Genomic DNA, 227475 nt, shown 5'->3' with positions numbered 1-227475 from the left:
CGGAGGGTCCATGTGAGTCCGCGGGCTTTTTTAGACCAAGCAGCCCGCCACTTCCTCCGATAGCCTCTCCGGTCGAGCCGGAGGGAGGGCGTGTGTGTGGTGGAGTGGGAATGTAAGCGCGGTCAGTGTTCGCCGAGCACTTTCCACAGGCTGGTGGCCTGGCAGATCAGCTCGTCATCGACGAAGAAATCGGCAGCGCAAAAGACGATGGCGCGGGTCTTGCGGGTGAGGCGGGTGCGGGCGGTGACGAGGTCGCCGACCTTGGCGGTGCCGGTGTAACTCGTCTGCATGCTGAGGGTCACACACGGCTTGCGGCCGGTGGCGTTCCACGCGGTGCTGCCGACAACGGCGTCGGCGAAGGTCATCAGCATGCCCGGATGCAGCTTGCCGTCCGCATCCACATGCCGGTCATCGACGCGGAAGGCCTCGAGCCGCTCAAGCCCGTCATTTTCCGCGGTCTCCGTATAGAGCGGGCCGACAAAGGCCTCGAACGGGTCGCGCAGCTCCATGGCGGTGAAGCCGTCCAGCGCCTCCGGCGGGCGCGGGGAGGGGATGGCGGGCTTCTGCTGCTCGCCCTTCTGGGTATCGCGGGCCTCGGTCATGCGCCCGCTCCGGTCTTGCCTGATCCCTTCCTGGTGGCGATCCGGAACACGCCGGTGGCGGCCATCAGCATGCGCGGGGCGTCAGCGTCGGCATCCTCGACCTGCACGTCGCAGGACAGGAACACGACCGTGCGCGTGCGGCGGGTGATGGTGGCGGTGGCCGTCACCACGTCGCCCGGCTTGCCGGGGCCGGTGAAATCGCAATTGATGGACAGGGTCTCGACCGCGTCGCCCGCAGCCTCCCGCGCCGCGCCCGCCAGCGTGATGGAGGCGAACGACATCATCATGCCCCCATGCAGCATGTCCGCGCCGTTGAGGTGGTGCTGCTCGATGGTGAAGCTCAGCGTATAGGCCTCGCGCCCCTCCACCTTCGTCACCGGGCCCACATAGGCCTCGAAACCGGCCGACAGGGTCGGCGCCGTCGGGGTTGCCAGGGTCATACTCATCGCGAACTCACCATTACCAGTGTCAAAACGGGGGACTATGTAGCCCCGGGCGACACGCGATAAAAGGGGGCCATGCACCAGCATCTGGAAACCCTGATATTCGAAACCCCGGGAGCAGGCCTCTCGGACATCACCCGCCACGTGGCTGATGCGCTCGGCCGGGCGCGCCTGGCGCAGGGGGCGGTGACCCTGTTTCTGCGCCACACATCCGCGTCGCTCACCATCCAGGAGAACGCCGACCCTGACGTGCTGGCGGATCTGAAGGATTTTTTCGAGCGCATCGTGCCCTTTACCGGGCCCTACCGGCACACGACCGAAGGCCCCGACGACATGCCCGCCCATATCAAGGCCGCGCTCACCGCAACCAGCCTGACGATCCCGGTGGATAAGGGCCGCATGGTGCTGGGCACCTGGCAGGGCATCTACCTGTTCGAGCACCGCAGCCGCCCGCACAGGCGCGAAGTGGTGGTGCAGGCCATGGGCACGGAAGCAGGAAACCCGGTCAGGAATTCCTGACCGGGTTTCGGGATGTCAGTGCCGGGGATGCTGTTTGGCAGCCCGCCTTAGAAGCCCATGGGGGCCATGCTGATCGGGCCGATCTCGTCCGGGCGGACGATCTCCTCGCCGATCCACCTGGCCGGCACGCCCAGCTCGATCATGGCATCACGCACCACCTGGGTGCGGGCATCCGGGCCGTCGCCATTTGCAAGCGTCACATGGCTCAGCTCAAGGCCGGTCACTTCCGCAGCGATCACTTCAAGCGTCTCTCGCGCCGGGTCGGTCAGCTCGCTGGTGCCGACGGGGAAGTAGATCACATAGGTGTAGCCGAAGGAGGGGACCTGCGCCTGGTCGCCATAGCGGGCCTCTTCACCGGCGAAGGCCGGCATGGTGGCGGTGATGGTCACCACCGAGGTCGCCAGCGGGGTTTCCGCGGCCATGTCGCCGCGCTCCGCGGGGGCCTTGGCACCATTGGCGAAAGCTGCCGCGCCGCCGATGCCGAAGGCACAGGCACCCGCAAGCGCCATGATGCCGAACTGACGTCGAATGCTGAAGCGTTGCATGATCCACTCTCCTGGTGTGTGCCGCGCTGTCCGGTCTGGTCTCACCAGCGGTCGACGCGGCGTCTGCGGGAATAACCCCCCGCAGCGGGGTGAAGTTCCTGATTGTCATCTGTGTCAGCAGGCGCCGCCGGATCCGTCAGCAAGCTCGAGGGGCTTGGGGGGCTGGGGGGCTTGAGCCTGAACCGGCCCCGGCGGCGCCCTTTTGACAGGGTGCAAGATGGAAGCGGAATCCGGCGCACGCATGATCGCGCGAAGGTGAATGGATGGTCATTTTGCGGCCCAAATACGGCGATGACGTAGGGGCATTGGGCTAAAGCGCTGATTTTGCACGGGAATTGAGGGCGGCTTTCAATGCTGTAATTTGCCCTTCCTGCGCGCGGCGTAACCCCCTATGGTTCGCGCCGACTGGCGGGTTCGTTCGGTTTTGATACCCGCATACCCATATGGTTTCGCGCACGCCCTGTCCGCCGCAGTTTTGATCCCCGCCCGGGGACGCCTCTCGCGGAAACTGCGGGGCGGGTGACGCAGGATTTCCCAACAAGGAGTGACAGCATGAGAGAAGCAGTCATCGTCTCCACCGCCCGTACCGGCCTTGCCAAGTCCGGCCGCGGTGGCTTCAACATGACCCACGGTGCCGCCATGGGCGGTCACGCCCTCAAGCACGCCATCGAGCGCGCCAAGATCGATCCGGCTGAAGTCGACGACGTGATCATGGGCTGCGGCACGCCGGAAGGCGCCACCGGCCAGAATGTCGGCCGTCTTGCTGCCATGTGGGCCGGCTGCCCGGTCACCACGTCCGGCACCACCGTCAACCGCTTCTGCTCCTCGGGCCTGCAGTCCATCGCCCTGGCCGCCGGCCGCATCGTCAATGACGGTGTGGACGTGATGGCCGCCGGTGGCGTCGAGTCCATCTCGCTGGTGCAGATGCAGGGCATCAACCTGAACCACATCACCGAAGAAAAGCTCATGAACGAGCTTCCGGCGCTGTGGATGCCGATGATCGAGACCGCCGACATCGTGGCCGAGCGCTACAACATCTCCCGCGAAGCGCAGGATGAGTACGCTCTGCAGTCGCAGCAGCGCACCGCCGCCGCCCAGCAGGCCGGCAAGTTCGACGACGAGATCGTTCCGATGAACGTGAAGATGAAGGTCGTCAACAAGGAGACCAAGGAAGAGTCGATCGTCGACTACGTGGTCGACAAGGACGAGTGCAACCGTCCGCAGACGACGCTGGAAGGCCTCAACGGCCTGCAGCCGGTGCGCGGCGAAGGCCAGTACATCACCGCCGGTAACGCCTCGCAGCTCTCCGATGGTGCCTCCATGGTCATCATGATGGAGCGCAAGGAAGCCGAGCGCCGCGGCCTCGACATCATGGGCGTGTTCCGCGGCTTCCAGGTCGCCGGCTGCGAGCCGGACGAGATGGGTATCGGCCCGGTCTTCGCTGTGCCCAAGCTGCTGGACAAGGCCGGCGTCAAGAAGGACGACATCGACCTGTGGGAACTGAACGAAGCGTTCGCTTCGCAGTGCCTGTACAGCCGTGACACGCTGGAAATCGACAACGACAAGTACAACGTCAATGGCGGTTCCATCTCCATCGGCCACCCTTACGGCATGACCGGCGCCCGCTGCACCGGCCACCTGCTCATCGAAGGCAAGCGCCGCAACGCCAAGCTCGGCGTCGTGACCATGTGCATCGGTGGCGGCATGGGTGCCGCCGGCCTGTTCGAGATGTAATCTCCGAATACGGACCGTTTGAGACTGGAAAGGGCCCGGCAGTGCTGCCGGGCCCTTTTTGTTTTTGGGTGACGGCGCGCCCCTTGTCCGCATCCCTCCGGCTTGACCGGAGGGTCTACTCTCGGTGCGCCTTGCCGCAGCGCGAGCGGAACCGGCACAGCAGGAGCCGCGCACCCTGTGCCCAACAGCGCAGGCGAGTGGGCCCTCCGGTCAAGCCGGAGGGATACGGTGGTGGTGTGGAATGTGAGGGTGACTTTTCCCCGGCCTGAGAACTTCGCGCGATAATGGCCCCATGACCTCCCGCCACACGGGCAGCCGGGCCGACCGGACCTGGGCGGGAGGGCGGATGCCCGGAAGGCCGGGCGAGAGGCGGCCCCTTGGGAACGTGGGGTGCGCGCGTTTGGCCGCGATGCGCAAGTAACGGGTGCGTATTAGATGGGTGGTGGTGTCCCGAACCCGGTCACGCCCTGAAAAAGCTGGCCCCACCGCGTCCAGGCCCGTTCCAAAGTGTGGAGGGTGGAAGCAGGGTTCGCGGGGAATGGATCAGCAGGGTAATGCCTGCCCCGCCCCGGTCCGGCCACCGCTGGCAGCCATCCGCGCGGGACGCGCCTGATGCTTGCGACCCAAATTTGTTTGTTACTCCTACCGGCGCCGCGTGAGCGCCGGGCGCGTCCTGCTCTCCCCTGTGCCCGCAACGGCAATGCCGTGTGCGGAGGGTTTGGTGTGGGTGGACGCCATCCACCTCACTCCCCCCACCGTGTCACCCCGCGACTTGATCGCGGGGTCCAGGGCCATGCGGCACGGCCTGAGCGGACCGCCCTGGATTCCGCGATCAAGTCGCGGAATGACAAATGGGGGGACGTGGTGATGCCCCCCTTCTCCGTATCCCTCCGGCTTGATCGGAGGGTCCACTCTCGGGGCTGCTTGCCACAGCGCAAGCGGAGATGGCACGGCGGGTGCCGCCTGCCCTGTGCCCAGCAGTGGAGGCGAGTGGACCCCGGATCAAGTCCGGGGTGACGGGGGTAGTTTTGTGGGTGGGGAGAGGGGGCATGGCCAATCGGCACCAGCCATGTGCCCGAACCTTTGGCACCGTGGCGGCAATCGTCTAGGGTCGCGGGCAACAAGACCAGACAGGGACGTGCCGGGAGAATGATGCGGTATTTCGATGATTTCGAGCTGGGCGAACAATGGCCCATCGGCAAGACCTACACGATGACGAAGGACGAGATCGTGTCCTTTGCCGCCAAGTGGGACCCGCAGCCCTTTCACGTGGACGAGGCTGCCGCTGAAAAATCCGTTTACGGAACACTGACGGCCTGCGGCACCCATATCCAGGCGGTGGTGCTGAAGCTGGCGCAGGGGCTGCCGCACGAAACCGCTGTCATCGGCGCGCTGGGCTATGACGAGGTGCGGTTCCACCAGGCGGCGAAGCTGGATGACGTGCTGTCGCTCACCATCGAGTGCATCGAGACCCGGCCGTCATCGTCGAAGCCGGACCGGGGGATCGTCAGGAACCGTCATACGCTTGTCAATCAGGCGGGCGACACCGTGTTCACGCAGACGACCACGCTTCTCATCGCCCGGCGCGGCGGCTAGCGCCGCGCGCCCGGCCCGCCACCGGAGTGACCACCCATGTCCAATCAAGCCGTCAGCGGCCTGCGCATCAGCGCCTACCGCATCTTCGTGCCCAATGTCTCCGCCGCCCTGCCATTCTATCGTGACACGCTGGGCCTCAGGGTGCTGTCGGTGGATGATGCCGGCGGTTTCGCGGTGCTGGATGCGGGCATCATGCTGATCCTCGAGCCTGTGGGTGATGACCCGGATTTCACCCAGCGCTTTACCGGCATTTCCTTCGAGGTGCCGGATATGGCCGCCGCTTACGAGACATTGAGAGGCAAGGGTGTGGAGTTCGACGCCAGGCCGCTGGTCCAGGACTGGGGCGGCATCCTCGCTCACTTCAAGGACCCCGGCGGCAACACGCTCACCATCGTCGAATATCCGAAGAACTGACCCGTTTCCGAACCCGACCAACCCGGTAATGAAACCCGATAATGAAAAGGACATCATCCATGGGACGACTTGAAGGAAAACGCGCGATTGTCACCGGCGCAGGCTCCGGCATCGGCCGTGCGGCAGCGCGCCTCTTTGCCGAAGAAGGCGCAACCGTACTCGCCGTTGATCTGAATGCGGACGGTGTGGCGGAGACCGTTGAGGGCCGCGACCGCATGACGGCTGAAGCCGGGGACGTGTCGAGCGAAGAGTATGTAGCCGACTCGATCCGCAATTTCGTCGATGCGCATGGCGGCATCGACATCGTGTTCGCCAATGCGGGCATCTCCGGCGGCTGGGTGCCGCTCAGCGACCAGACCCCGGATTACTGGGAACAGATCCTGAAGGTGAACCTCATCGGCCCGTTCCTCTATGTGAAGCATGCAAGCCCGCACATGGTGGACCAGGGCGCGGGCTCGATCATCTGCACGGCGTCGGTCGCGGGCATCCGCGCCAATGCGGGCGTGCATCCCTATTCCGCCTCCAAGGCGGGTGTGATCTCGCTGGTGCAGACGGTGGCCTATGATCTGGCGGGCACAGGCGTGCGTATCAATGCCGTCTGCCCCGGCCTGATCGAGACCGGCATGACCAAGCCGATTTTCGACATGGCGCGCGGCAAGGGCACCGAGGACCGCATCGGCCAGATCAACCCGCTGAAACGGGCCGGGCGGCCGGAGGAGATCGCCAATATGGCGCTGTTCCTGGCCAGCGACGAGGCGTCCTATGTGAACGGCCAGGCCTTCCCGGTGGATGGCGGGCTGTCCGCGTCGCACCCCTATGCCATGGGCTCGGGCCAGCAGCGCGCCTTCAAGAAACCGGAATAGCAAGGGGCGCACGCCCGACTTCATGTGGAGCAAGACCTATGACCCTGATCCGCCTTCTCTCCGCCCTGTTCGGCCTCGCCTTTGCGGGCGCGCTTGCCTGGGGCTTTGCGGAAGGCGGGTCAGTGGTGCCGCTGCTCGAGATCATGACAGCGGACCCCTGGGGCGTCGTCACCCTGGCCGACCTCTATCTCGGCTTCGTGCTGGTGGCATTCCTGATGGTGCTGCTGGAACAGCGCAGGCTGACCGGAATTTTGTGGGGCGTGGCGACGGTGGTGCTCGGCAACATCGTCACCGCCGCCTGGATCGTCTTCCGGCTGCCGAAGGTAATCGCGCGGCTGGCGCAACGCGACGACAGCTAGAGCCCCAGCACCAGCTTGGCCATGATGCCGCGCTGGATTTCGTTGGAGCCGCCATAGATCGACGCCGCCCGGTTGTTGAGCATGCTGGGCACCACCACCATGGCCTCTGCCGGGCCCACGGGCGCGACATTGCTGCCGGGTTTGCGGGCATCAGGCTGAAGCGGCATCGCATAGGTGCCGATCGCTTCCACCGCCAGCATGTCCAGCCGCTGTTTCATCTCCGTGCCGGTGACCTTCAGCATGGACGAGGCGGGCCCGGGATTCTGGCCGTTGGAGAGCGCCGACATGACCCGGTGCTCGGTGATCTCCTGGGCGTCCAGCGCCACTTCGAAATCCGCCACCTTGGCCCTGAAGGCCTGATCGTCTGACAGCATCTGCCCGTCGCCGGACGCTTCGGACGCCATCAGCGATTTGAGCTTCTCGACACCGACGCGCAGGCCCGCCGCATAGGCGCCGCCGCGCTCGAATTCGAGCAGATATTTGGCGACCGTCCAGCCGTCATTTTCCTCGCCGACGCGGTTTGTCTTTGGCACGCGCACATTGTCGAAGAAGACCTGGTTCACCTCGTGCTCGCCCGCCAGCGTGATGATCGGCTCGACGCTGATGCCCGGCGTTTCCATGTCGATCAGCACGAAGGTGATGCCCGTCTGCGGCTTGCCGGAACTGTCCGTGCGCACCAGGCAGAACATGCGGTTGGCGAAATGCGCGTGCGTCGTCCAGATCTTGGTGCCGTTGATGACATAGTCATCGCCGTCGCTCACCGCCTTGCACTGGAGCGAGGCGAGGTCGGAGCCTGATCCGGGTTCGGAATATCCCTGGCACCAGTAGTCCTCGCCCGACAGGATGCGCGGCAGGTAGAAATCCTTCTGCGCCTGCGTGCCGAAGCCCATCAGCATCGGCCCGCACATGCGCAGGCCCATCGGCGACAGATTGGGCGTGCCGGCGCGGGCGCACTCAGCGGCGAAGATGTAGCGCTGCATCTCCGTCCAGCCGGTGCCGCCATATTCCTTCGGCCATCCCGGCGCGACCCAGCCCTTGGCATAGAGGATCCTGTGCCAGGCGAGGTTCCACTCCTTGTCGGTGAAGACAGAGGTATCCTTGTTGCCGGCCTCGCGCAGCTCGTCGGTCAGCTCCGCATCGAGAAAGGCGCGGACCTCCTGGCGGAATGATTCGTCCGCGGCGGAAAGAGAAAGCTCCATGCCGTAGGGTCTCCCTGTCTGTTTGGCAGCCATGTCAATGGTTGTTGTTTTCAGGCGTCATTCTAGGATGCCGCCAACAGCAAACAAAACCGCATCACATCAGGGCAGGAGCACATCCATGGATCTCGGACTGAAGGGCAAGAAGGCCATCGTCACCGGCGGCACCCGCGGCATCGGCCGCGCCATCGCCGAATTGCTGGCGGAAGAAGGCTGCGACGTGGCGATCTGCGCCCGCAACGCCGATCAGATCGCCGACGCCGTAAAGGAAATGGCGGACAGGCACGGCACGAAAATCTGGGGTGAGGTGGCCGACATCGCCGACGCGGACAGCCTCAAGGGTTTCATCACGCGGGCGGGCGAGGAGCTGGGCGGCATTGATGTGCTGGTATCCAACGCCTCCGCCCTTGCGATCGGCAATGCGGAAGACGCCTGGCAGAACGGCCTGTCGATCGACATTCTCGGCGCCGTCCGCTCTGTGGACGCCGCCCTGCCGCAGCTCAAGGCCTCCGCTGAGAAGACAGGCGACGCCGCAATCATCCGCATCGGCTCGGTGTCATCGGTGTCGGCAACCGAACCGTCCGCCTACGGAGCCGTGAAGGGCGCCATGGTGCATTACGTGAAGGGGCTGGCGAAGAAGCTGGCGCCCGAGCATGTGCGCGCCAATGTGGTGTCTCCGGGCACGGTCTATTTCAAGGGCGGCGTCTGGCACATGGTGGAAGAAAACATGCCGGAGATCTTCAAGGAAAATCTCGGCCGCAACCCCATGGGCCGCATGGCGACGCCGGAAGACATCGCCAATGCGACGGTGTTCCTCGCAAGCCCGCGCTCATGCTTCACAACCGGCATCAACATGCTGGTGGACGGTGCGATCACCGACCGGGTGAATTACTGAGGCGGGACTGAACCGGCGGGAAAGGCGGGCGCTCAGATGCGCAGCTTGGCGCGGGAATCGAAGGCTGCTTCCTTCTCGCGCTTCAGCTCACGGCCAAGCTCGGCCAGCACATGGTCGAGCTCCGCCGGGGCCACCGTGCCATAGGCGGAGACAATGCCCGCCACCACGGTGGGCACGTAATGGTCCGGGTCCATGCGCCCGTCGGCCCCCACCCGGTCGCGCTCCTCATGGGCGGCGGCCATGGCAGCCGCAAAGGCCGGACGCAGATTGCGCGGCAGGCGCGTATCATCATAGATGGTCTTGAAGACCTCGCCATTGCCCGGCTTCATCGCCGCGGCCACATGCGAGCGCGTGGTCTTGGCCAGCCGCGCGAAAGCCATCTCGACAAAGCGCAGGTCGCCCGAGCACAGGGAGCGGATGAGCATGGTGGGCGTCAGCCGCCCGGCCTTCATCAGCACCCCGACAAAATCCTCGACCTTGCTGTCATCGACCTCAGCGGAGGTCATCTCGGCCACGGCCTGCTCACGTGCATGGGCGACGATCTCGGACGCCATCTCGTCAGGCAGGTGCTGCTGATGCACCAGATAGCGGCGCATCTCGTTGGCGACATCCGTCTCAAGCTGGTCGGCCACCATCAGCGAGACGCAGCGCAGGCAGGTCTCAGGCTCGAGGTTGGGCCGCTTGGCAACAAGGACGGGAATGCGGTCATGGTCCTGGTGGTCAGCCAGCGCCTTGTGCAGGGCATCGGCTGAAATGCGCGCGCCTTCATTTTCCAGAAGCACGCCGACCACGGTGGAGTTACCAGTGTCGATCAGCGCGCCGGACACGCGCTCGGACACCTCCTCGCGCTGGGCGATGGCGACCTGCTTGGATTCCACCTGTTCCTCGATGACGGATACCAGCAGATCATCAGACAGGTGCGGCCAGTGCTGCAGCACCGGCACACTCACCTCGTCCACGTCGCGGGCCAGCTTCTCGGCCATCTCGGTGGGCAGCAGCGGATAGAGCGCCAGTTGCCGCGCCAGGGCCCGGCGCACCAGCACTTCCGCGTCATCGGCCATGCGGGTGACGACGTCTTCGGCGATCCGGGCTTCGGCTTGGCTCAGGCGGCCTTCCGCCACCAGCTGGCCGATCTTGGTTAGCGCGGATTCACGGTTATGGGCGGAATTGTCCCGCGCCAGCCGCTTCACGTCTTCGACACTCAGCCCGTCAGTCATCACGCCACCATCTGGCCCCGGAATCTGCGGGGAAAGCGAAAGGGAGGAGGATTAAACACCACCTCCACTCTGCGCCATGGCGTGTAAAGCTGCGGTTAATTCACCCTCAAACCGCACGTGATGCGAGCGATTTGCACGTGGCTATTGCAGCTGCGGCACCCGCGCCCGTGCCTGGGCACCGTCCGCGCTGCTGGCCGCCATCTCGCCCAGCACGGCGGCGATGTCCGGGTGCTCGGCAAGGGCGGAGAGCAGGGTGAGGGCGCGGGCGGCGCTGTCAGCATTGAGCGCAATGCCGAAGATCTCCTCCTGCAGGGTGCGCGGCCGCGGGAAAGTGCGCAGCTGCACGCTGGCATCCGCCTCAAGCTCCGCCAGCTCGCGCGCTGCGGCCACGGCGGTGCCAAGCCCGCCCAGCCGGTCAACGAGGCCCTTGTCCCTGGCATCGAGCCCGGCCCAGATGCGGCCCTTGGCCAGCGCCTCGGTCTGCTCCGCCGTCAGGTCGCGGCCGGTCGCCACCCGGTCCTTGAAGTCCTCATAGGCACCCCCCAGCCAGGCAGCGAAGCGGGCCCGCTGTGCCTCGGTGAAACGGGTGTCGTTGGCCCAGATATCGGCATTCTGTGTGGTGGAGACCGCGTCGATATTGACGCCCACCTTGTCCAGCAGCCCGCCGATGGAGAACTTGCCGCCGATGACGCCGATCGACCCGGTGACCGTGGTCGGGTGGGCGATGATCATGTCCGCCCCGGCCGGGATGTAGTAGCCGCCGGACGCTGCGACCTCGCCCATGGACGCGATCACCGGCGTGCCGTTAGCCTGGGCCGCGCGGATCGCGTCCCATACCTGGTCGGAGGCCGATGCCGAACCGCCCGGCGAATTGATCCGCACCAGGATCGCCTTGACGTTCACATCCTCCGACGCTTCCAGAATGGCTGCCGCCATGGTGTCCGAGCCGATGACGGGCTCACCGCCGAAGGGGTTCAGGGGCTGGCTCTCGCCCGGCATGATCGGCCCCTCGCCATAGACGACGGCGATGACCGGTCCCTCGTCGGACAGCGGGCCGTCGGTGAGGGAATGGGCATAGGCCCCCAGGCGCACGAGATCTGAATCGCTGCCTGCCTCGTCCAGCATCTGGATTTCAAGCTCGCGCTCATAGGCCAGCCGGTCCGCCAGCCCCGCCTTCACGGCTTCCGGTGCCCCGAAGGGCGCGCGCTCCAGGGCGGCATCAAGGTCGGCGGGGGCGAAGTCACGGGCCTCGGCGATGGATTGCGCCATGGCATCGTACAGCACATCCACCAGCCGCTGGTTCGCCTCGCGCTGGGGCGGCGACATTTTGGTTTCGGTGAAGGTGTCGAACGCGCCTTTATATTCGCGATAGGCAACCTTCTCCGGCGTCACGCCGATCTCGTCCAGCGCCTCGCGCGCATAGGCAAAGCGCGCGGTGAGGCCCGCCGGCATGAAGCTGCCGGTCGGCTGCATGGTGATCGTGTCCGCCTGCGCCAGCACCTGGTAGTCGCCCAGCGCCTGCGGAACGATGTCCTGCGCAAAGCCATAGACAGGTTTGCCCGCGGCCTTGAACGGCGCCAGCGCCTCGATGATCTCGCCCGCCATGGTGGCCGACACCAGCCCGTCGCCGCCGCGGATGTAAAGACCCGCCACGCTCTTGTCGTCGGCGGCCGCAAGCAGGCTTTCATGCAGGCCCTTGAGGTTGAGCGGCGCCGCCTCGCCGGCAAACGCGAAGAAGGCCGGTGCGGGCTGCTGGAAGATGGGCTCGCGCAGATCAAGCATCAGCACCTTGCGTTCGGGCAGCGGCTCCACATCCGGTGTCACCGAAGACGCGAAAATGCCGATGAGCACGAAGGGCACGATGAAGATGGCCAGCAGCAACGCCGTCAGGACGGCTGCCACGGTGATGAAGAACTGACGCATGGCGCTCTGCCTGCCTTTCGATTGTCTGCCGTCGGAGGCCGGGCCTCCCTGCAGGGAAGTTGTTTCGCGCGGGATGCGCGGATTGGCGAACGGGTTGGACCAGCCCGTGGCGCTGTCACCACCATTGGCCCCGCCGCCGGTGCCCCCGCCACTATTTGGGGGCCTGTCCTGTATCGGGCTCATCTGAACCTGTCCGTCGCCGTCACGAATTCATGCACGATGCCCGGCTCCGTCGCCGTGTGCCCCGCATCGGGCACGATGCGCAGCTCGGCTTCCGGCCAGGCCTGTTTCAGCGCCCATGCTGTCATCATCGGCGTTACCACGTCGTAACGGCCCTGCACGAGCACGCAGGGAATGCCCTTGAGCTTGTGCGCGTCGGCGATCAGTTGGTCGTCGCGTTCGAAAAAGCCCTTATTGATGAAATAGTGGCATTCGATGCGGGCGAAAGCCTCCGCGAAGTCGTCCGAGCCGAAACGGGCCTCCCGGTCCGGGTCCGGCAGCAGGGACAGGGTCGATCCTTCCCAGGTGCTCCAGGCGCGGGCCGCTTCCATGCGCACGGCCCGGTCATCGCTGGTCAGCCGCGCGTAATAGGCCGCAATCATGTCGCCCCGCTCCGCCGGCGGAATCGGCGCTACATATTTCTCGAACGCTTCCGGAAACAGCGCGCCCGTGCCGTTGACGCCGATCTCGCCGCCATAAAACCAGTCCAGCTCGCACTTCCTGAGCGTGAAGATGCCGCGCAGCACCATTTCAGTGACGCGCCCTGGATGGGTTTCCGCATAGGCCAGCGCCAGCGCCGAGCCCCAGGACCCGCCGGTCACCTGCCATTTGTCGATGCCCAGATGCTCCCGCAGGCGCTCGATATCCGCCACCAGGTCCCAGGTGGTATTCTCATGCAGCTCCGCATAGGGCGTGGACCGCCCGCAGCCGCGCTGGTCGAACAGGATGATGCGGTAATGGTCCGGGTCATGGGTGCGGCGCATGGTCGGGTTGGTGCCGCCGCCCGGCCCCCCGTGCAGCACCAGCGCCGGCTTGCCGTCCGGATTGCCGCATTCCTCATAGTGGAGTTCATGCAGGTCGGAGACCTTGAGTCGCCCGGTCCGGAAGGGGGTGATCTCGGGATAGTTTTCCCGGCGGCGGGCTGTGGAAGACGTGTCCGGCATCGGTGGGCTCGGTCTTTCGGTGAGACGTTAACGGGCAGGCGGTTTTGCCCAGTTTGGCACGGAAAGGTGGCGCTTCCACGTCATTCTCCCGGCGGCGTAAACGCGCAGCAGGCAGGGGGTGCGGCGGATGGGGAAAGGTCTGTGGATAAGTGGCCGTGCGGACCTGATTTGCGGCCGCCTCTGTTAACGATTTGCGACAGGGCGGGCGCTAGCAATGGCATATGGACCACTGGGACACCCCCTATATGTTGTGGTCGGGCCCCTATATCTTGGGTCAGATCACGCGTGCGTTAACGTTTTTGCGCTGCGGTGGAAAAAAGATCGCGCCGTGAAACCTGTTAACCATGCGGCGGAGCGCTGATTTGCGGGTCTGTCAATGGCCTCGCCGGGCCCTTTTTTCGTTAACAGACTGACACAATCACTTGACCCTCGAAGGGGCGCAGATACTATATCTCGTACTGACGCCGCTGCGTCGCTGGATCCGCAAGGGTTCAACGGAGGGGACCTGGGACGCGAGGGAAATTGCCGGTTTCGGTCGGAATGTCTCTCAGGGCTCGTCAGTTCGGCCAGAACGGCCGTTTCATTGATGTTGGATGTGTTTTCCGAGGTGTTTTTCTCGGCACGGGACACGTGTGCGTGGTCGCCGGACCCGCTGGATCGGGCGCCAGGCGTTAAGAGGGATTTGCCGGAGAGGATCCCGGAAAGTGTGGGGCATCGTCCCCATATCTGGGATACCATCGAGGGGGAGCAGAAGAAGTCATGTTTCAGACGCAGGCAGTACAGTTCGAAAAGCGCGGCCGGGTCGAGGTGGATCGCTCCCGCGATGCGCTGCTGACCGATTTCGGTCGCGAGACCCTGGTGGACCGGTATCTGATGCCGGGCGAAAGCTTCCAGGATCTGTTTGCGCGCGTGGCCTCCTATTACGGCGACGACGACGCCCACGCCCAGCGCATCTACGATTACATCTCCAATCTGTGGTTCATGCCCGCAACGCCCGTGCTGTCCAATGGCGGCACCGAGCGCGGCCTGCCCATCTCCTGCTTCCTCAACGAAGCCAATGACAGCCTCGACGGCATTGTCGGCCTGTGGAACGAGAATGTGTGGCTCGCGGCCAAGGGCGGCGGCATCGGCTCCTACTGGGGCAATCTGCGCTCGATTGGCGAGACCGTCGGCGGCGTCGGCAAGACCTCCGGCATCATTCCCTTCATCCGCGTGATGGATTCCCTCACCCTGGCCATTTCGCAGGGCTCCCTGCGCCGCGGCTCGGCTGCCGTCTATCTCGACGTCAACCACCCGGAGATCGAGGAATTCATCGAGCTGCGCCGCCCCACCGGCGGTGACCCCAACCGCAAGGCACTGAACCTGCACCACGGCATCGTCATCTCCGACGCCTTCATGCGCGCCGTCGAGAACGACGAAGAATGGGCGCTGGTCAGCCCGAAGAACGGCACCGTCATGCGCACCGTCGGCGCGCGTGACCTCTGGATCCGCATCCTCACCGCCCGCATCGAGACGGGCGAGCCCTACATGCTGTTCGGCGACCACGTGAACAAGGCCATTCCCGAGCACCACAAGCTCGCCGGCCTCAACGTGAAGATGTCGAACCTCTGCTCCGAGATCACCCTGCCCACCGGCATCGATCATCTCGGCGAAGAGCGCACCGCCGTGTGCTGCCTGTCCTCGGTCAATGCCGAGACCTTCGACGAATGGGTGAACGAGGAATTGTTCATCGAGGACATCATGCGGTTCCTCGACAATGTGCTGCAGGACTTCATCGACCGCGCACCGGACGCCATGGCACGCGCCCGCTACGCCGCCATGCGCGAGCGCTCCGTGGGCCTCGGCGTCATGGGCCTGCACTCCTATTTCCAGTCCAAGATGATCCCGTTTGAAAGCGTGATGGCCAAGGTCTGGAACAAGCGCATCTTCAAGCATATCGACGAGCACGCCTCTGCCGCTTCACGCAAGCTGGCCGAAGAGCGCGGGCCGTGCCCGGATGCCGCTGATTACGGCATCATGGAGCGCTTCTCCAACAAGACCGCGATTGCGCCCACCGCCTCGATCTCGATCATCTGCGGCGGCACGTCGGCAGGCATCGAGCCGTTCGCGGCCAATGCATACACCCACAAGACCCTGTCCGGCTCCTTCAGTGTGCGGAACAAGTATCTGAAGCAGCTTCTCGCCGAGAAGGGCCATGACGACGCCGACACCTGGTCGTCGATCACCATCAATGGCGGCTCGGTGCAGCACCTGGATTTCCTGACCCAGGACGAGAAGGACGTCTTCAAGACCGCCTTCGAGATCGACCAGCGCTGGGTGGTGGAGCATGCCGGTGATCGGTCCGAGCACATCGACCAGTCCCAGTCGGTCAACGTGTTCCTGCCGGCAGATGTCCACAAGCGCGACCTGCACCAGATCCACATGCTGGCCTGGAAGCGCGGTGTGAAGTCGCTCTATTACTGCCGCTCCCTGTCAATCCAGCGCGCCGAAAAGCACGAGGCTGCCCCGGCGGTGACCGAAACACCGGACGTCGCCAAGCTGCCCCTGCGCCAGCTCGACGACCTGCCGCTCGCCGCTGCCGCCGCCGACGGCCGCCCGGTCGCCATCAACCCGGCGGAGACCAACGATTACGACGAGTGCCTCGCCTGCCAGTAAGGCCGCACTTATCCCCCCAAGACCAATGACCCTCTCCCTGACATCAGGGGGAGGGTCAGTCATGTGAGGCTCGCGGAAACCACCCTCGCCCATGGACCCTCCGGTCAAGCCGGAGGGAGAGCGGGGTAGGGAGGGATGCCCACAATTCCCCCTCTCCCCCATTTCGCGGCTTGTCCGCGAAAAGCGAACAAGATGCGGGAGAGGGAGGGGCCCGCGGGCACAAGCCCGTGGGAGGGTGAGGGGGCGGCAGCCTTGGTGATGAACTTCTGATGCCGCGATTGCGGACCGGCCCATCCCCTCACCCGGTGCTGACGCACCGACCTCTCCCGCAAGGGGAGAGGTGACTTGGTCGCCGCCACCTATCCCCCCGCTCACCCTCCGGCTTGACCGGAGGGCCCATCCGAGCCGGCGGACGCACGCACACCCCAATTTCCGCACACAATTTATGGTAAGAAACCGCGCCACACACCACATTATGTGGTGTTCCTGCCGCGCATTCACGCTATGTTGGTGTTAACGAATTGGCCACCCAAAGTGACTCGGGACAACGACGCAGATGACCCTCCTCGACGAACGCCTCACCTACAAGCCCTTCCGCTATCCGTGGGCCTATGAGTCCTGGCTCACCCAGCAGCGCATTCACTGGCTGCCGGAAGAAGTGCCCATGGCCGAGGACGTCAAGGACTGGCACCACAAGCTGGACGACAAGGAGCGCCACCTGCTGACGCAGATCTTCCGCTTCTTCGTGCAGGCCGATGTGGAAGTGAACAACTGCTACATGAAGCACTATATGGGCGTGTTCAAACCCACCGAAGTGCTGATGATGCTGTCGGCCTTCTCCAACATGGAAACCATCCATGTGGCCGCCTATTCCCACCTGCTCGATACGCTGGGCATGCCGGAAGTGGAATACGAAGCCTTCCTCAAATATGCCGAGATGAAGGACAAGTACGACTTCATGCAGCAATGGGGTGTGGAGACGAAGTCCGACGTTGCCAAGACGCTGGCAGTGTTCGGCGGCTTCACCGAGGGCGTGCAGCTGTTCGCATCCTTCGCCGTGCTGATGAACTTCCCGCGCTTCAACAAGATGAAGGGCATGGGGCAGATCGTTACCTGGTCGGCCCGCGATGAAAGCCTGCACTGCAACTCGATCCTGCGCCTGTTCCGCACCTGGGTGGACGAGTTCCCCGATTGCTGGGACGAGCAGACCCAGCGCGATGTCTACAAGGCATGTGAAACCATCATCCACCACGAGGACGCCTTCATCGACCTCGCCTTCGAGATGGGCGGCGTCGAAGGCCTCGAGCCGGAAGAGGTGAAGCGCTACATCCGCTACATCGCCGACCGCCGCCTCGGCCAGATCCGCCTGCAGCCGATCTACGGCATCGACAAGAACCCGCTGCCCTGGATGGACGAGATGCTCAACGGCATCGAGCACACCAACTTCTTCGAAAACCGCGCCACGGAATATTCCAAGGCCTCCACCCGCGGCAGCTGGGATGAAGCCTTCGCAGACTGACCACAGCCACATCCGGAATCACCAAAGCCCCGCGGCACCGCCCGCGGGGCTTTTCGCTTCCAGCAAACCCCCAAACCCCGCATCCCTCCGGCTTGACCGGAGGGCCCACTCGCCTGTGAGCCGGGGCAAATCACAACAGGTCAGCCGATAAATCCCGCCACTCCGGATTCACGTCCTCGATCAGCTGAATTTTCCACGCCCGCAACCAGTGTTTCAGCCGCCGCTCCCGCTTGCGTGCGGCCTCCCGGCTGTCATGCTGCTCGAAATAAACGAGACGCCCCAGCCCCTGCGCCTTCGTAAAGCCGGGCACAGCCCAACTCCGGTGGGTTTCCAGCCGCAGCGCGAGATCATCCGTATGCCCCACATAAAGGGTGCCGTGCTTGCGGTTGGTGAGGATGTACACAAAGAACGCCATGCCACATGGCACTGCGAGTAGGCCCTCCGGTCAAGCCGGAGGGCTACGGAAGGGGGAAGGCGAGAAAGTGTGCTGCAACTTCCGGCGTGTGGTTGAGCATGTATCAATTCGACCAAAAGCCCCAAACCCCGCATCCCTCCGGCTTGACCGGAGGGCCCACTCGCCTGTCGCCATGGCAAAGCGCTGGTCATGTGTGTGGGCGGACGCGACCCGCACCATCCCAATAATATCCCCACGCGCTAAACCCAGTGCACACTTGTGCTTAGGCATATCGCGATGGCGAAAGAATTCCGCAGTGTTCAGGATGGCTCGGGCGGCGCCCCACTCACGCAGCCTTCGCCCCCAGCCGTTCGGCCTTCTTGATCCACCCTGCGATCTTCCGCTCGCTCGCGGTCTTCACCGTGCCCACCTGCAGGGCGTTCTTCACCTTGATGCCGCAGAAGCCCAGGATCTGGTTCACCATCACCCGGCGGCCAGGTTTGCGGTAGAGCAGGGTGTCGAGCCAGGGCGGGGTGTCGGAGGTGATGATCACGTCGCCCGTGCGGCCGGTCAGCAGCTTGTCCCACATCACGCTGCGGCGGCGGTATTTGTAGCCGAAGCCCGGCTGCAGCGCCCGGTCGATCACGGCTTTCGCCATCGCCGGCATGCCGCCCCACCAATAGGGATGCACCACCACCACATGGTCGGCCCAGGCAATCGCCTCCTGCCAGGCGCGCAAATCAGGCTCCAACGCGGCTTGCTCCTTGGCGTAGGGGTCGTCATAGCCGGTGAAGGCCGGCGCGAAATGCATCTCGCCGAGATTGAGCCGCCGGATCTCGGCGCCCGCGCCCTCCGCGCCCCGCCCATAGGCGTCCGCCATCGCGCCGCACAGGCTGTCGGCGCGCGGATGCGCCAGCCAGATGAACACCTTCTTTCCCATCATCCCGTCCTTCCGGTCTGTTCCTTGACGTCATGTCAAGTTGACATCGTGACAAGTAGGAGTAGCTTGTCGCCATGTCAAGCAAATCACCTGATACGAAATCGCGCCTCCTCGATGCGGCCGTCACCCTGCTGGAAGAGGGCGACGTGACCATCCGCATGGCGGACGTGGCCCGCGCCGCGGGCATCAGCCGCCAGGCGCTCTACCTTCATTTCCCCACCCGTGCCGATCTGCTGGTGGCCGCCGCCCGCCACGTGGAAACCCTGAAAGGCATGGAACAGCGCCTCGCCCCCAGCCGGGCGGCCGCCTCAGGCCTCAAGCGCCTCGACGCCTATATCGACGCCTGGGCCCAGTGGCAGCCGGAAATCCACGGCCTCGCCAAGGCTCTCATGGCCATGTTGCCAACCGATGACGCCGCCCGCGCGGCCTGGGACGACCGCATGCGTGCCCATCGCGAAGGCTGCGAGGCGGCGGTGAAGGCGCTGTCGAAAGACGGGTCCCTCGCCCCGGACCACACCATCCGTCAGGCCACGGATATTCTGTGGATGCTGCTGTCCCTCAGGAACTGGGAGCTGCTGACCCAGGACTGCGGCTGGTCGCAGAAGCGCTACCGGGATCAAACCAAACAGATGGCCCGCCAGTTATTGGTAGCGGCGTAGGGCCGGGCGGGGCGGCATATGCCATGCCCGCCCGCCGCCACCCATGGATCCTCCGGTCAAGCCGGAGGAAGGTCGGTTGGGGGGTGGTCTTTCCAATTTCCGCTGTCCCTCCGGCTTGACCGGAGGGCCCATCCGAGGTCGCGATACTCTACTGCCTGAAAAACAAGCCCTAGGTCGCCGGCGCCGTGCGGGCCTCGCTGATCACCGCCCCCAGCGCGTCGAAATCCGCCCGCAAGGGCGAGGTCTTGCGGAAGGCGAGCCCGATCTGCCGTGACGGCTCCGGCGCCTGGAAGCGCATCAGCCGCACGCCCTCCCGCGTGCCTTCCACACCAACGCTCATCTCCGGCAGCAGCGTCTGCCCCAGCCCCGCTGCCACCATCTGCACCAGCGTCGACAGGCTGGAGGCGCCGAAGCTGTCCACATTCTCGATGTCGCGCAGGCTGCAGAAGCTCAGCGCCTGCTCGCGCAGGCAGTGGCCTTCCTCCAGCAACAACAGCGGCGCGGCGTCAAGCTGGTCGAGCTTTGCCCGCCGTCCCCGCGGCTTGGGGCTGTCGGCGGGGCTGGCCAGCAGAAAGGCATCGTCGAACAGCGGCAATGTCTCGATCCCCGCCTCGGCAATCGGCAGCGCCAGCAGCGCCACGTCCAGCGTCCCGTCCTCCAGCTGCGCCAACAGATAATCCGTCAGCGTCTCGCGGATGCGCAGTTCAAGCTTCGGATACTCCGCCTTCAGCCGGGGCAGCACCGCAGGCAGCAGATAGGGCGCGATGGAAGGGATGACCCCCAGCCGCAGCCGGCCCGACAGCGGCGCCCGCTGCTCCGCCACCGCCGCGCGCATGGCGGCCAGCTCATGCAGCACGCCTGCGGCCCTTCGCGCCACGTCCTCGCCCGCCGCCGTCAGCGTGATGCTGCGCCCCCGCTCGATCAGCGGCACGCCCAGCTCACGCTCCAACTCCTGTATCTGCATCGACAGCGCCGGCTGCGACACCGCGCAATCCTCCGCGGCCCGGCCGAAATGCTTCAGCCGCGCCACCGCATCGAAATAGACAAGCTGTTTGGTGGAGATCATGAGCCATAAGATAATCTGATGAGAGTGCTCAGTAAATACGATTGGAGCTTATTTCGAAACGGTCCTAGGGTCGTCACATGGGCACAGCATTCTGGCGTGCCCAGGCAGATTATGAGGAGGCGACCCCTATGAACGACATGAGCGACGCACCCGGCTGCCCGTTCTCGGGCCATAAGAAAGTCACCAACCGCGACTGGTGGCCGAACTATCTCGACCTCAAGATCCTTCACCAGCATCCCCCCGCCGCCAATCCCATGGGCGACGGGTTCGATTACGCCGAAGCCTTCAAGAAGCTCGACCTCGATGCCGTCCGCAAGGACATCTTCGAGCTGATGGAAAACTCGCAGGACTGGTGGCCAGCTGACTATGGCCATTACGGCCCGCTGTTCATCCGCATGGCCTGGCACTCCGCCGGCACCTACCGCACGGCGGACGGCCGCGGCGGCGCGGGTTCCGGCACCCAGCGCTTTGCCCCGCTCAACAGCTGGCCGGACAACGCCAATCTCGACAAGGCCCGCATGCTGCTGTGGCCGATCAAGAAGAAATATGGCCGGTCCCTCTCCTGGGCCGACCTGATGGTCTTCGCAGGCAATTGCGCGATCGAGTCCATGGGCCTCAAGCCCTTCGGCTTCGCCGGTGGCCGCGAAGACGTGTGGGAGCCCGAGGAAGACATCTACTGGGGCTCGGAAGACGAATGGCTGGGCGACAAGCGTTATTCCGGCGACCGTGACCTGGAAAACCCGCTCGCCGCCGTGCAGATGGGTCTCATCTATGTGAACCCGGAAGGCCCCAACGGCAATCCGGACCCGGTGGCGTCCGGCCGCGACATCCGCGAAACCTTCGCCCGCATGGCCATGAACGACTATGAGACCGTGGCACTGACCGCCGGTGGCCACACCTTCGGCAAGTGCCATGGCGCGGGCGACGCCGCCCTCGTCGGCGCTGACCCGGAAGGTTCCAGCATCGTCAATCAGAGCCTCGGCTGGACCAGCACCTTCAAGAGCGGCAAGGGCGTGGACGCTATCACCAGTGGCATCGAAGGCGCCTGGACCCCGACGCCCACCAAGTGGGACATGACCTATCTGGAAAACCTGTTCGGCTATGAGTGGGAACTCACCAAGAGCCCGGCAGGCGCCAACCAGTGGGTGCCGAAAAACCTCAAGGACGAGGACCACGCCCCCACCGCCGACGGGGCCGGCAAGGCAACCATCATCATGACCACCGCGGACATGGCGATGCGCATGGACCCGATCTACGAGCCCATCGCCCGCCACTTCCTCGAAAACCCGGATGAGTTCGCCGACGCCTTCACCCGCGCCTGGTACAAGCTCACCCACCGCGACATGGGCCCCAAGCAGCTGTTCCTCGGCAAGGAAGTGCCGGACGAAGAGCTGATCTGGATGGACCCGGTGCCGGAAGTGGATCACGCGCTGATCGACGATCAGGACGTGAAGGACCTGAAGGCGAAGATCCTCGCCACCGGCCTCAGCGTCTCCGAGCTTGTGTCCACCGCATGGGCGTCCGCGTCCACCTTCCGCGGCTCCGACAAGCGCGGCGGGGCCAATGGCGCCCGCGTGCGTCTGGCCCCGCAAAAGGACTGGGAGGTCAATGACCCCTCCCGGCTCGCCAAGGTGCTGTCTGCCCTTGAAGGCGTGCAGAAGGCGTTCAACGACGCCCAGTCCGGCGGCAAGATCATGGGTGCCCTCAAGGGCAAGTCCGGCCGCAAGCGCGTGTCGCTGGCTGACCTGATCGTGCTCGGCGGCTGTGCGGCCATTGAGAAGGCGGCGAAGGATGCGGGCCATTCGGTCACCGTGCCCTTCACCCCGGGCCGCACGGATGCCACCCAGGAGCAGACGGATGCGGAGTCCTTCGAGCCCATGAAGCCGCAGGCCGATGGCTTCCGCAATTACGCAAGCGGCAAGTACTCGGTATCGGCCGAAGAGCTGCTCGTGGACCGTGCCCAGCTCCTGACCCTCACCGGTCCGGAAATGACCGTGCTGGTCGGCGGCCTGCGTGTGCTCGGCGCCAACACCGGCGGCTCCACGCACGGCGTCTTCACCGACAAGCCGGGCACCCTGACGAATGACTTCTTCGTCAACCTGCTCGACATGTCCGTGACGTGGAAGGCCCTGTCCGACGACGAGGATGAGTTCGAAGGCCGCGACCGCGCCTCCGGCGACCTCAAATGGACCGGCACCCGCGTGGACCTGATCTTCGGCTCCAACTCGCAGCTGCGCGCCCTGGCCGAGGTCTATGCCACCGAGGACAGCAAGGAGAAGTTCGTGACCGACTTCATCGCTGCCTGGGACAAGGTGATGATGGCAGACCGCTTCGACGTGAAGCGCCCCGCCAAGCCCTACGTCTAGGCCGCACGCACACCAAACAGGAAAAGGGCCGGGAGCAATCCCGGCCCTTTTTCATGTCCGCCTCTCCCATGGACCCTCCGGTCAAGACGGAGGGAAAGCGGGGTAATTTTCCCTCTCCCCTTGCGGGAGAGGGAGGGGCCCGCGCGCGTCAGCGCGTGGGAGGGTGAGGGGGCTGCAGCAGTGGTGCCTGATATCCGACGGTGTGGCGGCCGAGAGACCCACCCCCTCACCCGGTGCTTACGCACCGACCTCTCCCGCAAGGGGAGAGGTAACGGGTACCGATTGCACGAGAACCCTTCACCCCGCTCTCCCTTGCCCTCCGGCTTGACCCCAATAGGTGACGACCCGGCTGAGGAACTACTTCACCTTAATCTCCGCTCGCCCTCCGGCTTGACCGGAGGGCCTATCGGAGCCCGCGCCTCACGCGGCCCTCAGACGCGCCCATCACGCCACCATCACCAGCTTGCCGACAAGCTTGCGGTCGAGCTGGTCGCGCAGGGCCTGCGGCAGCTCCGCCATTGGCCGCGTGGTCACGGGCGCGGGCGTGAGGCTGCCATCGGCAATCCAGCCCAGAAGCGTGCCGAACTGCTCCGCCGCCAGCGCCGGGTTGGCGCGGATCTCTCCGCCCCAGTCCGCGCCCACGATCGCGCAGCGCTTGAGCAGCGGAATGTTGAGCCCCACCTTGGGAATGTCGCCTGCCGCAAACCCCACCACCAGGTGCCGCCCGCCCGGCGACAGCGACCGCATGGCCGCTTCCGCCAGCGTGCCGCCCACCGGGTCATAGACGAGATCAAGCCCGCTCTCCCGCGTAAGTGCCTTCAGCGTGTCGCGCCAGTTATCTGCCGTGTAATCAACCGCCTCATCCGCGCCGGCCGCCATGGCCGCTGCGCGCTTGTCTTCGGTCGAGGCAGCGGCGATCACCCGAAGTCCCATGGTCTTGGCAACGGCAATCGCCGCCTGGCCGACGCCGCCCGCAGCGCCCAGCACCAGCGCCGTCTCGCCCGCCTGCGCCTTGCCGCAATCCCGCCACGCATAAAGCGCCGTCGCATAGGAGATGGCAAAGCCGGCGGCGATCGCGTCGCTCATATCGTCCGGGGTCGGAAGGCATATAAGGGCAGGGGCCTTGAGCTTGTCCGCATAGGCGCCGGGTGCCGTGCCCATCACCCGCTGGCCGACCGCAAGATGGGTCACCTTGTCGCCGACTGCCGAGATGACCCCGGCAAATTCATTGCCCGGCACATAGGGCAAGGGCGGCTTCACCTGGTAGAGCCCCTGCACCAACAGCCCGTCCACATAGCCGACGCCTGCGGCGGTGACATCCACCACCACCTCCCCCGGCCCCGGCACGGGATCAGGCACCTCCTTGAAGGTGAGTGTTTCCGGCGGGCCGAATGTCTCGACGACGGCAGCTTTCATGGCAAATCTCTCCCGGTCCTGTGCCGCATCTTCGTGGGGCGGCACCTGTCTTTCGCCCCTCATGCGCGCTAACCTGCGCCAAGTCCAGACCCGTCATCCGCCACCCAGGGGCCTTTAAATGCGCAGATATCTTTCCATGCTTCCGGTTTCCGTCGCGGCATTGGCGCTTGCGGGCTGCGTCTCCTGGGGCTGGTTCGAGCCGGAAGATTTTTTCGCCCATTACGATCTGCCGCAGCAGCCGCAGTTGGCCGACGCCACCTTCTGCCACGCCTATAGCTGCCAGACGCGCTCGCAGGTGGATCTCAGGCAGGTCTGGCCCGCCGTGCGCGCGGAATTCGCCACTGTTCAGACCCCGGCGCAGGAGCGCTACGCCATGGCGCAGGCCGTGGGCCTTGTTGAAACAGCCGTCGGCCCCGTGCTCGGCACGGCGGACGACCCCGGCGGCGTGCTCAACTCAGCCTGGTCCGGTAACCCCGCCTATCAGGACTGCATCGACGAAGCGGCCAACACCACCATGCTCCTTGTGCTGATGAAACAGGACGGCCTGTTCCGTTTCCACGATGTGGACAGCCCGTCGATCCGCGGCGCCTTCATTGACGGCCGCTGGCAGCATTACACCGCCGTGGTGGAAGAGACCGCCAGCGAGGAGCGCTATGTGGTGGATAGCTGGTTCCGGGTGAACGGGCGGCCCGCGGTCGTGATGCCGTTCCAGGACTGGTACACCGGATATGGCATCCCGCCCGAGGCCGCCTGATCTTTCCTTTAGCTTTGCCCGTGCCGCGTCAGCCGCAGCAATGCATGCCCCGCAAGGCCTGACACCGTCATCGCCACCGGCGCTGACCACAATCCCCATTCAAGGAACGGGGCGACGGCACCGGTGCCCGCGGCCGCCGCCAGCATCGACACGAACAGGATAAACGAGCTGGCCCGCGCCGCATGGCTGGGGAACAGCCGCATGGCTTGCGCAAAACCCGCCCCGGCCCGCAAGCCAAAGCCTATGCAGACGGGCGTCGCCAGAAGCGCCACCATCCACCAGAGCGGCGTTCCGGCCAGCAGCACATAGGCCAGCACCGCAAAGCTGCTGCCGATCTGCAGAAGCGAGCCGAGCCGGATCATCGGGTCGACGCCGATGCGGCGGGACACGATTCCGGTGATCCAGGTAAAGCCGAGAAACGACCCCACCCACAGGATCTGCGTCAGGATGAATTCACGCGGGCCGCCCTCCATATAGGTGTCGAGCAGCACCGGCAGGCTGAAGACCAGCGTCAGCAGGCCCGCAATGGCAATGGCGTGCGACAGGGCATAGCCGAGATAGGCCGGGCTCCTCAGGAGCACCGAATAGCCCGTCAGCGCCCCGACAATATCCACATGCGCCGATTGCCGCTCCGACGGCATGGCGATGAACGCCACCACCGTGGCGGGCAGAGCCAGCAGCGCCACCAGCCAGAAATTCGCTTCCCAGCCGAACTGCGTGAACACCCACGCCCCCACGATCGGCGCAAAGGCGGGGATCACGGCGTCAATGCCGCCGATGACCGACATCGCCTGCACCGCGCGCTCCTCGCTGAACAGATCGCGGATCAGCGGCGCCGTCAGCGCAGCGCCCGCCGCTGCCGACGCGCCCTGCACCAGCCGCGCCGTGATCAGCATTTCCACCCCCGGCGCCAGGGCGCAGGCCACAGTGGCCGGGATGAACAGCAGCATGGAGGTCACCAGCACCGCCCGGCGGCTGAACACGTCACCCAGCGCCCCGATGAGAATCTGCGCAAAGGCAAAGCCCAGCGAAAACGTCACCAGCGTGAACTGCACGCTCTCCACGCTGGCACCCAGGATGCGCGGCAGCTCGGGGATCGACGGCAGATAGAGGTCGGTCGCTGCCAGCGACAGCATGTTCACCGCGACAATGGACGAGATGATGAGAAGCCGCCGCGCTTCCGTCACGCGGGCAATCGCGGGCGTATCGGGGGCGGAAGCGTCGGGGCGGTCAATGGGTTTGTCAAAAGGCATGTCGAATGGTCCGGTCAGATGGGCCGTCAGTCGGCTGCCGGGCGCATTCCATAAAAAAGCCCGGCAAAGCCGGGCGCGCATCAAATGAGATGGAAGGCTTTGCGTCAGTCTGTCATGGCCGCGCGCGTGCAGGCCGGCGCGAGAAATACGCGCGTCACGCAGTCGGACATGAAAGAGACGCAGGTCATGGGACCGGCCATCCGGGTCAATTGAAATTACGTTGCCGACAATGGGCGCCGGCGCGAGTCATGTCAATCCGGCCCGACCCCACGATTTCCGCAATTCAGAGCCCGAATTCTGCCATGTCGACAATCCGCCCCTCCGCGATGGAGCGCTGCGCCGCCAGCCCCATGGCGACCGACCGCAAGCCGTCCTCCACGGTCACAAGCGGCGGCGTGCCATTGCGGATCGCCTCCTGGAAGGCGAGATGCTGATAATAGGACGCCCCGTGATGGTGCCCCGCCTCCAGCACGCGGGCCTCCACCTCGATCCGTGTGCGGACGGTGTCATTGCCGGTGTTGAGCGTATGTGCCAGCTCGCCCTGCGGGATCGTCACTTCCAGCGCGCCTTTCGTGCCGGTCACCGTCAGGTGCTCCCGCTGTTCGAGCTGGGTCACGAACATGCACAGCTCGTGGCAGGCCCGCACGCCGTTGTCGAACTCCACGATGACAAACGCATTGTCCATGATGTCCGGCACCTCGCCGTCATAGGCCTCGTCGAGATGGTTCACGTCCTGCCCGCCGGAGGCCATCACGCGGACAGGCTCGGCACCGATGACATGCCGCATCAGGTCGAAGAAATGGCAGCTCTTCTCCACCAGCGTGCCGCCCGAATTGCGGTTGAACCGGTTCCAGTCGCCGATCTTGCGCAGGAATGGAAACCGGTGCTCGCGGATCGTCAGCATCTTCACGTCCCCCGCAGCCCCCGCCCGCACCTCGTCCACAAACCGCGTCACCGGAGGCATCCAGCGATATTCAAGCCCCATCCACACGACCCCGGGGTAGTCCGCCGTCTGATCGGCGACCCAGCGGCAATCCTCGATAGTGGTGCACAGGGGCTTTTCAATCAGCACGTGCTTGCCCGTCGCAAACACATCCTCCAGCACCGCCCGGTGGGTGTGGTTGGGCGTCGCGACAATCACCGCGTCAAAGCTGTCGGCCTCGTTCAGTAGGTCACGATAATCTTCGAACAGGGCAATCGGCGCGCCGTCCATCGTCAGCTTCGCCCAGTCGCGGGAGCCCTCATGCGGGTCCGCCGCGGCCACGGTCTCCGCCCCCTCGGTAATCGCGATATTGCGGATATGCTCATTGCCCATCATGCCCGCGCCGATAATGGCGTAACGGATGCTCGTGCGGCTGTGATCGGCGGGGGAGGGGCTCGACATTCGCGTGCTCTTCGGTCTGTGCTATGGGGCGGAGGCGAAGGGGCCGGTGCAACCGGGACCCAGACAATATGCAGGACGGCAGGGGAAATACATGTCCGATCTCGTGATCGCCAGGTCAAACCGGCGCCTCGGCCAGAGCGGCCTCACGGTCGCCCCCATCGCCTATGGCATGTGGCGCTATGCGGGCACCGATGTGGCCGATGCCACGCGCAAGGTCGAGATCGCGCTGGATGCGGGCATGACCCTGTTCGACACGGCGGACGTCTACGGCCTTGATTCCGACATGCATTTCGGCGCTGCCGAGGAGCTGTTCGGCGAGGTGCTGGCCGCACGCCCCGCCTTGCGCGACCGCATGGTGATCGCCAGCAAGGGCGGCATCATCCCCGGCACCCCCTATGACAGCAGCGCAACCTATCTGCGGAAGGCGTGCGAAGCGTCCCTCCGCCGCCTGAAGATCGACGTGATCGACCTCTACCAGATCCACCGGCCGGACATGCTGAGCCACCCGGCTGAGGTGGCCGAAACACTCACCGCCCTGCGCACGGAAGGCAAGATCCGCGAGATCGGCCTCTCAAATCACACAAGCGCCCAGATCCGCGCCCTGCAGGCCCATCTGGATGTGCCGCTCGCCACCCAGCAGCCGGAATTCTCCGCCATCGCTGTCGAGCCGGTCACCAATGGCGTGCTTGATCTGTGCATGGAAACCGGCATGACGCCGCTTGCCTGGAGCCCGCTGGCCGGCGGCCGCCTGATGCTCGAGGCCAACGAGGCGGCCACCCCCGAACTCGCCGATGTCATCATCACGCTGGACCGGCTGGCAAAGGAGCGCGGCGTCAGCCGCACGGCCATCGCGCTTGCCTTCGTGCTGGCGCATCCGTCAGCCCCCATCCCCATCATCGGCAGCCAGACCCCCGTGCGCATCGCCGACGCCATGAGCGCGCTGGACGTAACCCTCACCCGCGCCGACTGGTACGCCGTCTACGAAGCCGCCACCGGCCAGCCGCTGCCTTGACCCGCACCTGTCATGCCGTGGCTTGACCACGGCATCCAGGATTTTCTGCTGAAGTTGAGAGGATACATCATGGTACAGCAAATTGGTGACTGGACCTGGAGACTTGAACGCCAAGGTTCAATTCCTGCACTTCTTACAGGAGAGGTTGGCCTCGGCAACCTAGCAAAATTCTCCAAGAGTGAGGTCGAGGCCGCAAAGAACCTGCAAGAAGTGCTCAGCAGCCACAAGTTCGATCTGGCCGACAGTCTATGGAGAGGGGCCCGACTGATTGCAAACGGAGTAATCCTTGAGGAGTCAAATCCGTCCCTGGCTAAATCGCAAATCCTCCAAGGGCTTGCCGAGTACGACGAAAGAAGATCAGTTCCCATCGCTCAACATCGGTCCGAGTTGAACGAGCTACTCGCGCGTGGCGATATAGAGTCAGCGGCTAATTATGTGCAGAACCTAGTCCCACTGATATCGCCGCATATCCCATTCCCAGACGAATTAAGCGCAGCAGGTAGCCTCGACTCGGCAAGCGAAATTCGTCTCGCTGGGATGATCAATACAGCACTAGAGCTGAAAGATGCGCTGAGTTCCGCGATCAATGTGGGCGACCTACTGGCTGATACGCGGCTCAAACTAGAAGAGCTCCAATCGCAGTCAAATCAGATGGAGGAACGAATAGAAAGCGGAGTTAATCAAATAGAGGACAGCTTCCGAGAAAAATTAGCACTTAACCAACCCATCTCATTTTGGAAAAGCCGCGCAGGGGCACACCTAAAAGCGAGAGGTAACTGGTTTTGCGGTCTCATCGTATTGCTCACGCTATTTGTGATAGCTGGTGCAATAATCATAGCATCAACCTGGGCATCGATAACCACACTGGACCCAGCGTCTTTACCGATCCTGGCGCTAGTTCTTGGTGTTCCAACCGCGGTTGTCTTGTGGGCAATTCGCATTGTCGCGCGGGTCTATCGGAATGAAGCTGCGATGTACGATGATGCACTCGAACGGCAGACGATGTTGGAAACGTACATCGCCATGCTGGCTGGAGGAGACATGCACGTTGAGGACAGAGATCACGTCCTTCGGGCAGTCTTCCGTCCACGGACGATAGACAGCATGGACGATGGGGGTGCATCGCCAATTGCTCAGGTCGTCCAGGCATTCCGCGATGACAGCCGCAAGGAACGGTCATGACCACGCCTGTCGAAATCTCCTGGTTCTCCGCCCTGTGCGATGACGACGCCGAGTTTCTCGGCACCCAGGACCCGGCCTTCCTGTCGTCCTTCGAGCACTGCAAGACAATCGTCGATGCCGCGGAGGCGGGCGGCTTTGACAATATCCTGCTGCCCTCGGGCTATTCCCTCGGCATCGACCCCGTGGCCTTTGCCGCGGGCGTTGCGCCCAATGTGAAGAAGATGCGCCTGCTGCTGGCCGTCCGCTGCGGTGAGATGTGGCCGCCCCAGCTCGCCCGGCAGATCGCAACGCTCGACCAGATGCTCGGCGGCCGCCTGACGGTCAACATCATCTCGTCCGACATGCCCGGCCAGACCATGGAGTCCGCCCCGCGCTACCAGCGCACGCTGGAAGCCATGGAGATCGTCCGTACCCTGCTGGACGGCAAGCCCGTGGACATCGACGGCGAGCACTACCAGATGCAGCTCGACCCCATGCGCGTCGGCACCGTTTCCGGCAAATGCCCGCCCTTTTATTTCGGCGGCATGTCCCCCGCCGCCCGCGAGGTGGCCGCAAAGGCCGCTGACGTCTTCCTCATGTGGCCGGACACCAAGGATAAGGTGCAGGCGCTTGTGGACGACATGACAAAGCGCGCCGCAGCCCATGGCCGCACGCTCAAATTCGGCTACCGCGTCCACGTCATCGTCCGCGAGACGGAAGACGAGGCACGGGCCCATGCCCGCCACATCATGTCGAAGCTTGATGCGGCGGAAGGGGAGAAGCTCCGCGCCCGTGCGCTGGATGCCGCGTCCGAAGGCGTGCGCCGCCAGGCCATGATGCGCGATGCCGCCGATGATGACGGCTTCGTCGAGGACAATCTGTGGACCGGCATCGGCCGCGCCCGCTCAGGCTGCGGCGCGGCAATTGTCGGTAATCCGGATCAGGTGGCCGCCAAGCTCGAGATGTATCGCGAGATGGGCTTCTCCGCCTTCATCCTGTCGGGCTACCCGCATGCGCAGGAGGCGGACTATTTCTCCCGCCTCGTCCTGCCGCGCATCGACCACGCACCGCTCCTCGACGCCCGCGACACTTGAGACAACTAAAGCACCCGAGCCAACGCCATGGATCTCCCCAATCCCGTCGCCTATGCGATCCCCGTCTTCATCCTGTTGCTCGCTGTCGAGATCATCGCAGGCCGCAGAACCGGCCGCGCGCGCTACACCCTGAAGGACGCCTCAGCCAGCCTTACCATGGGCCTCGGCTATGTCATCATCGCCACCCTGCTGGCGGGCGTCTTCGGCACGGTCTACGCGCTCACCTATGAGCATCGCCTGTTTGATTTCGGCTTCGCCTGGTGGGCGTTCCCGGCAGCCTTCCTGCTCGATGATTTTCTCTATTACTGGTGGCACCGGTGGAGCCACGAAGTGCGCTGGTTCTGGGCCAACCATGTGGGCCACCACTCAAGCCGGCACTACAATCTCTCCACCGCCCTGCGCCAGCCCTGGACCAGCACCTTCACGGGCCTCCTGTTCCTCTGGGTGCCCATGGTGTGGCTCGGCTTCCACCCGCTGCTCATTGCCTTCGTGGGCGGGCTCAACCTCGTCTACCAGTTCTGGATCCACACGGAGATGATCCGCCGCATGCCGCGCTGGTTCGAGGCCGTGTTCAACACCCCCAGCCATCACCGCGTCCACCACGCCACCAACCCGCGCTACATCGATGCCAATTACGCGGGCGTCTTCATCATCTGGGACCGCCTGTTCGGCACCTTTGTGGCCGAGCGCGATGATGATCCGTGTACCTATGGCATCATCAAGAACCTGAAGAGCCACAACCCGCTCGTCATCGCCTTCCACGAATGGGCAGCGATCTTCCGCGACTGGTTCGGCGTCCGCTCCGCGCGGGAATGGTGGGGCTATACCTTCGGCCCGCCCGGCTGGAGCCCCGACGGCTCCCGCATGACCAGCGCCCAGCTCAAGGCAGAATGGCGCAGGGATAGCGCGGAGAACAACGCAGGGCAGGGCACCCCCGTCTAGCCCTGCAGCGACGGCTGCCCGGTCGCAGGGTCCGTCACGATCAGCGGCAGCCCTGCGTCCTTCCACGCCCCCAGCCCGCCGGCCATGTGCGTGGCTTCGCCCGCACCGCCCTCAAAGCATTTCTGCGCCGCCATGGCCGAGCGCTTGCCGACGCCGCAATGCAGGATCACCGGCCGTCCGCCGGTCGGCAGCGCGGTGGCGTCAAAGGTCGACAGCGGAAAGTTGAGCGCGCCGGGAATGCGCTCGGCGCCAAATTCGCGCGGCTCGCGCACATCGATCACCACCACCTCATGGGCATCCATCTTCGCCTTCACCTCGGCGGGGGAGAGTTCGTGCAGGATCTTGTCGCTCATCGCTCATGTCCTTCCGTGGGGTCAAGTAACTGGCCCCATCCTGCGCAGATGCAGGACGGGGCCAATGAGATAGATCAGTTTCAGTGGGCCGCGCAGGCGGTCACTCTGCCGCAGCAGGCAGCCGCGCGCCGTGAGGCCGTGCCTGGGCACCGCGAATGAGCTTGCCGTTGAGCGCGCCGGTCGGCTCACCCTCGCGGAACGCCACCACGCCGGAAACGATGCTGGCCGTATAGCCGCGCGTCTTCTGGATGAAGCGTTTGCCGCCAGCCGGCAGGTCATAGACGATCTCCGGCCGGTCCATGGTGAGGTTGTCGAAGTCGATGACATTCACATCCGCCTTCATGCCCGGCGCCAGCACGCCGCGGTCATAAAGCCCCACGAGCTCCGCCGTCTTTTTCGTCTGCCCGCTGATCAGCCACTCCAGCGGCAGCCTGTCGCCGCGCGTCCGGTCACGGCCCCAATGGGTCAGAAGCGTCGTCGGGAAGCTGGCGTCGCAGATGATGCCCACATGCGCTCCGCCGTCGGACAGACCAAACGCCGTGTTCGGGTGCTTCAGCATTTCTTCCACATAGGAGAGGTCGCCCGGCAGATAGTTCATCAGCGGGTAATAGATCAGCGCTTTGCCGTCATCTTCCGCCATCCAGTCCAGCAGCACCTCGCGCGGGTCACGGCCCTCGCGCTTGGCATGGGCCTCCACGCTGTCATCAGGCGAGGGTTCATAATTGGGCGGGCTGCCCAGCTTGAACATCTTGTGGAACCAGGAGAACAGCTGCGTGGAAATCTCGCCTTCCTTGAACTCCACCTTCTCCGCCAGCAGCCGGGCGCGGAAGTCCGGGTCGCGGAGCGCTGCAACCTGCGCGTCCAGCGTGCGCGGCATGATCTCGTGCCAGGTCTTGTAGAGCAGGAACGGATTGAGCGATGCCGTCAGCCCCATCACCACGCCGGTGGGCCGGGCCGGCACCTGGCCGCGCATCGGCAGGCCGTCCTTGTTGGCCTGGGCGATCTTGTCCAGCACCGTCCGCCAGATGTCCGGGTGCCGGTCATCCTGCTCGATGGTGAGCGACAGCGGGCGGCCTGAAATCTCGACCACCTTGCGCAGCATGTCGAATTCCCAGTCCACGTCCCGGAAATCGGCGATCAACTGAAACACCCCCTTATTGGCCCGCTTCATCGCCTCGGCGATGCCGTTCAGTTCCATCGCTTCGGACTTGTAGGTCGGCGTGTGCTCGCCATCCTTGTCGCGGTGCTTTTCCGTCCGCGAGGTGGAGACGCCCAGCGCGCCGGCATTGAGCGCGTCTTCCACAAGCTGCGCCATCTTCGCCGTGTCGTCCTCGGTCGCAGGCTCCAGCCGCGCCCCGCGCTCGCCCATCACATAGGCGCGCAACGCCCCGTGCGGCAGTTGCAGGCCCACATCCAGCGCCAGCGGCGATTTCTCGACCGTGTCCATATAGTCCGGGAAGCTTTCCCAGCCCCACTTGATGCCCTCAAAAAGCGCCGTACCCGGAATGTCCTCCACGCCTTCCATCAGCCCGATCAGCCACTGGTGCCGGTCCGGCGCGCAAGGCGCAAACCCCACGCCGCAATTGCCCATCACGGCGGTGGTGACGCCATGGAAGGTGGAAGGCTGCAGATAGGGGTCCCAGGTCACCTGCCCGTCATAATGCGTATGCGGATCAACAAAGCCCGGCGTGACGATCTGCCCCTTGGCGTCGATCTCCTCGCGGCCTGCGCCTGTCACCGTGCCGACGGCGGTGATGGTCGCCCCGTCAATGGCGATACCGGCCTCATAGGGCTTGCCGCCCAGCCCGTCATAGACAAGCCCGTTCCTGATCACGAGATCATGCATCGGGGGGTCCTCCTGAATTTTGTTTTATGGGGCAAGTTTGGCCTGCCGTTGCCGCCACTTCAACCACAGCCCGTACGGGGATATCGCACCGGCGGAACGGTGATGGTGGCCTTGCGCTTCCGCCTGCCCCGTGGCTACTAGGTGCGTGCTCTCACGCTAGAAAAAGGCCAGCCTTTCCATGCAACTCGCCAAGAATTCGCTTGATGTCGGGCTCTTCACCAATGCACCGGAGGAGGTGTCGGCATTCTGGTGTGAGCACGCCCATGTGCAGTTCGACCATGTCCTGCCGGTATCCCGTCAGGTCCGGCAGCACCGCCACACGCTTGACGGCGCGGTACTGAAGATCAACCACGCCAAAGACCCGCTGCCACCACGCGGCACCGCGGGCTATCTCCGGCTGCTGGTTGCCTGTCCGGATGCCGCAGAGCCTGAGACCATGACGGACCCCGACGGCAATGAACTTGTCCGCTGGCCCGCGGGACGTGACGGCATCAATCACTGGGCGCTGGAACTGGCCACCTTGTCGGTCGACGCCTTCATGGCGTTTTACCGCGACGCTGTGGGCTTGCCGGTTGATGAGACCATGCCCTGTGCGGTGGCCTGTGGCCAAAGCCGCATTGTTGGCCGCATCACATCCGATGTCCCGGACCGCGCCGACAATGATGTGATGATGCGCCCCGGCCTGCGCTATTCGACAATTCAGGTGTTTGATGTGGATGCGGAATATGCCCGCATTGTCGGCCATGACCCGGCCTACGGTGCGCAGGAACCAAAAACACTCGGCAAGACGGCGCGCATTGCCTTCATCCGCGACCCGTTTGGCAACTGGATCGAATTGTCCCAGCGTGCCTCGCTGACCGGCCCGCTGCCCGAATGAGATCTATTGTTGCTGCCAGCGAAAAAATAATTCCCTGTTTGAGCGGTTAATGCGCGCAGGGGATTGGCCCATCTTCCGGTTATCGCAATTCAGTGTCCGGCCGCACCCGGATCACGCGCAAACCGGAGATCTCTGATGGCCCATCCCAAGCAGCAGACAGAAACGCCGATCACCGTCCTGCATATCGACGCCAGCGCCCGCAGCGCAGGCTCCGTCACCCGCGGCCTCAGTGCCCGCATTGTTGATCAGCTGACCGCGCGCCATGGCGATGTGCATGTCATCCGCCGCGACCTCGCCGGAGGCGTGCCCTTCATCACCGAGGCCTTCACCGCTGCCATCAACACACCGGAAGATCAGCGCACGTCCGAGCAGGTGGCGGCCCTCGCCACTTCCGACGCGCTGGTGGCCGATCTTCAGGCCGCCGACATCGTGGTCATCGGCACCCCGATCTACAATTTCGGCGTCCCCGCCGTCTTCAAGGCCTGGTTCGACCAGGTGGCCCGCGTTGGCATCACGTTCCGCTACACCGAAAACGGCCCCGTCGGCCTGCTTGAAGGCAAGAAGGCCTATGTCGCCATGGCCTCCGGCGGCACCCGGCTTGGCTCGGAGATCGACTTCGCCTCCACCTGGCTGCGCCACGCGCTGGGCTTCATCGGCATCCATGATGTGGAACTGATCGGCGCCGGCCGCGTGCTGGCGGACGATGAGGCCGTGGCCCGCGCGGAAGAGGCCGTGGCCCGCATCGCCGCCTGACACCGGCGGAACGCTTGTAAACCGGCAGTCAACAGCAGGTGACTTGCGTTCCCCGCGCCGGATGGCCACCTTTCCTGAAAACCACATGCAGCAGGGAAGGGGGCCATCCATGGTCGGTACGCATGACATTGGAGCGCAGGGCGGGCACGGCGTCACCGCCATCCGCACACCGGACGCACGTTTCACCGATCTGCCGGATTATCCCTTCGCGCCGCATTATGTGGCGGTCGCGCCGGGCCTTGAGATGCACTATGTGGACGAAGGCCCGCGCGACGGCCCCGTTGTCCTGCTGCTGCACGGCCAGCCGAGCTGGAGCTATCTCTACCGCAAGATGATCCCGCCGCTGGCCGAGGCCGGCTTCCGCGTCATCGCGCCGGACCTGATCGGCTTCGGCAAGTCCGACAAGCCCATCACCAAATCCGCCCACACCTATGCGGGCCATGTGGCGTGGATGCGCAGCTTCATCGAAAAGCTCGACCTCACCGGCATCCATGTCTTCGTGCAGGACTGGGGCGGCCTCATCGGCCTGCGTGTGCTGGCGGAGGTGCCGCAGCGCTTTGCGTCCCTCACCGCAGGCAATACGGGCCTGCCCGCAGCCCCGTTCCCCATGTCGCTGATCGGCCGCTGGCTGATGCGCTACAAGGCCTGGCGCAAGGGCGACAGCATCACCTCAATGGACAAGATCGCAGGCTTCCCGGATTGGATTGCCCATGCCCGCTACGCCCGCGAGTTCAACCCCGGCGCCACGGTGCAGGCCGCAACCATCCGTGAGCTGACGGATGATGAGGTCGCCGCCTACCAGGCCCCCTTCCCGGACGAACCCTACATGATGGGCCCCCGCGCCATGCCCTGGCTCGTCCCCAGCGAACTGGCCCAGGGCCATGCCGCCTGGAAGACGCTCGAAAAACTCGACCTCCCCGTCCTGCTCCTGTTCTCCGACAGCGACCCCGTCACTGCAGGCCAGGACAAGGTCTTCGCCAAGCGCCTCAAAGGCACCAAAGGCCAGCCCCACGCCACCATCGCCAACGCCGGCCACTTCCTCCAGGACGACAAGGGAGAAGACATCGCGGCAAAGATGATCCCCTGGCTGAAGACGCTTTAGGCAGGACCCACACCACAATTCCCTCTCCCCTTGCGGGAGAGGGAGGGGCCCGCGCGCGTCAGCGCGTGGGAGGGTGAGGGGGCAGCAGCGGTGACGACCATTCTCCGCCTATGTAATTGCGGACAGGCCCACCCCCTCACCCGGTGCTGCCGCACCGACCTCTCCCGCGAGGGGAGAGGTGTTTTTTCCCACGCCCACACAAATTCCCGCATCCCTCCGTCTTGACCGGAGGGCCCACTCGCCTCGGCTGATTGGCGCAGCGCCGGAAGCAAGGGCGCTCACCCGTCCCCATGCACTGCGGCAAGCGGCACCGAGAGTAGACCCTCCGGTCAAGCCGGAGGGATACGGTTGGAGGAGATGGGGCAGGACCGACCCCGACGCCCACCCCCAATGTCTCCCACCCACCCGCCCGACCGGGCGCCGGCGCTTTCGCGCCGCCCCGCGGAGGCGCTGCGCGCCGTGAGCGCCAAAATGACCGAATCTGAGGGGTGCGCAGGACTAGCGACGCGGCTTGTCTTCGTGCAAGAGTCCACGCCGGGATGTGAGAGCCCTGCCCCAAAAGAGCGGAAATCCGCCGGTTTTCAGGGGTCTCGCAGGGGAGATGGGCCCCGGCCGCACGCGGAAATGACCGTGAGTCGGCCAACCGGGCCTGTCCGGACGAGAATTTACGATCCGCCGCCGCCCGTTTCGGGCGTCACCGGCATCAACACGGGAGTAAAGACGTGAAGGAAGCCCTCCAGTTCTACATCAATGGCCAGTGGGTTGACCCCGCCACGCCGAAGACCCTCGAGGTCGTCAACCCGGCGACGGAAGAGCCCTGCGCCACCATTTCCATGGGCTCCGAGGCTGATCTCGACAAGGCTGTCGCCGCCGCCAAGGCCGCCTTCCCGGCCTGGTCCGCCACCTCGCGCGAAGACCGCGTGAAGATCTTCGAGAAGATCATCGAGGTCTACCAGACCCGCTATGACGAGATCGCCGAGACGATCTCCACCGAGATGGGCGCCCCCATCTGGCTCGCCAAGGCCGCCCAGGCCGCCACGGGCCTGGCCCACTTCCAGACCAACATGGAAGTGCTGAAGAACTACGCCTTCGAGGAAACCCGCGGCACCACGCAGATCGTCAAGGAGCCGATCGGTGTGTGCGGCTTCATCACGCCGTGGAACTGGCCGGTCAACCAGATCGTCTGCAAGGTCGCCCCGGCCCTGGCCGCCGGCTGCACCATGGTGCTGAAGCCGTCTGAAGTGGCGCCGATGAACGCCATCATCCTGGCGGAAATCCTCCACGAAGCCGGCGTGCCCGCCGGTGTCTTCAACCTGGTGAATGGTGACGGCCCGTCCGTCGGTGCGCCGCTGTCCGCCCACAAGGACGTGGACATGGTGTCCTTCACCGGCTCCACCCGCGCCGGCATTCTGGTCGCCAAGGCCGCAGCCGACACGGTGAAGCGCGTGACCCAGGAACTCGGCGGCAAGTCGCCGAACATCATCCTCGAAGACGCCGACCTCGAAAAGGCCGTCGCCGGCGGCATCCAGGGCGTGATGATGAATTCGGGCCAGTCGTGCAACGCGCCGACCCGCATGTTCGTCCCCGCCTCCAAGAACGACGAAGCCAAGGCCATCGCCAAGGCGGCTGCCGAGCAGGTCAAGGTTGGTGATCCGTTCACGGACGGAACCACCATCGGTCCGGTTGTGTCTGAAGTTCAGTACAACAAGATCCAGGACCTCATCCAGAAGGGCATCGACGAGGGCGCAACGCTCCTCACCGGCGGCGTCGGCCGTCCGGACGGCCTCAACAAGGGCTACTATGTCCGCCCGACCGTCTTCGCCGACGTGACCCCGGACATGACGATCTCCCGCGAGGAGATCTTCGGCCCGGTGCTGTCGATCCTCTCTTACGAGACCGAGGAACAGGCTATCGAGATGGCCAACGACACCGAATACGGCCTGTCGTCCTACGTCCAGTCCGGCGACATCGAGCACGCCCGCAAGGTGGCCTCGAAGATCCGCGCCGGTGACGTGCACCTCAACGGCGCGGGCCCGGACTTCAACGCCCCCTTCGGCGGCTACAAGCAGTCCGGCAACGGCCGCGAATGGGGCGAGCACGGCTTCGAGGAATTCCTCGAAACCAAAGCCATGCTCGGCTACCAGGCCGCGTAACCCGACGCGACCCCCCTCTAAGACAAGACCCCCCCGGCGGATCCATCCGCCGGGGGGTTTTCGTTAGACGCCGCCGCTCCATACATCGTTGTCATCAAAACTCCAGGCGAAAGCTCGACCGGAGGCATTCCATAAGGCGTCGAAAGCCGGTCGCATTAACCTGTGGAGTTCGTCTCTGTCAGGGATGCTTTCGAAGAATGTCGTCGGCAAAGCGAGGACAGGTCGATCAAATGGATCGCTTCTATTGTTGTCCAACATACTTTCAGAGATTGCCAACTTAGCACCGTGAACCTCTTGAAGGGTTACAAAGACAAGGTGAGGTGGATTGATATTTAAGCGAGAAAGTATATGCATCCATGGTAGTAAAGAACCCAGTACGCGCTCTTCAATATGGTGTGCTGCTACATAGCCTTGGTCTTTAAGTGTTTGGACAAACCCATTTTCCACAGATTCCATTACTCCGGAACGATATAACTGAATGTAAGAATCGCCCAAAGTTCCATGCCGTTCCGAACCCAAGTATCCGTCTATATTGAATCTTCCGGTAAAGCAGACGCCTTCAAGGGTGCGGAGGCTCTTGCAATCGGTGTGTGCGCTTCTCATGTCGATTGTCTCGGCGGGCTTTGAGAAACTTCGAAGAGGTACAAGGTGTACCGAAAGTTTTCCGCGCTTGTCGGACAAAGTCGCGGGACCGTGATTCTTACGAATCTTTTCAATTCTGTTCTCGACAAAGCTCTCTATAAGGGTTTGTAATTCGGCCCCTCTAGTCACGAGCGTTCTGATTGACTCGGTGCTCAAATAATCGACTCCAGACGAGTTGCGTGCATAAAAGCGATGGTCACCTTTGTGAATGACTTTATGTGGCGCATTCCAGCTTTCAGGAACTCGAACGAAAAAGCAGTGGCCTTCATCGACTTTTACAGCCCTGATCAACAACCCTTGGATTGGTGGGGATATACCATCTCGAGCTAGATTATTCATTCTTAGTACTTCTTCATCTGGGTCCACTTTCTGAGGGTAAATGGATGTCGCAACGCCCTCTTCTTCATCCATCCCTATAATAAGATGGCCGCCCGAGGTGTTAGCCAGTGCGGAGATGTCTTTCAGGAATTCCCGCTTCTCAGCAGGCTCGCTCCCGTAGATTTCTCTCTTGAAATCTAATCGGTGTCCTTCCGGCACCGAGTTTTCAATCAGTTGCTTAATGTCAGATTCAGTGACTGAATCGAAGTCGAGATGATCAAGCATTGATGATTCCACAACTGTATTGTTGGGGGCATTAAGGCACACGATATCAGCAATCATGCCAGAAGATTTGCACGGCAATTCCACAAAATTGAATCGAGGAGCATTTCGATCGTTACGAGCCGGGCCAGTTATCGAGCGCAATGGTTCAAAGCGCTGCCGACTAGTCAGGCCGCACACCCAGAGTCCCAAGGGAAGCGAGCTGGCGTGATGCAAGAAGCACAAAACGAGCTAACGAAAGAGATCAAACACACAACGCGCCCGACAGGGCGTCGGCCGGTCAGGCCGCCCACCCGGAGCCCCGAGCGAAGCGAGCTGGCGTGAGGGAATAATGCCGTGAGGGAATAATGCCGTGAGGGAATAAATGGTGCCGCGAGAGAGAATTGAACTCTCGGCCTCACCCTTACCAAGGGTGCGCTCTACCACTGAGCTACCGCGGCGAAAGCTTCAAGCCGGTGCAAAATGCGCCAAAACCGCAACAATTGGGTTAACGCGCCCGGCGAAGGAGGCCGGAAACTGCCATAAGCGGTCATCGGCTGCAATAGGGGTTTTCGCTTTCATGCAATCCCTCCCGGCTCCGCCTCCGGACCTGTGTGCGGCGGCGTCGTTCTGCCCGGAAACCCGCGCCTTGCGGGCCCCGCTTGACGCCCGCCGGGTCCCTTTGCAGGATCGCCCCGCACCGCCTGTTTATGCCTCCAGTTCAGCGACCCTGCCAGCCCGATGCCCGCCGACACATCCCCGCCGTCCCGCAAAGCCCAGAGCGGAAAGCCCGCGGGCCGGACCCAGCCGTCCGGCCGTCAGGCGCGCCAGGCCGCAGCCCTCAAGGCCAATCTCCAGCGCCGCAAGCAGCAGGCCCGCGCCCGCCGCTCGTCGTCAGCCGATACGGAAGAAATGGGCGCGGCAGATGGGGCAGGGGAGGCCGGGCCGCAGGCTGACAATAACTTGCCCCCGGACAGAACCCCTCCCGGCCGTTAAGACTTTCGCCTCTCTCATGCCCTATTGGCAGGGCACATCCGCTATAAGCAGCCGCTCGGGCCGTGCAGGCCTGACCGCAGACAGGATGGGCGGGCAGCCGCTGCCCCGCCGCCACGATTTTCACGACCACGCATTCCGGGGACACCTCAATGGACAGGATCAGGCTTACCGGCGGCAACCCGCTTAACGGGGAAATTCCCATTTCCGGCGCCAAGAACGCCGCCCTGCCGCTGATGATCGCGAGCCTCCTGACCGACGAGCCGCTGGTCCTCACCAACGTCCCGCGCCTCACCGACATCGCCACCCTGGCCCGCCTGCTGGCGGAACTCGGCGTCGAGATCGAGGTGCTCAATTCCAGCGGTGCGTGGGAAACCCTGACCACCCCCATCGAGGGCCGCCTCACCCTGGCCAATGAGCAGGCCAGGCGGCTTGCGGGCTTCGGGCCGGACGCCACCTACAAGCCCGGCGGGCGCACCCTGCGCCTCACCGCCAGGACCATCGCCAGCACGCACGCGGACTATGATCTCGTCTCCAAGATGCGCGCCAGCTTCTGGGTGCTCGGCCCGCTGCTGGCCCGCTGCGGCCACGCCGATGTGTCGCTGCCTGGCGGCTGCGCCATCGGCACGCGCCCGGTCGATCTGCACCTGCAGGGCATGGAAAAGCTCGGTGCCACCATTGAGCTCGACAAGGGCTATGTGATCGCCGCAGCGAAGGACGGCCTCAAGGGCGCCGAAGTGCGCTTCTCCATGCCGTCGGTCGGGGCCACCCACAATGTGCTGATGGCCGCCGTGCTGGCCGACGGCGTCACCCGCATCGAAAATGCCGCCCGCGAGCCTGAGATCACCAATCTGGCCGACTGTCTCAACGCCATGGGCGCGAAGATCGAAGGTCTCGGCACCTCCACCCTCACGGTCACCGGCGTCGAGCGCCTGCATGGCGCCGAAGTCGCCGTCGTGTGCGACCGCATCGAGGCCGGCACCTATGCCATGGCCGCCGCCATGACCGGCGGGGACGTGACGCTCTCAGGCGTTGACGCCAGCCTGTTCGAAGCTGCCCTCCAGGCACTGACCGCCGCTGGCGTCGATGTGGATGTCACCCCGGCTGACAACACCATCCGTATCCGCCGCAACGGCACGGCCCTGTCGCCCGTCGACATCGTCACCCAGCCTTACCCGGCCTTCCCGACAGACCTGCAGGCCCAGTTCATGGCGCTCATGACCATGGCCGACGGCAACGCCCAGATGACCGAGACGATTTTCGAGAACCGCTTCATGCATGTGCAGGAGCTTGCCCGCCTCGGCGCGCTCATTTCCCTGCATGGCGACCGCGCCATCGTCTCGGGCGTTAAATCCCTGCGCGGGGCCCCCGTCATGGCGACGGATCTGCGCGCCTCCGTCAGCCTCGTCATCGCGGGCTTGGCGGCGGAAGGCGAAACCGTTATCTCTCGCGTCTATCATCTGGACCGTGGCTTCGAGCGGCTTGAGGACAAGCTGTCCGCCTGCGGTGCCGACATTTCACGCCTTCCCGGCTAGGGTCAGCTCATGAAGCCTTTGCGCCTGCGCATCGAGGATCAGGACGATCTCAACGTGGTATCCGCCCATCTTCAGGATGCGGTGACCGCGGTGGGCGACTTCGCCTTCGAGCCAAAGCGCCGCCGCTTCGCCTGCGTGGTCAACCGTTTCGCCTGGGAGGCGGAAGGCACGGCCCGTCTCGGCCCCCGCCGTCATTTCCGCGTCCGCGCGGGGCTGCATTTCGATGATGTGCTGGCTGTCCGCAGCCAGAACATCCGCCAGGATGCCAAGGACGCGATCGTCTCCCTGCTGGCGGTCCGCTTCGAGCCCTCCGCCACACCGGAAGACCCCGCGGGCACGATTACCCTGGATTTTGCCGGCGGCGGCACGATTGCGCTGGACGTGGAGTGCCTTGAGGGCCATTTGACCGATATCACCGGTCCGTGGGAAACCCGGCATAAGCCGGCACATGATCTGGACGCCTGACCTCAGCCGTCCCCAGCCGTCCGTAGCTCCCGGCCCCTGACCGTCATCCGTCCAGGCCCCTTTTTGAAGCAGACCGCCATGACCGCCCGCACAGCCCCCCGCCGCCTCGACGCGCGCGCTGAAGATTTTGAAGCATCCTTCGCCGAATTGCTGACCGCCAAGCGCGAGACCGCGGTGGACGTCAACAATGACGTGGCTGCCATCATCGCCGAGGTGCAGGCAAAGGGCGACGACGCGGTCATCGCCTGCACCAACAAGTTCGACCGCCTCAACCTCGAAGGCCCGGAGGATCTACGCATCCCCCAGGCGCGGCTTGATGCCGCTGCCGCCCAGGTGCCGTCCGAAACGCTTGAGGCCCTGAAGCTTGCAGCCGAGCGCATCGAGGCGTTCCACGCCCGCCAGATGCCCCAGTCCATGAGCTTCACGGATGAGGCGGGCGTCGAGCTGGGCCACCGCTGGTCGGCGGTGGATGCCGCGGGTCTTTATGTGCCCGGCGGCACGGCGGCCTATCCGTCGTCCGTGCTGATGAACGCAATCCCCGCCCGCGTGGCAGGGGTGGAGCGCGTGGTCATGGTGGTGCCGACGCCGGATGGGGTTGAAAACCCGCTGGTGCTCGCCGCCGCCAGGCTGGCAGGCGTCACCGAGGTCTACCGCATCGGCGGCGCCCAGGCGGTGGCAGCCCTGGCCCACGGGACCGATACCATCGCGCCCGTCGACAAGATCGTTGGCCCCGGCAACGCCTATGTGGCCGCCGCCAAGCGCCAGGTCTTCGGCACCGTCGGCATCGACATGATCGCCGGCCCGTCCGAAATCCTCGTCGTGGCCGATGGCGAGAACGACCCTGCCTGGATCGCCGCTGACCTGTTGAGTCAGGCCGAGCACGACCCGTCCTCCCAGTCGATCCTCATCACCGATGATGCAGCCTTCGCCGACGAAGTGGCCAGGGCCGTCGCGTCCCAGCTGCAGCAGCTGAGCCGCCAAGACACCGCGACCGCAAGCTGGCATGATTTCGGGGCCATCATCACCGTCCCGTCGCTCGCTGACGCCGTGCCGCTCGTTGATCGTCTGGCCCCGGAACATCTGGAGCTTGCCGTCACAGACCCGGACGCCCTGGCCGACAGGATCCGCCACGCAGGCGCCATCTTCCTTGGCCGCTACACGCCCGAGGCGGTGGGGGATTATGTGGCCGGCACCAACCACGTGCTGCCCACGGCCCGCTCGGCGCGGTTCTCGTCCGGCCTGTCAGTGCTTGATTTCATGAAGCGCACTTCGCTTGTGCGCTGTGACGCCGACAGCCTCGGCCGCATCGGCCCCGCCGCGGTGGCGCTCGCGGATGCCGAGGGGCTTGAGGCTCATGGCCGCTCCGTCTCCGTGCGGCTCAATCGCTGAGGCCGCAAGAGCTATGTTTGCGCCGCCCGAACGCATAGACTGGGCGCGCATTGTCCACCGCCGGACCCCTTCATGACCGACACCCCGTCTTCCCCCCAGGATGCCAACCCGAAAAAGCGCATCGCGTCGATCGTGCTGGACGAGTCGGCCGTGGTCCGCCGCACGCCGGAAGTGGACCACGAGCGCAAGGTCGCGATCTTCGATCTGCTGGAGGAAAACAGCTTCGCCCCCGTCGGCAGCGATGCGGGCCCCTACAATCTGCACCTGTCGATCGAGGAAAACCGCCTCGTCTTTGATATCCGCGATGAGGCCGAGGAGCCGCACGGCAAGGTCATCCTGTCCCTGTCGCCCTTCCGCCGCATCATCAAGGACTATTTCCTGATCTGCGAAAGCTATTACGAGGCCATCCGCTCGGCCTCGCCCTCCAAGATCGAGTCCATCGATATGGGCCGCCGCGGCCTGCACAATGAAGGCGCAACGCTGCTGGCCGAAAGGCTCGACGGCAAGATCGCCATCGACCACGATACCGCCCGCCGCCTCTTCACGCTCATCTGCGTCCTGCACATGAAAGGCTAGGCCTCCATGCGCGGCCCCCATGGAGAAGACCTGCCGGACGCGATCCTGTTTGCCTGTGGGCAGAATGCCGTGCGCTCACCCATGGCCGCCGGCATCATGAAGCTGCTCTACGGCAAATATGTCTATGTGGATTCGGTCGGCGTGAGGGCAGGGGATCTGGACCCCTTCGTCATCTCGGTGATGGACGAACTCGGCGTCGATGTAACCAAGCACAAGCCCCGCAGCTTCGATGAGCTGGAGGATACGAGCTTCGACCTCATCATCTCCCTCACGCCTGAAGCCCAGCACAAGGCGGTGGACCTGACCCGCGCCATGGCGGCGGATGTGGAATACTGGCCCACCCACGATCCCACCCTCGTGGAAGGCGCCCGCGAGACCCGCCTGGCCGCCTATCGCGAGGTGCGCGACACGCTGATGGACCGCATCAAGGAGCGCTTCGGCTGGCAGGCCACCCCCGGCGGGTAGGGGCTGCACGGCTTCATTGGCGTCCCGCGCCCGTGAAACTTGATTTTATGGGCCTGAATGCCCATTCTCCCGCTCAATTCACGGACATTGCATGCCCAGTCCGCCCCTCGAGGCGCCGACAGGCGCATGTCCGGTTCAGTCGGACGGACGCGTCCGGCCAAAATCAAAGACGCGAGAAAGGCCTCAATGGCAAAAGAAGAAATGCTCGAGTTCCCGGGAACCGTTGTGGAACTGCTCCCCAACGCCACTTTCCGGGTCCAGCTTGAAAACGATCACGAGATCATCGCCCACACCGCCGGCAAGATGCGCAAGAACCGCATCCGCGTGCTGGCCGGCGACAAGGTGCTGGTCGAGATGACGCCCTACGACCTCACCAAGGGCCGCATCACCTACCGCTACAAGTAGGTGCTGGCCGGGTGAGGACGCGTCCCCCCCTGATCCTGGCAAGCGCTTCGCCGCGCCGCCTGGATCTGCTTGCGCAGATCGGCATCACCCCGGACGAGGTGGTGCCCGCCGACATCGACGAGACCCCGGCCCGGGGTGAACTGCCCCGGCCCCATGCCCAGCGCCTGGCGCAGGACAAATGCCGGGCCGTCGCCGCCAGCCATCCCGATGCGTTCGTGCTGGCCGCCGACACGGTGGTCGCCGCCGGCCGCCGCATCCTGCCCAAGGCGGAGGACGAAGCGACCGCGCGGCGCTGCCTTGCCCTGCTGGCGGGCCGCAATCACCGGGTCTTCACCGGCATTGCCCTGTCCGCCCCCGGCGGCACAGTCTCAGCCCGGGTTATCGAGGCCCGCGTGCGGATGAAGCGGCTGTCGCAGGCGGAGACCGACGCCTACATCAAAAGCGGTGAATGGCACGGCAAGGCGGGCGGCTATGCCATCCAGGGCCGCGCCGCCGCCTTCATCCCGGCCATCACCGGCTCCTATAGCGGGGTTGTCGGTCTGCCGCTGGCGGAAACCCTCGACTTGCTGCGCGGGGCGGGATACGTCGCAGAATCAACACACTAGCAGGCACCCGGGGCCAAGGGACCCGGGGTGCGGCTGGCTTTTTCCGCCTTTTGCAGCCTAAACTTGTGGCGAACCCACAATTCGAGTCACCAGTCCTTCCATGAGCGACGAAATTCTCATCAATGTCGGTGTCGGCGAAACGCGTATTGCGCTCGTTGATGAAGGCGTGTTGCGCGATCTGGTGATCGAACGCAGCGTGGACGACAGCGCCCACGGCCCCTGTTCGGCAGGCACCACCGGCGCCAGCCTCGTCGGCAATCTGATGATCGGCCGCGTCGAACGCGTGCTCCCCGGCATGCAGGCAGCCTTCGTCGATATCGGCCTGCCGCGCTCGGGCTTCCTCGGCGTGCGCGAGGCACAGTGCCTGTGTGAGCTCATGGGGCTCGACAATGCCCGCAATCAGGGCCGCATGCCGCGCATCAATGACTGCGTCCGAGAGGGCGAGAAGGTGCTGGTGCAGGTCCTGAAGGACCCCATCGGCGACAAGGGCCCGCGCCTGTCCGCCAATGTCACCATTCCCGGCCGCCTACTGGTGCTGGTGCCGCATCAGCCCGGCGTCGCCCTGTCGCGCCGCATCGAGGATGAAGACGACCGCGCCCGCCTGACCGAGCTGGTGCAGCGCGTCTGTGCCGACGTCGCCGAAAAGGAAGAAGGCGATGATCTCGCCCGCGCCGGCTGGATCGTCCGTACCGCCGCCCTTCAGGCCGATGAGGATGCGCTTGAGCGCGACGCCCGCCATGTGCTGGAGACCTGGCGCGAGGTACGCGAGCGCGCCAAGGGCATGAACGGCCCCGCCACCGTCTTCAAGGAACTGGGCCCGGTGCAGCGCGTGCTGCGCGATCACCTGAACGAAGAAACCGGCAGTGTACTGATCGATGACGCCGACGCCTATGTGAAGGCGCGCGCCTATTGCGATGCGGTCATGCCGGGCTATGCGGGGCGGCTCAAGCATCACGCGGCCCGCACCCCGCTCTTTGCCGCCTATGGAGTGGAAGACGAGATCGAGGCTGCGCTCTCGTCGCGGGTCGAGCTGCCGTCCGGCGGCTGGATCACCGTTGAACGCACCGAGGCGCTCACCGCCATCGACGTCAATTCCGGCAGCTTCACCGCCGCCACCGATCTTGAGCAGACCAGCCGCCGCATCAATCTGGAGGCGGCGGATGCCATCGCCCGCCAGGTCCGCGTGCGCGGCGTCGGCGGCCTCGTCATCATCGATTTCATCCACCTGGCCGAGGAAGAGCACCGGCAGGAAGTGGTGGCCCGGCTTGAGGCCGGCTTTGAGGGCGACCGCACCCCCACCCAGATCCTGCCCATGAGCGAGTTCTCGACGGTGGAGATGACCCGCAAGCGCGTGCGCGAGCCGCTGGACCGCCTGCTGCTGGAACCGATCCGCCGCGACGCCAACAAGACCCGCGCCACCGTTGCCTACGAGGCCCTGCGCGCCACCGAGGCCGCAGCCGCCGACCAGCCCGGCCGCGCGCTGACCCTGCATGTGTGCCCGCCGGTGGCGGAATGGCTCGAAGAATCGGGCCTCATGCCCCAGCTGCGCGCCCGCCTCGGCGTGGACGTGACCCTGCACCCGGTCGACGGCGCCCGCCGCCACCATATCGACATCGCCGCCGGCGCCTGACGTCGGCCCGGCACCCGGCATCACCAGCAAGGCCCCTCAGCCCATGCCCCGCGCCAAAGCCAAATGCACCACTTGCGGCAAGCCCGTCGTGCAGGCCTACCGCCCCTTCTGCTCCAAGCGCTGCGCCGATGTGGACCTGTCCCGCTGGCTCGGCGGCAGCTACGCGATCCCCGCCGTAGAACCCCCCGATGAATGGGACATGGCCGCAGCCATCCGCGAGCAGGACACCGACCCGGGCAAGCTCCATTGACCGGCACTGACCGCCACTGACCGTCACGCGGCATGCCCCCGCAGCCGTCCGGGCGCTGCCGCAAAAAGAAGCCCGAACCCCCCGCCACGGGCTGGACTTACCCGCCAGTTTTGCCTATAAACCGCGGCCTTGGCTCCCGGCGCCCGCCGGCTTTCCGCCACCAACCGGAAATTCAAAAGCAGCCATCCTGCCCAGGTAGCTCAGTTGGTAGAGCATGCGACTGAAAATCGCAGTGTCGGTGGTTCGATTCCGCCCCTGGGCACCACTTTCCTCTCCCGCATGCACCACACCACCGCAAAACAACAAAGGCGGCACCCGTGGGCACCGCCTTTCTGTCGTTCTGCGCTGTGGGCTTGCGCCCTACGCCGCCTGGATCTTCGAGATGAAGGCGTGGATGCTGCCCTTGAGGTGATCCGAGCGCTGGGCCAGTTCTTCGGCGATCTGGTTCACTGTGGCCGACGAGTCCTGCGTCTTGCGGGTCGCCTGGCTCACCTCGCCGATATTGTCCACCACCTGGCTCGTGCCGTTTGATGCTTCCATCACGTTGCGGCTGATTTCCTGGGTCGCGGCGCTCTGCTCTTCCATGGCGGCGGCAATCACCGTCATGTTTTCCGACAGGCCTGAGATCGCTTCGGTGATCCGGTTGATGAAGTCGGACGCTTCCGACGTATCGCCCTGGATGCGGTTCACTTGTTCGCGCACCTGCTCGGTGGCCTTGGCGGTCTGGTTGGCCAGGGTCTTCACTTCCGAGGCCACGACGGCAAAGCCCTTGCCCGCTTCGCCCGCGCGCGCCGCCTCGATGGTGGCGTTCAGCGCCAGCAGGTTGGTCTGCTCGGCGATGTCCGAGATGATCTCGATGACCGAGTTGATCTCGCCGGCGGAGCTTTCCAGCACCGCCATCTTTTCCACCGTGCTGCGCGACACGTCCTGCGCGTCGCCCGCCATCTTGTTGGTGCCCGAAAGCTGCTGCGAGATCTCGCGGATCGATGCCGTCAGCTCCTCGGTCGCAGCCGACACGCTGTTGACATTGGTGCCAGCGCTCTGCGCTGCGGTGGAGACATCCTCCGACAGCTTGGTCGTCTCGTTGGCGACACTGTTCATCGTCTCCGAGGTCTGGCTCATCTTGCGGGTCGCGTCTTCCAGCGCCGCGGTAACGGCTTCCGATTCCTGGCGGAACGATGCCACCAGTTCCTCGATCTGGCGCGCGCGGGCCAGGCGCTTTTCGTCCTCGGCCTTCTGCGCTTCCATCAGCTTGTCGTTCTCGATGCCGTTGTCGCGGAACAGCACCAGCGCTGAGGCCATCTGGCCGATTTCATCGCCGCGTTCCGTGCCGGTGATGTCCGTGCCCCACTCCTTGCGCACCAGCGCATTTGTGGAGGTCACGAGCGCCTGAAGCGGCCGCGACACCATGAGGATGATGAAGGCACCGGCTGCCACCGTGGTGATCAGCATCAGGACGATGCCGATGGCCGACACCGCGTTGGCCGTGCCCAGCACGCCGTTGAGCGCGTTGGATTCGGCCATGGTCCGGTCACCCAACAGCTGCGAGGCAGTCTGCAGCGCCTCGGTCATGCGGCCACGGATGGCGGCATTCTGTTCCGATGCCTCGATCAGGCGGGCCATGTCCACCGTGCCGGGTGACTTCATGTTCTCGAGCTGGCTTGCGGCAATCACCGTCACCCACTCGTTGAAGGCGGCCTTGAAGCTGTCCACATGGCCGGTAATGCCTTCGATCCCGTCATCCGCGGACCCTGCGATCTGGGCTTCGAGCGCGCTCACCAGCGCACCCGTTTCTTCAACGGCTTGCTGATAATGCGCGCGGCTTTCCAGGTCACCCGAATTGAGGAAGGCGGCCATGTGGCCATGGGCCTCAACGGCCTTTTCCTCCAGCCGGATGATGGCCGTCGTCGTTTCCGACATCTCCTCGAACGCTTCCAGCGTCGAGCGGGCGCCGGTCACAGCGCTCAGGATGACGGCACCGATCACCAGGTTGATGGCAACGATGACACCCAGCGCCGAAAGCAGCTTCAGCTTGATTGAGGTGTCGTTGAACTTCTGCATGAGTGCATTGAAAGACATGTTGATCAGGCCCCGTCCCTAAAGTGTGCCCATCTGCTGCCGGCGCTGGAGCTCGGAAAGATTGAGCTCGACAGTGACGGCACCAATCGCCTGCGACCCGGTCTCGTCCGCGATCGCCATGTTGACCTGGATGCGCCAGATGCCCATCTCGTCGTCGAATTCCGGCTCATCCACGAACACCGCATCCGGACCCGCCGGATAAGTCTTCTGGAACTTCGCCTCATCACCCTGCCAGTAGTCGGAGGTAATGTTGCTCTGGCCGACATTCAGGCCGTTGGCATCCATCACGAACATCTCCGTATACAGACCGACATTATGGGCCTGCACGCGCGTGAGATAGGACGACAGCGGGTTGGTCAGCGTGGCGGAGATCAGCGGCTGGTCGTCGGACTTGCGTTCCGCGCGCCACTTGTCGTCCAGCTCGATGATCCGGCTTTCCGTCATGCCCGCATATTTGCGGTTCTGGTTGACGATCGACGCGCGCACGATCTCCGTGTTGATGAAGTCGCGCAGGCTGGCGATCACGTCCGGCGTCACGTCCTGCACCGTCGGCGGCAGGGGAGCTGCCGGCTCAACGGCCGCCAGTTCGAGTTCCAGGGCCTCATCTCCCTCGGCCAGTTCCCCATCTGTCAGGGCGGCGGGGTCGGTGGCGGCTTCCTGGGCAATGGCAGGCGGCATGGCAAGGGCAGCGCCGGCTGCGAAGAGCCCGGGCACGAGCCAGGAATGAATACGGTCGGTCATTGCAGTCACCTTCAGCTGGGCCTGTGGCGGTCACAAAGCTGCGGGCACGCGATTCCAGATCGATCCGTCGTGGTAAAGCGCCCCCGCCTTGCTGTTCACTATCGGGCCGGAGCCTCAAGAATTGTTTAAATTCCCGGAAGATTGATGTGACGTCGAACAAACAACCATGGGTAGAGAGTCCCGTTTCCGCTGCGCAAATTTCGTCAGGCCCCGGTCATTTTCACCACCTGTTCTGCGTGTGCCCTCTTCGCCGTTGACAGCGCAGACGCGGTGCCGGATCAAAAAAGTGACAGCAACAAAGTGAATGCCCGCCACTGAGCGGGCAGGGGAGGATGCAATGAGCGACCTGGATTTCAGCGGCAAGACGGTGCTGGTGGTCGGCGGATCAAGCGGCATCGGCAATGGCATCGCCCATGCCTTCCGGGACCGGGGCGCCGAGGTGCATGTGTGGGGCACCCGCCCCAGCGCCGCCGATTATGCGGGCGAGGAGGGCTCTGATCTCGACGGTCTGCACTATGCCTGCATGGACATGACCGATTTCGATGCGCTCGACGCCTATGTGCCGCCCTTCGCCTCGCTTGATGTACTGGTCCTGTGCCAGGGCACGGTCCAGTACGGCCGCAAGGAGTTTGAGCGCGACGGCTGGAACCACGTGATGGATGTGAACATCAATTCGGTGATGCACGCCTCCACCAAGTTCCATCCGCTGCTGGCCAGGAGCAAGGGTTCGCTCATCATTGTCAGCTCCATCGTTGCTTTCGGCACCGCCATTGGCAATCCGGCCTATGCGGCGTCCAAGACCGGCGCCGTCGGCCTGTGCCGCACCCTCGGCGCGGCCTGGGCGGGAGAAGGCATCCGCGTCAACGGCATCGCGCCGGGTCTTGTGGATACCAAGCTCACCAAGGTGACGACGGAAAACGAAAAGCGCCGCGAGGGCGCGCTGCGCGCCATTCCCGCCCGCCGCATGGGCACGCCGGAAGACATGGCCGGTGCCGCCCTGTTCCTCGCGTCCCCCCTTGCCGCCTATGTCAACGGCCAGACCCTTGCCGTCGATGGCGGCATGAGCCTCGGCTAGAGCCCTCGGCACTTACGCATCTTCACCGCCCGGCCCCGCCGCGCCCTGCGCCAGCGGGGGGCGGGTGATTGACGGCGATCATTTACCAGCGTTAAATGATCGCCATGCCGATGCCGACCCTGTCAGATCAAGAGCTTGTGGAAACCCGCCGCGACTACGCGGCGGCAGCACTGGCGCTGTATCGCGAGGGCGGTGTGCGCGCCGTCACCATGCGCGCGGTGGCTGATCGCCTGTCGGTCAGCCACACGCTGGTCTACCGCTATTTCAGCAGCAAGAGCGGCCTGCTCGCCTCAGCCCGCGCCCTGTGCTTCGACGCCCTGCGTGAGACGATCTGCGACGCCGTCACCGCCACAAGAGGCAATGCGGAAGCAAAGCTCGTCGCCCTCATTCAGGCTGACGTCGCCTGGACCCTGTCCAACCTCGCCGATTACCGCCTGATGTTCATGGTGGAGCATGACCCGGTCGCCACGGCCCCGGATTTCGATGCCGCCCGCCAGCGCCTGGGCGAAACCTGCATCGAGGTCATCTCCGCCTATCTGGCAGAGGCGGGCCGGGACGATGACCCCGCCATGCTGTGCAATCTCGGCTGGGCCGGTATCCACGGTGTCGTCATGCTGGAGGATGCAGGCCACCTGACCGGTGAAGCCTCGGCGGAATGCATGCTGCAGCCCATGCTGCAAAGCGTCTACCGCATGAAGATCCCGTTGAAGCCCGTCTTCGCGCGCGTCAGCGCTGCATCCGGGCAAGACATTTCAAAAAATCAGTCCACGGACAACAAGACCGCCCGCGCAACACCGGCGAGAACCGGTCAGGCGAAAGCCACAAAGGCAAACGGGGCGGCAACAGGCAGGAGAAAACAGGATGGCCCAAAAGCTCAAGGAGCACCGCCCCGTCGGCGAGGAATTTCTGGCAGGCGCCGCAGCGCCGCTGACCTATGATCTGAACGTGCCCGCCCGCGCGGTCTGGGCCGCCATGGTGGATGGTCCCGCCTGGAGCGAGTGGCTGCCCATCAGCCGCGTCACCTGGACGAGCCCGCAGCCCTTCGGCATCGGCACCACCCGCACCGTCGAGATCGACCGCATGGAAGTGCAGGAGACCTTCTTCGCCTGGGACGAGGGCCGCCGCATGGCCTTCCGCTTCGACCGCTCCTCCTTCCCCGTGCGCGCCGCGGTGGAAGATTACCGGGTCATCGACCGGGGCGAGCACTGCACCTTCGAGTGGCGCGGCCGGGTCGATGGCGTCTTTCCCATCGGCTGGCTGCTCGGCACCCAGCTGCGCAAGGGCATCCGCAAGGGCCTGCCCAAGCTCGAACGCCTGATCCGCGACAACCCACAGCGCTTCGGCCTCTAGGCCCCAGCGCCACGCCTGCATAAAAACACGACAGGGAGATCCACCATGCTCACCGGAGCAGACGAGTATCCGTTTCACCAGACACCGGAGCCGATGGCGTTCGCCGGCACGGACCGCAATTTCTATGACCGCTATTTCTTCAACGGCTACACCGCCGATGGCTCCATCTTCTTCGCCATCGCCTTCGGCCTCTACCCGCAGCTCGACATCATGGATGCCTCGGTCAGCGTGGTGAAGGATGGCGTCCAGCATGTGCTGCGCGCCTCCCGCCACATGAAGCACGACCGCGCCGTGCTTGAGGTCGGGCCGATTGCCCTTGAGATCATCAAGCCGCTCGAACAGGTGCGCATCACCATTGCCGAGAACGACGGCAGCATTTCCGGTGACGTCACCTTCCACGTCCGCCACGCCCCCATCGAGGAACCCCGCTTCATCAAGCGCCTCGGCTCGCGCGCCTTCATGGATTACACCCGCCTCACCCAGAATGTCGGCTGGTCCGGTCATCTCACGGTGGCAGGCGAGCGCCTCGAGCTGTCGCCGGACAGCTGGTGGGGCACCCGCGACCGCAGCTGGGGCATCCGCCCGGTTGGCGCGCCGGACAGCCAGCCACCGGCCGACGGCAACTTCACCCAGTTCTTCTGGGTCTGGTCGCCCGCCAATTTCCAGAACCACGTCGTCTTCGCCCACACCAATGATGATGAATATGGCCGCCCGTGGAACCGCAGCGCGGTGATCGAAGGCATCGGCGGTGAACGGCACCATTACGAAGACGTCGAGTTCGATATCACCTTCGCCCCCGGCACCCGCCGCATCAATGCGCTGACCGTGCACCTGAAAGGCGAGGGCGGCGACGCGCAGCTGCGGTATGAGATCAAGAGCCGCTTCTTCATGTCCGGCCTCGGCTACACCCACCCGGTCTGGGGCCATGGGCGTGATCTCGGCGAGCTGAAAGTGGAGCACGAGCAATTCGCCTCCACCGACGCAGACGAAGGAAACCCCCTGTGGATGCACCAGCAGGGCCTGTCATCGGTCGAACTCGATATCGGCGGCACCACCGTCAAGGGTGCGGGCATCGTCGAGCAATTGCTGCTCGGCCGCCACGACGCAACGGGTCTCGGCGACCTGCTGGCACCGCCGGCGGAGGGCAAGTGATGACCCTCGATATCCGCGACTGGCGCAAGATCGATGCGCCCTGGCTCAGCGCGGCACTCGCCCGCCGCGGCATTGACGCCAAGGTGAAGGACTTCACCACCAGGCCGGTCGGCACCGGTCAGATCGGGGACTGCGTCCGCTTTACGCTGACCTATGACAGTGCCCCGGCTGATGCACCCACCACGCTTGTCGGCAAGTTTCCAGCGGATGGCGAAGCGAGCCGCGCCACCGGCGTTGCCCTGTGGAACTACTATCGCGAGGTGAAGTTCTACAACGAGCTCCAGGCCACAGCCCGCATCGCCACGCCCACCTGCTACTTTGCCGACGTGAACGAGGAAAGCCACGACTTCGTCCTCATCATGGGCGATCTGTCGCCCGCCGAGCAGGGGGACCAGCTGGCCGGCGTCACGCTCGATCAGGCAAAACTCGTCGCCGCGGAATCTGCCAAGCTCAACGCCGCCTATTGGAACGACGACAGCCTCAACGAGCGCCCCTGGGTAATGGAAACGGAAAACGCGCCGCAATCCGTGCCGCCGGAGATGTTCCCCGTGGTGTGGGATCAGTTCGTCGAGCGCTATGGCGACCGTGTCAGCGACGCTGCCCGCCATATCGGCAAGCATCTCAGCACCAGCATGGAAGCCTATGGCGAGCTGCGCCATGGCGGTCCGCGCGCCCTCATCCACGCGGATTTCCGCCCCGACAACATGATGTTCGCCAGCGACAAGGGCGGCGCCCCCATCACCGTGGTGGACTGGCAGTGCTTCGCCTACGGCCCACCCGCCGCCGACCTCGGCTACTTCGTCGCCGGCGCGCTGACAGCGGAAGAACGCCGCACCCATGGCGACGGGATCATCTCTCTCTACAAGGCCGAGCTGGCCCGGCAGGGCGTCGCTGACTATGCCGACGACATGCTTCAGAAGCACTATGTCATCGGCGCCTATCAGCTGTTCCTCACCGCCTATTTCGCCGCCGTCATGGTCACCCAGACCGAGCGCGGCGATAACATGTTCTTCCGTATGCTGAATGGCGGCGTGGACCTGATAACGGATCATCGTGCCGAAGACTGGCTGGCCTGAGCCCGCAGGGCGCGAGCTTTTGGCACTGCCTTACGCCGCACGATTGACGGCGGCCCGGCGATTGAGACAAATGGGGGTGAAACACCTCTCCCCATCCTCCAAATGACGGGCCGCCCATCATGTACAGCTACAGCGCCAAATCCCTCGAATTGCAGGACCGCCTGCGCGCCTTCATGGACGCGCATGTCTATCCCAACGAGCATGCCTACGCGCAGGCGCTGGCGGAGGCAGATAACCGTTTCGCCCCCGTGCCGCTGATGGACGAATTGAAGACCAGGGCCCGCGCCGAAGGCCTGTGGAACCTCTTCGTGCCGCCGGACTTCGCCCAATATTCAGACCATGGCGGCATCAGCAATTTCGATTACGCCCCGCTGGCCGAGATCATGGGCCGCGTCATCTGGGCACCGGAGGTCTTCAACTGCAACGCGCCGGATACCGGCAACATGGAAGTCTTTATGAAATACGCCACGCCGGCGCAGCAGGAGCAGTGGCTCAAACCGCTGCTCGCCGGTGAGATCCGCTCGTCCTACGCGATGACCGAGCCGGACGTGGCGTCGAGCGACGCCACCAACATCCAGTTCTCGATCCGAAAGGAAGGGGATGAGTGGGTTCTCAACGGGCGCAAATGGTTCATCACCAACGCCATGTATGAGCGCACCAAGATCTTCATCGTCATGGGCAAGTCCGACCCGGACAACGCCAACCGCCACAAGCAGCAGACCCAGGTGCTGGTGCCCAAGGACACCCCGGGCATCACCCTCATCCGTCCGCTGACGACGCTGGGCTATGACGATGCCCCCCTCGGCCACGCGGAGATCGTCTTCGACGATGTCCGTGTGCCGCTCGACAATGTGCTGCTGGGGGAGGGGCGCGGCTTCGAGATCGCCCAGGGCCGCCTCGGCCCGGGCCGGATGCATCATTGCATGCGCCTCATCGGGGCAGGCCAGCGCGCGCTGGAGCTTGCCTGCAAGCGCGTCCTCAACCGCCAGACCTTCGGCCGCCCCCTCGCCAAGCATCAATCGGTGCGCGAAGAGATCGCCAAGTCATTTTCCGAGATCGAGATGGCGCGCCTGCTGGTGCACCGCACCGCCCAGTCCATGGACGAGAAGGGTGCCCAGGAGAGTCGCGACCTCATCGCCGCCACCAAGACCCAGGTGCCCATCATGATCCAGACGGTCATCGACCGCTGCATGCAGATGCACGGCGCCGGCGGCCTCACCGAGGATTATCCGATGGCGGAGCACTACAATTACGCCCGCTGGTGCCGCCAGGCAGACGGCCCCGATCAGGTCCACCTGATGACCCTCGGCAAGATGGTGATTGAGCGCTACGGCATGTAAGGCGAGGGGGCATTACCCTTTTGAAGTGCGCCCCAGCTTTGCCGGGTCCTCGAAGGCATCCGCCAGCGCGTCCGACACGAGCTTCGGGCCGCTGATGATCTCAAACGTCGCGCCCACCGAGCCCGGCGTCTCCAGCACGCATGCCAGCGTGCTGGCCACGTCGGCGCGCGGAATGCTGCCGCCGTCGTCAGCCAGATGGGTGCCCAGCTCGATATGGTCCTGCGGCTGCTCATTGGTGAGCGTGCCCGGCCGCACGATGGTGAAATCAAGCCCGCTGTCCTGCATGTGCAGGTCTGCGGCATGTTTGGCGCGCAGATAGGGGCGGATTTTCTCCGGCCCTTCCTCGGGCCGGTCCGCATAGACCGAGCTCAGCAGAATGACGCGGGGAATACCGGCCGCCTTGGTGGCGTCGATCAGGCGGATTGCCCCGTCCCGGTCCACGTCCTCAACGGCCTTGCCGCCTGACCCGGCAACGAAAATCACAGCGTCCCGGCCTTCAAGCGCCGGCGCGAAATCCTCCGGGCAGGTCAGGTCCAGCTTCACCGCCTTGGCGTTGCGCGCATTGACGGCGGAAAATTGCTCCGGCGTACGCACCCCGCCCGCCACGTCGTGCCCGTTCAGCACCAGCCGGTCGAGCAGCAATTGTCCAATGGCGCCATTGGCGCCGGCCACGAGAATACGCATGGCAACCTCCATCTGATGGTGATGCATTCAAGGGGTAAGCCGCCTGAGCCCTTATTGTTCCGCGCCAGCCCCTCTGCGGTCGAAGCGCACATGTGACATCCCGCGGCCTCGCGCCCGATAGCCCGCCGGTTGTATGTGATCACGACAGATGGTGAGATCATCACCAGACGCTGATCCGTCAGAACCGGAGGCCGGCCCCTATGCCCGAGTTCCTGGACGCCCTCACACTGGCGCGGGCACAGTTTGCCTTCACCGTGTCCTTCCACATCATCTTCCCGGCTTTTTCCATCGGGCTCGCCAGCTACCTGCTGGTGCTCGAAGCCCTGTGGCTGCGCACCGGCGATGACAGCTATCTGCGCCTGTTTAAATACTGGATGAAGATCTTCGCCGTCGCCTTCGGTATGGGCGTGGTCTCGGGCATCGTCATGTCCTACCAGTTCGGCACCAACTGGAGTGTCTTCTCCGACAAGGCCGGTCCGGTCATCGGCCCGCTCATGGCCTATGAGGTGCTTACCGCCTTCTTTCTTGAAGCGGGCTTCCTCGGCGTCATGCTGTTCGGCATGGGCCGGGTCTCGAAAAGCCTGCATCTGGTCGCCACGGCCATGGTGGCCTTCGGCACACTCCTGTCAGCCACCTGGATCCTGTCGGTCAATTCCTGGATGCAGACGCCCACCGGCTACGCCATCAACGAGGTAGGCCAGTTCGTGCCGGTGGATTGGCTGGCCATCGTCTTCAACCCGTCCTTCCTCTACCGGCTGGTGCACATGGTGCTCGCCGCCTATCTCACCACGGCTTTCGTGGTGGGGGCGGTGGGGGCGCTGCACCTGCTGCGCGACCGCACCAACCGTGACGCGCGCCGCATGTTCTCCATGGCCATGTGGATGGCCGCCATCGTCGCCCCAATCCAGATCGTCGCCGGCGACTTCCACGGCCTCAACACACTCGAGCACCAGCCGGTCAAGGTCGCCGCCATGGAAGGCCATTGGGAGCGCCAGACCGGCGCCCCGCTCATTCTCTTCGCCCTGCCCGACGAGGTGGCGGAGGAAAACCGCTACGAGATCGGCATCCCAGGCCTGTCGGCCCTCATCCTCACCCATGCATGGGACGGCGAGACCCCCGGCCTCAAGGATGTGCCGAAGGACGATCGGCCTCCCGTCGCCATTGTCTTCTGGAGCTTCCGCATCATGGTCGCCATCGGCATGCTGATGGCATTGGTCGGCGCGGTCAGCCTCTATCTGCGCTGGCGCGGCACGCTCTATGACGCGCGCCTGTTCCAGCGCCTGGCGCTGCTCATGGGCCCGGCCGGGTTCATCGCCGTGCTCGCAGGCTGGGTCACCACCGAGGTGGGCCGCCAGCCCTACACGGTCTATGGCCTGCTCCGCACGGCTGAAAGCGTTGCCCCCATCGATGCGCCCGCGGTTGCCGCCTCGCTGCTGGCCTTCATCGTCGTCTACTTCCTGCTCTTCGGGGCGGGGACGCTTTACATCCTCAAGATGATGAACCGCGCCCCGGCGGATGCAGGCGGCGAGGGGCCCGACAAGGGCAAGCCCCAGCGCGCCGCGGGCACAACGCCCGCTGCCGCCCTGCGGCCCGATGCCATTCCGGCGGATTAGGGAGCCAGCACATGCTCGACTTGCCACTCATCTGGGCCGGCCTTCTGGCACTCGCCATCTTCATCTACATCATCCTCGATGGCTTCGACCTCGGCATCGGCCTCCTGTTTCCCTTTCTCGCCAGGGGCGATGAACGCAGCCTCGCCATGAACACCGTCGCCCCCGTCTGGGACGGCAACGAGACATGGCTGGTGCTCGGCGGCGGCGGACTGTTCGCAGCCTTCCCCCTGGCCTATGCGGTGGTCATGCCTGCGCTTTATGCGCCCTTCATCGTCATGATCCTGGCGCTTGTCTTCCGCGGCGTCGCCTTCGAGTTCCGCTGGCGTGATCCCGGCCACGAGAAATACTGGGACCTTTCCTTCCACACGGGGTCCCTGCTTGCCACCTTCATGCAGGGCATCGTGCTCGGCACCTTCGTGCAGGGCATCGAGGTCGAGGGCCGTGCCTATGCTGGCGGCTGGTGGGATTGGCTCACCCCCTTCACGCTCACCTGCGGCGTTGCCCTGTGCGCGGGCTACGTGCTGCTCGGCGCCACATGGCTGATCCTCAAGACGGATGGTCCCCTGCGCGACAAGGCCTATGGCTTTGCCCGCACCGCCGGTCTCGCCACCCTCGTCTTTGTCGCCGTGGTGAGCCTGTGGACGCCCTTCCTGTCGCCGGAGATCGCCGCGCGCTGGTTCTCCTTCCCGCAGGTCATGCTGGTGCTGCCGGTGCCCACACTCACGGCCATGGCAGCCGGGCTTCTGGCCTGGGGCCTGCTCACCCGCCGCGACCGGGTGCCGTTCCCGGCGGCCATCAGCCTGTTCGGCCTGTGTTTCGCGGGCCTTGGTATCGGGCTCGCGCCCTATATCGTGCCGCGCGCCATCACCATTCACGAGGCCGCCGCGCCGGATGCGAGCCTCGCCTTCATGCTGGTCGGCGCGGTTATCCTGCTGCCGCTCATCCTGGGCTACACGGCCTATTCCTATTGGGTGTTCCGCGGCAAGATCGACCCCGAGGCGGGCTATCACTGATGCCTGCCCGCAGGGAAACCCCACCCGGCAGACCCGTCGAGCGCACCGGCTGGCGTGAAATCGGATGGTTCGTCCTGCTGTGGATGGCAGGCGTCGCCACCATCTCGATCGTCGGCCTGCTGATCAAATGGGTGATCGGCACCTGACGGGAAGGGCGGACTGCCCCCGCCGGCTAGTGCTGCTGGGCGGGCAGGTGGGTGCGGCGGTATTCGCCAGGCGACACGCCGAAGCGCTTCTTGAAGGCGCGCGCAAAGGCCGCTTCTGATTCATAGCCGCACTGATAGGCGATCACCCGCACGGGCGACCCCGTCTCGCGCAGCAATTTGGTTGCCTTCCGCAGGCGCCAGTCGGTCAGATATTCAAGCGGCGCAAGCCCCATCAATTGCTGGAACCGACCGGCAAAGGCCGTGCGCGACATGCCGGCCTCGGCTGCCAGCGACGCCACCGTCCAGCGGTCCTCCGGCCGGTGATGCATCACTTCCAGCGCCCGTGCCAGGCGCGGATCCCTGAGCGCGCTCACCGGCGTCGAGCCTTCAGGCGCATGTTCAAGATATTGCCGCAGCACCTGGATCAGCAGGATTTCCGAAATCCGCTGCACCAGCGCGTCACGCCCCGGCCGGTCGCCGTCGATTTCCTTGGAGAGGAACAGCAGCCCCTCATCCAGCCATTCCACATCGCCGATCAGGGTGCGCCGCAGGACGATCGCCGGCGGCAGCTGCCGAAGCAGCGGATTGAGGATTTCGTCGGCATATTCAAAGTGTCCGCAGATCAGCGCCGTCGGCGCCTGCGTTTCCGGCCCGCCATAGACAAGGCAGCCGTCGCCTTCATATTTCGCTTCCTCCACCAGCCGGTCCAGCGCGGTGGGCTTGCGGTCCGGCGTGTCGGAAAGGGTGTGCGCGCGGCCGAGCGGCACCACCACAAGGTCGCCCTGTTCCAGGCATTGCGGATCACTTTCCCCGTCCACGCGCACCCAGCACTGGCCCTTGGAGACATAGTGAAACCGCGCCACATGGTTGAACGACGGCACCGTCACACCCCAGGGCGCGGTAAAGGCCGTGCGAAAATACAGGCTGCTCTTCACCTTGGTGACGGAGAGAATTTCGCTGAGATTATCCATGTATCACCTGTCCGCGCCCGGATGAGTAATGGGCGCCCCCGCGCATGCGGATGGTGCGCGAATAAGTCTTAAGTATCGTGAAGACCGCCGGGAGGCAGGCCAGCAGCCGCGCCTCCCGGCAATCCGTGAACGGCATCGGTGTCAGATGGCCTGCGCGGCGATCCCCAGCACGGCTGCCCACGACACGAGATAAACCGGCGTACGCAGACCCGGAATAGCAAGCGTGTACACGACCGCGTGAGCAATGCGTGCGAAGAAGAACACCTGCGCCAGCGCGCCGATGGTGGCGTAAGCGGACGCATCGGCAATGAAGCCGGCACCCACCACGACGGCGATGAAGGCGGGCATGGTCTCGACCATGTTCAGATGCGCCCGCTGGGCACGCTGCGCCCACAGCGGCGGCTCGGGTTCCTGCGCCGGGTAGTTCTCCGGGTAATTGTGCAGAAAGGTCGGCAGGCCCCAGACGAAGACGCGGGCCAGGATGTACGGGGTCCAGAGCAGGATGGTCAGTGCACCGCTGAGGACGAGATAGAGATATGCCTGTTCCATGGAAAACCTCCAGATTGTCAGGACAGGTGGTTCGGTTCGACCCCGCCTATCTAGGAAAGTTTGCCGATCGTCCCCATCGCTCAGGCACCGGACTTCTGTGCAGATCGTCCGCCATCCCTAATTCCTTTGACCTCATGCGGTTATTGACTTGAACGCTGTCTCATCGGACCCTTTGGCACCGGCAACAAGGTTAAGGACTGTTCATGTTTGCAGACTACCTTGACGACCTGAGCGCCGCCGCCGAGACCGGCGGTGAGATCGCGACATGGGCCAGGTCGATCGAAGAACTGGGCTTCGACAAGCATATGTACGGCGTCCGCGCCCGCGATGCGGACCGGGTGAACGAACACCTGGTGGAAAGCTCGAGCTACGATGATGACTGGCTGGAAGCCTATTATGGCGGCCTGCACAGCCATGATCCTGTGGTTGCACACTCGACGGTGCACAACCTCCCCTTCATCTGGTCCGATTGCCCGGTCGAAACCCGCGCCCAGAAACGCTTCATGGGGGAGGCGGGAGACGCGGGCATGCGCTACGGCATCAGCGCCCCGCTGATCACCGGCGGCGGCTATGAAGGCGCCGTCTCGGTCGCCTGCGAAAACAAGCCGGACACGGATGAACACGTGATGGCGGTCTACGCCATGACCAGCGCCATGCATGTCCTGCGCGTGCGCAACTGGTCACGCGATACATTGAAAGCCTTCAAGCTCACCAAGCGCGAGCGCGAGGTCATGCGCTGGATTGCTGCCGGCAAGGATGACTGGACCATCAGCTGCATCCTCGGCATCAGCGAAAGCGGCGTGCACTTCCACAAGAAGAACATCTTCCGCAAATTGCAGCTCACCAGCCGCGTCGAAGTGGCCTCTGTCGCCCACAAGACGGGAATTGCCGAGGGAAACTACCGGTTCTGGTAGCTCCCTGATGCGCCCCTGTTGACCATAGTCAGGCTCCAACTGCGGAGCCTGACTATGATTTACGAGTTTGCCTTGGCGCGTCCCTGCGCCGCCCCCTATCCCCACGAACAGATCCACGCCTCCATGCACCGGCTGCGTCATGCGCTGTACCGGCAGGGCGCGAAGTGGACCCTGCCCGAGCTCGACAACATGGAGTTCGACGAATTCGACACACTTGCCGCCCGTTACCTGGTCGGCATCGACGATACCGGCCAGGTGCGTGCCCAGAGCCGCATGATCACCTGCGACCGCCCCTACATGCTGGCCAGCCTGTGGCCGGAGCTTGCCCAGGCCGTGCCCCTGCCGCGCTCGGCGCGTGACGCGGAAGGCTCGCGCACCGGCGTTGATGTCTCCCTGCCGGTCGCTGATTACCGCCGCTGGTTCGCCATGCTGCTGATCGCCAATGTCGAATGGGCGGTCAGCCATGGCATCGAGCGGCTGAGCTTCGTCACCTATCAGCGCGTCGCGGAGAAGTCGCTGGAAGGCGCAGGCCTCGACGTCACCTATTACGGCCCCACCATGTCCTTCCCGGACGGGCGTTTCATCGCGGGCTATTTCCCGGTGTCCGAAAGCCTGGCCGCCAGCCTGCGCGACCTCAACCGCATCGACGGCCAGGTCTTCGTGCCGCTGCCCGATCAGGCACCCGCCGACACACGCCGCCCCGCCATTGCAGCCGCTACCGGAAAGGAGAAGCGCGATGCCGTCGCCTGACCTCCCCCAATCCTTCGACTTCGACGAAGACCCGGACAATGTGTGGCCCAAATCAGCCACCGAAGCCGCCGAGCAGATGCGCGACGTGCTTGCCCTGTTCATCCGCATTTCGGAGGAGTTCGACATGGCAACCACAGCCGAGATGCTGCGTCACACCATTGATACGGCGCGGCAGGATGCCGAAGCGAAGAACGGCACCCCTTTGCCGCGCTGGCACGCCTGAGATCAGGCGGCGGGGAACAGGATGATCTCCGCCTGCCGCTCTCCCGGCTTCCAGCGGCTGAACCGCGGAATGAGGTCGCGCCGCAGCGCCTCGGCCACGGCGAACAGATTGGTCCGCGCGTCCAGCTTCAGACGCGCGGACCGCATCTGCCGGCGGATTGTGTTTTCGGAAATGCCGCGGATCTCGGCGAGGTCCTGATAACGCGCCAGATTGCAGTGGCATAGCAGCGTCAGGTTCCACACCTCCGCAGCACTCAGCAGGCCCGGCGGCTGCCGGCGCGTCCACAGCACGGCCTGTGACAGAAAGGCTTTGGCTTCCGCTTGCCTGAAAGGGTTCATGGTGCTCGGGCCTGCAAATGACAAACGATCAGGTTCGTCACGCATTGTCTGCCAACAGACCGCGTCCCGGAACTATCAAGGCCAATAGGTGTGTCTCCCGGCGCGGGATTAGTCCGCCGCCAGTAAGGACTAGTCCATCAGCCGCCAGGTCAGCGTCTCGCCTGCATGAAACGGCACGATGCGGATATCCGCGTCTTCCATCACGTCAGGCACCGCGTGCCCCGTCCGCTCAAGGGTGATCATGCCTTCATTCAGCGGCAGCTTGTAAAAGCGCGGGCCGAATTCCGACGCGAAGCCTTCAAGCCTGTCGAGCGCGCCCATCTCCTCGAAGGTCTGCGCATAGCTTTCAATCGCCACCGGCGCGCTGAAAATGCCCGCACACCCGCACGAGCTTTCCTTGTCGTGTTTCTGGTGCGGCGCCGTATCGGTGCCGAGGAAGAATTTCGGATTGCCCGACACCGCCGCCTTGCGCAGCGCTTCCCGATGCAGCCGTCGCTTGGCCACCGGCAGGCAATAGGCATGCGGCCGCATCCCGCCGTCGAACATGGCATTGCGGTCGATACGCAAATGATGCGCCGTAATCGTCGCGGCGATATTCTCGCTGCCCGCTTCCACGAACTGGACGGAGTCCTCGGTGGTGATGTGCTCCAGCACGATCCGCAGCTCCGGGAAGTCCTTCATTACAGGGCCGAGCGTCGTTTCGAGGAACACCTTCTCCCGGTCGAAGATGTCGATGTCCGGCGACACGACTTCCCCGTGGATCAAAAGCGGCATGCCGATCGCCTGCATGCGCTCGAACACATGGGCGAGCTTGAACACATCTGTCACGCCGGCGGCTGAGTTGGTGGTCGCATTCGCCGGGTACAGCTTGCAGGCTGTGAACACACCTGCCTCGAAGCCCGCCGCAATCTCGTCCGGCGAAATATCGTCCGTGAGATAGGCGGTCATCAGCGGCGTGAAGCCATGGTGCGGCCGCACCGCGGCACGGATGCGGTCCCGATAGGCCCGGGCGGCGGCAACCGTCGTCACCGGCGGCGACAGGTTGGGCATCACAATGGCGCGGGCGAACTGCCGGGCGGTGAAATCAGCGGCAAATTCAAGCATTGCGCCGTCGCGCAGATGCACATGCCAGTCGTCGGGGCGGCGGAGTGTCAGCGTGTCCATGGGGCAAACGCCTACCAGCCCCGCGCATCCCCGACAAGCCGCCGGAAACAAGGCAGCCATGCTTGATTCAGGTCATTTGACAATTTGTCATTATCAGTCAGGGTGAGCGTCAGAACGGCGCCCGGCACCCCAAAAAGCCGCAGCGTCCGCATAGGTAAAAACCATATCCAGAAGAGGGAACAGATCATGCCCGATACAGCCACACTGGACAAAACCACAGCCACATCCGGCGCCGCTGAACATTTCGACGTGCTGATCGTCGGCGCTGGCATTTCCGGCGTCGGGGCGGCGTATCACCTGCAGGACCAGATGCCCGGCACCAGCTTTGTCGTGCTCGATGCCATGGAGGATTTCGGCGGCACCTGGTGGATGCACCGCTATCCCGGCATCCGGTCGGACAGCGACCTTTATACCTTCGGCTACCGTTTCAAGCCGTGGACCGGCAAGCCCATCGCCACGGCGGAAGAGATTCGCACCTATATGGGCGAAGTGATCGAGGAGAACGATCTCGCCCGCCACATCCGCTACAAGCACCGCATCCTGTCAGCGGAATGGTCCGATGAGACCAAGCTGTGGACCATCCACGCCACCCGCACCGACACCAACGAAGACCTCGTCTTCACCTGCGGCTTCCTGTGGATGTGCCAGGGCTATTACCGCCACTCGGAAGGCTACACGCCCGAATGGCCGGACATGGACAAGTTCAAGGGCGATATCATCCACCCGCAGACCTGGCCGGAAGACTACGACTACAAGGGCAAGAAGGTGATTGTCATCGGCTCCGGCGCCACCACCGCCACCATTGTCCCGGCCATGGCGCCTGACTGCGAGCACATCACCGTGCTGCAGCGCTCGCCCACCTATTTCGTGCCCGGCCGCAATGAAAACGAAGTGGCTGACTTCCTCCGTATGCTGGAGATCGATGAGAGCTGGATCCACGAGATCACCCGCCGCTCGGTGCTCTTCATGCAGGGCGAACTGACCCGCCGCTCCGCCGAGGAACCGGACGTGGTGGCCAAGGAACTGATCGGCAACGTCAAGGAACTGCTGCCGGAAGGCTATGACGTCGACAAGCACTTCACCCCGAAATACCGCCCCTGGCGCCAGCGCGTCGCCTTCGTGCCGGACGGCGATCTCTTCGCCGGCATCAAGTCCGGTAAGGCGTCCATGGTCACCGACGAGATCGACCGCTTCACCGAAAAGGGCATCCTCACCAAGTCCGGCGAGGAACTGGAAGCCGACCTCATCATCACCGCCACGGGGTTCAATCTCTGCTCCATGGGCGACATCGCCTTCTCCGTGAACGGCAAGCCGGTCGATTTCCACGACACGGTCACCTATCGCGGCATGATGTTCACCAGCGTGCCCAACATGGCGTGGATCTTCGGCTACTTCCGCGCCAGCTGGACCCTGCGCGTGGACATGGTGGGCGACTTCATCTGCCGCCTGCTCAAACACATGCAGCAGAAGGGCGCAAAGAAAGTGTCTGTCGCCCTGCGCGAGGAAGACAAGGACATGCCGATCCTCGACTGGATCGACCCGGAAGACTTCAACCCCGGCTACATCATGCGCAACATGCACCTGCTGCCCAAGCGCGGCACCAAGCGCGACTGGCAGCACACCCAGGACTACTGGGCGGAGCAGAAGGAATTCCCGCTGATCGATCTGGACGACGAGGCTTTCGTCTACGAATAAGCCAGCGATCAGCCGCAAGGCCATTGACCGGAACGGGAAGGGCGGTGCCAGCGCGGCACCGCCCTTTTCATTTCACGCCCCGGGGCCCTATCCGCGGCTTCCACGAACGTGGTAATCAAGGTGACGGGCCGTCATCCAGTTGGCGGCCCTCTCTTTGGCCGGGTCCCGGCCGCGCCATTGCTCCTCCCGTCCGGAGAAGCCCCGCGCACCGGCCCGGACGGCTCTCCCCACACAAACCCCGTATAGTTCCATGCCGCACGACCCGACCCATCACCTGTTTCAGGGCACAGATGCCTGCGTCTCTTACTGGGAGTGGGGTAGCCCCGACGGCCAGCCAATCCTGCTGATCCACGCAACCGGCTTTCACGCCCGCGTCTGGGACGAGACGGTGGCCCGCCTGCCGCAGCATCACCGCATCATCGCGGTGGACATGCGCGGCCATGGCCAAAGCGAGAAGAAGGGCCTGCTGCTCGACTGGTCGATCCCGCCAAAGGACATCGGAGAGCTCGTCACGCATCTCGGCCTCACAAACGCGATCGGCGTCGGCCATTCCATGGGCGCCCATTGTCTTTCCCAGGTGGCGCTGGCCCATCCCGGCATGTTCGAACGCCTGCTGCTGATCGACCCGGTGATGATGGACCCCGCCCGCTATTCACCCGACGGCAAGGCCGATCCGGGCGACCCGGCGGTCCATCCCGTCGCCCGCCGCCGTAATGCGTGGACCGGCTGGCAGGAAATGTATGACCGCTTCAAGGACCGCCACCCCTATTCCCTGTGGAAGCCTGAGGCGCTGGAAGACTATTGCCGCCACGGCATCCGCCCGGCCGAGGAGGGGGAGGGCTATCAGCTCGCCTGCCCGCCGGTCATGGAGGCCTCCGTCTATCTTGGCAGCATCAATGGCTGCCTCTACGGCACTCTCAAGCCCATCGATGCGCCTGTCACCATCCTGCGCGCCAGGGGGCGTGCGCCGGGCGAGGAAGAGGTGATGGATTTCTCTTTGTCGCCCACATGGGACCGGCTGCACGAGGAATTCTCCAATGCCCGCGACGTGTCCCTGCCGTCCCTCAGCCATTTCATTCCCATGCAGGCCCCGGCACTGACAGCGCATTTCATCCAGCATCCGGAAGCCACGGCGGACGAGGCTCTCAAGGCGCAGGAGGCGGATGACACCGTCAGCGCATGAGCGACACGATCCACATCCCGCCGGCCTTTGACCCGGCCCAGGCCCGCAAGGTGCTGTGGGCGGGCATGATCGGCATGATCGCCACCGGCTTTCCCTTCACCATCGTCACGGTGGCGCTCAACCTCATCGCCGAGGAAATGCATGTGAGCGAGGCCTTCGCCGCCTGGACGGTGTCGGCCCCCATGCTGGTGTCCGCCGCCGCCTTGCCGGTCATCGGCAAGCTGGGTGATCTGTTCGGCCACAGGCGCGTCTATATCTACGGCGTGCTCGGCTCTACCATTTTCGCGGGTCTCTGCATCGTCGCCTGGGATATCTGGTCCCTCATTGCCTTCCGCATCCTCGCCATGGTGCTGGCGGGCTGCACAGGCCCGGCCGCCATGGCGATCCTGTTCCATGTCTATCCGCCGGAACACCGCACCCAGGCCATCAGCTGGTGGTCCATGGGCGGGCCCGGGGCAGCCGCCCTCGGCCTCATTCTCGGCGGCCCCTTCGTTGAGCTGTTCGGCTGGCGCTCGGTCTTCGTCCTTCAGGCCGCCACAGGCTTCGGCGCGGTCTTCCTTGCGTGGAAAGTCCTGCCGGAAACCGAAAAGCAGCCCGCGCGGTTTGATCACGTGGGCAACATCATCCTGCTCATCGCGCTGTCCTGCCTGCTCTTTGTCATCGGGGCCTTCGCCGAACCGGGCGTGCCCAACTGGCTGCTGATTTCAACCGGCATCGCGGGCTTTATCGGCCTCGCCATTTTCTTCCTCTACGAAGCCACCATCACCGATCCCATGGTGCCGCCGACGCTGCTGCTGCAGCGGAACTTCAACGCGCCCGTCTCCTCCAATTTCTTCCTGCAGATGTCCTATCTCGGCGCGCTGATGGCCACGCCCCTGGTGCTGATGGATTTCTTCGGCTACGGCGTCACCATCGCCTCTGTCCTCATGCTCACCCGCACCTTCAGTCTCACCGTCGCGTCTCCCTTCGGCGGCGTCGTTGCAACCCACTATGGCGAGCGCTTCGGAACGGTCTCAGGCGCGCTCCTGCAGGGCGCGGGCGTGCTGCTGGTGGCCTTCGGGGTCTATATGGTCAGCGTGCCGATCCTGCTGCTGGGGCTTGTGCTCCAGGGCGTCGGCCACGGCATCGCCATGCCGCCCCTCGCCTCCATCATCGCCACCGCCGTGCCGCCCACCCAGTTCGGCATGGCGTCGGGCATGAGCCGGCTGGTGGCGCAGATCGGCTCGTCCTTCGGCCTGTCGCTCTTCGGCGTGCTCCTCACCATCCCGCGTGATGTCCTGGAGCTGCACATGATCTTCGTGATCGGCGGCGTGCTGGCGCTGGTGGGCGTCATCCCCGCCACGCTCATCTCGATGAAACACCGCAAGGTATAATCCCGCACGTCCTCCTTGAGACAGATCAAAAAACGGCCAGTCCACTGGCCGTGTCACGGCCCTGACATCTAACTTTGGTGCCCTGAGACCATCCCGCAGCCAGCCTGCCTCAGGAGCCGCACATGCCCGCACCCAAGCGCGCCGCCAAAAAAGCCGATACCCCTCTGCCCGAAGGGGACATGATCCTCTGGCTCGAGGATGCCCGCGTGGAGGATGTCCCTCGCGTCGGCGGTAAGAACGCGTCCCTGGGCGAGATGATCGCCAATCTCTCCGCCATGGGCGTGGACGTCCCCGGCGGCTTCGCCACCACGGCGGATGCCTATCGCCGCTTCGTCGCCGAAAACGGCCTCGACGCGATCATCCGTGAGCAGACGGATGCGCTCGCGAAAGGCGATTCCGACCTGGCAGATGTCGGCAAGACCATCCGCAAGGCCTTCCTCAAGGCAAAGATGCCGGCAGCCCTCGCAAAGCTCATTGCCGACGCCTATCGGGACCTTGGCGCCCGCGAAGGCAAGCGCACGCCGGATGTCGCTGTCCGCTCCTCCGCCACGGCGGAAGATCTGCCGGAGGCAAGCTTCGCCGGCCAGCAGGAGAGCTATCTCAACATCCGTGGCCGCGACGCGCTCATCGACCATGTGCGCAAGTGTTACGCATCCCTGTTCACCGACCGCGCCATCACCTACCGCAACAATAACGGCTTCGACCATCTCCAGGTGGCTCTGTCCGTCGGCGTGCAGCGCATGGTGCGGTCCGACCGCGGGGCCGCGGGCGTTATGTTCTCCATCGACACCGAGACCGGCTTTCCGGACGTGGTGCTCATCACCGGTGCCTGGGGCCTGGGTGAAGCGGTGGTGCAGGGCATCGCTGATCCGGACGAATACATGGTCTTCAAGCCGCTGATGGACGATGAGACCCTGTCGCCCATCGTCGAGCGTACCCTGGGCACCAAGGAAAAAAAGCTCGTCTATGCCGAGGGCGGCACCAAGCCAACCAAATGGCTGCGCACCAAGGCGGACGAACGCGCCCGGTTCACCCTTACCAATGACGAGGTGCTGACGCTCGCCCGCTGGGCCGTCACCATCGAGCAGCACTACGGCCGCCCCATGGACATCGAATGGGCCAAGGACGGCAAGACCGGCGAATTGGCCATCGTCCAGGCGCGGCCCGAGACCGTCCAGTCCCGCGCCGAGGCGACCGACCTCAAGACCTTCAGCATCACCAACAAGGGCAGGCAGCTCACCACGGGCCTCGCCGTCGGTGCAGGGGCTGCCACCGGCAAGGTCATCAATCTTGCCTCACCCCACGACATCGACAAGTTTGAGGATGGCGCGGTGCTGGTCACCACCATCACTGATCCGGACTGGGTGCCCATCATGAAGCGCGCTGCCGCCATCGTGACCGACCATGGCGGCCGCACCAGCCACGCCGCCATCGTCAGCCGCGAGCTTGGCCTGCCCGCCATCGTCGGCACCCATGACGCCACCAAGGTGCTGAAGACCGGCACTGACGTGACCGTCTCCTGCGCCGAGGGCGATGAGGGCCGCATCTATGAGGGCATCGCCGACGTTAAGGCCGAGGCCCTCAGCCTTGAGGACCTGCCGGAGACGAAAACCCGGGTGATGCTCAACATGGCAACCCCGTCCGCCGCCCTGCGCTGGTGGCGCCTGCCGGCAGACGGCATCGGCCTTGCCCGCATGGAATTCATCATCAACAACATCATCAAGATCCATCCGCTGGCCCTCACCCGCTTCGACGAGGTGAAGGACAAGCAGGCCCGCAGGCAAATCGAGAAGATGACCCAGGGCTATGCCGACAAGTCCCGCTATTTTGTGGACACGCTGGCCTATGGCGTCGCCCGCCTCGCGGCGTCGCAATATCCCAACCCCGTCATCGTCCGCATGAGCGACTTCAAGACCAACGAATACGCCGAGCTGATCGGCGGCCGCCAGTTCGAGCCCCATGAGGAAAACCCGATGATCGGCTGGCGCGGTGCGAGCCGTTACTATGCGGATGACTACAAGGACGGTTTCGCCCTTGAATGCGAGGCGCTGGCGAAGGTCCGCAAACAGATGGGCTTCACCAATGTCGTGGTGATGATCCCCTTCTGCCGCACGCTGGAAGAAGCGGACCAGACGCTCGACACCATGGCCGCCCATGGCCTCGTGCGCGGCGACGACGGGCTTGATGTCTATGTCATGTGTGAAGTGCCCTCCAACGTCATCCTAGCGGATGAGTTCTCCGAGCGCTTTGACGGCTTCTCCATCGGCTCCAACGACTTGACCCAGCTCACCCTTGGCGTCGACCGGGATTCAAGCCTGCTGGCCCATCTCTTCGACGAGGAAAACCCGGCCGTGAAGCGGATGATCGAAAGCGTCATCGGCACCGCCCATAAGCATCACCGCAAGGTGGGTCTGTGCGGGCAGGGACCCAGCGACAAGCCCAGCTTCGCCCGCTTCCTGGTCGAGTGCGACATTGATTCCATGTCCGTCACGCCGGACAGTTTCATCCGCACCAAGCACGCGGTCGCCGAAGCCGAGGCCGCCCTTGAAACCTCGCAGGATCAGGCGGCCGCCGAATGAAGATCGTCATCTTCGAAACCGAGGAATGGGAGTGGGAGCCGCTCCAGTCGCTCGCCGGGCCCCATGAGCTTGTCTTCGTGCCCGAGCGCCTGAAGGCCGAGAACGCCGCGACATACGCGGATGCGGACATCATCTCCCCCTTCGTCTATTCGCGCGTTGACGCGGACGCCCTTGCGGCCATGCCCAACCTCAAGCTCATCGCCACACGGTCCACCGGCTTCGACCATATCGACACTTCAGTTTGCAAGCAGCGCGGCATCGCGGTGGCCACCGTCCCCACCTATGGCGAAAATACCGTGGCCGAGCATGTCTTCGCCCTGCTGCTGGCGGTCTCCCACAAGATGGTGGAAGCGACCGACCGCACCCGGCGCGGTGATTTCAGCCAGCAGGGTCTTCAGGGCTTCGACCTGATGGGCAAGACCATCGGTATTGTCGGTACCGGCCATATCGGCCTGTGCACCATCCGCATCGCCAAGGGGTTCGGCATGCATGTCATCGCTCATGACGCCGTGCCCGACGAAGATGCTGCCGGCAGCATGGGCTTCGTCTATGTGGAGATAGATGAGCTCCTCGCCCGCGCTGACGTGGTCAGCCTTCACGTTCCCGGTGGTCCGGATACGGACGGCATGATTGATGACGCGGCCTTCGGCAAGATGAAAGACGGCGCCGTCCTCATCAACACCGCCCGCGGCAACCTCGTCGATGTGAACGCGCTCCTTAAGGCGCTCGCCACCGGCAAGCTTGCTGGCGCCGGCCTGGACGTACTGCCGGAGGAACCCACCATCCGCGAGGAGGCCGAACTTCTCCGCTCGGTCTATATGCGCCGCCACAATCTCGAAACCCTGCTGGCGGATCATGTCCTTCTGCACCTGCGAAACGTGGTCATCACCCCCCATTCGGCCTTCAACACCCGCGAGGCCATGCAGCGCATCCTGGTCACCACCCGCGCCAATATTGATGCGTTCCTTGAAGGAAAAGCACTCAATCTGGTCGCCTGACGCACCCCCGGTGACAGAAAATGACCCGGCCGCCGAAATCGGTTGTCCCGCACCCGATTTTGCTGGCCCGTCATATTGATACTCCCCATATGCAGTATGCTGATCAGCATGTTCCCGCCCGCGCGATTCTTCTCAAACGCGCGCCCACAATATTTCCGGCCCTGATGCCCATCACAGGTCTGGACTGGAGGAAATCATGCTCAGTGCATCTTTGTTTTTCGGATTGGTCCTGCTCGTCCTCGCAGCCGTGCTTGTCTACAACTCCGTCAAGATCGTGCCCCAGGGCTTCGAATACACGGTCGAGCGTTTCGGCCGCTACACGCGCACCCTGACACCCGGCCTCTGGCTGCTGGTGCCGGTGATGGACCGTGTCGGCCTCAAGATGAACATGATGGAGCAGGTGATCGACATTCCGTCCCAGGACATCATCACCCGCGACAATGCCCAGGTAACTGCCGACGCCGTCGCCTTCATCCAGGTGATGGATGCCGCCAGCGCCGCCTATGAGGTGGCCAATCTCGATCGCGCCATCTCCAACCTTGCCCTCACCAATGTGCGTACCGTGCTCGGCTCGATGGATCTCGACGAGATCCTCTCCAATCGCGACGCCATCAATGAGCGCCTCCTGCGCGTCATCGACCTTGCCACCAATCCCTGGGGCGTGAAGGTCACCCGCGTGGAGATCAAGGACCTCACCCCGCCGCACGACATCACCGAGGCCATGGCCAAGCAGATGAAGGCCGAGCGTGAGAAGCGCGCGGAGATCCTCGCCGCCGAGGGCGACAAGTCCGCCGCCATCCTGCGCGCCGAAGGTGAGAAGCAGTCCGCCATCCTCGAGGCCGAGGGTCGCCGCGAGGCCGCCTTCCGCGACGCCGAGGCCCGTGAGCGTGAAGCCGAAGCCGAGGCCAAGGCCACTGAAATGGTGAGCGAGGCCATCGCCAAGGGCGACGTGCAGGCGGTCAACTACTTCGTAGCCCAGAGCTATGTGGAAGCCTTCGGCAAGCTCGCCGAAGCCAAGCACCAGAAGACCGTCATCATCCCGGCCGAGACCGCGGGCCTTGTCGGCCTCCTGTCCGGCATCACTGAGCTCAAGGGCATGGCCGGCCCCGGCACTGGAGGGGGCACGTCGGGCCCCGGCGGCAGCACTGGCGGCAGCACGTCCATGGCCGGCACCAGCGTGCCCAAGAGCAACGGCTAGGGGAGGGCGATAGATGGAACCCTTCGTGACACTGATCGACAGCATTCCCTTCTGGGGCTGGTTCGTGCTCGCCATCGCGCTCATCGCGGCGGAAGTGGTGCTGCCCACCACCCACATGCTGTGGCCCGCCGCGGGCGCCGTGGTCACCGGCATGCTGGTCCTGGTGCTGGGCGATCCCTTCCCCGCCTGGCAGGTTGCGGCCTTCGCGGTCTTCACCGTCATCGCGGCGATGATCGGCCCGCGCTACCTCAAGAGCACCTATGCCGCAAGCGAGCACCCGGAGCTCAACAAGCGCGGTGCCCGCGCCACCGGCCAGACGGCCACCGTCGTTGAAGCCTTCACCGGCGGTCGCGGCAAGGTCCGCCTGGGCGATACCCAGTGGCTGGCCCGGAGCGCTGACGGCAGTGACCTCGCCGCCGGCGCCCGTGTCGAAGTGGTGGAAAGTCGCGGCACCGAACTGGTGGTAAAGCCCGCCTGACCTCGCGCAAACCGCCCGGCCGGAAATTTTTTGCCCGGCCGGGCCCGCGCGCTGCGCCGCGAAAATCGCGCAATGCCCCTGCGTCATCTCCCCAAATCATCGGCTGCCGCTCAGGCGCCGCCGCTTCGGCGGGCCAATTCCAGCTGGCCAGGCGCGCCGTCCGGTGATTTAATGTGTGTCATCAATAAACACTATCCGCCATTCACACCCGACCGGTCGCGGTCAGAAACAAAAAGGCGGCAAGGGACGTCAGGGAGTATCGAGACATGAGCCAGCTGGACATCCGCCCGCTGGAGGGCGTCGGCGCTGAAATCACCGGCGTGGACATCGCCGCCGGCCTCAGCAACGCGCAGTTCGACGCCATTCACGAAGCCTTTTCCGAGCACGGCCTCATTTTCTTCCGTGATCAGAGCATTTCCGAGCAGGATCATATTGACCTCGCCCGCCGCTTCGGCGAGATCGACATCAACAAGTTCTTCGCAGCCCACCCGGACTATCCGGAGATCGCGCTGGTCGCCAAGGACGTGGACCAGAAGGACAATATCGGCGGCGGCTGGCACACGGATCATTCCTACGATGCCGAGCCCGCCATGGGCTCAATCCTCGTCGCACGCGAACTGCCCGACAGCGGCGGCGACACCATGTTCGCCTCCATGTACCGCGCCTATGACGGCCTCAGCGACGGCCTGAAGAAGACCCTCGAAGGTCTCAACGCCGTCCACTCAGCCGCCCACATCTTCGGCACCGGGCCCACGACCTATGCCACCGCCACCGATGCGGGCGACCATGAAAGCAAGGGCGACGGCCGCATCAACAATGCGGACGTGGCCGACATGATGGCCGATGTGATCCACCCCATGGTGGTCACCCATCCGCTCTCCGGCAAGAAGGCGCTTTACGTGAACCCCGCCTTCACCCTGCGCATCGAGGGCTGGACGCAGGAGGAAAGCCACCCCCTGCTGCAATATCTCTATGCCCAGTGCGCCCGGCCCGAATACACCCACCGCTTCCAGTGGAACCCCGGCTCCATCGCTTTCTGGGACAACCGGGCCACCTGGCACTGGGCGCTTAACGACTATCAGGGCCAGCGCCGCGTCATGCACCGCATCACCATCGAAGGCTGCGCGCTGGCATAACCCTCACCCAACCCATGTGACAGGTTTCAAAGCAAAGCCCCGGACCAGCAATCTGGTCCGGGGCTTCTTCATGTCAGCATGCACCCCGTAACGACGGGGCAGGGGGACGGCTACAGCCGCAGCTTCAGGCCGACAATGCCCACCTGGCTGTCTACGCCGGAATCCGACACATCCTGAATGCCGACGAAAGGCTGGAAGCCGCTGTTGAACACAACCTCGGCGCCGATATCCATGTACTTGTTGATGTGCATCTCCATGCCGATCACATGCTGGGTCAGCTCGTCGAACTCGGTATTGTCCGGCCCGATGATCGACTTGGAATAGACAGCGCTGAAATCGGTCGCGATGCCGAACAGGTCTGTCTTGTAGCGCCCCATGGCACTCACGGCCGACAGGTGCCGGGCACCGGGCAGCTCCGCGCCCGTATTGGTGTCATAGGAGGTGGCCGGCCACAGCTCTGTCGAGCGGGTGTATTCCACCGCCAGGTCATAGCTGTCGGTGGTGTATTCCGCAGCCACGTCCCACAGGCCCACATTGTCGGTCACCAGCACGCGCGGCGGGCGCGGCGCGTTGGGCGGGCCGAAACGGTTCAGCGCCTGCACCGTATGGGCGGTGAAGTTGCTGTTGTAGATCGTGTCATCCAGGTAGCTGGCGGAAACGCGCAGCGCGCGGTCCTCTTCAAAGGTGAAGGTCTTTTCCGCCTTCACCGCGAAATTGGTGCCGAGCCCGCCATCGCGCTTGTTGGTCATGCCCACGCGCAGCATCCGCTCGCCATTGGCCACGGTGCCCGACACGCGCCAGTCATCGCCCACATAGCCAAGCTCGATCACCGGCTCGTCGGCCAGCGTCCAGAAGAAATGCTGATTGATGGTGTGGGTGAACGGGTTGTAGCCGAACTGCTCACCGAAATCGACGGACTTGCGGCCGATCGCGGCATAGACGGGGAACTCGTCCAGATTGCCCACCACCACGAAGTATTCGCGCAGCTGCACGTCTTCCTGATCGCCGCGGAAATTCGTTTCCGAATATTCCGCCTGCGCATAGCCTGTCACCCAGTCACCCACCGAGATGAGCCCCGCCACGCCGGCGGAGTTGATCACCGCCTCGGTATTGGTGTTGCCCGAGCCATGCACATTGGGAAAGCGGCTGAGGATCGGGTACTTCCCCGCCGTGTCCGTGCGCTCGAACAGATAGGTGCCGTTGAAGAAGCCGCCAATGGTGATCGACAGCGGCTTGATCTCGCCGGACTGCTTGGCGCGCAGGATGAAGGGAACTTCGCCCACCACGTTTTCCTGCGGGTCCGTCAGGTGAGCCATCAGCTCGGTGTTGAAGGGAAGGCGGTCGCCCAGCAGCGTGATGCCGTCATCCGCATCCTGGTCTGCATCTGCTGCAAGGGAAGGTGCTGTGGCCAGCAGCGGTAAAGCCAATAGCGCAATACACGCGCCGGAGAAGGAACTCCGCATCGTTGATCCCCCGATGTCTTTTCATAATTTGAATACGGACTATCCGTTTGCTGAATAGCCCGAAGTCGCACACCCCGCGTGTGCCATGGGGATATGCCGGAAGTCCAGAATTTTAGTGCTAACAAGGTGTTAACGGGCGCCCGACCGCACGCCCGGCCCGCTTGCAACACCACCACGCCGGCGTCAGGCTCATCAGCGGACACACTAGTCGGAGCCCGCACCATGCAGCTTGGAAATTTCTCCGTCAGCCTCGCCGTGAAGGACTTGCAAAAGTCCCGCGCGTTTTACGAGGCCCTCGGCTTCACCGTCACCGGCGGTGATGAGGCCCACAACTTGCTCATCCTGCAGAACGAAACCGCGACCATCGGCCTGTTCCAGGGCATGTTCGAAAAGAACATCCTCACCTTCAACCCCGGCTGGGACCGCAACGGCACCGCCCTCGACACCTTCACCGACATCCGCGACATCCAAAAAGCGCTGAAGGCCAAAGGCCTCACCCTGACCGAAGACACCGACCCGTCAGCCCAAGGCCCCGCCCACATCACCCTCCTCGACCCGGACGGCAACCCGGTGCTGATCGATCAGCATGTGTGAGCGTTGCAATCCAGAGCGGTACGTGATACGTACATCATACCGACCGGGCAGATTTAATGGCGATCAGAAGCTTCAGCAGCCGCGAAACTGAAAAGCTCTATCTCGGCGAGCGAAGCCGGAAGTTTGGCGCCCTGTCACGCAAGGCAATGCTGCAGCTGAGGCGCATTGATGCCGCTCACGTGCTGGAAGACTTGCGAGTTCCTCCGGGCAATCACTTGGAGGCACTGAAGGGAGACCGCAGGGGCCAGCATTCGATCCGCATAGATCGGCAATGGCGCATCTGTTTCCGGTGGGACGCAGGCGACGCGTATGACGTCGAGATCGTCGACTATCACAAGGGATAGGACCAATGGCACGCACACCGATGCATCCTGGCGAAATGCTGAAGGAAGGTTTTCTGGATGAGCTTGGCCTGTCAGCCACATCCCTTGCCAGGCATATTGGTGTGCCCGCCAACCGGCTGACATCAATCATTGCCGGCAAGCGTGGCATCACCGGCGAAACGGCCATCCTGCTGGGCAAGGCTCTTGGCACCACCCCGGAATTCTGGCTCAACCTGCAAAAGACTTATGAGCTGGACGTGGCCGCCACCAGTGACGTGGCAAAGAAGGCCAGGTCCATCAGGCCCGTCGCGCCCGCCGCCTAGTGGCTCAGCACCACGTCCAAAAACACTGCCCCGTATTTCTCGAGCTTCCGGGCGCCCACGCCGCCGATCTCGGCCATCTGGTCGAGATTGGAGGGCCGCACCATGGCCATCTCGATCAGCGTCTTGTCCGGGAAGATGACATAGGCCGGCACGTTCTGCGCCTGGGCGAGGTCGGTGCGTTTTTCCTTCAGCGCGCGCAGCAGCTCCATGTCGCGTTCAGACAGCTCCACCTGCGGCTGTGCCTTGCGGCCGCCCCGTCCGGCACCGCCTGCACTGCCTGACCCGCGGGCGCGGCGGGCCTGTTTGGCAGGCGGATGCCGCAGCGCCACCTGCGCCTCGGCCTTCAGCACCGCCCAGCCGGCCTCCGTCACCAGCCACGAGCCATATTGCGCGTCCACCGAGGTCAATCCCAGCGCATAGAGCTGGCGGCAGAGATCCCGCCACTGATGCTTGTCGTAGTGCGCCCCCACGCCATAGGTCGGCAGCTGGTCGTGCCGCAGGGTGCGCACCCGCTCGGTGTCCTCGCCGCGCAGGATTGAGATGATGTGCTCAAGCCCGAACCGCTCCCCCGTCCGCACCATGGCCGACAGCGCCTTCTGCGCGTCCTCGGTGCCGTCAAAGGTCTCGACCGGTGATTTGCACAAATCGCAATTGCCGCAGGGCTCATGTTCCCGCTCGCCGAAAAAGGCCAGCAGCACCTGCCGCCGGCATCGTGGCGCCTCGGCCAGCGACAACAGCGCGTTGAGCCGCTGATGGTCCGCCCGCCGCCGCGCGTCCGGCGCGTCGCTGTCGTCGATCTGCAGCCGCCGCAGCTTGATGTCATCAACGCCATAAAGCGTCAGCGTGTCCGCCGGCAGCCCGTCGCGCCCGGCGCGGCCCACTTCCTGGTAATAGGCTTCCATGCTCTTGGGCAGATCCGCATGCACCACAAACCGCACATCCGGCTTGTCGATGCCCATGCCGAACGCCACCGTCGCGCAGATGACAATGCCGTCCTCTCGGGTGAAGCGGTCCTGCCGCACCTGCCGCGTCTCCGCGTCCAGCCCCGCGTGATAGGCCAGCGCTTCAATGCCCTTCTTCTGCAGATGCTCGGCGAACTGTTCGGTCTTGGCGCGCGATGAGCAATAGACGATCCCCGCCTCGCCCTCGTGCCGCAGCACGAAATCCGTCACCTGCGTCTTCGCCTGCGCCTTGGGCTCAAACGCCAGAAACAGGTTCGGCCGGTCAAACCCGCCGAGAAACACCTGCGGGGCGTCCGAAAACAGCTTGGACGCAATCTCCCCGCGCGTCTCTTCGTCTGCCGTCGCCGTAAACGCCGTGATCTGCACCTCGGCACCCTCCGCCCGCAGCGCGTCACGCAGCTCGCCGATGCGGAGATAATCCGGCCGGAAATCATGCCCCCACTGGCTAACGCAATGGGCCTCGTCGATCGCCAGCATGGAAATGCCGGCCCGCCGCAGCAGCCCCCCGGCGACCGACAGCCGCTCCGGCGCCATGAACAGGAGCTTCAAAGTGCCCGCGTCGATCATCTGATAGATCGCTTCGGCCTCATGCGGGTCGGTGTTGGAGGTCAGCGCCCCCGCCGCCACGCCATTGGCCTGCAAGGCTGCCACCTGGTCCCGCATCAGGGCGATAAGCGGGGAGACCACCACCGTCAGCCCCGGCCGCATCAGCGCGGGCAGCTGGTAGCACAGGGACTTGCCCGCGCCCGTCGGCATGATTGCCAGCACGTCGCGGCCTTCCACGATCGCCGCCACGATCTCTTCCTGCCCCGGCCGGAAACGGTCGAACCCCCAGACCTGCTTCAGAAGAGTGTGTGCGTCATCCATCAGGTCGGGCTGTGGGGCAAGAAGGGCGTCAGGCATCCGCGAAGGTCAATATCAGGTCTTTGGCGTCAATGGTGATGCCCGGCTCCACCAGAACCTCCGCAACCACCCCGTCCCGCTCGGCGGTAACGGATGTCTGCATCTTCATGGCTTCAAGCGCAACGAGCGTATCCCCAGCTTTAACTGAGTCGCCCGGTTTTACCGAAATCTGCACCACAAGTCCCGGCATGGGTGCGCCCACATGGGTGGGATTGCCCGATTCCGCCTTGCGCCGTTCCGGTGCCGGCGCCGCCAGATGGGTGTCCAGCACCTTCACCTGCCGCGGCTGGCCGTTGAGTTCGAAGAACACCCGGCGATAGCCCTCCTGGTCGGCCTCCGACACGCCCAGGCAGCGGATCACCAGCGTCTTGCCCTTGTCGATATGAACGGAGATTTCCTCGCCCACCTGCATGCCGGTGAAGAACACCGGCGTCGGCAGCACTTCCACCTCGCCATGATCGGTCTCATGCCTGGCAAAATCGGTGAACACCTTCGGATACATGAGATAGGACGCAAGGTCCTCGTCACTGATCTCCCTTCCCGCAGCCTCCGCCGCCGTGGCGCGGGTCGCTTCAAGATCCGCCGGCGGCAGATGCGCCCCGGGCCGGCCCGTCATCGGCGCCTTGCCCTTCAGCACCTTCTGCGTGATGTCATCGGGAAAGCCGCCCGGCGGCGTGCCCAGCTCGCCGTTCAACAGCTGCACCACGCTTTCGGGAAAGGCGATTTCCTTGTCCGGGTCCAGCACATCTTCCACGGTGAGGCCCGACGACATCATGTAGAGCGCAAGGTCACCCACCACCTTGGAGGAGGGGGTCACCTTCACGATATTGCCCAGCAGCTTGTTGACGGCGGCATAGGCTGTTGCCACTTCCGGCCAGCGATGATCCAGCCCCATGGCCTTCGCCTGCTGGCGAAGATTCGTGTACTGACCACCGGGGATTTCGTGGCGATAAACGTCGGACGTACCCGCGCGGATGTCGCTTTCATAGGGCGCATAATGCTTGCGCACCTGCTCCCAATAGGTGGTGACGGCAATGATCGCGTCCGGGTCCAGCCCCGTATCCCGCTCCTGGTTGCGCAAGGCCGCGGCGATGGAGCCAAGATTGGGCTGCGACGTGACGCCTGACATGGAATCGATTGCCGCATCCACCGCGTCCACGCCCGCCTCAGCCGCCGCCAGCACGCTCGCAGCCGCGGCCCCCGACGTGTCATGGGTGTGGAAGTGGATCGGCAGATCGGTCTCGTTCCGCAGCGCCGTCACCAGCTCACGCGCAGCCGCCGGCTTGCACAGCCCGGCCATGTCCTTGATGCCGATAATATGCGCCCCCGCCGCCTCGAACTGCTTCGCCAACCCCAGGTAATAGTCGAGCGTGTACTTGTCTTCAGCGGGATTGGTCAGATCGCCCGAATAGCAGATCGCCGCCTCGCACAGCTTGCCCGTCTTTGCCACTTCCTCGATGGCCGGCATCATGTTCTCAGCCACGTTCAGGCAGTCGAACACGCGGAACAGGTCAATGCCCGCTTCCGCTGCGCGGTCGATGAAATAGGTGACCACATTGTCGGGATAATTCGTGTAGCCCACCGCATTGGCCGAGCGCAGCAGCATCTGCGTCAGCACATTCGGCATCGCCTGCCGCAGCTGGTGCAGGCGCGACCACGGGTCCTCGTGCAAAAAGCGCATGGCCACATCGAAAGTGGCCCCGCCCCAGCATTCCACCGACAATAGCTCCGGCATTTCGCGCGCCATGTAGGGCGCAATGGCCACAAGGTCATGGGTGCGCATGCGTGTCGCCAGCAGCGACTGGTGCGCGTCCCGCATGGTGGTGTCGGTCACCAGCAGCCGTGTCTGCGCGCGCATCCACTGGGCGAATTTCTCCGGCCCCATCTCATCCAGCGCCTGCTTGGTGCCCTGGGGCGGCGTCGCCACATCGCTCAGCGGCGGATGCACGAAGGCGCGCGACACCGTATGGGCAGCGTCCTTGGTCTCCGGATTGCCGTTCACCGTCACATTGCCGATGAAGCTCAGCAGCCGCGTCGCCCGGTCCTTGCGCGGGGTAAAGGCAAACAGCTCCGGCGTCTCGTCGATGAAGCGGGTGGAGTAATCAAGCGCCCGGAACTTCGGATGGTCGATCAGGTTTTCCAGGAACACGATATTGGTCTGCACCCCGCGAATGCGGAATTCCCCCAGCGCCCGGCGCATGCGGGTGATGCATTCCTCCTGCGTCGGCGCCCAGGCCGTCACCTTCTCAAGCAGGCTGTCGTAATAGCGGGTGATGAGCGCGCCCGAATAGGCCGTGCCCCCATCAAGCCGGATGCCGAAGCCATTGGCACCGCGATAGATCTGGATGCGCCCGTGGTCGGGGATGAAATTCTGCTCCGGGTCCTCGGTGGTGATGCGGCACTGCATGGCATGCCCGTGCAGCCGCACCTCGCCTTGCGCGGGGATCAGCCCGTCGCCGATCCGCGCGCCTTCGGCAATCGCCAGCTGCGCCTTCACCACATCAACGCCGGTGACTTCTTCTGTCACCGTGTGTTCCACCTGGATGCGCGGGTTCACCTCGATGAAGTAAAACGCCCCCGTATCCATATCCATCAGGAACTCGGCCGTGCCTGCGTTCTGATAGTCAGCCGCCCGCGCCAGCCGCAGCGCCGCCTCGCACACCTCCATGCGCTGGGCTTCGTCGAGATAGGGGGCAGGGGCCCGCTCCACCACTTTCTGGTTGCGCCGCTGCACCGAGCAGTCGCGCTCGAACAGGTGGATGACATTGCCGTGGCTGTCGCCCAAGAGCTGCACTTCCACGTGCCGCGCCCGCTCCACCAGCTTTTCGAGATAGACCTCGTCATTGCCGAAGGCGGCCTTCGCCTCGCTGCGCCCGGCCTGCACCTGCGACACCAGCTCGCTCGCTTCCATGATTCGGCGCATGCCGCGCCCGCCGCCGCCCCAGCTGGCCTTCAGCATCATCGGATAGCCGATTTCATCGGCGATCTTCCTGACCGCCTCCATGTCCTCGGGCAGGGGGCCTGATGCAGGCACCACCGGCACGCCCGCGTGTTCCGCCAGGTTGCGGGCCGAGACCTTGTTTCCCAGCCGCGTCATCACTTCCGCCGGCGGACCGACAAAGATCAGCCCGGCCTTCTCGCAAGCCTCTACAAAGTCCGGCCGCTCGGACAGAAAGCCATAGCCTGGATGCACGGCATCAGCGCCCGCCTCGCGGGCCACGCGGATCATTTCGTCAATGGACAGATAGGCCTCCACCGGCCCGCGCCCTTCGCCGATCAGATAGCTTTCATCCGCCTTGAAGCGGTGCAGCGCCAGCCGGTCCTGTTCAGAATAGACGGCCACGGTCTCGATGCCGCGCTCGGCGGCCGCGCGCATGACGCGGATCGCGATTTCGCTGCGATTGGCGACAAGCAGTTTCTTGATCTTCCGTGCAGGCATGGCGATGGTGCCTCGCTCTTGATCCGGTGGTGGGCGGGTTTTCAGGCTAGGATGACAACGCCGCCCCCGGCGGAGCAAGCATGCCCTAACGTCAGCCCGCAAAGTTGCAGGAAAGGAACCCAAATGGGCTCAATCCTTATCAATCTGATCCTTTTGCTCGGCGCTGCCGTACTTTATGGACTCGGCGAATTCTGGGTCCCGATCATCGTGGCAGCCGTCGCCGGCCCCATGCTCGGCATGGCCATCGCCAAGCATTTCGGCCCGTGAGTCTAAGGCCGATTTCGGTCAGCCGGGGGTGACGTAGCGTTCCCCTGCGGCACCCTTGTTCGTCACTCTTGCGTGGCGCGAGCGCTGCCTGAACGCAAAAACGGCGGCATCCGCATCCCGCGCATGCCGCCGTTCAGTGTCAGCTGTCAGGCAGTGGCTCAGAAAGCCTTGCCTTCGGACACGGCCCAGGTGGTCACGCCACCTTCGCCTTCCACTTCACCGGATGCACCCGGTGCCGGCGGCGTGTCGGAAACGGTCACGCAGGCCTGCTCCTCACCCGGGAAGGTGGTGCAGATGTCCTGGCCGTTCACCGACCAGCTGCCGGTGGCTGTGGAGCCGTCCGGCGCCTGGCGCTCGACTGTCGAGGCATCCGGGTAATACAGAGTGACGGTGGCGCCGTCCGGGCCCGTCAGGGTGACGGAGTTGCCCACCAGGCCGGCACCAACATTGGCAAGCGCTGCCAAAGCACCCGCGCCGGTAAGCAGAACAGCCAGCGCTGCACTTTTCACAAGTCGCATAAAATTCCTCCCTAGATAGCGTGGTGTTGCCCACGCGGCGAAAACGTTAACCACGTTTCACGGCCGATGCCAGCATTTTGAAGAGGCCCTGTGAGGCGGGAAAAATACGCGCGAAACGGGCAGGAAGCTGCCCCTTAACCGCAGATATCGGTGCGGTCCGGCATACCCTCAGCCACGCGGCGGGCGCATCATGAAAACGATGAGCCACAGCGGCACGATCACCACGATGCCGAGCATGAGATTGGGCAGGGCAAGCTCCCAGCCGCGGGCAATCAGATCGCCGATTTCCTCCGGCGTGGCGCCGATCTTTGCCAGCACCTCATGCGCGCTGGTGCCCATCAGGTGCAGGATCACGGCAATGGCCGCTGAGACGGCCGCCAGCCGCCACAACACGGATACGAGATCGAAAAGCATCCTGCTGCTCCCGTAGGGTCCCCCGGTACCGCCGCCCCTTCGTCCCCCGGGGCGGCTTGCCATTCTGGTCCCTAACCTACACGGCTTTGGCCGCCAATGGCGAGACGCGCATTATACGTCCGCGCCCGGATCAGCGCCCCTGCCGCAGCCGTTCCCCGCGCCGCCGCAGCATTTCAACGGCGGTCAGCAGCGCGATGGACACCAGCACCAGCGCCGTCGCCACGGCCAGGATGGTGGGGGAAATCTGCTCGCGGATGCCCGCCCACATCTGCCGGGGAATGGTCCGCTCCTCGAACCCTGCCATGAACAGCACCACCACCACTTCGTCAAACGAGGTAACGAAGGCAAACAGCCCGCCCGACACGATGCCCGGCAGGATGATTGGCATGGTGACTTTGAAGAACGCCACATGCGGCGGCGCCCCCAGCGACAGCGCCGCCCGCGTCAGCGTCTGGTCATAGCCCGACAGCGTGGCCGTCACGGTGATCACGACGAAGGGGATGCCCAGCGCCGTATGCGCCAGGATGATGCCCAGATGCGTCTGCGCCAGCCCGGCCCAGGAATAGAAGAAATACATCCCCGTCGCGGTGATGATGATCGGCACGATCATCGGCGAGATCAGCAGCGCCATGATTGCCCGCCGGTAGGGCATGGCCGGGCTGGTCAGGCCAAGTGCTGCAAGCGTCCCCAATGTCGTCGCCAGCAACGTCGCCGCGATGCCGATGGTGAAGGAATTGCGGATCGAGTGCAGCCACTGGTCATTGGCCACGATGTCCTCATACCAGCGCAGCGAGAACGCCTCCGCTTCAAGCGCCAGCATGCCCGGCGTAAAGGTGAAATAGGGTTCCGCGTTGAACGACAGCGGCACGATCACCAGAAGCGGCGCGATCAGGAAAAAGAAGATCAGCCCGCAGAGAATGCGGAAGCCGTAATGCCAGGCCTTTTCAGCGGGTGTTGCGTAAAGCGGCAGCGCCATAAGTCAGCCGAGCCTCATATTGTCGACGCCCACCAGCCGGTCATAGAGCCAGTAGAGCAGCAGCACGGCCGCCAGCAGCACGGCACCCAGCGCTGCCGCGAGGCCCCAGTTCAGGCTCTCCTGCATGTGGAAGGCGATGAAGTTTGAAATCAGCTGCCCGGTGCGCCCGCCCACCAGCGCCGGGGTGATGTAATACCCGACCGCGAGAATGAACACGAAGACAGCGCCCGCGCCGATGCCCGGCGTCGTCAGCGGCAGATAGACCCGCGTAAACGCCCGCGCAGGCGTCGCCCCCAGCGAGATCGCCGCCCGCGTGAGCGACGGCGGAATGCCCTGCATCACGGCGTAAAGCGGCAGCACGGTGAACGGCAGCAATATGTGGGTCATGGCGATGATGGTGCCGATCTGGTTGTAGATCAGCTGCACCCGCCCATCATCCGACACGATCCCCAGCCAGACGAACACGTCGTTCAGCACACCCTCGGTCTGCAGGATGGCGATCCACGCGGTCGTCCGCACAAGGAGCGATGTCCAGAACGGCAGCAGCACCAGGATCATCAGCAGATTGGCCCGCGCCGGGGGCAGATGCGCCATCAGATAGGCAATGGGAAAGCCCAGCAGCAGGCACAGCACCGTCACAAGGGCCGACACCAACAGGGTGCGCCAGAACAGCCGCACATAAAGACGCTGGTCTTCCGGTGCCAGCACGATGCTGCCATCCGCATCAAACTGCCGGTCCAACGCTGCGAGATAGAACGTCGCCGTCACCGGCGACGACACCCGCTTGATCGCCGCCCAGATGGTCCGGTCCGCCCAGCGGTCATCGAGCGCCGGCAGGCTCACGGAATAGGGCGCCTCGAGACGGTCCGCCCGCCGTGCCGAGCGTGTCAGCAGTGAGCGCGTGCCGGGCACATCATAATTGAGCCGCGTTGCCGCCTGGCCGATGGTCCGGTCAGCACGCGCCTGGCGCATGTCCGCCACCAGCGCCGCATAGATCGTTTCATCCGGCAGGCCGGTCCCGTCCCATTCGCCGATCACCTGCGCCGTTTCCACGAAGATGTCGCCGAACACCGGCGAGTGCACGCTGCGCGTCAGCATGGAGAAGATCGGCACCACGAAGGTGACAAGCAGGAAGATCAGCAGCGGCGCCACCAGCCCCAGCGCCTTCCAGCGCGCGACCCGGTTGGCGCGCTGCAACTGCCGTTTCAGCACATCCGTATCCGGCGCGTCAGGCGCAGGATGCATCTCTCCGGTCGTGCCTGCCGTCATGTGTCCAGCCGTTTGGCAACCACGAAGCGCGACGGCGGCGAAGCGGGAAAGCACCCCTCGTCCAGTATCTTAAATCCCGCGTCCCGGATATGGCCGTCCAGCTGCTCGATGGTCAGAAAGCTCACATGCGGTGCCTTGCCGATGAGCTGCAGCGCGCTGATGAGGGGCTTGAACAGCCACGCCTTGCTGCCGAGGCAGACGGACTTGGAAATGAACAGGCCGCCCGGCTTCAGCAGGGTACGGATCTGTTCAATGGCGCCGGGCACGTCGTTCACCAGGTGCAGGAAGTTGAACGCCAGCACCGCGTCATAACGCTCACCGGCAGCCACATGGTCACCGATCACCGCCTGGCGGAAGCTCACATTGCCGGGGGCCCCAGGGGCCGTCAGCTTGTCCGTGGCAATTTTGATCATGCCGTCGGAGAAATCACTGGCCGTCAGGCTTTTTACGTTTGGTGCCAGCAGTAGCGCCGTGGAGCCCGTGCCGCAGCCCACTTCCAACACCTCGTCCCCCTGGCCGAGATGCGCTTTCGTCCGCTCCATGGTGGTGCGGTAGGACTCCATGTCCTTGATCGGGCTCAGCGCATATTTCGGCGCGGTCTTGTCCCAGAAGCGGCTGCTCATCCCGCTTGATCCCCCTTGGCGATTGAGATGCGCGGCCTAGTCGACGAGCCAGGCGTTGAACTGCTGCTCGAGCTCGACACTGAAATCCGCCCAGAACAGCGGATCGGTTTTCAGCGCTGTGGTCAGATTGGCTTCTGCGTTCGGTACGTTCGGCAGCATTTCCACGCCATAGTCGGGATGGGTGCCGATCAGCGGCAGGGCGGAGGCCCGCGTCGGGCCGTAGGCGATCAGCGACAGCTGGTTGGCCATTGCCTCCGTACCCGTGGCAAAGCGGATGAACTCCATTGCCTGCGCCTTCTTCGGCGTGCCCGCCGGAATGACCCACAGGTCAATGTCCCACACCTGGCCGTCCCACACGATCTCGAAGGGCTGCCCCTCACCATGCACCGCATTGAAGATGCGGCCGTTGAAGGCCGTTGTCATCACCACCTCGCCGTCGGCTAGAAGCTGCGGCGGCTGCGCGCCCGCATCCCACCACACGACACTGTCCTTGATGGTGTCGAGCTTGGCGAAAGCGCGGTCGCGGCCTTCCTTGGTTTCCAGCAGCGGATAGACATCCTCCGGCGCGACGCCGTCAGCCATCAGCGCCATTTCAAGGTTGCTGCGCGCCGTCTTGCGCATGCCGCGCTTGCCCGGAAAGGCGTCCAGATCGAAGAAGTCAGCAATGGTCGTGGGCGCGTTGCCGTCGAAGGCGGTGCTGTTGTAGGCCGTCACCGTCGCCCAGATGACATTCGCCACCGCGCAGTCATAAAGCGTGCCGTCGAGGAAATCCTCTTCCGCCGGGGTGCCGTCCGGGGCAGGGGAGAGCGCCGCCGCGTCGATCAGCTCCAGCGCGCCCTCATCGCACAGGCGGATGGCGTCGGGCAGCTCCACATCCACCACGTCCCACGTCACATTGCCGCTCAGCGTCTGCGCCTTCACCGGCGCGACATTGCCGTCATAATCCGTGGACTGAATGACAATGCCCGTCTTCTCGGTGAAAGGTTTGTGGAAGGCCTCCACCTGGCTGGCCGTATAGGCCCCGCCCCATGACACCACGGTGATCGCGTCTTCGGCCTGAGCGGCACCCGCTGAAAGGCCAAGAGCAAGGCCAAGCGAGAGGGATGCGGCGGCCGCCAGTCGGTGAATGCGTGTCATCTGTCGATCCCTTTCTGGTCAAACAGCAGGGGCAGGAGCGGGGTTGGCTCACGCAGCGCTGCGCGCTGAGCCCGTCCCGTTCAGCCCCGGTTCCATGTCCATATAGTCGAGCGCATGCGCGTCCTCGGCCTTCCAGCCCACGCGCACCCTGTCGCCGCGGGCCAGCAGCCCGCGCGGTGCCGTGTTCGGCACCTTGACGATGAAGTCATCGCAGCCCGCCAGCGCCAGCCGCACCTGCCGGTGGTCACCGAAATAGATCAGTTCCCGGACAGTGCCTTCAAACACATTGTCGAGCCGGCCCGTATCCGCGTCATCCGCATCATCCAGCAGATGCACCCGCTCCGGCCGGATCGAGAGCAGCGTGCGCTCGCCCTCCGCGGCTGCCGCCACCGGCAGCGCCGTCACCAGATCGTTGCCGCCGCTGTCCAGCGCCACGGTCACCCGGCCATCGGCCACTGTCTTGATCCGCCCGGCAAGCCGGTTGCTGTCGCCGATGAACGACGCCACGAAACTGTTCTGCGGCCGCTCATAAAGCTCGGTCGGCGGCGCCACCTGCTGGATCACCCCGTCATTGAACACGGCAATCCGGTCCGACATGGTCAGCGCCTCGCCCTGGTCATGGGTCACATAGACGATGGTGATGCCAAGCGTTTCATGCAGATGCTTGATCTCCACCTGCATCTGCTCGCGCAGCAGCCTGTCGAGCGCGCCCAGTGGCTCATCCATCAGAACAAGCTTGGGCTCGAACACCAGCGCCCGCGCCACGGCCACGCGCTGTTGCTGCCCGCCGGAGAGCTGCGCCGGCCGCCGCCCGCCGAATTCGTCGAGTTCCACCATGGCAAGCGCGTCCGCCACCTTGCGGTCGATCTCACCCTTGTCCATGCCCCGCACCCTGAGCGGGAAGGCAAGGTTCTCGGCCACCGTCATATGGGGAAACAGCGCGTAGTTCTGGAACACCATGCCGATGTCGCGCTTGTGCGGCGGCAGGGCGGTGATGGGATCGCCATCCAGCAGAATGTCGCCGGCGGTCGGCTGCTCGAACCCCGCCAGCATCATCAGGCAGGTTGTCTTGCCCGAGCCTGATGGGCCCAGCAGCGTCAGGAATTCCCCGCGCGCGATATCAAGGTCCAGACCCTTCACCACCAGCGTGTCGCCGTCATAGGTCTTCTGCACCCCGCGAAAGCTTACAAGCGGGGAAGCATCGGGTCCGTCAGCGGGCATGTCGGATGGCATGGGGCTCCTTTGCGGGCAGGCAGTCTGGTCCTCGAAATCGCGTGGACCCTAGGCGGATCGGCGGCGCGATGCAAACCGCGCCGCCGTGTCCATCATCAAACAGGGGCAGCATCAGCGCCCGAACAGGCCCTTCAGCAGTTCTTCCGGCTTCGGAGCACTTTTCTTTTCTTCCCCGCCGGACGACCCGCCGGAGGAGTTGTCATTTGCTGCGCCGCCCTCCTCGCCCAGGAGGCCGCGGATGATGTCCTTGGGCTGCAGCTTCTTGATGTTGTCGAGGTTCTGCAGCGTCTCTGCCGGGTTGGAAATCACCGATGCCAGGTCCGGCGCGAATTTCGGGTTCGACCACGTGCCGGTCACCAGCACCGGGATGTTAAGCCCGGCCTTGTCCGATGCCCCGCCCTGGCCTTCGAGGGAGGCCACCAGCTTCGGCTGCAGGCGGTAATTGATCGTCTGGTTGGGAATGCTCGTCGTGCCCGCACCCGTCAGCCGGATGAGCGGCCCGAGCATCTGCAGGTTCTGGTTCGACAGCACGCCATTGGTGATGGTGAAGGAGCCATTGAGCTCACTGAAATCCGTGTCCTGCGTGGTGGCGTTGTTCCAGCCGGAAATCGGGTTGGTCAGCGCCGTGCGAATGATCTGCGCCAGGTTGATGCCCTTGATGGCACCATTGCGGAAATCGATGTTCCCGGTGCCGTTCAGCGCCTGCATCATCTGCGCCTGTGACGCGCCCTGCGTGGTAACGGCAATGTTGAACAGGCCCGTGCCCTTCAGCCGCTTGAAGCCCGCAGCCGCATTGAGGAAGGGCTCGATCGCCAGGCCGGACAGGTTGAAGTCCGCGGCCAGCGACGGGGTCGCCTGGCTGCCATTGATCGTCAGCTTGCCGGTGCCCGCACCGCCGTAAAGCGCCATCTTGGTGAGATTGGCAACCATGCGGCCATTGGTGATGTCGAGACCCAGCGCGCTTTCGCCGATCACGATATTGCCGAAGATGATTTCGCCGGCCGACAGGGCGAGGTCCGTATCAATGGCCTTGAGCCCGGAAAAGTCGATCCGGTCCGTGCTCCAGCCCGTGTCGCCCTGGCCGCCATAGACATTGGTGTCGATCTGATCGACCGCCAGCGAGCCCGACAGCTTGGGCCGCGCGCCTGCTGTCTGCACCACAAGGTCACCGGACGCATTCATGCCGTCCAGCGACATGGTGGCATTGGAGAAGGTGTAGCGGCTGCCCGCGCTGGCAAGCTGCCCCTTGATGGCCAGCGGGCCGAAACCGCCGCCTTCGGCCATCGGATTGCCGGTCCACGCCGCCAGCCGCCGCACCGACGGCACGTCCAGCGTCACCGCCCCGTTCGAGGCCAGTGCCCCGTCCAGCGTCACGTCGCCATTATAGGTGAGGTTGATCGGTGCCGAGCCGACAGAGATCTCCGCCCCCGTCGTGCCGCCTTCAAGCGCCACCCGCGGCCGCGCCAGGACAGCGTCCATGGTCACCCGTTCACCATTCCAGGTCAGCGCGCCATCCATGCCCAGCGGGTCATCGAGGCTCGGCAGCGACACCGCCACATCCACATCCTCGAACACATAGGAATCGCCGGTCTGCGCATTGTTGTAGCTGATACGCCCGTCCTCGATGCGCATGTCGGCAACCGCCACCTGGGTCGGCGTCACACCGCCACCCGAGCCACTGCCCGAACCGCCGCCCGCCGTTTCGTCCGCCGGCCCGTCTTCCTGCGCCGGAGCCGAAGCGGGTTCGGTGCCCTCCGGCAGGTCGAACTGCCAGTTGGGCGTGCCGTTGCGCGCCACTTCCAGGTTGATGACCGGCTCCTGCAGAACGAATTCCGCCACCCGCACCTCGCCGGAGAGCAGCGGCAGCAGCGCCAGCTCCGCGCGCAGCTGCTTCATCGCGGCCATATTGTCTGCCTTGCCGCCTGCGGCGTTGGCGAAGGTCACATCGCCCAGTTCCGCACCCAGCGCCGGCCAGGCCGTGATCTTCACGTCGCCCGCGATGGTCAGCTTGCGGCCCGTCGCCGTCTCCACGGCGTTTTCCACTTCGCGCTTCACCACGTCGGAGGAAATGAACATCGGCGCGAGCAGCACCGTGCCCACCACAAGGATTGCGAGGACAAGAATGAAAATCAGAAAGCCGCGCATCAAAATGTCTCCGGTGAAATCAGGTGAGGGCAGGACCAGCGTCCGGGCGAGCAAAGGTCCACCTGTTGCAACACTACCGCAGGATGCCCGGTTCCCGCCATCATGCACCCAAATGTGACTTCCACATTCGCGCCCCGCTGTGGCATTGTCATGACGTGCGTTGCCCGAAGCGGCCGCGTACATGGAATTGCGATCACCGCCAGCCGCCAGGGGCGCTTAAGTCCCGCCCGGCCGGCCTATCCGGGAAGATGGTCTCGATGAAATTCGATACCCCTCGCGTGATCGCGTTTTCTCAGTCTTGCGGCGCTAAACACCGCGTCTAACCGCAAGACCGAGGCAAACGCGGCACGGACCAGCGCCCGCCGGCGATAGCCGGTGCGCCATGTGGTCTACCGAAAGCGCACCGCTCCCGCGGTCCGCCATCGCGCCGTTTTGCCAATCCTTCCAGATTTCATCTTCCCGGAGCAGCGCTCGCCTCCCCAACCTTGGGAGGGACGCTGTCAGAAAAAATGTCTCTTCAGTCTTCAAACGGCGCCCCTGCGGGCGTGTCTCCGTCATCCGTTGATACCGCCCGCTTCGTCTGGCGTTACTGGATGCTCTATCGCGGCCTGTTCGCCACATGCGTCGGCCTCATTGCCTTCATGGCGCTGCTTGATGTCGCCCTGCCGGTCGCCGCGGGCCGGCTGGTCGACCTCATCTCGCAGGAGGCGACGCCCCGGCGGGTGTGGCAGGTCATGGCCATCACGGTTGGCATCACCACTCTCTATTTCACCGTCCGCTACACCATGTACCGGGTGTGGATCGTCTTTGCCGCCAATATCATGCGGCATCTGGTGATCGACGCCTTCGAGCGGGTGCAGCGCTTTTCGTCGGAATGGCATGCCAACGAGTTCGCCGGCGCCACCGTGCGCAAGATCTCCCGCGGCATGTGGGCCTATGACACCTATTCCGACACGGTAGCGCACGCGCTGCTGACGGCGGTGCTCACCCTTATCGGTCTCACCATCATGCTCGCCGTCCAGTGGCCGCTGCTCGGCCTTGTGGTCGGTGTGCTCATCGCCCTGCATCTGGGTGTCGGCTACTGGCTGGCGTCCACCGTCATGGCACCCGCCAACGCCCGGCACATGGCCGCCGACAGCCGCATCGGGGCCGTCATGTCCGATGCCATCAGCTGCAACGCGGTGGTCAAGAGCTTCGGTGCCGAAGCGCGGGAGAACCGCCTGTTCGAACGCGTGGTGCGCGACTGGTCGGGCAAAGCCCAATTCTCATGGGTGCGGGCTGAGAACTGCGTCATGTTCCAGGTCGCCATGCAGATCCTCATGATGGCAGCCCTGCTGGGCCTCTCCACCTGGTACTGGACGCAAGGCCAGGCCACGCCGGGTGATGTCGTGCTGGCGCTCACCACCTTCTTCGTGATCGACAGCCATCTGCGCCACGCGGCTTTTCACATCCGCAACGCCCAGCAGGCGATCAACGAGCTGGAAGACCTCGTGATCTTCCAGCGCCTGCCCTTGGGCGTGGCCGATGCGCCGGACGCGGAGGAATTCGAGCCGGGCAGGGGGGCGATTGCCTTCCGCAAGGTGCGCTTTGCCTATGCCAACAAGCCGGACCCGATCTATGACGATTTCTCGCTCGAGATCAGGCCCGGTGAGCGGGTCGGCCTTGTCGGCCGCTCAGGCTCCGGCAAGAGCACCTTCGTCAAGCTCCTGCAACGGCTGCATGATTTGGAGGGCGGTCAGGTCATGATCGATGGTCAGGACGTGGCACGGGTCACCCAGTCCAGCCTGCGCCAGGCCATCGCCCTGGTGCCGCAAGACCCGGCCCTGTTCCACCGGTCCCTGGCCGAGAACATTGCCTATGCAAGGCCGGACGCCACCCGTGAGGAGATCATGGAGGCCGCCCGGCGGGCCCATGCGGATGAATTCATCCGCGACCTGCCTCAGGGCTACGACACCGAAGTGGGTGAGCGGGGGGTGAAGCTGTCCGGCGGCGAACGGCAGCGCATCGCCATCGCCCGCGCCTTTTTGGCGGATGCCCCGATCCTCGTGCTGGATGAAGCTACCTCCAGCCTTGATTCGCATACGGAGAGCCTGATCCAGGATGCGATCGAAGACCTGATGCGCGGCCGGACGACGATCCTCATCGCCCACCGCCTCTCCACCCTGCGCGACGTGGACCGCATCCTCGTGTTCGACAAGGGACGCATCACCGAGCAGGGCACCCACGCGGAGCTTCTGGAACGCCCCCAGGGCGCGTTCCGCAAGCTGCTCGAGACCCAGGCCGCGGGGCTGGCCTTTTAGGCCATTACCCCGCGCGTCCCGGGGAACCGGACCCCGCCGTCCGGTGTTCTGCTTCCACAGGCGTTTTGCCTGCAGCGGGACACCGGCGGCGGGCGCCGGATCAAGGCGAGGGATGGACCGGATGGCCGAGAGAAAATCTGCCGGGCAGGAGCAGGAAACCGACGAGGACGTCGTGCTCACCAGCCAGCAACGGGTGCAGGCGCGCAAGAACCTGCGGTCATCGTCTCCCGTGATCTTCGAGACCATCCGTCAGGAAGGCATCGAGGAGCTTGAGCGGCCCGCCCTGTCGCTGTGGTGGTCAGGCATCGCAGCAGGCCTGGTGATGACCTTTTCGCTTTACACCAAGGGCTATCTGCATCTCCACCTGCCTGATGAGGCATGGCGGCCTCTGGTCAGCAATTTCGGCTATTGCCTCGGCTTCCTGCTGGTCATTGTCGGCCGCCTGCAGCTTTTTACTGAGAACACCATCAAGCCGGTTCTGCCGCTTTTCGTGACCCCCACCTTCTGGCGCCTGCGCACCATGCTGGCGCTGTGGGGGATCGTGTTCATTGCCAATCTCGTGGGCGTCTGCGCGTCGGTCTTTCTGGTCGACAATGCGGGTCTTGCCAAACCTGACCAGATTGCAGCCTTCCTCGAAGTGTCCCACCATCTGGCAGACCGCTCAGCCGCTGCCAATATCGCGCTTGGCGTGCCCGCAGGCTTTCTCCTCGCGGCTCTGGTCTGGGGGCTGGCCGATATGAAAAGCGGACGGCTTCTCTTCATCATTGCCGTCACCTATGTGATCGCGCTGGGCGAGTTCAGCCACGTTGTCGCAGGCTCAGCCGAAGTCGCGCTGCTGACCCTGCATGGCGACATGGGCGTCGGCCAGGCTTTCGCCCAGTTCGTCTTCCCCACGCTGCTGGGCAACATCCTCGGCGGCACCGGCCTCTTCGCCCTTCTGGCCTATGGCCAGGTCCGCCACGAGATCATCGAGGAAGACTGACGCACCCCTGTCCGCCTTGCTGGAAGCCGGTTTGAAGCCTGCGTAAAAACCCGCTTTCTGGCAGGCAGGGACTGTGCTCATACTCCCCCCGCGTCATCTGTCGTTGGGGGATCATCCGTAGTGACCATGGCCTTTTTCGTCGGCCTCTACCTGGCCGTTTCCGTCGGCGTCGGCATCTATGCCGCGCGCCGGGTTCAGACTTCCGGTGATTTCATTCTGGCAGGCCGGTCCCTGCCGCTCTACATCGTCACCGCCACGGTCTTCGTCACGTTCTTCGGCTCGGAAGCCGTCCTCGGCATTCCCGCCACCTTCATGGAAGAAAATCTCGGTGGCATCGTCGCCGACCCCATCGGCGCGGGCCTCTGCCTCGTCTTCGTGGGCCTGTTCTTCGCCGTCCGCATCTACCGCATGAAGCTCAACACCATCGGTGATTTCTACCGGGCGCGCTTCGGCCCGGCGGTGGAACTCATGGTCTCCATCGCGATCTGCATCAGCTATCTGGGCTGGATTTCCGCGCAGATCGTGGCGCTCGGCCTTGTCATCAACATCGTGACCATGGACATGGTCAGCTTCGAGCTGGGCATGGTGCTCGGTCTCATCAGCGTCATGGCCTACACGGTGTTCGGCGGCATGGTGTCTGTTGCCATTGTCGCCTTCATCCAGATGATCGCCATCATCATCGGCCTGCTGATCGTCGCCGACATGGTGGCGGGCCAGGTGGAGGGCGGCTATGCGGCCGTCATTGCCCACGCGGCTGAAAACGGCAAGTTCGAGTTCTGGCCGGCCTGGGACACCGCCGCCATCCTCGCCTTCTTCGGTGCCTTCATCACCCTGGCGCTGGGCTCCATCCCCCAGCAGGACGTGTTCCAGCGGGTGATGTCGGCCAAGGACGAGACCGTGGCCGCCCGCGGCTCCGTCTATGGCGGCCTGCTCTACATCGCCTTCTGCTTCATCCCCATCTTCATCGCCTATGGAGTGCTGCTCGTCGATCCCGCCATTGTCAATGCCCACATGGCCGAGGGCGGCGACAGCCAGCGCATCCTGCCGGACTACATTCTCGGCTATGTGCCGCTGACCGTGCAGGTCCTGTTCTTCGGGGCGCTCCTGTCAGCCATCATGTCCACGGCCGCCGGCACGCTGATTGCCCCCTCGGCCATCTTTGCTGAAAACATCCTGCGCCCGCGCTTTGCGATGGACGACAGGCGCTTCCTGCTGGTGCTGCGCCTGTCGGTCGTGGCCTTCGGCCTTGTCGTCCTCGTCTATGGCTGGCTCAGTGCCTCCGCGGGCCTGTCCATCTTCGAGATGGTGGAAAACGCCTATCTGGTGACCCTGTGCGGGGCCTTCACGCCGCTGGCCTTCGGCGTTTACTGGAAGCGCGCCACCAATGCAGGCGCGCTGGCGTCCATCATCTGCGGCGTCGGCACATGGGTGGTGCTGGAAGCCGTCAACTGGCAGCTTGCCGCCTCAGGAGGCGAGCTGCTGGTGCCGCCACAGGTGGCCGGCCTTGCCGCCGCCATCATTGGCATGGTGCTCGGCTCCCTGTATCTGGGGTCCGGCGCCACCCGTCCCGCACGGGCGTGACGGCGCACAGCCCGTCGGGAAAAATTCTCGACTCTCAGACAGTCGCCAAAGGAGACAGACATGAACGAGCCGGCCAAGGTCATCTGGCGTCCGGTGGACGACGGAGCGGACACCCCCATGGCCGGTTTCGCCGCAATTGCCGGGGACCGGTGGCAGCGCGACCTGGGCAGCTGGGACAAGCTGCATGCCTGGTCGGTCAGTGAGCGCGAGGAGTTCTGGCAGAGCGTCTGGGATCAGTGCGGCATTGTCGGGACCATGGGCAGCGTGGTGCTGGAGCAGGGCGATGCCATGCCCGGCGCCCGCTTCTTCCCCGAGGCCCGGCTCAATTTCGCCGAGAACCTGCTGGCCCATGCAGGAGAGGACGATGAGCCGGCGCTGATTTTCCGGTCCGAGGCAGGGGACGCACGGCGCATGAGCTGGGGCGTCCTGCGGGAAGACGTGGCGCGCACCCAGCAGGCACTGGCCCGGCTCGGCGTCGGTCCCGGCGACCGGGTCGCCGCCATGATGCCCAACATGCCCGAGACCATCGTCGCCATGCTGGCTGCCGCAGGCCTTGGCGCGGTCTTTTCCTCCTGCTCGCCCGATTTCGGCGTCAAGGGCGTGCTCGACCGCTTCGGCCAGATCGAGCCGACGGTCCTCATCGGCTGCGCCGCCTATGCCTATGGCGGCAAGATCCACGACACCCGCCCCAAGCTGGCGGAGGTCGCCGAGGGTCTGCCGTCCCTGACCGGCGTCCTCGTGGTGCCCTACAAGGCCGATGCCGAGACAGCGACTGACGGCATCCCCAAATCCATGCTGTGGCAGGATGCGCTGGACGCGGAGGAGGCGGAGACGCCCACCTTCCTGCCGCTGCCCTTCAGCCATCCGCTCTATGTGCTGTTTTCATCCGGCACCACCGGTGCACCCAAATGCATCGTCCATTCTGCAGGCGGCACGCTGCTCCAGCACGCCAAGGAGCACCGCCTCCATTGCGGGCTCACCGCAGATGACACCCTGTTCTATTTCTCCACCTGCGGCTGGATGATGTGGAACTGGCTCGTCTCCGGCCTGCAGGCGGGCGCAACGCTTGTGCTGTTCGACGGCTCGCCCTTTCATCCGGGTCCGGAGATTCTGTTCGACGTGGTGGCCCAGCAGCGCGTCACCCATTTCGGCACCTCCGCCAAATTCATCGACGCCATCAACAATGAGGGTTTGCGTCCGCGCGACACCCACGACCTGTCGGCCCTGCGCATGCTCATGTCCACCGGCTCGCCGCTGGTGCCGGAAGGCTTCGACTACGTGATGGACGCCATCAAGCCGGATGTGCACCTGGCCTCGATCTCCGGCGGCACCGACATCGTCTCCTGCTTCGTGCTCGGCACCCCGCTCAAGCCCGTCCGCCGCGGCGAAATCCAGGCCGCCGGCCTCGGCATGGACAGCCAGGTCTGGGACGAGCAGGGTAGGCGCGTGACCGGCGACAAGGGCGAACTCGTCTGCGCCCGCGCCTTTCCCGCCATGCCCATCGGGTTCTGGAACGATGACGATGGCGCCCGCTACCGGGCGGCCTATTTCGAGCGCTTCCCAGGCGTCTGGCACCATGGTGATTTCGCCGAGGAAACCCGGTCAGGCGGGTTCATCATCCATGGACGGTCAGATGCCACCCTCAACCCCGGCGGCGTCCGCATCGGTACGGCGGAAATCTACCGCCAGGTGGAGCAATTGCCCGAAATCACCGAGGCACTGGTCATCGGCCAGGACTGGCAGGGCGACACCCGCGTCGTCCTGTTCGTGGTGCTGGCAAAAGGGGCTGCGCTCGACGACGCGCTTGAGACCCGCCTCCGGTCGCAGATCCGCACCGGCGCCAGCCCCCGCCACGTGCCCGCGAGGATCATCGCCGTCGCCGATATCCCGCGCACCAAATCCGGCAAGATCACCGAGCTGGCCGTCCGCGACGTGGTGCATGGCCGGGAGGTGAAAAACCGGGAAGCCCTCGCCAACCCGGAGGCGCTGGACCTGTTCCGCGACCTCGGCGCCCTCAAGACCTGAGAATCCGCTCCGTTTCAGGACCCCGCGCCATCAGAACGCAGGGTCTTTGCTTGACGTGCGACTACTTCTCATATTCAGTCGCGCCATGCCTGCGACTAAGTTGCAGTTTCTTTCGTCAAGGACCCTCACGACAAAACGGAGAGCCCCTTTCATGCGTTTTGCGCCCATGCGTCTTGCCACCGCCGCCCTCGCGGCGCTGATGGCCCTTCCGGCCGCTGCCCAGGCCGAAGGCGAGGTCAACATCTATTCCTCGCGCCACTACGACACCGATGAGCGTCTCTACAGCGATTTCGAGGAAGCCACCGGCATCACCGTCAATCGCATCGAGGACAAGGCCAATGTGCTGATCGAGCGGATCAAGGCCGAGGGCGCCAACTCGCCCGCCGACATCCTGCTCACCGTGGATGCGGGCCGTCTCTACGTGGCTGACCAGGCCGGCATCTTCCAGCCGGTGCAGTCGGATGTGCTCGAAGAGCGCATCCCGGCCAATCTCCGCCACCCGGACGGCCACTGGTTCGGCTTCTCCACCCGCGGCCGCGCCATTTTCTACGACAAGGCCAAGGTCGATCCGGCGGACATCCAGTCCTACAAGGACCTGGCCGACCCGAAGCTGAAAGGCCTCGTCTGCACCCGGTCGTCCTCCAACATCTACATGCTGTCCCTGATGGCCGCGATGGTGGAGCGTCTCGGTGAAGAAGACGCCAAGGCCTGGGCCGAGGGCCTGTGGGCCAACCGCGCCCGCGATCCGGAAGGTGGCGACACCGACCAGCTGCGCGGCATTGCCTCCGGCCAGTGCGCCGTGGCTGTGGCCAACACCTATTATTTCGCCCGTGCCTTCACCAAGGATGTGCGCGGCCTCGCGAACCCGGATGACACCGACCGCATCGGCATCGTCTTCCCGGACCAGGACGGCGCCGGCACCCATGTGAATGTCTCCGCCGGCGGTGTGGTGGCCAATGCGCCGAACCGCGAGAACGCGATCAAGTTCCTCGAATATCTCGCAACCGACGCAGCGCAGAAATACTTCGCTGACGGCAACAACGAGTACCCGGTGGTGGAAGGCGTCGAGGCGTCCTCAGCCGTCGAGGCGCTCGGCGAATTCAAGGCCGATGACATGCCGCTCATCAAGCTTGGTGAGAACCAGGCAAAGGCTCAGGCCATCTACAACGAGGTCGGCTACCAGTAAGCCCGGCCCCGCTGGAATCAAGAACGCAAGGCCCGGCTGCTTCGGCGGCCGGGCCTTTCTTTTGCGTGGGGAGACAAGAACGCTAGCGGGGCCTGTGTCCCGGCCGCGACGCCATGATGGTGCGCGACAGCAGGATCACGGGGATCAGCCCCGTCGCCACGATCATCAGGCTGGCGGTGGAGGCTTCGGCCAGCCGCTCGTCGCTGGCCAGCCGATAGGCCTGGATCGCCAGCGTGTCGAAATTGAACGGCCGCATGATCAGCGTCGCGGGCAATTCCTTCACCACATCGACGAAGACAATCAACCCCGCCGTCAGCAGGCTGCCGCGCATGATCGGCGCATGCACCTCAAGTAGCGTCGCGAATTTGGAGTGCCCCAGCGAGCGCGCCGCCGCGTCCATATTGGGCGTCACCTTGGCAAGGCTCGCCTCCACCGTGTTGATCGCCACCGCCATGAACCGCACCAGATAGGCAAACACCAGCCCGGCAATTGACCCGGTCAAAATAAGCCCGGTCGAAATGCCGAAAGTCGCCCGCATCCACGCATCCAGCGCATTGTCCATATTGGCCAGCGGAATGAGCACACCCACCGCGATGACGGAGCCCGGCACGGCATACCCCATACCCGCCAGCCGATTGGCAAACCGCGCCAGCGGGCTGCCCGACAGCCGCACCGCATAGGCCATCACCAGCGCCAGCGTCACCGCGATCACAGCGGCGATGCCCGCAAGCGTGAAGGTGTTGAGCGTCAGCGACACATAGCGGCTGCCGAAGAATTCATGCCCGCCCACATGGTTGAGATAGATGAGAATGCCGATGGGCAGCAGGAAGCCCAGCGTCACCGGCACGGCGCAGATCAGGAACCCGCCCGCTGCCCGCCAGCCGGTGAGCTCATAGTCCGGCAGCCGCTGCACCCGGTTGGTGGGCTGCGCGTAGCCCTTGCCCGAGCGGCTGACCCGCTCCACCAGGATCAGCAAAGTCACCATGCCCAGCAGTGTGGCTGAGAGCTGCCCGGCCAGCACCCGGTCGCCCAGCGAAAACCAGCTCTGGTAAATCGCCGTGGTGAAGGTCCGCACCCCGAAATGCGCGACCGTGCCGAAATCCGCCAGCGTCTCCATCAGCGCCAGCGCCGCCCCACCTGCGATCGCCGGCCGCGCCAAGGGCAGCGCCGTCTTCCAGAACGCGCCCCAGGCGGATTGGCCCAGCGTCCGGCTCGCCTCCAGCGCGCAGACGGACTGTTCAAGAAACGATGCCCGCGCCAGCAGATAGACATAGGGGTAGAGCACGAAGGAGAACACGAACACCGCCCCGCCTTCGGAGCGGACATTGGGAAACCAGTAGTCCTGTGCCCCCCAGCCCGTCACCTCCCGCAGCAGGCTCTGTACCGGGCCCGGATGATGCAGAAAGTCCGTATACGCATAGGCCACCACATAGGCCGGCACCGCCATGGGCAGGATCAGGGCCCAGTGGAAGATATCCCGGCCGGGAAACCGGCACATGGTCACAAGCCATGCCGACGACACCCCAAGCACCAGCACCCCGCTGAGCGTCCCCACGGCGAGGATCACCGAATTGCCGATCAGCTCGGCCATCACGGACTGGCCCAGCCCGGCAAGACTTGCGCTCGTCTCGTCAAACAGGGTGGCCACCACCGCCAGCACCGGCAGCGCGATAATGAGCGCGATGCCGAGCGCCCCCAGCGTCAGCGACCGCCCGGCAGTGCCGGTCGAGAACATCTGCACCGGCCACGGCTTCACCCGGCCGGCTGCGCCGGCGGGGGAGCGTGGTGCGGGAGATGGCGGGGTGAGGGCGCCCATAGGGGGAAAGCGGCTTTCAGGAAGGAGAACTGGCACGCGACTTAAGGAGCATGCGAATGCGTGTCAATTAATCACACCCCATTCCGCAGGCGGACGCCAGCGGACCTTACGTCGCAAGCACGCCCGTGGGCGGGAAGATGACCCGCGCCCGTGTGCCCTCGCCGGGCGCGCTGTCGATCTCGAAACTGGCCTTGTTGGCCTCCGTCAGGGCGCGCGCCAGCGGCAGGCCGAGCCCCAGCCCCCGTCCCAGGCCTCTTTCATGACTGGCCTCGGACCCGTCAGAATCGCTCCGCGCAAGGCCCTCCTGCGCAGCCTCCACCTGGCCGAACGGCTCCATGGCGGCGGCCAGATCCTCCGCGCTCATGCCGATGCCGGTATCGTTGACGAACAGCGTCACCCCGCCGTCTTCAGTGCCGCTTGTGCCGATGGTCACCGTCCCGCCGGAGGGCGTGAACTTGATGGCATTGCCGATGAGGTTGATCAGCACCTGCCGCAGCGTGCGCGCATCCGCCACCACCGGTGGCAAATTGCCGCCGATCTCCGCAAACAGCGTCAGCCCGCGGCCCGCGGCTTCCTCCCGCAGCAGGTCGCTCATCGCCTGCACGAGTTCGCCCGTATTCACCGCTTCAAAATTGAGCTCACGCCGGCCGTTCTCCGAGCGCGCCATTTCCAGCAGGTCATCCACCAGCCCCAGCAGGTGCTCGCCGCCTGTATGAATGTCGCGGGCATATTCGAGATATTTGGCGTTGCCCATGGGGCCGAACTCTTCCCGCGCCATCACCTCGGAAAAGCCGAGAATGGCGTTGAGCGGCGTCCGCAGCTCATGCCCCACGCGTGACATCAGGGCCCGGGCTTCCCTGGTGGCGCTGGCGGGCTCCGCTACCCGGCTGTCTGCTTCGGCAGGGGGCGCTGCGGGGCGCGGCACTGCCAGCAGCCGGGCCCGGTCAGCGATGTCGTTGAAATAGGCAGCCACCGCCGCCCCGCCGGTCTTCGGGTCCCGCGCGCGGGTCAGCGTCACCCGCGCCAGCCTCGCGCCGAAGCGCGTGGCGATCCGGAAAATGGCCGATGCCAGCCCGTCCGCCAGCGCCTGCCCGATCAGCCGCGTGGCCGCACCCGGGTCGCCCAGCAGCGTTGCCAGCGGCGGGCTCACATCGCCCAGCAGGGCCAGCGCAGCGTCATTGCCCGCAAGCCATTCCCCGTCAGCGGCAAACAGCGCGCCGGGCGCAGCAATCGCCTCGCCAAGTGCCGCCAGCCTGATGCCGCGATTGTCCGGCTCCGCCTTGGCGAGTACTTCGACCGCAAGGCCGATGCGGCCATCCGGCAGCGCGTGCTGCCGCGCACGCACCGTCAGCGTGCCGCCATTCATCGGATGCGGCAGCCGTCCCTCAAGGCCGTCTTCCATGTCGGGCTGCGTAGCGACGGAGATCATCAGCCGGTCCAGCGCCCGCGCCAGCGCGCCGTCGGGCGCAAAGGGCCGTTCAACGAGGTCGAGAATTCCGGTTTCACCAAACAGGGACGCAGCCGCCTCATCGGCCTCGGCGATGCGGGCCCGCTCGCCGTCCCAGACGAAATGCGCCACGCCCATCGGGCTGCCGGCGGCTGCCTGGTCCCGGTCATGCAGGCCCGCAGCCTGTCGGCTCGCCGCCTCACGATCCGTGTCCTGCTCGTCCGTTTTCCCCATCGGGCCCCGTGTGATCCCCGTCAGAACCCTGACCCGCACCCGCATGAGCCGGCGGAACCGGGCAAGTCCTTTTGTTGGCTGCTCAGGATCAGATGGGGCGCGCACCGCCGCTGTGCCATCCCGTATGTCCGGCCGTCCCCGAATGGCCGAACCGCGCCGGATTGTCAGGCGGTGCCCGCGTACTCCCCCAAGCACGCTGACAACAACTATAGCGTCATTTGGCAAGGCTGGGGATCAAATCGGTCCACGCCATGGCTGGTTGTGGCTTTGCTGCATCGCGGGGCCTAGGCTGATGGCAGCCACGCGATCAGGGAGGACGGCGCCATGGCCGCAAACCGCCGCAGCAAACCGACGAAGATACCAGGCAAGAACTCAAGCAAACCTGCGGGCAAAACGTCCACCCGCCGCAAAAAGGCCCCGCCGCCGCGCGGTGCCCGCGGTGCTCGCGGTGAATGGGTACTCATCACCGGGGCATCTGCCGGCATCGGCGAGGCGCTGGCGGGTAAATTCGCCGAAGGCGGCTTTGATCTGGTGCTGGTCGCCCGCAGCAAGGCAAAGCTGGCAGGCATCGCCGCCGATCTGTCCGCCCGCCACGGCATCGCGGCGGAAGTCGTGGCGGCAGACCTGGCCGAACCAGGCGCGGCCCGGGCGCTGTTCGACGAGACAGCCGCCCGCGGCATTGATGTGGATGTTCTGGTCAACAATGCCGGTGTGCTCGACATGGGAGCCTTCATCGCGCAGGAGACCGCCACGCTCTCCCGCATGATCACCCTCAACACCCTGGCGCTGACCGAGCTTGCCTCTCATTTCGTGCCGCCGATGGCCGCCCGCCGCTCGGGCCGCGTGCTCAATGTGGCGTCCGTTGCAGCCTTCCAGCCCGTGCCGTCGCTGGCGGTCTATGCCGCCACCAAGGCTTTCGTCCTGTCGCTGACCGAGTCCCTCGCCGAAGAACTCAAGCCCCACGGCGTCAGCGTCACCGCCCTGTGCCCCGGCATCACCGAAACGGGCATGTTCACCACCATCAAGGATGCCAACGAGAAGACCAGCGCCCTGCCGGATTTCCTGGTGGCCGATGTTCAGGACGTGGCGCAGGAAGGCTATGACGCCTGCATGAAGGCAGACGTTGTGCGCGTGCCGGGGCTCGCCTATGCCATGAGCACGTCGCTCGGCCGCGCCGCGCCGCGCTGGGTCACCCGGCTCGTGGCGGGCGCTATCGGCCGTCAGATGATGTGACGTGTACGGATTGTTCCGGCAGGCGCGGTAGGTCCTTAAGGTTGCCTGCCTGCGGTACGTCCCGGCCGGCGAGCCAGGCCGCCACCATGGCGTTGACGGCTTCCGGTGCCTCCTGCTGCACCCAGTGGGACACGCCCGGCAGCCGCCGCAGGGTGAAGTCGCGCATCAGCGGCTCGGTCCGCTCCGTCGTCTCCACGCACAGGGCCGTGTCTTCCTCGCCCCACACCATCAGGGTCGGCGTCTCGATGACCGGCGGGTCCGCCCACAGATCATGATAGGGCGTCCGCCGCCGCATGGCCGCGCGGTAATAGTTCACCATTGCCGTCAGCGCGCCGGGACGCTGTGCCGCCTCCCGATAGGTGGCGAGCACGAAATCCGGAAACCGTGACTTGTCCACCGCCATGTTGGCAAAGGCCTTGCCGATGCCCTCGGCCCCGTTGGCGCCCAGCAGCTTCTCCGGCAGCCAAGGGATCTGGAAGAACAGCGTGTACCAGGACCGCTTGAACTGCTTCCAGGTCCGGAATTCCTCAACAAACCGGGTGGGGTGGGGCAGGTTCATGACGATGAACCGGTCAACCGGCCGCACCGCGCCCAGCATGAAGCTCCAGGCGATGATGCCGCCCCAGTCATGGGCCACGAGGCACACCTCGTCCGCAATGCCCTGCGCCTTCGCCTCGTCAATCAGCCCCGCCACGTCCTCCACCAGCCTGTCGAGGCTGTAGGCGCTCATCCCCAGCGGCCGGGTGGTCATGCCATAGCCGCGCAGATTGGGCGCCCACACCGTGTAGCCCTGGTCCGTGAAGGTGCGGATCTGGTGCCGCCATGAATAATTGAGTTCGGGAAAGCCGTGCAGCAGCAGCGCCAGCTTGCGCGGGCCGCCCGCCCCGTCAGGTCCCGCCCCATCAGGCCCCGCCTGTTCTGGCCCGGTCGGTTCGGCAACAGCCGTCTCGAAGGTCAGGCCGTTGGCGGCAATGAATTTTGTCTGTGTTCCCGGAACCATCACTCTGCCCCTATGGCTGCGCCACGGCATGAATCGCCACAGCACAGCCTAGCAGCCTGTGACTGGACTCTGGTCCAAATTCTGACGGCGTGGGGAAGGGAGGCCCGCGGCCCTAGTTGGCAGCGTCGGCCTTGTCCTGCGCCATGCGCAGGATCTTGTCCGGCACGGTGCGGATTTCGCCCCAGATGACATCCGCCACCCGGCGGTTGCCGTCCGGGTTTTCCACCCATGCGCCGCGCGTCTTGTCGGCGCCGAACAGGTAGAGCTTTTCATCCGACAGATACCAGGCCAGTTCCTTGATCGGCCGCACCTTGGTGCCCGTGCGCACGCCATAAGCATCGAAGCCGCCATATTGCGGCGTCAGCGCGGCAGGGTCCTTGAGGAAAAGGTCGCGGTTTTCCTCCGACGCGAACTGGTATGTCGCGCCCAGATACTCAGCGGTGATCGCCCGCTTGCCCTTCACCGCCCGGCCTTCGGTGAAGAAGGCAACGACATCGTAGCCGGCGGCACCGGTGCCGTCCCAGCTGGTGGAAACATGCGGCGGACGGTTTTCCAGCGCGTCAGCAAGGTCATCCGCCTGTGCGGCCGGCAGGCTGCCCTGCGCCACCACGACAGCGACCAGCGCCAGCGACGCGATCGCATTCAAGGCCCGGCTTGCCCACTTCATCATACGCTCAACCTCAGATCGTCTGCGGCGCAAGACACGGGGGACCCTGCACCTGTCATCTGGGGTCAGCCTAGGACGCAAGGTCTCAAGCCCCGGGTAAAGGAAAGAGTCAAATTTGATATGAATTCCGCCGGTTGGCCGGAACCAGGCGGGAATATGCGGGTTTTTGCGGAACCGTCTTGCAATCGACAGGGGCGGGCGCTAGTTTCCGCGTCCTTGAACGGGACGCACCTTTCCAGAGGGCCCCGTCGGGGTGCATCCGGAAGGCATATCCTGCCAGATCATGCGGTCTGCACCCCACGCAGGTGATGCGCTGTGCCGCCTTAGCTCAGTTGGTTAGAGCGCCGGTTTGTGGAACCGGAGGTCCTTGGTTCGAGACCAAGAGGCGGTACCATCACTTCCACCTCACAGCTTTTTTCCAAGCATGTCCCGCAGTTCCGCCAGCACCGGCATGTCCGCGTAATCAGCGTCCGTCAGCGATGCCCAGTCAATGCCGCGCGGCGGTTCCGGCGGCGTCTCCACGCCGATGCTGCGGGTCGGCGTCACGATCAGGCTCAGGGGCTCGTCCGTCCCCGTCTGCGGAAAATCATCAACCAGCTGCACATCATGCACCGTGGTGGCCACCGGCACAGGCTGGTGGCCAAGCTCCAGCAGAATGGCATATTCCCGGTCGGCATAGCCCGCCCCCTTGCCGCATCTCTTGCCCGTGGGCGTCACAGCCACCGAGCCGGAGACGATCGCGTCCATCTGCGGCAGGGCTGACAGCGGCACTTCCCTGGCCCAGCGCGCCATGGTGGACATGGCCGCCGCTTCCCGCACGGCGTCCTGCGGCACATTCACAGCCTCGATATGCCAGAACCCGCCCGCCAGCTTCGGCGTTGGCACATAGACATCAATGCCCCGGCGCAGCGCCTCGGCCCGCACCGCCGCCTGCGCCGAATCCGGGTTGATCTTCAGCGCGCGCGCCTGCGCGAAGACAGGGTGCGTAAACAGCCGCCGCGCTGCCTCCGCCGAGCCCTTGAAATTGGGGATGCGTCCATGGGGCGGGAAGGGGAAAGCCGCCAGCTTCTCTTCCTTCAGCCGGTCCCACACATGGGTCCGGGCGGCGTCCTTGCTGGAAAAGGAAAGCGCCTCGCCCGTCATGTCCGGCCCCGGCCGTTACGCTGGGCTGTCCGCGTGCGCTTGTGAAAGCCCGCCGGGCGCTTCCGTACCCAGCTGATGAAGGCAGCGACATCCGGGTGGGCCTGTAGCGCCTCGATGGTGTTGTAGGCCGTCGCCAGCTCGCTTTCAGTGAACAGGGAATGGAGCTTGCGGTGGCAGATCGGATGCAGCGGGACGGTTTCCTTGCCGCCCTTGAGCCGCGGCACCAGATGGTGTTTCTCCATCCGTCCACCGCCGGGCCGCCCGCATAGGGCGCACACATCCTCCTCCGCCGCCGTCATGTCGGCAGCCGGCGCGGTGTCGCGCAGGACGGGCAGGGGATCGAGACGCCGTTCAGCCATGGCAGATGAGATGTGCCTTTGTGCCGAAAAAGTCAAAACGGGGCTGGCCCGCACCCCACCTGCCTGCGATAGGATTGCGCCCAACGCGACACGCTGAACAAGACCGCAGGAAGGATCACCCCCATGGATACCAAGAACCCCGACGCCATCACCGAAATGGCCAATCCCGTCGTCCCGCCCGCCTCCGGCGAGGCCCTGCATGTAGGCGAGGACGATCTGCCCTTCGTCGATCTGGGCGACGGCACCCGCATCCAGCTGTTGCAGGTGGATCTCTCCCAGGGGCTGTGGGTGCTGCGCACCAAGTTCGCGCCGGGCTACCAGGTGGCCACGCATTATCACACCGGCCCCGTCTTCGCTGTCACCTTCACCGGCAAGTGGTACTACAAGGAATATCCGGACGTGGTGAACACTGCGGGCTCTTACCTGTTCGAGCCCGCAGGCTCCGTCCACACCCTCATGGTGCCCGACACCAATGAGGAAGAGACCGATGTCTGGTTCGCGATCTATGGTCCCAACGTCAACACCGATGAGACCGGCCAGGTCACCGGCATCCTCGATGCCGCCACCATCCTCAATGTCTATCGCAGCATGTGCGACGCCCAGGGCCTCGGCTACGACAAGCTGATCGTCATCGGCGAAGGCCTCTAGGCGCTAGCCCCGCCCATCTCGAGATAATCCGCAAGCCGGCCGAGGAAGGTTGTGACCTCGGCCGGTGTGCCCAGCCGGTAGCGCGCCAGCGTCGCCGCATCATCCCCCGCATCCGCCACCTTTATGCCGATCCCGCTGTCACGGATGGCGCGGAAGGCATCTTCGTCGGTTTCATCATCGCCGATATAGACGGGCACAGCGTCCGGCGGCGTGAGACCCAGGGTTTCCATGACCCGCAGCACCGCCGTGCCCTTGTCCCAGTCAAGATCGGGCCGCAGCTCGTGGATCATCTTCCCGCCGGTCCGCTTCAGCGTGTCCCGGCGCGCCACTTCCTCGTCCACCGCCGCGCGGATGACATCATGGGTATCCGGGGCGGCTTCCCGGTAGTGGATGGCGATGGAATAGGTCTTGTCCTCAAGGAACGCCCCCGCGATGGGCGCCAGCCTGTCCGCCAGCGCCGAGGCCGCTGCCTCAAGCGCCGGGCGGTAGGGCGCCCCGATATCGCCGGACAGATCCGCGCCTGAGGCATCGCGGATGTCGAAGCCATGGCTGCCTGCATAGGCAATGCCATCCACCCCCAGCATCTGCGACACGTCCTCCCGTCCGCGCCCGCTCACCACGGCCACCGGCATCAGGGTCGACAGCCGCGCCACCGTGTCCCGCAGGCGGGGCGTCGCCACGGCCAGTTCCGGGCGGCGCGCCAGCGGCACCAGCGTGCCGTCATAATCCAGAAACAGCGCCGGGCTGCGCCCCTTCAGGGCGGCGGCAATATCGTCGAAGCAAGCCAGGGCGTTGTCGGTGCCTTGCCCGCGGGCCGGCTTGGAAGGAGGTGTGGTCACGGAAAAAGGCTCCGGCAGGAAGGGCGCAATGGTTGGGTGGCGGCAAAGCAGTTGAAAATGGCGCGGCTTCGCGCCTTAGATACGCGCAAATATACCATTTTGAAGGTGAGGAATTGTGATGGCCGCATTCGAAGGCAACCGGGTGCTTGCACATACCGGCGCGAAATACCCGATCATCCAGGCTCCCATGGGCTGGATCGCCCGCTCCCAGCTTGCATCCGCCGTCGCAAATGCGGGCGGTATCGGCATCATCGAGACATCGTCGGGCGAGACCGATAATTGCAAGGCCGAGATCGGGAAAATGGCCTCGCTGACTGACGGGGCCTTCGGCGTCAACCTGCCGATCCTGTTCCTCAAGGACGACGCCATGCTTCGCTATATCTGCGAGTCGGGCGTCAAATTCGTGACCACGTCCGCCGGCAGTCCCAAGAAGTTCATCGGTCCCCTCAAGGAGGCGGGCATCACCGTCTACCACGCGGTGCCCACTTTCGAGTCGGCGCTCAAATGCATCGAGGCCGGTGTTGACGGCCTGGTTGTCGAGGGCGCCGAGGGCGGCGGCTTCAAGAACCCCGAGGAAGTCTCGACCCTCGTGCTGCTCCAGGCCATTCGTCAGCAGTCTGACATTCCCCTCGTTGCCGCGGGCGGCATCTGTGACGGGTACGGCATGGCCGCGGCTTTCGCGGTGGGTGCCGAAGCTGTGCAGATGGGCACCCGCTTTGTGAGCGCGGCAGAAAGCCCCGTCCACGCCAACTACAAGAACGCCATCATCAATGCGCCGACCGACGGCACCTATGTGCTGAACAAGAAGTCGAGCCCCTGCATCCGCGCCCTCAAGACCGGGCGCACCGCCTCCATCCACGAGGACGGCCTGATGCCGTCCGACACCTTCGCGCGCATTCAGGACCTCTATTTCGGGGGCGACATGGAAGCCAGCGTGGGGCTCGCGGGCCAGTCGGCGGGCCTCATCCACGAGATCAAGCCCGCAAAGCAGATCATCGACGAAACGGTGAGCCAGTTCTTCCAGGTGGCCGAGCGGTTCGGCTCTATGGCCGCTGGCGCCCGCGCGGCGGCCGAATAAGCCACGCAGCCGTAGCAACGCCCAAAACGGCAATGGCGGTGCTGGCAAGAGCCAGCATCGCCAGCGCGCCAAGCGCGGTCCACGCCGTCCTGCCCATGCTGTGCAGCGTCACGGCAGCGGATGCGCTGGCCGCCAGCGGAAAGCTCATCGCCCACCAGCGCGGGCTGAAACCGAAGCGGCGCATGTCCGCAGCGATGTCCTGCCTGCGCCACAGCACGTAGCCAAGCACGGCCAGTGCCGTGAGACAGGCCAGCACCGTCAGTACGGCCTGCATCTCCACCCATACCCCGAAGGCCAAAAGTCCCCGCGCCACCAGCGCCGGCGGGGCCGCCAGCACGAAGAGCGACGGCACCAGCGTTACCGGCAGGGTGCCGGGTCGAAATCCCGAAGACCCGTCTTGACGGCTGAAACGTCCAAGCGACCGGGCGACAGGCAGCAACAGCAGCAGCCACGCACCCGTCCCCACGGCCAGCAGCATGGCCGAAAGAGTGGGGTAGCCCAGCGGCACACCGGCGGCCGGGGCGGCAAACATCCCGGCAATGGGCACGAACCAGGCAGGCGTCAGCGGGACAGCCCGCGGCATCCGCTGAACAAGCCAGTGTCCCATGACCACGGCCACCACCGGGTGGAGCACGGCCCCGGCCAGCCACACCGCAGGCCACACTGGCAGGCCAGCGCCCGCGACCGGCGCGGCAAGAGGCAACAGCATCAGCGTCATCGGTACGGTGCCGAGATAGGGCGCCGTGCCCGCGTCACGCAGATCCGCCAGAAACAGCACCCGGTGCCGCAGCATCTTGAGCCCGTATCCCGCCCAGATGAGAGCTGTCACGGCTACGGCCAGCCAGCACAAGGCATCCACGACAACGCCGCCGCCGCCGTCAGGCGGTCCCCCAAGGCCCGTTTCCATCGCCAGCTGCCAGGCCGCCGCAAGCCCTGTCAGACCCAGCGCCGCCCCCAGCAAGGGCGCAGGAAGCTGCGAAAAACCGGGCCATGACCATCTCACCTGTGTGGCCCTTGAAGGGGTGGGCGATGGGGCGGGGTCCCCGCGCTGTTGTGACAACTTGTCTGGCATTAAAGGCATTTTTAACAGGAGCGCGGCTAGGCTTTGCTCACTTTTTGGGCCGAGGGGGAGAACCGCTGGTGGCTGAGGTGAAGCTCTTTCGCATCGAGAAAATGATGGGTCTGTCCGCGCCTGCGCCTGTGAGGGCGGCAGCGGAAACGCCTGTGGCGGCAGTTGAAGCAGCGCCGGTGGATGCCGAAGCGCCGGCACCCGTCGCGGATGCCTCCGGCGCGCCAGCCCCGTCCGCTCAGGCCCCGTCGTCGCCGCTTGCCGCCGTGAGCCCCGACATCACCATCGAAGAATTGACCATCCTGCGCGACCGCGTGGAGGAGGCTACCCGTCTGCAGTCGGAGCTGGCCGATCTCTCCGGTGCCATCGAGCGCACCAAGCAGGAGCTGTCCGCCCTTCATTATGACGGCCCCGCTGCCGCCCGCTTCCAGGAAGCCGGCAACGAGCTGGATGCAGTGGTGAAAGCGACCGAGGCCGCGACCGACACCATCCTCACCGCATCCGAGCGTATCGATTCCGCCGCCGCCCATCTGGGCGCATCAGCTCCCGACGACATGAGCCGCAACCAGGCGGAAGAGATCGCCGAGCAGGTGGTGAACATCTTTGAGGCCTGTAACTTCCAGGACATCACCGGCCAGCGCATCACCAAGGTGGTGGCGGCGCTGCAATACATCGATGAACGCGTCAGCCGTATGATGGAAATCTGGGGTGGTCCGCAGGACCTTGTGTCCTTCGCGCCCGAAGCAGCGGAACAAGAGGCGCACGAGGAAGACGAAGCTGCGCTCCTCAACGGTCCCGCTCTCGAAGACCACCACGGCCACGCCACCCAGGACGATATCGACGCCCTGTTCGCCTAGGCTGTTCGCCACAGTCGCGGGCGACTGTTTTCCTGTCAGTCCTTCAGGGGCAGTGTCATCACGGCGGCGACCACGCTGCCGCCGTCGCGCGCCAGCTGCAGGGCGCCGCCATGGGCGTCCAGCGCCTCGCGCAGCAGTTCTGCCGCAAACCCGGTCCGGGCATCTGCCGGCGTCACCAGCGGATCTGAATCCTCGAGACTTGCCGGCAGGGCCACCGGGCGGCCGTCCAGGCTGTCGATACGCACCGTCAGCCGCGCCTGCTTGCCTGCCTGCCGCAGCGACAGGCGGAGAATGCTGCCCGCATCCGCGTCGCGCGCAATGCCCGCCACCAGCCGATACAGCGCTCTTTGCAGCTTGGCGAGGTCCACCCGCGCCACCAGCGCCCCCTGCGGTGCATCGACCACCACTTCCGGCCCGCCATCGGCCCGCGACAGGAAATGCGCCGTGTTGCGCACCAGCTTCGCTAGGTCGCACGGCTCCGGCATGGCCGCGCCCTGCGCGTCCACCACGCTCAGAAGGTCTTCCACCATGTCCAGCATCGCCCGGCCCGCATCCGAGATGGAAGCCGCATAGTCCTGCCGCCGCTGTGGATCGGTAATCCGGTCGCTCTGCAGCAGGTCGGCGAAGCCCACGATGTGGGTCAGCGGCGTGCGCAGGTCATGGCTCACCCGTGAGAAGAACCGCCCGGAGCGCTTCAGGGCCGCGTCGCGCCCGCCCTGCGCGGTCTTCAGCGCGGTTTCGAGCTTCCGCCGCACCGTGATGTCGGTGAAGCTGGCAATGCGTGCGGGCACCCCGCCGCGTTCGGTTTCCACCACGTCCACTTCCGCCACGCGGGTTTCCCCGCCCGGCTGCACGATGGTCACCTCGCCGCCCTTGCCGATATCAAGATCGAACCGCTTGCCCATCAGCGTATCTGCCGCCCGACCCAGCAATTCCTCGGCTGCCGGATTGATGAAGGCCACCGCCCCGTGCCGGTCCAGCACCACCATGGCTTCCGGGGCTTCCTGCACCAGCATCAGCGGGGCAGGAGCCAGCTTGGCGTCTCCCGCGCCGGATCGGGCCGGGCGGCCGTCCTGGCTGTGACGCGCCAGCGCCCGGGCCACTGCATTGGCAAGGTCCGCGCCGTTGAAAGTGCCCGCCGGGGTGATGTCCACAACTTCCTCGGCCCCGGCCTCGATAGCCGCCAGCATGGTGTCGTCATCCATGCCGCGCATCAGCACCACCACCGGCGCATTGGGCCCGATGGCGCACAGGCGCTTGAGCCGTGCAAGCCCGCCTTCCGCCGGGTCAATCTCGGCGATCACCGCCGTCAGTCCCGGTGCCAACAACTGGTCCAGGCTTTCCCCCGGCTGCACATGCAGCAGGTCCACCTTCTGGCTGCGGCGCATGTCCAGGGCTTCGGCCACCTTGGCGCCCAGCTCCGGTGCGGTGCTCATCACCGCGACCGTGTCGCGCGGGCTGGGAAGGTCCACCGGCGCCAGCGTCAGGTGAGACATGTCACCCGGCACAGCGCCCTCGCTGCGCGCGGAGAGAAGTCCGCCCTTGGGGATAACCGGGATGGATCGGTGCTGAGAGCGCATCAAGCCGCCTGCAAATTCATGTTTTTACGGGCGGATTCGCCGATTTGCGCGAATCCGTGAATCAAACATGAACATTGTTGGTAAACACGGGGTAAATGATTGGCGGCAAGATTAAGGCACGGTTAGGCATCCTCACCGGGCCGTTAACATTTCCCGCCTGCGGACCGCCCCGAATGGCGGATGTCGCCCTGCTTTTTGCCCTTGCTTGCGGGGGATTGGTTGCCTGCGCTAGGTAAAGCGCCACTTTCCCAGTTCGCCCATGCCCCTAGCCAATGCCCATTGCCCGGTCCCCAGAGTTCGGGCGCACGCCAAACCGGAGCCTCTCTTGGCCAAAAAAGACAAGCCCTTCCGCCCCAAGGCCCGCCTGCCCAAGGGCCTGCGTGACCTGCGCGCCGAGGATGTGGCCGCCCGCCGCGCCATGCTCGCCACCATCATGCAGGTATATGAGTCCTATGGCTTCGACCCGCTGGAGACCTCCGCCTTTGAATATGCGGATGCGCTGGGCAAGTTCCTGCCGGACGCGGACCGGCCCAATGAGGGCGTCTTTTCCCTGCAGGACGATGACGGCCAGTGGCTCTCCCTGCGCTATGACCTGACAGCGCCCCTGGCCCGCATGGTGGCCGAGAATTACGACGCCCTGCCCAAGCCTTTCCGCCGCTACCAGACCGGTCAGGTATGGCGCAACGAGAAGCCCGGCCCCGGCCGTTTCCGTGAGTTCACCCAATGCGATGCCGATACGGTGGGCGCCCCTGAAATGGCCGCCGACGCCGAGCTCTGCGCCATGGTGAGTGATGCGCTGGAAGCCGTCGGCATCGGACGCGGCGATTATGTGGTGCGCGTCAACAACCGCAAGATCCTCGACGGCGTGCTGGAAACCATCGGCGTTGCCGCAGGCGAAGCGGGCGCTGCCCAGCGCATGACCGTGCTGCGCGCCATCGACAAGCTGGATCGTCTGGGAGCTGACGGTGTCAAGCTCCTGCTGGGCGAAGGCCGCAAGGACGAGTCCGGCGATTTCACTGAAGGCGCAGGTCTTACGGCCGATCAGGCCGATACGGTCCTGGCCTTTGTCGGCGCTGGCGATGAGGATCGCGGCAAGGTGCTCACCACCCTGCGCGGCCTTGTGGGCGGCAGCGAAACGGGCCTAGCCGGAGTTGCCGAACTCGAAGAGATCGCAGGCCTTCTCGATGCCATCGGCTATGGCCCCGACCGCATCCTGTTTGACCCGGCGGTCGTGCGCGGCCTCGGCTATTACACCGGCCCCGTCTTCGAGGCAGAGCTTACTTTTGACGTGAAGGACGAGAAGGGCCGTCCCATCCGCTTCGGCTCCATCGGCGGCGGCGGCCGCTATGACGATCTCGTCAGCCGCTTCAAGGGCACGCCCATCCCCGCCACCGGCGTCTCCATCGGTGTGGACCGGCTCCTGTCCGCCTTGGACGCGCTTGGCCGCAGCAAGGCCGACAGCCTGCGCCCGCCGGTCGTTGTCCTGCCTCTTGATAAGGACCGCATGGAAGACTATCAGCGCATGGTGTGGGACCTGCGCAATGCGGGCATCCGCGCCGAGCTCTATCTCGGCGGTGCCGGCATGCGCGCCCAGCTCAAATATGCGGACAAGCGCGGCGCGCCCATCGCCGTCATCCAGGGCTCCGATGAATTCGAAAAGGGCGAGATCACCCTCAAGGATCTCGTCCTCGGCGCCCGGCTGGCGGAGGAAATCGAAGACAACACCACCTGGCGCGAGGACCAGCCCGCCCAGGTGTCGGCTCCGGCCTCTGATCTTGTCAGCGCCGTCAAAGACATGCTGGCCAAGCCGCATATGTCAGCCTGATTGTCCTGTTTTGCCGAGGTATCGCGCTGATTTGCGCTGAGTGTTCCGGCTTTTTGTCCTGTTTTCAGGACAAAAAGCCTGCAATTACATTGTGACTTGCCAAAAAGCAGGACACAGTGTACTGCCTCCGCCATGACAGAAGATGCTCTCAGCTTCGCCGCGATCATTGCCGAATGGGGCAAGCCCGCGGATTTCGCCCGTGCTCTGGGTCAGGAGGACGGCGGCGACCTCGCGCGCAAATGGCGCCGGCGTGACAGCATTCCCCAGGAATGGTGGCCGGCCGTGATTGATGCCGCCCGCCGCGACGGCAAGCCGGTGGATGCCGAGCGCCTGCTGCGCGCCCAACGCAACGCCGTCGCCCGCAAGACCGGCGATTTGCCCGGCGAGGCACCGGTAATCGAAAGTCCGGACCCGGAGCGTCCGGCATCCGGCTATGACGCAGGCTCCCTTGAAGCGCTGGAGACCCAGGCCCAGTCGATCAAGGCAGTGTTCAGCCAGGCGGGGTTCCGTCCGGTCGAGCCGCCGACCATGCAGCCCGCCGACATCTTCCTCAACCGCTCCGGTGAGGACATCCGCCAGCGCACCTATGTGTTCGAAGACCCGGGCGGGCAGGAATGGTGCCTGCGCCCGGACCTCACAATCCCCGCCTGCCGCATGTATCTGGACCGCGACCCCGAAGCAAAAAGCGAAGCGCGCCTCTGCTACAACGGCCCGGCCTTCCGCTACCAGCCGCCTTCTGCCGGCAAGCCCGTCGAGTTCATTCAGGCAGGCGTGGAACATATCGGCGGTGCCAGCACGCCCGAGGCGGACGCTGAAATCGTCTCCGTGGCGGTGGACGCCGTGAAGGGGGCGGGGCTTACATCCTTCGATACCACTTTGGGGGACCTTGGCCTGTTCGGCGCCCTGGTCAACAAGCTCGACCTGCCCGAAAGCTGGAAGAACCGCCTCAAGCGTCACATCTGGCGGCCCGCCTATTTCGAGGAGATGCTCAATCGCCTCACCGATGGCAGCACCCAGGGCGTCACCCCCAATACCAACCAGGCGCTGCTCGCAGCCCTCGACGTGATGGAACCCGCCCGCGCCCGCGACGTGGTGGAAGACGTCCTGGCGCTTGCTGGGATTTCCACCGTAGGCGGACGATCCGTCGCCGAAATCTCCGAGCGCTTCCTGGAGCAGGCCGCCGACAGCGCCAAGGCCACACTCACGCCGGAAACCGCTGACGCGATCCGTGATTTTCTTGCGGTCTCCGCCCCCTGCACCACGGCCGTGGATCAGCTTGCCCACATCGCCGCCAAGGCAGGTGTGTCGCTTGATGAGGAGCTTGAGCGCATCGCCCGCCGCATCGATCTGATCTGCGGCATGGGCATCGATCGCAGCCACATCACTTTCGACGCCGATTTCGGCCGCAAGGAAGAATATTACACGGGCTTTGTCTTCGAGCTGCGCGTCGAGGCCCTTGGCCCCTCGCGGCAGATCGCAGGCGGCGGCCGCTATGACGGCCTGCTCAGGAGCCTCGGCAGCCCGCGCAACGTGCCCGCCGTCGGCTGCGCCATCCGTACCGAGCGGCTCTTGGCCGCCGTTGGCCTGGAGGCCCGCTCATGACCCGTCAGGATACGGAAGACCGGCTGATCGTTGCCGTCCCCTCCAAGGGACGCCTGCAGGAGGACGCGTTGGCCTTCTTCAAGCAGGCCGGCTGTGCCATCAAGCAGGCAGGCTCGTCCCGCGGCTATGTCGGTCGCATGCCCGGCGTCGCCGATGTGGAAGTTGCGTTCCTGTCCGCTAGCGAGATCGCCGGGTCCTTGGGCGCGGGCCGTGCCCATCTCGGCATCACCGGCGAGGATCTGATCCGCGAAAAGCTGCCCGAGCCTGAAAACGTCGTCCACATGATCAAGCCCTTGGGCTTCGGTCATGCCGATGTGGTGGTCGCCGTGCCGCAGAGCTGGATCGATGTCCGCACCATGGCGGATTTTGATGACGTTGCGATCGCCTATCATGCCCGCCGCGGTGAGCGCGTGCGTATCGCCACCAAATATCTTCGCCTCACGCGCAACTTCTTCGCCGAGCACGGCCTTGCGGATTACCGCATCGTCGAAAGCGCCGGTGCCACCGAGGGCGCACCCGCCGGCGGCACGGCAGAGGCCATCGTCGACATCACCTCGACCGGCGCCACCCTGCGCGCCAACAATCTCAAGATCCTTGATGACGGGGTGATGCTGCGCAGCGAAGCCAACCTCGTGGCCTCCCGCACTGCGGAATGGGGACCGAAGGCCCGCGCCGCGGCCGCACAGATTCTCGAGATGATCGAAGCCGTCTCCCGCGCCCGCGGCGTCGTCGAGATGCGCTTCCTGCATGACGTGTCCGACAAGGCGCTGCTGGACGATTTGGCGCAGCGCTTCGGCGCCCGCGTGCCGTTCCCCTATGACGAGGATGGCGCCCGCGTCGCGCTCATCCTCCATGTCCCCGAGCCGCGCGTGCACGACGTGGTCAGCCACCTCTATGCCAACGGCAAGGACGCCGTCACCGTCACCGAACCCCGCTACATCTTCCAGCGCGGCAACCCGTTGATGACCGAGCTGGAAGACAGGCTGGCCGGCTAGGCGCTGAACACAGCAAGGCAAAACAAAAAGGGCGGCTCCGCGAAGAGCCGCCCTTTCCGTATGTCGCTTGGGCTTGGGTAAGCCCGGGCGAGCGGATGATTACATCATGCCGCCCATACCGCCCATGCCGCCCATGTCCGGCATTGCCGGGGCGCCGCCGCCGTTCTTCTCCGGCTTGTCGGCAACCATGGCTTCGGTGGTGATCAAAAGACCGGCCACAGAAGCGGCATCCTGCAGAGCCGTGCGCACGACCTTCACCGGGTCGATCACGCCCATCTCGACGAGATTGCCATACTCTTCGGTCTGCGCGTTGAAGCCGAAGCCCACGCCCTTGCCTTCGAGCACCTTGCCCACAACGATCGAGCCTTCAACGCCGGAGTTCTCCGCGATCTGACGGATCGGGGCCTGGATGGCACGCAGAACGATCTTCACACCGGCCTGCTGGTCGGCATTCTCGGCGTTCTCCAGAACGGCATTCACAGCCTTGGTCGTGGAGAGCAGGGCCGTACCACCGCCCGGCACGATGCCTTCTTCAACGGCAGCGCGGGTGGCGTTCAGCGCGTCATCGACGCGGTCCTTGCGCTCTTTCACTTCCACTTCCGTGGCACCGCCAACGCGCAGCACGGCAACACCGCCGGCAAGCTTGGCGAGACGCTCCTGGAGCTTCTCACGGTCGTAGTCAGAGGTGGTCTCTTCGATCTGCTTGCGGATCTGCGAGACGCGGGCCTCGATGTCGGCCTTCTTGCCAACGCCATCGACGATCGTCGTGTCATCCTTGGTAATGCGCACGCGCTTGGCGGTGCCCAGCATGTCGAGGGTGACGTTTTCGAGCTTGATGCCGAGGTCTTCGGAGATGACCTGGCCGCCCGTGAGGATGGCGATGTCTTCCAGCATCGCCTTGCGGCGGTCGCCGAAGCCCGGTGCCTTCACGGCGGCAATCTTCAGGCCGCCACGCAGCTTGTTGACCACGAGGGTGGCCAGCGCTTCGCCTTCGATGTCCTCGGCGATGATCAGCAGCGGACGCGACGACTGCACGACGCTTTCCAGGATCGGCAGCATGGACTGCAGGTTGGAGAGCTTCTTCTCGTGCAGCAGGATGTACGGATCGTCGAGTTCCGTGATCATCTTGTCGGCGTTGGTGATGAAGTACGGCGACAGGTAGCCGCGGTCGAACTGCATGCCTTCGACGACTTCCAGCTCGGTCTCGAGAGACTTGGCTTCCTCGACCGTGATCACGCCCTCATTGCCGACCTTCTGCATGGCCTGCGCGATGAGATCGCCGATTTCCTTCTCGCCATTGGCGGAGATGGTGCCGACCTGTGCGATTTCCTCGGAGCCCTTCACCTTCTTGGCGCGCTTCTTGAGGTCAGCAACCGCAGCCGCTGCCGCAAGGTCGATGCCGCGCTTCAGGTCCATCGGGTTCATGCCGGCGGCAACGGCCTTGGCGCCTTCGCGCACGATGGCCTGGGCCAGCACGGTGGCGGTGGTGGTGCCGTCACCGGCTTCGTCATTGGTGCGCGAGGCAACTTCGCGAACCATCTGCGCGCCCATGTTCTCGAACTTGTCTTCCAGTTCGATTTCCTTGGCCACAGACACACCGTCCTTCGTGGTGCGCGGCGCGCCGAAGGACTTGTCGATCACGACGTTGCGGCCCTTCGGGCCCAGCGTCACCTTCACGGCATTGGCCAGCGTGTCGACGCCCTTGAGCATCTTTTCGCGGGCGTCGGTACCGAATTTGACTTCTTTAGCCATGGTATTCCCTTACCTCTGTTGAGCCGGACGGCGCTTGGTGAAAAGCGGCGCGAACCCGGCATTGGTTGGTTTCGTGTGAATGGAAAGCGGTCAGAAAAAAAGCCGCGCCGGAGAGGAAGCCTCTCGCGCAGCCTTACTTCTTGCCCTTCTTGCCTTCGATCACGCCGAGAATGTCGCTCTCTTTCATGATGAGCAGATCCTCGCCGTCGATCTTCACTTCCGTGCCGGACCACTTGCCGAACAGCACACGGTCGCCGGCCTTCACGTCGAGCGCGACCACCTTGCCGCTGTCGTCACGGGCACCCGGACCAGCAGACACAACTTCGCCTTCGGACGGCTTTTCCTTGGCAGTGTCGGGAATGATGATCCCGCCGGCGGTCTTCGCATCTTCTTCGAGCCGGCGGACGACAACGCGGTCGTGCAGGGGACGAAAACCCATGAGCTCTCTCCTCTAAAAGGACATGCCCTGCCACGGGGCAGGACGAAAAAATCCAATGATTTCAGGTTCTTGGTGGCCAGATCGCGCCGGTCCACCCGCCCGTTAGCACTCCCTGAGGGTGAGTGCTAACAAACGCGCGTCGGAAATAGGGAGTCTGCCGGGGCCTGTCAACAGGTCGTGATGGGCTAAACTGCTCAAAAGACTCCTGTTTTTTACCTGCGCCCGGAGCCGAGCCATGGCCATCGCCTTCACTGCCGCCATCCCCATCCTGCGCATCTTCGATGAGGACCTGGCCCGCCGCTTCTATGGCGACTATCTCGGCCTTGAGGTGGATTGGGAGCACCGCTTCGAGCCCGGCCTGCCGCTCTACATGCAGATGTCGCGCGCGGGCCTCGTCCTGCACCTCACCGGCCACCATGGGGATACGACCCCCGGCTCAACCGTCTATGTGCAGATGGAAGACATCGCGGCCTTCCACGCCGAACTGCGCCAGCGGGACGGGATCGGCAATCTGCGTCCGGGCCTTGAGGATGCCCCCTGGGGCGGCAAGCTGGTGGAAGTGACGGACCCCTTCGGCAATCGCCTGCGCTTTGCAGGCGACGCCTGAGGGCAGGGCCCTATTCAGCCGCCACCGGATATTGACCAGTGCCCGCCATGGCAGGTGCAGCCGCTGCGCGCGTGTCACCTCCCGTCGGGGAGGCCACACCACGGGCCCGATGGCCTATCTGGGCGCGGGCCGGGTCGAACTGGTCGAGCAGCGCGAAGTTGAACAGCAGCAGGCCGACAAATTCGGCAGTCTCCTCGACGGTAACCGCCAGCACATAGAACGTGCTGGCGCGCAGGCCTGAATAATCAAGCCACCCGCCGACCATTTCCATCCCCAGCGCACCGCCCACGAAAATGATGCCGCTCAGCACAAGCCGTCCGCTCAGGCGCGGCGGCAGCTGCCGCAGCAGCGGCAGGATCAGAAGGCCAAAGCCACCAAGGCACAGCACCGCGGGCACGACCCACGCATAAAAGAAAATCCCGCCGAACCCGAATGCCGCTTTCAGCGGTTCAATCACGCCTTCATGGAAGCTCGCAGCCTCGTCCATCGAGAGGAAGAAGAAGGCAACGGCAAGCAGCGCCCAGAGCTGCCACATCCGGTCACGGGCAGCTTTCGCTTCCGCACCCAGGCGATAGAGCACCATCGCAGCCACCAGCATGAGAGACGAACTCCACCACGCCGGCACGCTGTTTTCGCTGTCGAGATGAAACTGCCTCAAGTCCTGCAGGACCGTATGGGTGCCGATTTCCAGCACAAAGGCTTCGCGGGCAAAACCTGCCGCGAGCACCGCCAGCGTCACCGCCAGCAGAATCTGTTTGATGAAGTGCGGGTCCGTACGCATCGCCGGCCTCTCGTTGTTAATTTTGCGTAATCAAAATCAGCGGCCTGTCCCGATACGGAACAAACCACCTCCCGGTTGTGATGCCGTGCATGAACTGGTCCAGCCGCCGGGGCAGCCCGCAGCGCGCCCGCGCAATCATTCAAATTTTCACTAAATGCGCATGGGCAGGCTCACCCCGTCTTGGCGCGGACCATGCAGGATTTAAAGAAAATCAGCATGTCCGGATCAGGATTGGGCCATGGCGAGACAGAAACACGAAAGCCCGCGCGCAGTGCCGGTGGACGCATCCCACGCCGCCGCCCTGTTCGGCGCGCAGCAGGCCACGGGGAATGAGACGGCCAACGTGGCAGACACCGCCACGCAGCTGCCGCTCGTTCTGGACCTCGACGGCACGCTGATCCGCACGGACGTGCTGGCAGAGACCTTCATTGCCTATCTGCGCCGCAACCCGCTGCGCCTGTTCCAGGTGATTGTCTGGCTCTTCATGGGCCGTGCGGTCCTCAAGCAGAAGCTCGCCCATGCCGCCGAGATCGATGTGGCCGGCCTTCCGGTCACGGAGGATCTGGTGAGCTTTGCCGCCCGCGAAGCCGCCCATGGCCGCGACGTGCATCTGGCAACCGCCGCCGACATGTCGGTTGCAGAGCGTGTCCGTGAGCGCTTCCCGTTCATCAGCCGCGTCTTCGCCAGCAATGGCGATATCAATCTCAAGTCGCGCGAAAAAGCCCGTGTGCTCGCCGAAGCCTTCCCCGATGGGTTCGCCTATGCAGGCAACAGTCGCGCCGACCTGGCCGTGTGGCAGGCCGCGGGCGAGACCATCATCGTCAACCCGGCCCCCGGCCTGGTGAAGGCGGCCCGCGCCATCCGCGCCCCGTCCCAAATCATCGCGTGGCCGCGCCGGGGCCTGCGCTTTGCGGCCAAGGTTCTGCGGCTACATCAATGGGCCAAGAACGGCCTCATTTTCGCGCCGCTTCTGCTGGGCGGTGTGCTGTTCGAGGCCGCGGCATGGGGCCAGGCGGCCGCGGGCTTCCTTGCGCTGTCGGTGCTCGCCTCGGCCACCTACCTGCTGAACGATCTGTTCGACTTGGCCGATGACCGCCGCCACTGGTCCAAGCGCACCCGGCCGCTGGCCTCCGGCGCCCTGCCCATTGCCCATGCCCTGGTGCTCATCCCCGCGGGCATGGCCGTGGCCTATGCCATCGCGGCCCTGGCCATCGGCACAGTCGGCGTCGCCTTCCTCACGGCCTATCTTGCGGTAACGCTCGCCTATTCCTTCAGCCTGAAGAAGATCGAGCTGCTGGACGCAGCCGTGCTGGCGTCGCTCTTCACCCTGCGTCTCGGTTTCGGTGTGGCGCTTGCGGGTGTCGTGCTGTCTCCCTGGCTGCTTGTCTTCTCCATGTTCCTGTTCCTGTCGCTCTCCTTTGCCAAGCGCCATGTGGAAGTCACCCGCATGGAAGCCCGAGGCCGCAGCACGGCGGCCGGGCGCGGCTACAAGGCGGGCGATGGCCCCATGGTCGCGATGATCGGCGCCGCGTCCGGCCTGGCCGCTGTGCAGGTGCTGGTGATGTATGTCATGAACGAGGCCTACCGGGCCGGGGCCTATGTGGCGCCGGTCATGCTGTGGGCGGTGCCGCCGATCCTGTTCCTGTGGATCGCCCGCATCTGGCTGCTGGCCCAGCGCGGAGAACTGGATGACGACCCGGTGGCCTTCGCGGTCAAGGATCCGCCCAGCCTGCTGCTTGGCTTCATGCTCGGCTTCGTCTTCCTGGTTGCCCTGTTCGGCTCCCCGGTCTGAACCCGGATCTCATCCATGTCGGAAACGCACCGCATACTGAGATTCCTGATCGTCGGCACCCTTGCCGCCGCGGTCAACTGGGTTGCCCGCATTATCCTGTCCTGGCTGTTCGCCCCCGCGCTCAGCTTCGAGCTGGCGGTGGTCATCGCCTATGCCATCGGCATGACCAGCGGCTTCCTTCTCTACCGCGCCCATGTGTTTCCTGAATCCGATCTCGCAGTTGCCGTCCAAATCCGCCGCTTCATCGTGGTCAATCTGGCAAGTGCCGCCGAAGTGTGGGTAATTGCCGTGCTGCTTGTCGGGCCCCTGGCCCAGGCCACAGGGCACGAACCCTTGGCAGAGGCACTGGCCCACGGCGTTGCCATCGCCTGCGGCGCGGCCACCAGCTATCTCGGCCACAGGCTCCTGACCTTCAGGCAGGTACAGCAGGCTTCGTAGAGTATCGTGAAAGCTTGAGTGGGACGGGCGCGAAGCTCAGGCCGTGCCTGCCAGCCGCAGCGCCACCATGGTCACCAGGTTGAGCGCCATCGCATAGGCCACCAGCACCGCCAGCACCGCCCGCCATTCCGCCCGTATGGTCGGTGCCAGCAGCAGCATGGCGATGGGCAGCCAGTCCAGCGCATAGCGCTGCACATTGTACTGGCTGAATCCGTTGGAGTGATAGAACAGCGTCACCCCGCAAATGACGGCCGCCGTCAGCAGGCCGATAAAGGCAATGCGGTGCCGCTGCACGAACACCAGCAGCAGCAGGAACGGGCTGGCCGCCAGGATCGACGTGCCGAAATCATCCACGCCCACGATCTTTGTCGTGAAGGTGCCGCCGAACTCCACATGCAGTCCCTGGAAGAACATGTGGACCAGATTGAACAGGAAATATTCCGGCGCGAAGAGCCCCAGCTCCTTGATGCGCAGGGAGATCACATTGTCCTCGCCCGGCGCCACATCGGCCGCGATATAGGCATAGCCCGTATCCAGGGGGTCACCGAAGCGCACATAGTTGTATGCGCAATAGACCGCGATGGCCGCCAGCACCGGCACCGCGATCTTGAAAACGGTGGCGATGCGCTGCCTGGTGACGCGGAACAGGGGTTCATCCTCGTTGAGCATCAGCACGAACAGCAGCGGCGCATAGAGAATGGTCATCTGGCGCGACAGGAAGGCCATGCCCAGCATTGCGCCTGCAAGCCAGGCATTGCGCCGTTCGATCGTCGCCCACAGCGCCATCGAGACGAAGAAGAAGCCGACAAGCTGTGCAAAAAACCACACCCGGTCGCCCCGCAGCGCCACGTAGTAGAGCGGCGTCGCGAATACCAGCGCCAGCAGCAGGATCAGCGTGCGCGTCTGATCTGGTCCGGCAGCCGTGAACAGCCGCGACCAGATGAAAGCGATGGCCAGCAGCAGCGCCAGTGACAAGGGCATGAAATGCCGGAACTCGGCTCCCTCGCCGCTGGCCGCAATGAAGGGCAGGGCGACGGCGGCCGGTGCCGGCGGGAAGATGACATAGGTCTTGCCCTCGAAGGTGGCGCAATCCCCGTCAAAGCAGGTGTCCGAGTGAAGCTGCCCGTTGAGCCAGCTGTCGGCCAGCACCGCATAGGAATTGGTCCCGGGCTCTTCCGTCACTGTCCGCAATGCCAGCCCCGCTGCAAGCGCAAAGGCCATCAGCAGCAGCACGGAGATCAGCAGCCAGTAGCGCGCCGGCGACACCACCGCCGGCATGTAGCCGCCGGGCGCCTGTGTCTCCTTGGTGCCCGCGTCGGGCGGTGTCGTGGGCGATGTTTCGCTGCTCATGATGCGGCTGCTTGATCCGGTCGGCAAAATCCAGGCCGCACCCTAGAGGAGCCCTCCTTGCTGACCGCTTAACGCGGTTAAGAAAAGCTGAACCGGTTGGAGATGGAACCATGCAGGGCGTCCGCGCCGGAGGAGATTCCGGCGCGCCGGGTCTTTGTAAAAGCCCGGCACTTCACTACTCTCGGCACAAATCTGCGCCCTCCCGAACCGGGACAGCCGCGCACGCACGGCCTTCGGGCACGACCATCAGGAGGAAGCGACGCCATGACCCTGCCGGCAGAGGAAGCCGCCCGTCTCACGCCCAATGCCCACATGCTGGGACAGCAGGGCTCGGCCCGCGCCCTCAATACGCCCGCCCTGGTGCTGGATCTGGATCTCTTCGACCGCAACCTCTCCCGCATGATGGCCCATTGCGAGGCATCGGGCCTCGGCCTGCGGCCCCACGCCAAGACCCATAAGTCCATTGAGATCGCCCGCCGCCAGCTCGACGCGGGCGCTGTCGGCATCTGCGTTGCCAAGCTGGGCGAGGCGGAAGTCATGGGCCGCGGCGGCATCGGCAGTGTGCTGATCACGTCGCCGGTGGTGAAGGAAGACGCAATCCGCCGCCTCATCGCGCTCAACAATGACATGCCGGACCTGATGGTCTGCGTCGACAATATCGACAACGCCGAGGAGCTTGCCCGTGCAGCGTCTCCCGAACGGGGCAATGCCCGCGCGCTCAAGGTGCTGGTTGATCTGGACGTCGGTCTCCATCGGACCGGCATCGCACCGGGGGAGGGGGCGGCGAAGCTCGCAGCTTTCATCGCCGCAAGCCCCGGCCTCGAGTTCAAAGGGCTACAAGCCTATGCCGGCCATCTCATGCATGTGGCCGATTACGCCGAGCGGCGGGACAAGTCGCTCGCCGCCATGAAGATGCTGGGTGACATGCGAGACATGCTCCTTGAGCAGAGCATTTCCTGCGACGTGCTCACCGGCGGCGGCACCGGCACCTGGGACATCGACCCCGAGGCGGGCGTGCTGACCGACCTGCAGGCGGGCAGCTATCTGTTCATGGATACGGAGTACAACGCCGTCAGCCAGAAGGACGGCGCCGCGCAGGCCTTTGAGACCTCACTCACCATCCAGACGACCGTGGTCAGCGCCAACACGCCCGGCATCGCCACCACCGACGCCGGCATCAAGAGCATGGCGACCGACCAGAAGGAATTCCGCATCGCGTCCGGCGCGCCGGAAGGCACCGCCTATTTCCTGTTCGGCGACGAGCAGGGCGGCCTTCTCTTCTCCGACAAGAAAGAGAGCGAAGGCGGTGAAAAACACAGCCTCAAACCGGGCGCCGTCCTCAATCTCGAAACACCCCACTGCGACCCCACCGTCAATCTCTATGAGTGCTACCACGTGGTCCAGAACGGCACCCTCGTCGACATCTGGCCCATCGACACCCGCGGTCGCAGTGCGTGATAAGCTGGCAGCCGTGACATCATGCGGTCATGAAGCCGCGCCAAGTTGACCGGATAACGCAAGACGGGAGTATCCATGCGTATCGGTATCCTCACAGGCGGCGGGGATGTGCCGGGGTTGAACCCGGCCATTCAGCAGGTGACGCGGGAAGCGCGGGACCGGGGCTGGGAGGTGCTGGGCATCCGCAATGGCTGGGCCGGCCTGCTCAACATCAATCCGGATGATCCCACAAGCGCCGAGCGTCACGTCATGGACCTCAACCGCCGCACTACGCGCGGCATTGACCGGTTCGGCGGCACGGTGCTCCACACCGCCCGCCTGCACCCGGATACGGTGCGTGAAGCGGATATGCCCGCCTTCCTTGAGGGAGAGGCACAGTATGACGAGCGCCGCTGGGCCGATATGACACCGCATATCCTGCGCGTCATCGCGCATCTGCGGCTTGATGCCATCATTCCCATCGGCGGCGACGGCACGCTGAGCTACGCGGCCCGCCTCCACAAGGAAGGGGTGCCTGTTATCGCGATCCCCAAGACCATGGACAATGATGTTCAGGGGACGGATGTCTGCATCGGCTTCCCGACAGCCATCACCCGGTCAATCCGCACGGTGCACGATATCCGCGCCACCGCCTCCGCCGAGCAGAGCATCGGCGTCATCGAGCTGATGGGCCGAAATTCCGGTGAAACGGCCTTGATGGCAGGCCATCTCGGCTCCGCCGACCGCACGGCCATCGCCGAAGTGCCGGTGGATGCACAGGTCCTGGCACCGCTTCTGCGGAAGGACATGAGCGCCGGTGGCGAGAGCGGCGCCGTGATGGTGATCTCCGAAGGCGCGAAGCTGGAAAACACCTTGGTGGACGAAACAGACCTGCCGGTGCGGACTGACAAGTTCGGCAACAAGCGCCTGGGCGGGGTGGGGGAAATCCTCGCGCGGGATCTCTCCGCCCGGCTCGACGTGCCCGTCTTCTCCCTGCAGCTCGCCTATCTCATGCGTGCCGGGGCGCCCGTCTCGCAGGACAGCCTCATCGCCCGCGCCTTCGGTGCTCTTGCGGTGGAACTGCTGGCAGCCGGCGAAGCGGCCCGCATGACCGTGCTGCAGGACGGCCGGTACACCTCCGTCCATGTCTCGGAGACCGGCAAGGGCGCGGCCCAGGTGGATGTGGACAGCTTCTATGACCGTACGGCTTTCATGCCGCGCATCACCCGCCCGTCCATCGCCCAGTCTCTGAGTTTCTGAGGAGGACGTCCCATGCGCATCGGCGTGCTGACAGGCGGCGGCGACGTGCCGGGCCTCAACCCCGCCATTCAGGCGGTTACGCGGGCGGCCATCGACCAGGGCTGGGAGGTGGTCGGCATCCGGCGCGGCTGGCGCGGCCTGCTTGATTTCGATCTCGATGATCCCTTCGTCGCGGCGGCCGAGCACACGCTGCCCCTCACCCTGCAAAGCGTCCGTGCCATCGACCGGGAGACCAGCACCATCCTGCAGACCGCCCGCACCGAGCGACGCACGCTGGAGGAACGGACCGCCCATATCCTCAAGGTGATCGGGCACCTGAAGCTCGATGCCCTGGTGCCCATCGGCGGCGTGCATACGCTCGCCTATGCGGCGCATCTGGCGCGCGAGGGGGTGAAGGTGAACACCATCCCCAAGACCATGGACAATGATGTCTTCGGCACCGACTACTGCATCGGCTTTTCCACCGCCGTCACCCGTTCCGTTGATGCAGTCAACGCCCTGCGCACACCTGCGGGCAGCCATGAGCGCGTCGGCATCATTGAGCTGTTCGGCCGCCGCTCCGGTGAAACAGCGCTGATGGCGGGCTTCCTCGCCGATACCGACCGCACCCTCATCGCCGAAGTGCCGGTGGACATGGAGGCGGTCGCTGAATTGCTGCTCAGGGACCGCACCGACAACCCGTCCTCCTATGCCATGGCCGTTGTGTCCGAAGGCGCGCGTCTCAAGGGCGACGACGACGTGGCCTATGGCGAAGTGGACCAGGACGGCAACCGCCGTCTCGGTGGCATCAGCGACACAATGAGTGAGGAGTTCAAGCGGCTCACCGGCGTCGGCACGATCTCCCAGAAGCTGGGCTACCTCATGCGCATCGGCGCGCCGGACGCGCTGGACACCATGGTCGGCCGCGCTCTCGGTGCCCGTGCCATCCAGCACATCGCCGATGGTGAAACCGGACTCATGATGGCCGTGCGTGATGGAAGCTACACCAGCGTGCCCGCCGACATTTGCACCACCAGCGAGCGCCGCGTGGATGTAGACGCCTTCTATGACAGCACCGCCTATCGTCCCCGCATCCGCGGCATCGCCGGCCTGCCCATGTTTCTGCGCTGACGACCCGTCGCCTCAGCCGTCCAGGTCGGCTGCTTCCGCCAGCATGTCCGGCAGGCCTATCAGCTCGTTGTAGTGCTGGAAGGTCACCCGGTCCTCGCCGTCCGGCAGTCTGCCCTGTGCCAGAAGTGATCCGTACACGTCCTGTAACCGCTTGGTGACGGCCAGAAGCGCCGTCACGGGAAAGACGGCGATCTTGTAGCCCATCTCTTCCAGTGCTGTGGCGGTGAGGTAGGGTGTCTTGCCGTCCTCCACCATGTTGGCCACCAGCGGCGTTCCCTTGAAGGTGTCCGCCACCTTGAGAAGCTCCTTCTCCGTGCGTGGTGCTTCGATGAAGAGAATGTCGGCCCCCGCATCGAGATAGGCGTCCGCGCGCTTCAGCGCGTCTGCCATGCCGTTAACCGAGCGGGCATCCGTGCGCGCCATCACCTTGAAATCGCGTGAGGACCGTGCGTCGACGGCGGCGCGGATCTTGGCCGCGGCTTCGGCTTTTGGGATCACCTCCTTGTTTTCCATATGCCCGCAGCGCTTGGGAAAGACCTGGTCCTCAAGCTGGATGCAGCCGGCTCCGGCCTGCTCATAGAGCCGGGTGAGGCGGGCGGCATTGAGCGGGCCGCCATGGCCGTTGTCCCCGTCGGCGATCAGCGGCGCGGGCAGGGCGGCACCCGCCAGCGCCCGCACCCGGTCCGCCATTTCCGTAGCTGACATCAGGCCGATATCGGGCACGCCCAGGGTCGAGCCCGCCGCCCCGAAACCGGTGAGATAGACGCATGTGGCGCCGGCCTGCATGGCCAGCCGGGCCGATAGGGCGTCATAGGCGCCGGGAGCCTGGATGATGCCCTTGCGCCTGAGCAGGCGCGACAGGGATTTGGCTCCCGTCATGGCGGTGGAATTGGACATGGCTGGCTCTCCCCGGCAGCCGCTATGACGGCTGGATAATGCTGGCAATGCGCCGGGTCGCCGGCGGCAGCGCGGGCGTCTTGCTGACCGGTGGCAATGTTCGCCACCATTTTGCGCCCCTTCTGCTTCTGATAGCGTCACTCGGCACGAGGCTGCAAGCTGGCCCCGTCCCGCGCACTCGCCCGCGAGTCCGATTTCCGCTGCCCAATGTCCGCCGCATGTGACGCGGCGCAGGAGTTTACCGCCATGACACCGCCTGATGATCTCGGCCCCGCCGTCACGCCAAATGATCTTGATGCCTTCTGGGTGCCCTTTACCCCGAATGCCGAGTTCAAGCAGCGCCCGCGCCTCGTCGCCCGCGCCGAGGGCATGCATTACTACACGCCCGAGGGCCGCGCCGTGCTGGACGCGACCGCCGGCCTGTGGTGCGCCAATGCGGGCCATTGCCGCAAGCCCATCGTCGAGGCGATCCAGAAGGCGGCCGCCGAGCTTGATTTCGCGCCGTCCTTCCAGTTCTCCCACCCCAAGGCCTTCGAGCTGGCGTCCCGCATCGCAGCGCTGGCGCCGGGCGATCTCAACCACGTCTTCTTCGGTAATTCCGGGTCCGAGGCGGACGACACCGCCCTCAAGATCGCGCTGGCCTATCACCGCGCCCGCGGCGAGGGCTCCCGCACCCGCCTGATCGGCCGTGAGCGCGCCTATCACGGCGTCGGCTTCGGCGGCATCTCCGTCGGCGGCATGGTGCTCAACCGCAAATGGTTCTCCGGCGCCATGCTGCCGGGCGTGGATCATCTGCCCCACACCTATTCCCGCGAACATCAGGCCTTCACCACGGGCCAGCCTGAATGGGGCGCGCATCTGGCGGATGATCTTGAGCGCATGATCGCCCTGCATGACGCCTCCACCATCGCCGCCGTCATCGTTGAGCCCATGGCTGGCTCCACCGGCGTGCTGCCGCCGCCCAAGGGCTATCTCGAGCGCCTGCGCGAGATCACCTCAAAGCACGGCATCCTGCTCATCTTCGATGAGGTCATCACAGGCTATGGGCGCCTCGGCGCGTCGTTTGCGGCAGAGCGTTTCGGCGTGGTGCCGGACATGATCACCTTTGCAAAAGGCGTCACCTCCGCGTCTGTGCCCCTGTCCGGTGTCATTGCCACCGAGGACATCTACAAGACCTTCGCCGACAGTGTGGCCGGGGCGGATCACGCCATCGACCTGTTCCACGGCTACACCTATTCAGCCCATCCCCTGGCCTGCGCGGCGGGGCTTGCCACGCTTGATCTGTATCGCGACGAAGGGTTGTTCGAGCGGGTGGCAGGGCTTGAGGCCATGTGGGCGGATGCGATCATGGACTTGAAGGATCACCCGCTGGTGGAAGACATCCGTCAGCTCGGTCTTACCGCGGCCTTCGACCTCGCCCCGGTGCCCGGCACGCCCGCCAGGCGCGGCTTCGATGCCATGCGTGCGGGCTTCCACGACCATGACATCATGCTGCGGGCGTCGGCCGACACCATCTGCCTGTCGCCGCCGCTGATCGTCAGCGAGGCGGAAATTGGCGAGATTGTGGCGCGGACCCGCAAGGCGTTTGATCAGGTCGCCTGACCGGCTGCTGATAGCTTTGTGATTTCAGGGGCTTGGCAGCTCACGCAAGCGTTCCGGCAGCTGCCTGCTTGTCGCACTTGCGGGGGACGGGGGGCATATCCATATGCCAGTCACACCCGGATGACCCCCGTGCCGGTCGGCATCCCCCTCCCCCCCACGACTTGGGCATGGGCCCGGGACTTGGCCCGGCGGATTTTTCCGCCGGGCCCTTTTTCTTTCAGCTGTCTGGCAGGTGCGAGGCTCAGCCGCCGGTGATGGTGGCACCGCCGTCGATGGTCATAGTTTGACCGGTCATGAACGCCCCGGCATCAGACGCAAGGAACACGGCAGCGCCCGCGATCTCGTCCGGAATGCCGATGCGCTTGAGCGCCGAACCGGAGGTGGACGCCTTCAGGATCTCGTCATTGTCCCACAGTGCCTTGGCGAAATAGGTCTTGATCAGGCCCGGGGCGATGGCATTGGCGCGGATGCCCTTGGGGCCGTACTCAACGGCCAGGTTGCGCGCCAACTGCATATCCGCCGCCTTGGAAATGGCGTACGCGCCCAGCACCGCAGAACCCTTGAGCCCGCCGATCGAAGAAATGATGGTGATCGACCCGTCGCCGCGTTCCAGCATTTGCGGCAGCACCAGATTGCACAGCCAGTGATTGGACTTGATGTTGACGTCCATCACCTTCTGGAAGGCTTCGTCGGGAATGTCGGCAGATGAGCCGAAGAACGGGTTCACAGCCGCATTGCACACCAGCGAGTCGATGCGCCCGAACTCCTGCATGGTCGCATTGACCAGCTTTTCGAGTTCTTCCTTGTGGGAGATGTTGCAGGGGATGGCCACAGCCGTACCGGCACCATGGGCGTCGTTGATCTCGGCCGCCACCTTGTCGCAGGCATCCGCCTTGCGGCTCGACACCACCACCTTGGCGCCATGCTCGGCCATGCGCTTCACGATGGCTTCGCCGATGCCTTTGGTGGAGCCGGTGACCAGCGCCACCTTTCCGGACAGGTCAAACAGGGTCATGGAACATATTCCTCCGGGTATTGTTGTGCCGGTGAACGTGAAACGCGTGATCGCATTTCTGGTGGCCGGACGGGCAAGCGGATAAGCTGCTGCCTTGAAAGGCCACACCGGCTGTTTCGCGGGTTCGGGCGATTTATAGCAGAGTTGCCACAATCCCGATGCAGCTTTCGTGCTGGCCATTCAGCCCGGGTTCATCTGCCCGGGCCGAGGCTTGCTGACAGGGGACTGGGCTGGGGAAGCTGCATGGCAGCGTCCTCTCATGATTAGGCCCTTCCACCACGGTTTTTCCTGTGCCCCGCGGGGGCCAAATCACAAGGATCGGACATTTCATGAAAAAGTCAGTGGCACTCGTCGCGGCCGGCGCTCTTGCGCTCGCCGCCTGCACGACCGACCCCTATACGGGTGAACGCAAGGCATCCAAGGCAGGTATCGGTGCCGGTGTGGGTGCCGCTGTCGGCGCCCTCGGCGGCGCGCTTATCGGTGGTGGCGACACCCGCACCCGCGTCCTCATCGGCGCAGGCGTCGGCGCACTGGCCGGTGCCGGTGTCGGCTATTACATGGACCGCCAGGAAGCCAAGTTGCGCGACCGTCTGCAGTCCACCGGCGTCAGCGTGACGCGTCAGGGCGACAACATCATCCTCAACATGCCGTCCAACATCACCTTCGGCGTCGACCAGTCGGACATCCGGCCGAACTTCTATGAGGTGCTGAACTCCGTCGCCATCGTGCTCGATGAGTTCGACAAGACCCTCGTCGACGTGATGGGCCACACGGATTCGACCGGTTCCGCTGAATACAACATCGACCTGTCGCTGCGCCGCGCCAGCTCCGTCGGCCAGTACCTGGTGAGCCAGGGCGTTGATGGCCGCCGCCTGCTGGTGAAGGGCTTCGGCGAAGAACGCCCGATTGCCGACAACAGCACCGAGGCCGGCCGCGCCGCCAACCGCCGCGTGGAAATCCAGATTTCCCCGCTGCGCGCCACCTCGTCGGTGGAGCAGGGCAACACCGCCTCCTAAGGCGTACGTTTAGCCCCGAGAAAAAGAAAACCGCCTGCCGGTCTCCCGGCAGGCGGTTTTTTCATGCGTGGGTCGCAGCGCAGCCTAGGCCGCCCGCAGCCGGCCCAGCAGGGCGTCAAGGCTGCCCTGAAGCGTGCTCGTCCGGCTGTTCATCTCGTCGATGACGCTGACGATTTCCGCAGCCGACGATGAGGATGCCCGCGTCTGCTCCAACACCTGGCCGATATTCTCGTCCACGGCGCCCGCGCTCTGGGCGGCGGCATCCGTGTTGCGGCTGATCTCGGTCGTCGCCTGGGTCTGTTCCTCGATCGCAACCGACACAGAGCTGCTCCGCTCGTCGATGTCGGAGATTCGTGTGCGGATAGCCTCAATGGCACCGGTCACCGAGTTGGCGCTGGCCCGCATGCTTTCAATGGTCTGGGCAATCTCCTCGGTGGCCTTGGCCGTCTGGGTTGCAAGCCCCTTCACCTCGCCGGCCACCACGGCAAAGCCCTTGCCGGCCTCACCGGCGCGTGCGGCCTCGATGGTGGCGTTGAGTGCCAGCAGGTTGGTCTGGCTGGCAATATCCTCGATGAGGCTGATGACCTTGCCGATCTGGTCCGTCGCGTCGTTGAGACGACCGGCAGCTTCCACCGCCGTGTCGGTTTCACCCACGGCAGCCTTGGCGGCATGGCTTGAATCACCGATGCGCTGGGCAATCTGCGCGATGGAGGCCCCAAGCTCTTCGGTTGCCGCCGCCACCACCTGCACGCTGCTGGCGGATTCGGCGGATGCGTGGGAAACCGCTTCGCACCGGCCGGTGGCCGCGTCCGTCGCTGATGTCACCTGTGCCGCCGCTGCGTTTGCCTGCGCCGCTGCATGGTTAACGCTCTCGACAACGCCGCGCACTTCGCGTTCTAGGTCTTCTGCCACCTGCAACATCTGCCGGCGGCGTTCCTCCTGCTGTGCGGCTTCAGCCTGGGCGCGTTCCTCGGTCAGCTTCTCGACCTGGGCCAGCGCCTCATTGGCCTTGGCAACCGAGGTTTCCGCCGCCGTGAAACCCGCCACCAGCCGTTCGCAGAGCCAGTAGAGCGCTGCTGTTTCCAGCACCACGATCACCGCATGCAGCACCACCCGCAGCAGATCCGTACCGTCCGGAAACACTGCCATGGGCAGCAGGAAGTTGAGCGCCAGGTGATGCACCGCAATCACGGCTGCCGACAGCAGCAGCGCCCGGCTATCCGCCAGAGCCACGAGGATGGCAAGGCTGGCGAAGAAATACATGTGCAGGTCGATCTGCCACGGATGCCCGGCCATCTGGTACACCAGCACAGCGACACTCAGCGCAACGGCGACACCCGTCGTCAGCCGGTTCTGCGCGTTGCCCTGGCCGGTTGCCCAGGAGGCCGTGTTGATGAGGGCAAGGCCCGCCATCATCAGGACCGGCGCCAGCATCGGCTGCTCGGTCACACTGCCCAGAAGAGCGGCCACACCCACCTGCACCCACAGGAAGGCCATAAGCGCCTTGCTGGCTGTCGCCCGGATTTCCTTGATCTGTTCCATCGTGCTTGACGTCCGTTTGGAGGGACCGGGTCAGCGCCCGGCCGCTGAGGTAAGAGACAAGTCAGACTTGCTGCCCGGCGCAGCCACGCGCGCCGGCCGCATTGAGCATCACCACCACGCCCTGACGCAGAAACGCGTCCGGAGCGGGCAGGGTGTCGAAAGTGGCGTAGATCAGGTGTCCGTCGGCAGGCAGGTTCACGACCCTGCCTCCCAGCATCGCCGTCCGGACAAAACGTTCATTGCTGCTGAGATCGGACCCGAACACCAGGACCGCCGGTTTCCCGGCAGCAGGCATCACCGTAAGCGCCGCAAGGACGCCCAGTCCGAAAACCGCAAGTGATATGGCAGGCAGAAAGTCGCGCACCCTTGAACCCCGATCATCCTCCGCCGGGTTGCCGGCGAATTCACGTCACGGGATAGCCAAGCACGCGTCAGGTTAAAGCCGCGCTAAAAACTGTGCCGCATATGGAAACGCGGACACCGGGGCGGAGCCTAGGCGTCCTCGACCACAAGGCGCAGGTCACGCAGCAGCTCATCCGACATCGGCGTCACCTTGGAGCTGAAGCTCCTCAGGAATGTGCCGTCCGGGCCGATCAGCAGCTTGTGAAAGTTCCACGCCGGGATTGCCGCGTCACCGCCTTCGGATGCCACCCAGGCATAGAAGGGGTGCGCATCCGCGCCGGTCACGCGCTGCTTGGCCGTCATCGGAAAATCGACGTGATAGGTGGCGGTGCAGAAATCATGGATTTCCGCGTCCGTGCCCGGCTCCTGTGCGCCGAAATCATTGGAAGGCACGCCCAGCACGACAAGTCCGCGATCCTTGTAGCGCTCCCACAGGCGCTGCAGATCGCCATATTGCGGGGTGAAGCCGCATTCGCTCGCCGTGTTCACCACCAGAAGCGTCCGGCCCTTGTAGTCGGCCAGATTGATCTCACCACCGGTGATGGCGGGGAAGGTGAAGTCATGGGCGGTCTTGCCGGCGGCTTTGGGCGTGCTCATGGCGGGCTCCTCGAACTGGCGCGCGGGGAGGCCTACACTGCCCCCGCGGTCGCTGACGGCCCTGCATGTATCACGCTTTGCCGTCGATTCCCTAGCGTCACCTGCGCTTTGCGGTGGCAGCCCGTCCGCGGTCGATCAGCGGCACCAGATCGTGCAGGTCGCTCAGATAGACCCCGTGGGCCGTCAGTGCTTCCGCCGACAGCCGCAGATAGTCCGCCGCCGCCCCCTTGCGGCCGACCCCGTGGTTGAGCCGCCGCAAAAAATCACCGCGTGGCCGGTGCGGATGAAACCGCCCATTGGTCGGATGCGCCACATAGGTGAGGGCCCGCACCCGTTCGCCGGAGGCAAGCCGCGCCGGGGCCATCACCGCCAGATAGGCCCATTCCCGCGCCGACAGGACGGGCAGGGTGGCCGGGCAGTCCTCCGGCGCCAGCAGGAACGCAATCCCGTCCACAACGCCGCCGGGATGCAGGCCCGCTGCCAGCCCCGGGCGGCTGACCCAGCCATAGGACTTGGAGCCCATCATGCTCATCCGCCGGTGCCAGCCGGTCACCTGCGCCCGCTCGGCCCGCCGATAGGCAAAGCCCGGCTCCCACATCAGCGAGCCGTAGCCGAAGATCCAGAGCCCGTCAGGGCCGATTGGGGGCGTGCGGTGGCGCATTGTTATTGCTGATATGCTCGTGTCCGAGGGAGATGGGACATGACATTCACTGACGTTGGATTGTGCTTAGACATATACGGGGTATTGGTCCTTGGATTGGCCATTGGCTTCTCCTCCGATCAGCATATCGAGGCTCTTTCAGGGACGTACTTCGACTCAAACTCGTACTTCGCCCGCGAGCTGATACTGCAACGTATCGATACAAAACTTGGAATACTGCTCCTCGCGGCAGGCTTCTCCGCACAGATAGTTGGGGTTCACTACCGTGAATTTGAATTCAACACTGACGCAGCAATCGGTTTTGTAATTATGGTCGGGTTGGCTTTGACAGGGTATTTCCGTGATCTGAGGCAAGAAATCGGTTCCCGCAGGTGTAACCGGTTTTATGCTGAAATTCGTCGAAAGCGCGAGGAGGAGAGCCAGCAAGCGGACGGAGTATAGTGTCCCTTCAGAATCCGGCTTGGTTAACACTTTCTCAAAGACTGGTGACGACACTTGCCCGCAAGAATCTGTTCACCATGGGGACCATCCGTCTCCGCCGCCGGTCGCGCGACCGGTCCTGGGAAAGTGCCTGCCGATGCCGTCATGGCTCAATAACGGCCTGATCTTCGCCTCCTACACCCTGCTCATCGCGGCGGTATCGCTGGCGCTGCACCGTGCCGGCGGGGTGGAGGTGCAGGCCGCCGTACTTATCGGGGCTGTCATGCTTTTGTTTGCCGGCCAGGTGCATGCCCTTGTCGGCCGCATCCAGGAGCGCGCAACGGCGGAAGCGGAACTGCGCGGCATGCGCACCCTCACCGCCGCCATGACCCGCGACATGGAACAGATGCGCAGCCGCATGGAGGAGCTGGAAGACGCCCTCGACACCCAGACGGCCGCCCGCAACGAACAGATTTCAAGCGAAGTGCGCCTCGTCGAAACTCTGGTGAAGGGGCTCGCCGAAAGCGTTGAGGCCGGCGTCCGTGGGGGCAACCAGGCCCGCCGCGCCGGCGACCGTCCGGACCCGCTTGAACCCGGCCAGACCCGCCTGCCGCTCGACAGCGATGCCGCTGAACCTGTGACCGAAGGCGAGATGATCGAGACCATCCGCAATTCGCTGGAGGAGAACCGGGTCGATCTTTATCTCCAGCCTATTGTCACCCTGCCGCAGCGCCGCACCCGCTTCTATGAAGGCCTGTCGCGCCTGCGCGGGCCTGAGGGCGAAATCATCATGCCGGGCGACTACATGCGCGTGGCAGAACCCGCCGGCATGATGCCGGTGGTCGACAACCTCCTGCTGTTCCGCTGCGTGCAGGTGGTCCGCCGCCTTGTGGCGCGCAACCGCGACATCGGCGTCTTCTGCAACATCTCCGTTCACTCGCTGCTCGATTCCGAGTTCTTCCCGCAATTCGTCGAGTTCATGGAGCACAATGCGGACCTCACCGGCGCCATGTTCTTCGAGTTCTCGCAATCGGCCATTGACGGCCTGGGGCCCATCGAGCGCGCCAGCCTTGACGCCTTGCACGCGCTCGGCTTCCGCTTCTCCATGGACCATGTGCGCCGCCTCGACATGAATCTGAGCGAGCTCTACGACATGGGCTTCCGCTATGTGAAGGTGCCCGCCAATCTGCTGGTGGGCGACATGCGCGGCACCGGCTCGCTGGTACGGGCCGAAGACCTCAAGGCCCTGTTCGAGCGCAACGGCATCGATATTGTTGCTGAACGCATCGAGGACGAGCGCACCGCCGTTGCCGTCCTCGACATGGATATCGAGTTCGGCCAGGGCTTCCTGTTCGGTGAGCCGCGGGCCGTGCGTGAGGACGCACTATCTGCCCCCGCCGACCCGCTTGCCGACCCGGTGCGCGAACTGCGCGAGGTCCGGGTCCAGTAACCGGCACCCACCCGCTGGCCTCATACCGCCAAACTGTCGCTTGACGCTGTCCCGCCCGGCCGCTACCTCCGCCGCCATGGCAGACACATCCCGCACCCTCCCCGACACAAGCCTCATCACCAGCCTCGGCGACATCGCCGACGGCTATGACGCCATCCTGTGTGACGTCTGGGGCGTGATCCACAATGGCAAGGTGCCGCATCTCAAGGCCTGCGCGGCACTGAAGCGGTTCCGGGAGACGCGGGGGCCGGTGGTGCTGGTGTCCAACTCGCCCCGGCCGGTCGAGGGGATCCCTCCGCAGCTGGCAGGCATCGGCGTGCCTGAAGATGCCTGGGACGCCATCGTCACGTCAGGCGATTCCACCCGCGTGATGGTGAAGGAAGGCAATTTCGGCCGCCGCTGTTTCCATCTGGGTCCGGATCGTGACCTCACCCTGTTCGACGGCATGGATGTGGTCCGGTCAGGCGACCCTGAGGCTGAGGCGGATTTCATCATCTGCACCGGCCCGTGGGACGACGAGACCGAGACGGCGGAGGATTACCGAAAGCTGTTTGAAGAGCTGGTGCCCAGGGGCATGCCGATGATCTGTGCCAACCCCGACCTCGTGGTGGAGCGCGGGCCGAAGCTGATCACCTGCGCCGGCTCACTCGCCGAACTCTACGAGGAACTTGGCGGCACTGCCCTGTATGCGGGCAAGCCGCACGCCCCGATCTACCGTCTGGCCCGCGAAATGCTGGCCACCCTTGGCGTCAGGCGCGAGGCGGGCAAGTGGGAGCGGGTGCTGTTTGTGGGGGACGGTCTGCCGACGGATATCCCCGGGGCCCGGGATCAGGGCATGGATGCCCTGTTCATTACGTCCGGCATTCATGCCGCCGAATTCGGCGATGATGCAGATAATCCCGATGAAACAGCCCTTAAAACGACGCTGGCGCACCGGGAGCTTTCGCCCCGGTACGCCATTTCGCGCTTGAGCTGGACCTGAGCGGGGCGATTAGAATTCGCCGATAACCGCTTCGATCTTGCTTTTCAGCGTGGCCGCGTTGAACGGCTTCACGATGTAATTGTTCACACCGGCCTTTTTGGCGGCGATCACATTCTCGGTTTTGGACTCGGCCGTAATCAGGATGAACGGGGTGGGCTTCAATGCCTCGTCCGACCGCACTTCCTTGAGCAGCTGATAGCCGGTCATCGGTTCCATGTTCCAGTCGGAGATGACGAGCCCGTAGTTGCGCTCCTTCATCTTGGCGAATGCCTCGGATCCGTCTGCAGCTTCATCCACATCCGAAAAACCCAGCTGTTTCAGCAGGTTTCGGATAATACGGATCATGGTCTTGTAATCATCGACCACCAGGATCGGCATGGACATGTTCACAGCCATCGTAGTGCCTCAGCTCGTTCTCGTTTCGGGTGCAATTCCTTTGCACATGGCGGCAGAGTAGGGCTGTGCTTTTGAAAAACCGTTAACAGCGGTGTGATCAGGTCAAATTACCAATCTGCGGTTGAGTTTGTCCCGGTGATACATGACGCCCGGTTGGGGCAAACCACCTTGCACGCCCCATAAAAGGGGCCGGACTTGACGCATAGCCCATTGAAGATTTAGGGGAACCCGGGCTCCCGGCGCCAGGCGGGGAGCTGCCTTATGGGCCCGCTCTCCCCGCGGTCCGATGGCCGTCCGGGACGGCCTGCATATTCTGGAAGGACCATCGCCCGTCATCATGCGGATCATCCGACACTATAAAGACGTGCCGGACGCTGCCCGCGGGGCTGTGGTCGCCATCGGCAATTTCGACGGGGTGCATCGAGGCCACCAGGCGGTGATCGGCCAGGCCCGGGCTCTGGCAGCTGATATGGGCGTGCCCGTGGCCGTTCTCGTTTTCGAACCCCATCCCCGGCAGTACTTCGCCCCGGATGCCCCGTTTTTCCGCCTGTCCTCCTTCCGCGCCAAGGTGGGGCTGCTGGCGGAAAACGGTGTCGATATCACCTATGCGCTGCCCTTCGACAAGCACATGGCCTCCCTCACCGCGCCGGAATTCGTGTCTGACGTGCTGGTAAAGGGCCTTGGTGCGGTCCATGTGGTGGTGGGTTATGATTTCTGCTTCGGCAAGGGCCGGGCAGGGGACATTACGGCCCTGCGCTATATGGGCGACATGGAGGGCTTCGGCGTGACGGTTGTTTCAGCTCAGGGCGAGGGAGACGGCGAAGTCTTTTCCTCCACCCGCGTGCGCGAGGCCTTGAGCGAGGGCCGCGTGGAAGACGCAGCCCGCCTGCTCGGCCGCCCCTGGTTCATCGAAGGCCGGGTGCTGGATGGCGACAAGCGTGGACGGACCATCGGTTTCCCCACCGCCAACGTGCAGCTCGACGGCGTGGTGCCGCCCAAATTCGGCGTCTACGCGGTGGAGGTCGAGATCGAGGACGGCCCCCACAAGGGCACCTACAAGGGGGTCGCCAATCTCGGCAAGCGGCCGACCTTCAACAAGGAAGACGTGCTGCTGGAGGTCAATCTGTTCGACTTCGCAGGCGATATCTATGGCGCCCATCTGCGCGTCTCCCTCATGGGCTTCATCCGCGCTGAACAGAAATTCGACGGCCTGGACGCCCTGAAGGCCCAGATTGCAGCGGACGCTGATACCGCCCGCTCGATCCTCGCAAACCCTGCCGCCTGACCGGGCAGGATGCTGCCGCGATCAGCAAAAAACCTTGTGCCCAAGCGCTTTACGCCCTCTCACCGGCCCTGCTACAAGCTTCCCATGCAGCGGATATGGACCATCAGCGTGACGCGAATTAGCGGCCCGGTTCGGGGCGCGGCAGCCTGAGACAGGTCAGGCGCCGGGGCCGGACCGGGAGTGAGACCCCCCTTCATTCTTCCCTGAATCATTATTGCCCTGCCGGCCGAGACGGCGCGGGGCAGATGCGAGTCCGATAAAACTGATGGCCACCCCTACCGATACGACGACCACCGATAGCGCCGAGGCGCCTGACTACCGTCCGACCCTGTTCCTGCCGCAGACCGACTTCCCCATGAAGGCCGGCCTGCCCAAGCGTGAGCCGGAAATCCTGGCCCGCTGGTCGGAGATGGACCTCTATGCGCGCCTGCGCGAGGCCCGCAAGGACGCGCCCGTTTTCAGCTATCACGACGGCCCGCCCTATGCGAACGGCAACCTGCATATGGGCCACGCGCTCAACAAGATCCTCAAGGATATGGTGTGCCGCTCCCAGTCGCTCCTGGGCCGGAACGCCGCCTTCGTGCCCGGCTGGGACTGCCACGGCCTGCCGATCGAGTGGAAGGTCGAGGAAAAGTACCGCAACGCGGGCAAGAACAAGGACGAGGTGCCGGTGCTCGAGTTCCGGCAGGAATGCCGCGACTTCGCTGCCCACTGGGTCGATGTGCAGCGCGAGGAGTTCCAGCGTCTCGGCGTGCTGGCGGACTGGAAACGTCCGTACACCACCATGTCCAATGACGCCGAAGCGTCCATCGTTTCCGAGTTCCTGAAGTTCGCTATGTCGGGCGCGCTCTATCAGGGCTCGAAGCCGGTGATGTGGTCGACGGTTGAAAAGACGGCCCTGGCCGAAGCCGAGGTCGAGTATCACGACCACAATTCACCGACGATCTATCTCGCATTCCCGGTGCAGCGCTCGAAGAACGTCTTCCTGTCGCCCAGCATGGAGCAGCGCCGCGCGCATCTGGTGATCTGGACGACAACGCCCTGGACCATCCCCGCCAACCGCGCCATCGCCTATGCCGAGCACATGACCTATGTACTGGTCGAAGCAGGTCACGAAGGCCCGCAGGGCATGGAGCGCAAGGCCTATGTGGTGGCCGAGCCGCTGCTCGAGACCTTCCTCAAGGAAACGGGCCTCGACAAGCCGCAGATCGTGCAGACCTTCTCCGGCAGGGAGCTGGAAGGCACCGTCTGCGCCCATCCGCTGCGCGGACAGGGCTATGAGTTCGACGTGCCGGCACTGGCGGGTGATTTCGTCACCGACGAACAGGGCACGGGCTTCGTGCATGTCGCCCCCGGCCACGGCCAGGATGACTACATCCTCGGCATGAAGCATGGCATCGAGGTGCCGCACACGGTGGGCGAAGACGGCACCTATTACGACCACGTGCCGCTGTTTGCCGGCCGTCAGGTACTGCTGCCCAACGGCAAGAACGGCGACGCCAACAAGACGGTCATGGAAGCGCTCGGCGCCACCGGGCACCTCGTGGCATCCGGCCGCCTGCAGCACTCCTATCCGCATTCATGGCGCTCCAAGGCACCGCTCATCTTCCGCAATACCCCGCAATGGTTCATCTCCATGAGCCATGAAGGCCTGCGCGACAAGGCGCTCGCGGCCATCGACACGGTGAAATGGTACCCGGCCCGCGGCCAGGCCCGCATCCGCTCCATGGTGGAAACCCGGCCTGACTGGGTGGTCTCCCGCCAGCGCGCCTGGGGCGTGCCGCTGACCATCTTCGTCCATAAGGAAACCGGCGAGATCCTGCGCGACGATGAAGTCAACAAGCGCGTCACCGATGCGGTGGCCGAGCGCGGCTGCGATGCGTGGTACGACACCGACCCTCAGTCCTTCCTCGGCAATGACTACAAGGCCGATGACTATGATCAGGTGATGGACATCCTGGACGTCTGGTTTGATTCAGGCTCCACCCACGCCTTCGTGCTGGAAGGCCGCGAGGACCAGACCTGGCCCGCAACACTCTATCTTGAAGGCTCCGACCAGCATCGCGGCTGGTTCCAGTCGTCCCTGCTTGAAAGCTGCGGCACCCGTGGACGCGCGCCTTATGATCAGGTGGTGACCCACGGCTTCATTCTGGACGAGACCGGCAAGAAGATGTCGAAGTCCGGCAAGAACGCCATGTCGCCGGAAAAGATCATCCAGCAGTCCGGCGCCGAGATCCTCCGCATCTGGGTCGCCAGCTCCGACTACCAGAACGATCTTGTTGTCGGCCCCAACATCATCAAGGCGTGTACGGACAGTTACCGCAAGCTGCGCAACACGATCCGCTTCCTGCTCGGCAATCTTGCGGGCTTCGAGGAAAGCGAGCGCGTCTCCCTTGAGGACATGAAGGCAGCGCCGGAGAGCGAAGGCCTCGGCCTTGAGCTGTTCGTACTGCATCGCCTGGCCGAGCTCGACCAGCTGGTGCGCGAGGGCTACGAGACCTACGACTTCACCCGCGTCTTCCACGCGCTGACCAATTTCTGCGTCACCGAGCTGTCGGCGTTCTACTTCGACATCCGCAAGGACGCCCTTTATTGCGATGCGCCGGACAGCCTGCGCCGCCGCGCCGCCCGCACGGTGATGGATCAGGTCTTCGCCTGCCTCACCGCCTGGCTTGCACCGGTCCTGTCCTTCACCATGGAGGAAGCCTGGCTCAGCCGCTTCCCCGAGGAGGACGGCTCGGTGCATCTTCGCACCTTCCCCGACGTGCCCGCCGACTGGAAGAACGACGACATCGCCGCCCGCTGGCAGCGCCTGCGCCAGTTCCGCCGCGTCGTCACCGGCGCGCTTGAGATCGAGCGCCGCGAAAAGCGCATCGGGGCCAGCCTCGAAGGCGCGCCGCATGTCTATGTGGAAGACGATGCCATTCGCGCAGCCCTTGGTGATGTCCCGCTGGATGATCTCTGCATCACCTCCGAGCTCACCGTCATGCCGGCAGGCGACACGGCCCCGGCCGATGCCTTCCGCCTCGATGATGTGGCGGGCGTCGCGGTGGTGCCGGTCCACGCCGAGGGTGAGAAATGCGCCCGCTGCTGGAAGATCCTGCCCGACGTCAATTCCGTGCCCGCCCATCCCGGCACCTGCGGCCGCTGCGCCGGGGCCGTGAGCGCGCGTGCCGGTGCAGCCGAATAGGGCTGCAGAGCAAAGGATACCGATCCCATGAACTGGCTGACCCGGCAGGCGTCCGACGCCCTGGCATCCCTCAGGGACCCGGCAGCGCATTTCCGCTACGGGCTTGTGCTGGCCGTGCTTATTGCCGTCGCTGACCGGCTCAGCAAATGGGCGATCCTCTATTGGGTGGACCTGCCGGCCCGGCAGAAGATCACGGTCACGCCGTTTTTCGATCTCACCATGGTGTGGAACCCGGGCATCAGCTACGGCCTGCTGCCCGCCAATTCCACCTGGTCGGTCGCCATTCTGGTGATCTTTGCGTTGGTGGTAACGGCTGCGCTGACGGTCTGGCTGGCCCGCATCGAGAACCGGCTGCTGGCAGCAGGCGTCGCCATGGTCATCGGCGGGGCGGTGGGCAATGCCTATGACCGGGTGGTCTATGGCGCGGTGGCTGATTTCGTCAGCCTTCATGCTTTCGGCTTTTACTGGTACGTTTTCAACGTGGCTGATGTGGCCATCGTTGTTGGTGTAGTATTGCTGATCTGGGACGCGGTCTTCGGACCCGAGGCCCGGGAAGAACGCGCCCGGCGCCAGTCGCCGGGGACGGACAACGACCAATAACGACGCACAAGGCGTGCCGGGCGGGGCCCGGCGCAAAAGACGGGCGTAACTGAGGAAGCGAGGCCTAAGGCATCATGACCGGACAGGCGATGACGCAGACGGTGTTTACCATTTCCCGCTTGAAGGCCCTTGCGGGCCTGGCTGCCGGGGCGCTGCTGCTGGCAGGCTGCGGCGGTGGCGGGCTGGACGATGCCCTGGGCCTCGGCAAGAACCCGCCGGATGAATTTGCCATCGTGACCAAGGCCCCGCTGGCCATTCCCCCGGATTATGCCCTGCGTCCGCCGCAGCCCGGCGCGTCACCGCGCCAGTCGCGCAGCGCGCAGGAACTGGCCGCCTCCGCCCTTTACGGGGAAAGCGGCGATGTGTCGTCCCGTGCGCTCGGCCAGCCCGGCGGGTCCTCCGGCGAGGCAGCCCTGCTTGCCAATGCCGGGGCCACCAACGCCAGCCCGGAAGTCCGCAAGCTGATTGAAAGCGAGTACCAGTCGCTGATTGATGCCGACAAGACCTTCGCCGACCGCATCATCTTCTGGCAGGACCGGGGCCCCCAGCCCTATCCGGTGGATGCCCAGGCCGAGGCCCAGCGCCTGCGCAAGAACGACGCGCTCGGCGAGCCGGTGACCGAAGGCGAAACCCCGCGCATCGAGCCCAAGGAAAACCAGGGTCTGCTCGAAGGCCTGTTCTAGGCACAGCCGCGGGGGCAGGCCCGAGCGGCCGTGCCCGACCGCGCCCAAGCATCCACGTAAGGTCACCCAGCCGTGACCATGTGGCACGCAGCTTCCATGGGCGCGGGCCCTTTTCCGTCATATTCTGCGGGTCATATGGGACAGGGGAGTCCGTCCGGACGTCCCTGCCTGCACGTCATGAGCTGCTTCCCGCAAGTGAGGAGACCGGAATGATCCGCCCGCCCCGCGCCCGGACCCATCTTTCCCTGAAGGCATTTGCCGCCCTGGCCCTTGTGGCCGGCCTCACAGCCTGCGGCGATGAACGCGACGAAGCCTTCCAGGATGTGGAGACGCCCGAGGCCCCGCAGGCCACCGCTGCCGTCGAGGCCGCGGAAGATGCCGAGGCGGCCAAGGCCCGCACGCCGATCATCAGCGATCCCGGCACGGTGGAGGCCACCGGCCAACCCATCCCCCGGAGCTTCACGCTCGCCAATGGCATGCAGGTGGTAGTGATCGAAGACCGCCGCGCCCCCGTGGTCACGCATATGGTCTGGTACAAGGTGGGCTCGGCAGATGAGCCGCGCGGCAAGTCAGGCATCGCGCATTACCTGGAACACCTGATGTTCAAGGGCACCGGCAAGGTGCCCAATGGCGAGTTTTCTGCCACCGTCGCCCGCAATGGCGGCCAGGAAAACGCCTTCACCTCCTATGATTATACCGGCTACTTCCAGCGCGTGGCACGCGACCGCCTGCCGCTTGTGATGGAGCTTGAAGCCGACCGGATGACGGGTCTCGCTCTTACCGAGGAGATCACCTTGCCGGAGCGCGACGTGATTCTCGAGGAGCGCTCCGCCCGCATCGACAACGACCCCGGCTCGCTGCTTGCCGAGCAGATGAATGCAGTTCTCTATCTCGCCCACCCCTACGGCACCCCCATCATCGGCTGGGAGCATGAGATGCGCGGCCTCACCCATGAGGACGCAACCGCCTTCTATAAGGCGCACTACGACCCCGCCAACGCCATCCTCATCGTTGCGGGCGACGTGGACGCCGAAGAACTTCTTCCGTTGGCGGAAAAATTCTACGGCGTCATCCCCACCAATGGCGAAACCTATACCCGCGACCGGCCCATGGACCCGCCGCAGCGCGCGGCCCGCCGGGTGGTGCTGGAGGATGCGCGCGTGGAGCAGCCCTATGTGCGCCGCGCCTATCTCGCACCGTCCTACACCAATGATGCCCCCGGTGAGGCGGAGGCCCTGGACGTGCTGTCGGAGATCATCGGCGGTGGCGCCACGGCGCGCATCTACAAGTCTCTTGTCGTCGAGCAGAAGATCGCGCTCGGGGCCAGTGGCTGGTATTACGGCTCATCCCTTGATGACGGCAGCATCGGCTTTTACGCGATCCCGGCAGACGGCGTGTCGCTGGCTGAAGCGGAAGCTGCCATTGACGCGGAAATCGACAAGCTCCTGGCAGAGGGCGTGACTGAGGAAGAAGTCGCCCGCGCCCAGAAGACGCTCGTGGCCAACGCCATCTTCGCCCAGGACAGCCAGCAAGCCCTGGCCCGCGCCTATGGCGTGGCCCTCTCGACCGGTCTCACGGTGGAGGAAGCGGCGACCTGGCCCGACCGGGTACTGGCCGTGACGCCGGAACAGGTCAACGCGGCTGCCCGCAAATATCTCAAAAAGGAGCGCTCCGTGACGGGCGTCCTCAAGCGCCCGGAGGAGGATGCCTGATGCTCCGTTTCGCCAAGGCATGCGCCTTCCTCCTGCCGGTCCTGGCCTTCGCCCTGCCGGCCCACGCCGTCGACATTGAACCCGTGCGCGGGGACAGCGGCGTTGAAGCCTGGCTGGTCTCCGAAGACACAGTCCCCATCGTCGCGGTCGAAGTGCTGTTCCACGCGGGCTCCCATCTTGATCCTGAGGGCAGGGAGGGGCTGGCGGAACTCACCACGAGCCTGATGACGCAGGGCGCCGGGCCCTATGACAGCCAGGCCTTTGCCGCCCGCCTGCGCGACCTCAATGTATCGCTCTCCGTCTCAGCCGGCCGCGACACGGTGCATGTGCAGATGCGCACCCTGACCGAGAATGTGGATGAAGCCTTTGGCCTCATGCGCCTGGCTCTCACCGAGCCGCGTTTCGACGAGGAAGATGTCGCCCGCGTGCGCGCCCAGGCTCTTGCCGGTCTCGCCCAGGATGAGGAAGACCCCAACACCGTCGCCTATCGCACCTTCTTCGCCGAGGCCTTCGGTGCCCACCCCTATGCCACCCCCACATCCGGCTCACCGGAAAGCATCACCGCCATCACGGTCGGGGACATGCGGGCCTATCTTGCAGGCAGCCTCGCCCGCGACAACGCGTCCATCGCTGTCGTCGGTGACATCTCTGCTCAGGACCTCATTCCCCTGCTGGACAAGACCTTCAGCACGCTGCCGGAAACATCCGAGCGCGCGGATGCCGGTGCCACCGAGCCGCTCGTGCCCGGCGTGACACTTATCGAGCGCGACAACCCGCAGACGGTCGTGGTCATGGGCATGACCGGCCTCAAGCGCGACGACGCAGACTTCATCCCCGCCTATGTAATGAACTACGTGCTCGGCGGCGGCAGCTTCGTCAGCCGCATGTTCAAGCAGGTGCGTGAGGAACGGGGGCTCGCCTATACGGCCTATACCTCGCTTTATCCGCTGCGCCATGGCGGGCTCACCATGGGCTATTTCGCGTCCGGCAATGCAACCGCGGGCGAAGCGCTTTCTGTCGCCCGGCAGCAGATCGCCGACGTGGCAGCCAACGGCATCACCGAGGATGAGCTGGAAATCGCCAAGACCTACCTCACCGGGTCCTACGCGCTGCGCTTCGATTCGAGCCGCGCCATCGCCAGCCAGCTCGCAGCCATCCAGTTCGAGGATCTCGGCATCGACTACATCAATGAGCGCAACGGGCTCATCGAGGCGGTGACACTGGACGACATCAAGCGGGCCGCCTCACGTGCCCTGTCCCCCGATGCCATGCGTATTGTCGCCGTCGGCAAGCCGGAAGGCATTTCGGCAACCGAATAGGCCATGACGGGTTATTCTTCCGGCTGACTTTGAGGCGTCACGGGCGGTTGCTACGCTTTGCATCCGCCCGTTCCGCAGCTCGCGCAAACCGGAGTACTCCATGTCCACGTCCCGCACCGGATCGCTTCCCTATCTGCAGGATCTGTCCGGCAGTCTCGGCCCCGGCGGCCTGTCGCCGGATCGTTTCGAGGCGCTGCTCGACGCAACGTCCCCTGCGCTCGCAGGCCTGCGGCAACAGCACGAGGATGGGTCGCTGCCGCTCCTGCGCATGCCGGACCGGCGTGATGATATGGCGGACATGGAGCGCATCGCAGCGCATCTGCGCGAGGGCGCGACCGACGTGGTCGTGCTCGGCATCGGCGGCTCCAGCCTCGGCGCCAAGGCCCTGGCCCAACTGGCCTATGACGCCACCCCGGCCGGGACGTCAACTGGCGCTGTGGGCAGCCCGCGCGTCCACTTCCTTGAAAATCTCGACCCCCACACCTTCGAGCGCCTGATGGCCGCGCTTGATCTGGGCACAACACGCTTTCTCGTCGTCTCCAAGTCCGGCGGCACGGCGGAGCCATTGATGCAGGCCTATGCGGCCAAGGCAGCCCTCACGGCGACAGGGGCGGGAAACGACCTTGGCCGCCACTTCGCCGCCATCACCGAGCCCACCGACAATGCCGTGCGCCGGTTCGCCCAGGCCGTCGGGGCCCCGGTCATCGACCACGAAACCGGCGTCGGCGGACGGTTCTCTGTCCTCACAAATGTCGGCCTCGTGCCCGCGCTGCTGCTGGGGCTCGATGCCACCGCGATTCGCGAAGGCGCGGCCCGCGTGCTGGCACCAATACTCGATGGCGCTGCGCCCGATGACGTGGCACCCGCCGCTGGGGCGGCCATGCAGGTCGGGCTGGCGGAGGATGCCGCCATCGCCACCAGCATCATCCTTGCCTATTCGGACAGGCTGGAGCGTTTCGGCCTCTGGTACCGTCAGCTCTGGGCCGAAAGCCTCGGCAAGGACGGCAAGGGCACGCTGCCCGCCACCGGCATCGGCCCGGTGGACCAGCACAGCCAGCTGCAGCTCTATCTCGCGGGCCCCGCTGACAAGGCCTATACCGTGATGTCCGTCGGCTGCGCGGGCGCAGGCCCCCGTGTCGCGACCGATGACCCGGCCCTGGCCTATCTCGACGGCAAGGCGATGGGTGATCTCCTGGACGCCGAGTTCCGCGCCACGGCTGAGACCCTGAGGGCCAACAAGCGTCCGGTCCGCACCATCGACATTCCGGTGCTGGACGAGACCGCCATGGGCGCGCTCCTCATGCATTTCATGCTCGAGACGATCATCGCAGCCCACCTCATGGGTGTTGATCCGTTTGACCAACCCGCCGTCGAACAAGGTAAAGTGCTCGCCCGCAAATATCTCGGAGAGATGTAGCCGCTTATGGCTGAGCCCGCCTCTGATTCTGCCCGCCCGTCTGATGGAGCAACGCCCCCCCGTCCGCAGATCCGCCGCCTGAGCGAAGGCACGGTCAACCGCATCGCGGCCGGTGAGGTGGTGGAGCGCCCGGCCAGCGCTGTGAAGGAACTGGTGGAGAACGCCCTTGATGCGGGTGCGCGCCGCATCGACGTGGCGATTTCCGGCGGCGGCAAGACGCTTGTCAGCGTCGAGGATGACGGCTGCGGCATGACGGCGGACGATCTGCTGCTCGCCATCGAACGTCATGCCACCTCCAAGCTGGCGGTTGATGACGCAGGCACCGAAGACCTCGTGCACATCAACAGCTTGGGCTTTCGCGGTGAGGCATTGCCCTCCATCGGCGCTGTGGCACGGCTTGGCATCATCAGCCGTCCGCGTGGCGGGGAGGGCCATGCGCTTAAGGTGGAAGGGGGCAAGCTGTCAGGTCCCCGGCCCGCGGGCACGGCCCCCGGCACGCGTATCGAGGTGCGCGACATCTTCTTCGCAACCCCCGCCCGGCTCAAATTCCTGAAATCGGATCGTGCCGAGGCGCAGGCCGTCAGTGACGTTGTCAAGCGCATCGCCATGGCTCATCCGCGCGTGGCGTTTTCGCTCACCCACGAAGGCCGCACTATGCTGCGGCTTGATGCGGAAGCCGCCACCGATGATGAAGAAGCACATCTGGCGCGGCTGGCGCGCATCCTCGGGCGCGACTTCCAGGACAATGTCATGCCCGTCGCCATTGAGCGTGAGGGCATTGCGATCCACGGCCATGCGGGCCTGCCCACCTTCAACCGCGGCAACGCCCAGGCGCAGTATCTGTTCGTGAACGGACGGCCCGTGCGCGACAAGCTCCTGACAGGGGCTGTCCGCGGCGCCTACGCGGATTTTCTCGCCCGTGACCGCCACCCCATCCTGGCGCTGTTCGTCGAGGTCGATCCGGCTGAGGTCGATGTGAACGTCCACCCCGCCAAGGCGGAAGTGCGCTTCCGTGACCCCGGCCATGTGCGGGCACTGATCGTCAAGAGCCTGCGCATGGCGCTCGACGCTGCCGGCCATCGCGCGTCCACCACCGTGGCAGGCGCGGCCCTGGGGGCATTCCGGCCTGAGCCTCAGACCCTGCACCGGCCCCCGCCTCAGCGCCACCTCATGGAGCTGGCCTCCCGCAGTTTCGCACCCTCTGCCCCCGCCACCCACGTGCCGGGCATGGAAGACGGCCACGGCGGCGAGGCATCCGCCCACACACCGGCAGACGCCCTGGCGGGCTTCGAACGCGCCGAGGCGCGGGTGGAAGATACAGCGTCCACGGATGACCTGATGGACCGCCCCCTCGGCGCGGCGCGCGGCCAGCTTCACCTCACCTATATCGTGTCGGAAACCCGCGACGGTCTGATCCTGGTCGATCAGCACGCCGCCCATGAGCGGCTGGTGCATGAGCGCATGAAGAAGGCCCTCTCCGAAGCCGGGATCAAACGGCAGGCCCTGCTTGTGCCCGAAGTGGTGGAGCTGGGGGCAGGGGAGGCCGCAGCCCTGGCAGACCGCTCCGATGAACTGGCGGAGCTGGGCCTGGTCATCGAGCCCTTCGGCGATGGCACCATCATCGTCCGCGAGACGCCCGCCATGTTGGGCGACACGGACATTCAGGGCCTCATCCGCGACCTCGCCGATGAAGTTGCCGAGCTTGGAGAGGCGCTGTCCCTGAAAGAGCGTCTGGATGAAGTGTCCGGCACCATGGCGTGCCACGGCTCCGTGCGCGCCGGCCGCCGCCTCACCGCGGCTGAGATGAACGCCCTGTTGCGCGAAATGGAAGTCACCCCCCATTCCGGCCAATGCAATCATGGCCGCCCCACCTATGTGAAGCTGACCCTGCCGGATATCGAGAAGCTGTTCGGGCGGCGGTGATATCGACCAGCCCGCTCTCCCTCCGGCCTGAGCGGAGGGAGAGCGCTATGAGCCAGATTGTTGAGGCTGCAGGAACACCACCTGTGTGTCGCCATAGCCGCGCCGGTCGATCTCTTCAAAACCGTCCGGACACGTCACATCAGCAGACGCCGCTTCCTCCAGCACGCACAGCGCTCCCAGTGCAAGCCAGCCGCCGCCAAGCGCTGCGGCAAGCGCCTTTTCCCCCAGCTCCTTGCCATAGGGCGGGTCACAGAAAACAAGGTTGAAGGGCGGGCCGCTGGAACCTTCGCGCGGGCCAAGCTTTGTGGCATCGCGTCGGTAGAGTTTGATGCGGCCGGTCTCGCCCAACGTGTCCGCGTTGGTGCGGATCAGCCCGCGGCTCTGCGGATGGTCATCGACAAACAGCGCGAAAGACGCCCCGCGCGACAGGGCTTCAAGTCCCATGGCGCCCGTGCCCGCGAACAGATCCAGCACGCGCGCATCCTCCAGGGTCCAGTCGCCGAAATCCCCATGGGCCAGCACGTTGAACAGGGCTTCGCGCGTCCGGTCCGTCGTCGGCCGCACCCGATTGTCCTTCGGCGTCTGCAAAGGCCGGCCCTTGTTACGGCCGCCGACGATGCGCATCGGGTTTCGCTCCGCTTACGGGTCTGCCCTTGGGGGCGGTCTTGGGTTTTGTCTTTGGTCCTGTCTGTGACGGGCTCTTTGGCGTGCCCTTCGCCACGGGCTTGCCCTTCGCCACGGGCTTTTTCTTGCCATGCGGCCGCGAGGCAGGCTTGGCCTTGGCCCAGCCGTCGCCGCGCCGCGGGGTGCGCGGCCGGTTGCCGAGCTGGTCTTCCATCACCCGCTCGGGCACTTCCTCGGTGGCCCCGCGCGCCAGATCGCCCAGCTGGAACGGGCCGTAGGAGAGGCGGATGAGCCGGTTCACATCAAGGCCGATGGCTGCCAGCACCCGGCGCACTTCGCGGTTCTTGCCCTCCTTGAGCGAGACCGTGAGCCACTGGTTGCGCCCGCCCGCCTTGTCCCGCGACGAGGCTTCCTGCCGTTGCGCGTCGATCGGACCATATTTGATCCCGTCGACCGTGATGCCCCGGGCGAGCCGGGCCAGCGCTGTGTCTTCGATGCGCCCGTGCACGCGCACCCGGTAGCGGCGCACCCAGCCCGTCGCCGGCAGTTCCAGCTTGCGGGCCAGCTCGCCGTCATTGGTCAGCAGCAACAGGCCTTCGGACGCAATGTCGAGCCGCCCGACGGAGATCACCCGCGGCATGTCCTTGGGCAGCGCATCAAAGACGGTCGGCCGTCCCTGCGGGTCGCGCGCCGTCGTCACCAGCCCCACCGGCTTGTGATAGCGCCACAGCCGGGTCGGTTCCGGCGGCCGCACCACCTTGCCATCCACCATGATCTGGTTGGCCCGGGTTACCTTGATGGCCGGGGTCGTCAGCATGCGCCCGTCCAGCTTGACGCGACCGGCCTCGATCATCGCCTCGGCTTCCCGGCGCGAGCAGATGCCCGCACGCGCCAGGTATTTGGCAATGCGCTCGCCGTCGGCGGGGGCGTCCGTGCCGCCGGTGGCCGGCTGATCTGTCTTCGGGGTGTCGCTCATCTCCGCGTCTCTATCAGAAGCTGTCGTCAACTACGATGCTCAATTCACACCAAATACCCCACTGCTAGACATCCATTGTGTTTGCGAACCAACCAATCTTCCTTGACGTCGTTGGTGGGTGATGAAGTAATTAGGGTCCATTGACCAGGTTTGCTTCGAGGAGAATGAGATGACAGCAAGCAGTGCGGAACTGCGCGTAGTGTTGTATGCGGACGAGACCATCGTCGATGAATCGGATGATGTCGCTTTATGGCAGGCAGTTCTAAAGCAGATACGCGGATTGGACGGCGGCGTATTTCAGGAATCTGTAGGAAATAATGAGATTGAAAAGAACGGATCGTCTGTTGCAGATGAAGGAGATTCAGTCAGCAAATTTGCTCGAGATGTAGGAGTTTCAGTAGAACAACTAGTCGGAGCTCTTGGTCCACAGCCTGACGCGCCATACCTAAACCTGGACACTAGGAAGTGGGAATCATTCGTCAAGAATACTCCGAAGCGGGGCACAGGTAGTGTGCCTGCTCTGGTTTTGGCTGCAACCGCTTTGGTTGGCTGGGCGCAGCATGAGCGATCGTTTGAACCTACGCAAAAATTAGCGATCGACGTCCTCAATCAAATTGGAGCAAAATACAGCAACCCCGCGAGAAGTTTAAAGAACTGTGCTTGGCTGCAGATTAGAAACGGGAAAATAATACTAAACCCAGCCGAAAAAACCCAAGCGATGAGGATATTAACGGCTTTTGTTCTTGGAGAGTCGGTGATTGCATGAGGCTGGGAGAGACATGCCGAATGGACCCTTAGTTGATCTATTAAAAAATCTTCGAACAGCTGATTTTACGAACGATGAAAGGGCTGTTGCTGTAATTTGGTTGGCCTGCCGCTTTGATGAGAGTGTAAAAGTTCCGTATGCTGACATAAAATCCTGCTTTGTAGATGCAGGGTACTCGGCGCCGAGTGGCGTATGGCTTCGCACAAAACTGAAAGCAGACCAGCGGGTTCTGGGAGGCAAGAGTGGGCCTTATAGACCGAATGCAAGAAAGCTCGCCGAGCTGGATCAGAAATTTGGACCCTACGTATCAGCACTGCCAAGTGCATCATCATCGTCCGTTTTAGACCCAAGCATTTTTGAGAGAACAAGAGGCTATATTGAAAAAGTAGTTGTCCAGATTAACAACAGCTATGACAACCAATTATACGATTGCTGTGCTGTAATGTGCCGGCGGCTTATCGAGACCCTAATTATCGAGGTGTACGAAGCCGGTGGAATTGCAGATGCCATAAAGGGCAGTAGTGGGCATTTCTGTATGCTTGCCGAGTTGGTTGCCATATTGAAGGGTGACGCTAGGTTTAATTTGGGTCGAAATGCTGAAAAGGGTTTGGACGACCTTAAACGCCTTGGCGACCTGTCCGCCCACAACCGCAGGTACAATGCGCGCCGAAATGACATCGACCGCGTAAAGAGCGATCTTCGTGTGGTCTCCGAAGAGCTGCTAAATCTAGCAGCGATGGGGCGATGATGTTCGAAATCGGATCCTGGCACTAAGACTGCAGCAACAAAGCTTCTATTTGATGCATCAAGCCCCCATGGATATCGCCTTTGCCGAGGCGGAAGCCGCCGCGGCCCGTGGCGAAGTGCCCGTGGGTGCTGTCGTCACCGGCCCGGACGGCAGGGTCCTCGCCCGCGCCGGCAACCGCACGCTGGAAGACCGCGACCCGACGGCGCATGCGGAAATGCTGGTGATCCGCCACGCGGCAGCGGCGCTTGGCTCCGAGCGGCTCATCGGCTGCGACCTCTATGTCACCCTCGAGCCGTGCCCCATGTGCGCGGGCGCCATCTCCTTCGCCCGCATACGGCGGCTCTATTATGGCGCGGATGACCCCAAGGGCGGCGGGGTGGCCCATGGTGCCCGGGTGTTCGAACGTCCCACCTGCCACCATGCCCCGGAGGTCTATGGCGGGCTTGATGCCGCCCGCGCCTCTTCACTGCTGAAGGGCTTCTTCCGCAGCCGCCGTGACGGCTGAAAGCGCGGCTGCGTCGTTCCTCTTCGCACATGCACAACGGGAAAAGCCGGGAATTGCCCGGCGCGGCATTCCGCGTCCCCTTTGGGACGTGACGCGGCGTTTTCAAGGGGATAGAGTCCGTCCCGAAACCGATATTCGCTAACCCGAAACCAAAGAGGAAACGGCAAGATGAATTTCGAACATACCGACAAGGTGAAGGAGCTGATTGCCCGGCTCGAAGCCTTCATGGATGAGCACATCTATCCGAACGAAGACACCTACAACGCCCAGATGGACGCGTTCCGCAAGGAAGGCAATCCGTGGCAGGTGCCGCAGATCCTGGAAGACCTGAAGCCGAAGGCCCGCGAAGCCGGCCTGTGGAACCTCTTCCTGCCGGATTCCGAGCATGGTGGCGGCACCTCCAACCTCGAATACGCACCGCTCTGCGAGATCATGGGCCGCGTCGGCTGGGCGTCGGAAGTGTTCAACTGCTCCGCACCCGACACCGGCAACATGGAAGTGTTCGAGCGCTATGCCTCCGAAGAGCTGAAGGAAAAGTACCTGAAGCCGCTTCTGGCCGGTGAAATCCGCTCCGCCTTCCTGATGACCGAACCGGCGGTTGCGTCGTCCGACGCCACCAACATCGAGACCCGCATCGAGCGGGACGGCGATGAATATGTCATCAACGGCCGCAAGTGGTGGTCGTCGGGCGTGGGTGATCCGCGCTGCAAGGTGGCCATCGTCATGGGCAAGACCGACCCGGGCGCCGATGCCTATCGCCAGCAGTCGCAGATCATCGTCCCGCTGGACTCGCCGGGCATCGAGATCGTCCGTATGCTGCCGGTCTTCGGTTATGATGACGCGCCGCACGGCCACGCCGAAGTCATCCTCAAGGATGTGCGGGTGCCGGCCGGCAACCTTATCCTCGGCGAGGGCCGTGGCTTCGAGATCGCCCAGGGTCGCCTCGGCCCGGGACGTATCCACCACTGCATGCGCACCATCGGCGTTGCCGAGCGGTGCCTCGAAAAGATGGTGAAGCGCCTGCTGACCCGTGAAGCCTTCGGCAAGAAGGTCGCCGAGCACTCAGTGTGGGAACAGCGCGTGGCCGAAGCCCGCACCAATATCGAAATGACCCGTCTGCTGACCCTCAAGGCGGCGGACATGATGGACAAGGTGGGCAACAAGGTCGCCCGCGCCGAGATCGCCATGATCAAGGTGGCCGGTCCGCGCATTGCCCTGCAGGTCATCGATGATGCCATCCAGGCCCATGGCGGCGGCGGCGTGACCAGCGACTTCGGTCTCGCCAAGGCCTATTCGGGTATCCGTACCCTGCGCCTGGCCGACGGTCCGGACGAAGTGCACAACCGCACCATCGCCCGCCTTGAGTACAAGAAGCACCTGGACGAGATGCGCGCTGCTGCCGAGTAGCAGTCTCGTGATCGCTCTGACCAGGAGTTGTTAAGCGGACAGCCCGGCACCATATGGTGTCCGGGCTGTCTGTCTTTGTGCCAAGTGCCACCACGGACCTGCCCCGATCAGCTTGCCTGAAAGGTCCAATCCGGCAGAACACGGCCCCTTGCAGCGCCGTCTTTCTGTCGCAAAATAACTGTCGGCTCCCGGCCCGCTGCAAGGTGCATAACGCACCGGCCCGGACGGGGAGCGGAGGATCAGCCGATGAAGCTCTACAACAACAATCTGTCGCCCTTCTCCGCCCGCTGCCGCCTGATGCTCTATCACAAGGGCATCGAGGTGGAGATGATCGATCCCTTTGCCACCCTCGAGCCGGAGGCCTTTCTGGCCCTGACGCCGCTGGGAAAGGTGCCCGCGCTTGAAACCGATGACGGCTGGGTGCTGCCGGAATCAGAGACCATCTGCGAATATCTTGAACAGCTCTACCCCGAGCCGTCCTTGCTGCCGGACGATGCCCGCGAACGCGCGCGCGTCCGGTTGCTGGGCCGGATCGGCGATCTTTACCTGCTGCAGCCGCTGACCACCCTGTTCGGCAATATCGATCCGAGCGTGCGTGACCACGACAAGGTCGTGGCAGCCTTCAAGGATTTGAAAAAGGCGCTTACCTGGCTCGATTACTATCTGGATGGTGATGCCCATGCCGTCGGCGGGCGAATGTCCCTCGCCGATTGCGCCCTGGTGCCCATCCTGTTCTTCGTACGGAAGATTCCGGAGCTGTTCGGCAAGTCCGTGTGCCTGCTGGATGATCACCCCAGCGTCACTGGCTATTGGCGCGGCATCTTCGAGGAGCCCGCCGTTGCCCGCATCTATGAGGAAATGGACGCCGCCCTCAAGGGCATGCGCTGAGCGGCCGGTTCGCGTCAGGCCTGCTGGCGCACATCCGGAGCGGCGGGCACCCGCGCAGCGACAGCGGCAGGCAGCGTGATCGCAACGGTCGTGCCGGCGCCGGGCTGGCTTGAGATATCAAACCGCCCATCCTGAAGCTCAACAAGCGCCTTTACCAGCGGCAGGCCGAGACCCGTTCCCTGGCTGGCGAGCTCCGCGTGCTTCACCACCTGCTCGAAGGGATGCAGCACGCGCTCAAGGTCTTTCTCTTCGATGCCGACGCCCGTATCCGTCACGCTGATTGTAATGGCGCCCGCATCGCTGGGTGCCGCAGCCACCGTGATGCGTCCGCCGGCTGGCGTGAACTTCACCGCGTTGGACAGCACATTCAGCATGACCTGGATCAGCGCCCGCTCATCCGCATAGACGGCCATGCCGTCCACGTCATCCGCGTCGATCAGAAGCTCGATCTCACCTTCGGCAACCCGGGTTTCCACCATGCGGCCGGCCTTGCGCAGGATCGGCGCCAGCGGCACGTCCTCGACGGTGAGGTCGTACTTGCCCGCCTCGATCTTCGACATGTCCAGAATATCGCCGATCAGCGACAGAAGATGGCTGCCGCTTTCGTGGATATGCCCGGCATATTCGTCATATTGCTGCGCGCCCAGCGGACCGAAGACCTGGCGCGTCATCATTTCCGAGAAACCAAGAATGGCGTTCAGCGGCGTGCGGAGCTCGTGGCTCATATTGGCCAGGAAGCGTGACTTGGTCATGCTTGCCTGCTCCGCCCGTTCCCGCGCGGCCATCAGCTCCTGCTCACGCCGCTTCTGCTCAGTGATGTCGCGGGTGCAGGACACGAAGCCTTCGAAATTGTCATGGGCATCAAACAGGGGCCCCAGCGCAGCTTCCAGCCACACATAATGGCCGTCCGTCCGCTTCATCCGGAAGGATGTGCGCCGCATCTGCCGGTCAAAGCGCATGGCTTCGACCGCTGCCGTTACCGGCACCAGATCATCAGGGTGCAGGAACTCTGCTGCCATTAACCCGGTGCAGTTTTCTGGCTTGTGTCCCAGGATCCTCTCGATGGACGGGGAAATGTAGGCAATGCGTCCGTCCTTCGTGAAGCGCGCAATGGCATCCGTAGAATGCTCCGCCAGCAGACGGAATTCCTGCTCCGACTGCCGGACGGCTTCGTTGGCGGATTCCAGTTCCGTCACGTCCTGGCAGATGCCGACAATCGAGACTGCATCGCCGCTGCCGTCCCGCTCCACATGACCCATCAGCATGGTCCGGCGATAGGTGCCGTCGGAATGACGCATTGAGACAATGCGGTTGAACGAGGCACCGCTAACCAGCGCCTCCATTACTTCGGTGAATACGGTCTCACTGTCATCCGGCGACATAAGGTCCAGCGTCCACCGCATGTCGGTGGGCATGTCTTCGCGGCGCAGCCCAACCATGGAGAACATGCCGTCCGACCAGTAGGGGCCCGGCTCGTACTTGTCCCAGCGCCAGTGGCCGAAATTAACGGCTTTCTCAGCGCGCTGAATTTCTTCTTCGCGGCGTTTCTGGGCAATTATGTCACGGGTCACCATCACCACGCCATTGACGTTGGGATCATCCAGCATGTTGATGGCGTGGGTCTGAACCCAGATCCAATTGCCGGATACGGTTCGCATGCGATGGTCGGTCAACTGCCTGCGGCCGCCATGCTCCACCAGTTGGCCGAATTCGGTTGCAACCAGCGGATAATCATCGGGGTGGAAAAGCTCCGGGCCAAGACGATCAACGGCACCGGAGAAAACCTCGAACAGGTGCTTGCCGACCGGGTTGGAATAAATGACCCGGCCGTTCTCGTCGATCACGGAGATCATGTCCGCGGCGTTCTCGACCACGGTGCGAAAAAATGCATCCGGCGCCGCTCCATCCAGAAGCGGTGTGCCGGTCGCTTTCCTCCCACGCGACTTTGGACCCTGCGGCATATTGTTATGACTTCACAGCAGTTGGTTCACTGCTCAAAGTCTGGGCACGGAATAGTTAAGAACCCGTAGGCCATGGCAGGCGCAATTTGTCGCCTGCCATAAAGCCGGGATTTTCCGGCGGTTTTGCGTCGGGTGCCGGAGGGTTAACGAAGCTTTTTCGTCTGTGCCAGGGCCGCCTCGGCAAGCATCTTGGCCGCGTTGCCATAGATCAGGGCCTTCTCGGAACTGGCATTGCCGTCCAGGCCGCGCTTGTAGACGCCCTGGGCAATGGAGGCGAGGCGGAAGATCGAGAAGCCTACATAGAACGGCCAGTTCTCGATCCCCTCGCGTCCCGTGCGGCGGCAATAGGCAGCCACATACTCATCCTCATCGGGAATGCCGGACGTGGTGAAATCAACGCGCGTCAGCGTGCCCATGGTGGGGCTGTCGATGTGGTAGAGCATCGAATTGTAGCCGAGATCCGCCAGCGGATGACCGATGGTCGAAAGCTCCCAGTCCAGCACCGCAATCATCTTCGGCTCGGTGGGGTGGTACATGGTGTTCTCGAGCCGGAAATCACCATGGGCAATCGAGACACTGTCCTCATCCGGAATGTTGTCCGGCATCCAGGCAATGAGCTCTTCCATGTCGGCAATCGTCTCGGTCTCAGCTGCGCGGTACTGCTTGATCCAGCGTGATATCTGCCGCTCGAAGTAATTGCCCGGGCGCCCGAAATCCTCAAGGCCGACAGCGGCAAAATCCACCTTGTGCAGTTCCGCCAGCACACGGTTCATGTCGTCATAGATGGCCGCGCGCTCTTCAGGTGTTTGCTCGGGCAGCGTCGGATCACGGAACACACGGCCCTCCAGGTGCTCCATGACGTAGAAGGCCGTGCCGATCACTGCGTCGTCCTCGCACAGCGCATACATGTGCGGCACCGGCACCGGTGTGTCGGCCAGGGCTTTCATCACCTTGTATTCGCGGTCGACTTGATGGGCGCTGGCCAAAAGCTGGCCCGGGGGTTTCTTCCGCAGCACATATTTGCGCGCCGGCGTCACCAGCTGGAAGGTCGGGTTGGATTGCCCGCCCTGGAACTGGCGGACGCTGAGCGGGCCTTCAAAGCCATCCACATTGGCCTCGCACCAGCGGGCAAGGGTGGCTTCATCGAAGCGGTGGCGGTCAAGAACGTCGATTGTTTCCGACATGAGGTCTATCCAGGAGAAATATCAGGGTCGGGCGAAGTCCTAGCACGCAGCCGCCAGCCGCGCGAACCCCTCGACAGCGGGCGGAGCCGGTGATCGTATATGGAACATGTACCAACCCGCCCCCGAGAGTCCCGCCGCGCCGGACCTGCCCGACCTTGCCGAAGCGGCAGCGGATGCAAAACCGCTCGTGGAAAAAGCGCTCGCCTGGCTGCGTGACGAGGTGCTGACAGTTGATGTCGCCATCGAGGCCGGCCTGCTCGCGCTGATCGCTGTCATCGCCATTCTGGCCGGCCGCCGTCTTGCGCCGGTCATCGCTTCGGCTGCCATGCGTCTGGCAGGCCGGTCATGGCTGCGGACCCGTGTGGAACGCATCGGCGCCCTTGCCGGACCCATCATGGCGCTGGTGCTCACCTGGGGCGCGGGCACGGCTGTGCGCGCTGCCGGGCGGGACCCGGTCTTGCTGACCATTGCCGGCAGCTTGCTGATCGCCTGGGTGTTGATCCGGCTGATTACCGCACTCACCAGGCAGACGGGCCTCACACAGCTGGCCGGGCTCGTCATCTGGGCGGTGGCAGCGCTCGCCATTGTCGGCTGGCTGGAAGCCTTCATCCAGGCGCTGGATGCTGCGGCTTTCACCGCTGGCGGGATGCGCATATCCCTGCTCACCATCGTCAACGGCATCCTGCTTATCAGCCTCCTGCTCTGGGCTGCCATTACGCTCGCCCGCGTGCTGGAAACCCAGCTTGGCCGTGTGGACGGCGTCACGCCCGCTGCCCGCGTGCTGGTGGGCAAGGTGGTGCGCATCGCGCTGTTGACCATTGCCGTCCTGGTGGGCCTCACTTCGATTGGCATCGACTTCACAGCGGTCGCGGTGTTCTCAGGTGCCATCGGTGTCGGCATCGGCTTCGGCCTGCAGAAGGTTGTCTCCAACCTCATCAGCGGCATGATCCTGCTGCTCGACCGCTCCATCAAGCCGGGCGACGTGATCGAAATCGGCGAAGCCTATGGCTGGATTTCCAAGCTCGGCGCGCGCTACGCGGCCATCGTCACCCGCGACGGCAAGGAATACCTCATCCCCAATGAGGACCTGATCACCCAACAGGTGGTGAACTGGTCCTTCTCCGACCGTGCCGTCCGGCTCAAGATCGGCGTCGGTGTCAGCTATCAGTCCGACGTGCGCAAGGCGCTGGACCTGATGATGGAGGCGGCGCAGGAAAACGACCGTGTACTGAAGGCCCCGCCACCCGCCACCCGGCTCATCGGCTTTGGTGACAATTCCGTGGATCTCGAATTGCGCATCTGGGTCAATGATCCGGAAGCCGGCGTGGTGAATGTTGCAAGCGATATCCGGCTTGCCATCTGGGACAAGTTCCACGCGGAGGGAATCGAATTCCCCTTCCCGCAACGCGACCTGCACATAACGGCAGCCGATGGCCTGCGCGACACGATGCGCGATGTCATAAAGGAAATGCGGGACGACAGCGCCGCCCCGCATCCCTGAGTGTCTGATCCTGGTCCGGATGCCTAGACGGCGCCGGCCTTCTGCGCGTAGAGCCAGCCTTCCTCAGCCAGCGGACGCACATTGGCAGCCATGGTCTTGGCATGGTCGCTTGCCGCCGTCCCGTCGCGCACGCGGCCCGCAATGCCCTGCAGAATGCCGGCCAGCCGCATGAAGTTGTAGGCGTAATAGAAGTCGAGATTGTCGATCCCGTCGCGGCCCGTCCGGTCGCAATACATCTTCACATAATCGTCGAAGCTCGGAATGCCGAGGCTCGCAAGGTCTGCATGGCGCAGCGAGCCCGTGCCGCCACCGGTGCCCTGACCGGGCATCCGCCACTGCATGGTGTGATAGGTGAAATCACCCAGCGGGTGGCCCAGCGTCGACAGCTCCCAGTCCAGCACCGCCAGCACGCGCGGCTCGGTCGGGTGCAGCACCATGTTGTCGAGACGGTAATCGCCGTGAACGATGGAGGTGGAGTCTTCATCCGGAATATTGTCCGGCAGCCACTCCATCAGCTTGTCCATCTCTTCAATGGTCTCGGTTTCGCTGGCGCGATACTGCTTCGACCAGCGCGAAATCTGGCGCGCGAAATAATTGCCTGGCTTGCCGAAATCACCCAGGCCCACCTTCTCGTGGTCCACCATGTGCAGCTTGGCAATGGTGTCGTTCATCGCGTCATAGATCTTGCCGCGGTTCTCCTTGGTCTCCTGCGGCAGCAGGGGGTCCCACAGGATGCGGCCATCGACCATCTCCATGACGTAGAACATGGTGCCGATGACGCTCTCATCCTCGCACAGCGTGTAGGCGCGGGGCACCGGCACATTGGTGTCAGCCAGGGCCGAGATCACCCGGAATTCGCGGTCAACGGCATGGGCAGAAGGCAGGAGCTTGCCCGGCGGCTTGCGCCGCAGCACATATTTCTGCTTCGGCGTGACAAGCTGATAGGTCGGGTTCGACTGACCACCCTTGAACTCGCGCACCTCCAGAGGGCCTTCAAAGCCCTCCACCGTGTCCGAGAGATAGTCGAACAGTTTGGCTTCATCAAAGCGGTGGTTGTCGCCCACCTCCTTGGTGCCGGAGAACATCTCCTGGCGGTCGTCGGACTGTGCCGCTTCACTCATGCGTTTGCTCCGCTGTTGTTGCTATTGCGTGTTTGAAAGTCCCTGGGGCCGGTCAGGCGTCCTCGCGCTCGATGGCGCGCCAGCCGATGTCGCGGCGGCAGAACCCGTCCGGCCAGTCAATCTTGTCGATGGCAGCATAGGCGAGCGCCTGCGCCTGCGCCACTGAGGGGGCCACCGCCGTCACGTTGAGCACGCGGCCGCCGGTGGCGACAAGCTGGCCGTCCTGCAGCGCCGTGCCCGCATGGAAAATCTCCACATCGGCATTAGACGCAGCGTCATCCAGCCCGTTGATCGCCGTGCCCTTGTCATAAGTGCCTGGATAGCCCTTGGCGGCCATCACCACGGTGAGCGCCGGGTCATCCCGCCAGGCAACGCGCTTGCCTTTCAGCTCGCCCTTGGCTGCGGCATACAGCAGCTCCAGCAGGTCGCTTTCCATGCGCATCATCAGCACCTGGCATTCCGGGTCGCCGAAGCGCGCATTGTATTCAATCAGTTCCGGCCCGTCGGCGGTGATCATCAGCCCGGCATAGAGCACGCCCTTATAGGGCATGCCGTCCGCCTTCATGGTCGCCAGCGTCGGCTCAATGATGGTCGCCATCACCTGATCCACCAGTTCCGGCGTCATCACCGGGGCGGGGGAGTAGGCGCCCATGCCGCCCGTATTGGGGCCCGTGTCTCCGTCGCCCACGCGCTTGTGGTCCTGCGCGGTCGCCAGCGGCAGCGCGGTGGTGCCGTCGCACAGGGCAAAGAAGCTTGCCTCCTCGCCTTCAAGGAAGTCCTCGATCACCACTTCCGTACCGGCGTCGCCGAAACGACCGTCAAATGCCTCGCGCACGGCATCCAGCGCCTCGTCCGTGGTCATCGCCACGGTCACGCCCTTGCCGGCGGCCAGCCCGTCGGCCTTGACCACGATGGGCGCCCCCTCGCGGCCCACATAGGCCAGCGCATCATCGAGATTGGTGAACCGGCCATAGGCGGCGGTGGGAATGTTGGCGCGCGTGCACAGATCCTTGGTGAACCCCTTGGAGCCTTCCAGCTGTGCCGCCTTGGCGCTGGGCCCGAAGACCGGAATGCCAGCCTCGTTGAGCTGATCCGCCAGCCCCTTCACCAGCGGCGCTTCCGGCCCGACGACAACCAGGTCAATGCCCTTGTCGCGCGCGAAATCCACCAGACCCGCGACATCTTCGGCACCCACATCCACGCAGTCGGCCACAGACGCCATGCCCGCATTGCCCGGGGCGGCATAAAGCTTGGTGAGCTTGGGGCTTTGCGCCAGCTTCCAGCACAGGGCGTGTTCGCGACCGCCGGCTCCAACCACCAATAGTTTCATGTCTTCTTATGCCTTGTGCTATCCGGATGTGAGGGGGCGCGCGGACCCGGTCGGGGACTGGCCGCGCGATGCCATGGGTTCTAGCACGAAGCCTCACACCCATAGAACCCACCCGGGTTCGCCATGGCATGGCCTTCTCTTGCCCCCGCCGAACCCCTATATTCCGGCCAATCATGGCACCCATACCCGATCAGGATCCCGCCCTCGGCAACACGCCGGAATTCTCCGTCTCGGAACTCTCCGGGGCGGTCAAGCGCATGGTGGAGGACCAGTTCGGCCATGTGCGCGTGCGCGGCGAAATCGGCCGCGTGTCCCGCCCCGCCTCGGGCCATGTCTATCTGGACCTGAAGGACGACCGGGCGGTCTTGTCCGGCGTCATCTGGAAGGGCAATGCCGCCCGGCTGCAGACCAAGCCCGAGCAGGGGCTCGAGGTCATCGCCACCGGACGCCTGACGACTTTCCCCGGCCAGTCGAAATATCAGATCGTTATTGAGTCGATCGAACCCGCCGGTGTCGGCGCGCTGATGAAGCTGCTGGAAGACCGGCGCAAGGCGCTGGCCGCCGAGGGGTTGTTCGATGCCGACCGCAAGAAGCCACTGCCCTTCCTGCCTAAGGTCATTGGCGTCGTCACCTCGCCGTCAGGCGCTGTGATTCGCGACATCCTGCACCGGCTGCGCGACCGCTTCCCGCGCCACGTCCTGATCTGGCCGACGCGCGTCCAAGGTGAGACAGCCGCTGCCGAAGTGGCGGCAGGCATTCGCGGCTTCAATGCGCTTGAGCCCGGTGGCGCGATCCCCCGGCCCGACCTCATCATCGTCGCCCGCGGCGGCGGCAGCGTGGAGGATCTGTGGCCCTTCAACGAAGAAGTGGTGGTGCGGGCGACAGCCGACAGCGCCATCCCGCTGATTTCCGCCGTCGGCCATGAGACCGATACGACGCTGATCGATTTTGCGTCCGACCTGCGCGCACCCACGCCGACAGCTGCCGCAGAGCACGCCGTGCCCGTGCGGGCGGATCTGCTTGCACAGGTCATGGATCTCGGCACGCGGCAGCACCGCATAATCAGCCGCCGCATCGAGCAGGCGCGCAGCGATGTGCGCAGCCTGGCCCGCGCCCTGCCGAAGCCCGAGCGGCTGCTGGACATGCAGCGCCAGCGCCTCGACATGGCAGGCGAAAAGCTCACGGCCCTCAAGGCGCGCGGGTTTGAACGGCACCGCGCCCGGCTGACCACGCTGGATGCCCGGCTTTCAGCCCGCAGCCCGGCAGCGCAGGTCACAGCCTCCCGCCGCCAGCTGGATGGTCTGGCCCAGCGCCTCAGCCGCCGCCGCGCGACGGCAACTGAGACGGCCCGCCGTGCGCTGGACCCCGTGGCAGCGCGCCTGCCGCGACTGTTCACCAATCAGGTGGTGCGCGCCCGGCGGCGGCTCGACCAGTCAACCCGGCTGCTTGAAACCCTGTCGCACAAAAGCGTGCTGGAGCGCGGCTTTGCCCTGGCGCTGGATGCCAGCGGCCGCCCGATCCGCTCGGCAGACGCGGCCCGCGCCGAAGGCCGCTTCGCGCTCGAATTTGCAGGCGCAGACCGGGTGACCGTCAAAACCGTGGATGGCCCGCCGCCTGAGGGGTCCGCAAAGAAACCCGCGCAGAAAGCAGCCTCCAAGCAGGCACCCAAAACGCAAGCTACAGGCGCGTCCGGCGGAAAAGGGCAGGGCGAGCTGTTTTGACCCTTCCCCGTGCGTGGTAAGGTCACCTCATCGCGGCAGGTGCCGCGGCAGATTTTCAAGGAGTAAAGGGCAGTGAACCGGATGGGCAGCCAGATGGGCGGCGAAGCGCGGCTTCGCTATCTCGACGCGGATTTCGACGTGCTGGCACCCGGCTCCTATGTCACCTGTGCCGTCACCGGCCAGCGCATCCCGCTGGACGAACTCCGCTACTGGAGCGTCGACCGGCAGGAGCCTTATGTGGGCCCCGAACATATGGTGAAGCGGGATCTCGGCCTTGCGTAAGCTTCTATCCGCCGCAGCCCTGCTGCTGGCTGCCACCATCGCGCCCGCCCATGCCCTCGACTTTCAGGGACGGCTCGTGCAGGGCGGCATGGTGATCGGTACGGTGGCCCCCGGCAGCGAGGTGACGCTTGATGGCTCGGCTGTTGCCGTCAACGACAATGGCCGCTTCGTCATCGGCTTCGGGCGCGACTACAAGGACAGCGCGCTTCTGGCCGTTATCGATCCGCAGACGGATGAACAGGAAATCCTGCCGCTGGTGATCGAGCCGCGCGACTATGACATCCAGCGCATCGACGGCCTGCCGCCCGGCAAGGTAACGGGCTTCTCCGAAGCGACCCTCAAGCGCATCCGCGCCGAGAATGCGCAGGTGGCCTCAGCCCGCGCCAACACCAAGCGCGTCGACAATTTCCTCGAGAGTTTCATCTGGCCGGTGAAAGGCCGTATCTCCGGCGTCTACGGGTCCCAGCGGGTGCTCAACGGCGAGCCGCGCCGTCCCCATTTCGGCATCGACATAGCCGCCCCCACCGGCACGCCCATCGTGGCGCCCGCAGGCGGCACGGTGGTGCTGGCGGAGAAGGATCATTTCTTCACCGGCGGCATCATCATCATCGATCACGGCTATTCCCTGAGCTCCACCCTGTTTCACATGGACACGGTTGAGGTTGAAGTCGGCCAGGTGGTGGCGCAGGGAGACCGGGTCGGCACCGTGGGCGCCACGGGTCGCGCGACCGGCCCGCATCTCGACTGGCGGATGAACTGGGGCAAGGAGCGGCTGGACCCGCAACTCGTCGTCGGCCCGATGCCGGAATAACGGCGGCTATTTTTTCCAGCGGTTGTGCAGCCACAGCCACATGCCGGGCCGCTGGCGGATCCAGTCTTCCAGAAACCCGTTCACCTTTGCCGTCACAGCCGCGATATCCGCGTGCATGTCACCTGTCTTGGCATAGTCCAGGGGCGGCCAGAAACGGATGCGGAATTTCGTGCCCCGCACCCGCTCGAACGTCACCGGCACGATGGGTACGTCATAGCGCAGCGACATGGTGGCTGGCGCCGCCGGTGACATGGCGGGCAGGCCGAAAAATGTGCTCGCGATGCCATCATTCATCTTCTGGTCGGCAAGCATGCACAGGCTGACGCCGGAGCGGACGCATTTCACCAGCTCCCGCGCGCCGCTTGGCCCCTTGGGCACCTGGCGCTGCATGATGTGGGTCTGCCGGGCCCGGGTGATCCACGCATCGACCGCCGCATTGTTGGGCGCGCGATAGACTTCGGCTCCTTCGACACCGGCCTGGGCAACCGCCAGCGGCATCAGCTCCCAATTGGCGAAATGGCCGGAGACGAAAATCGCAGCCTTGCCTTCTTCGGCGAAGCGCTCCAGCACGTCGCGCCCCTCCACCTCAATATCCGGGTCCGGACCAATGCTGGTGAAAGACCCCAGATGTGGATATTCCCCCGCCGTGCGGCCCAGATTGTCCCACATGAGGGAGAGGGCGGCTTCGCGCTCGGCTTCGGAAAGCTCGGGCATGACCCGCGCCATGGAGGCCAGCGCCTTTTTGTGACGGGAGATATGAGGCCCCACGGTGCGGAACAGCCAGCCGCCGACAGCCGACGCCCGCTCGCGGCCCATGGCCTTGAACAGGCCCATCAGCAGATTGAAGCCCGCCGCTTCGAGTTTGTACCGCGTATCGCTCATGAAGATCCTAGAAGGCCTTGTAGGCACCAGCCGTGGTGGCCGCATTGAGACGGCTCTTCAAGAGCTGGTCAAGCGCATGACCGTCATCAAAACGCACCTCCACTGGCAGCGCCCGGGAATGGGACCGGAGTTCCGCCAGGGCACCGGAATGCCCGGCACCCGCAAGCCGCGCCAGGTCCTTTTCCGTCGTCACCAGCGCCAGCGCGCCGTCGCGGGCACGGGCAAGGAGCCCCGCTGCCTCGTCGTCACTGAAGGCGTGGTGGTCGGCGAACATTTGCGTCTCGCGAATGTCCGCACCCAGCCCGTCCAGCGTCTCGAAGAATTTCTCCGGCCGGCCGATCCCCGCATAGGCCAGCACGCGCTTGCCGCGCCATTCGGCACCATCGCCCGTCGGCACCACGCGCCCGTGAACCACGCCAAGCCCGCGCCGGCGCGCATCGGTCACAAGCCCGTCCGCTGCGTGTCCGTCGCCCATGACAATCAGGGCGGCGGCCCGGTCAAGCGCCTCCCCGGCAGGTTCGCGCAGCGGCCCCGCCGGGATCAGCAGGCCATTGCCGAGACCGGCGCCTGCATCCACCACCAGAAGTCCTGCATCCTTCACCAGCGACGGGTTCTGATAGCCGTCATCCATCACCACAACCGTCGCGCCCGAATGGGCTGCCATGTCGGCACCCTTGGGCCGGTCGGCGGAAACGATGGTGGGGAAGTGGCGGGCCAGAAGCAGCGGCTCATCGCCCACATCAACCGCGCGGGCGCGGTCCCGGTCGACCAGCACCGGGCCCGTGATGCGCCCGCCATAGCCGCGGGTGAGAAAAGCGGGCCGCTCGCCGAGCGCCGCCAGCCGGTGGGCGATGGCGATGGCAACCGGCGTCTTGCCCGTGCCGCCTGCGGTGATGTTGCCGACGCAGACCACCGGCAGGCTCGCCCGTTGCGGCATCACCATGCGCGTCTTGAGCCGGGCAGCCGCCCCGTAGAGCCGGGCCAGTGGCATCAGCGCGCGGGCCAGCCCGCCGGGCGGGCGATACCAGTGGTCAGGCGTGCGCATGGGCGCCACCCTCGACAGCGTTGTCAGTCTTGCGCGGCGGCAGGGCATGGTCCAGCAGTGGCACCAGGGCTTCCAGCGTCTTGTCCAGCGCACCCGTCAGGCTGCCCGCGGTCTCCGCAGCCGCCGTTACCCGCGCCCCGGCGAGCTGCCCGTCAGACATCAGCCGCCCGACAGCCGCCGCCAGTGATGCAGCATCCTGTACGGTCTCACACGCCTTGCGCTCCTCGAAGGCGCGGAAGATTTCCAGGAAATTGAACACATGCGGTCCCGTCAGAAGCGCTGCCCCCAGAAGCGATGGCTCGATCGGGTTGTGCCCGCCGACGCGCACGAGAGATCCGCCCATGAAGACGATGGTCAGTAGGCGGAAGAACCCGCCAAGTTCGCCCAGCGTATCCGCAAGGTAGATATCGGTTTCCGGCGTCACCATATCGCCCTGGCTGCGCCGCGCGGCGGTAAGCTTCATATCCGCCAGCAGCTGCGCCACCTCGGCACCGCGCTCGGGATGGCGCGGCACGATCACGGTGAGAAGGTCCGGGAGCGCCCGTTTCAGCTGGTGATGCGCGTCGGCGATGATCCGCTCTTCGCCGGGATGCGTGCTGGCCGCCACCCAGGTGGGGCGGCCTGACAGGAGCCCGTTGAGTTCGCGCAGAAGATCATCGGAAGCCGGCGGCGGCGGCGCGTCCACCTTGAGATTGCCCACGGCCTTGGTGCCGGTCGCGCCCAGTAATTTGAGGCGCGTTGCGGCGGTTTCATCCTGCGCCAGCACCAGATTGAAGCTGCCCGTCAAAGCCCGCGCCGCTGCCGTCCACCAGCGCCAGCTGCGCACGGAGGATGCGGACATTCGGGCATTGATCAACGCCAGCGGAATGTGCCGAGCAGCAGTGAGCGTGATCAGGTTGGGCCACAACTCGCTTTCCACCAGCAGGGCAGCATCCGGTTTCCAGTGATCCAGAAAGCCGGTGACGGCCTGCGGCGTATCCACCGGCACGAACTGATGAAAAGCCCGTGCAGGCAGCCGCCCTTCCAGAAGCCTTGCCGAGGTCACCGTGCCGGTGGTGACCATCAGCGCGATGTCCGGCCGTGCGTCGAGCAGACGGTCGATCAGCGGCAGGACAGACAGGCTTTCGCCCACGCTGGCCGCATGCAGCCACACAAGCGGCCCTGGCGGGCGCGGGCGCGCAGGCGCGCCCAGCCGCTCGTTCAGCCGGTCAGCATCTTCCTTGCCGCGCTTGAGGCGGCGGTTGAGCAGCAGCGGCACGGCAGGCGCCAGAAGGCGCGTCAGCCCCCGATAAGCCTTAAGGCCGCGGGTCAGTGCCGGTGTGACGGCGGGAGACGACATGTTCATGCGGCCGCCTCCACCGGGGTCATGCCCACCCGCGCGCAGGCGTCAGCGCTTAGCCGGTTCAGGGCTTCCTCAACCTGGAACCGCCCGGCTTCGACGCCGGCGGCATCCGCGTCGCGCGGCACATGGATGGGCTCTCCCCAGAGAATGACCGCGCGGGAAAAGGGCAGGTTGATGACGAAGCGATCCCAGCTACCCACCACCTTGCGGCGGCTGGAGGCCGCCACCACGGGAATAACCGGCGCGCCGGACATGCGGGCGACCACAGCCACGCCTTCCTTGGCAACAAAGCGCGGGCCCTTGGGGCCGTCCGGCGTGAAGCCCACGCAATTGCCTGCCTTGAGCGTCTTCAGCATCAGCCGGATGGCGGCGCGTCCGCCCTTGTCCTTGCCATTCTTGTCGGACGAGCCCCGCACGGTACCGATGCCGAAGCGGCCGATGGCGCGGGCGATCACCTCACCGTCATGGTTCTGGGAGATCAGCATACGGATGGGCCGTGATGTTTGCCAGGACCGCACCATCATCAGCATCTGCCCATGCCAGAAGGCCAGGATGAAGGGCTCGCCCTTCTGCCAGAAGCGCTCGGGGATATCCTGACCGATCACGTCGATCCGGCTGGTGGCGAGCACAAGGCGGATGTAGAGCGCCGCCAGCGCCGATACCAGCGCTGTCACCGCGCCTGATCTGGCAATGCGTTTCAGCAGGGGAAATCTCCGCAGGAAGCCTCGGGCCTACGCCCGGTCAGCAATCGTTTTCCGGGTCGAGGAGCTTGTGCAGATGCACGATGAAGTAGCGCATCTGCGCATCGTCCACCGTGCGCTGCGCCGCCGACTTCCAGGCGTTGTGGGCGGCTGCGTAGTTCGGGAAGATGCCCACAAGGTCGAGCTTCGACACATCCTCGAAGGTGGTGCCGGATAGATCCGTCAGCCGCCCGCCGAATACCAGATGCAGGAGCTGCTTGTCGTCTTCCGTGCTGTCATGCGTGTCATTCATCGGGATCGTCCTCTAGGTCGGGGCCGGTCTCAGCCGGGCAGCACAATCTGACCAATACGCGCGTTGAGAGCCTTATAAAGCTCAGGACCCGCGGCGACCACACTGCGGTGACGCGGGTCGCGCGCATTGTAGCGCAAGGCGTCGCCCGTATGGGTGGTCATCTGCCCGCCCGCCTCATGGACGATGAGGTCGGCGGCGGCGAGGTCCCAGTCATTTTTCCAGTTCATCACCAGCATGGCGTCGAATTCACCCGCCGCAACGAGCGCCGCCCGATAGGCGATGGAATTGCGCTGCTCCACATGCATCTCCGGCCATTTCTGTGGCCAGGCCGGGTGGCGGAACATGTCCGATGCCCCCAGCATGCGGCAGCCTTCCACGGCCTCCTGCGTGGTGACGTGAATGCGGGCACCGTTGAGAAACGCCCCCTTGCCGGCTTCCGCCTCAAACAGCTGATCCGTTGCCGGATTGTAGATGACACCCGAGATCGGCCGCCCGTCCTCGATCAACGCACCGACCACGGCGTAATGCGGGCGGCCCTTGATATAGGCGCGGGTGCCGTCGATCGGGTCCACCAGCCACTGACGCTCGGTTTGAAGGCGCGTCTCGTCGTCCTCGGTCTCTTCCGACAGCCAGCCATAATCGGGCTCGGCCGCCTGGAGCCGCTGCTTGAGCAGGTGATCGACCGCAAGGTCGGCTTCCGTGACCGGGGTGTCGTCATCCTTGCGCCAGGCGAGGATGCCCTTGCGGGCATGCTCAAGCGCCAGCGCGCCGCCCTCGCGGACGGCCTCACGCAGAAGCTGATGATGTGCGCTCGCCTCAGGCACCGGCAATGGTCATGCCCTCGATGCGCAAGGTGGGCGCGTTGGTGCCGTAGCGGAAGGTGAGATCATCCGCAGGCGTCAGATTGAGGAACATGTCCTTCAGGTTGCCCGCAACGGTAATCTCTGTCACCGGGAAGGTGATCTCCCCGTCCTCGATCCAGTAGCCGGCCGCCCCGCGCGAGTAATCGCCGGTGACGCCATTGACGCCCATGCCGATCAGTTCGGTGATGTAGAAGCCTTGCTTGATGTCGGCGATGAGATCATCCCGGCTCACCGACCCGGCTTCCAGATAGAGATTGGTGGTGGACGGGCCAGGAGGGCCACCGGTGCCGCGCGACGCCCGGCCGGACGTTTCAAGCCCCAGCTGGCGGGCCGAACTCGTATCCATGATCCAGCTCTGCAGCACACCGTCTTCCACAAGCGCCAGCTTCTCGGTCAAGACGCCTTCCCCGTCAAACGGCTTGGAGGCGCGGCCCCGGATGATGCGCGGGTCATCGATGATGGAAAGACCGGAGGCCAGCACCTGCTGGCCCATCCTGTCTTTCAAAAAGCTGGTGCCGCGCGCCACAGCCGCCCCGGACACAGCTCCCGCCAGATGGCCGACAATGCCGCCCGACACGCGCGGGTCATATATGACGGGGACGGACTGGCTCGGCATCTTGCGCGGGTTGAGCCGCTTCACGGCTTTTTCGGCAGCCTTGCGGCCCACCTCTTCGGCGGTGTCGAGTTCGCTCAGATGGCGGGCTGAGGAATAGTCATAGTCCCGCTCCATGCCGGTGCCTTCACCGGCCAGAACCGAGCAGGACACGGAATGCGAACTGGCACTGTAGGTGCCTTCAAACCCGTCGCTGGTGGCCAGCGCCACGCGCGAGCGGCCCCAGCCGGCACCGGCGCCCATGGAATTGGTGACGCCGTCCACGTCCAGCGCCGCCTTCTCCGCCGCTTCGGCCCATTTAGCCAGCGTGTCCGCGTCCGGCTCCTGATGGTCGTCGAGGTCGAGATCCGCCACCTCTTTTGCCAGCCGCGCCGTGTCGGCGAGACCGCAATAAGGATCGTCCGGAGCGATCTTCGCCATCGCCACCACACGCGCCACCGCCTCATCAAGCGCCGGACCGCTGGTGTCGGTCAGCGAGACGACAGCCTGCCGCATGGCCCCGTCAGCGCCTTTCACCATGGCGCGGATGCCGAGATCCGTGCCCTCGGAGCGTTCGACGTCTTCCAGCTTGCCCATGCGGTAAGAGACCGACATGGAAGTGCCGGCGGCCGCGATGGCATCGGCGGCATCGGCCCCGGCGGCCATGAGCTTCTTGACGGCGAGACAGGCGAGGTCGAGGTCGGACGTGGGCTCTGAGGACATGGAACAGGCAGGTCTTTTCGGGAATGGCAGCTATTCGCGCTCACAGGGCTGTGACGCACACCTAGCCGCCGGAATGGGATATAGGGGGACATATAGCGCGAAAAGGGACGGCATGCGCCCCTTGCGTTACACTTTTTGGGCGGCCTGACAGCACGAGGGGCAGGGGGCATGCAAGCGCGGTTCAAACAGCTGATTCTGGTGGCAGCGGTGCTGCCGCTGCTGGCCGCCTGCGCCGGCGGGCGGGACGCACCCATCGCCAAGCGCCTGATGACCCTTCACCCCGACGGCAAGCCGACCCCGGCCCATTTCGTGCTCTGCGCCGGCCATGGCTGCCGCGAGCGGCACGACGTGCATCTGGGCGAAGGCCAGTGGGCCAGCGTCCGCGCCCTCTTCGCCCGCAAGGCGGACAGCGCCGAAGAAGAGCGGGTCCAGATTGCCCAGGCCATTGCCAGGCTCGAGGCTTTGGCAGGTGCTGCCACCGGCACCGACGCGGATCTCGGCGGCACCTATTCCAACATGTTCCTGTCCAACCAGCTCGACTGTGCTGACGAGACCGTCAACACAACGACCTATCTCCGGATGCTTGCCGCCGACGGGCTGATGACCCGCCACCGGGTCGGCGGCCGGCTGCACAAGGGCAACATCATCAACAGCCTGCCGCACATGACCGCCACCATCATCGAGAAGGAGACGGGCACCCAATGGGCGGTGGACAGCTGGTTCCTCGATAATGGCGAGCCGCCGGAAATGGCGACCGCCGCCATCTGGCACACGCCCTATGCCGAGTGGGGCTCGACGGGTGAGCCGCCGCGCCCCTGATCCCGGGGGGCAAGTGGCGTCAGGCCAGCACGGCCCACAGGCAACCGACGCCGAGCACGGCCGCGCCGATCCAGGTGGCCAGCGTGCCCAATTGGCGGAAGATAGAAATGCCGTTTGAAATGCCGATGGCATGGGCGACACGCCCCACTGTCACCAGGAGCCCCGCCGCATGCAGCAGGGTAAGGGAGGCCCCGAGCAGCCCCAGCGCGATCAGCCCGGGCAGGGCGATCGCCACATATTCCACATTGTTGCCGTGAGCGCGGATCGCCCGCTCTACATCCGCGTTGCCGCCATCGCCGAGGCTCACCGAATGCTTGGCGCGCTGGCGCACCACCAGGATCGCCAGCACGAGGGTGAGAAGAAGATTGATGCCGATATAAAGGCCGATGGCCTCTGCCTGTCCGCCGCCCATGGAAATGTCCCCTGTCCGAAAATGAGTCGGCAGGTAGTTTAGTCAGGCTCCGGTAAAGCGCCAGACACAGGCATTGCGCACATCCGTATCATCCAGGTCGCGGGCGGATTTGACGCCATAGGCGGTCACCTGCTCGAGCGCGCCGCGCGGCAGGAAAGTCCGGCCCGGGTCACCGATCAGCACCTCCCGGCCCAGCGCTGCTTCCCGATGCAGCCATCCATGCACCCGTTCAGCGACGGATTGCTCGTAGCAGATGTCCCCGGCCAGGATGAGGTCGAAGTCTTCCAGGCTCTGCCCCACCATGTCCGCGGTCGAGGTTTCGAGGATAACGCCGTTCTCGATAGCGTTCATCAGCGCCGCCGTCTCCGCCAGGGGGTCGATATCAACCGCCAGTGCCGACCGGGCACCGGCCATCATCGCTGCGATGGCCGCAAGGCCGCTGCCGGAGGCGAAATCCAGCACCCGCTTGCCGCGCACCCGGGACGGATCATCAAGAATGAACCGCGCCAGCGCCTGGCCGCCCGCCCAGGCAAAGGCCCAGAACGGCAGGACAATGCCGTCGTCATAAAGGTCGCGCTGGGTCTTGTGCCACAGGGGCGCGCGCTCATCGGCCAGATGCAGCCTGATCTCCGGCACAAGCGGCGCGCTCTGCACAACCGAATTGCCTTTCACATAGCCTTCCGGATCAGCCTGGCCCGGATGCACCGGGGGTGTCGGGTCAGGCTGGGAGGCGTCAGGCGGCATTCGGTTCTGCTTCTTCAAACCCTTCGGAGACCACACCGGCGACGCGGCGCTTGCGGGCGTTATGCACCACCTCGCCGGGCTTGTCTTCATCGTCGGGCCGCGAGGTGGCCATGCGGATCACCTCCCAATAGCTGCCCTTGATTTCCATCTTGTCGCCATGGCCGTTGGCCAGGAGGTATTTGTGCAGCTTCGGCAAATTGTAGCAGGGCACCCACATGAACAGGTGATGCTCCACGTGGTAGTTCACGAAACCCGGTGCCAGCAGCAGCCGCTCCCACCAGCTTGCTTCCACCGTCCGCGCATTGCGGAACGGATCGTCATTGTCCGGCACCATGGCATGCTCGGCGATATTGCGGATGCGGGTCACGGCCTGATGCCAGGTGAGCATCGGCAGCACCCACAGCAGGAAATAGAGGTGCCACTGGCCGGCCACGGCCAGGATGCTGAACAGCACCAGATTGGTGAACGCGGCGCCGCCAAGCTTTGAAGCAAAGCGGTCGATCCGCTTGTCCCACGGCAGGGACGGATCACCCAGTGCATTTAGGATCTGCGCCTTGCGCTGCTGATAGCCGGTCTGGCCCGTCAGATCACGGATCATCTTGCGGCGGAAGCTCTTGCGCGTGATCGGAAAGGGCTTGGACAGGATAAGGTCAGGGTCGTTCTCCTGCTGCGTATTGCGGTGGTGCACCAGGTGATAGCGGCGATAGGCATTGGTCTCCGCCAGCATGGGGTAGGAGCACAGCCACTGTGACAGGAACATGTTGAGCGATGGGCTCTTGGTCAGCACCCCATGCGCGCCGTCATGCATGCCGATGGCAAGGCCGAGTTGCCGCGTGCCGATGATCAGCACTGCGGCGATGAAGGTCAGCGGGTTGGGCCAGATGGCAAACATCGCCATGGCGCCGAAAATCATCATCCAGCTGAAAGCAACGACCCAGATGCCCTTGAGGTCGGAGCGCTGCTTGACGTCGGCAAGCTGTTCCCTGGTCAGAAGGTCAAGCGGATTGATCATGGGAGAGATCCTCTGTGAGGGGTGTTTTGTCCGCATCCGGATCAAGCCCGGCCATGCGGAGAACAGCATCAACAAGCGCATCTGCCGAGGGCACGTCGTCGGGCCCGTAAAGTGTCAGTGCGGAGGGGATGGCACCTGTGATAGCCGATGCCGTCACGCGCGCGTTCATCGCGGGAATGTCACCGGCCGCCACCGCTTCGCGGATCAGCCGTTCGAAAATGGCGGCGTGGCGTCTGCGGAAGGCAAGGCGCTCGGCAGCCACCGTGCCGTCAAGCGGCTCGGCCAGCAGTGCATGTGCCTGCCGGGCACTCCGCACAGCGCGGCCGACGAAAGCCTCCGCCACCTTGCGCAGCCGCTCGCCGGGGCGGCCCGGGCCCGCGGCGATTTCTTCAAGTCGCGACATTTCCCGGTCGGACACCGCGCGGAAGACTTCCAGCAGCAGCGCCTCACGCGAGGGGAAATAGCGGTAGATCGTGCCGGTGGCGATGCCAGCCTTGCGGGCCACCGCAGCCACGCTGGCGGCCGCAAAGCCACCCTCGACAATCAGCTCCCGCGCCGCATCCATGATGCGCGCCCGGTTTGCCTCGAGCTGGGCAACGACTTTTCCGGTCTTGCGATAGGCCAAGGTGTGAAACTCCATTCACTTTTTTAAGAAGTGAACCACGCTTCATAACTTGCAACAAGCAAAAAGAAACCCCCGCAGGCGATGGCCTGCGGGGGCAAGTTCAGGGAGGATGAAATCACGAAGAGTCTCTCGAAATCTCTTCGTCAGGAAAACTCACGCAGCGTGTGCATGTTCCGTCAGTGTGCCGAATTTCTTCTCGGCGCCCACCGAGGCCTCAGCCAGTTTGGCGGCACGAACCGCCTCGGCGCGGGAAAACAGGTCATCACGCATGTCCGCAGGCACCGGCGCATAGGGAATGCCGGTCGAGGCATTGATGGCGGCGGCGGCGGCGTTGAGCCAGGTCTTCAGGAAATCGGTCATGTCAGGCTCCCGTGATGCGGGCCGGACCCTGATCTGTTCAGGAAGCGGCCCTCGTGTGTCGCCCCCTACATTGATCCTGCGCCGGGCCCGGACAATCTGCATGGACGGGCGTCAGGCGTGCAGTCCTGCATGGCTTGAAAAAGTGGCAGAAGCCTGCGGTTTTCAGGCCGGGTTGTTAACCAGCCTTACGGAGCAAGGCCCCAGCCATGCATCTGCCGCATGGCTCAAGTGGGTGTCATGCAAGCGGCGCCAGCCGGCGACATACGTTCAGTGCGGCAGGCGGTGGCGCACATAGACCACCTTGCGCTCATACATGCCGGTGAAGGCAAACAGGCTGGACACGAATGCAGCACTGCCGCGCAGCGCTGCAAGAACGGTATCAATCGTCATAGGAAGACCCTCCCGCCTTCTGTCTCGTCCGGGCTCGTGCCTGAACAACAGAAGATACGGGCGGCGGTTCCAGCCGGATCATCGGCAGTCCAGCGTCTGTTCAGACACTGGACCCCAACGTGCCCGCCAGCAGGGCCGCAAAGATGATCGCCCCGAAATCCCGGTTCGACTTGAACGCGGCCAGGCATTCATCCGGCGTATCGAGATTCGTGTCCCGAACCTGGCGCATCAGGTGGAAGGCGCTGATCAGCAACCCGGCGAAATAGACCCAGCCGATCCCGGCGAAGATGCCAGCCAGCGCCAGAAAGAGCAGCGTGGCGCCGTAGAAGCCCCACAGCCACGCCTTGGTATGGCCGCCGAGCCGCAGGGCGGTGGATTTGACGCCGATGAGCGCGTCATCTTCCTTGTCCTGATGCGCATAGATCGTGTCATAGCCCAGCGTCCAGGCAATGCCCGCGAGATAGAGGCAGAGCGCAGCCCAGGACAAGGCGCCCGTGACCGCCGCCCAGCCCATCAGGGCGCCCCAGTTGATCGCAAGGCCGAGGAATATCTGCGGCCACCAGGTAAAGCGCTTGGCGAAGGGATAGATCGCCACGAGCGCCAGCGACCCCACACCGAGCCCGATCGCCGCCCAGGTGAGCTGGATCAGCACAAGGAAGCCGATGGCGAGCAGGCTCGCCAGGAAAACCAGCGCCGCCGTCACGCTCACCTGCCCGGACGGGATTGGCCGGCTGGCGGTGCGCGCCACCCGGGCGTCAAACTCGCGGTCGGTGATGTCATTCCAGACGCAGCCGGCCCCGCGCATCACGAAGGCACCGGTGAGAAACAGCACAAGTAGATAAAGGATCGGCAGGTGCAGCACATACTGCCCGGTCTGCGGGGCCGCCAGTGTGATCGACCAGGCGCACGGCCAGAACAGAAGCCACGTCCCCACCGGCCTGTCGGCGCGCATCAGCCGCAGATAGGGGCGAATGGCGCGCGGCGCGTAGAGGTCCACCCAGTTGTCCGGGGCGGCATCGGCCACCTGCTGGTCACCGGCGGGGGGCATGTCCTTGCCATCGCCGGAGGAGAGGTCAGGGTCTGGTTCTTGCGGCATGTTCATGCGTCCCGTGATACTGGGGGACATCATGTCGAGCAATACAATGTCCAGAAATCGCGCAAATCTGATCCGTCTTTTCGTCGAGGTGCCCCTCGCGGCGGAGACACAGGTCGAGCTGCCCGCCGAGCAGGCCCATTACGTGGCCAATGTGATGCGCCGCAAGCCGGGGGATGAGGCGCTGGCCTTCAACGGCCGGGACGGCGAGTGGCTGATCCGCTTCGATGAGATCGGCAAGAAGCGCGCGACCGCGAGCCCGGTCGAACGCACCCGCGCCCAGACCACCGGCTGCGACCTGCATCTGCTGTTCGCGCCCCTGAAGCGCGCCCGCATCGACTACATGGCCCAGAAAGCAACAGAGATGGGCGCATCCCTCCTGCGCCCCGTCGTCACCCGCCGCACCCAGGCCGAGCGGGTGAAAGTCGATCGCCTGCGCGCCAACGCGGTGGAGGCGGCCGAACAATGCAACCTCCTCTTTGTGCCCGACGTCGAGGAACCCCAGAAACTCGAGACCCTGCTGTCGCGCTGGCCCGGTGACCGGCAGATATTGTTCTGCGATGAAGTGCTGCCCGATGAGGGCCACAGGGCCCCGGCAGCCTATCTGGCCGGGCTGGCGGACGACGTAAAAACCGCCCCCTGGGCCATCCTGATCGGCCCGGAAGGCGGGTTTGATGCCGCCGAACGCAAGCTGCTGCATGCCCTAGACTGCGCCCACCCGGTCCCCCTGGGGCCGCGCATCATGCGCGCGGACACGGCCGCTGTGGCCGCCATGGCGCTGTGGCAGTCCGTGTTGGGAGACTGGCGCTAGGGCAGGCGCTCAAAAGCCCCTGATTTGTGATCGGCCATATGACTTGTGTGGATTTGTCCAAGCCCTTACATGACCACAAGCCCAGTTTCCGGCACCTGCTGCGGGCCAGAGGATGAGAAGGCCGCGCGAACGGCCCTTTGCGTAAGAAGGAATGCCAGGAATGTCGGCACCTCCCACCACAAACGCGGATGCCCGCCCGGTCGAAAGCCGCGATGAACTTGTCGCCTTCCTGGAATCCGGCTCCAAGCCGAAATCCGACTGGCGGATCGGCACCGAGCACGAAAAGTTCGGCTACCGCATCGGTGATTTCTCCCCCATGCCCTACGACAACACGCCGGGCGAAACCGGTGCGACCGTAAAGGCCATGCTGGAGGGCATGCAGCGCTTCGGCTGGGAACCGGCCTATGAAGGCGACAATGTCATAGCGCTGCTCGGCAATGAGAAGACCCGCGGCGGCTCCATCACCCTGGAACCGGGCGGCCAGTTTGAACTGTCCGGCGCACCACTTGAGACCCTGCACCAGACCTGTGACGAGGTGCACACCCACCTGGCCCAGGTGGCAGAAATTGCCGGCGAGATTGATGCGGGCTTCATCGGGCTCGGTTTCGCCCCGCGCCGCACGCTGGAAGACACCCCGGTGATGCCGAAGGGCCGCTACAAGATCATGCGCGCCTATATGTCCAAGGTGGGCACCCGCGGGCTCGACATGATGTTCCGCACCGCCACCGTGCAGGTGAACCTGGATTTCGGCTCTGAAGCCGACATGATCGAGAAATACCGCATCGCCCTGGCGCTGCAGCCGCTCGCCACCGCCATCTTCGCCAATTCGCCCTTCAAGGAAGGCAAGCCCAACGGCTTGCTCTCCAACCGCGCTCATGTGTGGCTCGATACCGACCGCGACCGCACCGGCATGCTGCCCTTTGCCTTCGAGGACGGGTTCGGGTTTGAGCAGTACACGGATTATGCACTCGATGTGCCCATGTACTTCGTCTATCGCGGTGGCGATTACGTGGATGTCTCGGGCCAGTCCTTCCGCGACTTCATGGAAGGCCGGCTGAAGGGGCTGGAGGGCGAGCGCCCGACACTGGATGACTGGGAAAGCCATCTCACTACGATCTTCCCCGAAGCCCGCCTCAAGCGCTTCATTGAAATGCGCGGGGCCGACGGCGGCCCGTGGCGCCGCCTCTGCGCGCTGCCGGCTTTCTGGGTGGGCCTGCTGTACGATGATGCGGCGCAGAAGGCTGCCTGGGATCTCATCAAGGACTGGACGGCCGAGGAGCGCGAAGCATTGCACCAGGCCGTGCCCGCGCAGGCGCTTAACACCCCGTTCCGCGACGGCACGCTGCTGGACATCGCCCGCGACGCGCTGGCCATCGCCCAGGACGGGCTCAAGGCGCGCGCCCGGACCGATTCCATCGGCGCCGATGAACGCGGCTTCCTCGCTGCCATCGAAGCAACCCTTGCCGAGGGCCGCACGCCGGCGGAAGAACTGCTGGAGAATTACAACGGCAAATGGGCCGGCAATCTTGATCGGCTGTTCGAGGATTACTCCTACTAGGGGACCGGAGCGGGAGCCCTCCGGTCAGCGTTCCGGCGGCGTCCAGTCGTCCGGCGGGGTCTGCCGGGTGCGCAGGCGCAGGAGCAGGCCCGCACACACCCCGACGCCGATGGCCACCGTGAGGTCCACCAGCACTGTCAGCAGCATGGTCATTACCAGAAGCGCTCGGTCGGCTGCGGGCAGGCGCGCATACGCGCCCCAGCGATGCGGCTCCGCCATGTTCCACGCGGTGAACAGCAGCACGGCAGCCAGCACCGGCATGGCCAGATAGCCTGCCAGCGGTGCAGCCAGCATCATGATGGCGAGTACGGCCAGCGCATGAATAAGGCCCGCGACGGGCGTCCGCCCTCCTGCCTTCACATTGGTGGCGGTGCGGGCAATGGCACCGGTGGCCGGCAGGCCGCCGAACAGGGCAGAGGCGACATTGGCCGTGCCCTGCGCCAGCAGCTCGGCATTAGGGCGGTGGCTGCCGCCGATCATCCGGTCCGCGACCATGGCCGACAGAAGGGATTCGACGCCGGCCAGAAAAGCGATGATGAGCGCAGATGGCAGGAGTTCCTGAAGCCGCGCCATGCTGACGTCCGGCAAGTGCGGCATTGGGAGGCTGCTTGGCAGGTCGCCGAAGCGGCTGGAGATGGTGTCGACGGGAAGGCCCAGCAGCAGGGCAGCGACAGAGCCGCCGATCACCGCCACGATGAGGCCGGGAAAGCGCGGGGCCAGACGCCGCAGTGCCACCATGGCTGCAAGGCTCGCAATGCCGACCGCCAGTGCCCCCAGCTGTGCTGTCTCCCGCGCGGCCCACAAGGCCTGCGTCTTCTCCAGCGCGTCCGCCGGGAGGTCGGCAATGGTGAGGCCAAACAGATCGGCCAGCTGGCTGAGCGCGATGACAAGCGCGATGCCGATGGTGAAGCCGTTCACCACAGCTTCCGGCACGAATGTGATGAAGCGGCCCAGCCTGAAATAGCCGGCAACCAGCAGGATGATCCCGGCCATCAGGGTCGCCAGCACCAGCCCGTCATAGCCATGCTCGGCGATCACCGCGAAAACGACAACGATGAACGCGCCGGTCGGCCCGCCGATCTGAACCCGGCTGCCGCCCACAAGGGAAATGAAGAACCCGCCGACAATGGCCGTGACCAGCCCCTGGGCGGGGCTCGCGCCCGACGCGATGGCAATGGCGATGCTCAGCGGCAGCGCGACCATGGCCACGGTGAGCCCGGCCACAAGATCCGCCCGAAACAGAGGCCAGCCATAATCCTTCAGGGTGGTGACGATCTTCGGTGTGCGCATGAGGCGAAGATTTAGGCTGCTGGTTTTCTCATGCGCAAGCGGCGAAACGGCGCAGGCGCGTTCAGTCACCGCCACCGCCGCCGTCATCCCCACCGTCGCCACTTCCGCTGCCGTCACCGGAAATGTCGCGAATGTCGATGCCGGTCAGAACGGTCACCTCGAGAGCCTGGCCGAAGCTGTCCGGCAGGCTGCTTCCCGCAGGCGGGGTAAGGCCCACATAAAAGGGCAGGGTGAATTGCGGTGTCCTGTGCACCAGTTCAACCGTGTGCAGGTGCGGCTGATCCGGCCGGGACATGAAATAGGCGCGGTGCTGAACGCCCTGGAAGTCAGACAAGGGCAGGGTTGTCCGCCGGGTACGCAGGCGCGACTTGAGCCGCAGGTCCACCTGGTCGCCTTCAAACCGCATCCGCAGGCGACGGCCGGTGAGCAGCCAGCCCGACACGATCGCCGGCAGGCCGAGCAACAGCAACACGACGCCTGCAAAATACTGCCAGTCGCCCGGCATGAGCCCCGCAAGTGACGGGATGAAGCCTATGATCAGAAGAACAATGCCCAGCCCGGTGAAGATGAGCCCGCGGATGAGGGTGCGCAGGACGCGCCTGTAGGACGGCCGCACGGTGACGGCGAAGGCCGGTCCGCCGAGCTTGCCCCGCGGCACGATCTCGCCGCGCGGTGTGAGCAGAGAAATGGGTATGAACGGCCGCGGCGGCGCTCGCCGGACCTCCTGCCTGCTTGTCGCGACCATGCCGTGTCCCCCAACCAGCAATTGCCTGCGGGGAAACTATGGCGCGCGGGCAGTCACGCCGCAAACCAACCTATTGCGACGGCGGAATGACAGGCGGTGTGCTTGGGAAGCCAGGATGGCTTTACGCCGCCGTGCCGCCGACGGTGAGTTTTTCCAGATGCAGGGTCGGCTGGCCGACGCCCACGGGCACGCCCTGGCCACCCTTGCCGCAGGTGCCGATGCCGGTGTCGAGCTTCATGTCATTGCCGATTGCCTTGACGCGGGTAAGCGCGTCCGGGCCGTTGCCGATCAGCGTTGCGCCCTTGATCGGCGCGGTCACCTTGCCGACCTCGATGAGATAGGCCTCGGTGCAGGAGAACACGAACTTGCCATTGGTGATGTCCACCTGCCCGCCGCCGAAATTGGTGGCGTAGATGCCTTTCTTGACGCCGGACAGAATTTCACCCGGCTCCTTGTCGCCCGCCAGCATGTAGGTATTGGTCATGCGCGGCATGGGCTGGTGGGCAAAGCTCTCGCGGCGCCCATTGCCCGTCGCGGCCACACCCATCAGGCGCGCATTCAGCCGGTCCTGCATGAAGCCTTTGAGGATGCCGTCCTCAATCAGCACCGTGCGCGAGGTCGGCGTGCCTTCATCGTCCACGGTCAGCGAGCCGCGCCGGTCGGTCAGCGTGCCGTCATCCACCACGGTGACACCGGGTGATGCCACCCGTTCGCCCAGAAGCCCCGCGAAGGCTGACTGCCCCTTGCGGTTGAAATCACCCTCAAGGCCGTGGCCGATCGCTTCATGCAGCAGGATGCCCGGCCAGCCCGGTCCCAGCACCACGTCCATTTCACCGGCAGGTGCAGGCACCGCCTCAAGATTGACCAGTGCCTGGCGCAGGGCTTCGTCCACGGCACCCTGCCAGCTTTCCTGGGTGATAAAGCGCGTATAGCTCTCGCGACCGCCGGTGCCGAAGGAGCCGGTCTCCTGCCGGTCGCCGTCCCCGGCCACCACGCTCACATTCATCCGCACGAGGGGCCGGATGTCGCGCACAAGCTGACCATCGGCCCGCAGGATCATCACTGCCTGCCACTCGCCGGACAGCGAGGCAGAGACCTGCCGCACCCGGCTGTCCTTGGCGCGGGCATAGGCGTCGATTTCCTGCAGCAGCTTCACCTTCTCCTCGAAGGTCGGCCCGCCCAGCGGATTGTCGTCGCCATAAAGATGCGCATTGGTGGGGACGGGGCCTGCCGCCATCTGGCCGGAATGCCCATGCTTGACGGCCTGAACCGCATCCGCTGCCCGCTTGAGGGCCGCTTCGGACAGGTCGGACGCATGCGCATAGCCCGTGGCCTCACCGGCCACACAGCGCAGGCCGAAGCCCTGACCCGTATCAAAGCTTGCCGTCTTCAGCCGACCGTCGTCGAAGGCCAGCGCTTCGGACTGGGTGTATTCGAGAAACAGCTCGCCATCATCCGCGCCCGACAGCGTGTCCGCCACGATCCGGGTCAGCCGGTCGGGGTCCAGCCCGGCGCGGGTGAAAAAGAGATCATCGGGCGTCGGCGTATCGGCCATGGGACGGTCTTTCGCGTTAGAAAAAGAAGTGCGGGCGTAACTGCGTGTCAGGTACGCCTGAGCCCTAGAGATAGGCTTAGTTGCCGCGTCTGTCACCGGGCCGGGTCTCATCCAGCAGCGCCTTGACGCCTGGCCCGCGCGGCCCCGGGTCATTGGCCACGAGTTCCTCGATCGGCACCAGCCGGCCCGGCATGCCGGACAGGTCACACGGCACATGCGCGGCCGAGACCCGGTACATCGGCCACTGGGTGACCCGCAGGGCTTTCAGATCGACCAGAAACACGCCATTGATTCGGCCAAACCAGTCATCCCATTGCTGGAAGGTCCAGTTTTCCCACCCCTTCGGCGGTGCGGCGGTGATGTCCGCCACAGATTGCGGATGTGCCGCGCAGAAGCCCACAGCCGAGCGGCCCGGATCGCGCGGGTCGAGATAGGGCGCGGCCATTTCGATGAGCGCAGGGGCTGAACCGCCGTCCTCGGCGATGTGCAGCCCGGCGGAAATCTTCCGCCCGTAATGGAAATGGATAAGCGCTTCGTCCCGCATGGCCGTCCTTCTCTTTGGTGGTGTCCGCAGCCCTCATGAGGCGGCGGACCCCGTAAGCCTATAGAAAAGCAAGATAGACCGCCAATTCCGGCAGGCGAGAGGGCAGGAGACAGGGCAGGACACGCGGCATCCGCTGCTCGGATGCCGTAGCGATAACAAATCACCAGACCCGTCGGTGCGGAGTGGCAGCGGAACTGTCAACTCCGCACAGCGCATTGATTTGGGTCAAAGTGTCGCAAAACTGAGGCGCCGGGTCGCCCCGGCCATTTGCCACGCTATACTTCCGCACTGAGGGACAGGGGAAGATTCGGCCTGGGCGTATGTGACGCAGCTTTTGTTTGCGTCATTGGCGCGACGTGCTAGTTGTCCGCCCCTGCACTGACCGGCACCCGTGCGACCAAGGGTGCCGACGCATCAAGAATTACGATCCGGGGATGCTGACCATGGCCGAGAGCCTGTCCAAGAATTTGCCAAAGATTTGCATGGCGCTTGCCTTCCTGGCGGCGATGTTTGTCGCCAGCGCGGCGGGTGCCGCCCAGCCGGAACCCTGGCAGATGGGCTTCCAGCCCGCTTCCTCCCCGGTGATGGAAGACATCAACGAGTTCCACAACATGCTGCTGGTGATCATCACCACCATCACGCTGCTGGTTCTGGCGCTGCTGCTCTACTGCATGATCCGCTTCAACGCGCGGTCGAACCCGGTGCCCTCCAAGACCTCTCACAACACGCTGATCGAGGTCATCTGGACGGTGGCGCCGGTGCTGATCCTCGTGGTCATCGCCATCCCGTCCTTCCGCCTTCTCTATTTCCAGGCAGACCTCCCGGAAACCGAGTTGACGATCAAGGCCACCGGTTACCAGTGGTACTGGGGCTACTCCTACCCGGATCACGGCGATTTCGAGTTCTTTGCCAACATGGTGGAAGATGCTGACCTGAAGCCGGGCCAGCCGCGCCTTCTGGCCACCGATACCCAGGTCGTGGTGCCGGTCGACACCAATGTGCGCCTGATCGTGACGGCCGCCGACGTGATCCACAACTGGGCGATGCCGGCCTTCGGCGTGAAGATGGACGGCGTCCCGGGCCGCCTGAACGAGACCTGGTTCCGCGCCAGTGAGACCGGCATTTATTACGGCCAGTGCTCCGAGCTGTGCGGCATCCGCCATGCTTTCATGCCCATCGAGGTGCATGTGCTGGAGCAGGAAGACTTCGACGCCTGGGTGCAGAGCGCCCAGGACGAGTACGCTCTCAACGGCGAGGTTCCCCCGTCGCCGCTGGCACAGCAGACGCAACTGGCCGACGCGCGGAACTAGGGCGCGCGTGAGCCGAACCGACACCAGATAAAGACAAGCTCTCTTAGAGGACGAAACCGATGGCGAGCGACGCAACTCACACCAGCGCCCACGGGGACCACGAGGATCACCCCACCGGTTGGCGGCGGTATGCCTATTCCACCAACCACAAGGACATCGGCACGATGTACCTGATCTTCGCCATTATCTCTGGCGTGATCGGTGGCCTGATGTCCGTGGCCATCCGTGCGGAACTGCAGTTCCCCGGTGACGGCTTCCTGGGTGGCGACTACCACTTCTACAACGTGCTGGTGACGGCCCACGGCCTCATCATGATCTTCTTCATGGTGATGCCCGCCATGATCGGCGGCTTCGGCAACTGGTTCGTGCCGCTGATGATCGGCGCGCCGGACATGGCCTTCCCGCGTATGAACAACATCTCGTTTTGGCTCCTGCCGGCAGCCCTTGGTCTGCTCGTGCTGTCGCTGTTCGTGCCCGGCCCGGGCGGCGGCAACGGTGTGGGCGGTGGCTGGACGATCTATCCGCCGCTGTCGACCTCCGGCCAGCCTGGCCCGGCCATGGATTTCGCCATCCTTGCCCTTCACGTGGCGGGTGCGTCCTCCATCCTTGGTGCGATCAACTTCATCACCACGATCTTCAACATGCGCGCGCCGGGCATGACCCTGCACAAGATGCCGCTCTTCGTGTGGTCCGTGCTCATCACCGCGTTCCTGCTGCTGCTGTCGCTGCCGGTTCTGGCTGGTGCCATCACCATGCTGCTGACCGACCGTAACTTTGGCACGACCTTCTTCGATCCCGCAGGTGGCGGTGACCCGATCCTGTTCCAGCACCTGTTCTGGTTCTTCGGCCACCCCGAGGTGTACATCCTCATCCTGCCGGGCTTCGGTATGATCTCCCACATCATCTCCACCTTCTCCAAGAAGCCGGTCTTCGGCTATCTCGGCATGGCCTACGCCATGGTGGCGATTGGCGGCGTCGGCTTCATCGTGTGGGCGCACCACATGTATACCGTCGGCCTTGATGTGGACACGCAGGCCTACTTCGTGTTCGCCACGATGGTGATCGCGGTGCCGACCGGCGTGAAGATCTTCTCCTGGATCGCCACGATGTGGGGCGGCTCCATCGAGTTCAAGACGCCCATGCTGTGGGCCATCGGCTTCATCTTCCTGTTCACCGTCGGCGGTGTGACGGGCGTGGTGCTGGCCAATGCCGGCGTCGACCGCTCCCTGCACGACACCTATTACGTGGTGGCGCACTTCCACTACGTGCTGTCGCTGGGTGCTGTCTTCGCCATCTTCGCCGGCTGGTACTACTGGTTCGGCAAGATGTTCGGTGTTCAGTACTCCGAGTTCTGGGGCAAGCTGCACTTCTGGGTGACGTTCATCGGCGTGAACCTCATCTTCTTCCCGCAGCACTTCCTCGGCCTTGCGGGCATGCCGCGCCGCTACGTGGACTATCCGGACGCCTATGCCGGCTGGAACTACATCTCTTCGATCGGTTCCTACATCTCGGCCTTCGCTGTCCTGATCTTCCTCTACGGCGTTCTGGAAGCCTTCATGCGCAAGCGCCCGGTTGGCGACAATTACTGGGGTGAGGGTGCGACGACCCTCGAATGGACCCTGTCCTCGCCGCCCCCGTTCCACCAGTTCTCCACGCTGCCGCGTATCAAGTAGGCAGCCCGAGACAACGCTAGGGATGACACGCTAGAGATGAGCGACATCACGGTTTCATCCGCAGGCGGAGGCCCCGACCGGGCCTCCGTTTCTGCTTCCCGCCCGGACATGGCGGGATATCTGGATGCCGACATCGCGGATTATTTCGCGCTGCTGAAACCGCGCGTGATGTCGCTTGTCGTCTTCACCGGCCTGGTGGGCATGCTCATCGCGCCCGGTGATATCCACCCGCTCACCGCCATCACCGCCCTGCTCTGCATTGCGGTGGGGGCGGGCGCATCGGGCGCTCTCAACATGTGGTGGGACGCTGATATCGATGCCGTGATGGACCGGACTGCCAAGCGGCCGATCCCCAAGGGGATCGTCTCGGCGCAATCCGCGGCCGCTTTCGGGGCCACGCTGTCCGCGGCCTCCGTGTTCGTGATGGCGGCACTGGTGGACTATCTCGCCGCCGGCCTGCTGGCCTTCACCATCTTCTTTTATGTCGTCGTCTATACGATGTGGCTGAAGCGCGCGACGCCGCAGAACATCGTCATCGGCGGTCTCTCCGGTGCCTTGCCGCCGGCCATCGGCTGGGCTGCCGTTACCGGCGGTCTTGCGGTTGAGCCGCTGGTGCTCGTCGCCATCATCTTTATGTGGACACCGCCGCATTTCTGGGCGCTGGCGCTTGTGCGCAACGATGATTACAGCCGCGCCGGTGTGCCGATGATGCCGGTTGTCGCCGGCGGTGATTCCACGCGCACGCAGATCCTTGTCTATTCGCTGGCGCTTGTGCCGCTCGGGGTTTCGCCGCTGCTGCTCGGCTTCGGCGGTCCCCTTTTCGCGCTGATGTCCGTGGGCCTCGGAGCAGGCTTCCTGTGGCTGGCCGTCCAGGTGTGGCGCAAGCGTGAGGGCGATGAGGCCCGCTCTGCAGCCATGCGCCTGTTCGGCTTCTCCATCTTCTATCTTTTTGCGCTTTTCGCCTCGCTTTTGATCGAGCGCATGGCGGGTCTCGCGCCTGTTGCTGCATGGGTCTAGGATCACGCGAAGTATGAGTGACGAGCACCAGACAGAGCTGAATGCGGTGACCCTGACGCCGGAGCAGAAAAAGAAACTGCGCCGCCGCAACATCGCCGTGGCCATTTCACTGTTTGTCCTGGTGGGACTTTTCTTCGCAATGACACTCGTGCGGCTCGGCGGTAACGTCGCAGACCGGACCTATTAGCGAAGGCCTTGAGACATGACCGCATCAACCATGAACTCCCCCGTCCAGAAGCGCGAAAAGCAGATCGTGCTCGCCTGCGCCCTCATTGTGGGCGGCATGGTGGGCATGGCCTATGCGGCGGTGCCCCTTTACGACCTGTTCTGCCGGGTCACCGGCTATGGCGGCACGACGCAGGCATCGGCTGAGTTTTCCGACGTGATTCTCGACCGCGTGGTGACGGTACGCTTTGACGCCAACACCAACCGGGCGCTGAACTGGCAGTTCAAGCCGCAGCAGGTGTCCACCGACATCAATGTGGGCGCTGACGGCCTGGCCTTCTATTCGGCCGAGAACCTGTCCGATCGCCCCATCGTCGGCACCGCGACCTACAATGTCACGCCGCAGAAGGCCGGCGTCTATTTCGCCAAGGTGGATTGCTTCTGCTTTACCGAGCAGCTGCTGATGCCGGGCGAGAAGATCGACATGCCCGTTTCCTTCTTCGTTGATCCGGCCATCGCCGATGATCCGCAGATGGATGACGTCACCACCATCACGCTTTCCTATACGTTCTATGAGAAAGCGAACCCAACCATCAGCATTCCCGAAACGGCCTCGGTCACCCAGGCTGCAGCCGCCAACGGAAGCTGATATAGCTAACGACAAGCATGGGGCGGCGCGCTATAAGCGCACCGCTTCAATGCATTGAAAAAGAGAAGAGACCCGGGGGCATTCATGGCCGACGCACACGCCAAGAATCACGATTATCATCTGGTTGACCCGAGCCCGTGGCCGTTCGTCGGCTCCGTGAGCGCTTTTGTCATGATGCTGGGCGCCGTTGTGGCCATGAAGCCGGGCACCTTCGGCATGGAAGGCTCCTGGCTGTTCTTCATTGGCCTCGCCATGACCCTGTACACCATGCTCGGCTGGTGGCGTGACGTCGTGAAGGAAGCCGAACACCAGGGCCATCACACCCCGGTCGTGCAGCTGCATCACCGCTACGGCATGGTGCTGTTCATCGCCTCTGAGGTCATGTTCTTCGTGGCCTGGTTCTGGGCCTATTTCGACGCCAGCCTGTTCACCGGTGAAGTGGCTCAGTATGCCCGCGTTGAAGCCACCGGCGGCGTGTGGCCTCCGGTCGGCATCGAGACCTTTGACCCGTTCCACCTGCCGCTGATGAACACCCTTATCCTGCTGACCTCCGGCACCACCGTGACCTGGGCCCACCACGCCCTGCAGCAGGGTGACCGCAACGGTCTCAAGTGGGGCCTGATCCTCACTGTGGCGCTTGGCGTGCTGTTCTCGCTCCTGCAGGCCTACGAATACAGCCACGCGGCCTTCGGCTTCTCCGGCAACATCTACGGCGCCACCTTCTACATGGCCACCGGCTTCCACGGCTTCCACGTGATTGTGGGCACCATCTTCCTCGCCGTGTGCCTGCTGCGCGCCTATGCAGGCCACTTCACGGCGCAGCATCATTTCGGCTTTGAAGCCGCTGCCTGGTACTGGCACTTCGTGGACGTGGTGTGGCTGTTCCTGTTCGCCGCCATCTATGTGTGGGGCGCGGGCACACCGGCAGCCCACTAAGCCATCCACGCCGGGGGACACCTTGGCTGAGTTTGAACGTGATGACAGCGCTCCCGTGGTTTCGCCCTTCGTGGCGGGGCTGCGGGGGCGCTGTCCGCGTTGCGGGCAGGGAAAGCTGTTCGACGGCTTCCTCACCGTGGCGCCCGAATGCCCCGCCTGCCATCTCGATTACACCAAGGTCGATGCAGGGGACGGGCCGGCGGTCTTCATCATCCTGATCGCGGGCTTCCTGATTGTCGGCCTGGCTCTGTTCGTCGAGCTGACCTATCAGCCGCCCTATTGGCTGCATGCGCTGATTTTCCTGCCGCTGGGCATCGGTGTGCCTGTCGGTCTGCTGCGCCCCTTCAAGGGCGTGTTGATCGCGCTTCAATTCCACAACCGCGCCCGCGAGGGCCGCCAGCATCCGACGACCGAAGGCTGAGCCCATGACCTTCCGCCCCATGCTGTGGCCGACCCTGCTGGGCGCCGTGGCCCTTGTCATTCTCATCGGCCTCGGCAACTGGCAGATGGACCGTCTTGCCTGGAAGGAAGGCCTGCTGGCCCGCATAGAGGCGGGCCTTGCGGCCGACCCCCAACCCCTGCCGCCGCGTGACGCCTGGGCAAACCTTGATCAGGAGGCCTTCACCTACACTCCCGTCACCGTGACCGGCACGTTCGACCATGCGCGCGAGGTGCATGCCTACATCACTTCCATAGACGGGGAGGCGGGCTATCACGTCATCACCCCTCTGGCCCTTGAGGGTGGCGGCCACGTGCTTGTGGACAGGGGGTTCGTGCCGGTGAGCCGCAAGGCGGCCGCCACCCGCACCGAAGGGCAGATCGAAGGGCCGGTGGCTTTCACCGGCATCGCCATCACGCCGGAAGACGCCAATGCCTTCACGCCGGAACCCGACCTTGACGGCAATGTCTGGTATCACCGCCCGGTGGACCGCATCGCGCAGGAGCTCGGCATTGCCCCGGTCTTTCCCCTGATGATTGATGCAGGCCCGGCACCCGTGCCTGGCGGCTATCCGGTTGGGGGACAGACCCGGCTGGCCCTGAAGAACCCGCATCTGGGCTATGCCTTCACCTGGTACGGCCTTGCGGCCACGCTGGTCGGCGTCTGGCTGGCCTTTCACATCGCCCGCGGGCGCATCGGCCTGAAATAGGCCGGATCACCGGGCGCTTGCCCCGGCCCTTGCCCCGGCAAAGCCTCGCGGCCTATGGTGCGCCGCTTCATGCCCGGGGGCACGACTTCACGCCCCCTGGTGCATCAGGAAAACTCCAGCAAGCCTGGCAACACGACATGCGTTACGTATCAACCCGCGGCGACGCCCCGGTTCTCGATTTTGAAGACGTGCTCCTCTCGGGCCTCGCCCGTGATGGCGGCCTCTACGTGCCCGAGACCTGGCCAACCTTCAGCGCCGCGGATTTCGCTGAGATGGCCGGGCGTCCGTACACGGACGTGGCCACGCGCGTTGTCCGGCCCTTTGCCCCGTCTATCCCAGAAGACGATATCGCCAGCATGGTTGAAGCTGCCTATGGCACCTTCGCCCATCCGGCTGTTGCGCCGCTGGCGCAGCTAGACGCAAACGAGTTCCTGCTTGAGCTGTTCCACGGGCCGACCCTGGCCTTCAAGGATTTGGCGATGCAGCTGCTCGGCCAGCTCTTCTCCCATGTGCTCACCAAGCGCGGCGAGCAGGTGACCATTGTCGCGGCAACGTCCGGTGATACGGGCGGGGCTGCCATCGAGGCCTTTGCCGGGCTTGACGCAGTGAATGTGGTGGTGCTGCACCCGAAAGGCCGGGTGTCGGACGTCCAGCGCCGGCAGATGACGACGGTGAAGGCTGCCAACGTCCACAACATCGCGCTCGACGGCAATTTCGATGATTGCCAGGCGCTGGTGAAGGCGATGTTCAACGATCTGGCGTTCCGCGACCGGGTGAAGCTGGCCGCGGTCAACTCCATCAACTGGAGCCGCATCCTCGCGCAGGTGGTCTACTACGTCACCGCAGCCACCACGCTGGGCGCACCGCACCGCCCCGTGTCTTTCTCAGTGCCCACCGGCAATTTCGGCGATATCTTTGCAGGCTACGTCGCCAAGCGCATGGGCCTGCCCATCGACCGGCTGGTGATCGCCACCAACATCAACGACATTCTCGACCGTACCCTGAAGACCGGGGCCTACACCGTGGAGGGCGTGACGCCCACCGACGCGCCGTCCATGGACATTCAGGTCTCGAGCAATTTCGAACGCCTGCTGTTCGAGGTCTATGGCCGGGACGCTGCCCGCGTGCGCGCCGCCATGAACGGCCTCAAGCAATCCGGCAGTTTCACCGTCGAGGCAGACGGGCTTGCCGCCATGCGCGAGGAGTTCGGGTCCGCGCGCGTCAGCAATGACGCCATGCACGCCACCATGAAGCAGGTGCATGAGACGCTCGGCATGCTGATCGATCCGCATACGGCGGTTGGCCTGGCTGCTGCGCGCGACGTGCTGGTATCGACAGGCGCCCCGATGGTGACGCTGTCAACCGCCCATCCCGCCAAATTCCCCGCTGCCGTTGAAGCCGCCACCGGCCTCCACCCGGCCCTGCCGCCGCACCTCGATGATCTCTTCGACCGCGAAGAGCGGATGACCGCGCTGCCGAACGACCTCGCCGCCGTCCAGGCCTTCGTCGAGGAAAAGACGCGCGCTTCATGACGGTCAGGGTCTCCCGCCTCGATAACGGCCTGACGGTCGTCACCGATCCCATGCCCAACATCATGACGGCAGCCGTGGCGCTGACCGTCAATGCGGGCGCGCGCCATGAGACACAGGCCCAGCACGGCATCGCCCACATGCTGGAGCACATGGCCTTCAAGGGCACGGCAACGCGCTCGGCGGCCGAGATCGTCGGCGCGATCGAACGCGTCGGCGGGTCGCTCAATGCGGCCACCAGCCACGAGAACACGGTCTATGCGGCCCGCATACTGGCCGAGGATGTGCCGCTCGCGGTAACCCTCATTGGCGACATCATCGAGAACTCCCGGCTGGAACCCGAAGAGCTGGCGCGCGAGCAGGGCGTGGTCCTGTCGGAAATCGGCGAAGCGGAAGACACGCCGGATGATCTCGTCTTCGAGATGATGTCCGAAACAGCTTTCCCGGATCAGCCCCTTGGCCGTCCGATCCTCGGCACGCGTGACAGTGTGCGTGCCATGACGGTGGACAGCATTCGCGGATATCTGTCGGGCCATTACCGGCCCGGCTCCATGATCCTGAGCGCGGCCGGGGCCGTTGATCACGACAGTTTCTGCGCCATGGCGGCAGATGCCTTCCGCATGAGCGATGGCCGCGAGGCCAGCAGCTTCGCGCCCGCCCGTTATCAGGGCGGCATCACGACCCGCGCCCGCGACCTCGACCAGACCCACCTGGTGCTGGGCTTCGAGGGGGCACCCACCGGCAGCGACGGGTTCTTCACAGCGGACATCGCCTCCACCATTCTCGGCGGCGGCATGTCTTCGCGGCTGTTCCAGGAAGCCCGCGAGCGGCGCGGCCTGTGCTACTCGATCTATGCCTACAGCTGGGGCTTTGCCGAGACGGGCCTGTTCGGCGTCTATGCGGGCACGGCGCCGGAAGACGTTGCCGATCTGTCGGACGTGATCCGCCACGAGATCTGTGCCATGGCGCAGGGCGTGACCGAGGACGAAATTGCGTCGGCCTGTGCCCAGTCAAAGGCGGGGCTGTTGATGAGCCTCGAGAACTGTGCCTCGCGCGCTGAACAGATTGCCCGGCATCTTGTGGTGTTTGGTGAGGTGTTGCCCGCCGAAGTACTGGTGGCCCGTCTTGAAGCGGTCACCGCAGAAGATGTGAGCGCCTTCATGCAGCGCGTGGCGGCGGAGGCGGAGGCCACGGTGTCAATCGTGGGGCCGGGGGATCCGGCGGCCTCCGCGCAGCGCATCGCCGCCGCCTACGGTTCGGGCTGACCGGAAGAGAAGCGCAGGCTCGCGCCCTGCTTGCCAGCTCCGTCCCCGGCGCGGCAAAATCCGGACACAAGCTGCCGCATCCGCAGGCAGCCGACGATCAGGACGCTGGGAGGCGTATGCATGGCCCTGCTGAGGCACCGGAGCGCCGGTGATGATGCCTATGCCCTGGAAGGAGACGGCGTCACCCTGCGCCTGCCGCGCCAGGGGGACTATGCGGAGTGGGCGGAGCTGCGGGCCCGCAGCCGTGCTTTCCTCACGCCCTGGGAGCCGACATGGCCTGCCGATGATCTGACCCGCACGGCCTTCCGCCGCCGCCTTCGCCGCTATGGCCGTGACGTGCGGGACGATGCGGCCTATCCCTTCTTCGTGTTTTCCTCGCGTACCGGGCGGCTCGTTGGCGGCTGTACCCTGTCCAACATCCGCCGCGGCGTCGCGCAGACCTGTTCGCTCGGCTACTGGGTGGGGGACCCCTACAAGCAGCAGGGATTTACCGGTGCGGCCGTGCGCACCCTCATTCCCTTTGTCTTCAATCAGCTGAAGCTGCACCGGCTTGAGGCCGCCTGCCTGCCCAGCAATGAGCCTTCGGCGCGGCTGCTGCTGGCCTGCGGGTTCACCCGCGAAGGCTATGCCCGCAATTACCTCCGCATCGACGGGGCCTGGCGGGACCATCTGCTCTTCGCGATCCTCTCCACCGATCCGCGTCCGTAAGGCGCGTGCGGGGGGCGCATCTGCTTGTCAGACGCAGGACCGGGACGCTACCAAGGACATGGGTGTTTCGGCCCCGCAGCCTTTTGATTCGCATCCTGAAAATGCGTGTCCCGAGGGGTGTGAGCGGGCGGACTGGACGGCACCCGAAATGGAACCAGAGCCGGGCGACAGGAAAGGGCAGCCTCATCCGCATTTTCGACCAGTTGCCGTTTTTGCGCTCCCCTAGCCATGCCCGGGTCCGGGCCTGGCCGCGCGCCTCACGCCCGGTTGCAGCCCCTGTTGCGGTCCTTGTCGCATCCCTTGTTGTCTGCATCGGAGTGCTAGCGGCACCTGTGCCCCTGCAGGCTCAGGAGAGCCGCCCGGCGGTGCCTGCCGCGTCTCCCGCCGAAGAGGGTGACATCTTCGATGCCCGGCCCGGCACCACCGCCGGTGATGAAGACGAAGGGGAAGGTAAGACCGCCGTTGAGCAGGAGATGCCTGAGGCGGATTTTTCCGGCATGCCCGCCGAAGGTCTGCCCGGCCCGCACACCATCCCGGTTGTGGTGGTTGATCCCGCGCAGCCTGAGGTGGACCTCACCTCCGTGATCGTGCGCCTGCCGGCGGACCGTGAAGCCGTGCTGCCCGGCCCGGTGCCGCTGGTGATGCTGGACACCGAAGCGGATTTCGCCCGCGTGTGGCTTGTCTTCGCCCTGCAGAACCCGCTGGAGCAGCCGCAGCAACGTATCCTGTCCATCGACCGTTCAGCCCTGTGGGCATCCGGCATTGCCCCGGTGCGCAGCGCCCTGTCGGAGCTTGGCGGCTGGCGCATCACGCCTGCCGACCATCCCTTGCCGCAGCCGGTGCCCGGAGCCTCGGCACGCAGCGGCGATACGCGGGCGCTGCTGACCCTGCCGCCGCGCACCACCACCACCTTCGCCATCCCCTTCGGGGCTTCCGCACCCACGCCGGTGACCCTGTGGCAGCCGGAAGCCCTGACGGCAGCGGAAGCGGGCCGTGCCTCTTTCGCTGGGCTCGTGGTCGGCGCGCTGGCGATTGCTTTTGCCTTCTTCGCAGCCCAATGGGCCCAGCACCTGGCGCATCATCTGCGCGGGCCCGCCGGCCCCTCCGGCACCATGCCCCACGGCACCGTCTGGCAGGCCACCCTGCTGACCGGCGGCGCGCTGGCCTATGAGCTGGCCGCGCAGGGTTATCTGGCGGGCACCTTCGGCTGGAGTGCCGCCTGGGATGCGCGCATGACCGCCGTGATGCTGGCCATGGCAACAGGCGCTGCGGCCCATGTGCTGGCGACCGAGCGTATCCGCGCCCTGTCGCCGGACCGGGAGCAGCTTGCCCGGCTCACCGGGTGGGGCGTGCTGCCCGCAGCGCTGCTGGTGCTGGTGCTGCCGTCCATCGGCATTCCCTTCATCCGCCTCATCGCCTTTGCCGTGGCGCTGGGCGGCGTGGCGGCGCTGACCGCCGGCCGCAATGCAGAGGAAAGCCTGATGCCGCGCATGACCCCGGCAGCAGGCGAGTTGCGCGCCGGTTGGGCACTTATTGCACTCGCCGCCATCCTCGCTGCCTTTGCGACCCAGGGCCTGATGCCCCGATCGCCCGCTGTCGAGATGATCATCCACGCGCTTGCGGTGCTCGGCATTCTCATCGCCGCCTACGCGCTGGCAGGACCGTCCACCCTCAACGCGGCGCGCCTTGCCGCCCGCAAGACCATGGCCACGGCCTCCAGGATGGTCACCGGCGGAGCAGGGGACCATGCCGGCCCGGCAGGGCAGGCGACCTCTCCCCATGCCGCCACGCACATGGAAACACCGGAACTCAAGCTGCCTGACGCGGATGCCATTCGCGCCGAGCAGCGCAGCGCGCTGGCCCTGGCCGGGGCGGGCGAAGCCGTGTGGGACCTCGATGTGGACACCGGCATGCTCTATGTGGACCCGTCGCTGGAAGCACATCTGGGCCTCGTGCCCGGCAGCCTCGGCGGCCGCTTCGAGACCTGGATGGCCCGCGTCCATCGCGATGACCGGCGGCATGTGTCGCAGGTGTTGGACGAGCATGTGGAACTGGGCAACGCCAATTTCAGCCTCGAGATGCGGCTGGAGCATGCCGAACCGGTGCAGGGCAGCCGCTGGTTGGAACTTCGCGCCACCTGCTTTGCCGGCGAGGACGGGTTTGCCCGCCGCGTTGTCGGCACCATCGCCGACATCACCGAACGCCACGAGGCGCAGGCGGGCCTTGTGCGCGAAACGCTGCATGATCCGCTCACGGGTCTCGCCAACCGGCCGCTCTTCGTGGACCGCCTGCACCGCGCCTGCCTGCGCGCCCAGAACACCCATGAGCGCATCGCCCTGGTACTGGCTGATATCGACCGCTTCAAGCAGGTGAATGAGAGCCTCGGCCATGACACGGCCGACACGCTGCTGCAGGCACTGGCCCAGCGCCTGCGCGCGCTTATCGCGCCGGAAGACACATTGGCCCGCATTGATGGCGATACCTTTGCCATGCTGGTGGCCGGCTGGACCGACGAGACCGGCCCCGCCGACATTGCCCGGCTGGTGCAGGAGGCAATCTCGCAGCCGCTTGAGGTTGGCGGGCGCGAAATCTTCCCCACGGCAAGCGTCGGCTTCACCATCCGCGAACCGCACCACGAGCGGGGGGAGACCCTGCTGGGAGAAGCTGACCTGGCCTTGCGTCTTGCCAAGCGGCAGGGGGATACGGTGCTGCAGTTCAGCCCCGACATGCGTCCGGCGGATGACGAGATTGAAACGGAAAGCAGCCTTCGCCGGGCGCTTGAGCGCGGCGAAATTCTGCTGGCCTACCAGCCCATCGTGGACCTGGCATCCGGGCGCCTTGCGGGGTTTGAGGCGCTGGTGCGCTGGCGGCACCCGTCGCGCGGCCTCATCTCGCCGGACGAATTCGTGCCGGTGGCGGAGCGCTCGGGCCTGATCAACCAGATCGGCAGCCATGTACTTGAGCTGGCCGCAGGCGACCTCGCCACCTGGCAGGCGGACTTCCCGCAGCAGCCGCCGCTGTTCGTCAGCGTCAATGTTTCAAGCCGCCAGCTGCTCGATGATCTGCCTGCCCGGATCGAGGACCTTCTGGCGCGCAGTAAGATCGCGTCCGGCAGCCTGCGGCTGGAAATCACCGAGTCGCTGGTGATGAACAATCCGGACATGGCGGCGCGTGTGCTGGAGGAGATCAAGGGCTTCGGCGTGAAGCTGGCGCTGGATGATTTCGGCACGGGCTACGCGTCCCTCAGCTATCTGCAACGCTTCCCCTTTGATGTGGTGAAGATCGACAAGAGCTTCGTGCAGGCGATGGCGCGGACTGATGAGCCAGATGCCATTGTGCAGTCGGTCCTTAACCTGGCCGACGGCCTGCACCTTTCCGTGGTGGCAGAAGGGGTGGAGGACGAAGAAGTGCGCGATCGGCTCGAGCAGCTCGGCTGCACTTATGGCCAGGGCTTCCTGTTCGGCCAGCCGATGGAAGCCGGCGACACGCATGACCTCATCGCCCGTCAACAGGACTGACGGCGCAAAGAACGAGTCCCGCGTGCCGGAATGAAGGTCAGGCGTGGCCGGCGTCCGCCGACAGCAGCAGCGGATCAACACCCATATGAGCGAGCGCGGCGGCCCATTTGTCATCCGTCTCCGCCTTGAAGACGAGCTCCGGTGCGGCGTCGCTCACAAGCCAGCCATTGGACTTGATTTCGGCCTCGAGCTGACCCGCAGACCAGCCGGCATATCCAAGCAGCAGCAGATAGCGGTCCGGCCCCGTGCCGTCGGCGATGGCGCGCAGGATGTCGGTGGTGGCGGTAAGCGCCACACCGTCGCCCACGGGCAGTGTGCTGGCGGTGCCGCCATAGTCCCGGCTATGCAACACGAAGCCGCGGCCGGTATCCACCGGGCCGCCCACATGCACCGGAACATCCACCGGCGACAGGCTCTGGGTCTGGATGTGTAGCTGGCTCAGGAGATCCGGGAAGGAAATGTGCGACGCCAGCTTGTTGACGATCAGCCCCATCGCCCCTTCATCGCTGTGCGAGCACATATAGACCACCGACTGCGCAAAGCGGCTGTCCTCCATGCCGGGCATGGCGATGAGGAAGCGCCCCTGCAGGGAGCCTGACAGCCCGAATGCGCCGGGCGCGGGGGAGAAGGGATCGGTTGATGCCATAACGCTGCGAGACTACCTCCTGTGCCGGACCCGGCCAAAGCCCGTTTCCCATTGGCGTTAACGATTGGCCCACGGGCCGGACGCCCGAGCACATCACCGGACCTGTGAAGCCAGTTCCTTCACGCAAGGGTGACCGTCCGGAAGCTTGGCGTTCAGCTTTAAGCGCTAATATGGCGTCATTATGCAGTTCCGTCGTTCAGCCATCTGCCCTGTCCGCTTTTTCACCGCGCGCGCCATCGCCACGCGCGCCGTCACCGCGTCGGTGCTCATGCTTGTCGCCCTGCTGACAGGGATGTCGGCAGGCGCGTCACCCTGCCATGCGGCAGACCGGTCCCTGACGAGCCGCCTGTTCGGCGAGCGCGCGCCGGAGGGTGCCAGCGCATGGGACAAGGCCATGACATCAAGCCTGCGGCTGGTCGCGGCCCGGACGGGCAGCACCCCGCTGCCCGGTGAGACGGCAATTGCCGCAGGCGTCGAGATCACGCTGGCACCCGGCTGGAAGACCTATTGGCGCAATCCCGGTGACAGCGGCATCGCGCCGGTCTTCGATTTCTCCCGCTCACGGAACGTCGCTGCTGTGGAGGTGGCCTATCCCATGCCGCAGCGGTTCGAGCTGCCGGGCGATATCAGCTTCGGCTATGAGGACCGGGTCGTGTTCCCCCTCAGCGTGACCCTGGCAGACCCGTCGCGGCCCGTAACCCTGACGGCCGATGTGGTCTATGGGGCCTGCGAGGAATTGTGCATTCCCGTCGAGGCCAGTGCTGAACTCGATTTGCCTGCCCGCTCCGGCGGTGCGACGGAATTCGCCGGCCTCATCGCCCGCTGGCAGGCCATGGTGCCCGCTGATCATGAGGCGCGGGTAGAAGCCGCCGACATCGTCACCCGCGACGGCCAGGACTGGCTGCATCTGCGCGTCAGCGCGTCAGCGCCGCTTGCTGCCCCGGTGCTGATTGCCGAACCAATGCCCGGCGATGACGGCGGCATGGGCACGCTCTATCTCGGGCCATTGGACATGACATATGAGGGCGACGCTGCGGAATTCATGCTGCCGGCAAAGCCCCTGCGCGATGCCCAGGGCCTCGCGCAGACCGGCGGCAGCTTCCGCGTCACCCTCGCGGACCTCGGCCCGATGCCGGACGGCGCGATGAAACCCGTCTGGGCCCAGCAATTCGAACTGCATCTGCCGCCGCGCGACGGGTCCGGCAGCCACTGACAGGGCCGGGGGGCATTTGCTCTGGCCTTGTCCCCCGCCTGTGGGCTTAAATGCCGCCGAACGTCACCGGCTCTGCCGGTGCACCAGGGAACAAGCCCGCCGCCAGCCGCGCCGGGCACATAGCCAGGATCAAAGGGAGCCCGAAATGGCCATCAGTGTTGGCGACCGCATCCCCGATGCAACCCTCACAATCATGACCGAGAACGGCCCGACGCCGGTCACCACAGGTGACCTGTTCAAGGGCAAGAAGGTGGTGATGTTCGCGCTGCCCGGTGCCTTCACACCGACCTGCTCAAACCAGCACCTGCCGGGATTCATTCAGCATGCGGATGATATCAAGGGTAAGGGCGTCGACGACATCATCTGTCTGTCGGTCAATGATGCGTTCGTGATGGATGCCTGGGGCAAGCAGCAGAGCGCCGGCGGCAAGGTCACCATGGTGGGTGACGGTAATGGCGATCTCACCAAGGCCATGGGCCTCGATTTCGACGGCTCCGGCTTCGGCATGGGCACCCGCTCGCAGCGCTATTCCATGCTGATCGACGATTGCGTGGTGAAGAGCCTCAACATGGAAAGCAATCCCGGCGAGGCCAAGGCCTCCGGCGCCGAAACCATGATGGGCCAGCTCTGAGCGGTAATTGCCCTCAGGCGACAGCAAGACCAAGCGCTCCTTCCCCGGCCGGGGAGGGAGCGTTTTGCTATCGGTAGGCTTCCAGGCCGCCGCGCGCCAGTTCATCGGCGCGCTCGTTCTGCGGGTGGCCGGCATGGCCCTTCACCCAGTGCCACTCAACCTTGTGGCGGCCGGCAGCCTCTTCGAGGCGCTGCCATAGATCGGCGTTCTTTACCGGCTTCTTGGCTGCGGTCTTCCAGCCGTTCTTCTTCCAGCCATGGATCCACTTGGTGATGCCGTCGCGCACATAGGTTGAGTCCGTGTGCAGATGAACCTCCACCGGGCGCTTCATCGCTTCCAGCGCCATGATGGCGGCCATCAGCTCCATGCGGTTGTTAGTGGTGCCGGGTTCGCCGCCGGAAATCTCTTTTTCATTGCCGCCGGAGATCAGAACCGCACCCCAGCCGCCGGGGCCGGGATTGCCCGAACATGCCCCGTCCGTATAGACGTCAACCCGCGTCATTACCCACCATATCCATAATCAGCAGCACTCACTGCGTGCTGATGAAACCGCAGCCGCTTGAGATATTCACGCGGGTCCTTCGGTTTCACCAGCGCATCCTGCGGGCCGTCGAGCCAGTCCACCAGGCGTGTCAGCAGGAAACGCATGGCCGCTCCGCGCGCCAGCAGGGGCAGCGCGTCAGCTTCTTCCGGCTCAAGCGCACGCACCTTGTTGTACCCGGCCAGCAGCGCCCGGCCCTTGGTGACGTTGAAACTGTCGTCGGCCTCAAAGCACCAGGCGTTGAGGCAGATGGCAATGTCATAGGCAAAGGCATCGGTGCAGGCGAAATAGAAATCGATCAGGCCGGACAGCTCCGCCCCGATGAAGAACACATTGTCCGGGAACAGATCCGCGTGGATCACCCCGGTCGGCAGGTCCTTCGGCCAGCTGCCGGCCAGAAGCTCAAGCTCGCGGGCAATAAGCGCAGCCAGCCCTTCCGCAACCGTGTCGGCCCGGTCCCCGGCCGTGGCTGCCAGGGGCGCCCAGCCGTCGACGGACAGGGCATTGGCCCGCGTCATGCCGAAATCCGCGCCCGCCTCATGCAGCCGCGCCAGCGCCATGCCCACCTGCTGGCAATGCTCCGCGCGGGGGCGTTTCACGTCCATGCCTTCAAGGAAGGTGACCAGCGCAGCCGGGCGTCCGGCCACGCGCTGCAGGACCGACCCGTCGCGCGCATGCACCGGCACCGGGCAGGAGAGCCCGCGCGCCGACAGATGCTCCATCAGCCCCAGGAAAAAGGGCAGATCATTTTCAGAGGTGCGCTTCTCATACAGTGTGAGAATGAACGGGGAGACGGTGGTGTGCAGCAGGAAGTTGGAGTTCTCCACCCCTTCCGCAATGCCCTTGGCAGACTGAAGCGTGCCGATGTCATAGCGCTCCACAAGCGCCGTCAGCTCTTCGTCCGAAATGTCCGTGTAAACCGCCATGCCGCTTGGTATCAGCCCCGCGCCCGGAATTCCAATGGGCTTTTCTGATTTTCCGCAGGCAGCGAGCAGGCCGTGGAAAGAGGCCTCAGGCGGTGAGGGCGCGCGGCAGCTTGAAGATCACGTCTTCTGAGGAGACGGTCACTTCCTCGACCGTCACCATGAAGCGGGCTTGCGCTTCGGCAATCACGTCCTGCACCAGCAGTTCCGGTGCGGACGCGCCTGCCGAGATGCCAAGGACGAAACGGCCGTCCTTGCTGGTGACGGCGCGGTCAAGCGCCTCCCAGTCCACCTCGTCGGCCTTCTGCACCAGCCGGGCTTCCGGGCAGCCCGCCTTTTGCGCCACTTCCACCAGCCGGACGGAATTGGATGAGTTGGGCGCACCCACCACCAGCATCATGTCGCAGGCCTCGGCAATTGCCTTGATGGCGGCCTGGCGGTTGGTGGTGGCGTAGCAGATGTCGTTCTTGTGCGGCCCGCGGATTGCCGGGAACCGGCGTGTCAGCGCGTTGACGATATCCAGCGTGTCGTCCAGCGACAGGGTGGTTTGCGTCACATAGGCGAGCTTCATCGGGTCCGGCGGCGAGACAGCATCGGCATCCTCGACCGTCTCCACCAGGGTGATGGCCCCTTCGGGCAGCTGGCCCAGCGTGCCCACCACTTCCGGGTGGCCCTTGTGGCCGATCATAAGGATGTGGCGGCCTTCGTCATGGTGACGGTTGGCCTCCACATGCACCTTGGAGACGAGCGGGCAGGTGGCATCCAGATAGAACATGCCCCGCGATTCGGCATCCGCCGGCACCGATTTGGGCACGCCGTGGGCGGAGAAGATGACCGGCCGCGTCTTGTCGGCGATTTCCTCGAGCTCTTCCACGAAGACCGCGCCCTTGGCCTCGAGCCCTTCCACCACATGGCGGTTATGCACAATCTCGTGGCGCACATAGACCGGCGCGCCATACTTCTCGATTGCCCGCTCCACCATAAGGATGGCGCGGTCCACGCCCGCACAGAAGCCGCGCGGTGCGGCAAGGCGGATCGAGAGAAGGGGCTTGTGGGTCACGTAACATTCTTTCCGTCGGGGCCGAGGGTGTCCGGGGCGGGGCGCGGCGGCCGCTGAAAGGCCGCGTCGGCCTTGGCCGCTGTGCCGGAGCCACCTTGCCGGGGGAAGGGCGCTTGGCTACTGTTCGCCTCCCGCCGCCCTCGGGGCCGTGTCGTCGCATCCTGTGCGACAGATAAGGCGTAAGTGCGGCTTCCCGCCTCCCAAGTCAAGGCGCCAAACGACGCATGGCCGACGGAAGAAACAACAATCAGATCATGGGCTTATCGATGACCACCACTTTCACACGCTCCTGGGGACAGGCAATGGCGGCAACGGGCCTCGCGCTGGTGCTGGCCGGCTGTGGCTGGTGGAGCGGCGAAAGCCGCGAGCAGGTGGTTAAGCGCGGCTGCCCCGGCGCAGGCATCCTGGCCGATGCCCGCATGAAGGTGGATTACCGCGGCAGCGGCGGGCGCGACATCACCGACGTGGCCTATCGCTGGGAGCTGCTCGATGTGGCAACCATCTGCGACTATGACGAGACGGTGGTGAGCGTCGACTATGCCTTGAGCATGTCCGTCGATCTCGGCCCCGCCGCCCGCAACAGCGTGGTGTCGACTCCGGTCTTCGTGGCACTGACCAAGGACGGCGAATCGGTGATGGACAAGACCTATTTCGATGCCGAGGTGGAATTCGCCCCCGGCCAGCGCTCGGTGGTCTACACGCGCACCTTCGAGAACATGGAAATTGAGGTGGGCGAGGAAAACGGCGCTGCCTACGAGATCATCATCGGCTTCCAGCTCACGCCCCACGAAGTGGAAGAAAACCGCCGCAGGGCACGCTATTAGGCCGACCAGCCGCGTTCCGGGCGCGTATTGCTGCGTTGCTGCATGGCAGCAATCCTGTGCCCGCGCGCCGGTGAGCTGCTATTGCGATTGACTCTGCTCAGACCCCACCTATCATCGCCGACGTCAGCCTAACCTGCGCGGGAGAGACTGACGGGCCGGTCGCAGCCCATGCCGTGACTGCCCGAAAGCGCCGAAGGAGCAACCGCCCCGGAAACTCTCAGGCACCGAGGACCGCGTGGGGATGACACTCTGGAAAGCAGGCCCGGGCTCTTGGTCCGGTCCTCACCGACGGAGTAAACCCGCCGCAGCCGCGATAAACCGCAGCGGGTGAATCTCTCAGGTCTTCGACAGAGGGGGCGTCATTCGCCCGGGAGACCTCCCGGACAGGATGGCCGCCAACCGATTCTGTTGAAAGACCCCACGTGGCTGACATTCATTCCGACGATCTCAAGACGACGCCGTTGCACGCCCTGCATATCGAACTGGGCGGCAAGATGGTGCCCTTCGCCGGCTATGACATGCCCGTGCAATACCCGCTGGGTGTGCTCGGCGAGCATCTGCACACCCGCGCAAAGGCCGGGCTGTTCGATGTCAGCCATATGGGACAGGCCTTCCTCATCGGCCCGGATCACGACACGACCGCCGGGGCGCTTGAAGCGCTGGTGCCCGGCGACATGCGCGGTCTCGGCCTCGGCCAGCAGCGCTACACGGTGTTGCTGACGGATGAAGGCGGCATCATCGACGACCTGATGGTCACGCGCTCCACCTCCGAGGACGATGATGGCCGGCTGATGCTGGTGGTGAATGCCGCGCGCAAGGATGTTGACTACGCGCATATCAAAAGCCGCCTGCCCGACGGTGTGCGGCTTGAAACGCGGGACGACCGCGCGCTTCTGGCCCTGCAGGGGCCAATGGCTGCCGACGTGCTGGCCCGCCACTGCCCGCAGGCCGCAGGGCTGAGCTTCATGGAAGCCGCCAGCGGCACGTTTGACGGCATTGATCTGCATCTCAGCCGCTCGGGCTATACGGGTGAGGACGGCTACGAGATTTCCGTCGCTGCCGACAAGGTAGAGGACGTGGCCCGCGCGCTGCTGGCCCACGAAGAGGTGGAACCCATCGGCCTCGGCGCGCGCGACAGCCTGCGGCTGGAAGCAGGCCTGTGCCTCTATGGCAGCGATATCGACGAAACCACATCTCCGGTGGAGGCGGCCATTGCGTGGGTCATACCCAAGCACCGCCGCGAAGCAGGAGATTTTCCGGGTGCGGAGCGTATCCTGAAGGAACTGGCAGACGGCCCGGCGCGCAAGCGTGTCGGTATCCTGCCCGAAGGCAAGGCACCGGCCCGCGCCCACACCGAAATTCATGCCGGCGGCACCGTGGTGGGTGAAATCACCTCAGGCGGTTTCGGCCCGACAGCCGATGGCCCGGTGGCCATGGGCTATGTGGCGGCCGGGCATGCCAAACCCGGCACCGATCTGGACCTCATGGTGCGCGGCAAGCCGCGCCCCGCCAAGGTGGCGAAGATGCCCTTCGCCCCGCACCGCTACGCAAAGTAACGCTTCACGTCTTTTCCAAGGGGATCTCATCCAATGGCTGAAACCAAATACACCAAGGACCACGAATGGGTGCGCATCGAAGGTGACACGGTCACCGTCGGCATCACCGATTATGCCCAGGAGCAGCTGGGCGACGTGGTCTATGTGGAACTGCCGGATGTGGGCAAGGCCGTGAAGGCGGGCGATGAGGCCGCCGTGGTCGAATCCGTGAAGGCGGCATCCGAAGTCTACGCGCCTGTGTCCGGCGAAGTCGTGGAAGTGAACGAAACGCTGGCGGACGCACCCGCCGGCGTAAACGAAGATGCCACCGGCGCAGGCTGGTTCGTGAAGCTGAAGCTGGCGGACGCCGGTGAGCTGGACGGCCTGATGTCCGAAGACGCCTACAAGACCTACCTGTCGGAGCTCGACTGATGCGTTATTTGCCGCTGACCGCGGATGACCGCCAGCAGATGCTGGGCGTCATCGGCGCCAAGTCCATTGATGATTTGTTCGTCGACGTGCCGGAAGCCGCGCGCATCGACCATGCCTTCGACCTGCCGCCCCACCAGGGCGAGCTGGAGGTCGAACGCGCGCTCTCCGCGATGGCGGCAAAGAATGTATCTGCGGGCACCGTGCCCTTCTTCGTGGGCGCGGGCGCCTATAAGCACCACGTGCCCGCGACCGTGGATCATCTGATCCAGCGGTCTGAGTTCCTGACCTCCTACACGCCGTATCAGCCGGAGATCAGCCAGGGCACGCTGCAATATCTGTTCGAGTTCCAGACCCAGGTTGCCCTGCTGACCGGCATGGAGGTGGCCAATGCCTCCATGTATGACGGCTCCACCGCCTGCTCCGAAGCCGTGCAGATGGCGCACCGCGTCACCCGCCGCACCAAGGCGGTGCTGTCCGGAAATCTGCATCCGCATTACCGGGCGGTGATCGAGACAAACTCGAGATTTGCCGGTGATGCCGTGGTGGCCCTTGAAGCCAACGTAACGGGCACCGAAGACCTTGCCGCACAGATCGACGGCGAGACATCCTGCGTTGTCGTTCAGTACCCGGATTTCTTCGGCAACATCCAGGACCTGTCGGCCATCGCCGCCGCTGCCCATGAGCAGGGCGCGCTGCTGATCGTCGCGATCCCGGAGATCGTCTCCATGGGCGCGCTCAGGGCACCGGGCGAGATGGGCGCGGACATCGTGGTGGCCGAAGGCCAGTCCATCGGCAACCCGCTTAATTTCGGCGGCCCCTATGTGGGCCTGTTCGCCACGCGGCAGAAATATGTGCGCCAGATGCCTGGCCGCCTCGCCGGTGAAACGGTGGATGTGGATGGCCGCCGCGGCTACGTGCTGACGCTCTCCACCCGCGAGCAGCATATCCGCCGCGAGAAGGCGACGAGCAACATCTGCACCAATTCGGGCCTGTGCTGCCTGGCCTTCACCATCCACCTGTCGCTGCTGGGCGAGCAGGGCTTTACGCGGCTGGCCGCGCTCAACCACGAAAGCGCCTGCAAGCTGGCAGGCGACCTGGAGCAGGTGGCAGGCGTCGATGTGCTGACGCAGGCCTTCTTCAACGAGTTCACCATCCGCACGCCCAAGCCCGCCGTCGAGGTCATCGACGCGCTGGCGGAAAAGGGTGTGCTGGGCGGGGTGCCTGCCTCGCGCCTGATGCCGGGCAATGAGGCCGTCCGTGACCTGATTATCGTCGCGGCCACGGAGGTGAACACGGACGCAGACCGCGCTGCCTACAAGGCTGCGCTGGCGGAGGTGCTGTCATGAGCAACAAGCAGACCCATACCGGCCATCGCGGCCTCGTCTATGAAGAAGCACTGATCTTCGAGCGCGGCCGGGACGGCGCTTGCGGCGTTGACCTGCCGGAGCCCGAAGGCGTGACCCCGCGCCTCAACGGCATGGCGCGCAAGGGCGCAATCGGCCTGCCGGGCCTGTCAGAGCCGGAAGTGATGCGCCATTTCGTGCGCCTGTCACAGAAGAACTATTCGATCGATGCGGGCTTCTACCCGCTCGGCTCCTGCACCATGAAGCACAATCCGCGCCTCAACGAGAAGATGGCGCGCCTGCCGGGCTTTGCCGATGTGCATCCCCTGCAGCCGCAATCCACCGTGCCCGGCGCGCTGGAACTGATGAGCGAACTCGGCCGCTGGCTGATGGAACTGACCGGAATGCCCGCTGTCGCCATGTCGCCCAAGGCGGGCGCCCATGGCGAGCTGTGTGGTCTGATGGCAATCCGTGCCGCCCTTGAGGCGCGCGGTGAGGCCGACACCCGCACCCGCGTGCTGGTGCCCGAAAGCGCCCACGGAACCAACCCGGCAACGGCTGCGGCCTGTGGCTTTTCGGTGGACGCCATTCCGGCAACGGAAGATGGCCGCGTGGACCTGGCCGCCTTCGAGGCCAAGCTGGGCGAGGACGTGGCGGGCATCATGCTCACCAACCCGAACACCTGCGGCCTGTTCGAACGCGACATCCGCAAGATTGCCGACGCGGTGCATGATGCCGGCGGCTATTTCTACTGCGATGGCGCCAACTTCAACGCCATTGTCGGCCGCGTGAAGCCGGGTGATCTTGGTGTCGACGCCATGCACATCAACCTGCACAAGACCTTCTCCACCCCCCATGGCGGTGGCGGCCCGGGTGCAGGCCCCGTTGTACTGTCCGACGCGCTGGCGCCCTTCGCGCCCCTGCCTTACGTGGTCAAAGAGGGCGATAAGCTGCGGCTGATCGAAGATGAAGCGGCGTCAGACGCTGACCCGTTCGGCCGCATGGTGGCCTTCCACGGCCAGATGGGCATGTTCGTCCGCGCGCTGTCCTACATGATGAGCCACGGCTCAGACGGACTGCGCCAGGTGGCGGAAGACGCGGTGCTCAACGCCAACTATGTGCTGGCGTCGCTCAAGGACGTGATGAGTGCGAGCTTTGAAGGCCCCTGCATGCATGAGGCCCTGTTCGATGACCGCTTCCTCAAGGGCACGGGCGTTGAAACCCTCGACTTCGCCAAGGCGATGATCGATGAGGGCTATCATCCGATGACGGTCTATTTCCCGCTCGTCGTGCACGGCGCCATGCTCATCGAGCCGACGGAGACCGAGTCGAAATCCACCCTCGACGTCTTTATCGGGTGTATGCGCGAGCTGACGCGGGCCGCCAAAGCGGGCGAGACCGAGCGTTTCACCAATGCACCCGAATTGACCCCGCGCCGCCGCCTGGATGAGACAGCCGCCGCCCGCAAACCCATCCTCCGCTGGACGCCTCCGGCGCCGGCTCAGGCTGCGGAATAGGGCAGGGCGCTGAAGCACGCCTAGGAGACCCTCCGGTCAAGCCGGAGGGATAGCGGTGTTGAGGTGTTGGGATTATCAACCTCCCCGTATCCCCGGGCTTGACCCGGGGTCCACTCGCCGTGCCGCTTGTCGAAGCGTGTATGGAGTTGGTGGCTTGGGCGGCCTGTCCCCAAACCACACTCCCTGCGGCTCTTAGGCGATGCGAGTAGGCCCCGGGTCAAGCCAGGGGCTACGGGGGCTCAAGGATCGCACGCAGCGCAGTCGGGAATCGGCGTAGGCTTGCGGGATGACTGAGGCTGACTTCATCGCCTGCATCCGGCAGAACCCGATCAATGCCGCGATCCTTGACGGGGTACCTGATCTGGGATTGCCCGACGCATGGCTTGTCTCCGGCAGCCTGTTCCAGACCGTGTGGAACCATCTTACAGGCCGAGCGCCCGATCACGGCATCAAGGACTACGACATCTTCTATTTTGATCCGGACACGTCCTATGAGGCGGAGGACGCGCAGATCCGGCGGGTGGGACAGGTACTGGCGGACCTCGATGCCGAGATCGAGCTGCGCAATCAGGCGCGGGTGCATCTTTGGTATGAGGACCATTTCGGCGTCGATTATCCGCCACTCCGGTCCTCCTGCGAGGGCATTGACCGGTTTCTGGCGGTGGCCTGCAAGGTGGGTGTATCGCTTGACGGCAAAGAGCGCCTCTACGCCCCGGACGGCCTGGATGACCTGACAGGGATGCGGGTCCGTCCAAACCCCAGCGGCAATTTTTCCGCTGAGCACTACACTTCAAAGTCAGCCCGCTGGCACGCCATGTGGCCGGAGGTGCATGTGGTGCCGGCAGCGGGCGGATAAAGTAAATCCGCATCATCTCCGCGAACGGCCTGCCGGTGCACTCTCTGCTGCTGCGGCAGGGACACCATCCCGATTGACCTGCTAGGACGCCGTCGGGTGTCCGTCAAACTGCTTGGCGTCATCGCCGATCTGCGACCACGTCGGCTTTTCAGCGACAAACTCATGGAAGGTGTTGGTGATCTCCAGCGGCGTGTCCAGCGTGTGGGCCGAGATCGGGAAGCTGTCTTCTTCAGACAGGATTTCCCCCAGCGAGGTGCCGCAGGTCTTGCAGAAGCACCGGGCGTATTTATAGGGCGCCTCGGGTGCGTAGACCGCCACATTGTCCCGGCCTGAGACCCAGGTCAGGTCGTCTTTCTTGATGAAGACCATCGCGCTTGCGCCGACCTTGCGGCATCGCGAGCAGTGGCACATGCCCATCATGGAGGGCGGATTTGCGAGTTCGAACCTCACGGCCCCGCAACAGCAGCTTCCTTCGATCATCCTGTGCCTTCTCCCCATAACTCGATCAGGAAAAGAACATTAGTGGAACATAATGAGTCGGGCAATGCGCTTCGTGAGACCTGGCACCACATCCGGGCAACAAAAAAGCCCCGCCGCGAGGGCAGGGCTTTTTCAGGTTGTGGTGTCTCGTGAGGCTTAGACCAGACGCTGGCGAACCTGCTCGAGGCTCTGATCAATGAGCGCGTCCTGGCGGGAGGCGTCATTGGTGTCGGCCAGCACCTTGGCAGCGGCGGTGATGGCAACCTCGGTGGCTGCATCCCGGACTTCCTTAGCGGCCTGTGCTTCAGCCATGGCGATCTTCTGTTCCGCCAGGGCAGTGCGGCGGGCGACCTGCTCATCAAGCTTCTGCCGGGTTTCGGCAGCCAGGCGCTCGGCTTCGTGACGGGCCTGGGAGACAATCTCCTGGGCCTCTTCCTCGGCGTCGCGCTGCTTGCGCTGGTACTGGGCCAGCAGGGCCTGCGCTTCTTCACGCAGCTTGCGGGCTTCTTCCAGCTCAGCCTTGATGGCATCGGCGCGGGCATCCAGGGCCTGAGTGACCTTGCCGGCCACGCCGAAATAAAGAAGCAGGCCAACAAAGGCCACGAAGGAGAGGGCGGTCAGGAAGGTGCCGTCTGACAGCAGTGACAACATGACTGGCTCTCCTTAGTTCAGTTCCGCATCGACCGCAGAAGCGATCTTTGCGGCATCAACGCCGGAAACCCCAAGCTGGGCCACGACAGCCGTGGCGACATCAGAGGCGATGCCGCGCACATTGCTCATGGCTTCCGTCTTGGTCTGCTTGATCCGGGCCTCGGCTGCTTCCAGCCTCTGGTCCAGCTCGGCTTCCAGCTTCTCGCGCAGCGCGTCGGTTTCACGCGCCAGCTCTTCGCGGGTTTCAGACGCAATCTGATGGGCCTTGGCGCGGGCTTCCGCCAGTGCCGTTTCATAGCCCTCAATGGCTGCGTCGGTCTCCGCCTTGAGCTGAGCGGCCTGATCGAGATCGTTGGCGATACGGTCACGGCGGGCCTCCAGCGCCTGAGCCACGCGGGGCAGGGCCACGCGTGACATCAGGAGATAGAGAACGCCGAAAGTAAGCGCCAGCCAGATCAGCTGCGGAGCGTAGGTGGAAAAGTCGAGCTGCGGCATGCCGCCGGAATGCGCTTCGTCTTCCTGCGCAATCCCCAGCTGGGCTTCCGCCTGTTCACCGATCGCCAGCACGGCGCCCTCGCCGGTGCCCGCCTGGGCAACGACGATGGTTTCGTACTGGTTTTCGGTCATGGACGTGTCCGCCATGCTCTTTGACCCTTTCCGTCTACTGGTCTTCTAAAGTCTTGAAAGACGCTTTGGTGAAAAGCGAACTCAGACCACGAAGAGCAGCATCATGGCGACCACGAGGCCGAACAGGCCGGTGGCTTCCGCCAGGGCGAAGCCGAGCAGCAGGTTCGGGAACTGGCCCTGAGCGGCGGCCGGGTTGCGCAGGGCGCCGGCGAGGTAGTTACCGAAGATGTTACCGATACCAAGGCCGGCACCAGCAAGGGCGATGCAGGCAATACCGGCACCGACGTACTTTGCAGCTTCCGCTTCCATTTGAAGTCTCCTTGAGAGTTGTGGTCCCCGCCGCAAAACTGGAGATGGCGGATCCCGGAAGGTCGAAGTCGAAGTGAATGACGCGAGCCCGGACGGCCCGTCAGAGTTGCCTCTTAGTGGTGAACGTGCAGCGCGTCGTTGAGATAGATGCAGGTGAGAATGGCGAACACATAGGCCTGCAGGAAGGCGACAAGCACCTCAAGGCCCGTGAACGCCACCATGAAGGCCCAGGGGGCAACGCCCGCCCAGCCCAGCATGATCGCAAACCCGGCGAACACCTTCAGCATGGTGTGGCCCGCCAGCATGTTGGCGAACAGACGTACCGAAAGGCTCAGCGGACGGGTCAGGTAGGAAATCAGTTCGATCACCGAGATCAGCGGCAGCAGCACGACCGGCACGCCGGACGGCACGAACAGCTTGAACCAGCCAAGACCGTGCTTGAACAGGCCGATCAGGGTGATGCCCACGATCACGAACAGCGCAATCGCGAAGGTGATGGCGATGTGGCTGGTGACGGTGAAGGAATAGGGCAGCAGGCCAAACATGTTGGCGAACAGGATGAACATGAACAGCGAGAACACGAACGGGAAGAAGGGCTGGCCTTCGGAGCCGGTGTTCTGGCGCAGCATGTTGGCCACGAATTCGTAGGAGAGTTCCGCCATCGACTGCCAGCGGCCGGGAACCAGCGCGCGGGAGGAGACAGAGAAGATCATGAAGATCGAGATGGCGGCAACGGAGGCGACCATCCACATGGCGGAGTTGGTGAAGGAGGCATCGAAGCCGGCCAGCTCGATCGGCAGCAGACGCACGATCTCGTACTGATGCATCGGATCTACAGGAAATGCACCCGGTTCAGCTGGAGCAGCCATTTTCGCCTCTTACCACCACTTTGCCGCCCTCGGGGCGGGTCAACACATTGCCGCCCTGGGGCGGGTTCAAATCACGGCCCGCTATCGGCGAGCTAAGTCTCGTCTGCGCCAGCGTTCATCTCCCGGGCTGCGCGCACCGCATTGAGGATGCCGGCAGCGACGCCGAGGAAGAAGAACACCAGCAGGAGCCAGGGCGTCGTCCCCAGCCATTTATCCAGTGTCCAGCCGATGAACCCGCCGACCAGCACACCCGCAACCATCTCGCTCGAGAGGCGGAATGCCTGGCCGAAAGCCGTTTGCCGGTTCGTCTGGCCCCCGTCTGCCCGTCGGTTGCGCGCTTGCGTCAGGCGGCGGTCGAAATCCTCACGGCTCTTGTCTGGCTCGGTCATGGCTTTGGCCTGTCTGTCTCCGGCAAGGTGAGGTGTTCACACATGCCCGGCAATTCCCGGCAAGGTCAGTGAGCGGCTCAGAGCGCAAACGCCGTAAGCTGCTGAAAAACCTTGCAAACTGCCTTGATGACCTGCCTTGCCGTCTAAGGGCGCGGGCGCCCGAACGAACCACTCGGATGAGCGTTAAAGGGATTTCCCGCCACAAACTGCGAAAGACGCCACAGCCGGGCTTGAAGTCGCGCGCACCATAGTTTCGCCCCAACCCCCTGTCAAGCAAGGCTGGGGAGCATTTAACCGATTGATTTCATTGCAAAAAAAGCGGGTGGCCAAAGAGTCGCAGGCGGCATCTCAGCACGCGGCTGCTGCATTGCGGCAGGAAAGGGATTCTGCCCCCGCAAAATGTTGAAAATACTGGCCTGAAAGCCCTATTTGGCGCTCTCGCAGTGCCTTTTCACCGCGTCCAGGTCCTTGGCGAAGGCACCCTTTGCAGCGCCGAGGATCACCGGCAGGCTCATGCGGGCCGCGATGCCCTTCGCCCGTGCCTCCAGCGACAGGGCAAGGGCCGTCCTGCGACCGTCAGGCGTCACCTCGAAGCCCGCGTCCCAGGTGGCGCCGCCCGCCTCGGAGACAATACGCACCCAGCTGTCCGGCTCGTATTCCACAACCTCGAACACCGTCGAACGCTCGACACCGCTGATTTCGCGAAAGACTTCCCAGCGCGCGCCGACGCCTTCCTCCGTGGTGCCGAGGCAGGAGGCGCGGGTAATGCTGGGGACGGCAGCAGCGAACTCGCCCAGATGCGCCACCGTCGTGAAGACACGGCGCGGCGGGCAGGCGATGACCGAGGACAGGTTGAGACTTGGCATTGTTTCCCAATTCATTGCGGGGGATGGACGGAGCAACACTCAGCCGACCGGTGCTGCAAATTCCTTTGCCAATGCCCGTCGCAGGCGCGGGGCCATGCTGTGGACCCATTGCGGCTCGCGGTGACGGATCATCAGCCAGAACAGCTGCTTCACATCCCAGTAGGTTGCATCAATCAGCCCGCGTTCCTTGGGTGTGCGTTTGAAGTGCCAATGCACCGAGCCGGGGTACTTTTTCCGGGAGTATCCACCGATATGGGAGATGTAGATCCCCACCGATGCGGCCGCACGCTCAACCGCGGCCATGACCTGAGCCCGGTTGAGACCGTCGGGCAACTCCACATAGATGTCGTCAGACTTCTTCTCTGCCACCATGATTGCCTCCCTTGATCCGGGAAGCGTGACAGTCTTTGGTCTGCTTCGTCCAGCCTTGCCCCAGACAACCCCAGTCTAGCCGGCTTCGCGGATAGCTTCAGCGCCTGCAAGGTCGACCGACACAAGCTGACTGACGCCCGGCTCCGCCATGGTGACCCCGAACAGCCGGTCCATGTTGGCCATGGTCAGCGGATGGTGGGTGATCACCAGGAAGCGGGTTTCAGTCTCGGTGCGCATGTCCTCGAGCAGCTTGCAGAAGCGCTCCACATTGGCGTCATCGAGCGGGGCGTCCACCTCGTCGAGCACACAGATCGGCGACGGGTTGGTCAGGAACACCGCAAACACCAGCGACATGGCCGTCAGCGCCTGCTCGCCACCGGACAGCAGCGACAGGGTGGTAAGACGCTTGCCCGGCGGGCGGGCGAAGATCTCGAGCCCTGCTTCCAGCGGATCATCTGATTCCACGAGTTCCAGATGCGCGGTGCCGCCGCCGAACAGGCGGGTGAACAGGCGGCTGAAATTGTCGTTCACCGTGCCGAAGGCATCCAGCAGGCGCTGGCGGCCTTCCTTGTTGAGGCTGCCGATGCCCTGGCGCAGCTTGGCAATGGCCTGCTCGAGATCGCCACGCTCATTCTGCATGGACTCAAGCTGCTCTTCTGCCTCGCGGCTTTCTTCCTCGGCACGCAGATTGACCGCGCCCATGTTCTCGCGCTCGCGCTTGTAGCGTTCAAGCTTGCGCTCCACGTCCTCAAGCGGCGGCAGTTCCTCGTCGGCGCTGATCTCACCGGCGGCCAGCACCTGTGCCGGGGCGCATTCGAAGGCTTCCTGGATCTGCCGGGCGGCTTCCGCCACCTGGTTGCGCGCGCCTTCCAGCATGGCGTCGATGCGCGCCCGGGTCTCGCGCGCCTTGGCCAGGGCGTCGTTGGCTTCCTTGTTGGCGGTGTCCGCCGCGCGCAGCTCATTCTCGGCGGTTGCCAGCGCGTCGGCGGCTTCCTTGCGGGTGGTTTCCGCCTCGGACAGCTTGTCCATCAGCGCCTTGGCTTTTTCTTCCACCTGCGCGGGCACGCCCTCAAGGGCTTCACGCTCCGCGCGGGTCGACGCCAGGCGTTCTTCCAGCGTCTCGATCTGCTTGTTCGCTGTTTCAAGGCGGCCCTGCCAGCGCGTGCGCTCCTGGGCGATGGCGCCAAGACGCTGCTTGCGCTGCTGCACTTCGCGGGCCAGCCCGTCAAACGCGGCGCGTGCATGGGACGCATCCTGACGCAGCTGCTGCACCTCGGCGCGCATGGCTTCAAACGCCTCGCGCTTTGCCCCTTCCTCGGGCAGGTCCTCGGCTTCCTTGTTGACTGCATCAAGCGCCTGGCGGGCTTCCTCGATGTCTTCCGCCGTGCGCGCCAGACCCTCGTCGACCGCTGCCAGGCGGGTGATCTGGGCGGAGGCGGCCTTTTCGGCAGCCGCCAGGGCATCCTGCGCGGCGGTCAGCGATCCCTGGGCGGACTTCCACTCGGTGCGAACGGCGTTCTCCCGCGACTGCGCATCCTTCACGGCCTGACGGGTAGCCTCGTGTGCGTCCTGCAGGCGCTTGGTCTCCGCGCGTGCGGTCTCAAGCTCTGCATCGAGTTCGGCAAGACGGTTGCGCTGTGCCAGCCGCTGGGCGGCCGCCGTGGGCGCTTCGGCTGCGGCGGTGAACCCGTCCCAGCGCCACATGTCCCCTTCCTTGGAGACAAGGCGCTGACCCGGCTGCAGCTGCGCCTGCAGGCTGCGGCCAATGGCCTTGTCCACCAGCCCCACATGGGAGAGCCTGCGCTGCAGGGCCGCCGGACCATCCACATAGGTGGACAGCGGCTCGGCCCCTTCCGGCAGCGGCCTGGGCTGATCGATAGCGGGCAGGGTGTGCCAGTGAACCGGCGAGGCCTCGTCAGCGGGCTGCTCAATGTCTTCGCCCAGCGCGGCCCCGAGGGCTGCCTCGAAGCCCGGACGCACGGACACGCTGTCGATCAGCGGCGGCCACAGATCACCGTCAGCGACGCGCAGCAGATCAGCAAGCGCGGAGGCTTCGGCCTCCATCTTGCTCTGCTTCTGCTGAGCGGCCGACAGCGGCGGGCGGGCCTGCTCTTCAGCGGTGGCTGCATCCGTCCGGGCGCGCTCGGCATCCTGGGCTGCGGCTTCCGCCGCGCGCACGGCCTCACGCGCACGGTCAACGGCCGCGCGGCGGCCGGCCATGGCAGCCTGCACATCATCTGAGCGGGCAATTTCCTCGCGCTCATTGGCAAGCCGCGTGCGGGTGGTCACCAGCTTTTCGTAGCGGGCCTTGTTCTCGTTCACCCGGCGCATCAGGGCCTGACGGCGTGCTGAAAGGTCGGCCAGCTCGCGCGACAGTTCCTCGACCCCGGCTTCCTTCTCAGCCAGCGCCTCGGTGAGACGGGTGACTTCAGCCTGGGCGCGCTCGCGTGCTTCGTCGGAGCCTTCATCCGCCTGGCGCAATTCAGCTTCTTCGGCGGTGAGGGCTTCAAGGCTTTCAGACGTGTCCTTGATGCCGTCGCGCTCGCGCTCTAGGTCAGCCTCGATCTGCCGCAGCAGGTTGGACAGACGCTCCAGCGCCTGCTCTGCCTGCCGGGCTTCATTGGCAATGGTATCGCGCTCCACCGTCAGGCGATGGAAGGCGGCCGCTGCGCGGGCCTCGGTCTCGCGCAACTCCGGCAGCTTTTCACCGGCTTCAAACTGCACACGTGAGGTGCGGGCTGTCTCCTCGGTGGCCGCCGCGACCGCGCGGTCCGCTTCCTGCAGGCCGATGACGTGGGTCTGCTCCACATCCGCAGCCACCTTGTGCCGCAGATAGAGCGCCATGGCTTCAGCCCGGCGGATGTCGCGTGACACATTGCGGAAGCGGGTGGCCTGGCGGGCCTGACGCTTGAGGCTCTGAAGCTGGGTCTCGATCTGGCCCATCACATCGTCAAGGCGCTCGAGATTGGTCTCCGCCTGGCGCAGGCGCAGCTCCGCCTCGTGGCGGCGCGCATGCAGGCCGGAAATGCCCGCGGCCTCTTCCAGGATCTGGCGGCGCTGGGTGGGCTTGGCGGAGATGATGCGGCCGATCTGCCCCTGCTGCACGAGGGCAGGCGAATGGGCACCGGTGGAGGCATCGGCAAAGAAGGTCTGCACGTCACGCGCGCGGGCATCGGAGCCATTGATGCGATAGGCAGACCCCATCTCACGCTCGATGCGGCGCGACACCTCGATCACGTCTTCATCATTGTAGGCGGCAGGCGCGGTACGGCCGGCATTGTCGATTGCCAGCACCACTTCGGCCATATTGCGGGCCGGGCGGCCGGACGTGCCGGAGAAGATGACATCGTCCATGCCGGAGGCGCGCATGGACTTGTAGGAGCTTTCGCCCATCACCCAGCGCAGCGCTTCCAGCAGGTTGGACTTGCCGCAGCCATTGGGCCCGACCACGCCTGTCAGCCCGCTCTCGATCACGAGTTCGGTGGGTTCGACGAAGGACTTGAAGCCGGTCAGGCGGAGGCGGTTCAGTTTCAAGGCGTCAGTCATTCCGGCAGGCCGGAATGTCCCCGAATGGGCACCCATGATCTCCCAGGCCAGCCCCCGGCGGGGGCAACCGTCCCGGCCGGGACGGTCGCTGAGAGCGAACATGGCCGCTCGTTAAAGGTTTGCTAACCCTTTTGATCCGCCGATTCGGCTTAGCCCGGCAACTGGTTTGTGATGATCTCTTCCAGCTGCGGCCAGGGCAGGTTGCCGTTGATCTTCTCGCCATTCACGAAAATCGTAGGCGTTGCCTGCACTTCCAGGGTTTCAGCAGCATAGCTCTGCATGTCGCGCAGGCCGTCGAGAACCTCCTGATCGGTCAGGCAGGCCTCGAACTGGGCCTTGGAGATGCCGCCCTGGCGGGCAATGCCTTCAAGCGCTGCGCGCGGGTCCTGCACGAAGGCCCATTGCGGCTGACGCTTGAACAGCACGTCGGAGAATTCGAGGTGCTTTTCGGGCGACACGCAGCGGGTGAGCATGGAGGCGGCGGTGGCCACCGGGTCCAGCGGGTATTCGCGGAACACGTAATAGACCTTGCCGGTCTCGATGTAGTTTTCCTTCAGCGGCTCCAGGTTTTCATTATGGAAGGCCGCGCAATGGCCGCAGGTGTAGGAGGCATATTCCACCAGCACCACCGGCGCATCTGGGTCGCCCAGGGTGATGTCCCCAAGCGGATTTTCATATGCCATCGCTGGGTTGCTGCCGGCGCCCGAGCCTGCATCCGCCGACGAGCCGTCGGCCCCGTCACCACAGGCAGCCAGGCCGAGCATGGCAATGGCGGCCGCCGTCATGGCCGCGCCGCGGCCCAGCGTGCGGCGGGTAACGCCATCGGTGCTACCGGGGTTGGAAGAAAAAGTGCGGTCAGCCATCTGGATGTCTCCGGTCCTTGATCGGTGAAATGTATCGGTGTGGATGGGCCTTGCGGGAGGCCCGTTGCGTCAGGCGCGTGTAGCGGGTCTCACTTGTTGCGGTTCTCGATGGCGCGGGCCAGCCGTGCCAGTGCGCCGGCCAGTTCCGGGTCATCAATATTTGCGTCAGCCGTCAGCCTGGCGGTGGGCTCGGGCGTGCCGAACAGGGGGGTGCGCCGGGCCGGCCGGGCGCCCGCGCCGATCCGCGTGGCGCGGCGCAGATGCGGTTCGAGGTCGGCGGGCAGGGGCCCCTGGACAAGTTTCAGGCGTCCCACCATGGGGCGGCCGTAAAAGGCATTGATCCGGTCGATGATCTGCGGCGCCATGTGCTGCATCTCAAGCGCGGCCGCGCCCGCGACCCGCACAGTGAGGGTGCTGCCGCCGCTGGTGCCCTTCTGGGGGCGGGACAGGCGCTCGGGCGATGTCATGCGCGCCAGCTCCGGTCCGACGATTTCCTGCCAGCGCGTCACCACATGGTCATCGGGAAAGCCGAACTTGGTGAAGGCCTTGCGCGTCAGATGGTCGAGCTGCACGCCCAGGCGCTGGAACGTCAGCCGCGGGCGGGGCAGGGATCGCAAATCTGGACGGGCGGGCGGCATGGGCAGTGAACGGTCCTGTCGGAACGGCGGTGAAACGCGCCTCCTGAGAGGCATGTGAAAGGCTAGACGCCAGACAAACGCATGCTAAGTGTGCAAAGCGACGCTGGCGATCACAAAAACGTGGATGGACCTTCCTTGGCCGGAAAATCGGGCAACCAGATGGCGCGGGCCGGACTGGCTTCGGTGGGGCAGGACCCGGGCGGCAGTCCCGCCGGGCGGCTGCTGGACTGGTATGACCGCCACGCCCGCGACCTGCCCTGGCGTGTGAGCCCCCTGGCACGCGCGCGCGGGAGGAGGCCTGATCCTTACGGTGTGTGGCTGTCCGAGATCATGCTGCAACAAACCACGGTGAAGACCGTGGGGCCCTATTTCGAGGATTTCCTCGCCCGCTGGCCGCGCGTCAAAGACCTGGCAGCAGCGGACACGGCAGAGGTGATGAGCGCCTGGGCGGGGCTTGGCTATTACAGCCGCGCGCGCAACCTGCATGCCTGCGCAAGGATGGTGGCAGGGGAACTGGGTGGCATCTTTCCACAGACGGAAGAAGGGCTGCTCGCGCTGCCGGGCGTTGGGCCCTATACGGCTGCCGCCATTGCGGCGATTGCTTTTGATGAGCCGGCGGCTGTGATGGACGGCAATGTGGAGCGGGTCATCTCGCGCCTTTTTGCGATCACCACGCCGCTGCCCGCGGCAAAAGCTGAGATCAGGGACAGGCTGCGCACGCTTGTACCTGACACAAGGCCCGGCGACTTCGCCCAGGCAACGATGGATTTGGGGGCGACGCTCTGTTCGCCGAAGAAGCCTGCCTGCAGCCTTTGTCCGTGGACGGATATATGCGCGGCAGCCGCTCAGGGCATTGCCGAAACCCTGCCTGTGAAGCCGCCAAAAAAGGAAAAGCCGACCCGCCATGGCGCGGCCTTCTGGCTGACCGACGGCAAGGGGCATGTGCTGCTGCGCACCCGTCCGCCCAAGGGCCTGCTGGGCGGCATGGACGAAGTGCCGGGCACGGAATGGCGGGAGCAGAAGGCGGTGGACCATCTGCCTCACGCCCCGGCGGAGGCGCCCTGGGAGGTGCTGCCCGGCACGGTTCGCCACGTCTTCACCCATTTCGCGCTCGAGCTTGTGGTCTACAGGGCCGAAGTCGCTGACCGTCCGCAGGCGGAAGGAGAGTGGGTGCCGGTGGATAGCCTGACCGCGCGGGCCCTGCCGACCGTCATGCGCAAGGTGGTTGCGCACGCGGACCCGGACGCGGCGAAGCAGTTCCGCCGCAGGAAATAGGCCGGGTTTTCCCGCAGCCTCCCATGGGCCCTCCGGTCAAGCCGGAGGGCGAGCGGTTGGGGGGAAGAGATTAACGCCCCCACTCCGCTTTCCCTCCGGCTTGACCGGAGGGTCTATCTGAGGGTGTGGCGTGCGCTGGGCCGGGCCTAGACGCTGCCTTCCGCACGCACCTGCTGGCGCAGGACGTCGATTGGGGTCAGGCCGGCATCGGTCTTGAGGTGCCAGAAGGTCCAGCCGTTACAGGCTTCCTGACCCTGCACATGGGCGCCGATCTTGTGGATGGAGCCGGAGGCCCCCGTCACCACCAGCGACCCGTCGGCACGCACCTTGGCCTTGAACCGCTTGCCCGGCCCATAAAGCACCGTGCCCGGCTCGATCATGCCGCGCTCGACCAGCGTGCCGAAGGGCACCCGCGGCTGGGCGCGCTTGCCCTGGGTGACCTCGAGGCTCTCGGGGTCCGCATGGCTGATGCGGTCGATGCGCTTGCGCGCCACCTCCGCATACTGAGCATCACGCTCAATGCCCACATATTTGCGGTTGAGCTTCTTGGCCACGGCGCCGGTGGTGCCGGTGCCGAAGAACGGGTCGAGCACCACATCGCCCGGATTGGACGAGGCGAGGATCACCCGGTGCAGAAGCGATTCCGGCTTCTGGGTGGGGTGCGCCTTGTTGCCCTGGTCATCCTTCAGCCGCTCACCGCCGGAGCAGATCGGCAGCACCCAGTCCGACCGCATCTGCAAGTCATCGTTGAGCGCCTTCATGGCGTCGTAATTGAAGGTGTAGCCCTTGGCGTTCCGGTCCTTTGACGCCCAGATCATGGTCTCATGCGCATTGGTGAAGCGCCGGCCACGGAAATTCGGCATCGGGTTGGACTTGCGCCACACAATGTCGTTGAGCACCCAGAAGCCCAGATCCTGAAGCGCCACGCCGACCCGGAAGATGTTGTGATAGGAGCCGATCACCCACAGCGTGCCGGTGGGCTTGAGCACGCGGTGCGCTTCAGCCAGCCATGCGCGGGTGAACTTGTCGTATTCGGCAAAGGACGCGAACTGGTCCCACTCCTGGTCAACACCGTCGACGCGGGTGTTGTTGGGACGCAGCAGCTCACCTTCGAGCTGGAGATTGTAGGGCGGATCCGCGAAGACCAGGTCCACCGAGGCGTCGGGCAGCTTGGCCAGCTCCTCGATGCTGTCCCCATTGATGATCGTGTTCACCGGCAGCGGCGCGCGCGCAGCGGCCCGGGCCTGAGGCGCCGTGCGGGACACGCTCTTCGAGGCAGACTTCGAGACGGATTTTCTGGTGGCCGCACGAGATGTCGTGCGGGTGCTTTTGGTACGCATACGCCCCCCAAGGAACCTGTTGTTGGGGCGGATTTTGAGTCAGACACGAATCACCGTCAAGAATCTTTTATAAGATTCAATGTGTTAACCAAGGTTAACGGGAATCTAATCGATTCGATTTTGTCAACAGTAAATATCCACAGCCAGTGGATAAGTCAGCGGCCGCGCCTGGATACGCCCGAAGGCAAGACGCGGCCGCTCCTTTGGGACAAAGGCTTTGAGGCCGGTCCCTTACTTGCCGTCCACCACGTGGTTGGCGCTGTGGGTAATTGCGGCACCGGCACGCAGGGCGGCGGCCACGAAGGAGGCTTCAGCCAGTTCTTCGGTGGTGGCGCCGGCCTTCTTGGCCATGTCGGTGTGGATCGCCAGGCAGTACTGGCACTGGGTCGTCAGCGCCACGGCGACCGCGATCAGTTCCTTGGTCTTCTTCGGCAGGGCGCCGTCAGCCATCACGGCGGTGTCGAAAGCAACAAAGGCCTTCATCACGTCGGGCTTGGTCTCGCCGAGGGGGGCCAGCTTCTTCAGTTCATCAGATGCGCTCATGGAAAAGATCCTTATCCAGGTTGCGTGGCGCGACGCCTCCCAGTCCAACGGGCGGGCATTCCACGATGGTTGGCCGTCGGCCTGTGCCGGCAGCGCGCGCCATATGGACGCCGCCGCGCGGGCGATCAACGCCACGCGGCGTCAACTCGCCGTGAGAGCCTGTCACCGCCCCGTGTGGGCGCGTGTGAAGGATTAAGAAGGGCTGTCCGCATCCTGAAGAATTGCGCGGATTGGCGCGTAGCTGCGGCGGTGATGAGGCGTAACGCCGAGCTGCGCAAGCGCCTCGCGGTGCGCCCGGGTGCCATAGCCCTTGTGGCGGGCAAACCCATAGCCGGGCAGGGTGGTGTCGAGCTCCACCATCATTCTGTCGCGCACCGTCTTGGCGATGATGGAGGCGGCCGCGATCGACAGGGACCGCCCGTCGCCCTTGATGACGGCCTCGCAGGCGCAGCCGATGTCCGGCGCGTCCCGCCCGTCCACCAGCGCATGGGCCGGTGGTTGCGGCAGGGCGGCAACCGCCCGGCGCATGGCGAGGAAGGTCGCCTGGCGGATGTTCAGCTGATCGATTTCGTCCGCAGACGCCGCGCCCACCCCCACGAGAGCTGACGCGCGTATGTCGCAAGCCAGCGCATCACGGCGCGCTTCGGTGAGCTTCTTGGAGTCGTTGATGCCCTCGGGGATGGCGTCCGGGTCGAGGATGACGGCGGCCGCCACGACCGGCCCGGCCCAGGGGCCCCGGCCCGCCTCGTCCACCCCGCAGACGGGCGCGCGGTCTGCCGCCAGTTCGAGGGAGAAATCAGGACCATGCGCATGGGACATCCGGGTCATGGCGCGGGAGCATAACGGCCCCGCTGTGAAGGACAATGCAAAGGACAATGCAGTTGGGTGAGAAGAAGCATGACGCGGGATGCGCCGTAAAAAAAGAACTGGGAGGTAATGTCAGAGAATATGTGTCACAGCAGCGCCAGCTGCTTCGGTGCCCCGCCGGGCACTTCGAAAAGATCGGTCCGCAGGGGCAGGCGCTGGCGCGACAGGCCGCAGCGTTCCATGGCGAGCGCAAAGCGCCGCGAAATGGTCCACGCATAGGGCCCGGCACCGGTCATCCGCTTGCCCCACTCGGCGTCGTAATCCTTGCCGCCGCGCATATCGCGGATGATCTTCATCACCCGCGCCGCGCGGTTGGGGGTCACATCCTCCAGCCATTCGGCGAACAGGTCCTTGATCTCCAGCGGCAGGCGTAAGAGCACATAGCCCGCTTCCCGCGCGCCCATGCGGGCACCGGCCTTGAGGATGGCCTCGATCTCGTGGTCGTTCAGCGCCGGGATCACCGGGGCCACCATGAGTCCCGCCGGAATGCCCGCCTCCGACAGCTGCCGGATCGCGTCCAGCCGCCGC

The 227475-nt window shown here is 64.7% G+C and carries 215 protein-coding genes, 3 tRNA genes and 2 riboswitches (1 of these 220 only partly in view); of the genes, 120 read left to right on the top strand and 98 right to left on the bottom strand.

All coding sequences use genetic code 11. The features are described 5' to 3' along the window. Positions 1-122: 122 nt before the first annotated feature. Positions 123-602, bottom strand: coding sequence for a PaaI family thioesterase (locus HG718_RS11135; RefSeq protein WP_160586805.1), 480 nt, complete (start codon positions 600-602; stop codon positions 123-125). Beyond that, positions 599-1048, bottom strand: coding sequence for a PaaI family thioesterase (locus tag HG718_RS11130; RefSeq protein WP_160586804.1), 450 nt, complete (start codon positions 1046-1048; stop codon positions 599-601). The genes HG718_RS11135 and HG718_RS11130 overlap by 4 nt, the downstream gene beginning before the upstream one ends. 72 nt (positions 1049-1120) lie before the next feature. On the opposite strand from HG718_RS11130, the gene HG718_RS11125 reads away from it, so the two are divergent. Then, a complete protein-coding gene (locus HG718_RS11125; protein ID WP_160586803.1) occupies positions 1121-1564 on the top strand; it encodes a secondary thiamine-phosphate synthase enzyme YjbQ in 444 nt (147 codons plus the stop codon). 47 nt (positions 1565-1611) lie between these two features. Here the strand turns inward: HG718_RS11125 and HG718_RS11120 are convergent, their stop codons facing one another. Then, positions 1612-2109: an OmpA family protein gene (locus HG718_RS11120; RefSeq protein ID WP_160586802.1), complete on the bottom strand. Its 498-nt coding sequence runs from the start codon at positions 2107-2109 to the stop codon at positions 1612-1614. A 552-nt stretch (positions 2110-2661) separates the two neighbouring features. Here HG718_RS11120 and HG718_RS11115 point away from each other — a divergent pair. The 5 genes from HG718_RS11115 to HG718_RS11095 all read left to right on the top strand — a co-directional run bounded on the left by HG718_RS11115 (position 2662) and on the right by HG718_RS11095 (position 7075). Beyond that, entirely contained in the window at positions 2662-3843 is a 1182-nt protein-coding gene (locus HG718_RS11115) for an acetyl-CoA C-acyltransferase (RefSeq protein ID WP_027846958.1), read from the top strand. A gap of 1149 nt (positions 3844-4992) precedes the next feature. Continuing rightward, positions 4993-5439 (top strand): MaoC/PaaZ C-terminal domain-containing protein, encoded by a 447-nt coding sequence (locus tag HG718_RS11110; protein ID WP_170080207.1) that lies wholly within the window; start codon positions 4993-4995, stop codon positions 5437-5439. A gap of 36 nt (positions 5440-5475) precedes the next feature. Further along, positions 5476-5853 carry a VOC family protein gene (locus HG718_RS11105; RefSeq protein ID WP_160588488.1) on the top strand — a complete coding sequence of 126 codons (378 nt, stop codon included), beginning with the start codon at positions 5476-5478 and terminating at the stop codon, positions 5851-5853. A 59-nt stretch (positions 5854-5912) separates the two neighbouring features. Next, on the top strand, positions 5913-6716 hold the full coding sequence (locus tag HG718_RS11100; RefSeq protein WP_027841104.1) for an SDR family NAD(P)-dependent oxidoreductase: 804 nt from the start codon (positions 5913-5915) through the stop codon (positions 6714-6716). Positions 6717-6754: 38 nt separating this feature from the next. After that, positions 6755-7075, top strand: coding sequence for a DUF1475 family protein (locus HG718_RS11095; RefSeq protein WP_160588487.1), 321 nt, complete (start codon positions 6755-6757; stop codon positions 7073-7075). On the opposite strand, the gene HG718_RS11090 is transcribed toward HG718_RS11095, so the two are convergent. Then, on the bottom strand, positions 7072-8274 hold the full coding sequence (locus HG718_RS11090; protein WP_160588486.1) for an acyl-CoA dehydrogenase family protein: 1203 nt from the start codon (positions 8272-8274) through the stop codon (positions 7072-7074). The two genes, HG718_RS11095 and HG718_RS11090, sit on opposite strands and share 4 nt — an antisense overlap. Positions 8275-8392: 118 nt before the next feature. Here HG718_RS11090 and HG718_RS11085 point away from each other — a divergent pair, with 118 nt between their 5' ends. Next, complete coding sequence (locus HG718_RS11085; RefSeq protein ID WP_160588485.1) at positions 8393-9166, top strand: SDR family NAD(P)-dependent oxidoreductase; 774 nt, start codon at positions 8393-8395, stop codon at positions 9164-9166. A gap of 32 nt (positions 9167-9198) precedes the next feature. Here the strand turns inward: HG718_RS11085 and HG718_RS11080 are convergent, their stop codons facing one another. From HG718_RS11080 to pip, 3 genes are all read right to left on the bottom strand, one after another. Then, positions 9199-10383: a DUF2336 domain-containing protein gene (locus HG718_RS11080; protein WP_027841109.1), complete on the bottom strand. Its 1185-nt coding sequence runs from the start codon at positions 10381-10383 to the stop codon at positions 9199-9201. Positions 10384-10524: 141 nt separating this feature from the next. Beyond that, positions 10525-12489, bottom strand: coding sequence for a signal peptide peptidase SppA (sppA, locus tag HG718_RS11075; protein ID WP_160588484.1), 1965 nt, complete (start codon positions 12487-12489; stop codon positions 10525-10527). Next, positions 12486-13469: a prolyl aminopeptidase gene (gene pip / locus HG718_RS11070; protein WP_160588483.1), complete on the bottom strand. Its 984-nt coding sequence runs from the start codon at positions 13467-13469 to the stop codon at positions 12486-12488. The genes sppA and pip overlap by 4 nt, the downstream gene beginning before the upstream one ends. Before the next feature lie 759 nt (positions 13470-14228). On the opposite strand from pip, the gene HG718_RS11065 reads away from it, so the two are divergent. Further along, entirely contained in the window at positions 14229-16124 is a 1896-nt protein-coding gene (locus HG718_RS11065) for a ribonucleoside-diphosphate reductase subunit alpha (RefSeq protein ID WP_036264638.1), read from the top strand. A 556-nt stretch (positions 16125-16680) separates the two neighbouring features. Further along, the gene (locus HG718_RS11060) at positions 16681-17643 is read left to right on the top strand and encodes a ribonucleotide-diphosphate reductase subunit beta (RefSeq protein WP_160588482.1); all 963 of its coding nucleotides are present in this window, start codon (positions 16681-16683) and stop codon (positions 17641-17643) included. Between the two features lie 130 nt (positions 17644-17773). Here the strand turns inward: HG718_RS11060 and HG718_RS11055 are convergent, their stop codons facing one another. Both HG718_RS11055 and HG718_RS11050 read right to left on the bottom strand, forming a co-directional pair. Further along, positions 17774-18058: a GIY-YIG nuclease family protein gene (locus HG718_RS11055; protein ID WP_160588481.1), complete on the bottom strand. Its 285-nt coding sequence runs from the start codon at positions 18056-18058 to the stop codon at positions 17774-17776. Between the two features lie 325 nt (positions 18059-18383). Beyond that, the gene (locus HG718_RS11050; RefSeq protein ID WP_160588480.1) at positions 18384-18980 is read right to left on the bottom strand and encodes an NAD(P)H-dependent oxidoreductase; all 597 of its coding nucleotides are present in this window, start codon (positions 18978-18980) and stop codon (positions 18384-18386) included. 71 nt (positions 18981-19051) lie between these two features. Here HG718_RS11050 and HG718_RS11045 point away from each other — a divergent pair, with 71 nt between their 5' ends. Next, positions 19052-19636: a TetR/AcrR family transcriptional regulator gene (locus HG718_RS11045; protein WP_160588479.1), complete on the top strand. Its 585-nt coding sequence runs from the start codon at positions 19052-19054 to the stop codon at positions 19634-19636. 169 nt (positions 19637-19805) lie between these two features. On the opposite strand, the gene HG718_RS11040 is transcribed toward HG718_RS11045, so the two are convergent. Continuing rightward, positions 19806-20702: a LysR substrate-binding domain-containing protein gene (locus HG718_RS11040; RefSeq protein WP_160588478.1), complete on the bottom strand. Its 897-nt coding sequence runs from the start codon at positions 20700-20702 to the stop codon at positions 19806-19808. 128 nt (positions 20703-20830) lie between these two features. Here HG718_RS11040 and katG point away from each other — a divergent pair, with 128 nt between their 5' ends. Beyond that, the gene (gene katG, locus HG718_RS11035; protein WP_205345700.1) at positions 20831-23068 is read left to right on the top strand and encodes a catalase/peroxidase HPI; all 2238 of its coding nucleotides are present in this window, start codon (positions 20831-20833) and stop codon (positions 23066-23068) included. Between the two features lie 444 nt (positions 23069-23512). Here katG and HG718_RS11030 read toward each other — a convergent pair whose 3' ends face one another. Next, positions 23513-24484 (bottom strand): NADPH:quinone oxidoreductase family protein, encoded by a 972-nt coding sequence (locus HG718_RS11030; protein ID WP_027841119.1) that lies wholly within the window; start codon positions 24482-24484, stop codon positions 23513-23515. Positions 24485-24620: 136 nt separating this feature from the next. On the opposite strand from HG718_RS11030, the gene HG718_RS11025 reads away from it, so the two are divergent. Continuing rightward, positions 24621-25238, top strand: a complete 618-nt coding sequence (locus HG718_RS11025) for a hypothetical protein (RefSeq protein ID WP_160588477.1) — start codon at positions 24621-24623, stop codon at positions 25236-25238. A gap of 8 nt (positions 25239-25246) precedes the next feature. On the opposite strand, the gene HG718_RS11020 is transcribed toward HG718_RS11025, so the two are convergent. Together HG718_RS11020 and HG718_RS11015 are read right to left on the bottom strand one after the other, a co-directional pair. Beyond that, positions 25247-26491, bottom strand: coding sequence for an MFS transporter (locus tag HG718_RS11020; RefSeq protein WP_160588476.1), 1245 nt, complete (start codon positions 26489-26491; stop codon positions 25247-25249). A 283-nt stretch (positions 26492-26774) separates the two neighbouring features. After that, complete coding sequence (locus HG718_RS11015) at positions 26775-27875, bottom strand: Gfo/Idh/MocA family protein (RefSeq protein ID WP_188658423.1); 1101 nt, start codon at positions 27873-27875, stop codon at positions 26775-26777. A 91-nt stretch (positions 27876-27966) separates the two neighbouring features. Here HG718_RS11015 and HG718_RS11010 point away from each other — a divergent pair, with 91 nt between their 5' ends. The 4 genes from HG718_RS11010 to HG718_RS10995 all read left to right on the top strand — a co-directional run bounded on the left by HG718_RS11010 (position 27967) and on the right by HG718_RS10995 (position 32084). After that, positions 27967-28887, top strand: a complete 921-nt coding sequence (locus tag HG718_RS11010; RefSeq protein ID WP_160588475.1) for an aldo/keto reductase — start codon at positions 27967-27969, stop codon at positions 28885-28887. Positions 28888-28956: 69 nt separating this feature from the next. Next, the gene (locus HG718_RS11005; protein ID WP_160588474.1) at positions 28957-30069 is read left to right on the top strand and encodes a DUF6161 domain-containing protein; all 1113 of its coding nucleotides are present in this window, start codon (positions 28957-28959) and stop codon (positions 30067-30069) included. Next, the gene (locus HG718_RS11000) at positions 30066-31142 is read left to right on the top strand and encodes an LLM class flavin-dependent oxidoreductase (RefSeq protein WP_170080206.1); all 1077 of its coding nucleotides are present in this window, start codon (positions 30066-30068) and stop codon (positions 31140-31142) included. Before HG718_RS11005 ends, HG718_RS11000 begins: the two co-directional genes overlap by 4 nt. Before the next feature lie 27 nt (positions 31143-31169). Then, positions 31170-32084: a sterol desaturase family protein gene (locus HG718_RS10995; protein ID WP_160588472.1), complete on the top strand. Its 915-nt coding sequence runs from the start codon at positions 31170-31172 to the stop codon at positions 32082-32084. Here HG718_RS10995 and HG718_RS10990 read toward each other — a convergent pair. Further along, positions 32081-32437, bottom strand: coding sequence for a rhodanese-like domain-containing protein (locus tag HG718_RS10990; RefSeq protein ID WP_160588471.1), 357 nt, complete (start codon positions 32435-32437; stop codon positions 32081-32083). The genes HG718_RS10995 and HG718_RS10990 overlap by 4 nt on opposite strands. A 100-nt stretch (positions 32438-32537) precedes the next feature. Further along, the gene (locus HG718_RS10985; protein WP_160588470.1) at positions 32538-34283 is read right to left on the bottom strand and encodes an N-acyl-D-amino-acid deacylase family protein; all 1746 of its coding nucleotides are present in this window, start codon (positions 34281-34283) and stop codon (positions 32538-32540) included. Between the two features lie 178 nt (positions 34284-34461). Here HG718_RS10985 and HG718_RS10980 point away from each other — a divergent pair, with 178 nt between their 5' ends. The 4 genes from HG718_RS10980 (at position 34462) to HG718_RS10965 (ending at position 39168) form a co-directional block, all read left to right on the top strand. Beyond that, positions 34462-35160, top strand: a complete 699-nt coding sequence (locus tag HG718_RS10980; RefSeq protein ID WP_160588469.1) for a VOC family protein — start codon at positions 34462-34464, stop codon at positions 35158-35160. Between the two features lie 135 nt (positions 35161-35295). Continuing rightward, positions 35296-35913, top strand: a complete 618-nt coding sequence (locus tag HG718_RS10975; RefSeq protein ID WP_160588468.1) for an FMN-dependent NADH-azoreductase — start codon at positions 35296-35298, stop codon at positions 35911-35913. 109 nt (positions 35914-36022) lie between these two features. Continuing rightward, the gene (locus tag HG718_RS10970; protein WP_160588467.1) at positions 36023-37015 is read left to right on the top strand and encodes a haloalkane dehalogenase; all 993 of its coding nucleotides are present in this window, start codon (positions 36023-36025) and stop codon (positions 37013-37015) included. Positions 37016-37737: 722 nt separating this feature from the next. Then, a complete protein-coding gene (locus HG718_RS10965) occupies positions 37738-39168 on the top strand; it encodes an aldehyde dehydrogenase family protein (RefSeq protein WP_160588466.1) in 1431 nt (476 codons plus the stop codon). Between the two features lie 63 nt (positions 39169-39231). Here the strand turns inward: HG718_RS10965 and HG718_RS10960 are convergent, their stop codons facing one another. Both HG718_RS10960 and HG718_RS10955 read right to left on the bottom strand, forming a co-directional pair. Beyond that, positions 39232-40470, bottom strand: coding sequence for an AlbA family DNA-binding domain-containing protein (locus HG718_RS10960; protein WP_160588465.1), 1239 nt, complete (start codon positions 40468-40470; stop codon positions 39232-39234). 305 nt (positions 40471-40775) lie between these two features. Beyond that, positions 40776-40850 (bottom strand) — tRNA-Thr (locus HG718_RS10955). Between the two features lie 684 nt (positions 40851-41534). Between HG718_RS10955 and murA the strand changes: the two genes are divergently transcribed. The 10 genes from murA to HG718_RS10905 all read left to right on the top strand — a co-directional run bounded on the left by murA (position 41535) and on the right by HG718_RS10905 (position 48967). Continuing rightward, positions 41535-42917 (top strand): UDP-N-acetylglucosamine 1-carboxyvinyltransferase, encoded by a 1383-nt coding sequence (murA, locus tag HG718_RS10950; RefSeq protein WP_027841136.1) that lies wholly within the window; start codon positions 41535-41537, stop codon positions 42915-42917. Positions 42918-42926: 9 nt separating this feature from the next. Further along, the gene (locus HG718_RS10945; RefSeq protein WP_027841137.1) at positions 42927-43382 is read left to right on the top strand and encodes a DUF2948 family protein; all 456 of its coding nucleotides are present in this window, start codon (positions 42927-42929) and stop codon (positions 43380-43382) included. A gap of 78 nt (positions 43383-43460) precedes the next feature. Then, entirely contained in the window at positions 43461-44771 is a 1311-nt protein-coding gene (hisD, locus tag HG718_RS10940) for a histidinol dehydrogenase (RefSeq protein ID WP_160588464.1), read from the top strand. Positions 44772-44843: 72 nt separating this feature from the next. Beyond that, the gene (locus tag HG718_RS10935) at positions 44844-45347 is read left to right on the top strand and encodes a UPF0262 family protein (protein WP_160588463.1); all 504 of its coding nucleotides are present in this window, start codon (positions 44844-44846) and stop codon (positions 45345-45347) included. Between the two features lie 6 nt (positions 45348-45353). Next, the gene (locus HG718_RS10930; protein WP_160588462.1) at positions 45354-45812 is read left to right on the top strand and encodes an arsenate-mycothiol transferase ArsC; all 459 of its coding nucleotides are present in this window, start codon (positions 45354-45356) and stop codon (positions 45810-45812) included. Between the two features lie 186 nt (positions 45813-45998). Next, a complete protein-coding gene (gene infA, locus HG718_RS10925; RefSeq protein ID WP_027841141.1) occupies positions 45999-46217 on the top strand; it encodes a translation initiation factor IF-1 in 219 nt (72 codons plus the stop codon). An 11-nt stretch (positions 46218-46228) separates the two neighbouring features. Then, a complete protein-coding gene (locus HG718_RS10920) occupies positions 46229-46822 on the top strand; it encodes a Maf family protein (protein WP_160588461.1) in 594 nt (197 codons plus the stop codon). 100 nt (positions 46823-46922) lie between these two features. Further along, complete coding sequence (locus HG718_RS10915) at positions 46923-48452, top strand: Rne/Rng family ribonuclease (RefSeq protein ID WP_160588460.1); 1530 nt, start codon at positions 46923-46925, stop codon at positions 48450-48452. Between the two features lie 43 nt (positions 48453-48495). After that, positions 48496-48702 carry a DNA gyrase inhibitor YacG gene (locus HG718_RS10910; protein WP_160588459.1) on the top strand — a complete coding sequence of 69 codons (207 nt, stop codon included), beginning with the start codon at positions 48496-48498 and terminating at the stop codon, positions 48700-48702. A gap of 189 nt (positions 48703-48891) precedes the next feature. Next, positions 48892-48967: transfer RNA gene (locus HG718_RS10905), tRNA-Phe, on the top strand. A gap of 95 nt (positions 48968-49062) precedes the next feature. Here the strand turns inward: HG718_RS10905 and HG718_RS10900 are convergent. Together HG718_RS10900 and HG718_RS10895 are read right to left on the bottom strand one after the other, a co-directional pair. Continuing rightward, positions 49063-50781, bottom strand: a complete 1719-nt coding sequence (locus tag HG718_RS10900; RefSeq protein WP_160588458.1) for a methyl-accepting chemotaxis protein — start codon at positions 50779-50781, stop codon at positions 49063-49065. Between the two features lie 18 nt (positions 50782-50799). After that, a complete protein-coding gene (locus tag HG718_RS10895) occupies positions 50800-51522 on the bottom strand; it encodes a hypothetical protein (RefSeq protein WP_205345699.1) in 723 nt (240 codons plus the stop codon). Positions 51523-51859: 337 nt separating this feature from the next. On the opposite strand from HG718_RS10895, the gene HG718_RS10890 reads away from it, so the two are divergent. The 6 genes from HG718_RS10890 (at position 51860) to HG718_RS10865 (ending at position 57515) form a co-directional block, all read left to right on the top strand. Next, positions 51860-52597, top strand: coding sequence for an SDR family NAD(P)-dependent oxidoreductase (locus HG718_RS10890; RefSeq protein WP_160588457.1), 738 nt, complete (start codon positions 51860-51862; stop codon positions 52595-52597). 104 nt (positions 52598-52701) lie between these two features. Beyond that, positions 52702-53535, top strand: coding sequence for a TetR/AcrR family transcriptional regulator (locus tag HG718_RS10885; RefSeq protein ID WP_170080205.1), 834 nt, complete (start codon positions 52702-52704; stop codon positions 53533-53535). Continuing rightward, positions 53459-53947, top strand: a complete 489-nt coding sequence (locus tag HG718_RS10880; protein WP_160588455.1) for an SRPBCC family protein — start codon at positions 53459-53461, stop codon at positions 53945-53947. The genes HG718_RS10885 and HG718_RS10880 overlap by 77 nt, the downstream gene beginning before the upstream one ends. A 45-nt stretch (positions 53948-53992) precedes the next feature. After that, entirely contained in the window at positions 53993-55099 is a 1107-nt protein-coding gene (locus HG718_RS10875; protein ID WP_160588454.1) for an Rv3169 family protein, read from the top strand. Continuing rightward, complete coding sequence (locus HG718_RS10870) at positions 55099-56175, top strand: phosphotransferase (RefSeq protein WP_160588453.1); 1077 nt, start codon at positions 55099-55101, stop codon at positions 56173-56175. Before HG718_RS10875 ends, HG718_RS10870 begins: the two co-directional genes overlap by 1 nt. Before the next feature lie 116 nt (positions 56176-56291). Continuing rightward, a complete protein-coding gene (locus tag HG718_RS10865) occupies positions 56292-57515 on the top strand; it encodes an acyl-CoA dehydrogenase family protein (RefSeq protein ID WP_205345750.1) in 1224 nt (407 codons plus the stop codon). A gap of 12 nt (positions 57516-57527) precedes the next feature. On the opposite strand, the gene HG718_RS10860 is transcribed toward HG718_RS10865, so the two are convergent. Next, positions 57528-58199, bottom strand: coding sequence for an SDR family oxidoreductase (locus HG718_RS10860; protein WP_160588451.1), 672 nt, complete (start codon positions 58197-58199; stop codon positions 57528-57530). 200 nt (positions 58200-58399) lie between these two features. On the opposite strand from HG718_RS10860, the gene HG718_RS10855 reads away from it, so the two are divergent. From HG718_RS10855 to HG718_RS10845, 3 genes are read left to right on the top strand one after another with little or no spacing between them, the layout of a single operon-like run. After that, on the top strand, positions 58400-59812 hold the full coding sequence (locus tag HG718_RS10855) for a cytochrome ubiquinol oxidase subunit I (protein ID WP_160588450.1): 1413 nt from the start codon (positions 58400-58402) through the stop codon (positions 59810-59812). 11 nt (positions 59813-59823) lie between these two features. Then, positions 59824-60825, top strand: coding sequence for a cytochrome d ubiquinol oxidase subunit II (gene cydB / locus HG718_RS10850; protein WP_160588449.1), 1002 nt, complete (start codon positions 59824-59826; stop codon positions 60823-60825). After that, positions 60825-60971, top strand: a complete 147-nt coding sequence (locus HG718_RS10845) for a DUF2474 domain-containing protein (RefSeq protein ID WP_160588448.1) — start codon at positions 60825-60827, stop codon at positions 60969-60971. Before cydB ends, HG718_RS10845 begins: the two co-directional genes overlap by 1 nt. 26 nt (positions 60972-60997) lie before the next feature. On the opposite strand, the gene HG718_RS10840 is transcribed toward HG718_RS10845, so the two are convergent. Next, positions 60998-61942: an AraC family transcriptional regulator gene (locus tag HG718_RS10840; protein ID WP_160588447.1), complete on the bottom strand. Its 945-nt coding sequence runs from the start codon at positions 61940-61942 to the stop codon at positions 60998-61000. Between the two features lie 141 nt (positions 61943-62083). Then, positions 62084-62491 carry an MAPEG family protein gene (locus HG718_RS10835; RefSeq protein ID WP_027839260.1) on the bottom strand — a complete coding sequence of 136 codons (408 nt, stop codon included), beginning with the start codon at positions 62489-62491 and terminating at the stop codon, positions 62084-62086. Between the two features lie 203 nt (positions 62492-62694). Here HG718_RS10835 and HG718_RS10830 point away from each other — a divergent pair, with 203 nt between their 5' ends. Genes HG718_RS10830 through HG718_RS10820 form a run of 3 tightly spaced genes read left to right on the top strand, consistent with a single transcriptional unit; the run spans position 62695 to position 64378 of the window. After that, complete coding sequence (locus HG718_RS10830) at positions 62695-63405, top strand: helix-turn-helix transcriptional regulator (RefSeq protein WP_027839259.1); 711 nt, start codon at positions 62695-62697, stop codon at positions 63403-63405. A gap of 54 nt (positions 63406-63459) precedes the next feature. Then, entirely contained in the window at positions 63460-64155 is a 696-nt protein-coding gene (locus HG718_RS10825; RefSeq protein WP_027839258.1) for an acyl-homoserine-lactone synthase, read from the top strand. Next, positions 64142-64378, top strand: coding sequence for a hypothetical protein (locus HG718_RS10820; protein ID WP_027839257.1), 237 nt, complete (start codon positions 64142-64144; stop codon positions 64376-64378). The genes HG718_RS10825 and HG718_RS10820 overlap by 14 nt, the downstream gene beginning before the upstream one ends. A gap of 2 nt (positions 64379-64380) precedes the next feature. Here the strand turns inward: HG718_RS10820 and HG718_RS10815 are convergent, their stop codons facing one another. Further along, on the bottom strand, positions 64381-64716 hold the full coding sequence (locus tag HG718_RS10815; protein WP_027839256.1) for a helix-turn-helix domain-containing protein: 336 nt from the start codon (positions 64714-64716) through the stop codon (positions 64381-64383). A 129-nt stretch (positions 64717-64845) separates the two neighbouring features. Next, positions 64846-65880 carry a dihydroorotase gene (pyrC, locus tag HG718_RS10810; RefSeq protein ID WP_160588446.1) on the bottom strand — a complete coding sequence of 345 codons (1035 nt, stop codon included), beginning with the start codon at positions 65878-65880 and terminating at the stop codon, positions 64846-64848. A 186-nt stretch (positions 65881-66066) separates the two neighbouring features. Between pyrC and HG718_RS10805 the strand changes: the two genes are divergently transcribed. From HG718_RS10805 to HG718_RS10770, 8 genes are all read left to right on the top strand, one after another. Further along, positions 66067-67575, top strand: coding sequence for a flavin-containing monooxygenase (locus HG718_RS10805; protein ID WP_160588445.1), 1509 nt, complete (start codon positions 66067-66069; stop codon positions 67573-67575). Between the two features lie 250 nt (positions 67576-67825). After that, on the top strand, positions 67826-68758 hold the full coding sequence (locus HG718_RS10800) for an alpha/beta fold hydrolase (protein ID WP_160588444.1): 933 nt from the start codon (positions 67826-67828) through the stop codon (positions 68756-68758). Further along, entirely contained in the window at positions 68755-70131 is a 1377-nt protein-coding gene (locus tag HG718_RS10795; protein ID WP_160588443.1) for an MFS transporter, read from the top strand. Before HG718_RS10800 ends, HG718_RS10795 begins: the two co-directional genes overlap by 4 nt. 122 nt (positions 70132-70253) lie before the next feature. Continuing rightward, the gene (gene ppsA / locus HG718_RS10790) at positions 70254-72710 is read left to right on the top strand and encodes a phosphoenolpyruvate synthase (protein ID WP_205345698.1); all 2457 of its coding nucleotides are present in this window, start codon (positions 70254-70256) and stop codon (positions 72708-72710) included. After that, a complete protein-coding gene (locus HG718_RS10785; RefSeq protein WP_160588442.1) occupies positions 72707-73708 on the top strand; it encodes a hydroxyacid dehydrogenase in 1002 nt (333 codons plus the stop codon). Before ppsA ends, HG718_RS10785 begins: the two co-directional genes overlap by 4 nt. Before the next feature lie 196 nt (positions 73709-73904). Then, positions 73905-74906 (top strand): SPFH domain-containing protein, encoded by a 1002-nt coding sequence (locus HG718_RS10780; RefSeq protein WP_160588441.1) that lies wholly within the window; start codon positions 73905-73907, stop codon positions 74904-74906. Positions 74907-74919: 13 nt separating this feature from the next. After that, positions 74920-75384 (top strand): NfeD family protein, encoded by a 465-nt coding sequence (locus tag HG718_RS10775; protein ID WP_160588440.1) that lies wholly within the window; start codon positions 74920-74922, stop codon positions 75382-75384. A gap of 266 nt (positions 75385-75650) precedes the next feature. Then, on the top strand, positions 75651-76520 hold the full coding sequence (locus HG718_RS10770) for a TauD/TfdA dioxygenase family protein (protein WP_160588439.1): 870 nt from the start codon (positions 75651-75653) through the stop codon (positions 76518-76520). 110 nt (positions 76521-76630) lie between these two features. Here the strand turns inward: HG718_RS10770 and HG718_RS10765 are convergent, their stop codons facing one another. After that, positions 76631-77983, bottom strand: coding sequence for a hypothetical protein (locus HG718_RS10765; RefSeq protein ID WP_160588438.1), 1353 nt, complete (start codon positions 77981-77983; stop codon positions 76631-76633). 222 nt (positions 77984-78205) lie between these two features. Between HG718_RS10765 and HG718_RS10760 the strand changes: the two genes are divergently transcribed. Genes HG718_RS10760 through HG718_RS10750 form a run of 3 tightly spaced genes read left to right on the top strand, consistent with a single transcriptional unit; the run spans position 78206 to position 79223 of the window. Continuing rightward, complete coding sequence (locus tag HG718_RS10760) at positions 78206-78577, top strand: VOC family protein (protein ID WP_160588437.1); 372 nt, start codon at positions 78206-78208, stop codon at positions 78575-78577. A 56-nt stretch (positions 78578-78633) separates the two neighbouring features. Then, positions 78634-78921 (top strand): type II toxin-antitoxin system RelE/ParE family toxin, encoded by a 288-nt coding sequence (locus tag HG718_RS10755; RefSeq protein ID WP_160588436.1) that lies wholly within the window; start codon positions 78634-78636, stop codon positions 78919-78921. A 5-nt stretch (positions 78922-78926) separates the two neighbouring features. Next, entirely contained in the window at positions 78927-79223 is a 297-nt protein-coding gene (locus HG718_RS10750; RefSeq protein WP_160588435.1) for a HigA family addiction module antitoxin, read from the top strand. On the opposite strand, the gene recQ is transcribed toward HG718_RS10750, so the two are convergent. Both recQ and HG718_RS10740 read right to left on the bottom strand, forming a co-directional pair. Next, complete coding sequence (recQ, locus tag HG718_RS10745; protein WP_244617761.1) at positions 79220-81088, bottom strand: DNA helicase RecQ; 1869 nt, start codon at positions 81086-81088, stop codon at positions 79220-79222. The two genes, HG718_RS10750 and recQ, sit on opposite strands and share 4 nt — an antisense overlap. Further along, entirely contained in the window at positions 81081-84527 is a 3447-nt protein-coding gene (locus tag HG718_RS10740; protein ID WP_160588434.1) for a pyruvate carboxylase, read from the bottom strand. Before HG718_RS10740 ends, recQ begins: the two co-directional genes overlap by 8 nt. A gap of 123 nt (positions 84528-84650) precedes the next feature. Between HG718_RS10740 and HG718_RS10735 the strand changes: the two genes are divergently transcribed. After that, positions 84651-84794 carry a hypothetical protein gene (locus HG718_RS10735; protein ID WP_160588433.1) on the top strand — a complete coding sequence of 48 codons (144 nt, stop codon included), beginning with the start codon at positions 84651-84653 and terminating at the stop codon, positions 84792-84794. A gap of 158 nt (positions 84795-84952) precedes the next feature. On the opposite strand, the gene HG718_RS10730 is transcribed toward HG718_RS10735, so the two are convergent. The 8 genes from HG718_RS10730 to HG718_RS10695 form a co-directional block, all read right to left on the bottom strand. After that, positions 84953-85312 carry a hypothetical protein gene (locus HG718_RS10730; RefSeq protein ID WP_027839243.1) on the bottom strand — a complete coding sequence of 120 codons (360 nt, stop codon included), beginning with the start codon at positions 85310-85312 and terminating at the stop codon, positions 84953-84955. Between the two features lie 168 nt (positions 85313-85480). Beyond that, positions 85481-85726, bottom strand: coding sequence for a hypothetical protein (locus HG718_RS10725; protein WP_027839242.1), 246 nt, complete (start codon positions 85724-85726; stop codon positions 85481-85483). Positions 85727-85856: 130 nt separating this feature from the next. Continuing rightward, positions 85857-86702, bottom strand: coding sequence for an ABC transporter permease (locus HG718_RS10720; RefSeq protein ID WP_160588432.1), 846 nt, complete (start codon positions 86700-86702; stop codon positions 85857-85859). 3 nt (positions 86703-86705) lie between these two features. Further along, entirely contained in the window at positions 86706-87971 is a 1266-nt protein-coding gene (locus HG718_RS10715) for an ABC transporter permease (protein ID WP_244617760.1), read from the bottom strand. Further along, positions 87968-88594 carry a class I SAM-dependent methyltransferase gene (locus tag HG718_RS10710; RefSeq protein ID WP_160588431.1) on the bottom strand — a complete coding sequence of 209 codons (627 nt, stop codon included), beginning with the start codon at positions 88592-88594 and terminating at the stop codon, positions 87968-87970. Before HG718_RS10710 ends, HG718_RS10715 begins: the two co-directional genes overlap by 4 nt. 36 nt (positions 88595-88630) lie before the next feature. Beyond that, on the bottom strand, positions 88631-89731 hold the full coding sequence (locus HG718_RS10705) for an ABC transporter substrate-binding protein (protein WP_160588430.1): 1101 nt from the start codon (positions 89729-89731) through the stop codon (positions 88631-88633). 48 nt (positions 89732-89779) lie between these two features. After that, complete coding sequence (locus HG718_RS10700; protein ID WP_244617759.1) at positions 89780-90964, bottom strand: ABC transporter ATP-binding protein; 1185 nt, start codon at positions 90962-90964, stop codon at positions 89780-89782. 111 nt (positions 90965-91075) lie between these two features. Beyond that, complete coding sequence (locus tag HG718_RS10695; protein ID WP_160588429.1) at positions 91076-93109, bottom strand: AsmA family protein; 2034 nt, start codon at positions 93107-93109, stop codon at positions 91076-91078. Positions 93110-93618: 509 nt separating this feature from the next. On the opposite strand from HG718_RS10695, the gene HG718_RS10690 reads away from it, so the two are divergent. From HG718_RS10690 to HG718_RS10670, 5 genes are all read left to right on the top strand, one after another. Then, positions 93619-95409, top strand: coding sequence for an ABC transporter ATP-binding protein (locus HG718_RS10690; RefSeq protein ID WP_160588428.1), 1791 nt, complete (start codon positions 93619-93621; stop codon positions 95407-95409). Between the two features lie 121 nt (positions 95410-95530). Continuing rightward, the gene (locus tag HG718_RS10685) at positions 95531-96391 is read left to right on the top strand and encodes a formate/nitrite transporter family protein (protein ID WP_160588427.1); all 861 of its coding nucleotides are present in this window, start codon (positions 95531-95533) and stop codon (positions 96389-96391) included. A 126-nt stretch (positions 96392-96517) separates the two neighbouring features. Continuing rightward, positions 96518-97972, top strand: a complete 1455-nt coding sequence (locus tag HG718_RS10680; RefSeq protein WP_160588511.1) for a high affinity choline transporter 1 — start codon at positions 96518-96520, stop codon at positions 97970-97972. A gap of 60 nt (positions 97973-98032) precedes the next feature. After that, positions 98033-99997 (top strand): acetoacetate--CoA ligase, encoded by a 1965-nt coding sequence (locus HG718_RS10675; RefSeq protein WP_160588426.1) that lies wholly within the window; start codon positions 98033-98035, stop codon positions 99995-99997. 151 nt (positions 99998-100148) lie between these two features. After that, positions 100149-101183 carry a Fe(3+) ABC transporter substrate-binding protein gene (locus tag HG718_RS10670; protein WP_244617758.1) on the top strand — a complete coding sequence of 345 codons (1035 nt, stop codon included), beginning with the start codon at positions 100149-100151 and terminating at the stop codon, positions 101181-101183. Between the two features lie 82 nt (positions 101184-101265). On the opposite strand, the gene HG718_RS10665 is transcribed toward HG718_RS10670, so the two are convergent. Further along, on the bottom strand, positions 101266-102939 hold the full coding sequence (locus HG718_RS10665; protein ID WP_244624790.1) for an ABC transporter permease: 1674 nt from the start codon (positions 102937-102939) through the stop codon (positions 101266-101268). Between the two features lie 166 nt (positions 102940-103105). Continuing rightward, positions 103106-104680 carry a sensor histidine kinase gene (locus HG718_RS10660; RefSeq protein WP_160588425.1) on the bottom strand — a complete coding sequence of 525 codons (1575 nt, stop codon included), beginning with the start codon at positions 104678-104680 and terminating at the stop codon, positions 103106-103108. A 324-nt stretch (positions 104681-105004) separates the two neighbouring features. Here HG718_RS10660 and HG718_RS10655 point away from each other — a divergent pair, with 324 nt between their 5' ends. After that, positions 105005-105913 carry an SDR family NAD(P)-dependent oxidoreductase gene (locus tag HG718_RS10655; RefSeq protein WP_160588424.1) on the top strand — a complete coding sequence of 303 codons (909 nt, stop codon included), beginning with the start codon at positions 105005-105007 and terminating at the stop codon, positions 105911-105913. Here the strand turns inward: HG718_RS10655 and HG718_RS10650 are convergent. Together HG718_RS10650 and HG718_RS10645 are read right to left on the bottom strand one after the other, a co-directional pair. After that, positions 105891-106913 (bottom strand): alpha/beta fold hydrolase, encoded by a 1023-nt coding sequence (locus HG718_RS10650; RefSeq protein ID WP_160588423.1) that lies wholly within the window; start codon positions 106911-106913, stop codon positions 105891-105893. The two genes, HG718_RS10655 and HG718_RS10650, sit on opposite strands and share 23 nt — an antisense overlap. Positions 106914-107025: 112 nt before the next feature. Further along, a complete protein-coding gene (locus tag HG718_RS10645) occupies positions 107026-107583 on the bottom strand; it encodes a YHS domain-containing (seleno)protein (RefSeq protein ID WP_160588422.1) in 558 nt (185 codons plus the stop codon). Positions 107584-107897: 314 nt separating this feature from the next. On the opposite strand from HG718_RS10645, the gene HG718_RS10640 reads away from it, so the two are divergent. After that, a tRNA-His gene (locus HG718_RS10640) sits at positions 107898-107974 on the top strand. An 11-nt stretch (positions 107975-107985) separates the two neighbouring features. Here HG718_RS10640 and HG718_RS10635 read toward each other — a convergent pair. Continuing rightward, complete coding sequence (locus tag HG718_RS10635) at positions 107986-108723, bottom strand: 5-formyltetrahydrofolate cyclo-ligase (RefSeq protein WP_160588421.1); 738 nt, start codon at positions 108721-108723, stop codon at positions 107986-107988. After that, on the bottom strand, positions 108720-109082 hold the full coding sequence (locus HG718_RS10630; protein ID WP_188658422.1) for an HNH endonuclease signature motif containing protein: 363 nt from the start codon (positions 109080-109082) through the stop codon (positions 108720-108722). The genes HG718_RS10635 and HG718_RS10630 overlap by 4 nt, the downstream gene beginning before the upstream one ends. 123 nt (positions 109083-109205) lie before the next feature. On the opposite strand from HG718_RS10630, the gene HG718_RS10625 reads away from it, so the two are divergent. After that, a complete protein-coding gene (locus HG718_RS10625; protein ID WP_205345696.1) occupies positions 109206-109730 on the top strand; it encodes a 2,4'-dihydroxyacetophenone dioxygenase family protein in 525 nt (174 codons plus the stop codon). Here the strand turns inward: HG718_RS10625 and otsB are convergent. Then, positions 109727-110569, bottom strand: coding sequence for a trehalose-phosphatase (gene otsB / locus HG718_RS10620; protein ID WP_160588420.1), 843 nt, complete (start codon positions 110567-110569; stop codon positions 109727-109729). The two genes, HG718_RS10625 and otsB, sit on opposite strands and share 4 nt — an antisense overlap. Before the next feature lie 118 nt (positions 110570-110687). Here otsB and HG718_RS10615 point away from each other — a divergent pair, with 118 nt between their 5' ends. Further along, positions 110688-111647, top strand: coding sequence for an NAD(P)H-dependent flavin oxidoreductase (locus HG718_RS10615; RefSeq protein WP_160588419.1), 960 nt, complete (start codon positions 110688-110690; stop codon positions 111645-111647). Here HG718_RS10615 and HG718_RS10610 read toward each other — a convergent pair. Continuing rightward, a complete protein-coding gene (locus HG718_RS10610; protein ID WP_160588418.1) occupies positions 111613-112650 on the bottom strand; it encodes an SLAC1 family transporter in 1038 nt (345 codons plus the stop codon). The genes HG718_RS10615 and HG718_RS10610 overlap by 35 nt on opposite strands. Before the next feature lie 137 nt (positions 112651-112787). Here HG718_RS10610 and HG718_RS10605 point away from each other — a divergent pair, with 137 nt between their 5' ends. After that, complete coding sequence (locus HG718_RS10605) at positions 112788-113573, top strand: protein phosphatase CheZ (RefSeq protein ID WP_160588417.1); 786 nt, start codon at positions 112788-112790, stop codon at positions 113571-113573. Between the two features lie 35 nt (positions 113574-113608). On the opposite strand, the gene HG718_RS10600 is transcribed toward HG718_RS10605, so the two are convergent. Beyond that, on the bottom strand, positions 113609-115153 hold the full coding sequence (locus HG718_RS10600) for a sensor histidine kinase (RefSeq protein ID WP_160588416.1): 1545 nt from the start codon (positions 115151-115153) through the stop codon (positions 113609-113611). Positions 115154-115478: 325 nt separating this feature from the next. Between HG718_RS10600 and hisS the strand changes: the two genes are divergently transcribed. The 3 genes from hisS (at position 115479) to hisG (ending at position 119575) form a co-directional block, all read left to right on the top strand. After that, the gene (gene hisS / locus HG718_RS10595; protein ID WP_160588415.1) at positions 115479-116978 is read left to right on the top strand and encodes a histidine--tRNA ligase; all 1500 of its coding nucleotides are present in this window, start codon (positions 115479-115481) and stop codon (positions 116976-116978) included. Between the two features lie 132 nt (positions 116979-117110). Then, positions 117111-118580 carry an ATP phosphoribosyltransferase regulatory subunit gene (locus HG718_RS10590; protein ID WP_160588414.1) on the top strand — a complete coding sequence of 490 codons (1470 nt, stop codon included), beginning with the start codon at positions 117111-117113 and terminating at the stop codon, positions 118578-118580. Further along, positions 118577-119575 carry an ATP phosphoribosyltransferase gene (hisG, locus tag HG718_RS10585; protein WP_160588413.1) on the top strand — a complete coding sequence of 333 codons (999 nt, stop codon included), beginning with the start codon at positions 118577-118579 and terminating at the stop codon, positions 119573-119575. Before HG718_RS10590 ends, hisG begins: the two co-directional genes overlap by 4 nt. Positions 119576-119674: 99 nt before the next feature. On the opposite strand, the gene groL is transcribed toward hisG, so the two are convergent. Then, positions 119675-121327, bottom strand: coding sequence for a chaperonin GroEL (gene groL, locus HG718_RS10580; protein WP_160588412.1), 1653 nt, complete (start codon positions 121325-121327; stop codon positions 119675-119677). A gap of 133 nt (positions 121328-121460) precedes the next feature. Further along, complete coding sequence (locus HG718_RS10575) at positions 121461-121766, bottom strand: co-chaperone GroES (protein WP_027839217.1); 306 nt, start codon at positions 121764-121766, stop codon at positions 121461-121463. A gap of 235 nt (positions 121767-122001) precedes the next feature. Between HG718_RS10575 and HG718_RS10570 the strand changes: the two genes are divergently transcribed. After that, entirely contained in the window at positions 122002-122373 is a 372-nt protein-coding gene (locus HG718_RS10570; protein WP_160588411.1) for a glyoxalase superfamily protein, read from the top strand. 10 nt (positions 122374-122383) lie between these two features. Here HG718_RS10570 and HG718_RS10565 read toward each other — a convergent pair whose 3' ends face one another. After that, positions 122384-123154, bottom strand: a complete 771-nt coding sequence (locus HG718_RS10565; protein ID WP_160588410.1) for a hypothetical protein — start codon at positions 123152-123154, stop codon at positions 122384-122386. Between the two features lie 238 nt (positions 123155-123392). Between HG718_RS10565 and HG718_RS10560 the strand changes: the two genes are divergently transcribed. Next, entirely contained in the window at positions 123393-124946 is a 1554-nt protein-coding gene (locus HG718_RS10560) for a UbiA family prenyltransferase (RefSeq protein ID WP_160588409.1), read from the top strand. Between the two features lie 15 nt (positions 124947-124961). Beyond that, the gene (locus HG718_RS10555; protein WP_160588408.1) at positions 124962-125384 is read left to right on the top strand and encodes a GtrA family protein; all 423 of its coding nucleotides are present in this window, start codon (positions 124962-124964) and stop codon (positions 125382-125384) included. Between the two features lie 36 nt (positions 125385-125420). Here HG718_RS10555 and HG718_RS10550 read toward each other — a convergent pair whose 3' ends face one another. Further along, a complete protein-coding gene (locus HG718_RS10550) occupies positions 125421-126734 on the bottom strand; it encodes a hypothetical protein (RefSeq protein ID WP_160588407.1) in 1314 nt (437 codons plus the stop codon). A 264-nt stretch (positions 126735-126998) separates the two neighbouring features. Here HG718_RS10550 and HG718_RS10545 point away from each other — a divergent pair, with 264 nt between their 5' ends. From HG718_RS10545 to HG718_RS10535, 3 genes are all read left to right on the top strand, one after another. Continuing rightward, positions 126999-128192 (top strand): DSD1 family PLP-dependent enzyme, encoded by a 1194-nt coding sequence (locus HG718_RS10545; RefSeq protein ID WP_160588406.1) that lies wholly within the window; start codon positions 126999-127001, stop codon positions 128190-128192. A gap of 75 nt (positions 128193-128267) precedes the next feature. Then, the gene (locus tag HG718_RS10540; protein ID WP_160588405.1) at positions 128268-129431 is read left to right on the top strand and encodes a 6-phosphofructokinase; all 1164 of its coding nucleotides are present in this window, start codon (positions 128268-128270) and stop codon (positions 129429-129431) included. A gap of 12 nt (positions 129432-129443) precedes the next feature. Beyond that, on the top strand, positions 129444-130541 hold the full coding sequence (locus HG718_RS10535) for a 6-phosphofructokinase (RefSeq protein WP_160588404.1): 1098 nt from the start codon (positions 129444-129446) through the stop codon (positions 130539-130541). A gap of 12 nt (positions 130542-130553) precedes the next feature. Here HG718_RS10535 and HG718_RS10530 read toward each other — a convergent pair whose 3' ends face one another. Then, the gene (locus HG718_RS10530) at positions 130554-131438 is read right to left on the bottom strand and encodes an isocitrate lyase/PEP mutase family protein (RefSeq protein WP_244617757.1); all 885 of its coding nucleotides are present in this window, start codon (positions 131436-131438) and stop codon (positions 130554-130556) included. A 246-nt stretch (positions 131439-131684) separates the two neighbouring features. Here HG718_RS10530 and aptA point away from each other — a divergent pair, with 246 nt between their 5' ends. Beyond that, positions 131685-133040 (top strand): omega-aminotransferase AptA, encoded by a 1356-nt coding sequence (gene aptA, locus HG718_RS10525; protein ID WP_244617756.1) that lies wholly within the window; start codon positions 131685-131687, stop codon positions 133038-133040. Between the two features lie 241 nt (positions 133041-133281). On the opposite strand, the gene HG718_RS10520 is transcribed toward aptA, so the two are convergent. Then, complete coding sequence (locus tag HG718_RS10520; RefSeq protein WP_027839206.1) at positions 133282-134055, bottom strand: SDR family NAD(P)-dependent oxidoreductase; 774 nt, start codon at positions 134053-134055, stop codon at positions 133282-133284. A 329-nt stretch (positions 134056-134384) separates the two neighbouring features. Here HG718_RS10520 and HG718_RS10515 point away from each other — a divergent pair, with 329 nt between their 5' ends. Beyond that, positions 134385-135071, top strand: a complete 687-nt coding sequence (locus HG718_RS10515) for a YiaD family glycine zipper/OmpA-like lipoprotein (protein WP_160588402.1) — start codon at positions 134385-134387, stop codon at positions 135069-135071. Positions 135072-135155: 84 nt separating this feature from the next. Here HG718_RS10515 and HG718_RS10510 read toward each other — a convergent pair whose 3' ends face one another. The 4 genes from HG718_RS10510 to HG718_RS10495 all read right to left on the bottom strand — a co-directional run bounded on the left by HG718_RS10510 (position 135156) and on the right by HG718_RS10495 (position 138273). Continuing rightward, a complete protein-coding gene (locus HG718_RS10510) occupies positions 135156-136613 on the bottom strand; it encodes a methyl-accepting chemotaxis protein (protein WP_160588401.1) in 1458 nt (485 codons plus the stop codon). A gap of 61 nt (positions 136614-136674) precedes the next feature. Further along, on the bottom strand, positions 136675-136977 hold the full coding sequence (locus HG718_RS10505; protein ID WP_027839204.1) for a hypothetical protein: 303 nt from the start codon (positions 136975-136977) through the stop codon (positions 136675-136677). Between the two features lie 128 nt (positions 136978-137105). Beyond that, a complete protein-coding gene (locus HG718_RS10500) occupies positions 137106-137612 on the bottom strand; it encodes a glutathione peroxidase (RefSeq protein WP_027839203.1) in 507 nt (168 codons plus the stop codon). Between the two features lie 97 nt (positions 137613-137709). Continuing rightward, positions 137710-138273: a gamma-glutamylcyclotransferase gene (locus tag HG718_RS10495; RefSeq protein ID WP_160588400.1), complete on the bottom strand. Its 564-nt coding sequence runs from the start codon at positions 138271-138273 to the stop codon at positions 137710-137712. Positions 138274-138312: 39 nt separating this feature from the next. On the opposite strand from HG718_RS10495, the gene HG718_RS10490 reads away from it, so the two are divergent. The 3 genes from HG718_RS10490 (at position 138313) to HG718_RS10480 (ending at position 141125) form a co-directional block, all read left to right on the top strand. Next, the gene (locus tag HG718_RS10490; protein ID WP_160588399.1) at positions 138313-138714 is read left to right on the top strand and encodes a hypothetical protein; all 402 of its coding nucleotides are present in this window, start codon (positions 138313-138315) and stop codon (positions 138712-138714) included. Positions 138715-138850: 136 nt separating this feature from the next. After that, a complete protein-coding gene (locus HG718_RS10485; RefSeq protein WP_160588398.1) occupies positions 138851-140143 on the top strand; it encodes an EAL domain-containing protein in 1293 nt (430 codons plus the stop codon). A 76-nt stretch (positions 140144-140219) separates the two neighbouring features. Beyond that, a complete protein-coding gene (locus HG718_RS10480) occupies positions 140220-141125 on the top strand; it encodes a TIGR01459 family HAD-type hydrolase (protein WP_160588397.1) in 906 nt (301 codons plus the stop codon). Positions 141126-141134: 9 nt separating this feature from the next. On the opposite strand, the gene HG718_RS10475 is transcribed toward HG718_RS10480, so the two are convergent. Then, positions 141135-141521 carry a response regulator gene (locus HG718_RS10475; RefSeq protein WP_027839201.1) on the bottom strand — a complete coding sequence of 129 codons (387 nt, stop codon included), beginning with the start codon at positions 141519-141521 and terminating at the stop codon, positions 141135-141137. A 337-nt stretch (positions 141522-141858) separates the two neighbouring features. On the opposite strand from HG718_RS10475, the gene HG718_RS10470 reads away from it, so the two are divergent. The 8 genes from HG718_RS10470 to mutL all read left to right on the top strand — a co-directional run bounded on the left by HG718_RS10470 (position 141859) and on the right by mutL (position 153650). After that, positions 141859-142806 carry a bifunctional riboflavin kinase/FAD synthetase gene (locus tag HG718_RS10470; protein ID WP_160588396.1) on the top strand — a complete coding sequence of 316 codons (948 nt, stop codon included), beginning with the start codon at positions 141859-141861 and terminating at the stop codon, positions 142804-142806. Between the two features lie 265 nt (positions 142807-143071). Beyond that, complete coding sequence (ileS, locus tag HG718_RS10465; RefSeq protein WP_160588395.1) at positions 143072-145996, top strand: isoleucine--tRNA ligase; 2925 nt, start codon at positions 143072-143074, stop codon at positions 145994-145996. Positions 145997-146023: 27 nt separating this feature from the next. Then, a complete protein-coding gene (lspA, locus tag HG718_RS10460; RefSeq protein ID WP_160588394.1) occupies positions 146024-146596 on the top strand; it encodes a signal peptidase II in 573 nt (190 codons plus the stop codon). 74 nt (positions 146597-146670) lie between these two features. Beyond that, positions 146671-147279: a DUF3035 domain-containing protein gene (locus HG718_RS10455; RefSeq protein WP_160588393.1), complete on the top strand. Its 609-nt coding sequence runs from the start codon at positions 146671-146673 to the stop codon at positions 147277-147279. A gap of 209 nt (positions 147280-147488) precedes the next feature. Beyond that, entirely contained in the window at positions 147489-148991 is a 1503-nt protein-coding gene (locus HG718_RS10450) for a M16 family metallopeptidase (RefSeq protein WP_160588392.1), read from the top strand. Continuing rightward, positions 148991-150310 carry a M16 family metallopeptidase gene (locus HG718_RS10445; RefSeq protein WP_160588391.1) on the top strand — a complete coding sequence of 440 codons (1320 nt, stop codon included), beginning with the start codon at positions 148991-148993 and terminating at the stop codon, positions 150308-150310. Before HG718_RS10450 ends, HG718_RS10445 begins: the two co-directional genes overlap by 1 nt. Before the next feature lie 100 nt (positions 150311-150410). Beyond that, the gene (locus HG718_RS10440; RefSeq protein WP_160588390.1) at positions 150411-151727 is read left to right on the top strand and encodes a glucose-6-phosphate isomerase; all 1317 of its coding nucleotides are present in this window, start codon (positions 150411-150413) and stop codon (positions 151725-151727) included. Positions 151728-151733: 6 nt separating this feature from the next. Then, positions 151734-153650, top strand: a complete 1917-nt coding sequence (mutL, locus tag HG718_RS10435; protein WP_160588389.1) for a DNA mismatch repair endonuclease MutL — start codon at positions 151734-151736, stop codon at positions 153648-153650. 45 nt (positions 153651-153695) lie between these two features. Here mutL and rsmD read toward each other — a convergent pair whose 3' ends face one another. Together rsmD and HG718_RS10425 are read right to left on the bottom strand one after the other, a co-directional pair. After that, positions 153696-154274: a 16S rRNA (guanine(966)-N(2))-methyltransferase RsmD gene (gene rsmD, locus HG718_RS10430; protein ID WP_160588388.1), complete on the bottom strand. Its 579-nt coding sequence runs from the start codon at positions 154272-154274 to the stop codon at positions 153696-153698. Continuing rightward, positions 154252-155250 carry a pseudouridine synthase gene (locus tag HG718_RS10425; protein ID WP_160588387.1) on the bottom strand — a complete coding sequence of 333 codons (999 nt, stop codon included), beginning with the start codon at positions 155248-155250 and terminating at the stop codon, positions 154252-154254. The genes rsmD and HG718_RS10425 overlap by 23 nt, the downstream gene beginning before the upstream one ends. A gap of 169 nt (positions 155251-155419) precedes the next feature. Here HG718_RS10425 and HG718_RS10420 point away from each other — a divergent pair, with 169 nt between their 5' ends. From HG718_RS10420 to HG718_RS10400, 5 genes are all read left to right on the top strand, one after another. Beyond that, entirely contained in the window at positions 155420-156016 is a 597-nt protein-coding gene (locus HG718_RS10420) for a hypothetical protein (protein WP_160588386.1), read from the top strand. Between the two features lie 13 nt (positions 156017-156029). Further along, on the top strand, positions 156030-156764 hold the full coding sequence (locus HG718_RS15585) for a hypothetical protein (RefSeq protein ID WP_205345695.1): 735 nt from the start codon (positions 156030-156032) through the stop codon (positions 156762-156764). Positions 156765-156831: 67 nt separating this feature from the next. Continuing rightward, entirely contained in the window at positions 156832-157269 is a 438-nt protein-coding gene (locus tag HG718_RS10410; RefSeq protein ID WP_160588385.1) for a nucleoside deaminase, read from the top strand. Positions 157270-157437: 168 nt separating this feature from the next. Then, on the top strand, positions 157438-158676 hold the full coding sequence (locus HG718_RS10405) for an acyl-CoA dehydrogenase family protein (RefSeq protein ID WP_027839191.1): 1239 nt from the start codon (positions 157438-157440) through the stop codon (positions 158674-158676). A gap of 246 nt (positions 158677-158922) precedes the next feature. After that, entirely contained in the window at positions 158923-159564 is a 642-nt protein-coding gene (locus tag HG718_RS10400; protein WP_160588384.1) for a glutathione S-transferase family protein, read from the top strand. Between the two features lie 14 nt (positions 159565-159578). Here the strand turns inward: HG718_RS10400 and HG718_RS10395 are convergent, their stop codons facing one another. After that, positions 159579-161525, bottom strand: coding sequence for a PAS domain-containing protein (locus HG718_RS10395; protein WP_280179191.1), 1947 nt, complete (start codon positions 161523-161525; stop codon positions 159579-159581). 143 nt (positions 161526-161668) lie between these two features. After that, positions 161669-162709, bottom strand: a complete 1041-nt coding sequence (locus HG718_RS10390) for a phosphotransferase (protein ID WP_160588381.1) — start codon at positions 162707-162709, stop codon at positions 161669-161671. Positions 162710-162815: 106 nt separating this feature from the next. Between HG718_RS10390 and HG718_RS10385 the strand changes: the two genes are divergently transcribed. Further along, on the top strand, positions 162816-164210 hold the full coding sequence (locus HG718_RS10385) for a mechanosensitive ion channel family protein (RefSeq protein ID WP_160588379.1): 1395 nt from the start codon (positions 162816-162818) through the stop codon (positions 164208-164210). Between the two features lie 23 nt (positions 164211-164233). Here the strand turns inward: HG718_RS10385 and HG718_RS10380 are convergent, their stop codons facing one another. Together HG718_RS10380 and purD are read right to left on the bottom strand one after the other, a co-directional pair. Next, positions 164234-165331: a phosphotransferase family protein gene (locus HG718_RS10380; protein ID WP_160588377.1), complete on the bottom strand. Its 1098-nt coding sequence runs from the start codon at positions 165329-165331 to the stop codon at positions 164234-164236. 52 nt (positions 165332-165383) lie between these two features. Further along, the gene (purD, locus tag HG718_RS10375; RefSeq protein ID WP_160588375.1) at positions 165384-166661 is read right to left on the bottom strand and encodes a phosphoribosylamine--glycine ligase; all 1278 of its coding nucleotides are present in this window, start codon (positions 166659-166661) and stop codon (positions 165384-165386) included. 173 nt (positions 166662-166834) lie between these two features. Here purD and xseA point away from each other — a divergent pair, with 173 nt between their 5' ends. The 3 genes from xseA (at position 166835) to HG718_RS10360 (ending at position 169475) form a co-directional block, all read left to right on the top strand. After that, complete coding sequence (gene xseA, locus HG718_RS10370) at positions 166835-168382, top strand: exodeoxyribonuclease VII large subunit (protein ID WP_160588373.1); 1548 nt, start codon at positions 166835-166837, stop codon at positions 168380-168382. Between the two features lie 81 nt (positions 168383-168463). Next, positions 168464-168664: a DUF2093 domain-containing protein gene (locus HG718_RS10365; RefSeq protein WP_160588504.1), complete on the top strand. Its 201-nt coding sequence runs from the start codon at positions 168464-168466 to the stop codon at positions 168662-168664. Then, entirely contained in the window at positions 168657-169475 is an 819-nt protein-coding gene (locus HG718_RS10360; RefSeq protein WP_205345694.1) for a M23 family metallopeptidase, read from the top strand. The genes HG718_RS10365 and HG718_RS10360 overlap by 8 nt, the downstream gene beginning before the upstream one ends. Positions 169476-169481: 6 nt before the next feature. On the opposite strand, the gene HG718_RS10355 is transcribed toward HG718_RS10360, so the two are convergent. From HG718_RS10355 to HG718_RS10325, 7 genes are all read right to left on the bottom strand, one after another. After that, positions 169482-170357, bottom strand: coding sequence for a lysophospholipid acyltransferase family protein (locus HG718_RS10355; protein WP_160588371.1), 876 nt, complete (start codon positions 170355-170357; stop codon positions 169482-169484). Between the two features lie 7 nt (positions 170358-170364). Then, complete coding sequence (gene lpxK / locus HG718_RS10350; protein ID WP_160588369.1) at positions 170365-171402, bottom strand: tetraacyldisaccharide 4'-kinase; 1038 nt, start codon at positions 171400-171402, stop codon at positions 170365-170367. Continuing rightward, positions 171389-172747 (bottom strand): 3-deoxy-D-manno-octulosonic acid transferase, encoded by a 1359-nt coding sequence (locus HG718_RS10345; protein ID WP_244617755.1) that lies wholly within the window; start codon positions 172745-172747, stop codon positions 171389-171391. The genes lpxK and HG718_RS10345 overlap by 14 nt, the downstream gene beginning before the upstream one ends. Beyond that, positions 172744-173418, bottom strand: a complete 675-nt coding sequence (locus HG718_RS10340; RefSeq protein ID WP_205345693.1) for a lysophospholipid acyltransferase family protein — start codon at positions 173416-173418, stop codon at positions 172744-172746. The genes HG718_RS10345 and HG718_RS10340 overlap by 4 nt, the downstream gene beginning before the upstream one ends. A 67-nt stretch (positions 173419-173485) precedes the next feature. Beyond that, positions 173486-173737 (bottom strand): DUF4170 domain-containing protein, encoded by a 252-nt coding sequence (locus HG718_RS10335; protein ID WP_160588367.1) that lies wholly within the window; start codon positions 173735-173737, stop codon positions 173486-173488. A 29-nt stretch (positions 173738-173766) separates the two neighbouring features. Further along, on the bottom strand, positions 173767-174561 hold the full coding sequence (locus HG718_RS10330; protein WP_188658419.1) for a 3'(2'),5'-bisphosphate nucleotidase CysQ: 795 nt from the start codon (positions 174559-174561) through the stop codon (positions 173767-173769). After that, positions 174554-175915 (bottom strand): TldD/PmbA family protein, encoded by a 1362-nt coding sequence (locus HG718_RS10325; protein WP_188658417.1) that lies wholly within the window; start codon positions 175913-175915, stop codon positions 174554-174556. The genes HG718_RS10330 and HG718_RS10325 overlap by 8 nt, the downstream gene beginning before the upstream one ends. A gap of 168 nt (positions 175916-176083) precedes the next feature. Here HG718_RS10325 and HG718_RS10320 point away from each other — a divergent pair, with 168 nt between their 5' ends. Beyond that, positions 176084-176734: a hypothetical protein gene (locus tag HG718_RS10320; RefSeq protein WP_160588363.1), complete on the top strand. Its 651-nt coding sequence runs from the start codon at positions 176084-176086 to the stop codon at positions 176732-176734. A 19-nt stretch (positions 176735-176753) separates the two neighbouring features. Here the strand turns inward: HG718_RS10320 and HG718_RS10315 are convergent, their stop codons facing one another. The 7 genes from HG718_RS10315 to ubiA form a co-directional block, all read right to left on the bottom strand. Further along, positions 176754-177146, bottom strand: coding sequence for an MAPEG family protein (locus HG718_RS10315; protein ID WP_160588361.1), 393 nt, complete (start codon positions 177144-177146; stop codon positions 176754-176756). 42 nt (positions 177147-177188) lie between these two features. Then, the gene (locus HG718_RS10310) at positions 177189-177890 is read right to left on the bottom strand and encodes a class I SAM-dependent methyltransferase (protein WP_160588359.1); all 702 of its coding nucleotides are present in this window, start codon (positions 177888-177890) and stop codon (positions 177189-177191) included. Beyond that, positions 177880-178902, bottom strand: a complete 1023-nt coding sequence (locus tag HG718_RS10305; protein WP_160588357.1) for a fatty acid desaturase family protein — start codon at positions 178900-178902, stop codon at positions 177880-177882. Before HG718_RS10305 ends, HG718_RS10310 begins: the two co-directional genes overlap by 11 nt. Then, entirely contained in the window at positions 178886-179527 is a 642-nt protein-coding gene (locus HG718_RS10300) for a TetR/AcrR family transcriptional regulator (RefSeq protein ID WP_160588355.1), read from the bottom strand. The genes HG718_RS10305 and HG718_RS10300 overlap by 17 nt, the downstream gene beginning before the upstream one ends. A 153-nt stretch (positions 179528-179680) precedes the next feature. Continuing rightward, the gene (locus tag HG718_RS10295; RefSeq protein WP_160588353.1) at positions 179681-179887 is read right to left on the bottom strand and encodes a hypothetical protein; all 207 of its coding nucleotides are present in this window, start codon (positions 179885-179887) and stop codon (positions 179681-179683) included. A 267-nt stretch (positions 179888-180154) separates the two neighbouring features. Further along, positions 180155-180277: a hypothetical protein gene (locus HG718_RS15705; protein WP_280179190.1), complete on the bottom strand. Its 123-nt coding sequence runs from the start codon at positions 180275-180277 to the stop codon at positions 180155-180157. A 100-nt stretch (positions 180278-180377) separates the two neighbouring features. Beyond that, on the bottom strand, positions 180378-181373 hold the full coding sequence (ubiA, locus tag HG718_RS10290) for a 4-hydroxybenzoate octaprenyltransferase (RefSeq protein WP_244617754.1): 996 nt from the start codon (positions 181371-181373) through the stop codon (positions 180378-180380). Between the two features lie 46 nt (positions 181374-181419). Here ubiA and HG718_RS10285 point away from each other — a divergent pair, with 46 nt between their 5' ends. Further along, on the top strand, positions 181420-182181 hold the full coding sequence (locus tag HG718_RS10285) for a 16S rRNA (uracil(1498)-N(3))-methyltransferase (RefSeq protein ID WP_160588349.1): 762 nt from the start codon (positions 181420-181422) through the stop codon (positions 182179-182181). A 160-nt stretch (positions 182182-182341) separates the two neighbouring features. Beyond that, complete coding sequence (locus HG718_RS10280; RefSeq protein WP_160588347.1) at positions 182342-183739, top strand: glutamate--cysteine ligase; 1398 nt, start codon at positions 182342-182344, stop codon at positions 183737-183739. Between the two features lie 24 nt (positions 183740-183763). Here HG718_RS10280 and HG718_RS10275 read toward each other — a convergent pair whose 3' ends face one another. The 4 genes from HG718_RS10275 to HG718_RS10260 form a co-directional block, all read right to left on the bottom strand. Beyond that, positions 183764-185146, bottom strand: coding sequence for a SulP family inorganic anion transporter (locus tag HG718_RS10275; RefSeq protein ID WP_205345692.1), 1383 nt, complete (start codon positions 185144-185146; stop codon positions 183764-183766). Next, a complete protein-coding gene (locus HG718_RS10270; protein ID WP_160588345.1) occupies positions 185091-185687 on the bottom strand; it encodes a hypothetical protein in 597 nt (198 codons plus the stop codon). Before HG718_RS10270 ends, HG718_RS10275 begins: the two co-directional genes overlap by 56 nt. 208 nt (positions 185688-185895) lie before the next feature. Further along, on the bottom strand, positions 185896-187329 hold the full coding sequence (gene tldD, locus HG718_RS10265; protein WP_160588343.1) for a metalloprotease TldD: 1434 nt from the start codon (positions 187327-187329) through the stop codon (positions 185896-185898). A 76-nt stretch (positions 187330-187405) separates the two neighbouring features. Beyond that, positions 187406-187873, bottom strand: a complete 468-nt coding sequence (locus HG718_RS10260; RefSeq protein ID WP_160588341.1) for a hypothetical protein — start codon at positions 187871-187873, stop codon at positions 187406-187408. Positions 187874-188316: 443 nt separating this feature from the next. Between HG718_RS10260 and coxB the strand changes: the two genes are divergently transcribed. From coxB to HG718_RS10200, 12 genes are all read left to right on the top strand, one after another. Then, positions 188317-189183 carry a cytochrome c oxidase subunit II gene (gene coxB / locus HG718_RS10255; RefSeq protein ID WP_188658415.1) on the top strand — a complete coding sequence of 289 codons (867 nt, stop codon included), beginning with the start codon at positions 188317-188319 and terminating at the stop codon, positions 189181-189183. A gap of 59 nt (positions 189184-189242) precedes the next feature. Beyond that, positions 189243-190856 (top strand): cytochrome c oxidase subunit I, encoded by a 1614-nt coding sequence (gene ctaD / locus HG718_RS10250; protein WP_027840767.1) that lies wholly within the window; start codon positions 189243-189245, stop codon positions 190854-190856. A gap of 108 nt (positions 190857-190964) precedes the next feature. Next, positions 190965-191873 carry a heme o synthase gene (locus HG718_RS10245; RefSeq protein WP_027840768.1) on the top strand — a complete coding sequence of 303 codons (909 nt, stop codon included), beginning with the start codon at positions 190965-190967 and terminating at the stop codon, positions 191871-191873. A gap of 13 nt (positions 191874-191886) precedes the next feature. Further along, complete coding sequence (locus tag HG718_RS10240; RefSeq protein ID WP_170080203.1) at positions 191887-192060, top strand: hypothetical protein; 174 nt, start codon at positions 191887-191889, stop codon at positions 192058-192060. A 15-nt stretch (positions 192061-192075) separates the two neighbouring features. Beyond that, entirely contained in the window at positions 192076-192687 is a 612-nt protein-coding gene (locus HG718_RS10235; protein ID WP_205345691.1) for a cytochrome c oxidase assembly protein, read from the top strand. 84 nt (positions 192688-192771) lie between these two features. Beyond that, positions 192772-193623 carry a cytochrome c oxidase subunit 3 gene (locus HG718_RS10230; RefSeq protein WP_160588337.1) on the top strand — a complete coding sequence of 284 codons (852 nt, stop codon included), beginning with the start codon at positions 192772-192774 and terminating at the stop codon, positions 193621-193623. A 22-nt stretch (positions 193624-193645) separates the two neighbouring features. Further along, entirely contained in the window at positions 193646-194044 is a 399-nt protein-coding gene (locus HG718_RS10225) for a DUF983 domain-containing protein (RefSeq protein WP_244617753.1), read from the top strand. 4 nt (positions 194045-194048) lie between these two features. Beyond that, positions 194049-194771, top strand: coding sequence for an SURF1 family protein (locus HG718_RS10220; protein WP_160588332.1), 723 nt, complete (start codon positions 194049-194051; stop codon positions 194769-194771). Positions 194772-194908: 137 nt separating this feature from the next. Beyond that, a complete protein-coding gene (thrC, locus tag HG718_RS10215) occupies positions 194909-196303 on the top strand; it encodes a threonine synthase (protein WP_160588330.1) in 1395 nt (464 codons plus the stop codon). Continuing rightward, positions 196300-197565: a M16 family metallopeptidase gene (locus HG718_RS10210; protein ID WP_160588328.1), complete on the top strand. Its 1266-nt coding sequence runs from the start codon at positions 196300-196302 to the stop codon at positions 197563-197565. The genes thrC and HG718_RS10210 overlap by 4 nt, the downstream gene beginning before the upstream one ends. 120 nt (positions 197566-197685) lie before the next feature. Then, positions 197686-198273: a GNAT family N-acetyltransferase gene (locus tag HG718_RS10205; protein ID WP_160588326.1), complete on the top strand. Its 588-nt coding sequence runs from the start codon at positions 197686-197688 to the stop codon at positions 198271-198273. Between the two features lie 365 nt (positions 198274-198638). Then, positions 198639-201791, top strand: coding sequence for a putative bifunctional diguanylate cyclase/phosphodiesterase (locus HG718_RS10200; RefSeq protein ID WP_160588324.1), 3153 nt, complete (start codon positions 198639-198641; stop codon positions 201789-201791). A gap of 37 nt (positions 201792-201828) precedes the next feature. On the opposite strand, the gene HG718_RS10195 is transcribed toward HG718_RS10200, so the two are convergent. Beyond that, complete coding sequence (locus HG718_RS10195; RefSeq protein ID WP_036264331.1) at positions 201829-202437, bottom strand: YqgE/AlgH family protein; 609 nt, start codon at positions 202435-202437, stop codon at positions 201829-201831. Positions 202438-202618: 181 nt separating this feature from the next. Between HG718_RS10195 and HG718_RS10190 the strand changes: the two genes are divergently transcribed. Next, positions 202619-203650 carry a protein-disulfide reductase DsbD domain-containing protein gene (locus tag HG718_RS10190; RefSeq protein ID WP_160588322.1) on the top strand — a complete coding sequence of 344 codons (1032 nt, stop codon included), beginning with the start codon at positions 202619-202621 and terminating at the stop codon, positions 203648-203650. A gap of 145 nt (positions 203651-203795) precedes the next feature. Further along, positions 203796-204281, top strand: a complete 486-nt coding sequence (locus HG718_RS10185; protein ID WP_027840777.1) for a peroxiredoxin — start codon at positions 203796-203798, stop codon at positions 204279-204281. A 67-nt stretch (positions 204282-204348) separates the two neighbouring features. Here the strand turns inward: HG718_RS10185 and rnhA are convergent, their stop codons facing one another. From rnhA to ispH, 3 genes are all read right to left on the bottom strand, one after another. Further along, positions 204349-204783 carry a ribonuclease HI gene (rnhA, locus tag HG718_RS10180; protein ID WP_027840778.1) on the bottom strand — a complete coding sequence of 145 codons (435 nt, stop codon included), beginning with the start codon at positions 204781-204783 and terminating at the stop codon, positions 204349-204351. Next, positions 204783-205748 (bottom strand): homoserine kinase, encoded by a 966-nt coding sequence (locus HG718_RS10175; protein ID WP_160588320.1) that lies wholly within the window; start codon positions 205746-205748, stop codon positions 204783-204785. Before HG718_RS10175 ends, rnhA begins: the two co-directional genes overlap by 1 nt. 85 nt (positions 205749-205833) lie before the next feature. After that, positions 205834-206805, bottom strand: a complete 972-nt coding sequence (ispH, locus tag HG718_RS10170) for a 4-hydroxy-3-methylbut-2-enyl diphosphate reductase (protein WP_160588318.1) — start codon at positions 206803-206805, stop codon at positions 205834-205836. 224 nt (positions 206806-207029) lie between these two features. Between ispH and HG718_RS10165 the strand changes: the two genes are divergently transcribed. The 6 genes from HG718_RS10165 (at position 207030) to HG718_RS10140 (ending at position 213312) form a co-directional block, all read left to right on the top strand. Next, positions 207030-207629 carry a hypothetical protein gene (locus HG718_RS10165; RefSeq protein WP_160588316.1) on the top strand — a complete coding sequence of 200 codons (600 nt, stop codon included), beginning with the start codon at positions 207030-207032 and terminating at the stop codon, positions 207627-207629. Positions 207630-207757: 128 nt separating this feature from the next. Further along, positions 207758-207873, top strand: a riboswitch (glycine riboswitch). A 1-nt stretch (position 207874) separates the two neighbouring features. After that, positions 207875-207984: riboswitch (glycine riboswitch) on the top strand. A 67-nt stretch (positions 207985-208051) separates the two neighbouring features. Further along, positions 208052-209185 (top strand): glycine cleavage system aminomethyltransferase GcvT, encoded by a 1134-nt coding sequence (gcvT, locus tag HG718_RS10160; RefSeq protein ID WP_160588314.1) that lies wholly within the window; start codon positions 208052-208054, stop codon positions 209183-209185. Between the two features lie 33 nt (positions 209186-209218). Further along, complete coding sequence (gene gcvH / locus HG718_RS10155) at positions 209219-209596, top strand: glycine cleavage system protein GcvH (RefSeq protein WP_160588312.1); 378 nt, start codon at positions 209219-209221, stop codon at positions 209594-209596. Next, on the top strand, positions 209596-210942 hold the full coding sequence (gene gcvPA, locus HG718_RS10150; protein ID WP_160588310.1) for an aminomethyl-transferring glycine dehydrogenase subunit GcvPA: 1347 nt from the start codon (positions 209596-209598) through the stop codon (positions 210940-210942). The genes gcvH and gcvPA overlap by 1 nt, the downstream gene beginning before the upstream one ends. Continuing rightward, complete coding sequence (gene gcvPB / locus HG718_RS10145) at positions 210939-212456, top strand: aminomethyl-transferring glycine dehydrogenase subunit GcvPB (protein WP_160588308.1); 1518 nt, start codon at positions 210939-210941, stop codon at positions 212454-212456. The genes gcvPA and gcvPB overlap by 4 nt, the downstream gene beginning before the upstream one ends. A 286-nt stretch (positions 212457-212742) precedes the next feature. Next, positions 212743-213312, top strand: a complete 570-nt coding sequence (locus tag HG718_RS10140) for a nucleotidyltransferase family protein (protein ID WP_160588306.1) — start codon at positions 212743-212745, stop codon at positions 213310-213312. Positions 213313-213393: 81 nt separating this feature from the next. On the opposite strand, the gene HG718_RS10135 is transcribed toward HG718_RS10140, so the two are convergent. The 11 genes from HG718_RS10135 to HG718_RS10085 form a co-directional block, all read right to left on the bottom strand. After that, entirely contained in the window at positions 213394-213792 is a 399-nt protein-coding gene (locus HG718_RS10135; RefSeq protein WP_027840788.1) for a GFA family protein, read from the bottom strand. A gap of 156 nt (positions 213793-213948) precedes the next feature. Then, entirely contained in the window at positions 213949-214443 is a 495-nt protein-coding gene (locus HG718_RS10130) for a F0F1 ATP synthase subunit B family protein (RefSeq protein WP_036264339.1), read from the bottom strand. A 12-nt stretch (positions 214444-214455) separates the two neighbouring features. Continuing rightward, positions 214456-215085: a F0F1 ATP synthase subunit B gene (locus HG718_RS10125; protein ID WP_244617752.1), complete on the bottom strand. Its 630-nt coding sequence runs from the start codon at positions 215083-215085 to the stop codon at positions 214456-214458. A gap of 66 nt (positions 215086-215151) precedes the next feature. Next, on the bottom strand, positions 215152-215379 hold the full coding sequence (locus tag HG718_RS10120) for a F0F1 ATP synthase subunit C (RefSeq protein WP_027840791.1): 228 nt from the start codon (positions 215377-215379) through the stop codon (positions 215152-215154). 113 nt (positions 215380-215492) lie between these two features. After that, positions 215493-216248, bottom strand: coding sequence for a F0F1 ATP synthase subunit A (locus HG718_RS10115; protein ID WP_036264341.1), 756 nt, complete (start codon positions 216246-216248; stop codon positions 215493-215495). Between the two features lie 92 nt (positions 216249-216340). Next, on the bottom strand, positions 216341-216637 hold the full coding sequence (locus HG718_RS10110) for an AtpZ/AtpI family protein (protein ID WP_027840793.1): 297 nt from the start codon (positions 216635-216637) through the stop codon (positions 216341-216343). Between the two features lie 425 nt (positions 216638-217062). Then, positions 217063-217503 carry an SRPBCC family protein gene (locus tag HG718_RS10105; RefSeq protein WP_160588304.1) on the bottom strand — a complete coding sequence of 147 codons (441 nt, stop codon included), beginning with the start codon at positions 217501-217503 and terminating at the stop codon, positions 217063-217065. Between the two features lie 39 nt (positions 217504-217542). After that, on the bottom strand, positions 217543-217875 hold the full coding sequence (locus tag HG718_RS10100; protein ID WP_160588302.1) for a hypothetical protein: 333 nt from the start codon (positions 217873-217875) through the stop codon (positions 217543-217545). 75 nt (positions 217876-217950) lie between these two features. Next, complete coding sequence (smc, locus tag HG718_RS10095; RefSeq protein ID WP_160588497.1) at positions 217951-221409, bottom strand: chromosome segregation protein SMC; 3459 nt, start codon at positions 221407-221409, stop codon at positions 217951-217953. 161 nt (positions 221410-221570) lie between these two features. Further along, positions 221571-222284: a DsbA family protein gene (locus tag HG718_RS10090; RefSeq protein WP_160588300.1), complete on the bottom strand. Its 714-nt coding sequence runs from the start codon at positions 222282-222284 to the stop codon at positions 221571-221573. An 89-nt stretch (positions 222285-222373) separates the two neighbouring features. Continuing rightward, complete coding sequence (locus HG718_RS10085; RefSeq protein ID WP_160588298.1) at positions 222374-222922, bottom strand: DUF721 domain-containing protein; 549 nt, start codon at positions 222920-222922, stop codon at positions 222374-222376. 159 nt (positions 222923-223081) lie between these two features. On the opposite strand from HG718_RS10085, the gene mutY reads away from it, so the two are divergent. Beyond that, positions 223082-224197, top strand: a complete 1116-nt coding sequence (gene mutY / locus HG718_RS10080; protein WP_160588496.1) for an A/G-specific adenine glycosylase — start codon at positions 223082-223084, stop codon at positions 224195-224197. 146 nt (positions 224198-224343) lie between these two features. On the opposite strand, the gene HG718_RS10075 is transcribed toward mutY, so the two are convergent. After that, entirely contained in the window at positions 224344-225537 is a 1194-nt protein-coding gene (locus tag HG718_RS10075) for a site-specific DNA-methyltransferase (protein WP_160588296.1), read from the bottom strand. A gap of 231 nt (positions 225538-225768) precedes the next feature. Then, positions 225769-226080, bottom strand: a complete 312-nt coding sequence (locus HG718_RS10070; RefSeq protein WP_027840798.1) for a carboxymuconolactone decarboxylase family protein — start codon at positions 226078-226080, stop codon at positions 225769-225771. Between HG718_RS10070 and HG718_RS10065 the strand changes: the two genes are divergently transcribed. Continuing rightward, a complete protein-coding gene (locus HG718_RS10065; protein WP_160588295.1) occupies positions 226079-226276 on the top strand; it encodes a hypothetical protein in 198 nt (65 codons plus the stop codon). The two genes, HG718_RS10070 and HG718_RS10065, sit on opposite strands and share 2 nt — an antisense overlap. On the opposite strand, the gene HG718_RS10060 is transcribed toward HG718_RS10065, so the two are convergent. Together HG718_RS10060 and HG718_RS10055 are read right to left on the bottom strand one after the other, a co-directional pair. Beyond that, complete coding sequence (locus HG718_RS10060; protein WP_205345690.1) at positions 226273-226908, bottom strand: ribonuclease HII; 636 nt, start codon at positions 226906-226908, stop codon at positions 226273-226275. The genes HG718_RS10065 and HG718_RS10060 overlap by 4 nt on opposite strands. Before the next feature lie 125 nt (positions 226909-227033). Continuing rightward, positions 227034-227475, bottom strand: partial view of a PA0069 family radical SAM protein gene (locus tag HG718_RS10055; protein WP_160588494.1) — the 3' portion only. 776 nt of this gene lie beyond the right edge of the window; the window shows 442 of its 1218 coding nt (coding positions 777-1218); the start codon falls outside the window, past its right edge; the stop codon is at positions 227034-227036.

This window comes from Pyruvatibacter mobilis, from assembly GCF_012848855.1.
GTDB classification, from domain to species: domain Bacteria; phylum Pseudomonadota; class Alphaproteobacteria; order CGMCC-115125; family CGMCC-115125; genus Pyruvatibacter; species Pyruvatibacter mobilis.
Note: the sequence above shows the minus strand (reverse complement) of the source record. Positions and strands in the feature narration are given on the sequence as shown.

Coding starts and splice junctions, on each gene's coding strand:
- HG718_RS11135 (WP_160586805.1), bottom strand. CDS start 602: ATGACCGAGGCCCGCGATACCCAGAAGGGCGAGCAGCAGAAGCCCGCC.
- HG718_RS11130 (WP_160586804.1), bottom strand. CDS start 1,048: ATGAGTATGACCCTGGCAACCCCGACGGCGCCGACCCTGTCGGCCGGT.
- HG718_RS11125 (WP_160586803.1), top strand. CDS start 1,121: ATGCACCAGCATCTGGAAACCCTGATATTCGAAACCCCGGGAGCAGGC.
- HG718_RS11120 (WP_160586802.1), bottom strand. CDS start 2,109: ATGCAACGCTTCAGCATTCGACGTCAGTTCGGCATCATGGCGCTTGCG.
- HG718_RS11115 (WP_027846958.1), top strand. CDS start 2,662: ATGAGAGAAGCAGTCATCGTCTCCACCGCCCGTACCGGCCTTGCCAAG.
- HG718_RS11110 (WP_170080207.1), top strand. CDS start 4,993: ATGATGCGGTATTTCGATGATTTCGAGCTGGGCGAACAATGGCCCATC.
- HG718_RS11105 (WP_160588488.1), top strand. CDS start 5,476: ATGTCCAATCAAGCCGTCAGCGGCCTGCGCATCAGCGCCTACCGCATC.
- HG718_RS11100 (WP_027841104.1), top strand. CDS start 5,913: ATGGGACGACTTGAAGGAAAACGCGCGATTGTCACCGGCGCAGGCTCC.
- HG718_RS11095 (WP_160588487.1), top strand. CDS start 6,755: ATGACCCTGATCCGCCTTCTCTCCGCCCTGTTCGGCCTCGCCTTTGCG.
- HG718_RS11090 (WP_160588486.1), bottom strand. CDS start 8,274: ATGGAGCTTTCTCTTTCCGCCGCGGACGAATCATTCCGCCAGGAGGTC.
- HG718_RS11085 (WP_160588485.1), top strand. CDS start 8,393: ATGGATCTCGGACTGAAGGGCAAGAAGGCCATCGTCACCGGCGGCACC.
- HG718_RS11080 (WP_027841109.1), bottom strand. CDS start 10,383: ATGACTGACGGGCTGAGTGTCGAAGACGTGAAGCGGCTGGCGCGGGAC.
- sppA (WP_160588484.1), bottom strand. CDS start 12,489: ATGAGCCCGATACAGGACAGGCCCCCAAATAGTGGCGGGGGCACCGGC.
- pip (WP_160588483.1), bottom strand. CDS start 13,469: ATGCCGGACACGTCTTCCACAGCCCGCCGCCGGGAAAACTATCCCGAG.
- HG718_RS11065 (WP_036264638.1), top strand. CDS start 14,229: ATGTTTCAGACGCAGGCAGTACAGTTCGAAAAGCGCGGCCGGGTCGAG.
- HG718_RS11060 (WP_160588482.1), top strand. CDS start 16,681: ATGACCCTCCTCGACGAACGCCTCACCTACAAGCCCTTCCGCTATCCG.
- HG718_RS11055 (WP_160588481.1), bottom strand. CDS start 18,058: ATGGCGTTCTTTGTGTACATCCTCACCAACCGCAAGCACGGCACCCTT.
- HG718_RS11050 (WP_160588480.1), bottom strand. CDS start 18,980: ATGATGGGAAAGAAGGTGTTCATCTGGCTGGCGCATCCGCGCGCCGAC.
- HG718_RS11045 (WP_160588479.1), top strand. CDS start 19,052: ATGTCAAGCAAATCACCTGATACGAAATCGCGCCTCCTCGATGCGGCC.
- HG718_RS11040 (WP_160588478.1), bottom strand. CDS start 20,702: ATGATCTCCACCAAACAGCTTGTCTATTTCGATGCGGTGGCGCGGCTG.
- katG (WP_205345700.1), top strand. CDS start 20,831: ATGAACGACATGAGCGACGCACCCGGCTGCCCGTTCTCGGGCCATAAG.
- HG718_RS11030 (WP_027841119.1), bottom strand. CDS start 24,484: ATGAAAGCTGCCGTCGTCGAGACATTCGGCCCGCCGGAAACACTCACC.
- HG718_RS11025 (WP_160588477.1), top strand. CDS start 24,621: ATGCTTCCGGTTTCCGTCGCGGCATTGGCGCTTGCGGGCTGCGTCTCC.
- HG718_RS11020 (WP_160588476.1), bottom strand. CDS start 26,491: ATGCCTTTTGACAAACCCATTGACCGCCCCGACGCTTCCGCCCCCGAT.
- HG718_RS11015 (WP_188658423.1), bottom strand. CDS start 27,875: ATGTCGAGCCCCTCCCCCGCCGATCACAGCCGCACGAGCATCCGTTAC.
- HG718_RS11010 (WP_160588475.1), top strand. CDS start 27,967: ATGTCCGATCTCGTGATCGCCAGGTCAAACCGGCGCCTCGGCCAGAGC.
- HG718_RS11005 (WP_160588474.1), top strand. CDS start 28,957: ATGGTACAGCAAATTGGTGACTGGACCTGGAGACTTGAACGCCAAGGT.
- HG718_RS11000 (WP_170080206.1), top strand. CDS start 30,066: ATGACCACGCCTGTCGAAATCTCCTGGTTCTCCGCCCTGTGCGATGAC.
- HG718_RS10995 (WP_160588472.1), top strand. CDS start 31,170: ATGGATCTCCCCAATCCCGTCGCCTATGCGATCCCCGTCTTCATCCTG.
- HG718_RS10990 (WP_160588471.1), bottom strand. CDS start 32,437: ATGAGCGACAAGATCCTGCACGAACTCTCCCCCGCCGAGGTGAAGGCG.
- HG718_RS10985 (WP_160588470.1), bottom strand. CDS start 34,283: ATGCATGATCTCGTGATCAGGAACGGGCTTGTCTATGACGGGCTGGGC.
- HG718_RS10980 (WP_160588469.1), top strand. CDS start 34,462: ATGCAACTCGCCAAGAATTCGCTTGATGTCGGGCTCTTCACCAATGCA.
- HG718_RS10975 (WP_160588468.1), top strand. CDS start 35,296: ATGGCCCATCCCAAGCAGCAGACAGAAACGCCGATCACCGTCCTGCAT.
- HG718_RS10970 (WP_160588467.1), top strand. CDS start 36,023: ATGGTCGGTACGCATGACATTGGAGCGCAGGGCGGGCACGGCGTCACC.
- HG718_RS10960 (WP_160588465.1), bottom strand. CDS start 40,470: ATGATTGCTGATATCGTGTGCCTTAATGCCCCCAACAATACAGTTGTG.
- murA (WP_027841136.1), top strand. CDS start 41,535: ATGGACAGGATCAGGCTTACCGGCGGCAACCCGCTTAACGGGGAAATT.
- HG718_RS10945 (WP_027841137.1), top strand. CDS start 42,927: ATGAAGCCTTTGCGCCTGCGCATCGAGGATCAGGACGATCTCAACGTG.
- hisD (WP_160588464.1), top strand. CDS start 43,461: ATGACCGCCCGCACAGCCCCCCGCCGCCTCGACGCGCGCGCTGAAGAT.
- HG718_RS10935 (WP_160588463.1), top strand. CDS start 44,844: ATGACCGACACCCCGTCTTCCCCCCAGGATGCCAACCCGAAAAAGCGC.
- HG718_RS10930 (WP_160588462.1), top strand. CDS start 45,354: ATGCGCGGCCCCCATGGAGAAGACCTGCCGGACGCGATCCTGTTTGCC.
- infA (WP_027841141.1), top strand. CDS start 45,999: ATGGCAAAAGAAGAAATGCTCGAGTTCCCGGGAACCGTTGTGGAACTG.
- HG718_RS10915 (WP_160588460.1), top strand. CDS start 46,923: ATGAGCGACGAAATTCTCATCAATGTCGGTGTCGGCGAAACGCGTATT.
- HG718_RS10910 (WP_160588459.1), top strand. CDS start 48,496: ATGCCCCGCGCCAAAGCCAAATGCACCACTTGCGGCAAGCCCGTCGTG.
- HG718_RS10900 (WP_160588458.1), bottom strand. CDS start 50,781: ATGTCTTTCAATGCACTCATGCAGAAGTTCAACGACACCTCAATCAAG.
- HG718_RS10895 (WP_205345699.1), bottom strand. CDS start 51,522: ATGACCGACCGTATTCATTCCTGGCTCGTGCCCGGGCTCTTCGCAGCC.
- HG718_RS10890 (WP_160588457.1), top strand. CDS start 51,860: ATGAGCGACCTGGATTTCAGCGGCAAGACGGTGCTGGTGGTCGGCGGA.
- HG718_RS10885 (WP_170080205.1), top strand. CDS start 52,702: ATGCCGATGCCGACCCTGTCAGATCAAGAGCTTGTGGAAACCCGCCGC.
- HG718_RS10880 (WP_160588455.1), top strand. CDS start 53,459: ATGGCCCAAAAGCTCAAGGAGCACCGCCCCGTCGGCGAGGAATTTCTG.
- HG718_RS10875 (WP_160588454.1), top strand. CDS start 53,993: ATGCTCACCGGAGCAGACGAGTATCCGTTTCACCAGACACCGGAGCCG.
- HG718_RS10870 (WP_160588453.1), top strand. CDS start 55,099: ATGACCCTCGATATCCGCGACTGGCGCAAGATCGATGCGCCCTGGCTC.
- HG718_RS10860 (WP_160588451.1), bottom strand. CDS start 58,199: ATGCGTATTCTCGTGGCCGGCGCCAATGGCGCCATTGGACAATTGCTG.
- HG718_RS10855 (WP_160588450.1), top strand. CDS start 58,400: ATGCCCGAGTTCCTGGACGCCCTCACACTGGCGCGGGCACAGTTTGCC.
- cydB (WP_160588449.1), top strand. CDS start 59,824: ATGCTCGACTTGCCACTCATCTGGGCCGGCCTTCTGGCACTCGCCATC.
- HG718_RS10845 (WP_160588448.1), top strand. CDS start 60,825: ATGCCTGCCCGCAGGGAAACCCCACCCGGCAGACCCGTCGAGCGCACC.
- HG718_RS10840 (WP_160588447.1), bottom strand. CDS start 61,942: ATGGATAATCTCAGCGAAATTCTCTCCGTCACCAAGGTGAAGAGCAGC.
- HG718_RS10835 (WP_027839260.1), bottom strand. CDS start 62,491: ATGGAACAGGCATATCTCTATCTCGTCCTCAGCGGTGCACTGACCATC.
- HG718_RS10830 (WP_027839259.1), top strand. CDS start 62,695: ATGTTTGCAGACTACCTTGACGACCTGAGCGCCGCCGCCGAGACCGGC.
- HG718_RS10825 (WP_027839258.1), top strand. CDS start 63,460: ATGATTTACGAGTTTGCCTTGGCGCGTCCCTGCGCCGCCCCCTATCCC.
- HG718_RS10820 (WP_027839257.1), top strand. CDS start 64,142: ATGCCGTCGCCTGACCTCCCCCAATCCTTCGACTTCGACGAAGACCCG.
- HG718_RS10815 (WP_027839256.1), bottom strand. CDS start 64,716: ATGAACCCTTTCAGGCAAGCGGAAGCCAAAGCCTTTCTGTCACAGGCC.
- pyrC (WP_160588446.1), bottom strand. CDS start 65,880: ATGGACACGCTGACACTCCGCCGCCCCGACGACTGGCATGTGCATCTG.
- HG718_RS10805 (WP_160588445.1), top strand. CDS start 66,067: ATGCCCGATACAGCCACACTGGACAAAACCACAGCCACATCCGGCGCC.
- HG718_RS10800 (WP_160588444.1), top strand. CDS start 67,826: ATGCCGCACGACCCGACCCATCACCTGTTTCAGGGCACAGATGCCTGC.
- HG718_RS10795 (WP_160588443.1), top strand. CDS start 68,755: ATGAGCGACACGATCCACATCCCGCCGGCCTTTGACCCGGCCCAGGCC.
- ppsA (WP_205345698.1), top strand. CDS start 70,254: ATGCCCGCACCCAAGCGCGCCGCCAAAAAAGCCGATACCCCTCTGCCC.
- HG718_RS10785 (WP_160588442.1), top strand. CDS start 72,707: ATGAAGATCGTCATCTTCGAAACCGAGGAATGGGAGTGGGAGCCGCTC.
- HG718_RS10780 (WP_160588441.1), top strand. CDS start 73,905: ATGCTCAGTGCATCTTTGTTTTTCGGATTGGTCCTGCTCGTCCTCGCA.
- HG718_RS10775 (WP_160588440.1), top strand. CDS start 74,920: ATGGAACCCTTCGTGACACTGATCGACAGCATTCCCTTCTGGGGCTGG.
- HG718_RS10770 (WP_160588439.1), top strand. CDS start 75,651: ATGAGCCAGCTGGACATCCGCCCGCTGGAGGGCGTCGGCGCTGAAATC.
- HG718_RS10765 (WP_160588438.1), bottom strand. CDS start 77,983: ATGCGGAGTTCCTTCTCCGGCGCGTGTATTGCGCTATTGGCTTTACCG.
- HG718_RS10760 (WP_160588437.1), top strand. CDS start 78,206: ATGCAGCTTGGAAATTTCTCCGTCAGCCTCGCCGTGAAGGACTTGCAA.
- HG718_RS10755 (WP_160588436.1), top strand. CDS start 78,634: ATGGCGATCAGAAGCTTCAGCAGCCGCGAAACTGAAAAGCTCTATCTC.
- HG718_RS10750 (WP_160588435.1), top strand. CDS start 78,927: ATGGCACGCACACCGATGCATCCTGGCGAAATGCTGAAGGAAGGTTTT.
- recQ (WP_244617761.1), bottom strand. CDS start 81,088: ATGCCTGACGCCCTTCTTGCCCCACAGCCCGACCTGATGGATGACGCA.
- HG718_RS10740 (WP_160588434.1), bottom strand. CDS start 84,527: ATGCCTGCACGGAAGATCAAGAAACTGCTTGTCGCCAATCGCAGCGAA.
- HG718_RS10735 (WP_160588433.1), top strand. CDS start 84,651: ATGGGCTCAATCCTTATCAATCTGATCCTTTTGCTCGGCGCTGCCGTA.
- HG718_RS10730 (WP_027839243.1), bottom strand. CDS start 85,312: ATGCGACTTGTGAAAAGTGCAGCGCTGGCTGTTCTGCTTACCGGCGCG.
- HG718_RS10725 (WP_027839242.1), bottom strand. CDS start 85,726: ATGCTTTTCGATCTCGTATCCGTGTTGTGGCGGCTGGCGGCCGTCTCA.
- HG718_RS10720 (WP_160588432.1), bottom strand. CDS start 86,702: ATGGCGCTGCCGCTTTACGCAACACCCGCTGAAAAGGCCTGGCATTAC.
- HG718_RS10715 (WP_244617760.1), bottom strand. CDS start 87,971: ATGACGGCAGGCACGACCGGAGAGATGCATCCTGCGCCTGACGCGCCG.
- HG718_RS10710 (WP_160588431.1), bottom strand. CDS start 88,594: ATGAGCAGCCGCTTCTGGGACAAGACCGCGCCGAAATATGCGCTGAGC.
- HG718_RS10705 (WP_160588430.1), bottom strand. CDS start 89,731: ATGACACGCATTCACCGACTGGCGGCCGCCGCATCCCTCTCGCTTGGC.
- HG718_RS10700 (WP_244617759.1), bottom strand. CDS start 90,964: ATGCCATCCGACATGCCCGCTGACGGACCCGATGCTTCCCCGCTTGTA.
- HG718_RS10695 (WP_160588429.1), bottom strand. CDS start 93,109: ATGCGCGGCTTTCTGATTTTCATTCTTGTCCTCGCAATCCTTGTGGTG.
- HG718_RS10690 (WP_160588428.1), top strand. CDS start 93,619: ATGTCTCTTCAGTCTTCAAACGGCGCCCCTGCGGGCGTGTCTCCGTCA.
- HG718_RS10685 (WP_160588427.1), top strand. CDS start 95,531: ATGGCCGAGAGAAAATCTGCCGGGCAGGAGCAGGAAACCGACGAGGAC.
- HG718_RS10680 (WP_160588511.1), top strand. CDS start 96,518: ATGGCCTTTTTCGTCGGCCTCTACCTGGCCGTTTCCGTCGGCGTCGGC.
- HG718_RS10675 (WP_160588426.1), top strand. CDS start 98,033: ATGAACGAGCCGGCCAAGGTCATCTGGCGTCCGGTGGACGACGGAGCG.
- HG718_RS10670 (WP_244617758.1), top strand. CDS start 100,149: ATGCGTTTTGCGCCCATGCGTCTTGCCACCGCCGCCCTCGCGGCGCTG.
- HG718_RS10660 (WP_160588425.1), bottom strand. CDS start 104,680: ATGGGGAAAACGGACGAGCAGGACACGGATCGTGAGGCGGCGAGCCGA.
- HG718_RS10655 (WP_160588424.1), top strand. CDS start 105,005: ATGGCCGCAAACCGCCGCAGCAAACCGACGAAGATACCAGGCAAGAAC.
- HG718_RS10650 (WP_160588423.1), bottom strand. CDS start 106,913: ATGGTTCCGGGAACACAGACAAAATTCATTGCCGCCAACGGCCTGACC.
- HG718_RS10645 (WP_160588422.1), bottom strand. CDS start 107,583: ATGATGAAGTGGGCAAGCCGGGCCTTGAATGCGATCGCGTCGCTGGCG.
- HG718_RS10635 (WP_160588421.1), bottom strand. CDS start 108,723: ATGACGGGCGAGGCGCTTTCCTTTTCCAGCAAGGACGCCGCCCGGACC.
- HG718_RS10630 (WP_188658422.1), bottom strand. CDS start 109,082: ATGGCTGAACGGCGTCTCGATCCCCTGCCCGTCCTGCGCGACACCGCG.
- HG718_RS10625 (WP_205345696.1), top strand. CDS start 109,206: ATGGATACCAAGAACCCCGACGCCATCACCGAAATGGCCAATCCCGTC.
- HG718_RS10615 (WP_160588419.1), top strand. CDS start 110,688: ATGGCCGCATTCGAAGGCAACCGGGTGCTTGCACATACCGGCGCGAAA.
- HG718_RS10600 (WP_160588416.1), bottom strand. CDS start 115,153: ATGCGCTCTCAGCACCGATCCATCCCGGTTATCCCCAAGGGCGGACTT.
- HG718_RS10590 (WP_160588414.1), top strand. CDS start 117,111: ATGACAGAAGATGCTCTCAGCTTCGCCGCGATCATTGCCGAATGGGGC.
- hisG (WP_160588413.1), top strand. CDS start 118,577: ATGACCCGTCAGGATACGGAAGACCGGCTGATCGTTGCCGTCCCCTCC.
- groL (WP_160588412.1), bottom strand. CDS start 121,327: ATGGCTAAAGAAGTCAAATTCGGTACCGACGCCCGCGAAAAGATGCTC.
- HG718_RS10575 (WP_027839217.1), bottom strand. CDS start 121,766: ATGGGTTTTCGTCCCCTGCACGACCGCGTTGTCGTCCGCCGGCTCGAA.
- HG718_RS10570 (WP_160588411.1), top strand. CDS start 122,002: ATGGCCATCGCCTTCACTGCCGCCATCCCCATCCTGCGCATCTTCGAT.
- HG718_RS10565 (WP_160588410.1), bottom strand. CDS start 123,154: ATGCGTACGGACCCGCACTTCATCAAACAGATTCTGCTGGCGGTGACG.
- HG718_RS10560 (WP_160588409.1), top strand. CDS start 123,393: ATGGCGAGACAGAAACACGAAAGCCCGCGCGCAGTGCCGGTGGACGCA.
- HG718_RS10555 (WP_160588408.1), top strand. CDS start 124,962: ATGTCGGAAACGCACCGCATACTGAGATTCCTGATCGTCGGCACCCTT.
- HG718_RS10550 (WP_160588407.1), bottom strand. CDS start 126,734: ATGAGCAGCGAAACATCGCCCACGACACCGCCCGACGCGGGCACCAAG.
- HG718_RS10545 (WP_160588406.1), top strand. CDS start 126,999: ATGACCCTGCCGGCAGAGGAAGCCGCCCGTCTCACGCCCAATGCCCAC.
- HG718_RS10540 (WP_160588405.1), top strand. CDS start 128,268: ATGCGTATCGGTATCCTCACAGGCGGCGGGGATGTGCCGGGGTTGAAC.
- HG718_RS10535 (WP_160588404.1), top strand. CDS start 129,444: ATGCGCATCGGCGTGCTGACAGGCGGCGGCGACGTGCCGGGCCTCAAC.
- HG718_RS10530 (WP_244617757.1), bottom strand. CDS start 131,438: ATGTCCAATTCCACCGCCATGACGGGAGCCAAATCCCTGTCGCGCCTG.
- aptA (WP_244617756.1), top strand. CDS start 131,685: ATGACACCGCCTGATGATCTCGGCCCCGCCGTCACGCCAAATGATCTT.
- HG718_RS10520 (WP_027839206.1), bottom strand. CDS start 134,055: ATGACCCTGTTTGACCTGTCCGGAAAGGTGGCGCTGGTCACCGGCTCC.
- HG718_RS10515 (WP_160588402.1), top strand. CDS start 134,385: ATGAAAAAGTCAGTGGCACTCGTCGCGGCCGGCGCTCTTGCGCTCGCC.
- HG718_RS10510 (WP_160588401.1), bottom strand. CDS start 136,613: ATGGAACAGATCAAGGAAATCCGGGCGACAGCCAGCAAGGCGCTTATG.
- HG718_RS10500 (WP_027839203.1), bottom strand. CDS start 137,612: ATGAGCACGCCCAAAGCCGCCGGCAAGACCGCCCATGACTTCACCTTC.
- HG718_RS10495 (WP_160588400.1), bottom strand. CDS start 138,273: ATGCGCCACCGCACGCCCCCAATCGGCCCTGACGGGCTCTGGATCTTC.
- HG718_RS10490 (WP_160588399.1), top strand. CDS start 138,313: ATGACATTCACTGACGTTGGATTGTGCTTAGACATATACGGGGTATTG.
- HG718_RS10485 (WP_160588398.1), top strand. CDS start 138,851: ATGCCGTCATGGCTCAATAACGGCCTGATCTTCGCCTCCTACACCCTG.
- HG718_RS10480 (WP_160588397.1), top strand. CDS start 140,220: ATGGCAGACACATCCCGCACCCTCCCCGACACAAGCCTCATCACCAGC.
- HG718_RS10475 (WP_027839201.1), bottom strand. CDS start 141,521: ATGGCTGTGAACATGTCCATGCCGATCCTGGTGGTCGATGATTACAAG.
- HG718_RS10470 (WP_160588396.1), top strand. CDS start 141,859: ATGCGGATCATCCGACACTATAAAGACGTGCCGGACGCTGCCCGCGGG.
- ileS (WP_160588395.1), top strand. CDS start 143,072: ATGGCCACCCCTACCGATACGACGACCACCGATAGCGCCGAGGCGCCT.
- lspA (WP_160588394.1), top strand. CDS start 146,024: ATGAACTGGCTGACCCGGCAGGCGTCCGACGCCCTGGCATCCCTCAGG.
- HG718_RS10455 (WP_160588393.1), top strand. CDS start 146,671: ATGACCGGACAGGCGATGACGCAGACGGTGTTTACCATTTCCCGCTTG.
- HG718_RS10450 (WP_160588392.1), top strand. CDS start 147,489: ATGATCCGCCCGCCCCGCGCCCGGACCCATCTTTCCCTGAAGGCATTT.
- HG718_RS10445 (WP_160588391.1), top strand. CDS start 148,991: ATGCTCCGTTTCGCCAAGGCATGCGCCTTCCTCCTGCCGGTCCTGGCC.
- HG718_RS10440 (WP_160588390.1), top strand. CDS start 150,411: ATGTCCACGTCCCGCACCGGATCGCTTCCCTATCTGCAGGATCTGTCC.
- mutL (WP_160588389.1), top strand. CDS start 151,734: ATGGCTGAGCCCGCCTCTGATTCTGCCCGCCCGTCTGATGGAGCAACG.
- rsmD (WP_160588388.1), bottom strand. CDS start 154,274: ATGCGCATCGTCGGCGGCCGTAACAAGGGCCGGCCTTTGCAGACGCCG.
- HG718_RS10425 (WP_160588387.1), bottom strand. CDS start 155,250: ATGAGCGACACCCCGAAGACAGATCAGCCGGCCACCGGCGGCACGGAC.
- HG718_RS10420 (WP_160588386.1), top strand. CDS start 155,420: ATGACAGCAAGCAGTGCGGAACTGCGCGTAGTGTTGTATGCGGACGAG.
- HG718_RS15585 (WP_205345695.1), top strand. CDS start 156,030: ATGCCGAATGGACCCTTAGTTGATCTATTAAAAAATCTTCGAACAGCT.
- HG718_RS10410 (WP_160588385.1), top strand. CDS start 156,832: ATGGATATCGCCTTTGCCGAGGCGGAAGCCGCCGCGGCCCGTGGCGAA.
- HG718_RS10405 (WP_027839191.1), top strand. CDS start 157,438: ATGAATTTCGAACATACCGACAAGGTGAAGGAGCTGATTGCCCGGCTC.
- HG718_RS10400 (WP_160588384.1), top strand. CDS start 158,923: ATGAAGCTCTACAACAACAATCTGTCGCCCTTCTCCGCCCGCTGCCGC.
- HG718_RS10395 (WP_280179191.1), bottom strand. CDS start 161,525: ATGCCGCAGGGTCCAAAGTCGCGTGGGAGGAAAGCGACCGGCACACCG.
- HG718_RS10390 (WP_160588381.1), bottom strand. CDS start 162,709: ATGTCGGAAACAATCGACGTTCTTGACCGCCACCGCTTCGATGAAGCC.
- HG718_RS10385 (WP_160588379.1), top strand. CDS start 162,816: ATGTACCAACCCGCCCCCGAGAGTCCCGCCGCGCCGGACCTGCCCGAC.
- HG718_RS10380 (WP_160588377.1), bottom strand. CDS start 165,331: ATGAGTGAAGCGGCACAGTCCGACGACCGCCAGGAGATGTTCTCCGGC.
- purD (WP_160588375.1), bottom strand. CDS start 166,661: ATGAAACTATTGGTGGTTGGAGCCGGCGGTCGCGAACACGCCCTGTGC.
- xseA (WP_160588373.1), top strand. CDS start 166,835: ATGGCACCCATACCCGATCAGGATCCCGCCCTCGGCAACACGCCGGAA.
- HG718_RS10365 (WP_160588504.1), top strand. CDS start 168,464: ATGGGCAGCCAGATGGGCGGCGAAGCGCGGCTTCGCTATCTCGACGCG.
- HG718_RS10355 (WP_160588371.1), bottom strand. CDS start 170,357: ATGAGCGATACGCGGTACAAACTCGAAGCGGCGGGCTTCAATCTGCTG.
- lpxK (WP_160588369.1), bottom strand. CDS start 171,402: ATGCGCACGCCTGACCACTGGTATCGCCCGCCCGGCGGGCTGGCCCGC.
- HG718_RS10345 (WP_244617755.1), bottom strand. CDS start 172,747: ATGAACATGTCGTCTCCCGCCGTCACACCGGCACTGACCCGCGGCCTT.
- HG718_RS10335 (WP_160588367.1), bottom strand. CDS start 173,737: ATGAATGACACGCATGACAGCACGGAAGACGACAAGCAGCTCCTGCAT.
- HG718_RS10325 (WP_188658417.1), bottom strand. CDS start 175,915: ATGTCCTCAGAGCCCACGTCCGACCTCGACCTCGCCTGTCTCGCCGTC.
- HG718_RS10320 (WP_160588363.1), top strand. CDS start 176,084: ATGCAAGCGCGGTTCAAACAGCTGATTCTGGTGGCAGCGGTGCTGCCG.
- HG718_RS10315 (WP_160588361.1), bottom strand. CDS start 177,146: ATGGGCGGCGGACAGGCAGAGGCCATCGGCCTTTATATCGGCATCAAT.
- HG718_RS10310 (WP_160588359.1), bottom strand. CDS start 177,890: ATGCCGCCTGACGCCTCCCAGCCTGACCCGACACCCCCGGTGCATCCG.
- HG718_RS10305 (WP_160588357.1), bottom strand. CDS start 178,902: ATGATCAATCCGCTTGACCTTCTGACCAGGGAACAGCTTGCCGACGTC.
- HG718_RS10295 (WP_160588353.1), bottom strand. CDS start 179,887: ATGACCGATTTCCTGAAGACCTGGCTCAACGCCGCCGCCGCCGCCATC.
- HG718_RS15705 (WP_280179190.1), bottom strand. CDS start 180,277: ATGACGATTGATACCGTTCTTGCAGCGCTGCGCGGCAGTGCTGCATTC.
- ubiA (WP_244617754.1), bottom strand. CDS start 181,373: ATGCCGCAAGAACCAGACCCTGACCTCTCCTCCGGCGATGGCAAGGAC.
- HG718_RS10285 (WP_160588349.1), top strand. CDS start 181,420: ATGTCCAGAAATCGCGCAAATCTGATCCGTCTTTTCGTCGAGGTGCCC.
- HG718_RS10280 (WP_160588347.1), top strand. CDS start 182,342: ATGTCGGCACCTCCCACCACAAACGCGGATGCCCGCCCGGTCGAAAGC.
- tldD (WP_160588343.1), bottom strand. CDS start 187,329: ATGGCCGATACGCCGACGCCCGATGATCTCTTTTTCACCCGCGCCGGG.
- HG718_RS10260 (WP_160588341.1), bottom strand. CDS start 187,873: ATGCGGGACGAAGCGCTTATCCATTTCCATTACGGGCGGAAGATTTCC.
- coxB (WP_188658415.1), top strand. CDS start 188,317: ATGGCCGAGAGCCTGTCCAAGAATTTGCCAAAGATTTGCATGGCGCTT.
- ctaD (WP_027840767.1), top strand. CDS start 189,243: ATGGCGAGCGACGCAACTCACACCAGCGCCCACGGGGACCACGAGGAT.
- HG718_RS10245 (WP_027840768.1), top strand. CDS start 190,965: ATGGCGGGATATCTGGATGCCGACATCGCGGATTATTTCGCGCTGCTG.
- HG718_RS10240 (WP_170080203.1), top strand. CDS start 191,887: ATGAGTGACGAGCACCAGACAGAGCTGAATGCGGTGACCCTGACGCCG.
- HG718_RS10235 (WP_205345691.1), top strand. CDS start 192,076: ATGACCGCATCAACCATGAACTCCCCCGTCCAGAAGCGCGAAAAGCAG.
- HG718_RS10230 (WP_160588337.1), top strand. CDS start 192,772: ATGGCCGACGCACACGCCAAGAATCACGATTATCATCTGGTTGACCCG.
- HG718_RS10220 (WP_160588332.1), top strand. CDS start 194,049: ATGACCTTCCGCCCCATGCTGTGGCCGACCCTGCTGGGCGCCGTGGCC.
- thrC (WP_160588330.1), top strand. CDS start 194,909: ATGCGTTACGTATCAACCCGCGGCGACGCCCCGGTTCTCGATTTTGAA.
- HG718_RS10210 (WP_160588328.1), top strand. CDS start 196,300: ATGACGGTCAGGGTCTCCCGCCTCGATAACGGCCTGACGGTCGTCACC.
- HG718_RS10205 (WP_160588326.1), top strand. CDS start 197,686: ATGGCCCTGCTGAGGCACCGGAGCGCCGGTGATGATGCCTATGCCCTG.
- HG718_RS10195 (WP_036264331.1), bottom strand. CDS start 202,437: ATGGCATCAACCGATCCCTTCTCCCCCGCGCCCGGCGCATTCGGGCTG.
- HG718_RS10190 (WP_160588322.1), top strand. CDS start 202,619: ATGCAGTTCCGTCGTTCAGCCATCTGCCCTGTCCGCTTTTTCACCGCG.
- HG718_RS10185 (WP_027840777.1), top strand. CDS start 203,796: ATGGCCATCAGTGTTGGCGACCGCATCCCCGATGCAACCCTCACAATC.
- rnhA (WP_027840778.1), bottom strand. CDS start 204,783: ATGACGCGGGTTGACGTCTATACGGACGGGGCATGTTCGGGCAATCCC.
- HG718_RS10175 (WP_160588320.1), bottom strand. CDS start 205,748: ATGGCGGTTTACACGGACATTTCGGACGAAGAGCTGACGGCGCTTGTG.
- HG718_RS10165 (WP_160588316.1), top strand. CDS start 207,030: ATGGCCGACGGAAGAAACAACAATCAGATCATGGGCTTATCGATGACC.
- gcvH (WP_160588312.1), top strand. CDS start 209,219: ATGGCTGAAACCAAATACACCAAGGACCACGAATGGGTGCGCATCGAA.
- gcvPA (WP_160588310.1), top strand. CDS start 209,596: ATGCGTTATTTGCCGCTGACCGCGGATGACCGCCAGCAGATGCTGGGC.
- gcvPB (WP_160588308.1), top strand. CDS start 210,939: ATGAGCAACAAGCAGACCCATACCGGCCATCGCGGCCTCGTCTATGAA.
- HG718_RS10140 (WP_160588306.1), top strand. CDS start 212,743: ATGACTGAGGCTGACTTCATCGCCTGCATCCGGCAGAACCCGATCAAT.
- HG718_RS10135 (WP_027840788.1), bottom strand. CDS start 213,792: ATGATCGAAGGAAGCTGCTGTTGCGGGGCCGTGAGGTTCGAACTCGCA.
- HG718_RS10130 (WP_036264339.1), bottom strand. CDS start 214,443: ATGTTGTCACTGCTGTCAGACGGCACCTTCCTGACCGCCCTCTCCTTC.
- HG718_RS10125 (WP_244617752.1), bottom strand. CDS start 215,085: ATGGCGGACACGTCCATGACCGAAAACCAGTACGAAACCATCGTCGTT.
- HG718_RS10120 (WP_027840791.1), bottom strand. CDS start 215,379: ATGGAAGCGGAAGCTGCAAAGTACGTCGGTGCCGGTATTGCCTGCATC.
- HG718_RS10115 (WP_036264341.1), bottom strand. CDS start 216,248: ATGGCTGCTCCAGCTGAACCGGGTGCATTTCCTGTAGATCCGATGCAT.
- HG718_RS10110 (WP_027840793.1), bottom strand. CDS start 216,637: ATGACCGAGCCAGACAAGAGCCGTGAGGATTTCGACCGCCGCCTGACG.
- HG718_RS10105 (WP_160588304.1), bottom strand. CDS start 217,503: ATGCCAAGTCTCAACCTGTCCTCGGTCATCGCCTGCCCGCCGCGCCGT.
- HG718_RS10100 (WP_160588302.1), bottom strand. CDS start 217,875: ATGGTGGCAGAGAAGAAGTCTGACGACATCTATGTGGAGTTGCCCGAC.
- HG718_RS10090 (WP_160588300.1), bottom strand. CDS start 222,284: ATGGCTGACCGCACTTTTTCTTCCAACCCCGGTAGCACCGATGGCGTT.
- HG718_RS10085 (WP_160588298.1), bottom strand. CDS start 222,922: ATGCCGCCCGCCCGTCCAGATTTGCGATCCCTGCCCCGCCCGCGGCTG.
- mutY (WP_160588496.1), top strand. CDS start 223,082: ATGGCGCGGGCCGGACTGGCTTCGGTGGGGCAGGACCCGGGCGGCAGT.
- HG718_RS10075 (WP_160588296.1), bottom strand. CDS start 225,537: ATGCGTACCAAAAGCACCCGCACGACATCTCGTGCGGCCACCAGAAAA.
- HG718_RS10065 (WP_160588295.1), top strand. CDS start 226,079: ATGGAAAAGATCCTTATCCAGGTTGCGTGGCGCGACGCCTCCCAGTCC.
- HG718_RS10070 (WP_027840798.1), bottom strand. CDS start 226,080: ATGAGCGCATCTGATGAACTGAAGAAGCTGGCCCCCCTCGGCGAGACC.
- HG718_RS10060 (WP_205345690.1), bottom strand. CDS start 226,908: ATGACCCGGATGTCCCATGCGCATGGTCCTGATTTCTCCCTCGAACTG.